Source organism: Salipiger sp. D13, assembly GCF_003703915.1.
In the GTDB taxonomy this organism is placed as follows: domain Bacteria; phylum Pseudomonadota; class Alphaproteobacteria; order Rhodobacterales; family Rhodobacteraceae; genus Salipiger; species Salipiger profundus.
Genome location: NZ_ML112591.1, coordinates 1 through 223,219, shown reverse-complemented (window position 1 = coordinate 223,219; position 223,219 = coordinate 1). Strand labels below are relative to the sequence as shown.

General features: G+C 67.1%; 219 protein-coding genes, 2 tRNA genes and 3 pseudogenes (1 of these 224 cut by a window edge). 117 read left to right on the top strand and 107 right to left on the bottom strand.

From position 1 onward, the window contains the following. A protein-coding gene (locus D6860_RS05380) for an FKBP-type peptidyl-prolyl cis-trans isomerase (RefSeq protein ID WP_017468439.1) crosses the window boundary here: on the bottom strand, positions 1-231 show its 5' portion. It extends 198 nt beyond the left edge of the window; only the first 231 of its 429 coding nucleotides appear in the window; its start codon is at positions 229-231; its stop codon lies off the left edge, out of view. A 181-nt stretch (positions 232-412) separates the two neighbouring features. Here D6860_RS05380 and D6860_RS05375 point away from each other — a divergent pair, with 181 nt between their 5' ends. Next, complete coding sequence (locus D6860_RS05375) at positions 413-1,090, top strand: haloacid dehalogenase type II (protein ID WP_017468438.1); 678 nt, start codon at positions 413-415, stop codon at positions 1,088-1,090. Then, the gene (locus D6860_RS05370) at positions 1,090-1,911 is read left to right on the top strand and encodes an alpha/beta fold hydrolase (protein WP_076622482.1); all 822 of its coding nucleotides are present in this window, start codon (positions 1,090-1,092) and stop codon (positions 1,909-1,911) included. Before D6860_RS05375 ends, D6860_RS05370 begins: the two co-directional genes overlap by 1 nt. Before the next feature lie 67 nt (positions 1,912-1,978). On the opposite strand, the gene truB is transcribed toward D6860_RS05370, so the two are convergent. Both truB and metG read right to left on the bottom strand, forming a co-directional pair. Further along, positions 1,979-2,893: a tRNA pseudouridine(55) synthase TruB gene (truB, locus tag D6860_RS05365; protein ID WP_076622481.1), complete on the bottom strand. Its 915-nt coding sequence runs from the start codon at positions 2,891-2,893 to the stop codon at positions 1,979-1,981. Between the two features lie 232 nt (positions 2,894-3,125). Further along, positions 3,126-4,838: a methionine--tRNA ligase gene (gene metG, locus D6860_RS05360; RefSeq protein ID WP_076622480.1), complete on the bottom strand. Its 1,713-nt coding sequence runs from the start codon at positions 4,836-4,838 to the stop codon at positions 3,126-3,128. Between the two features lie 194 nt (positions 4,839-5,032). Between metG and D6860_RS05355 the strand changes: the two genes are divergently transcribed. Continuing rightward, positions 5,033-6,073, top strand: coding sequence for an aldo/keto reductase (locus D6860_RS05355; RefSeq protein ID WP_076622479.1), 1,041 nt, complete (start codon positions 5,033-5,035; stop codon positions 6,071-6,073). A gap of 161 nt (positions 6,074-6,234) precedes the next feature. Here the strand turns inward: D6860_RS05355 and D6860_RS05350 are convergent, their stop codons facing one another. Continuing rightward, complete coding sequence (locus D6860_RS05350) at positions 6,235-8,034, bottom strand: ABC transporter transmembrane domain-containing protein (RefSeq protein ID WP_076622478.1); 1,800 nt, start codon at positions 8,032-8,034, stop codon at positions 6,235-6,237. 199 nt (positions 8,035-8,233) lie between these two features. Here D6860_RS05350 and D6860_RS05345 point away from each other — a divergent pair, with 199 nt between their 5' ends. After that, a complete protein-coding gene (locus tag D6860_RS05345) occupies positions 8,234-8,536 on the top strand; it encodes an SH3 domain-containing protein (protein WP_017468945.1) in 303 nt (100 codons plus the stop codon). Positions 8,537-8,983: 447 nt separating this feature from the next. Here the strand turns inward: D6860_RS05345 and D6860_RS05340 are convergent. From D6860_RS05340 to D6860_RS05305, 8 genes are all read right to left on the bottom strand, one after another. Further along, a tRNA-Met gene (locus tag D6860_RS05340) sits at positions 8,984-9,060 on the bottom strand. A gap of 115 nt (positions 9,061-9,175) precedes the next feature. Further along, the gene (locus D6860_RS05335) at positions 9,176-10,483 is read right to left on the bottom strand and encodes a P-loop NTPase family protein (protein ID WP_076622477.1); all 1,308 of its coding nucleotides are present in this window, start codon (positions 10,481-10,483) and stop codon (positions 9,176-9,178) included. A gap of 135 nt (positions 10,484-10,618) precedes the next feature. Further along, positions 10,619-12,544: a 1-deoxy-D-xylulose-5-phosphate synthase gene (gene dxs, locus D6860_RS05330; RefSeq protein WP_076622476.1), complete on the bottom strand. Its 1,926-nt coding sequence runs from the start codon at positions 12,542-12,544 to the stop codon at positions 10,619-10,621. Between the two features lie 15 nt (positions 12,545-12,559). Further along, positions 12,560-13,429 (bottom strand): polyprenyl synthetase family protein, encoded by an 870-nt coding sequence (locus tag D6860_RS05325; protein WP_076622475.1) that lies wholly within the window; start codon positions 13,427-13,429, stop codon positions 12,560-12,562. A gap of 6 nt (positions 13,430-13,435) precedes the next feature. Further along, complete coding sequence (locus tag D6860_RS05320) at positions 13,436-13,678, bottom strand: exodeoxyribonuclease VII small subunit (RefSeq protein ID WP_017469979.1); 243 nt, start codon at positions 13,676-13,678, stop codon at positions 13,436-13,438. Further along, positions 13,675-14,601 (bottom strand): histone deacetylase family protein, encoded by a 927-nt coding sequence (locus tag D6860_RS05315; RefSeq protein ID WP_076622474.1) that lies wholly within the window; start codon positions 14,599-14,601, stop codon positions 13,675-13,677. The genes D6860_RS05320 and D6860_RS05315 overlap by 4 nt, the downstream gene beginning before the upstream one ends. Positions 14,602-14,754: 153 nt before the next feature. Continuing rightward, positions 14,755-15,456 (bottom strand): response regulator, encoded by a 702-nt coding sequence (locus D6860_RS05310; protein ID WP_076622473.1) that lies wholly within the window; start codon positions 15,454-15,456, stop codon positions 14,755-14,757. After that, on the bottom strand, positions 15,453-15,965 hold the full coding sequence (locus tag D6860_RS05305) for a MarR family winged helix-turn-helix transcriptional regulator (protein ID WP_076622472.1): 513 nt from the start codon (positions 15,963-15,965) through the stop codon (positions 15,453-15,455). The genes D6860_RS05310 and D6860_RS05305 overlap by 4 nt, the downstream gene beginning before the upstream one ends. A 157-nt stretch (positions 15,966-16,122) precedes the next feature. Between D6860_RS05305 and D6860_RS05300 the strand changes: the two genes are divergently transcribed. The 3 genes from D6860_RS05300 to D6860_RS05290 all read left to right on the top strand — a co-directional run bounded on the left by D6860_RS05300 (position 16,123) and on the right by D6860_RS05290 (position 19,077). Beyond that, positions 16,123-16,992 (top strand): branched-chain amino acid aminotransferase, encoded by an 870-nt coding sequence (locus D6860_RS05300; RefSeq protein ID WP_017468994.1) that lies wholly within the window; start codon positions 16,123-16,125, stop codon positions 16,990-16,992. 170 nt (positions 16,993-17,162) lie between these two features. Beyond that, positions 17,163-18,647, top strand: coding sequence for an AMP nucleosidase (locus tag D6860_RS05295; RefSeq protein WP_076622471.1), 1,485 nt, complete (start codon positions 17,163-17,165; stop codon positions 18,645-18,647). A 142-nt stretch (positions 18,648-18,789) separates the two neighbouring features. Beyond that, the gene (locus D6860_RS05290) at positions 18,790-19,077 is read left to right on the top strand and encodes an HU family DNA-binding protein (RefSeq protein ID WP_076622470.1); all 288 of its coding nucleotides are present in this window, start codon (positions 18,790-18,792) and stop codon (positions 19,075-19,077) included. A 113-nt stretch (positions 19,078-19,190) separates the two neighbouring features. Here the strand turns inward: D6860_RS05290 and D6860_RS05285 are convergent, their stop codons facing one another. After that, entirely contained in the window at positions 19,191-19,889 is a 699-nt protein-coding gene (locus D6860_RS05285; RefSeq protein WP_017469643.1) for a GNAT family N-acetyltransferase, read from the bottom strand. Further along, on the bottom strand, positions 19,886-21,274 hold the full coding sequence (locus D6860_RS05280) for an aminotransferase family protein (protein WP_076622469.1): 1,389 nt from the start codon (positions 21,272-21,274) through the stop codon (positions 19,886-19,888). Before D6860_RS05280 ends, D6860_RS05285 begins: the two co-directional genes overlap by 4 nt. Positions 21,275-21,568: 294 nt before the next feature. Here D6860_RS05280 and D6860_RS05275 point away from each other — a divergent pair, with 294 nt between their 5' ends. The 3 genes from D6860_RS05275 to D6860_RS05265 all read left to right on the top strand — a co-directional run bounded on the left by D6860_RS05275 (position 21,569) and on the right by D6860_RS05265 (position 24,763). After that, the gene (locus D6860_RS05275) at positions 21,569-22,561 is read left to right on the top strand and encodes a taurine ABC transporter substrate-binding protein (RefSeq protein WP_076622468.1); all 993 of its coding nucleotides are present in this window, start codon (positions 21,569-21,571) and stop codon (positions 22,559-22,561) included. 121 nt (positions 22,562-22,682) lie between these two features. Further along, positions 22,683-23,501, top strand: coding sequence for an ATP-binding cassette domain-containing protein (locus D6860_RS05270; RefSeq protein ID WP_076622467.1), 819 nt, complete (start codon positions 22,683-22,685; stop codon positions 23,499-23,501). After that, complete coding sequence (locus D6860_RS05265) at positions 23,498-24,763, top strand: ABC transporter permease (protein ID WP_076622466.1); 1,266 nt, start codon at positions 23,498-23,500, stop codon at positions 24,761-24,763. Before D6860_RS05270 ends, D6860_RS05265 begins: the two co-directional genes overlap by 4 nt. A gap of 30 nt (positions 24,764-24,793) precedes the next feature. Here D6860_RS05265 and D6860_RS05260 read toward each other — a convergent pair whose 3' ends face one another. Further along, positions 24,794-25,723: a zinc-ribbon domain-containing protein gene (locus D6860_RS05260; RefSeq protein ID WP_076622465.1), complete on the bottom strand. Its 930-nt coding sequence runs from the start codon at positions 25,721-25,723 to the stop codon at positions 24,794-24,796. Between the two features lie 160 nt (positions 25,724-25,883). Between D6860_RS05260 and D6860_RS05255 the strand changes: the two genes are divergently transcribed. The 5 genes from D6860_RS05255 to D6860_RS05235 all read left to right on the top strand — a co-directional run bounded on the left by D6860_RS05255 (position 25,884) and on the right by D6860_RS05235 (position 29,717). Then, the gene (locus tag D6860_RS05255; RefSeq protein WP_076622464.1) at positions 25,884-26,561 is read left to right on the top strand and encodes a cell division ATP-binding protein FtsE; all 678 of its coding nucleotides are present in this window, start codon (positions 25,884-25,886) and stop codon (positions 26,559-26,561) included. Positions 26,562-26,584: 23 nt separating this feature from the next. Continuing rightward, positions 26,585-27,463, top strand: coding sequence for a cell division protein FtsX (locus D6860_RS05250; protein ID WP_076625249.1), 879 nt, complete (start codon positions 26,585-26,587; stop codon positions 27,461-27,463). Further along, positions 27,463-28,197, top strand: coding sequence for a lysophospholipid acyltransferase family protein (locus tag D6860_RS05245; RefSeq protein WP_076622463.1), 735 nt, complete (start codon positions 27,463-27,465; stop codon positions 28,195-28,197). The genes D6860_RS05250 and D6860_RS05245 overlap by 1 nt, the downstream gene beginning before the upstream one ends. Continuing rightward, positions 28,184-28,786: a pyridoxamine 5'-phosphate oxidase family protein gene (locus tag D6860_RS05240; protein WP_076622462.1), complete on the top strand. Its 603-nt coding sequence runs from the start codon at positions 28,184-28,186 to the stop codon at positions 28,784-28,786. Before D6860_RS05245 ends, D6860_RS05240 begins: the two co-directional genes overlap by 14 nt. 85 nt (positions 28,787-28,871) lie before the next feature. Beyond that, positions 28,872-29,717 carry an intradiol ring-cleavage dioxygenase gene (locus D6860_RS05235; RefSeq protein ID WP_083697745.1) on the top strand — a complete coding sequence of 282 codons (846 nt, stop codon included), beginning with the start codon at positions 28,872-28,874 and terminating at the stop codon, positions 29,715-29,717. Between the two features lie 188 nt (positions 29,718-29,905). Here the strand turns inward: D6860_RS05235 and lpdA are convergent, their stop codons facing one another. The 10 genes from lpdA to sucC form a co-directional block, all read right to left on the bottom strand. Next, entirely contained in the window at positions 29,906-31,300 is a 1,395-nt protein-coding gene (gene lpdA, locus D6860_RS05230) for a dihydrolipoyl dehydrogenase (RefSeq protein WP_017468689.1), read from the bottom strand. 95 nt (positions 31,301-31,395) lie between these two features. Next, positions 31,396-31,785 carry an MAPEG family protein gene (locus D6860_RS05225; protein WP_076622461.1) on the bottom strand — a complete coding sequence of 130 codons (390 nt, stop codon included), beginning with the start codon at positions 31,783-31,785 and terminating at the stop codon, positions 31,396-31,398. A 4-nt stretch (positions 31,786-31,789) separates the two neighbouring features. After that, positions 31,790-32,182, bottom strand: coding sequence for an MAPEG family protein (locus tag D6860_RS05220; protein ID WP_076622460.1), 393 nt, complete (start codon positions 32,180-32,182; stop codon positions 31,790-31,792). Then, complete coding sequence (locus D6860_RS05215; RefSeq protein WP_017467808.1) at positions 32,179-32,412, bottom strand: hypothetical protein; 234 nt, start codon at positions 32,410-32,412, stop codon at positions 32,179-32,181. The genes D6860_RS05220 and D6860_RS05215 overlap by 4 nt, the downstream gene beginning before the upstream one ends. After that, positions 32,409-32,957 carry a hypothetical protein gene (locus D6860_RS05210; protein WP_017467807.1) on the bottom strand — a complete coding sequence of 183 codons (549 nt, stop codon included), beginning with the start codon at positions 32,955-32,957 and terminating at the stop codon, positions 32,409-32,411. The genes D6860_RS05215 and D6860_RS05210 overlap by 4 nt, the downstream gene beginning before the upstream one ends. Positions 32,958-33,097: 140 nt before the next feature. Beyond that, positions 33,098-34,627 carry a 2-oxoglutarate dehydrogenase complex dihydrolipoyllysine-residue succinyltransferase gene (odhB, locus tag D6860_RS05205; protein ID WP_076622459.1) on the bottom strand — a complete coding sequence of 510 codons (1,530 nt, stop codon included), beginning with the start codon at positions 34,625-34,627 and terminating at the stop codon, positions 33,098-33,100. Between the two features lie 4 nt (positions 34,628-34,631). Then, a complete protein-coding gene (locus tag D6860_RS05200) occupies positions 34,632-37,604 on the bottom strand; it encodes a 2-oxoglutarate dehydrogenase E1 component (RefSeq protein WP_076622458.1) in 2,973 nt (990 codons plus the stop codon). A 169-nt stretch (positions 37,605-37,773) separates the two neighbouring features. After that, complete coding sequence (gene sucD / locus D6860_RS05195) at positions 37,774-38,658, bottom strand: succinate--CoA ligase subunit alpha (RefSeq protein WP_076622457.1); 885 nt, start codon at positions 38,656-38,658, stop codon at positions 37,774-37,776. A 1-nt stretch (position 38,659) separates the two neighbouring features. After that, positions 38,660-39,892, bottom strand: coding sequence for a glycosyltransferase family 87 protein (locus D6860_RS05190; protein ID WP_076622456.1), 1,233 nt, complete (start codon positions 39,890-39,892; stop codon positions 38,660-38,662). Between the two features lie 45 nt (positions 39,893-39,937). After that, positions 39,938-41,131: an ADP-forming succinate--CoA ligase subunit beta gene (gene sucC, locus D6860_RS05185; protein WP_076622455.1), complete on the bottom strand. Its 1,194-nt coding sequence runs from the start codon at positions 41,129-41,131 to the stop codon at positions 39,938-39,940. 285 nt (positions 41,132-41,416) lie between these two features. Between sucC and D6860_RS05180 the strand changes: the two genes are divergently transcribed. Next, complete coding sequence (locus D6860_RS05180; RefSeq protein ID WP_157895867.1) at positions 41,417-42,457, top strand: glycosyltransferase family 2 protein; 1,041 nt, start codon at positions 41,417-41,419, stop codon at positions 42,455-42,457. A gap of 25 nt (positions 42,458-42,482) precedes the next feature. On the opposite strand, the gene mdh is transcribed toward D6860_RS05180, so the two are convergent. Together mdh and D6860_RS05170 are read right to left on the bottom strand one after the other, a co-directional pair. Beyond that, positions 42,483-43,445, bottom strand: a complete 963-nt coding sequence (gene mdh / locus D6860_RS05175) for a malate dehydrogenase (RefSeq protein ID WP_076622453.1) — start codon at positions 43,443-43,445, stop codon at positions 42,483-42,485. A 271-nt stretch (positions 43,446-43,716) separates the two neighbouring features. After that, the gene (locus D6860_RS05170; protein WP_017467636.1) at positions 43,717-44,034 is read right to left on the bottom strand and encodes a hypothetical protein; all 318 of its coding nucleotides are present in this window, start codon (positions 44,032-44,034) and stop codon (positions 43,717-43,719) included. Positions 44,035-44,322: 288 nt separating this feature from the next. Between D6860_RS05170 and D6860_RS05165 the strand changes: the two genes are divergently transcribed. The 22 genes from D6860_RS05165 to D6860_RS05065 all read left to right on the top strand — a co-directional run bounded on the left by D6860_RS05165 (position 44,323) and on the right by D6860_RS05065 (position 62,812). Then, on the top strand, positions 44,323-45,174 hold the full coding sequence (locus D6860_RS05165; protein WP_017467637.1) for an HpcH/HpaI aldolase/citrate lyase family protein: 852 nt from the start codon (positions 44,323-44,325) through the stop codon (positions 45,172-45,174). 39 nt (positions 45,175-45,213) lie between these two features. Further along, the gene (locus D6860_RS05160) at positions 45,214-45,759 is read left to right on the top strand and encodes an NnrU family protein (RefSeq protein WP_076622452.1); all 546 of its coding nucleotides are present in this window, start codon (positions 45,214-45,216) and stop codon (positions 45,757-45,759) included. 15 nt (positions 45,760-45,774) lie between these two features. Beyond that, positions 45,775-45,978, top strand: a complete 204-nt coding sequence (locus D6860_RS05155) for a DUF1737 domain-containing protein (RefSeq protein ID WP_017468168.1) — start codon at positions 45,775-45,777, stop codon at positions 45,976-45,978. Then, on the top strand, positions 45,978-47,009 hold the full coding sequence (locus tag D6860_RS05150) for a MaoC family dehydratase (protein ID WP_017468169.1): 1,032 nt from the start codon (positions 45,978-45,980) through the stop codon (positions 47,007-47,009). The genes D6860_RS05155 and D6860_RS05150 overlap by 1 nt, the downstream gene beginning before the upstream one ends. Positions 47,010-47,118: 109 nt before the next feature. Further along, positions 47,119-47,325, top strand: coding sequence for a hypothetical protein (locus D6860_RS05145; RefSeq protein ID WP_017468170.1), 207 nt, complete (start codon positions 47,119-47,121; stop codon positions 47,323-47,325). 246 nt (positions 47,326-47,571) lie between these two features. After that, positions 47,572-47,967, top strand: coding sequence for a succinate dehydrogenase, cytochrome b556 subunit (sdhC, locus tag D6860_RS05140; protein WP_076622451.1), 396 nt, complete (start codon positions 47,572-47,574; stop codon positions 47,965-47,967). Positions 47,968-47,982: 15 nt separating this feature from the next. Then, positions 47,983-48,354: a succinate dehydrogenase, hydrophobic membrane anchor protein gene (gene sdhD / locus D6860_RS05135; RefSeq protein ID WP_076622450.1), complete on the top strand. Its 372-nt coding sequence runs from the start codon at positions 47,983-47,985 to the stop codon at positions 48,352-48,354. An 18-nt stretch (positions 48,355-48,372) separates the two neighbouring features. After that, entirely contained in the window at positions 48,373-50,178 is a 1,806-nt protein-coding gene (gene sdhA / locus D6860_RS05130; RefSeq protein ID WP_076622449.1) for a succinate dehydrogenase flavoprotein subunit, read from the top strand. Beyond that, on the top strand, positions 50,178-50,501 hold the full coding sequence (locus D6860_RS05125; protein WP_017468494.1) for a hypothetical protein: 324 nt from the start codon (positions 50,178-50,180) through the stop codon (positions 50,499-50,501). The genes sdhA and D6860_RS05125 overlap by 1 nt, the downstream gene beginning before the upstream one ends. Before the next feature lie 11 nt (positions 50,502-50,512). Further along, positions 50,513-50,821: a hypothetical protein gene (locus D6860_RS05120; protein ID WP_017468495.1), complete on the top strand. Its 309-nt coding sequence runs from the start codon at positions 50,513-50,515 to the stop codon at positions 50,819-50,821. 8 nt (positions 50,822-50,829) lie between these two features. Then, on the top strand, positions 50,830-51,555 hold the full coding sequence (locus tag D6860_RS05115; protein WP_017468496.1) for an FkbM family methyltransferase: 726 nt from the start codon (positions 50,830-50,832) through the stop codon (positions 51,553-51,555). A 42-nt stretch (positions 51,556-51,597) separates the two neighbouring features. Continuing rightward, positions 51,598-52,377: a succinate dehydrogenase iron-sulfur subunit gene (locus D6860_RS05110; RefSeq protein WP_076622447.1), complete on the top strand. Its 780-nt coding sequence runs from the start codon at positions 51,598-51,600 to the stop codon at positions 52,375-52,377. 210 nt (positions 52,378-52,587) lie between these two features. Continuing rightward, on the top strand, positions 52,588-52,746 hold the full coding sequence (locus D6860_RS25185) for a hypothetical protein (RefSeq protein WP_164845630.1): 159 nt from the start codon (positions 52,588-52,590) through the stop codon (positions 52,744-52,746). 71 nt (positions 52,747-52,817) lie between these two features. Further along, positions 52,818-53,024, top strand: coding sequence for a hypothetical protein (locus D6860_RS05105; RefSeq protein ID WP_017468847.1), 207 nt, complete (start codon positions 52,818-52,820; stop codon positions 53,022-53,024). 217 nt (positions 53,025-53,241) lie between these two features. Beyond that, positions 53,242-54,450: a type III PLP-dependent enzyme gene (locus D6860_RS05100; protein WP_076622446.1), complete on the top strand. Its 1,209-nt coding sequence runs from the start codon at positions 53,242-53,244 to the stop codon at positions 54,448-54,450. A 205-nt stretch (positions 54,451-54,655) separates the two neighbouring features. Continuing rightward, a complete protein-coding gene (locus D6860_RS05095) occupies positions 54,656-55,792 on the top strand; it encodes an ABC transporter substrate-binding protein (RefSeq protein ID WP_179949483.1) in 1,137 nt (378 codons plus the stop codon). A 49-nt stretch (positions 55,793-55,841) separates the two neighbouring features. After that, complete coding sequence (locus D6860_RS05090; protein ID WP_076622445.1) at positions 55,842-56,762, top strand: branched-chain amino acid ABC transporter permease; 921 nt, start codon at positions 55,842-55,844, stop codon at positions 56,760-56,762. Next, complete coding sequence (locus D6860_RS05085; RefSeq protein WP_076622444.1) at positions 56,759-57,739, top strand: branched-chain amino acid ABC transporter permease; 981 nt, start codon at positions 56,759-56,761, stop codon at positions 57,737-57,739. The genes D6860_RS05090 and D6860_RS05085 overlap by 4 nt, the downstream gene beginning before the upstream one ends. After that, complete coding sequence (locus D6860_RS05080; protein WP_076622443.1) at positions 57,732-58,481, top strand: ABC transporter ATP-binding protein; 750 nt, start codon at positions 57,732-57,734, stop codon at positions 58,479-58,481. The genes D6860_RS05085 and D6860_RS05080 overlap by 8 nt, the downstream gene beginning before the upstream one ends. Beyond that, a complete protein-coding gene (locus D6860_RS05075; protein ID WP_017469070.1) occupies positions 58,478-59,164 on the top strand; it encodes an ABC transporter ATP-binding protein in 687 nt (228 codons plus the stop codon). Before D6860_RS05080 ends, D6860_RS05075 begins: the two co-directional genes overlap by 4 nt. 307 nt (positions 59,165-59,471) lie before the next feature. Then, positions 59,472-61,904, top strand: a complete 2,433-nt coding sequence (locus D6860_RS05070) for a PIG-L family deacetylase (protein WP_128549221.1) — start codon at positions 59,472-59,474, stop codon at positions 61,902-61,904. Between the two features lie 62 nt (positions 61,905-61,966). Continuing rightward, entirely contained in the window at positions 61,967-62,812 is an 846-nt protein-coding gene (locus D6860_RS05065) for an urea carboxylase-associated family protein (RefSeq protein WP_076622441.1), read from the top strand. Here the strand turns inward: D6860_RS05065 and D6860_RS05060 are convergent. The 4 genes and pseudogenes from D6860_RS05060 to D6860_RS05045 form a co-directional block, all read right to left on the bottom strand. Then, positions 62,809-63,673, bottom strand: a pseudogene (locus tag D6860_RS05060) (hypothetical protein); the annotation flags it as partial. The gene D6860_RS05065 and the pseudogene D6860_RS05060 sit on opposite strands and share 4 nt — an antisense overlap. A 55-nt stretch (positions 63,674-63,728) precedes the next feature. Then, positions 63,729-64,433 carry a purine-nucleoside phosphorylase gene (deoD, locus tag D6860_RS05055; RefSeq protein ID WP_076622439.1) on the bottom strand — a complete coding sequence of 235 codons (705 nt, stop codon included), beginning with the start codon at positions 64,431-64,433 and terminating at the stop codon, positions 63,729-63,731. Beyond that, a complete protein-coding gene (locus D6860_RS05050; protein WP_076622438.1) occupies positions 64,433-64,744 on the bottom strand; it encodes an H-NS histone family protein in 312 nt (103 codons plus the stop codon). The genes deoD and D6860_RS05050 overlap by 1 nt, the downstream gene beginning before the upstream one ends. A 172-nt stretch (positions 64,745-64,916) precedes the next feature. Further along, positions 64,917-66,881: a protein meaA gene (locus D6860_RS05045; RefSeq protein ID WP_017467206.1), complete on the bottom strand. Its 1,965-nt coding sequence runs from the start codon at positions 66,879-66,881 to the stop codon at positions 64,917-64,919. A 427-nt stretch (positions 66,882-67,308) separates the two neighbouring features. Here D6860_RS05045 and ccrA point away from each other — a divergent pair, with 427 nt between their 5' ends. The 6 genes and pseudogenes from ccrA (at position 67,309) to D6860_RS05015 (ending at position 72,503) form a co-directional block, all read left to right on the top strand. Continuing rightward, positions 67,309-68,595 carry a crotonyl-CoA carboxylase/reductase gene (gene ccrA, locus D6860_RS05040; RefSeq protein WP_076622437.1) on the top strand — a complete coding sequence of 429 codons (1,287 nt, stop codon included), beginning with the start codon at positions 67,309-67,311 and terminating at the stop codon, positions 68,593-68,595. A 212-nt stretch (positions 68,596-68,807) separates the two neighbouring features. Continuing rightward, positions 68,808-69,005: a hypothetical protein gene (locus D6860_RS05035; RefSeq protein WP_017469188.1), complete on the top strand. Its 198-nt coding sequence runs from the start codon at positions 68,808-68,810 to the stop codon at positions 69,003-69,005. After that, on the top strand, positions 68,947-69,681 hold the full coding sequence (locus D6860_RS05030) for a helix-turn-helix transcriptional regulator (RefSeq protein WP_076622436.1): 735 nt from the start codon (positions 68,947-68,949) through the stop codon (positions 69,679-69,681). The genes D6860_RS05035 and D6860_RS05030 overlap by 59 nt, the downstream gene beginning before the upstream one ends. Before the next feature lie 93 nt (positions 69,682-69,774). After that, positions 69,775-70,411 (top strand): annotated as a pseudogene (locus D6860_RS05025) (acyl-homoserine-lactone synthase); the annotation flags it as partial. Between the two features lie 161 nt (positions 70,412-70,572). Beyond that, entirely contained in the window at positions 70,573-72,111 is a 1,539-nt protein-coding gene (locus D6860_RS05020; RefSeq protein ID WP_076622434.1) for an ATP-dependent DNA helicase, read from the top strand. Next, positions 72,108-72,503, top strand: a complete 396-nt coding sequence (locus D6860_RS05015) for a PaaI family thioesterase (protein ID WP_076622433.1) — start codon at positions 72,108-72,110, stop codon at positions 72,501-72,503. Before D6860_RS05020 ends, D6860_RS05015 begins: the two co-directional genes overlap by 4 nt. 13 nt (positions 72,504-72,516) lie before the next feature. Here the strand turns inward: D6860_RS05015 and D6860_RS05010 are convergent, their stop codons facing one another. The 7 genes from D6860_RS05010 to D6860_RS04980 form a co-directional block, all read right to left on the bottom strand. Then, positions 72,517-73,449 carry a 2-hydroxyacid dehydrogenase gene (locus D6860_RS05010; RefSeq protein WP_076622432.1) on the bottom strand — a complete coding sequence of 311 codons (933 nt, stop codon included), beginning with the start codon at positions 73,447-73,449 and terminating at the stop codon, positions 72,517-72,519. After that, positions 73,449-74,588, bottom strand: coding sequence for a rod shape-determining protein RodA (gene rodA, locus D6860_RS05005; protein WP_076622431.1), 1,140 nt, complete (start codon positions 74,586-74,588; stop codon positions 73,449-73,451). Before rodA ends, D6860_RS05010 begins: the two co-directional genes overlap by 1 nt. After that, positions 74,585-76,504 carry a penicillin-binding protein 2 gene (mrdA, locus tag D6860_RS05000; RefSeq protein ID WP_076622430.1) on the bottom strand — a complete coding sequence of 640 codons (1,920 nt, stop codon included), beginning with the start codon at positions 76,502-76,504 and terminating at the stop codon, positions 74,585-74,587. Before mrdA ends, rodA begins: the two co-directional genes overlap by 4 nt. Continuing rightward, the gene (locus tag D6860_RS04995; protein ID WP_017467502.1) at positions 76,501-77,040 is read right to left on the bottom strand and encodes a hypothetical protein; all 540 of its coding nucleotides are present in this window, start codon (positions 77,038-77,040) and stop codon (positions 76,501-76,503) included. Before D6860_RS04995 ends, mrdA begins: the two co-directional genes overlap by 4 nt. Then, positions 77,033-77,962, bottom strand: a complete 930-nt coding sequence (mreC, locus tag D6860_RS04990; protein ID WP_076622429.1) for a rod shape-determining protein MreC — start codon at positions 77,960-77,962, stop codon at positions 77,033-77,035. The genes D6860_RS04995 and mreC overlap by 8 nt, the downstream gene beginning before the upstream one ends. 41 nt (positions 77,963-78,003) lie before the next feature. Continuing rightward, a complete protein-coding gene (locus D6860_RS04985; RefSeq protein WP_076622428.1) occupies positions 78,004-79,050 on the bottom strand; it encodes a rod shape-determining protein in 1,047 nt (348 codons plus the stop codon). A gap of 131 nt (positions 79,051-79,181) precedes the next feature. After that, positions 79,182-79,820 carry an alpha/beta hydrolase family protein gene (locus D6860_RS04980; RefSeq protein WP_076622427.1) on the bottom strand — a complete coding sequence of 213 codons (639 nt, stop codon included), beginning with the start codon at positions 79,818-79,820 and terminating at the stop codon, positions 79,182-79,184. Between the two features lie 181 nt (positions 79,821-80,001). On the opposite strand from D6860_RS04980, the gene D6860_RS04975 reads away from it, so the two are divergent. Further along, positions 80,002-80,451: a YtoQ family protein gene (locus D6860_RS04975; RefSeq protein ID WP_017467560.1), complete on the top strand. Its 450-nt coding sequence runs from the start codon at positions 80,002-80,004 to the stop codon at positions 80,449-80,451. A gap of 303 nt (positions 80,452-80,754) precedes the next feature. Here the strand turns inward: D6860_RS04975 and D6860_RS04970 are convergent, their stop codons facing one another. Further along, complete coding sequence (locus tag D6860_RS04970) at positions 80,755-81,441, bottom strand: response regulator transcription factor (protein ID WP_076622426.1); 687 nt, start codon at positions 81,439-81,441, stop codon at positions 80,755-80,757. Between the two features lie 154 nt (positions 81,442-81,595). Here D6860_RS04970 and ribA point away from each other — a divergent pair, with 154 nt between their 5' ends. Together ribA and D6860_RS04960 are read left to right on the top strand one after the other, a co-directional pair. Then, positions 81,596-82,687 (top strand): GTP cyclohydrolase II, encoded by a 1,092-nt coding sequence (gene ribA, locus D6860_RS04965; protein ID WP_076622425.1) that lies wholly within the window; start codon positions 81,596-81,598, stop codon positions 82,685-82,687. 30 nt (positions 82,688-82,717) lie between these two features. Then, positions 82,718-83,218: a L,D-transpeptidase family protein gene (locus tag D6860_RS04960; protein WP_076622424.1), complete on the top strand. Its 501-nt coding sequence runs from the start codon at positions 82,718-82,720 to the stop codon at positions 83,216-83,218. Positions 83,219-83,225: 7 nt separating this feature from the next. Here the strand turns inward: D6860_RS04960 and D6860_RS04955 are convergent, their stop codons facing one another. Genes D6860_RS04955 through D6860_RS04945 form a run of 3 tightly spaced genes read right to left on the bottom strand, consistent with a single transcriptional unit; the run spans position 83,226 to position 86,219 of the window. Next, positions 83,226-83,867 (bottom strand): GntR family transcriptional regulator, encoded by a 642-nt coding sequence (locus D6860_RS04955; protein ID WP_076622423.1) that lies wholly within the window; start codon positions 83,865-83,867, stop codon positions 83,226-83,228. Next, complete coding sequence (gene argE / locus D6860_RS04950; protein WP_076622422.1) at positions 83,864-85,018, bottom strand: acetylornithine deacetylase; 1,155 nt, start codon at positions 85,016-85,018, stop codon at positions 83,864-83,866. The genes D6860_RS04955 and argE overlap by 4 nt, the downstream gene beginning before the upstream one ends. 4 nt (positions 85,019-85,022) lie before the next feature. After that, the gene (locus D6860_RS04945) at positions 85,023-86,219 is read right to left on the bottom strand and encodes a M24 family metallopeptidase (RefSeq protein WP_017467530.1); all 1,197 of its coding nucleotides are present in this window, start codon (positions 86,217-86,219) and stop codon (positions 85,023-85,025) included. A gap of 434 nt (positions 86,220-86,653) precedes the next feature. Between D6860_RS04945 and D6860_RS04940 the strand changes: the two genes are divergently transcribed. The 5 genes from D6860_RS04940 to D6860_RS04920 all read left to right on the top strand — a co-directional run bounded on the left by D6860_RS04940 (position 86,654) and on the right by D6860_RS04920 (position 93,361). Beyond that, the gene (locus D6860_RS04940; RefSeq protein ID WP_076622421.1) at positions 86,654-87,754 is read left to right on the top strand and encodes an ABC transporter ATP-binding protein; all 1,101 of its coding nucleotides are present in this window, start codon (positions 86,654-86,656) and stop codon (positions 87,752-87,754) included. 120 nt (positions 87,755-87,874) lie between these two features. Beyond that, positions 87,875-88,981, top strand: coding sequence for an extracellular solute-binding protein (locus D6860_RS04935; RefSeq protein WP_076622420.1), 1,107 nt, complete (start codon positions 87,875-87,877; stop codon positions 88,979-88,981). Between the two features lie 121 nt (positions 88,982-89,102). Continuing rightward, on the top strand, positions 89,103-90,791 hold the full coding sequence (locus tag D6860_RS04930; RefSeq protein ID WP_083697743.1) for an ABC transporter permease: 1,689 nt from the start codon (positions 89,103-89,105) through the stop codon (positions 90,789-90,791). A 4-nt stretch (positions 90,792-90,795) separates the two neighbouring features. Next, the gene (locus tag D6860_RS04925) at positions 90,796-91,986 is read left to right on the top strand and encodes an ABC transporter permease (protein WP_076622419.1); all 1,191 of its coding nucleotides are present in this window, start codon (positions 90,796-90,798) and stop codon (positions 91,984-91,986) included. Positions 91,987-92,110: 124 nt separating this feature from the next. Then, positions 92,111-93,361: a PAS domain-containing protein gene (locus tag D6860_RS04920; protein ID WP_076622418.1), complete on the top strand. Its 1,251-nt coding sequence runs from the start codon at positions 92,111-92,113 to the stop codon at positions 93,359-93,361. A 9-nt stretch (positions 93,362-93,370) separates the two neighbouring features. Here the strand turns inward: D6860_RS04920 and D6860_RS04915 are convergent, their stop codons facing one another. Continuing rightward, positions 93,371-93,853: a transglycosylase SLT domain-containing protein gene (locus D6860_RS04915; RefSeq protein WP_017467580.1), complete on the bottom strand. Its 483-nt coding sequence runs from the start codon at positions 93,851-93,853 to the stop codon at positions 93,371-93,373. 138 nt (positions 93,854-93,991) lie between these two features. On the opposite strand from D6860_RS04915, the gene D6860_RS04910 reads away from it, so the two are divergent. Then, a complete protein-coding gene (locus tag D6860_RS04910) occupies positions 93,992-94,849 on the top strand; it encodes an SDR family oxidoreductase (RefSeq protein WP_076622417.1) in 858 nt (285 codons plus the stop codon). Positions 94,850-94,874: 25 nt separating this feature from the next. Here D6860_RS04910 and D6860_RS04905 read toward each other — a convergent pair whose 3' ends face one another. From D6860_RS04905 to D6860_RS04840, 14 genes are all read right to left on the bottom strand, one after another. Beyond that, complete coding sequence (locus D6860_RS04905; protein WP_076622416.1) at positions 94,875-95,372, bottom strand: prepilin peptidase; 498 nt, start codon at positions 95,370-95,372, stop codon at positions 94,875-94,877. A 4-nt stretch (positions 95,373-95,376) separates the two neighbouring features. Further along, positions 95,377-96,237, bottom strand: coding sequence for a tetratricopeptide repeat protein (locus tag D6860_RS04900; RefSeq protein WP_076622415.1), 861 nt, complete (start codon positions 96,235-96,237; stop codon positions 95,377-95,379). Positions 96,238-96,270: 33 nt separating this feature from the next. Next, positions 96,271-96,828, bottom strand: a complete 558-nt coding sequence (locus D6860_RS04895; RefSeq protein ID WP_076622414.1) for a tetratricopeptide repeat protein — start codon at positions 96,826-96,828, stop codon at positions 96,271-96,273. 4 nt (positions 96,829-96,832) lie between these two features. Then, positions 96,833-97,807 carry a type II secretion system F family protein gene (locus D6860_RS04890; RefSeq protein WP_076622413.1) on the bottom strand — a complete coding sequence of 325 codons (975 nt, stop codon included), beginning with the start codon at positions 97,805-97,807 and terminating at the stop codon, positions 96,833-96,835. A 13-nt stretch (positions 97,808-97,820) separates the two neighbouring features. Beyond that, positions 97,821-98,786: a type II secretion system F family protein gene (locus D6860_RS04885; RefSeq protein WP_017467096.1), complete on the bottom strand. Its 966-nt coding sequence runs from the start codon at positions 98,784-98,786 to the stop codon at positions 97,821-97,823. 6 nt (positions 98,787-98,792) lie between these two features. Beyond that, positions 98,793-100,229, bottom strand: a complete 1,437-nt coding sequence (locus D6860_RS04880; protein WP_017467097.1) for a CpaF family protein — start codon at positions 100,227-100,229, stop codon at positions 98,793-98,795. A 15-nt stretch (positions 100,230-100,244) separates the two neighbouring features. Further along, positions 100,245-101,486: a CpaE/TadZ family protein gene (locus tag D6860_RS04875; protein WP_076622412.1), complete on the bottom strand. Its 1,242-nt coding sequence runs from the start codon at positions 101,484-101,486 to the stop codon at positions 100,245-100,247. A gap of 229 nt (positions 101,487-101,715) precedes the next feature. Further along, positions 101,716-102,372 carry an OmpA family protein gene (locus D6860_RS04870; RefSeq protein ID WP_076622411.1) on the bottom strand — a complete coding sequence of 219 codons (657 nt, stop codon included), beginning with the start codon at positions 102,370-102,372 and terminating at the stop codon, positions 101,716-101,718. A gap of 22 nt (positions 102,373-102,394) precedes the next feature. Continuing rightward, a complete protein-coding gene (locus D6860_RS04865; RefSeq protein WP_076625246.1) occupies positions 102,395-103,813 on the bottom strand; it encodes a type II and III secretion system protein family protein in 1,419 nt (472 codons plus the stop codon). Positions 103,814-104,002: 189 nt separating this feature from the next. Next, complete coding sequence (cpaB, locus tag D6860_RS04860; RefSeq protein ID WP_076622410.1) at positions 104,003-104,860, bottom strand: Flp pilus assembly protein CpaB; 858 nt, start codon at positions 104,858-104,860, stop codon at positions 104,003-104,005. A 231-nt stretch (positions 104,861-105,091) separates the two neighbouring features. Continuing rightward, the gene (locus D6860_RS04855; RefSeq protein ID WP_076622409.1) at positions 105,092-105,289 is read right to left on the bottom strand and encodes a hypothetical protein; all 198 of its coding nucleotides are present in this window, start codon (positions 105,287-105,289) and stop codon (positions 105,092-105,094) included. Positions 105,290-105,373: 84 nt separating this feature from the next. Beyond that, positions 105,374-105,592, bottom strand: coding sequence for a Flp family type IVb pilin (locus D6860_RS04850; RefSeq protein WP_076622408.1), 219 nt, complete (start codon positions 105,590-105,592; stop codon positions 105,374-105,376). A gap of 40 nt (positions 105,593-105,632) precedes the next feature. Then, positions 105,633-105,851: a Flp family type IVb pilin gene (locus tag D6860_RS04845; RefSeq protein WP_076622408.1), complete on the bottom strand. Its 219-nt coding sequence runs from the start codon at positions 105,849-105,851 to the stop codon at positions 105,633-105,635. Between the two features lie 40 nt (positions 105,852-105,891). Then, positions 105,892-106,110: a Flp family type IVb pilin gene (locus D6860_RS04840; protein ID WP_076622408.1), complete on the bottom strand. Its 219-nt coding sequence runs from the start codon at positions 106,108-106,110 to the stop codon at positions 105,892-105,894. A gap of 367 nt (positions 106,111-106,477) precedes the next feature. Here D6860_RS04840 and D6860_RS04835 point away from each other — a divergent pair, with 367 nt between their 5' ends. Continuing rightward, entirely contained in the window at positions 106,478-107,308 is an 831-nt protein-coding gene (locus D6860_RS04835) for a lytic transglycosylase domain-containing protein (protein WP_076622407.1), read from the top strand. Here the strand turns inward: D6860_RS04835 and D6860_RS04830 are convergent. The 9 genes from D6860_RS04830 to D6860_RS04790 all read right to left on the bottom strand — a co-directional run bounded on the left by D6860_RS04830 (position 107,305) and on the right by D6860_RS04790 (position 116,326). Beyond that, on the bottom strand, positions 107,305-108,732 hold the full coding sequence (locus tag D6860_RS04830) for an FAD-binding oxidoreductase (RefSeq protein ID WP_076622406.1): 1,428 nt from the start codon (positions 108,730-108,732) through the stop codon (positions 107,305-107,307). The two genes, D6860_RS04835 and D6860_RS04830, sit on opposite strands and share 4 nt — an antisense overlap. Positions 108,733-108,793: 61 nt before the next feature. Next, entirely contained in the window at positions 108,794-109,651 is an 858-nt protein-coding gene (locus tag D6860_RS04825; protein ID WP_017469595.1) for an MBL fold metallo-hydrolase, read from the bottom strand. A 134-nt stretch (positions 109,652-109,785) separates the two neighbouring features. Next, positions 109,786-110,370 (bottom strand): GNAT family N-acetyltransferase, encoded by a 585-nt coding sequence (locus tag D6860_RS04820; RefSeq protein ID WP_076622405.1) that lies wholly within the window; start codon positions 110,368-110,370, stop codon positions 109,786-109,788. Then, positions 110,370-111,632 carry a M16 family metallopeptidase gene (locus D6860_RS04815; RefSeq protein ID WP_076622404.1) on the bottom strand — a complete coding sequence of 421 codons (1,263 nt, stop codon included), beginning with the start codon at positions 111,630-111,632 and terminating at the stop codon, positions 110,370-110,372. The genes D6860_RS04820 and D6860_RS04815 overlap by 1 nt, the downstream gene beginning before the upstream one ends. Continuing rightward, positions 111,629-113,017, bottom strand: a complete 1,389-nt coding sequence (thrC, locus tag D6860_RS04810; RefSeq protein ID WP_076622403.1) for a threonine synthase — start codon at positions 113,015-113,017, stop codon at positions 111,629-111,631. The genes D6860_RS04815 and thrC overlap by 4 nt, the downstream gene beginning before the upstream one ends. Next, positions 113,017-113,694: an SURF1 family protein gene (locus tag D6860_RS04805; protein ID WP_076622402.1), complete on the bottom strand. Its 678-nt coding sequence runs from the start codon at positions 113,692-113,694 to the stop codon at positions 113,017-113,019. The genes thrC and D6860_RS04805 overlap by 1 nt, the downstream gene beginning before the upstream one ends. A 274-nt stretch (positions 113,695-113,968) precedes the next feature. Then, entirely contained in the window at positions 113,969-115,090 is a 1,122-nt protein-coding gene (locus tag D6860_RS04800) for a CaiB/BaiF CoA transferase family protein (protein WP_076622401.1), read from the bottom strand. Beyond that, positions 115,087-115,779, bottom strand: a complete 693-nt coding sequence (locus tag D6860_RS04795) for a DsbA family protein (protein ID WP_076622400.1) — start codon at positions 115,777-115,779, stop codon at positions 115,087-115,089. The genes D6860_RS04800 and D6860_RS04795 overlap by 4 nt, the downstream gene beginning before the upstream one ends. Positions 115,780-115,819: 40 nt before the next feature. After that, a complete protein-coding gene (locus D6860_RS04790) occupies positions 115,820-116,326 on the bottom strand; it encodes a DUF721 domain-containing protein (protein WP_076622399.1) in 507 nt (168 codons plus the stop codon). An 84-nt stretch (positions 116,327-116,410) separates the two neighbouring features. Here D6860_RS04790 and mutY point away from each other — a divergent pair, with 84 nt between their 5' ends. The 8 genes from mutY (at position 116,411) to D6860_RS04750 (ending at position 125,078) form a co-directional block, all read left to right on the top strand. Further along, a complete protein-coding gene (mutY, locus tag D6860_RS04785) occupies positions 116,411-117,457 on the top strand; it encodes an A/G-specific adenine glycosylase (RefSeq protein ID WP_083697741.1) in 1,047 nt (348 codons plus the stop codon). Between the two features lie 138 nt (positions 117,458-117,595). Next, positions 117,596-118,738 carry an alkane 1-monooxygenase gene (locus tag D6860_RS04780; protein ID WP_076622397.1) on the top strand — a complete coding sequence of 381 codons (1,143 nt, stop codon included), beginning with the start codon at positions 117,596-117,598 and terminating at the stop codon, positions 118,736-118,738. Between the two features lie 269 nt (positions 118,739-119,007). Then, a complete protein-coding gene (locus D6860_RS04775) occupies positions 119,008-119,400 on the top strand; it encodes a cytidine deaminase (protein WP_076625244.1) in 393 nt (130 codons plus the stop codon). Then, complete coding sequence (locus tag D6860_RS04770) at positions 119,400-120,689, top strand: thymidine phosphorylase (RefSeq protein WP_179949481.1); 1,290 nt, start codon at positions 119,400-119,402, stop codon at positions 120,687-120,689. Before D6860_RS04775 ends, D6860_RS04770 begins: the two co-directional genes overlap by 1 nt. Beyond that, complete coding sequence (locus D6860_RS04765; RefSeq protein WP_076622396.1) at positions 120,686-121,891, top strand: phosphopentomutase; 1,206 nt, start codon at positions 120,686-120,688, stop codon at positions 121,889-121,891. The genes D6860_RS04770 and D6860_RS04765 overlap by 4 nt, the downstream gene beginning before the upstream one ends. Then, positions 121,891-122,889 carry an adenosine deaminase gene (locus tag D6860_RS04760; RefSeq protein ID WP_076622395.1) on the top strand — a complete coding sequence of 333 codons (999 nt, stop codon included), beginning with the start codon at positions 121,891-121,893 and terminating at the stop codon, positions 122,887-122,889. The genes D6860_RS04765 and D6860_RS04760 overlap by 1 nt, the downstream gene beginning before the upstream one ends. 119 nt (positions 122,890-123,008) lie before the next feature. Further along, complete coding sequence (upp, locus tag D6860_RS04755; protein ID WP_076622394.1) at positions 123,009-123,641, top strand: uracil phosphoribosyltransferase; 633 nt, start codon at positions 123,009-123,011, stop codon at positions 123,639-123,641. Between the two features lie 66 nt (positions 123,642-123,707). Further along, the gene (locus tag D6860_RS04750) at positions 123,708-125,078 is read left to right on the top strand and encodes an SPOR domain-containing protein (protein WP_076622393.1); all 1,371 of its coding nucleotides are present in this window, start codon (positions 123,708-123,710) and stop codon (positions 125,076-125,078) included. Positions 125,079-125,162: 84 nt separating this feature from the next. Here D6860_RS04750 and D6860_RS04745 read toward each other — a convergent pair whose 3' ends face one another. Continuing rightward, complete coding sequence (locus D6860_RS04745; RefSeq protein WP_076622392.1) at positions 125,163-126,188, bottom strand: hypothetical protein; 1,026 nt, start codon at positions 126,186-126,188, stop codon at positions 125,163-125,165. Positions 126,189-126,460: 272 nt separating this feature from the next. Between D6860_RS04745 and D6860_RS04740 the strand changes: the two genes are divergently transcribed. After that, complete coding sequence (locus D6860_RS04740) at positions 126,461-127,861, top strand: sensor histidine kinase (protein ID WP_162277743.1); 1,401 nt, start codon at positions 126,461-126,463, stop codon at positions 127,859-127,861. 177 nt (positions 127,862-128,038) lie between these two features. Here D6860_RS04740 and D6860_RS04735 read toward each other — a convergent pair whose 3' ends face one another. Next, positions 128,039-129,664 (bottom strand): AMP-binding protein, encoded by a 1,626-nt coding sequence (locus D6860_RS04735; protein ID WP_076622390.1) that lies wholly within the window; start codon positions 129,662-129,664, stop codon positions 128,039-128,041. A gap of 113 nt (positions 129,665-129,777) precedes the next feature. Here D6860_RS04735 and D6860_RS04730 point away from each other — a divergent pair, with 113 nt between their 5' ends. Then, complete coding sequence (locus D6860_RS04730; protein WP_076622389.1) at positions 129,778-130,422, top strand: sulfotransferase family 2 domain-containing protein; 645 nt, start codon at positions 129,778-129,780, stop codon at positions 130,420-130,422. Positions 130,423-130,736: 314 nt separating this feature from the next. Here D6860_RS04730 and D6860_RS04725 read toward each other — a convergent pair whose 3' ends face one another. Beyond that, positions 130,737-131,360 carry a ribonuclease T2 family protein gene (locus tag D6860_RS04725; RefSeq protein ID WP_017467722.1) on the bottom strand — a complete coding sequence of 208 codons (624 nt, stop codon included), beginning with the start codon at positions 131,358-131,360 and terminating at the stop codon, positions 130,737-130,739. A 143-nt stretch (positions 131,361-131,503) separates the two neighbouring features. Between D6860_RS04725 and D6860_RS04720 the strand changes: the two genes are divergently transcribed. Then, positions 131,504-132,280: a DUF1013 domain-containing protein gene (locus D6860_RS04720; protein ID WP_017467721.1), complete on the top strand. Its 777-nt coding sequence runs from the start codon at positions 131,504-131,506 to the stop codon at positions 132,278-132,280. A gap of 71 nt (positions 132,281-132,351) precedes the next feature. Here the strand turns inward: D6860_RS04720 and D6860_RS04715 are convergent, their stop codons facing one another. The 6 genes from D6860_RS04715 to D6860_RS04690 all read right to left on the bottom strand — a co-directional run bounded on the left by D6860_RS04715 (position 132,352) and on the right by D6860_RS04690 (position 139,554). Next, positions 132,352-133,803, bottom strand: a complete 1,452-nt coding sequence (locus D6860_RS04715; protein ID WP_083697739.1) for a DUF2252 domain-containing protein — start codon at positions 133,801-133,803, stop codon at positions 132,352-132,354. Between the two features lie 69 nt (positions 133,804-133,872). After that, positions 133,873-134,466: a recombination mediator RecR gene (gene recR / locus D6860_RS04710; RefSeq protein WP_076622388.1), complete on the bottom strand. Its 594-nt coding sequence runs from the start codon at positions 134,464-134,466 to the stop codon at positions 133,873-133,875. 75 nt (positions 134,467-134,541) lie between these two features. Continuing rightward, the gene (locus D6860_RS04705) at positions 134,542-134,886 is read right to left on the bottom strand and encodes a YbaB/EbfC family nucleoid-associated protein (RefSeq protein ID WP_076622387.1); all 345 of its coding nucleotides are present in this window, start codon (positions 134,884-134,886) and stop codon (positions 134,542-134,544) included. Between the two features lie 91 nt (positions 134,887-134,977). Next, on the bottom strand, positions 134,978-136,999 hold the full coding sequence (locus D6860_RS04700) for a capsular polysaccharide biosynthesis protein (RefSeq protein WP_164845632.1): 2,022 nt from the start codon (positions 136,997-136,999) through the stop codon (positions 134,978-134,980). Between the two features lie 14 nt (positions 137,000-137,013). Next, positions 137,014-138,165: a polysaccharide biosynthesis/export family protein gene (locus D6860_RS04695; protein ID WP_076622386.1), complete on the bottom strand. Its 1,152-nt coding sequence runs from the start codon at positions 138,163-138,165 to the stop codon at positions 137,014-137,016. Between the two features lie 96 nt (positions 138,166-138,261). Then, positions 138,262-139,554 (bottom strand): capsule biosynthesis protein, encoded by a 1,293-nt coding sequence (locus D6860_RS04690; protein WP_076622385.1) that lies wholly within the window; start codon positions 139,552-139,554, stop codon positions 138,262-138,264. Between the two features lie 100 nt (positions 139,555-139,654). Between D6860_RS04690 and D6860_RS04685 the strand changes: the two genes are divergently transcribed. Then, positions 139,655-140,242 carry a riboflavin synthase gene (locus D6860_RS04685; RefSeq protein WP_017469323.1) on the top strand — a complete coding sequence of 196 codons (588 nt, stop codon included), beginning with the start codon at positions 139,655-139,657 and terminating at the stop codon, positions 140,240-140,242. Positions 140,243-140,355: 113 nt separating this feature from the next. On the opposite strand, the gene D6860_RS04680 is transcribed toward D6860_RS04685, so the two are convergent. From D6860_RS04680 to D6860_RS04670, 3 genes are all read right to left on the bottom strand, one after another. Then, entirely contained in the window at positions 140,356-141,414 is a 1,059-nt protein-coding gene (locus D6860_RS04680; protein WP_076622384.1) for a YeeE/YedE family protein, read from the bottom strand. Between the two features lie 127 nt (positions 141,415-141,541). Continuing rightward, entirely contained in the window at positions 141,542-141,886 is a 345-nt protein-coding gene (locus D6860_RS04675) for an ArsR/SmtB family transcription factor (RefSeq protein ID WP_017468651.1), read from the bottom strand. Further along, positions 141,886-142,296: a thioredoxin domain-containing protein gene (locus tag D6860_RS04670; RefSeq protein WP_017468650.1), complete on the bottom strand. Its 411-nt coding sequence runs from the start codon at positions 142,294-142,296 to the stop codon at positions 141,886-141,888. Before D6860_RS04670 ends, D6860_RS04675 begins: the two co-directional genes overlap by 1 nt. Before the next feature lie 77 nt (positions 142,297-142,373). Here D6860_RS04670 and D6860_RS04665 point away from each other — a divergent pair, with 77 nt between their 5' ends. The 16 genes from D6860_RS04665 to D6860_RS04590 all read left to right on the top strand — a co-directional run bounded on the left by D6860_RS04665 (position 142,374) and on the right by D6860_RS04590 (position 156,371). Continuing rightward, positions 142,374-143,111 carry a cytochrome c biogenesis CcdA family protein gene (locus D6860_RS04665; protein ID WP_076622383.1) on the top strand — a complete coding sequence of 246 codons (738 nt, stop codon included), beginning with the start codon at positions 142,374-142,376 and terminating at the stop codon, positions 143,109-143,111. A 17-nt stretch (positions 143,112-143,128) separates the two neighbouring features. Further along, positions 143,129-143,713: a thioredoxin family protein gene (locus D6860_RS04660; protein ID WP_017468932.1), complete on the top strand. Its 585-nt coding sequence runs from the start codon at positions 143,129-143,131 to the stop codon at positions 143,711-143,713. A gap of 154 nt (positions 143,714-143,867) precedes the next feature. Then, positions 143,868-144,344 carry a sulfur oxidation c-type cytochrome SoxX gene (gene soxX, locus D6860_RS04655; RefSeq protein ID WP_076622382.1) on the top strand — a complete coding sequence of 159 codons (477 nt, stop codon included), beginning with the start codon at positions 143,868-143,870 and terminating at the stop codon, positions 144,342-144,344. Between the two features lie 25 nt (positions 144,345-144,369). Further along, positions 144,370-144,789 (top strand): thiosulfate oxidation carrier protein SoxY, encoded by a 420-nt coding sequence (gene soxY, locus D6860_RS04650; RefSeq protein ID WP_076622381.1) that lies wholly within the window; start codon positions 144,370-144,372, stop codon positions 144,787-144,789. 32 nt (positions 144,790-144,821) lie between these two features. Next, complete coding sequence (gene soxZ, locus D6860_RS04645; protein WP_076622380.1) at positions 144,822-145,151, top strand: thiosulfate oxidation carrier complex protein SoxZ; 330 nt, start codon at positions 144,822-144,824, stop codon at positions 145,149-145,151. Positions 145,152-145,214: 63 nt separating this feature from the next. Continuing rightward, positions 145,215-146,069, top strand: a complete 855-nt coding sequence (gene soxA, locus D6860_RS04640) for a sulfur oxidation c-type cytochrome SoxA (protein WP_076622379.1) — start codon at positions 145,215-145,217, stop codon at positions 146,067-146,069. Between the two features lie 101 nt (positions 146,070-146,170). Continuing rightward, the gene (soxB, locus tag D6860_RS04635; RefSeq protein WP_076622378.1) at positions 146,171-147,868 is read left to right on the top strand and encodes a thiosulfohydrolase SoxB; all 1,698 of its coding nucleotides are present in this window, start codon (positions 146,171-146,173) and stop codon (positions 147,866-147,868) included. A gap of 29 nt (positions 147,869-147,897) precedes the next feature. Continuing rightward, positions 147,898-149,175 carry a sulfite dehydrogenase gene (gene soxC, locus D6860_RS04630; protein WP_076622377.1) on the top strand — a complete coding sequence of 426 codons (1,278 nt, stop codon included), beginning with the start codon at positions 147,898-147,900 and terminating at the stop codon, positions 149,173-149,175. Continuing rightward, entirely contained in the window at positions 149,159-150,403 is a 1,245-nt protein-coding gene (locus D6860_RS04625; RefSeq protein ID WP_076622376.1) for a c-type cytochrome, read from the top strand. Before soxC ends, D6860_RS04625 begins: the two co-directional genes overlap by 17 nt. 896 nt (positions 150,404-151,299) lie before the next feature. Continuing rightward, complete coding sequence (locus D6860_RS04620) at positions 151,300-151,836, top strand: hypothetical protein (RefSeq protein ID WP_128549220.1); 537 nt, start codon at positions 151,300-151,302, stop codon at positions 151,834-151,836. 122 nt (positions 151,837-151,958) lie between these two features. Beyond that, a complete protein-coding gene (locus D6860_RS04615) occupies positions 151,959-152,873 on the top strand; it encodes a cation diffusion facilitator family transporter (RefSeq protein ID WP_076622374.1) in 915 nt (304 codons plus the stop codon). 98 nt (positions 152,874-152,971) lie between these two features. Beyond that, positions 152,972-153,604, top strand: coding sequence for an ATP-dependent Clp protease proteolytic subunit (locus D6860_RS04610; protein ID WP_017467499.1), 633 nt, complete (start codon positions 152,972-152,974; stop codon positions 153,602-153,604). 150 nt (positions 153,605-153,754) lie between these two features. Continuing rightward, complete coding sequence (clpX, locus tag D6860_RS04605; protein WP_076622373.1) at positions 153,755-155,020, top strand: ATP-dependent Clp protease ATP-binding subunit ClpX; 1,266 nt, start codon at positions 153,755-153,757, stop codon at positions 155,018-155,020. Between the two features lie 154 nt (positions 155,021-155,174). Then, positions 155,175-155,558 (top strand): NADH:ubiquinone oxidoreductase subunit NDUFA12, encoded by a 384-nt coding sequence (locus D6860_RS04600; RefSeq protein ID WP_076622372.1) that lies wholly within the window; start codon positions 155,175-155,177, stop codon positions 155,556-155,558. Positions 155,559-155,562: 4 nt separating this feature from the next. Next, a complete protein-coding gene (gene mlaD / locus D6860_RS04595; protein ID WP_076622371.1) occupies positions 155,563-156,012 on the top strand; it encodes an outer membrane lipid asymmetry maintenance protein MlaD in 450 nt (149 codons plus the stop codon). Beyond that, complete coding sequence (locus D6860_RS04590) at positions 156,009-156,371, top strand: DUF2155 domain-containing protein (protein ID WP_076622370.1); 363 nt, start codon at positions 156,009-156,011, stop codon at positions 156,369-156,371. The genes mlaD and D6860_RS04590 overlap by 4 nt, the downstream gene beginning before the upstream one ends. On the opposite strand, the gene aat is transcribed toward D6860_RS04590, so the two are convergent. The 5 genes from aat to acs form a co-directional block, all read right to left on the bottom strand. Further along, on the bottom strand, positions 156,335-156,973 hold the full coding sequence (gene aat / locus D6860_RS04585) for a leucyl/phenylalanyl-tRNA--protein transferase (protein WP_017469317.1): 639 nt from the start codon (positions 156,971-156,973) through the stop codon (positions 156,335-156,337). The two genes, D6860_RS04590 and aat, sit on opposite strands and share 37 nt — an antisense overlap. A 49-nt stretch (positions 156,974-157,022) precedes the next feature. Beyond that, positions 157,023-158,378: an acetyl-CoA carboxylase biotin carboxylase subunit gene (gene accC, locus D6860_RS04580; protein ID WP_076622369.1), complete on the bottom strand. Its 1,356-nt coding sequence runs from the start codon at positions 158,376-158,378 to the stop codon at positions 157,023-157,025. Positions 158,379-158,387: 9 nt separating this feature from the next. Next, positions 158,388-158,876: an acetyl-CoA carboxylase biotin carboxyl carrier protein gene (gene accB / locus D6860_RS04575; protein WP_076622368.1), complete on the bottom strand. Its 489-nt coding sequence runs from the start codon at positions 158,874-158,876 to the stop codon at positions 158,388-158,390. A 193-nt stretch (positions 158,877-159,069) separates the two neighbouring features. Then, positions 159,070-159,504, bottom strand: coding sequence for a hypothetical protein (locus tag D6860_RS04570; protein ID WP_128549219.1), 435 nt, complete (start codon positions 159,502-159,504; stop codon positions 159,070-159,072). A gap of 183 nt (positions 159,505-159,687) precedes the next feature. Beyond that, a complete protein-coding gene (acs, locus tag D6860_RS04565) occupies positions 159,688-161,652 on the bottom strand; it encodes an acetate--CoA ligase (RefSeq protein WP_128549218.1) in 1,965 nt (654 codons plus the stop codon). A 446-nt stretch (positions 161,653-162,098) separates the two neighbouring features. Between acs and D6860_RS04560 the strand changes: the two genes are divergently transcribed. The 5 genes from D6860_RS04560 to D6860_RS04540 all read left to right on the top strand — a co-directional run bounded on the left by D6860_RS04560 (position 162,099) and on the right by D6860_RS04540 (position 165,945). Further along, positions 162,099-163,115, top strand: coding sequence for a C4-dicarboxylate TRAP transporter substrate-binding protein (locus D6860_RS04560; protein WP_076624952.1), 1,017 nt, complete (start codon positions 162,099-162,101; stop codon positions 163,113-163,115). Positions 163,116-163,218: 103 nt separating this feature from the next. Further along, positions 163,219-163,851, top strand: coding sequence for a TRAP transporter small permease subunit (locus D6860_RS04555; RefSeq protein WP_076624951.1), 633 nt, complete (start codon positions 163,219-163,221; stop codon positions 163,849-163,851). Beyond that, positions 163,848-165,245 carry a TRAP transporter large permease gene (locus tag D6860_RS04550; RefSeq protein ID WP_076624950.1) on the top strand — a complete coding sequence of 466 codons (1,398 nt, stop codon included), beginning with the start codon at positions 163,848-163,850 and terminating at the stop codon, positions 165,243-165,245. Before D6860_RS04555 ends, D6860_RS04550 begins: the two co-directional genes overlap by 4 nt. A gap of 303 nt (positions 165,246-165,548) precedes the next feature. Next, positions 165,549-165,731, top strand: a complete 183-nt coding sequence (locus D6860_RS04545) for a PLDc N-terminal domain-containing protein (protein WP_017467104.1) — start codon at positions 165,549-165,551, stop codon at positions 165,729-165,731. Positions 165,732-165,780: 49 nt separating this feature from the next. Beyond that, positions 165,781-165,945: a DUF1328 domain-containing protein gene (locus D6860_RS04540; protein ID WP_017467103.1), complete on the top strand. Its 165-nt coding sequence runs from the start codon at positions 165,781-165,783 to the stop codon at positions 165,943-165,945. Between the two features lie 82 nt (positions 165,946-166,027). On the opposite strand, the gene D6860_RS04535 is transcribed toward D6860_RS04540, so the two are convergent. Continuing rightward, positions 166,028-166,828, bottom strand: a complete 801-nt coding sequence (locus tag D6860_RS04535) for a response regulator (protein ID WP_017467102.1) — start codon at positions 166,826-166,828, stop codon at positions 166,028-166,030. A 113-nt stretch (positions 166,829-166,941) separates the two neighbouring features. Between D6860_RS04535 and D6860_RS25180 the strand changes: the two genes are divergently transcribed. Genes D6860_RS25180 through D6860_RS04515 form a run of 5 tightly spaced genes read left to right on the top strand, consistent with a single transcriptional unit; the run spans position 166,942 to position 171,233 of the window. Continuing rightward, on the top strand, positions 166,942-167,112 hold the full coding sequence (locus D6860_RS25180) for a NepR family anti-sigma factor (RefSeq protein WP_017467101.1): 171 nt from the start codon (positions 166,942-166,944) through the stop codon (positions 167,110-167,112). After that, positions 167,109-167,663, top strand: a complete 555-nt coding sequence (locus D6860_RS04530; protein ID WP_017467100.1) for an RNA polymerase sigma factor — start codon at positions 167,109-167,111, stop codon at positions 167,661-167,663. Before D6860_RS25180 ends, D6860_RS04530 begins: the two co-directional genes overlap by 4 nt. Before the next feature lie 57 nt (positions 167,664-167,720). Continuing rightward, the gene (locus D6860_RS04525; RefSeq protein WP_076624949.1) at positions 167,721-169,520 is read left to right on the top strand and encodes a sensor histidine kinase; all 1,800 of its coding nucleotides are present in this window, start codon (positions 167,721-167,723) and stop codon (positions 169,518-169,520) included. After that, a complete protein-coding gene (locus tag D6860_RS04520; protein WP_076624948.1) occupies positions 169,504-170,481 on the top strand; it encodes an amidoligase family protein in 978 nt (325 codons plus the stop codon). Before D6860_RS04525 ends, D6860_RS04520 begins: the two co-directional genes overlap by 17 nt. Further along, positions 170,469-171,233: a gamma-glutamyl-gamma-aminobutyrate hydrolase family protein gene (locus D6860_RS04515; protein ID WP_076624947.1), complete on the top strand. Its 765-nt coding sequence runs from the start codon at positions 170,469-170,471 to the stop codon at positions 171,231-171,233. Before D6860_RS04520 ends, D6860_RS04515 begins: the two co-directional genes overlap by 13 nt. A 5-nt stretch (positions 171,234-171,238) precedes the next feature. On the opposite strand, the gene D6860_RS04510 is transcribed toward D6860_RS04515, so the two are convergent. Next, complete coding sequence (locus D6860_RS04510) at positions 171,239-171,934, bottom strand: PRC-barrel domain-containing protein (RefSeq protein ID WP_017468201.1); 696 nt, start codon at positions 171,932-171,934, stop codon at positions 171,239-171,241. Positions 171,935-172,402: 468 nt separating this feature from the next. On the opposite strand from D6860_RS04510, the gene D6860_RS25175 reads away from it, so the two are divergent. From D6860_RS25175 to D6860_RS04475, 8 genes are all read left to right on the top strand, one after another. After that, entirely contained in the window at positions 172,403-172,552 is a 150-nt protein-coding gene (locus D6860_RS25175) for a hypothetical protein (RefSeq protein ID WP_017468203.1), read from the top strand. After that, positions 172,549-172,710, top strand: a complete 162-nt coding sequence (hemP, locus tag D6860_RS04505; RefSeq protein WP_017468204.1) for a hemin uptake protein HemP — start codon at positions 172,549-172,551, stop codon at positions 172,708-172,710. Before D6860_RS25175 ends, hemP begins: the two co-directional genes overlap by 4 nt. A 63-nt stretch (positions 172,711-172,773) precedes the next feature. Beyond that, positions 172,774-174,030 carry an imelysin family protein gene (locus D6860_RS04500; protein ID WP_076624946.1) on the top strand — a complete coding sequence of 419 codons (1,257 nt, stop codon included), beginning with the start codon at positions 172,774-172,776 and terminating at the stop codon, positions 174,028-174,030. Between the two features lie 15 nt (positions 174,031-174,045). Continuing rightward, positions 174,046-174,306 carry a (2Fe-2S)-binding protein gene (locus D6860_RS04495; protein ID WP_017468742.1) on the top strand — a complete coding sequence of 87 codons (261 nt, stop codon included), beginning with the start codon at positions 174,046-174,048 and terminating at the stop codon, positions 174,304-174,306. Next, complete coding sequence (bfr, locus tag D6860_RS04490) at positions 174,290-174,775, top strand: bacterioferritin (protein WP_076624945.1); 486 nt, start codon at positions 174,290-174,292, stop codon at positions 174,773-174,775. Before D6860_RS04495 ends, bfr begins: the two co-directional genes overlap by 17 nt. After that, positions 174,735-176,291: a di-heme oxidoreductase family protein gene (locus D6860_RS04485; protein WP_083697894.1), complete on the top strand. Its 1,557-nt coding sequence runs from the start codon at positions 174,735-174,737 to the stop codon at positions 176,289-176,291. Before bfr ends, D6860_RS04485 begins: the two co-directional genes overlap by 41 nt. Continuing rightward, positions 176,291-177,274 carry an imelysin family protein gene (locus D6860_RS04480; protein ID WP_076624944.1) on the top strand — a complete coding sequence of 328 codons (984 nt, stop codon included), beginning with the start codon at positions 176,291-176,293 and terminating at the stop codon, positions 177,272-177,274. Before D6860_RS04485 ends, D6860_RS04480 begins: the two co-directional genes overlap by 1 nt. Before the next feature lie 4 nt (positions 177,275-177,278). Then, a complete protein-coding gene (locus D6860_RS04475) occupies positions 177,279-178,352 on the top strand; it encodes a DUF1513 domain-containing protein (protein ID WP_076624943.1) in 1,074 nt (357 codons plus the stop codon). A gap of 117 nt (positions 178,353-178,469) precedes the next feature. Here the strand turns inward: D6860_RS04475 and xylB are convergent, their stop codons facing one another. The 9 genes and pseudogenes from xylB to D6860_RS04435 form a co-directional block, all read right to left on the bottom strand. After that, positions 178,470-179,918: a xylulokinase gene (gene xylB / locus D6860_RS04470; RefSeq protein ID WP_076624942.1), complete on the bottom strand. Its 1,449-nt coding sequence runs from the start codon at positions 179,916-179,918 to the stop codon at positions 178,470-178,472. Positions 179,919-179,925: 7 nt separating this feature from the next. Then, a complete protein-coding gene (locus tag D6860_RS04465) occupies positions 179,926-181,392 on the bottom strand; it encodes a mannitol dehydrogenase family protein (RefSeq protein WP_076624941.1) in 1,467 nt (488 codons plus the stop codon). A 147-nt stretch (positions 181,393-181,539) separates the two neighbouring features. Further along, positions 181,540-182,182 (bottom strand): annotated as a pseudogene (locus tag D6860_RS25600) (ABC transporter ATP-binding protein); the annotation flags it as partial. A 1-nt stretch (position 182,183) separates the two neighbouring features. Beyond that, on the bottom strand, positions 182,184-182,594 hold a 411-nt coding region (locus D6860_RS25595; protein WP_254681403.1), incomplete at its 3' end, for an ABC transporter ATP-binding protein. A 15-nt stretch (positions 182,595-182,609) separates the two neighbouring features. After that, positions 182,610-183,440 carry a carbohydrate ABC transporter permease gene (locus D6860_RS04455; protein ID WP_017469602.1) on the bottom strand — a complete coding sequence of 277 codons (831 nt, stop codon included), beginning with the start codon at positions 183,438-183,440 and terminating at the stop codon, positions 182,610-182,612. A 15-nt stretch (positions 183,441-183,455) separates the two neighbouring features. After that, positions 183,456-184,328 carry a carbohydrate ABC transporter permease gene (locus D6860_RS04450; protein ID WP_076624939.1) on the bottom strand — a complete coding sequence of 291 codons (873 nt, stop codon included), beginning with the start codon at positions 184,326-184,328 and terminating at the stop codon, positions 183,456-183,458. 148 nt (positions 184,329-184,476) lie between these two features. Continuing rightward, positions 184,477-185,796 carry an ABC transporter substrate-binding protein gene (locus D6860_RS04445; protein WP_076624938.1) on the bottom strand — a complete coding sequence of 440 codons (1,320 nt, stop codon included), beginning with the start codon at positions 185,794-185,796 and terminating at the stop codon, positions 184,477-184,479. Positions 185,797-185,903: 107 nt separating this feature from the next. After that, a complete protein-coding gene (locus D6860_RS04440) occupies positions 185,904-186,851 on the bottom strand; it encodes a sugar-binding transcriptional regulator (protein WP_017468320.1) in 948 nt (315 codons plus the stop codon). Beyond that, positions 186,844-187,542, bottom strand: a complete 699-nt coding sequence (locus D6860_RS04435) for an HAD family hydrolase (RefSeq protein ID WP_076624937.1) — start codon at positions 187,540-187,542, stop codon at positions 186,844-186,846. The genes D6860_RS04440 and D6860_RS04435 overlap by 8 nt, the downstream gene beginning before the upstream one ends. Before the next feature lie 363 nt (positions 187,543-187,905). On the opposite strand from D6860_RS04435, the gene D6860_RS04430 reads away from it, so the two are divergent. Continuing rightward, positions 187,906-187,980: transfer RNA gene (locus tag D6860_RS04430), tRNA-Val, on the top strand. A 61-nt stretch (positions 187,981-188,041) separates the two neighbouring features. On the opposite strand, the gene D6860_RS04425 is transcribed toward D6860_RS04430, so the two are convergent. Continuing rightward, the gene (locus D6860_RS04425; RefSeq protein ID WP_076624936.1) at positions 188,042-188,476 is read right to left on the bottom strand and encodes a tyrosine-type recombinase/integrase; all 435 of its coding nucleotides are present in this window, start codon (positions 188,474-188,476) and stop codon (positions 188,042-188,044) included. 195 nt (positions 188,477-188,671) lie between these two features. On the opposite strand from D6860_RS04425, the gene D6860_RS04420 reads away from it, so the two are divergent. Further along, positions 188,672-189,172, top strand: coding sequence for a ferritin-like domain-containing protein (locus tag D6860_RS04420; RefSeq protein ID WP_017468096.1), 501 nt, complete (start codon positions 188,672-188,674; stop codon positions 189,170-189,172). Positions 189,173-189,612: 440 nt separating this feature from the next. Then, a complete protein-coding gene (locus D6860_RS04415) occupies positions 189,613-190,935 on the top strand; it encodes a mechanosensitive ion channel family protein (protein ID WP_076624935.1) in 1,323 nt (440 codons plus the stop codon). Between the two features lie 512 nt (positions 190,936-191,447). Here the strand turns inward: D6860_RS04415 and D6860_RS04410 are convergent. The 3 genes from D6860_RS04410 to D6860_RS04400 form a co-directional block, all read right to left on the bottom strand. Further along, the gene (locus D6860_RS04410; RefSeq protein WP_076625461.1) at positions 191,448-192,692 is read right to left on the bottom strand and encodes a capsular biosynthesis protein; all 1,245 of its coding nucleotides are present in this window, start codon (positions 192,690-192,692) and stop codon (positions 191,448-191,450) included. A gap of 26 nt (positions 192,693-192,718) precedes the next feature. Next, positions 192,719-194,155, bottom strand: a complete 1,437-nt coding sequence (locus tag D6860_RS04405; protein WP_076624934.1) for a GumC family protein — start codon at positions 194,153-194,155, stop codon at positions 192,719-192,721. A gap of 113 nt (positions 194,156-194,268) precedes the next feature. Beyond that, positions 194,269-194,883 carry a LuxR C-terminal-related transcriptional regulator gene (locus D6860_RS04400; RefSeq protein WP_076625460.1) on the bottom strand — a complete coding sequence of 205 codons (615 nt, stop codon included), beginning with the start codon at positions 194,881-194,883 and terminating at the stop codon, positions 194,269-194,271. 291 nt (positions 194,884-195,174) lie between these two features. Between D6860_RS04400 and D6860_RS04395 the strand changes: the two genes are divergently transcribed. Then, positions 195,175-196,563, top strand: a complete 1,389-nt coding sequence (locus D6860_RS04395) for a WecB/TagA/CpsF family glycosyltransferase (RefSeq protein WP_076624933.1) — start codon at positions 195,175-195,177, stop codon at positions 196,561-196,563. Between the two features lie 191 nt (positions 196,564-196,754). On the opposite strand, the gene D6860_RS04390 is transcribed toward D6860_RS04395, so the two are convergent. Further along, on the bottom strand, positions 196,755-197,981 hold the full coding sequence (locus D6860_RS04390) for a polysaccharide biosynthesis/export family protein (RefSeq protein WP_076624932.1): 1,227 nt from the start codon (positions 197,979-197,981) through the stop codon (positions 196,755-196,757). 197 nt (positions 197,982-198,178) lie between these two features. Between D6860_RS04390 and D6860_RS04385 the strand changes: the two genes are divergently transcribed. The 4 genes from D6860_RS04385 to D6860_RS04370 are packed head-to-tail and all read left to right on the top strand — an operon-like array spanning position 198,179 to position 202,366. Continuing rightward, complete coding sequence (locus D6860_RS04385) at positions 198,179-199,405, top strand: oligosaccharide flippase family protein (RefSeq protein WP_076624931.1); 1,227 nt, start codon at positions 198,179-198,181, stop codon at positions 199,403-199,405. Positions 199,406-199,408: 3 nt separating this feature from the next. Then, complete coding sequence (locus D6860_RS04380; protein ID WP_076624930.1) at positions 199,409-200,332, top strand: glycosyltransferase family 2 protein; 924 nt, start codon at positions 199,409-199,411, stop codon at positions 200,330-200,332. Between the two features lie 11 nt (positions 200,333-200,343). After that, positions 200,344-201,330: a glycosyltransferase family 2 protein gene (locus D6860_RS04375; RefSeq protein ID WP_076624929.1), complete on the top strand. Its 987-nt coding sequence runs from the start codon at positions 200,344-200,346 to the stop codon at positions 201,328-201,330. 16 nt (positions 201,331-201,346) lie between these two features. Continuing rightward, a complete protein-coding gene (locus D6860_RS04370; RefSeq protein WP_076624928.1) occupies positions 201,347-202,366 on the top strand; it encodes a glycosyltransferase in 1,020 nt (339 codons plus the stop codon). Between the two features lie 415 nt (positions 202,367-202,781). Here the strand turns inward: D6860_RS04370 and D6860_RS04365 are convergent, their stop codons facing one another. Then, positions 202,782-205,169 (bottom strand): membrane-bound PQQ-dependent dehydrogenase, glucose/quinate/shikimate family, encoded by a 2,388-nt coding sequence (locus D6860_RS04365; RefSeq protein ID WP_076624927.1) that lies wholly within the window; start codon positions 205,167-205,169, stop codon positions 202,782-202,784. A 322-nt stretch (positions 205,170-205,491) separates the two neighbouring features. Here D6860_RS04365 and D6860_RS04360 point away from each other — a divergent pair, with 322 nt between their 5' ends. Beyond that, positions 205,492-206,871, top strand: coding sequence for an MFS transporter (locus tag D6860_RS04360; protein ID WP_076624926.1), 1,380 nt, complete (start codon positions 205,492-205,494; stop codon positions 206,869-206,871). 353 nt (positions 206,872-207,224) lie between these two features. On the opposite strand, the gene D6860_RS04355 is transcribed toward D6860_RS04360, so the two are convergent. Beyond that, on the bottom strand, positions 207,225-207,638 hold the full coding sequence (locus D6860_RS04355) for a hypothetical protein (protein WP_076624925.1): 414 nt from the start codon (positions 207,636-207,638) through the stop codon (positions 207,225-207,227). A gap of 440 nt (positions 207,639-208,078) precedes the next feature. Here D6860_RS04355 and D6860_RS04350 point away from each other — a divergent pair, with 440 nt between their 5' ends. Beyond that, positions 208,079-209,191 carry a zinc-binding dehydrogenase gene (locus D6860_RS04350; RefSeq protein ID WP_017468171.1) on the top strand — a complete coding sequence of 371 codons (1,113 nt, stop codon included), beginning with the start codon at positions 208,079-208,081 and terminating at the stop codon, positions 209,189-209,191. Positions 209,192-209,563: 372 nt separating this feature from the next. On the opposite strand, the gene D6860_RS04345 is transcribed toward D6860_RS04350, so the two are convergent. From D6860_RS04345 to moaA, 6 genes are all read right to left on the bottom strand, one after another. Further along, positions 209,564-210,433, bottom strand: a complete 870-nt coding sequence (locus tag D6860_RS04345) for a glucosamine kinase nucleotide-binding domain-containing protein (protein WP_076624924.1) — start codon at positions 210,431-210,433, stop codon at positions 209,564-209,566. Further along, positions 210,430-211,614: a vWA domain-containing protein gene (locus D6860_RS04340; protein ID WP_076624923.1), complete on the bottom strand. Its 1,185-nt coding sequence runs from the start codon at positions 211,612-211,614 to the stop codon at positions 210,430-210,432. The genes D6860_RS04345 and D6860_RS04340 overlap by 4 nt, the downstream gene beginning before the upstream one ends. 136 nt (positions 211,615-211,750) lie before the next feature. After that, positions 211,751-211,918: a Z-ring associated ZapG family protein gene (locus D6860_RS04335; protein WP_076624922.1), complete on the bottom strand. Its 168-nt coding sequence runs from the start codon at positions 211,916-211,918 to the stop codon at positions 211,751-211,753. An 8-nt stretch (positions 211,919-211,926) separates the two neighbouring features. After that, entirely contained in the window at positions 211,927-213,294 is a 1,368-nt protein-coding gene (locus D6860_RS04330) for a DUF2927 domain-containing protein (RefSeq protein WP_076624921.1), read from the bottom strand. Then, positions 213,294-213,746 carry a GNAT family N-acetyltransferase gene (locus D6860_RS04325; protein ID WP_017468307.1) on the bottom strand — a complete coding sequence of 151 codons (453 nt, stop codon included), beginning with the start codon at positions 213,744-213,746 and terminating at the stop codon, positions 213,294-213,296. Before D6860_RS04325 ends, D6860_RS04330 begins: the two co-directional genes overlap by 1 nt. A gap of 285 nt (positions 213,747-214,031) precedes the next feature. Then, positions 214,032-215,036: a GTP 3',8-cyclase MoaA gene (moaA, locus tag D6860_RS04320; RefSeq protein ID WP_076624920.1), complete on the bottom strand. Its 1,005-nt coding sequence runs from the start codon at positions 215,034-215,036 to the stop codon at positions 214,032-214,034. 83 nt (positions 215,037-215,119) lie between these two features. Between moaA and D6860_RS04315 the strand changes: the two genes are divergently transcribed. The 7 genes from D6860_RS04315 to D6860_RS04285 all read left to right on the top strand — a co-directional run bounded on the left by D6860_RS04315 (position 215,120) and on the right by D6860_RS04285 (position 222,880). Next, a complete protein-coding gene (locus tag D6860_RS04315) occupies positions 215,120-215,632 on the top strand; it encodes a hypothetical protein (RefSeq protein ID WP_076624919.1) in 513 nt (170 codons plus the stop codon). A gap of 174 nt (positions 215,633-215,806) precedes the next feature. Next, positions 215,807-216,340 (top strand): CoxG family protein, encoded by a 534-nt coding sequence (locus D6860_RS04310; RefSeq protein WP_076624918.1) that lies wholly within the window; start codon positions 215,807-215,809, stop codon positions 216,338-216,340. 66 nt (positions 216,341-216,406) lie between these two features. Next, complete coding sequence (locus D6860_RS04305; RefSeq protein ID WP_076624917.1) at positions 216,407-216,892, top strand: (2Fe-2S)-binding protein; 486 nt, start codon at positions 216,407-216,409, stop codon at positions 216,890-216,892. A gap of 159 nt (positions 216,893-217,051) precedes the next feature. Further along, positions 217,052-219,412, top strand: a complete 2,361-nt coding sequence (locus tag D6860_RS04300) for a xanthine dehydrogenase family protein molybdopterin-binding subunit (RefSeq protein WP_076624916.1) — start codon at positions 217,052-217,054, stop codon at positions 219,410-219,412. Between the two features lie 112 nt (positions 219,413-219,524). Beyond that, the gene (locus tag D6860_RS04295; protein ID WP_076624915.1) at positions 219,525-220,310 is read left to right on the top strand and encodes an FAD binding domain-containing protein; all 786 of its coding nucleotides are present in this window, start codon (positions 219,525-219,527) and stop codon (positions 220,308-220,310) included. A 96-nt stretch (positions 220,311-220,406) separates the two neighbouring features. Continuing rightward, entirely contained in the window at positions 220,407-221,444 is a 1,038-nt protein-coding gene (locus D6860_RS04290; protein ID WP_076624914.1) for an LLM class flavin-dependent oxidoreductase, read from the top strand. 59 nt (positions 221,445-221,503) lie between these two features. Then, positions 221,504-222,880 carry a methyl-accepting chemotaxis protein gene (locus D6860_RS04285; RefSeq protein ID WP_076624913.1) on the top strand — a complete coding sequence of 459 codons (1,377 nt, stop codon included), beginning with the start codon at positions 221,504-221,506 and terminating at the stop codon, positions 222,878-222,880. Positions 222,881-223,219: the final 339 nt, after the last annotated feature.

The following is a 223,219-nucleotide window of genomic DNA, read 5'->3' as shown; positions in this document are numbered from 1 at the left end:
GCGCGCTTCGTCGTGGACCGGGCCATAGGCCTCTTCCGAGGGCACCTCGACCGTCTTCTTCTCGCCCGGCTCCATGCCGGTCATCGCCTTGTCGAGGCCCGGGATGATCTGGCCGGAGCCCACGGTGAACTCCAGCGGGTCGCGGCCCTGGCTGGAGTCGAAGGTGGTGCCGTCGGCAAGGGTGCCGGTGTAATGAATGCGGACGGTGTCGCCGGATTTGACCTGCGTCATGAGTTGCTCCGTTCGTTTGGGGATTGCTTTGCGTGAATTGACGAGGCCGCAAATGGGCGGGTTCTCGTGTCGCTCTCCCAAAAGGTAGCGATCCATGTCGCCGATTGCAAACATCCGAGGAAAATTTGGGGTTCCAAGGCATCGGCCGGCGTGCCAGTCTCGCGCGCGGGAGGTTCCGCGCATGGTAATTTCAACCTGTATCTTCGATGCTTACGGCACGCTGTTCGATGTTTCGGCAGCGGCACGGTCCCTCGCGGCGCAACCCGGACAGGAGGCGCTTGCGGCGGTGCAGGGGCCGCTGGCCGAGGATTGGCGGCGCAAGCAGCTCGAATACTCCTGGCTCAGGGCGATCACCGGCGAGCACCTGCCGTTCTGGCAGGTCACGCAGGACGGGCTCGACTGGGCGATGGCCCGCCACGGTTTGACGGACCCTGTTCTGCGCGAGGACCTGCTGGCGCTCTACTGGCAGCTCGCGGCCTACCCGGAGGTGCCGGAGTTGCTGGCACGGCTGAAGGCGCAGGGGCTCGCCTGCGCGATCCTGTCGAACGGCTCGCCCGACATGCTCGGCGGGGCTGTCGAAAGCGCGGGCGTCGGCCTCTACCTCGACGCGGTGCTCTCGGTCGAGGAGGTGGGCGTCTTCAAGCCGGCGCGCGCGGTCTACGACATGGTCGGCGCACGCTTCGGCACCGATCCCTCCGAGGTGCTGTTCGTCTCGTCGAACGGCTGGGATGCCGCCGGTGCCGCCGCCTACGGCTTTCACACCGCCTGGGTGAACCGAGCCGGCCTTCCCATGGATCGTCTGCCCGGCACACCGGAGCACGTGCTCACCGACCTTTCCAGCATCCCGGAGCTTCTCTGATGCCGCGATTCACCACCTCCGACGGGCTGTCGTTGCACTACGACGACGCGGGCGCAGGCACGCCGGTGCTGTGCCTCGCGGGCCTCACGCGCGACGGGCGCGACTTCGACTACGTCGCGCCGCATCTCGACGGGGTGCGTCTGATCCGCATGGACTACCGCGGTCGCGGCCGGTCGGACTGGGGTGACCCCTCTTGCTACACCATCCCGGTAGAGGGCCGCGACGCGCTGGAACTGCTCGATCACCTCGGGCTTGACCGCGCCGCGGTGCTCGGCACCTCGCGCGGCGGGCTGATCGCCATGGTGCTGGCGGCGACCGCGAAGGACAGGCTGTCGGGCGTTGCGCTGAACGACATCGGCCCCGAGATCGCGGATGCGGGGCTCGACGTCATCAAGGGCTACCTCGGCCGCAACCCGGTCTGGAAATCCCATGACGAGGCCGTGGCGAAGCGCGCGGTCGCCATGACCGCCTTCGAAGGCGTTCCTGAAAGCCGCTGGCGCGCCGAGGTCGAGAAATTCTACCGTGAGACCGAGGCCGGGCTCGAGATCACCTACGATCCGAAGCTGCGCGACGCGGTGCTGGGCGACGGCGCGCAGCCCGCCGCCGACCTCTGGCCACTCTTCGACGCGCTGGAGGGGGTGCCGCTCTGCGCGATACGCGGGGCCAACTCGGACCTTCTGTCGGAGGGCACCTTCGCCGAGATGAAGGCGCGGCGGCCGGACATGATCGCGACCGAGGTGCCGGGGCGCGGGCATGTGCCTTTCCTCGACGAGCCCGAGGCGCTCGACGCCCTCGGGCGCTGGATCGCAGCGCTCGGCTAGTCCGGGGCGGCTTGGGTAGAAGATTTTTCTGCGAAAGATCTTAAGCGTCGCGCCCGGCCGGCAGAGGTCAGCCGGAGACCGGCTGTACGAAGACCCGCGTCGGGTGAAGCTCGCCGGCCTTGAAGACGCCCACCGCCACGGCGCGGCCGTCGAGCGAGGCCCAGGCCTCGTCGCCGTAATCCACGTCGCCGGGGATGACCATTCCGGGATTGCCGTTGCGCAGCTTTGCCGCGCCCTCGGGCGTGCATTTCAGTTCCGGCAGGTCGGCGAGCCCGACCTCGAGCGGCAGCAGCTTTTCGTCGAGCTCGGGGGTCTTGGCCAGCGCGTCGATCTGCTCGATGCCGATGCCGTCCTCGGCCTCGAACGGGCCCGACCAGATGCGGCGCAGCTCGCGCACGTGGCCGTGGCAGCCGAGCGCCTCGCCGAGATCGCGCGCGATGGAGCGCACGTAGCCGCCCTTGCCGCAGGTCATCTCGAGTTCGACGTGATCGGAATCGGGACGACCGGTCATCACCAGTTCCTCGACCCAGAGCGGGCGGGCCGCGATCTCCATCGTCTCGCCATCGCGGGCGCGCTTGTAGGCCCGCTCGCCGTCGATCTTCACCGCCGAGAACTGCGGCGGGATCTGCTCGATCTCGCCGACGAAGCGGTGCAGGGCTTCCTTGATCTCGTCATCCGAGGGACGCGCGTCGGAGGAAGCGATCACCTCGCCCTCGGCGTCGTCGGTGTTGGTCCGCTGCCCGAGGCGCACGGTGAACCGATACGCCTTGAGCGCATCGGTGACGAAGGGCACCGTCTTGGTGGCCTCGCCCAGCGCCACGGCCAGCACGCCCGTCGCGTCCGGGTCGAGCGTGCCCGCGTGTCCCGCCTTCTTTGCGGCGAGTGCCCAGCGCACCTTGTTGACCACCGACGTCGAGGTCATGCCCGCCGGTTTGTCGACGATCAGCCAGCCGGAAATGTCGCGGCCCTTCTTGCGTGCCATGCTCTGCCCTCTGCGTGATGAGGCGCGCCGGTTAGCAAGCGCGCGCCGTGCTTGTCAATCTCGTGCAATGTCGGGGGCGCGGCCCCCGTCGCCGCCTGTGCGGCGACTCCCCCGGGATATTTCGGGCCAGAAGAAGGCCGGGCGCGGCGCCCGGGGTTTCTTCTGGCATCAAATATCCCCGCCGGAGGCATCCGGCGCTGGCCAACTGCGCCGCGGCCGGGCCAGCTGCGGGTCAGTCACGCTTGCCGGCGAACCGCGCCTGCCATTCCTCGCGTTCGGTGTCGGTGATCTTGCGGAAGGTCACGTCGGGCACGGTGAAGGCGTGACCTGCGGGCAGGATCTGCAGCGCCGCCGGCACGTCGTCGGGCCAGCTGTCGTCTTGGGTGGCGAGCGCGGTCAGCAGCTGCGCCGAGGCGTCCGGGATGAACGGCGCGGAGATCACCGCGTAGAGCCGGATCAGGTTCAGCGCGAGACGGATCTGCATCGCCGCCGTTTCGGGGTCGGTCTTGAAGGTCGACCAGGGGGCCGCCTCCTGCAGGTATTCGTTGCCGAGCACCCAGGCCGCGCGCAGGGCGCTCGCGGCCTTGCGGACCTCGGCGTGGGCCATGTGTTCCTCGTACTCGCGGATCTTCGCGGTGAGGTTCTCGATCAGGGCGGTTTCGAGATCGCCGTAGGCACCGCCCTCGGGGACGACCTCGCCGAATTTCGAGCGGCAGAACTTGGTGACGCGGCTGGCGAAGTTGCCCAGCACGTCGGCGAGATCCTTGTTCACGGAGGACTGGAAGTTCTCCCAGGTGAATTCCGCGTCCGAGCTTTCCGGTGCGTGGCTCAGCAGCCACCAGCGCCAGTAGTCGGCGGGGAGGATCTCCAGCGCCTGGTCCATGAAGACGCCGCGTCCGCGCGAGGTCGAGAACTGGCCGCCGTCGTAGTTGAGGTAGTTGAACGACTTGATGTAGTCGACCAGCTTCCATGGCTCGCCGGAGCCGAGGATCGTCGCCGGGAAGGTGAGCGTGTGGAAGGGCACGTTGTCCTTGCCCATGAACTGCGTGTAGGTCACGTCGTCCGCGCCCTTGTCGGTGCGCCACCAGCGGGACCAGTCGTCGCCCTTGCCGGCATCGACCCATTCCTGCGCGCAGGCGATGTATTCGATCGGTGCGTCGAACCAGACGTAGAAGACCTTGCCTTCCATGCCGGGCCAGTCCTCTTCGCCCTTCTTCACCGGGATGCCCCAGTCGAGATCGCGGGTGATGCCGCGATCCTGCAGGCCGTCGCCGTCGTCCAGCCATTTCTTGGCGATCGAGGTGGTCAGCACCGGCCAGTCGGTCTTGCTGTCGATCCAGGCCTCGATCTCGTCCTTGATCAGGCTCTGGCACAGGTAGAGGTGCTTGGTCTCGCGCATCTCGAGGTCGGTGGCGCCCGAGATCACCGAGTGCGGGTTGATGAGATCGACCGGGTCGAGCTGCTTGGTGCAGTTGTCGCACTGGTCGCCGCGCGCATCCTCGAAGCCGCAGTTCGGGCAGGTGCCCTCGATGTAGCGGTCCGGCAGGTAGCGCCCGTCGGTGGGCGAGTACATCTGCGTCTCGGAGACCTCGCGGATCAGGCCGCGCTCGGCCAGCACGCCGGCGAAATGCTGGGTGAGCCTGTGGTTCTGAGGGCTCGAGGAGCGGCCGAAGTGATCGAAGCTGAGGCGGAAGCCCTCGGCGATCCTCGCCTGAACCTCGTGCATCTCGGCGCAGTACTCGGCGACCGGCTTGCCGGCCTTGGCGGCGGCGAGCTCGGCCGGGGTGCCGTGCTCGTCGGTCGCGCAGAGGAACAGCACCTCGTTGCCGCGCGCGCGCTGGTAGCGGGCGAAGAGGTCGGCGGGCAGCTGGCTGCCCACGAGGTTGCCGAGGTGCTTGATCCCGTTGATGTAGGGAATCGCCGAGGTGATGAGGTGCCGTGCCATGTCTCGCCCGTCTGTGGTCCGGTTTGCAGCCCCCTTAGCCGAACTCGCCGGGCGTGGCCAGTGGCACGGTGGTGCCGTTGCGGGCGGCGGCGCGAGGCTTGCTCGCGCCGTGTGGCTCGCCGGGGGCGATTCCGGCCTTGGCATCGGCGGGCGGCTCGCTAGGTTTGCGCCGAACGCATATCACGGAGACCGCGATGAAGATGAATCCGCTTGGCCGGACCGGCATGACCGTGTCCGAGCTCTGCCTCGGCACGATGACCTACGGCAACCAGACGCCTCCCGAGGATGCCCACGCGCAGATCGAGCGCGCCTTCGATGCCGGCATCAACTTCATGGACACCGCCGAGATGTATCCGGTGAACCCGGTGACTGCCGAGACCATCGGCCGGACCGAGGAGATCATCGGCGACTGGTTCGCGAAGACCGGGCGGCGGGGCGACTGGATTCTCGCCACCAAGCACACCGGCGATTCCAGGATGGTGCGCGACGGCGCGCCGATCAGCTCCGACACCATCCCCGGCGCCATCGAGGGGTCGCTGAAGCGGCTGAAGACCGATGTCATCGACCTCTACCAGTTCCACTGGCCGAACCGCGGCAGCTACCATTTCCGGCAGAACTGGACGTTCGACCCCTCGGGGCAGGACCGTGCGGCGACGGTGCAGCACATGCATGACGCGCTGGGGGCGCTTTCGCGCGAGGTCGAGCGCGGCACCATCCGCGCCTTCGGCGTGTCGAACGACAGCGCCTGGGGGACTGCGATGCTGCTGCGGATCGCCGAGGAGACCGGCGGCCCGCGCGTGGCCTCGATCCAGAACGAGTATTCGCTGCTGTGCCGGCTGGCCGACACCGACCTCGCCGAGCTGATGGTGAACGAGGACGTGGGGCTGTTGCCCTATTCGCCGCTGGCGGCGGGGCTGCTCACCGGCAAGTACCAGGGCGGGGCAGTGCCCGAGGGTTCGCGCATGGCGCTCAACGGCAATCTCGGCGGGCGCAAGTCGGAGCGTGCCTTCGAGGCAGTCGACGCCTACCTGGCCGTTGCGCAGGAGTTCGGGCTCGACCCGGTGCACATGGCGCTCGCCTGGTCGGCAAGGCGGCCCTTCGTGGCCTCGTCGATCTTCGGGGCGACGCGGCTGGATCAGCTCGAGCACGCGCTCGGGGCGGTGGAGGTCACGCTGTCGGACGAACTTTTGGCGCGGCTCGACGAGACCCATCGGGCGCATCCGATGCCCTATTGAGGGCGTGGGGGGGTGAAACCCCACCCTGCGGGCCTGGCGCGGCTGTTCGGGCGTGCGGTCGCGGTGTCCGAGGCCGGGGGGCCAGCCCCCCGGACCCCCCGAGGTATTTGGAAAGAGAAGAAGACAGGGGCGCGGCCGGACGGGCGCGCCCCTTTTCCGTGCTATTCCGCGGCGATGCCGTCGGTGAACTGCAGGCGGGCGAGCCGGGCGTAGAGGCCGCCTTCGGAGACCAGCGCATCATGCGAGCCCTGCGCCACCACCCGGCCGTGCTCCATGACGACGATGCGGTCGGCCTTCTTCACCGTGGCGAGGCGGTGCGCGACGATGATCGTCGTGCGGCCTTCGGCGAGCCGGTCGACGGCGGCCTGCACCGCGCGTTCGCTTTCGGCATCGAGCGCCGAGGTGGCTTCGTCGAGCAGCAGGACCGGTGCGTCGCGCAGGATCGCGCGGGCGATGGCCACGCGCTGCTTCTGGCCGCCCGACAGCATCACGCCGCGCTCGCCGAGCCAAGTGTCGTAGCCGTCAGGCAGGGCTTCGATGAAGTCATGCGCGGCGGCGGCCCTTGCCGCGGCCTCGATCTCGGCGTCGCTGGCGTCGGGGCGGCCGAAGCGAATGTTCTCGCGCGCGGAGGCGGCGAAGATCACCGGGTCCTGCGGCACCAGGGCGATGTGCTTGCGGAAGGCGTCGCGGGCCATCTCGGAGAGCGGCACGCCGTCGAGCGTGATAGTGCCGGCGTCGGGGTCGTAGAAGCGCTGGATGAGCTGCACGATGGTGGTCTTGCCGGCGCCGGAGGGGCCGACCAGCGCCACCGTCTCGCCGGGGCGGATGTCGAGGCTGACGTCGTCGAGCGCCGAGACGCCGGGCCGCGAGGGGTAGGCGAAGCTCACGTGGTCGAGCGCGATCTCGCCGCGCACCGGGGCGGGCAGGGCGCGCGGCTCGGCCGGGTCCTGCACCGCGTCGGTGACCTCGAGGAGCTCGACCAGGCGCTCGGTGGCGCCGGCGGCGCGCTGCAGTTCGCCGAAGATCTCGGACAGCGCGGCCACGGCACCCGCGACCATCACCGAGTAGATCACGAACTGCACCAGCGCGCCCGCGCTCATGTCGCCGGCGCGCACGTCCCAGGCGCCCATCCAGAGCACGCCGACGATGCCGGTGAACACCAGGAAGATGACGATCGCGGTCATCAGCGCCCGGGTCCAGACGCGGCGGCGGGCGGCGTCGAAGCTCTTCTCGGTGACCTCGCCGAAGGCGTTGCGCGAGATGTCCTCGTGGGTGAAGGCCTGCACGGTCTGCACCGCCGTCAGTGCCTCGGCGGCATTGCCGGAGGAGGCGGCGATCCAGTCCTGGTTCTCGCGCGAGAGCTTGCGCAGGCGTCGACCGAGCGTGAGGATCGGCACGATCACCACGGGTACGAGCAGCAGCACCAGCCCGGTGAGCTTGGCCGAGGTGAGCAACATGAGCCCGAGCCCGCCCACGAAGATCAGCACGTTGCGCAGCGCGATCGAGATCGACGAGCCGATGACCGACAGGATCAGCGTGGTGTCGGTGGTGATGCGGCTCAGCACCTCGCCGGTCATGATGCGTTCGTAGAACACCGGCGACAGCCCGATGACGCGTCCGAACACCGCCTTGCGGATGTCGGCCACGACCCGCTCGCCCAGCCGGGTGACCAGCGCGTAGCGCATCGCCGTGCCGATGGCGAGCAGCCCGGCGATTCCCAGCGCGGCGAGGAAGTACTTGTCGAGCAGCGCGCCGTCCTCGGTGCCGAAGTTGTCGACCACGCGGCGCACCGCCATGGGCAGGGCCAGCGAGACCGCCGAGGTCGCGATGAGCGCGAGGATCGCGGCGACCATGAGCCCCTTGTAGGGCGTCAGGAACGGTCTCAGGGCGCCGAGCGAACCGAGCTTGCGCGATTTCTCGCGGTCGTCGGCCACCGCGGATGCGGGGTTTCCGTGTGCCATTGCTCCTCCTGTTCAGCGCCGGGGTGTTTTGCCACGACAGGCGCAGGAATCAAGCCGTCGCGTCGTCACAGGTCGTTTTCCCCGCATGTGATGCAGCGGCGGCCCGGTGGCCGGGAGCGGCGCAACGGACCGTTTCTTTCGCCGGACCGACGGCGTAGTCTCGGGGCGAGGCAGATCAATCGAAAGACAGGAGAAAACGATGCGGGCAAACGTCTTGAAGGCGCTGGCACTGGGCGTTCTGGTGGCAGGCTGCGGGAGCGCACCCGACGCCGTCGGCGGGGGCGACCGCTACGAGGTCCACGGCGTCGACGAGGGCGACATGCTGAAGCTGCGCGGCGGGCCGGGAACCGGTTTCGACGTCTACGTCGGGCTTCCGAACGGCACGGTGGTGCGCGTGAACGAGTGCACGCAGACCGGCGGCACCCGCTGGTGCGAAGTGTCGCTCGATCGGGCGCGGGGGCTGACGGGCTGGGCGTCGTGGGCCTACCTGCGCGAACTCTGAGCCGGCGCTGAGGCAGTGGCGCAAAGCGTTTCGCACGCTGCGCGACGCCGGGATCGAAGAGGTCGTGCGGGGAGTGCCCCCGGCCTCTCGCCGGCCGATCTCAAGCCATCTTCGCGACACTTGCCGGGGAGGTGGCATGGCGCCCCAAATCCGGAGGGGTCGTGCGGGCCGGGTAGCGTGCGCGACGCCCCGCGAGAGCGCGTCTTGCAGCTTTGAGAGAGGCTTGGGAAGGCATCGTCCTTGACCCCGCCGTGTCGGCTGCGCTGCGAGACATGGTGAGGTTTTTCATGTCGTCGATTGAGCTGTGAGGCGCCACAACGCGAGATGCGGTGGGGATGAATGACGAAGTTCGTCATCTCCACCGTCAAAGACGTGGGGATTCCGGTCCACACCAGAGAAGGCTGGATCGCGCTTGCCTCGAAACCGGATTTTGAAGTGGGGGAAGTTTGGTAGCGGAGGAGGGACTTGAACCCCCGACACGCGGATTATGATTCCGCTGCTCTAACCAACTGAGCTACTCCGCCAAACCGTGCGGGGTCATTAAGGCCCCAGCCGCACAGCGTCAAGACGAAATTTCCCCTTTTTCGCCGGTCTTCATCAGGGCCGCTGCACGGGGGCGCGAAACGCCCGCCAAGGGGCTCATTTCACGATGGTTTCGTCCCGCACGAACATGTTCGCCCAGGCCCGGTCGATCAGGTCGGGCGTCATCCGGTAGGGCCAGCCTTCGAAGTCACAGACGGCGATCATCTGGTCGATCAGGAACACCGGCTGGTAGTTGGCGTAGACGTTGCCGATGGTGGGATACTTGGTCTTGAGAAGATGCACGAGCGAGGCCTCGTCGAGCTCCATCTTCTTCTTGCGTGCGACCAGCGCGAAGATCTTCAGGAAATCCTGCTGGTTCGGGCCGTCGATCTTGATCTTGAAGAAGATCCGGCGCAGTGCCGCCTGGTCGAAGATCTCGTTCGGATGGAAGTTGGTCGAGAAGATCACCAACGTGTCGAAGGGCACCTCGAACTTCTCGCCCGATTGCAGCGCCAGGATGTCCTTCGATTCCTCCAGCGGCACGATCCAGCGGTTCACCAGCTTCTGCGGCGGTTCGGACTGGCGGCCGAGGTCGTCGACGATGAAGATGCCTCCGGTCGACTTGAGCTGCAGCGGCGCCTGGTAGGTGCGCGCGGTCGGGTTGTAGACGAGATCGAGCATGTCGAGCGTCAGCTCGCCGCCTGTCACGACGGTGGGGCGCTCGCACAGCACGTAGCGCGTGTCGAACCGGTTGCTGCGGCGCAGGCGCGAGGGGTCGTCCTCGGCGGTTTCGGCGGCGGAATGCACGATCGGGTCGTAGACCGAGATCACCTGGCCGGAATACTCGATCGCGCGGGGCACGTAGATCTTGTCGCCCATCGCGTCGCGGATGCCGTTCGAGATCGACGACTTGCCGTTGCCCGGCGGCCCGTACATCAGGATCGACCGGCCCGAGCTGACGGCGGGCCCGAGGTGCGAGATCAGGTTCTCGGGCAGCACGAGGTGGCCCATCGCGCCGAGCAGCTGGTCGCGGCCGATCTGGATGTTGCGGATCGACTGCCGCTCGACCTGCTCGCGGTAGACGTGCAGCGGCACCGGCATCGCGCCGAAGTATTCCGACTGCGCCAGCGCGTCGAGCGCGCGGGCCTTTCCGGAATCGGTCAGCTGGTAGGACATCTCGGTGCCCGCGCTGGCGCTGAGCGTGCCCATCGCTTCCAGCAGGCTCTGCGAGCGGGCAAGGTCGATCAGCTCCTGCGTGGTGCCGATGGGCAGGCAGATGGCGCGGGCAAGCGCGGTCACCGTGTTCGCGTTCTTGCGGAAGATCGTCTTGAGCGCGATGTCGCGCATGAAGATGCGCGGCAGGTTCATGTCGTCCAGCCGCTTCGGCGGCGGCGGCGCCATGACGGCGCTGGATGCCATGTTCATCTCGGGGAGCCCCACGTCCTGTCTGTTTCACGAAAGGAAACAACAGCTTTGTGGCGAGACATTGGCCGCGCTTGGGAAAAGGCGCGACGCTGCCCGTCGCGGGCGCCCCGGCAAGGCGCCGGGGCAGGGGAGGGCTCAGGCCTTGCGGCTCAGGAGGTCGACGCCGAGCGTGGTCAGCACCTTTTCCTCGATCTTCGCGGCATCCAGGCCGGCCGAGGCATACATGTCGGCGGGGCTGGCGTGGTCGATGAAGGTGTCGGGCAGCACCATCGAGCGGAACTTCAGCCCGTGGTCGAAGACGCCCTCGTCGGCGAGAAGCTGCGCCACGTGGCTGCCGAAGCCGCCGACGGCGCCTTCCTCGATGGTGATGAGCGCCTCGTGCTCTGCGGCGAGCTTCAGGATCAGGTCACGGTCGAGCGGCTTGGCGAAGCGGGCGTCGGCCACCGTCGGGTGGATGCCGCGCGCCGAGAGCCGTTCGCAGGCGTCCATGACCTCGGAGAGGCGCGTGCCGAAGCTCAGGATCGCGGCGCCCGAGCCCTCGCGGATCATCCGGCCCTTGCCGATCTCGAGCACCTCGCCCTTTTCCGGCATCTCGACCCCGGTGCCCTCGCCGCGCGGGTAGCGGAAGGCGATGGGTCCCTCGTCATGCGCGGCGGCGGTGGCCACCATGTGCTTCAGCTCGGCCTCGTCGGCGGCGGCCATGACCACCATGCCCGGCAGGTTGGCCATGAAGGAAATATCGTAGCTGCCCGCATGGGTGGCGCCGTCGGCACCCACCAGCCCGGCGCGGTCGATGGCGAAGCGCACCGGCAGCCGCTGGATCGCGACGTCATGCACGATCTGGTCGTAACCGCGCTGCAGGAACGTCGAATACATCGCGCAGAAGGGCTTCATCCCGCCGGCGGCGAGGCCCGCGGAGAAGGTCACGCCATGCTGCTCGGCGATGCCCACGTCGAAGACGCGGTCGGGGTAGCGCTCGGCCATGAGGTCGAGCCCGGTGCCGTCGGGCATCGCCGCGGTGACGGCGCAGACCCGCGAATCCTCGGAGGCGATGCGGGTCAGCTCGCGGGCGAAGACCTTGGTGTAGGCCGGCGCGTTCGACGGCGCCTTCTTCTGCTCACCGGTGGCGACGTCGAACTTGGCGCGGGCGTGGCCCTTGTCGGGTGAGCCCTCGGCGGGCGCGTAGCCCTTGCCCTTGGTCGTGACCGCGTGGATCAGGATCGGCCCGGTGGCGCGGGCCTTCACCGTGCGCAGGATCGGCAGCAGGTGATGCAGGTCATGCCCGTCGATGGGGCCGATGTAGTCGAAGCCCAGCTCTTCGAAGAGCGTGCCGCCGATTGTCATCGTCTTGAGCACTTCCTTGGCGCGCTTGGCACCTTCGCGGAAGGGCGGGGGCAGCAGCGAGACCGCGCCCTTGGCGGCAGCCTTGAGATCCTGGAAGGGCGCCTCGGCGTAGAGGCGCGACAGGTAGGACGACATCGCGCCGGTGGGCGGCGCGATGGACATCTCGTTGTCGTTCAGGATCACGATCAGCCGCTTGCCGAGGTGGCCGGCGTTGTTCATCGCCTCGTAGGCCATGCCGGCGGACATCGCCCCGTCGCCGATCACCGCGATGGCATCGCCCGCGCCGGTGTCGCAGACGCCGCCCAGCTCGCGTGCCATGGCAAAGCCGAGCGCTGCCGAGATCGAGGTCGAGCTGTGGCCCGCGCCGAACGGATCGTAGGGCGACTCCGAGCGCTTGGTGAAGCCCGAGAGCCCGTCCTTCTGGCGGATCGTGGTCATCCGGGCGCGGCGCCCGGTCAGGATCTTGTGCGGGTAGGCCTGGTGGCTCACGTCCCAGACGATCTTGTCGCGCGGCGCATCGAAGACCGCGTGCAGCGCCACGGTCAGCTCCACCACGCCGAGACCCGCGCCGAGATGGCCGCCGGTCTGCGAAACCGAGGCGATGGTCTCGGCGCGCAGCTCGTGCGCCAGCTCCTCGAGCTCTGCATCGGAAAATCGCTTGATGTCGGCGGGCGTGGTGACCCGGTCGAGCAGCGGCGTGTGGGGCTTGTGAGCCATGACGTCCCTCGGCACTCAGTTCCGGCGGGAGATAACGAAGCGGGCGGCCTCCCGCAAGGTATCGGCCCGCGCACCATATGGAGATAGAGCGTCGCAGGCCTCTGTCACAAGGATTTCGGCCCGGCTTTTCGCGGTGTCGAGGCCGAGAAGCGAGACAAATGTCGCCTTGCCGCGGCCTGCGTCCTTGCCGACGGCCTTGCCCACCGTCTCGGCGTCGCCCTCGATGTCGAGGATGTCGTCGGCGATCTGGAACGCCAGCCCCAGCCGGTCGGCATAGGCGGTCAGCGGCCCGAGGTCGGCCTCGGCCAGACGCGCGCCGGCCTGCGCCGACCAGGTGATCAGCGCGCCGGTCTTGCCGGCCTGAAGCTCGGTGATCTCGTTAAGCGTGAGCGGCCTGTCGGTGGTCTCGGCGGCCATGTCGAGCGCCTGCCCGTAGACCATGCCGCGCCCGCCCGCGGCCTGCGCGAGACTGAGCGCGAGGTCGGCGCGCACCCCGGCGCTGTCGTGACAGCGCGGGTCGGCGACCATCTCGAAGCCCAGCGCCTGCAGCGCGTCGCCCGCCAGCACCGCGGTGGCCTCGTCCCACTTGCGGTGCACCGTGGGCTGGCCCCGGCGCAGGTCGTCGTCGTCCATGCAGGGCAGGTCGTCATGCACGAGGCTGTAGGCGTGGATCGCCTCGATCGCGCAGGCGGGCCAGAGGGCGCGGTCGCGCGCCACGTCGTGCAGCCGCGCGCTTTCCAGCACCAGCCAGCCCCGCAGGCCCTTGCCGCCGCCCACCGCGTAGCGCATCGCGTGGCTCACGGGCAGGTCGGCGAAGCGGCCCAGCACCATGTCGAAATGGTCGGCGACGGCGCGGCCGCCGGCCTCGAGACTGTCACGGAACATGAAGGGTCAGAGCCCCTCGACGGGCTTGATGCCGGTGGGCTCGCCCTCGGCGTCCACCTGGATCGCGGCGACCTTTTCCTCGGCGCTCTTCAGCTTGGCCTCGCAGTGGCTCTTCAGCTCGGCGCCCCGCTTGTAGAGGTCGATGGATTGCTCGAGCGGCACGTCGCCACGTTCGAGCTGGCCCACAACCTGCTCGAGCTCGGCCATCGCCTGCTCGAAACTCATTTCCGCGACCGGCGTTTCGCTCATTTTCCTGCCTCGATCAGTTCGTACACATGGGCCCGGGCCGCAGCCGCGAGCGCAGCCAGATCATAGCCGCCTTCCAGCAGGGAGACCACCCGCCCGCCGCATTGATCGGCGGCGATCCGGCACAGTTCGCGGGTGAGCCAGCGGAAATCCTCGGTCTCCCACGCGAGCTGCGCGAGCGGATCCTCGCGGTGGGCGTCGAAGCCGGCCGACAGGATCAGCAGGTCGGGGCGGAAGTCGTGCAAACGGGGGAAGGCCTGCTCGATGTAGGCCGCGCGCATCGAGGCGCTGTCGCTGCCGGGGGCCAGCGGCAGGTTCAGCACGTTGTCATGCGCGCCGCGTTCCGAGGCGGCGCCGGTGCCGGGCCAGAGCGGCGACTGCTGGGACGAGATGAACAGCGTGCGCGGCTCGTCCCAGAGCAGATCCTGCGTGCCGTTGCCGTGATGGACGTCGAAATCCACCACCGCGACGCGCTCGAGCCCGTGGTGGTCGAGCGCGTGTTTCGCCGCGATGGCCGCGTTGCCGAACAGGCAGAACCCCATGGGCGTCTCGCGTTCGGCATGGTGGCCGGGCGGGCGGGTCGCGCAGAAGGCGTTCGACGCCTCTCCGGAAAGCACCGCGTCGACGGCGCGAATCGCGGCGCCCACGCCACGGCGGGCGGCGTTCATCGAGCCGGGGGACATCCAGGTGTCGGAATCGAGCGCCGTTTCGCCCTCGGCCGGCGCGGCGGCTGCGATCCGGTCGATGTAGCTCTGCGGGTGCGCGCGGGTCAGGTCGCGGTCCTCGGCCACCGGCGCGCCGATGCGGAGCAGGTCGAACGGTTCGAGCGCGTGCAGCACGTGGTCCAGCCGCGCCACCTGTTCGGGGTGTCCCTCTGGGGTGACGTGGCCGAGGCAGTCGGCATGGGTGAGCAGGGCTGTGGTCATGGCGGAGCCTCTCTTGCGTCGCTTCGGGACAGGAAAACCGGACGGGCCGGGTGGGGCAAGGCGGGCAGAGGTCGGTCTCCCGCGCGTCATGCCGGGCCGTGGCGTTCCCCGAACAGGGGAGCGCGCAGGCCCATCGCGTCAAGCCGGACGCGGTCAGTCCGGCGCGAGCATGTACCCCGCGCCGCGCACCGTCTGCAGGTAGCGTGGCTGCTTCGGATCGGATTCGATCTTGCGGCGCAGGCGGGTGATCTGCACGTCGACCGCGCGTTCCTGTGCCTGCCCCTTGTCGCGACCGAGATCCTCGACCAGCTGGCTGCGGCTCAGCGCTTCGCCCGGGCGGGCCGAGAAGATCCGCATGAGCTGGCTCTCGGTCGCCGTGAGTCGCACGAGGTCCTCGCCCTTCCACATCTCGCCCCGCTCGATGTCATAGCGGATCTCGCCGAGGTTCAGAAGCTTCGGCGCGCTGTCGGCGGCGCTGGTGTCGGGCATCCGGCGCAGGATCGCGTTGATCCGCAGCAGCAGCTCCTTGGGCTCGAACGGCTTGCCGAGGTAGTCGTCGGCGCCCGCCTCGAGCCCCTTGATCCGGTCTTCGGTCTCGCCACGCGCTGTCAGCAGCATGATCGGCGTGCTGCGCCCCTCGCGGATGGCGCGGGTCAGGCTGATGCCGTCTTCGCCGGGCATCATCACGTCGAGCACGATCATGTCGAAGTCGAGCCCCTCGAGCAGTCGCCGGGCGTGCGCCGCATCGCGGGCGGCACTCACGAGGAAGCCATTGCGCATCAGGAACTTCTGAAGCAGTCCCCGGATGCGCTCGTCATCGTCGACGATCAGGATGTGGGCGTCGGGATCGGTCATGCCCGAAGCTCGCGGAGCCCGGAGTAGTGGCGGTGCATCTCGGGGTCCATCATCGCCTCGAGCACCTTGCGGAAGCCCGCGACGGCCTCGGGGCCCGCCTGCCGGTAGGCGGCGCGCATCCGGGCGCGCTGGGCCTCGGAAAGCTGGTATTCGAGCGACGCACCGTCCTGCGTCAGGTAGAGGTGCCGCTCGCGCTTGTCGGCGCGGCCGACGCGGCTTTCGACCATCCCGTCCTCGATCAGCGTACGCAGGACACGGTTGAGCGACTGCTTGGTCACCCCGAGGATCGACAGCAGGTTGTTGACCGTGGTGCCCGGCGTGCAGTTGATGAAATGGATCGCTCGGTGATGCGCCCGCCCGTAGTCGAGCCCCTGCAGGATGCGATCGGGGTCGGCGGTAAAGGCCCTGTAGGCGAAATACATCGCCTCGATGCCCTGGCGCAGTTGTTCGTCCGTCAGGTAGAGCAGCGACTCTCCGCCATGTCCCTGCGCGCCCGGCCCGTCTGCCATTGCCTCATCCTCATTCCGGCGTCTTTCTGGGCACTTTAAGTCAGCGTTGTTGACATTCCAAGTCCGAACTGGTAGCGAGTCGCAGTTTTTCCGCAAGAATATGTCCGGACCGGACGTAAGTTGCGCAACAAATGCAAAAGCGCCAAAGGAGACTGTTATGGAAGGTGCATATGACGACCGCGACGGAAAGATCTGGCTGGATGGCAAGCTGGTGGAGTGGCGGGACGCGCAGGTGCACGTACTGACCCATGCGCTCCACTATGCCAGCTCGGTCTTCGAGGGCGAGCGGGCCTACAACGGCAAGATCTTCCTCGGCCACGAGCACTCCGAGCGGCTGCGCTTCTCGGCGGGCGAGCTCGACTTCGAGATCCCCTACACCGCCGACGAGATCGACGCGGCCAAGCAGGAAGTGCTGACCGCCAACGGCTTCACCAACGCCTATGTCCGCGCGGTGGCGTGGCGCGGGGCCGGCCCCGACATGGGCGTCGCCTCGTCGCGCAACCCGGTGCGGCTCGCGGTGGCGGCCTGGGAATGGGGCAACTACTACGGTGACGCCAAGACCAAGGGCGCCAAGCTCGACATCGCGCGCTGGAAGCGTCCTTCGCCCGAGACCATCCCGGTCCATGCCAAGGCCGCCGGTCTCTACATGATCTGCACCATGTCCAAGCACGAGGCCGAGGCCAAGGGCTGCTCGGACGCGCTGTTCATGGACTACCGCGGCTACGTGGCCGAGGCGACCGGCGCCAACATCTTCTTCGTGAAGGACGGCGAGGTGCACACGCCGCTGCCCGACTGTTTCCTCAACGGCCTGACCCGGCAGACGGTGATCCGGCTGCTGAAGGAGAAGGGCGTGACCGTGCACGAGCGCCACATCATGCCGGAAGAGCTCGAGGGCTTCGAACAGTGCTGGCTCACCGGCACGGCGGCCGAGGTGACCCCGGTCGGCCAGATCGGCGACTACACCTTCGAGGTCGGCGCGCTGGCGCAGGACATCGCCAAGACCTACGAGGCCTACGTCCGCAGCTGATCGCCCGGACGGCAGCCTGTTACGTTTTCCCGGGCCGTATCGCGGCCCGGGACTTTGCGGAGCTACACGGCCCCGACTGACTGCAGACGCGGCGTTAACGGTCACAAGTCGCCTTGAACGCCCGCGCCCTTGATGCCACCTTGCGGCGAAACAACCGCTGAGAGGCCAGCATGCAGGACAATCACGCTCCGCTCGAGATCGTTTCCCCAGAGGCGCATGCGCCCGAGAAGTTCTCCGACGCGGAGGCCGCCGTGGATCGTCTCTGCGCGCTCTACGACCAGGCCGTGACCTTCCTGCACGACCGGTTCCTCGACGCGATGGCGACCGGTCATCCGGGCGTGCGCATCCGCGCCTTCTACCCCGAGATCCGCATCACCACGACGACCCACGCCAAGGTCGACAGCCGCCTGAGCTTCGGTCACGTGCCGGCGCCAGGCACCTTTGCCGCGAGCATCACCCGGCCGGATCTCTTCCGGCACTACCTGAAGCAGCAGATCGGCCTGTTGCTCACCACGCACCAGGTGCCGGTGCAGGTGGGGCTCTCGACCACGCCGATGCCGGTGCATTTCGCGGTGGCCAACTACCCGGATCTCGCGGTGCCGCAGGAAGGCGCGGGGCAGTTCATCCTGCGTGACGTCTTCGACGTGCCCGATCTCACGGTGACCAACGACGACATCGTCAACGGCGTCTCGAAACCCGCCGCCGACGGGGCGGGGCCGCTCGCGCCCTTCACCGCGCAGCGCATCGACTACTCGCTGGCCCGGCTCGCCCATTACACCGCGACCGACCCGACGCATTTCCAGAACCATGTCCTGTTCACCAACTACCAGTTCTACGTCAGCGAGTTCGAGGCCTATGCCCGCGCGCAGCTCGCCGACCCCGACAGCGGCTACACGTCCTTTGTCTCGACCGGCAACGTCGAGATCACCGAGCCCGACGCCGAGATTCCGCACTCGGCCAAGATGCCGCAGATGCCGACCTACCACCTGAAGCGCCCCAACGGCGCCGGCATCACGCTGGTCAACATCGGGGTGGGTCCGTCGAACGCCAAGACCGCGACCGACCACATCGCCGTGCTGCGCCCGCACGCCTGGCTGATGGTCGGCCATTGCGCCGGGCTGCGCAGCTCGCAGAGTCTGGGCGATTTCGTGCTCGCCCACGCTTACCTGCGCGAGGACAAGGTGCTCGACGACGACCTGCCGGTCTGGGTGCCGATCCCGGCGCTGGCCGAGATCCAGGTCGCGCTCGAGCAGGCAGTGGCCGAGGAAACGCAGCTTGACGGCTACGACCTCAAGCGGGTGATGCGCACCGGCACGGTCGCCAGCGTCGACAACCGCAACTGGGAGTTGCGCGACCAGTCCGGCCCTGTGCAGCGGCTGTCGCAGTCGCGGGCAGTGGCGCTCGACATGGAAAGCGCGACGATCGCCGCCAACGGTTTCCGCTTCCGGGTGCCCTACGGCACGCTGCTGTGTGTCAGCGACAAACCGCTGCACGGCGAGTTGAAGCTTCCCGGCATGGCGAGCGACTTTTACAAGACGCAGGTCGCCCGTCATCTGATGATCGGAATCCGGGCGATGGAGCGCCTGCGCGGCATGCCGCTGGAACGGCTGCACAGCCGGAAACTGCGCAGCTTCGAAGAGACAGCTTTCCTCTGACGCGCGGTCAGAGCCGCCCCGGGGCAGCAAAATAGGCGTTTTTCCCTTGCAAACGGCCCCTAATCGTTGTGTTTGAACGCGACATGATGTTAATTTCCCGTAACGAGGCCCAATCGTTCGGGCAGCTAAGGAGACCATAGAAATGGCGAAACCGATGACCAAGACCCAGCTGGTGGCCGCACTGGCCGAGGAGATGGGCGCAGACAAGAAAACCGCCACCACCGCGCTGGACGCGATCACCGGCATCATCACCAAGGAAGTGGCCGCCGGCGGCGCCGTGACCCTGCCGGGCGTGGGCAAGATCTACTGCCGCGAGCGCCCCGAGCGCATGGTCCGCAACCCCGCGACCGGCGAGCAGTTCAAGAAAGAGGCCGACAAGCAGGTCAAGATGACCATTGCGAAGGCCCTCAAGGACAGCGTCAACGAGTGAAGCTTCGGCCTCTCCAGCCTTGACCTGAACGTGCAAAGGACCGCCAGTGGCGGTCCTTTTTGTTTTTGGGATCATGTTGCTCGGGGCAGGGCTTTCGGCGTTGGACCGAACCGTCAGCAGGCTTCGAGCCGCTGGAGCTGGCGCCCCTCCGCGTCGAAGTTCGACGGGTCCAGCCAGCGTGTGAAGCGCTCTTTCAGCGCGGGCCACTCGCCGTCGATCACCGAGAACCACGCGGTGTCGCGGTTGCGGCCCTTGACCACCACCGCCTGTCGGAAGGTGCCCTCGTACTTGAAGCCAAGCCGCTGCGCCGCGCGCCGCGACGGTGTGTTGAGCGCGTCGCATTTCCACTCGTAGCGCCGGTAGCCCAGCTCGTCGAAGGCGCGCGCCATCATCAGGGCCATCGCCTCGGTCGCGGCCGGCGTCTTCTGCAGGCGCGGGGCGAGGTGGATGTTGCCGACCTCGATCACCCCGTTCGCCGGGTCGATCCGCAGGTAGGAGCAGACCCCGAGCGGCGTGCCCTCGGGCGACAGGATCGTGTAGAACAGCGGGTCTTCGCTTGCCTCAGAGGCCTCGGCCCAGCCGGTCGCATCCGCTAGATCGGCGAAGGGGCCGCGCGGCAGGTAGGTCCAGCCGTGGCCCTCGGTGTCCTCGGCGAAGACCTCGAAGAGGCCGGCGGCATGGGCCACGGTCAGCGGCTCCAGCCGGACATACCGGCCTGCCAGCCCGCTGCGCGGCGGACGGGGGCGTGGGAAGCTCCCGTCGACCGGCAGGCCGACGGGCTGGCCGAAATCGTTGATCCGGGTGCCGGTCACGCAAAGACCTTGGTCAGGCTCCCGTCGACGGCGTCGATGATCTGGTCGATGTCGTCCTTCGTGGCGATCAGGGCGGGCGCGAAGCACAGCACGTTGTTCAGCCCCGGCACCGAGCGGTTGGTGGCGCCGATGATGACACCGGCCGCGTTGCAGGCCGCGACGACGGCGCCGATCTGCTTCTCGCTCACAGGCTCCTTGCTGGCCCGGTCGCTGACCAGCTCGGCACCGAGGAACAGGCCCTTGCCGCGCACGTCGCCGACCACCGGGTGCTTGTCCTTCAGCTCTTCCAGCTTCCCGAGCATGTAGTCGCCCATCTGCGTGGTGTTCTCGAGCAGGTTCTCGTCCTCGATGATGCGCATGTTCTCGAGCGCCGCGGCCGGGCCCGCGGTGCAGCCGCCGAAGGTCGAGATATCGCGGAAGTAGTTCATCGGATCGCTGTCATCGTCCTTGAACAGATCGAAGACGCGCTCGGAGGTGACGCAGCATGCAATGGCGGCGTAGCCCGAGGCGACACCCTTGGCCATGGTCACAAAGTCGGGCTCGATGCCGTAATGCTGGTAGCCGAACCAGTGGGTGCCGGTCCGTCCGACGCCGCAGACGACCTCGTCGATGTGCAGCAGGATGTCGTATTTCCGGCAGATTTCCTGCACGCGCTGCCAGTAGCCCTCGGGCGGCACGATCACGCCGCCGCCGGCGGTCACCGGCTCGAGGCAGAGCGCGCCCACGGTGTCGGGGCCCTCGCGCAGGATGACCTCTTCGATGGCGTCGGCGGCACGCTGGCCGTATGCCTCGCCGGAAAGATCCCACTGGGCGCGGTATTCGAGGCAGTGCGGCACCGACACGAAGCCCGGGGCGAAGGGGCCATACTGCATGTTGCGCTCGACCTGGCCGCCCGCCGACATCGCGCCGATGGTCGAGCCGTGGTAGTCGCGCTCGCGGTACAGGATCTTGTGCTTCTTGCCGCCGTAGCGCTTGTGCGCGATCTGGCGGATCATCTTGAAGGCCTTCTCGTTCGCCTCCGAGCCCGAGTTCGTGTAGTAGACCCGGCTCATGCCCGGCATCTTCGAGATCAGCTTCTCGGCGAAGAGCGCGCCGGGCACCGAGCCCGCGGCACCGGCGAAGTAGTTGAGCTTCATCAGCTGTTCCGAGATCGCGTCGACGATGCTCTTGCGACCGTAGCCGACGTTGACGGTCCAGACCGCACCGGACACCGCGTCGATATGTTCGCGGCCGTGCTGGTCCCAGACCCGCATGCCCTTGCCCTCGACGATGATCCTCGGGTCCGAGGTCTCGAACGCCTTGTGCTGCACCAGGTGGTGCCAGATGTGCGCCTTGTCGGCGTCGACAACGTGGCTGAGATCGTTCTGGGTGAGGGTACCGTCCATTTTGCGTCTCCTGGGGAATTGAAGCGCCGGCCGTGGGGCCGTCCTGCGAAGATGTTGCGCATATTTGATCATATCCCGCAACACTCACCCACAAGAATTCGCCGTGCCCGAACGCCCGTGCCGAGCAAAGAGGCCGTTTGTGAGCGAACGTTGGAAAACTGTCAGGGGCACAATGATTAACGTTGATCCACGGCCTGTTTTCCGTTCGGATCGGGCGGGCAGGGCCGGACGAGGTCCGCCCCGCGCCAAAGTCCTGCCGAAACGAGCGGGACAGTACGACAGGGGAGTATCATCATGCGTAAGTTTACCAGGCTGATGGCCGGCGCTGCCGCCGCCGCGATGCTGACGGGCGCCGCGAGCGCCGAAGAGATCACGGTCGGCTATTTCCTCGAGTGGCCGATGCCGTTCGAATACGCCAAGGCCGAAGGCATGTACGAAGAGGCCATGGGCGTCGACATCAACTGGGTCAGCTTCGACACCGGCACCGCGATGAGCGCGGCAATGGCCTCGGGCGACGTGCAGCTCTCGGTGAGCCAGGGCGTGCCGCCCTTCGTCGTCGCGGTCTCGGCCGGGCAGGACCTGCAGGCGCTCGACGTGGCGGTGAGCTACGCCGACAACGACAACTGCGTGGTCGCCGAGGCGCTCGAGATCGACAAGGACTCGGCCGGCGAGCTCGAGGGCAAGAAGGTCGCCGTGCCGCTGGGCACTGCCGCGCATTACGGTTTCCTCAAGCAGATGGACCATTTCGGCGTCGACATCTCGACCATGGAGATCGTCGACATGGCGCCGCCCGACGGCGCCGCCGCCATCGCGCAGGGCTCGGTCGACATGGCCTGCGGCTGGGGCGGCTCGCTGCGCCGCATGAAGGAACACGGCAACGTGCTGCTGACCGGCGCCGAGAAGGAAGACGTCGGCATTCTCGTCTTCGACGTGACCTCGGGCCCGGCTTCCTGGGTGGCGGAAAACTCCGACCTCGTGGCCGAGTTCCTTGCCGTGACCGCCGAGGCGAACGCCATGTGGGCGGACGAAGCCAACCACGACAAGATGCTGCCGGTCATCGCGCAGGACGCGGGGATGGACGAGGAGGCGACCGCCGAGACGCTCTCGACCTTCGTGTTCCCGGGCGTCGATGAACAGCTTTCCGAGAAATGGCTCGGCGGCGGCGCGCAGGAGTTCATGAAGGGCGTCGCGGATGTCTTCGTCGAGGCCGGCTCGATCGACGCGGCGCTCGACAGCTACGCCGATCACGTGAACACCGGGCCGCTCGACACCGCTTCGGGCATGTGAGGCAGCTGGCGCGGAGCGGCTTCGGTCTGCTCCGCCCCCGATACATTCGACCTACATCGCGCGGGGGTCTTCGGCGAAGATCCCCGCGATCCATGAAACCTCCCGTTTCGAAGGAGGGCCGATGAGCGGACTATTCATCGACCGCGTCTCCATGCGTTTCGACCTGCCCAACGGCAGCTCGGTGCAGGCGCTGAAGGACGTCACCCTCGACCTTGCCGAGGGCGAGCTGCTTTCCGTGCTGGGGCCCTCGGGCTGTGGCAAGACCACGCTTCTCAACATCGTCGCGGGCTTCCTCGCCCCCACTGAGGGCACGATCCGGCTGGGCGACCACGCGGTCACCGGCCCCGCCGCCGAACGTGGCATGGTGTTCCAGCAGGGCGCGCTGTTCGAATGGATGAACGTGCGCGACAACGTCAGCTTCGGGCCGCGCATGGCGGGCCGCAAGGAGCGTGACTGGGCGGGCACCGTCGATCACCTGCTCGACGTGGTGGGCCTTGGCGACTTCAAGGAAAAGGCGGTCTACGAGCTGTCGGGCGGGATGCAGCAGCGCGTCGCACTGGCCCGCTGCCTCGCCAACGAGCCCGACGTGATCCTGATGGACGAGCCGCTGGGTGCGCTCGACGCGCTCACCCGCGAGAAGATGCAGAGCCTCGTGCTGAAGCTCTGGAAGGAGACCGGCAAGACGATCATCCTCATCACCCACTCGGTCGAGGAAGCGCTGCTGCTGGGCGAACGCCTGCTGGTCATGGCGCCGCGCCCGGGCCGCATCCACAAGGAATACCGGCTGCCCTTCGCCGATCTCGGCGTGAACGAGGACCTGCGCGCGGTGAAGAAGCATCCCGACTTCGCGAAAACGCGCGAGGAAATCCTCGGGATGATCTGGGACATGGAAGAGGAAATCATGGGCCGGGCAGAACTGGCCGGGGGAGCGGCGCAATGATCGTCTTCCTGATCTACATCGCGATCTTCGTCGCCGCCTATTTCCTGGTGAAACTGTCGGTGCACCGCGCTACCGGCGATTTCACCGCCCGCAAGACCGTGACCTTCGGCGACGAGAGCGCGGTGCGTCCGAACCGCATCGCCAGCGTCGTGTCGGTGCTGACGATCTTCCTGCTCTGGGCCGCCTTCACCGGCTCAAGCTGGGTGCCGGGCTTCCTGCATGCGCCCGGTCCCTACACCGGCGACGCCACCTTCACCTACACCGCCGAGGCCGACGGCGTCGCGCCGGACGATGCGACGGTGACCATCCGGGTCTTCCCGATCAGCCAGGACGTCGACGCGCCCGAGGTTGATCCGGGCGAGGGCTGGGCGAAGAACGACAGCGATGCCATCGGCGCATGGCGCTCGGGTCTGGTGCGGGTCGATCGCAACGACGACTACGGCCGCGACGAGGGCCACACCGTCGTGGCGGTCAACGGCGAGCCCATCGCGCCGGGCGGCGAGGTCCTCACCGACTGGGGGCGCGTCGGCATGTCGCCCAAGGGCACGCTAAACGTCGAGCCCGCGACCGGCTGGCAGATGGAGCCGATCTGGCTGCCCCCGCCCGAGGCGGTCGTGTCCCGGATGGTCGAGATCGCCCGCGACGGCTACCGCGACAGCACCCTCTGGGAGCACCTTGGCTGGTCGCTTTTCCGGGTCATCGCAGGCTTCTTCTTCGGCGCGCTGGTCGGCATCCCGCTGGGCTACGCCATGGGGCTTTCGGACTGGTTCCGCGGCTGGTTCGACCCGATCGTCGAGTTCATGCGCCCGGTGCCTCCGCTGGCGCTGATCCCGCTGGTCATCATCTGGGCCGGCATCGGCGAGACCGGCAAGATCATCCTGCTGTTCCTCGCGGCGCTCTGGATCATGGCCATCGCGGCGCGCTCCGGCGTGTCGGGGGTCAGCATCTCGAAGGTGCACGCGGCCTATTCGCTGGGCGCGAGCAAGGCGCAGATCATGCGGCATGTCATCATCCCCAACTCGCTGCCCGACATCTTCACCGGCGCGCGGGTGGCGATGGGCGTCTGCTGGGGCACCGTCGTGGCGGCCGAACTCGTGGCCGCCGAGAAGGGCGCGGGCATGATGATCATGGTGGCGTCGAAGTTCCAGCTGACCGACATCGTGATCATGGGGATCATCCTGATCGGTGTCATCGGCTTCGGCATCGACATGCTGATGCGCTGGGCGGAACGGACCCTCGTGCCGTGGAAGGGGCGGGGCTGAGCCCGCCGCACCCCAGGACGGGGCCGCCGGTCACTCGGCCGGCGGCGCCTCCGAGCTCATGCCGTCGAGCATCTGCAGCAGCGCGGTGACCTGCCCGTCGAGCCAGAGACGCGCGGCGTCGATCTGGGCCACGTAGGCCGCCATCAGCGGCTCGAGCCCGGGGAAGACATCGGCAATCGTCGGAGCGAGCAGGTAGAACGCGACGGCAAAGATCGCCAGCGCCAGCACCAGCCGGAAGCCGTTCGAGAAGCTGCTGCGCTCGGCTTCGGCCTCTTCCTCGACCACGGCGCGGCCCTGCGGGGTCTCCATGCTGCGGCGCTCGGAGGAGGCCCTCAACGTCTGGTTGATTTCCTCGATGTCGGGCAGAAGCTCGCGCCGCGAGGCCGCCGTGGCCGCGGGCGTCGCCTCCTCGGCCGGCCGGTCCGGCGTTGGCGTTACGGGCTCTTCGCCGCGCATCCGGGCCATGCGTTCGCGTGCCTCGCGTGAGCGGCGGGCGCTCTCGTCCTCTTCGGCATCCGAGAGGCTCGGTTCGGTGGGTCCGGGATCGGACAGGCCGAGTTCGGGCTGGCTTTCGAGCGGCGCGCTCCGGGCGGCACGCTGGCGTGCCTCGCGCTCGGCCTCTTCGCGCAGCACCTCGGCGACCGACGGGTCGAGCTCGCGCCGTCGCCGCAGCCGGGTGCCCTCGGAGGGGACGGGCGGAATTTCGGGCTCGGCTTCGGGGTCGGAGACATCAGCTACCGGCGCGGCTTCGGTCGGCTCGTCGGCGCTGCCGCTCTCGGGCTGGGGGTCTTCGTCGGGCAGCGGGCCGCCTGCGTCCGGGGCCTGCGAGGGATCATCGTCGGGATGCGCCTGGAACCAGGTGTGCCCGCAATTCGAGCACTGCACGTCGCGCCCGCCCTCGGGAATGACGTTCGACGGCACCTCGTATTGCGCCCCGCAACTCGGGCAAATCAGCCGCATCGGCTCCCCTCGGTTTCCAGCGCTCGTCACGGCGCGTTCCTTTAAGGACAATAGGTTACCGTCCGGTGGCCGAAAAGCCAATTTTCGGCGGCCGGCGCGGATTGCATAAGCGGCGCGGCTCATGCACAACAGGCCGAGTTTGACCCGGGGTGGTGCTGGCGTGATCGAGCTGGACAATGTGGCGTACAACTATGGCGGCGGGGAGCTTCTGAGCGAGCTGTCGCTGCAACTGGCGCCGGGTTCGTTCCATTTCCTGACTGGACCCTCGGGCGCGGGCAAGACGACCCTTCTGAAGCTCTGCTACGGGGCGCTGCGGCCGACTGCCGGCCACGCGCGGATCTTCGGCCGGGACGTGCGGCAGATGGACCGCGACGAGATCGCCCTGTCGCGCCGTCGCGTCGGCGTCGTGCATCAGGATTGCCAGTTCCTCGACCATCTGTCGGTTTCCGAGAACGTCGCGCTGCCGCTGGCGGTGGCGGGGCAGGGAACAGCGGAGCAGTCCGACAACCTGCGCGAGCTGCTGGCCTGGGTCGGTCTCACCGAGCGGGCGGGCGCGCGTCCGCCGGAGCTTTCGGGCGGCGAGCGCCAGCGCGCGGCGCTGGCCCGCGCGGTCATCATGTCGCCCGAGGTGGTGCTTGCCGACGAGCCCACGGGCAACGTCGACTGGGAGATGTCGCAGCGGCTGCTGCGCCTGCTGGTCGAGCTCAACCGCATGGGCGTGACGGTGCTGATCGCCACCCACGACCTGCAGCTGATCCGCGCCGCCAAGAGCCAGGTGCAGGCGCGTGTGCTGCGCATTTCCAACCGCAGGTTGCAGGCCGCGGGAGCCGATCTGTGAGGTTGTCGCTCGGAACGCTCCGGATGCTGGGCCGCCGCGACAAGGGCGCCGACCGCGTGGTGCCGCCCACCGGCTTCACCGCGCGGCTGACGGTCTTCGCGGCGGCGGCCATGGCCTTTCTCGCGGTCTTCGCGCTGGCGCTCTCGCTGGCGACCGGGCGGCTTGCCACGACCTGGAGCGAGCAGCTGGCCCGCTCCTCGACGGTGCGGATATCGGCGCCCGAAGGCCAGATGGCAGCGCAGACCGCCGCCGCGCTGCGCCTGTTGCAGCAGACCCCCGGCGTGGCCTCGGCCCGCGCGCTGAGCGAGGCCGAGCAGCAGGCGCTGCTCGAGCCGTGGTTCGGGCCCGACCTGCCGGTGGCGCAGCTGCCGGTGCCGCAGATCATCGAGGTGACCGAGACCGCCGAGGGCTATGATCCGGCGGGCCTGCGCCTGCGCCTGCAGGCCGAGGTGCCGGGCGCGGTGCTCGACGACCACGCCCGCTGGCGGGCGCCGCTGGTCGATGCGGCGGCGCGCCTGCGGCTTCTGGCCTGGCTCGCGGCCGGCCTGATCGCGGCGACCGTGGGGGCGATCGTGACGCTTGCGGCGAACGCAGCGCTTGCGGCCAACGCGCAGGTCATCGCCGTGCTGCGGCTGGTGGGGGCCACCGACACCTACATCGCGCGCGCCTTCGTGCGCCGCTTCACCCTGCGGGCGCTCATCGGCGCCGCCGCGGGCACCGTGGCCGGCATGGTCGCGGTCTACCTGATGCCGTCGGGAAGCGAGACGGCGGGCTTCCTCACCGGGCTCGCCTTCCGGGGCTGGCATTGGGCGGTGCCGCTCCTGGTGCCGCCGCTTGCCGCCGCCGTCGCATTTGTTGCCACCGCCGTCGCCGCGCGGCGCGTTCTGGGAGGTCTGAGCTGATGGCTTACGCCGTGCAATGGCTGCGCTCTTTCGCATTTCTCGTGGCGATGTACGGCGGCATGGCCGTGATCGGCATCGTCTTCTTTCCGTGGGCCATGGTCTCGCGCCGCGGGGCGCGTTCGGCCTGCATCAACTGGTCCCGCTTCACGCGCTGGTGCGCCGGCTGGATGGTGGGCCTGAAGACCGAGGTGCGCGGCACGCCGCCCTCGGGCGAGGTCATCATCGCCTCGAAGCACCAGAGTTTCCTCGATATCATCCTGCTCTTCGCGTCGCTGCCCTCGGCCCGCTTCATCATGAAGCGCGAACTGCTCTGGGCCCCTGTGCTCGGGCAATACGCGATGCGCATCGGCTGCGTGCCGGTGGACAGGGGCAAGCGCGGCGCGGCCATCGCCAAGATGCTTTCGGACGTCGAGCGCGGCGCGATCGAGCCCGGCCAGCTCATCATCTATCCGCAGGGCACCCGCGTCGCGCCCGGCGTGAAGATGCCCTACAAGGTCGGCGCGGCGCTGCTCTACAAGCAGACCGGCCAGCCCTGCGTGCCGGCGGCGACCAACGTGGGCCTTTTCTGGCCACGCAAGGGGATCTACCGCAAGCCCGGGCTCGCCGTGGTCGAGTTCCTGCCGGAGATCCCGCCGGGGCTGACCAAGACGGCATTTCTGCAGCGGCTCGAGTCCGAGGTGGAAACCGCGAGCGACCGACTTCACGAGGAAGGCATGCGCCATGCGAAGGATTGAGACCGTCGAGGTGCTCGAGGCGCTCTACAAGGCCCCGAGCGAGGCCTCCCTGCGCAAGGTCGCTCAACGCCTGACCCCGGCTTATCGCAGCTGGATCGCAGCCTCGCGGTTCTGCGTGATCTCGACCGTCGGGCCGGACGGCACCGACGGCACCCCGCGCGGGGATGACGGCCCGGTGGTGCTCGAGCTTGATCCGGGCACGCTGGCGATGCCGGACTGGAGTGGCAACAACCGGCTCGATACCCTGCGCAACATCGTCCGCGACGGGCGCATCTCGCTGATGTTCATGGTCCCGGGCGACAACGTGGTTGTGCGCGTGAACGGCAGCGCCTGGCTGACCGACGATGCCGAGCTGCGCGCCCGCTTCGAGCGGCGGGGACGCTTGCCCGCGACCGTCGCGGTGATCGAGATCGCCGAGGTCTATGCGCAATGCCCGAAGGCACTGCTGAGATCGGGGCTCTGGGGCCGCGATGACGGCGACGCGACACCGAGCCTTGGCGAGATCCTCGCGGAAATGACCAGCGGCGAGATCGAGGCCGGTGCATGGGACCGGAGCTATCCGGAACGCGCAAGGCAGACCCTCTGGTAGGGCGCACGGAAACGTGAGTCGTTTTTCGGAACAGAAGACTAGGGGTGGTGCGTTCGGTTCCTGAATATTCATTTCAGGATCCAGAATGCCCGACGACAGCCCTTTTACCACCCGCCGCAGTCTGCTTGCCGGGTTCGCCGCTTCGCCCATTGCCGCCACGGGTGTCGGGGTCTTTCCGAATGCAGCGCGTGCGGAGGCGAAGGCTGCGGGGCTCATTACCCCGAACGTCTGCATGGTGCTGCCGGAGGTGACCGAGGGGCCGTTCTACCTCGACGAGAAGCTGTTGCGGAGCGAGATCGCCGAGGACCGTGACGGGGTGCCGCTACGCCTGCGGATGCAGGTGGTCACCGCCGATTGCGAGCCGATCGCGGGTGCGCGCGTCGATGTCTGGCATTGCGACGCGCAGGGCAACTACTCCGGCTTTGCCATTCAGGGCAGCGACAGCACCGAGGATACGTCGGAGGAGACCTTCCTGCGCGGGACGCAGACGACGGGGGAGGACGGCATTGCGTCTTTCTCGACGATCTATCCCGGTTGGTATCGGGGGCGCACGACGCACATTCACTACAAGGTCTTCCTCGACGAGACGACGGTGTTGACCAGCCAGATCTTCTTTCCCGATGCGCTGAGCCAGTATCTCTACCAGGCCGTGCCGCCCTACAGCGAGCGCGATGACGAGCGGGATACGACGAACGGCAACGATGGCATCGCGAAGCAGGCCGGCGAAGGCGCCTTTGCCGCGGTCCGCGAGCAGCCGGAACACTACGACGCGATGCTCGTGGTGGGCGTCGACCGCGACGCTGACGGTACCGAAACGGCGCCGGAGGATGCCGCCAGCGGCCCGGCCCCGGGCGGACAGACGACCGACAGGGCAGGGGATGCTCGGAGCGCACCGCGCGCCGGGGTCTTCATTCCGGGCGTTGCCGGCTGAGCCTGATCGCGGCGACCGGCGCAAGGCATGGGTCGGCCGGGTGATCTTTCCGCTCGGGGCCTGGGCAGCGCGCGACGCATACGAAAGTTTCAGATGAAGAACGCCCCCGCAGTCTCTGCGGGGGCGTTTCTCCTTGGTGGGTCGCCTGCATTGGAGGGCCAGCGTTACCGCGAAAGCCCTCCGCGCGATCAGGCGTGGATGGCGCCGTCGCCGCAGGCGAGCGCTGCCTCGCGCACCGCTTCCGAGAAGGTCGGGTGAGCGTGGCAGGTCAGCGCGAGATCCTCGGCCGAGCCGCCGTATTCCATCGCCACGCAGACTTCGTGGATCAGGTCGCCGGCCGACGGGCCGATGATGTGGCAGCCGAGGATACGGTCGGTTTCCTTGTCGGCGAGGATCTTGACGAAGCCGTCACCGGCGAACACGGCCTTGGCGCGCCCGTTGCCCATGAAGGAGAACTTGCCGACCTTGTAGGCCTTGCCCGCGTCCTTGAGCTCCTGCTCGGTGGCCCCGACCGAGGCGACCTCGGGGTGGGTGTAGATCACGCTGGGGATCACGTTGTAGTTCACGTGGCCCGCCTTGCCCGCGATGACCTCGGCGCAGGCCATGCCCTCGTCCTCGGCCTTGTGGGCGAGCATCGGGCCGTCGATGGCATCACCGATGGCGTAGATGCCCTTGACGTTGGTCGCCCAGTGGCCGTCGGTCTTGATCTGGCCGCCCTTGGTGGTCTCGATGCCGAGCGCGTCGAGCCCCAGCCCGTCGGTGTAGGGCTTGCGGCCGGTCGCAACGAGCACGACGTCGGCGTCGACCGAATGCTCGCTGTCGTCCTTGCGCAGCTTGTAGGTGACCGTGGCCTTGCCGCCCTTGGTCTCGACCTTCGACACGGCCGCGCCGAGCGTGAACTCGAGCCCCTGCTTGCCGAGCAGCTTCTTGAAGCTGCGCTGCACCTCGATGTCCATCGTGGGTGTGATGGTGTCGAGGAACTCGATCACGGTGACCTCGGAGCCGAGCCGCTTGTAGACCGAGCCCATCTCGAGGCCGATCACGCCGGCGCCGATCACGACCATCTTCTTGGGCACCTTCGGCAGCTCGAGCGCGCCGGTGGAGGTGACCACGACCTTCTCGTCGATCTCGACCTCGGCGCCCGGCACGGATGCGGCCGCGGAGCCCGAGGCGACGATGATGTTCTTGGTCTCGTAGGTCTCGTCGCCGACGGTGACCTTGCCGGCCTCGGGGATCGAGGCCCAGCCCTTGATCCAGTCGATCTTGTTCTTCTTGAAGAGGAACTCGATGCCCTTGGTGTTCTGGCCGATGACGTCGTCCTTGTAGGCGAGCATCTGCTTCCAGTCGACCGACGGCGCCTTGCCCTTGAGGCCCATCTTGGCGAAGTTCTCTTCCGCCTCGTGCAGCTGGTGGCTGGCGTGCAGCAGCGCCTTGGAGGGGATGCAGCCGACGTTCAGGCAGGTGCCGCCGAGGGTCTCGCGGCCCTCGACGCAGGCGGTCTTGAGCCCGAGTTGCGCGCAGCGGATGGCGGCGACGTAGCCGCCGGGGCCCGAGCCGATGACGATGACGTCGTATTGTGCCATTTCGTGTGTCCTTTCCTTTTGTTCATGGGGGAGGGGCGCTGCCCCTCTGGGCCTGCGGCCCATTCACCCCGGGATATTTCCGGCCAGAAGAAGCTTCATAGCAGGGCCGCGAAAAGCATGATGGCGGTGGCGAAGAAGCCCACCGCCCAGATGAGCGAGCGCCAGGGGGCCCAGCCCAGCAGGTAGGCGGGCACGTAGAGCAGGCGCGCGCCGAGGTAGAGCCCGGCACAGAGCGCGGTCAGCGCGTTGCCCTTGTCGGCGTAGGTGACGACCATCACCGCGATGCCGAAGAGAATGAGCCCCTCGAAGTGGTTGTTCATGGCGCGCTGTGCCCGGCCGGCGCGGCCGGTGAGGCTGCGGCCCTCGTCGCGGGGCGAGGCGGCGTAGCGCGGGCCCACCTGCTTCTGTGCCAGCACCGAGAACAGTCCCATCTGGAGCATCTGCAGCAGCGCGGCGAGCGTGAGGATCGTGAGTTCGGGGGTCATGGGATCAGAAGAAGCTCGCGACGATCATGGTGAAACAGGCCAGCAGGCCGACGGTGAAGATCAGCGAGCGCCACGGCACCCAGCCGAAGGCGTAGGCGGGCAGGTAGAGGGCGCGGGCGGCGACGAAGACCCAGGCAGCGGTGGCGGTGAGCCAGCCGTTGCTGCCGGTGAACTGCACCAGCACCACGGCGATGACGAAGAGCCCGGTGTTCTCGACATGGTTGCCGAGCGCCCGGCGCAGGCGCTGCGTGCGTTCGGAGATCCGTTGCTCGAGGTTCTCGCGCGTGCCGGTGTTGCCCTCGCGCCCGACATCCGCCTCGAGTGCGCGCTGCGACCACATGACCGCGACGAGGTGAACGAAGGCGGTGGCGGCGAGTGCGGCGAGTTCCGGGGTCATGCGGTCCTCAGGAAATGCGCTTCGGAGGGGCCGTGGCCGAGCGCCTTGTCCTGGCTGAGCCAGCCGTTCGCCTTCTCGGTGTCGTTGACCGACAGCAGGATCCAGACGGCGCTGCCCTCGGCGGCCTCCCAGCGCTGGAGAACGCTGAGGCCGGCATTGGCGCGGTTCTCGGCGTCGCCCTCGAAGTGGTCGGAGTCGAAGCTGTCGTAGCGGAGCAGGAGCTGGTTCATGCGGCCTCCAGTGCGGTGGCGATGCGGCGGGCGCGCTCGTCGAAGCCGAGCCCGCGCGCCGAAGGGTGGATGGTTTCGACATGCGGCACGCCGAGGGCGCGCAGCACGGCGGCGGAATCGCGCCCGGCGGCGACGGGGCGGCGGCCGAGCAATTCGTGCCGGCCCACCGCCTGGAAGGAGCTGAGGCGGTCGCGCATCGGGATCACCGACGAGCGCTGCCCGGTGAGCAGCGCGAAGACCGGGGTGATGTAGATATCGGCCCGCGTGAGGCCGAGCAGCGCGAGCGCCTTGTCGATCACCCTGTTGAAGGGGGTGCCGGGCAGGTAGCCGGTCCGGCGCAGCGTGTCGCGGTGCAGCCGTGCCGAGGGCGCGTCGAGCCAGTCCTTGCTGATCAGCATCGGCCCGTCGAGGCGGCCCGAGGTCAGCTGGATGGGAGAGACGTAGTCACCGTCGAACCCTTCGTCCGCAAGGCTGGGATAGCCCGGCAGCCGGAAGGCGCGGCGGCGGGCGATGGCCTCCTTCCAACGGGTTGCGAGATCGGTCAACGGCGCGGCCCCCTGTCGGCGTCTGGTCCGGGTCTGCGACCGGCTCTGTCCGGTCGGAGGATGCGCGGGGCCCGGTGAGGGCCGCCGCGCGGTCTTGAGAGAGGTAGGGTGGGCGGAGCCCACCGCCACCGGTCGCTGGATTACAGGTCCATCAGCAGGCGCCGGGGATCCTCGAGCGCTTCCTTGACGCGGACGAGGAAGGTCACGGCGCCCTTGCCGTCGACGATGCGGTGATCGTAGCTCAGCGCGAGATACATCATCGGGCGGATCTTGATCTCGCCGTTGATGACCATCGGCCGGTCCTGGATCTTGTGCATGCCGAGGATGCCCGACTGCGGGGGGTTCAGGATCGGCGAGGACATCAGCGAGCCGTAGACGCCACCGTTCGAGATGGTGAAGGTGCCGCCCTGCATCTCGGCCATCGAGAGCTTGCCGTCACGGGCGCGCTTGCCCTTCTCGGCGATGGCACCCTCGATCTCGGCGAACGACTTGGTGTCGACGTCGCGGATCACCGGCACCACGAGACCCTGCGGGGTGCCCGCGGCGATGCCCATGTGAACGAAGTTCTTGTAGACCACTTCGGTGCCGTCGATCTCGGCGTTGACCTCGGGGACCTCCTTCAGGGCATGCACGCAGGCCTTGGTGAAGAAGGACATGAAGCCGAGGCGCACGCCGTGCTTCTTCTCGAAGAGGTCCTTGTACTGGCTGCGCAGCGCCATGACCTCGGTCATGTCCACCTCGTTGTAGGTGGTGAGCATGGCCGCGGTGTTCTGCGCGTCCTTGAGGCGCTTGGCGATGGTCTGGCGGAGGCGGGTCATCTTGACGCGCTCTTCGCGGTCCGCGTCCTCGGCGGGGCTCGGCGCGCGCTTGGGCTGGGCCGGGGCCGACGAGGCGGCGGGCGAGGACTTCGCGGCGGCGATGGCGGCGCTCACGTCTTCCTTCATCACGCGGCCGTCCTTGCCGGAGCCCTTCACGTCCTTCGGGTCGAGACCGGCTTCGGCCATCGCCTTCTTGGCGGAGGGAGCATCCTCGACGTCCTTGCGGCCGTTGGGCGAGGGCTCATCGGCCGAGGCCGAGCTGGGCGCGGGAGCCGCCACGGAACCGGCCCCGCCGCCGGACATGATCGCGAGCTTGCCGCCGGCTTCCACCGTGGCGCCCTCGTCGGCGAGGATCTCGGTCAGCGTGCCCGACGCGGGCGCCGGCACCTCGACCGAGACCTTGTCGGTCTCGAGCTCGCACAGCATCTCGTCCTGCTCGACGCTGTCGCCGACCTTCTTGAACCAGGTCGAGACGGTCGCCTCGGAGACGGACTCGCCCAGCGTCGGCACCATCACGTCGATGGCTTCGCCGCCGGCCTCGGCCTCGGGTTCGGCGTCCTTCTGCGGCTTCGAGGCAGAGGGGCGTTCTTCGACGTTGGCCGAGCCGGCCTCGCCCGCGGGCGAGATGTTGGCGAGCAGCGCATCGACACCGACCGTGTCGCCTTCGCTGGCCACGATGTCCTCGAGCGTGCCCTCCACCGGCGAGGGCACCTCGACGGTCACCTTGTCGGTTTCGAGCTCGCACAGCATCTCGTCCACCGCGACGGCGTCTCCCGGCTTCTTGAACCAGGTGGCCACGGTTGCCTCGGTCACGGATTCCCCGAGCGTGGGGACGCGCACTTCGGTCGTCATCAGTTCAATTCCCTTCGATCGTAAGCGCCTCGTCGACGAGCGCCTGTTGTTGTGCCTTGTGCTGGCTGGCCAGACCCGTCGCGGGCGAGGCCGAGGTGGCACGGCCGATGTAGCGCGGCCGCTGGTGGGTGGCGTCGATGCGGCCGAGCACCCACTCGATGTTGGGCTCGATGAAGGTCCAGGCGCCCTGGTTCTTGGGCTCTTCCTGGCACCAGATCATCTCGGCGCCCTTGAAGCGTTCCAGTTCCTTCACGAGGCTCAGGGCCGGGAAGGGATAGAACTGCTCGATGCGCAGCAGGTAGACGTCGTCGATGCCACGCGCGTCACGCTCTTCGAGCAGGTCGTAGTAGACCTTGCCCGAGCACATGACGACGCGCTTGATCTTGTCGTCCGCCACGAGCTGGGTGTCCGAATGCCCCTTCTCGGCATCGTCCCAGAGCACGCGGTGGAAGCTCGAGCCGGTGGTGAAGGACTCGGCGTCCGACACCGCGAGCTTGTGCCGCAGGAGCGACTTCGGCGTCATCATGATGAGCGGCTTGCGGTAGCTGCGGTGCAGCTGCCGGCGCAGGATGTGGAAGTAGTTCGCCGGCGTCGAGCAGTTGGCGACGATCATGTTGTCCTGACCGCACATCTGCAGGAAGCGCTCGAGACGGGCCGAGCTGTGCTCGGGGCCCTGGCCCTCGTAGCCATGCGGCAGCAGGCAGACGAGGCCCGACATCCGCAGCCACTTGGATTCACCCGAGCTGATGAACTGGTCGAACATGATCTGCGCGCCGTTGGCGAAGTCGCCGAACTGCGCTTCCCAGAGCACCAGCGCGTTGGGCTCGGCCAGCGAGTAGCCGTACTCGAAGCCGCAGACCGCGTATTCCGAGAGCGCCGAGTCGATGACCTCGTAGCGGGCCTGGCCCTCGCGGATGTGGTTCAGCGGGTAGTAGCGGTCTTCGTTGTCCTGGTTCACCAGGCCGGAATGGCGCTGCGAGAAGGTGCCACGCGTGCTGTCCTGCCCCGAAAGGCGCACCGGGTAGCCTTCGGTCAGCAGCGCGCCGAAGGCCAGCGCCTCGCCGGTCGCCCAGTCGAAGCCGTGGCCGCTGTCGAACATCTTCTTGCGGGCGTCGAGGAAGCGGCCGATGGTCTTGTGCAGCGGGAAGCCGTCGGGAACCGTGGTCAGGCCACGGCCGATCTCTTCCATCGTCTCGGGCTTGATGGCGGTTTCGCCGCGCTGGTAGTTGCCCTCTTTCTGCTTGTCGAGATGCGACCAGCGCCCGTCCAGCCAGTCGGCCTTGTTGGGCTTGTAGGTCTTGCCGTTCTCGAACTCCTCGTTGAGGTAGGACTGGAACTTGGCCTTCATGTCCTCGATCTCGCCCTCGGGGATGAGGCCGTCCTTCACGAGGCGGTCGGTATACAGCGTCAGCGTGGTCTTCTGCTGCTTGATCTTCTTGTACATGACCGGGTTGGTGAACATGGGCTCGTCGCCCTCGTTGTGACCGAACCGGCGGTAGCAGAAGATGTCGATGACCACGTCCTTGCCGAACTTCTGGCGGAACTCGGTCGCGACCTTGGCGGCGTGGACCACGGCCTCGGGGTCGTCACCGTTGACGTGGAAGATCGGTGCCTCGACCACCAGCGCGTTGTCGGTGGGGTAGGGCGACGAGCGCGAGAAGTGCGGCGCGGTGGTGAAACCGATCTGGTTGTTCACGACGATGTGGATGGTGCCGCCGGTGCGGTGACCGCGCAGGCCCGACAGCGCGAAGCACTCGGCCACGACGCCCTGGCCGGCAAAGGCCGCGTCGCCGTGCAGCAGCACCGGCAGGACCGCCGTGCGCTCGATGTCGTTGAGCTGGTCCTGCTTGGCACGGACCTTGCCCAGAACCACCGGGTTCACCGCCTCGAGGTGCGAGGGGTTGGCGGTCAGCGAGAGGTGTACGGTGTTGCCGTCGAACTCGCGGTCCGAGGAGGCGCCGAGGTGGTATTTCACGTCACCCGAGCCGTCGACGTCATCGGGCTTGAAGCTGCCGCCCTGGAACTCGTTGAAGATCGCGCGGTAGGGCTTGTTCAGCACGTTCGCGAGCACGGAAAGACGACCGCGGTGCGGCATGCCCACGACGATCTCCTGGAGACCGAGGTTGCCGCCGCGCTTGATGATCTGCTCCATCGCCGGGATCAGGGATTCCCCCCCGTCTAGGCCGAAGCGCTTGGTGCCCATGTATTTCACATGGAGGAACTTCTCGAAGCCCTCGGCCTCGACCAGCTTGTTGAGGATCGCGCGGCGCCCCTCGCGGGTGAACTTGATCTCGCGGCCGTAGCCCTCGATCCGCTCCTTGAGCCAGGCCGACTGCTCGGGGTCCGAGATGTGCATGTACTGCAGCGCGAAGGTGCCGCAGTAGGTGCGCTTGAGCACGCCCATGATCTCGCGCAACGACGCGATCTGGAGGCCCAGCACGTTGTCGATGAAGATCGGCCGGTCCATGTCGGCATCGGTGAAACCGTAGGCCTTGGGGTCGAGCTCGGGGTGCGGGTCGCGGCCATGCAGGCCCAGCGGGTCGAGATCGGCGGCGAGGTGGCCGCGGATGCGGTGCGCCCGGATGATCATCAGCGCGCGGATCGAATCCAGCACGGCCCGCTTGATCTGGTCATCGGTGAGCGACACGCCCTTCTCGGCGGCCTTGCCCGAGATCTTGCCGGCGGCGCCCTTCGCCTCGGCGGGGACCATCGGCATCGGCCATTCGCCGGTGAGCGCGGCGGTCAGGTCGTCCTCGGGCGCGGGCGGCCAGTCGCGGCGTTCCCACGACGGGCCGGCGGCCTCGGCCTTGACGCTGGTTTCCTCGTCACCGAGCGCCTGGAAGAACTCGGCCCAGGCCGCGTCGACCGCAGAGGGGTCGTTGGCATAGCGGGCATACATCTGTTCGAGGTATTCCGCGTTCGCCCCCTGCATGAAGCTGGAGGCATGGAATTGATCGTTGGGGCTTTGATCCGTCATCGCGAGTCTTCCTTTCTGACCGATCGCTGGAGCAGCAGGAGAGGGACCGCATGTCCGGGTCCCTTTCGTGATGCTCCTCTTCCGTGTCATGCCCGGCAAGGCAAGTGCCGGCGGGCTTACGAATTCGTGTGTGCGGCGGACAGGATTGCCCGCCGCACGAGGATATAGCTCAGCCCTTCATCGCTGCCACGACGGCCTCGCCCAGGGTGGCGGGGCTGTCGGCGACCACGATGCCCGCGGACTTCATGGCTTCGATCTTGGACTCGGCGTCGCCCTTGCCACCGGCGACGATGGCGCCGGCGTGGCCCATGCGGCGGCCCGGAGGGGCGGTGCGGCCGGCGATGAAGCCTGCGGTCGGCTTCCAGCGGCCCTTCTTCTTCTGTTCCTTGATGAACTCGGCGGCCTCTTCCTCGGCGGAACCGCCGATTTCGCCGATCATGATGATCGCTTCGGTCTCGTCGTCGTCGAGGAACATGTCGAGCACGTCGATGTGCTCGGTGCCCTTGATCGGGTCACCGCCGATGCCGACGGCCGACGACTGGCCGAGGCCGAGGTCGGTGGTCTGCTTCACGGCCTCGTAGGTGAGCGTGCCCGAGCGGGACACGACGCCGACCTTGCCGCGCTTGTGGATGTGGCCCGGCATGATGCCGATCTTGCAGGCGTCGGGGGTGATGACGCCCGGGCAGTTCGGGCCGATGAGGCGCGACTTGCTGTCGATCAGCGCACGCTTCACCTTCATCATGTCGAGCACCGGGATGCCCTCGGTGATGCAGACGATCAGCTCGATCTCGGCGTCGATCGCCTCGAGGATGGAGTCCGCTGCGAAGGGCGGCGGCACGTAGATCACCGATGCGTTCGCCTCGGTCTTGTGCACGGCCTCGTGGACCGAGTTGAAGACGGGCAGGCCAAGGTGCTCCTGGCCGCCTTTGCCGGGGGTCACGCCGCCGACCATCTTGGTGCCGTAGGCGATGGCCTGTTCGGAGTGGAAGGTGCCCTGGCTTCCGGTGAAGCCCTGACAGATTACGCGGGTGTTTTCGTCAACGAGTACGGCCATGTCAGTCCTGTCGGATTGGTTTGGGGGATGTCGCGGCCATGTCCGGCCCGGACGTCACGAGGACGAGCCAGGCGCAGGCGGCCACGACGAGGTTGGAAAAGGCCCAGGGCACGAGCACGAGGCTGTCGAGCAGTTCGTGCAGGTCGCGCCCGAGGGCGTATCGGTTGATGTAGAGTGTCGGAACGAGGGCCACCGCCAGCAGGATCCAGGCGCCGGTCCGGCTGGACATGTGCGTGAGCACATAGGCCAGCGCGGGCAGGGCCACGACCCACTGGTAGATCATCAGGCGCGGCATCGCGAGGCTGAGCGACAGGGCGATCAGGCTGTAGAGGTAGGCCGGATCCACCGCGTCGCGGCGCACCGTCTGAACGTAGCGGGCAAGTGCCACCACGGCCACGACGGCCACCAGGCCGAGCCAGATGTCGTTGGCGGTGTCGATGTTCCCGCCCACGAGCGCGAAGCCCGTGCGCAGGGCATTCAGCGCCGAGCCGTTCTGCGGACCGTTGATCCGGTCGCCCGCGGTCATCTCCGCCATCGCCGCCGAAAAGGTCGCCTGGAACTCCGGATGGATCAGGGCGCCAAGCGCGATGACGGCGGCAAAGGCCGCGAGGCCCGCCACGATGAGCACGACCCGCCGGGGCTCGAACCGCTTCAGAAGCAGTCCGAACATCGGTGCGGGCCAGAGCTTCGGCAGCGCCGCGACGGTGACCAGCGCCGTTGCCGGCACAAGCTTCTGCCGGCCGATCAGCATCACGGCGAGCATCAGCAGGGCCGTGATCATCAGCGCCAGCTGACCGGTGCGCAGCACCGCCGCCACCGTTCCGTTGAGCCCGATGGCAAGCAGCGCCATGGTGATCGCAGGGCTTGCCCCGAAGGTCTTCAGGGCGGCCCGGAGCACCACAGCGAGCGCGCCGATCTGCAGGGCGAGCCAGCAGAAATAGGCCGTGGGATACGACAGCAGCGCCAGCGGCGCGAAGGCCCAGAGCATGTAGGGCGCATAGAGGAACGGGTGGTCGTTGGGCGTGAGCCCGAGCTCCCGGGCCCGTCCTTCCAGCAGGTCGAACGCGTAGGGGTCGAGGCCCTCGATGAAGAGATCCGCCCCGATGTAGTAGGCCCGCCAGTCATACTGGTAGTAATCCCAGCCCTTCGCGACCTGCAGCGCCTGAAGCGCGAGCAGAAGCAGCGATCCGAGGATCACCGCCAGCCGCAGAAGATTTGGAAGCCTGTCCGACATGCGTCTATGCCACTCGCCTTACGTATCCGACACTCGGGTCCGTGCTCAGCCCTTGACCGCTTTCACGATCTTCTCGGCACCGTCGGAGAGATTGTCTGCGGCGATCACGTCCAGGCCGGACTCGTTGATGATCTTCTTGCCGAGATCCACGTTGGTGCCCTCGAGGCGGACGACCAGCGGAACCTGCAGGCCGACTTCCTTGACCGCGGCGATGACGCCCTCGGCGATCACGTCGCAGCGCATGATGCCGCCGAAGATGTTCACGAGGATGCCCTTCACGTTCTTGTCGGACGTGATGATCTTGAACGCCTCGGTCACCTTCTCCTTGGTCGCGCCGCCACCCACGTCGAGGAAGTTGGCCGGCTCGCCGCCGTAGAGCTTGATGATGTCCATGGTCGCCATGGCAAGGCCCGCGCCGTTCACCATGCAGCCGATCTCGCCGTCGAGCGCGATGTAGTTCAGGTCGTGCTGCGAGGCTGCGAGTTCCTTGGGGTCTTCCTCGGTCTCGTCACGCAGGCCGACGATGTCGGGATGACGGTAGAGCGCGTTGCTGTCGAAGCCGGCCTTGCAGTCGAGGCACTTGAGGTTGCCGTCGGTGGTCAGGATCAGCGGGTTGATCTCGAGCATCTCCATGTCCTTCTCGACGAACATCCGGTAGAGGTTCGCGAGCAGGTTGGAGCACTGGCGCACGGCCTTGCCTTCGAGACCCAGCGCAAAGGCGACGCGGCGGCCGTGGAAGCCCTGGTAGCCGACGGCGGGATCGATCGAGAACGAGAGGATCTTCTCGGGCGTGTTCGCCGCGACTTCCTCGATGTCCATGCCGCCCTCGGTCGAGCTGACGATCGAGATGCGCGAGGTCACGCGGTCCACGAGCAGGGCAAGGTAGAACTCGGAGGTGATGTCCGAGCCGTCCTCGATGTAGATGCGGTTGACCTGCTTGCCGGCCGGGCCGGTCTGGTGCGTGACCAGCGTGTGGCCGAGCATCCGGTTGGTCTCTTCCGCGGCTTCCTCGACCGACTTCGCAAGGCGGACGCCGCCCTTCTCGCCGGCTTCATGCTCCTTGAAGTGGCCCTTGCCGCGGCCGCCCGCGTGGATCTGCGCCTTGACGACCCAGAGAGGTCCGTCCAGTTCGCCCGCCGCGGTCTTGGCATCGTTCGCGGTCAGCACCACACGACCGTCCGAGACCGGGCAGCCATAGTCACGCAGGAGCGCTTTCGCCTGATATTCGTGGATGTTCATGGAAGACTCTTCCCGTCTTGCTGCGATTTCTCTGCCGGTATACGCACGCATATCGGCTTGCGTTAATCGAAATATCCACGGATCCGTCGAATTGCGAGCAATTTCTGGCCTTTGTGATCACAGTCCCGAAACGTGTGATCACAAAATTTCGCGGTCAACATGCCGCTGCGGAAAATGCCGGCAGACAGGACAGAATCACCTTGCGCGGATGTCCGGCGCTAACGATTGCCGCCCGCTTCAGGGACCTGTAACGAGGATCAAGGCAACGGCACGGAGGGAGCCCGCGTGACAAGATTGGAGATCTTCGGCCCCGACAGGCACGATCCGGAGGCGGTCCCGGTGATCGCGCTGGCCCACAACGAGGCCAACATCCTGCCCGACTTCCTCGCGCACTATCGCAAGATCTGCCGGCCGACCTTCCTGATCGTCGACGACCGCTCGACCGACGGTACCGCCGAGCTGCTGGCCGACCAGCCGGATGTCACCGTGTTCCGGCCGCTGCCGCATTCGCACTTCAAGACCGACAAGGCCGCGTGGCGCGGCGAGATCATGGATGCGCTCTGCGTCGACCGCTGGAGTCTCGTCCCGGACCTTGATGAGCATTTCGTGCCGCCGGTGCCGCTCGAGGATCTTCTCCGCGATGTCGATGCCGAGGGGGCCGAGGTGGTGCTGACGCTCATGGTCGACATGTACGGCGAGATGCCGCTCGCCGATCACGTCTACCCGGACGGTTCGGGCCGGCCCCTGGGCGACCTGTTTCCGTTCTTCGATGCGCCGGCCGATTTCCCCGAGGGCTACATCATGCGCCCGGTGACGCCGAAGGTGCTTGCGGCCAACCCCTCGCCGCCGGTGATCTTCAATGGCGGGGCGCGGCACCGGATCTTCTATCCCAAGCCGCAAGGGGCAGGGCCGCTGGCGCGCTGGGTGGTGCGGCATCGGTTCGGGCTCGACCGGCCGGTGAACGCGCGGCCGTCGTGGCTGGATGTCCGGGTGTCGCGAAAGCTGTTCAGCGGATCGCTCAACTGCACCAAGCTTGGCCTGCTCAAGTGGCAGAAGGGTATGCGTTTTGCCGGCGGACCGCACAAGGCCGACACGCCGCTACGCTGTTCCGAGGCGATTGCCGCCTTCCTGCACTACCCGTTGACCCGTGGACGTGCCGGCGTCGAATACATCGCGCAACGCGGACAGCACGCCGATGACAGCGAGCATTACAAGCGGCTTCTCGATGGGGGGGCGCTGGAGCGCACGCCGGTCTATGACGGGTCGAAGCGCTATGCGGGGCCGGAGAGCCTGCGCGGGCTCATCCGCGGGGTGCCGGGGCGCTAGGCGTGCGCCCCGGCGAAAGCGTCGATCAGGCGAGCGACTCGTCGATGCCCTTGCAGGCGTCGACCAGGCCCTTCACGGCGTTGACCGAGGTGTCGAACATCGCCTGCTCGTCCTTGTTGAGCTTGATGTTCACGATACGCTCGATGCCGCCGGCGCCGATCACGGTGGGCACGCCCACGTACATGTCGGAAACGCCGAGGTCGCCGTCGCAGTAGGCGGCGCAGGGCAGCACGCGCTTCTGGTCCTTGAGGTAGGCTTCCGCCATCTCGATGGCGCTGGTCGCGGGTGCGTAGAAGGCCGAGCCGGTCTTCAGCAGGCCGACGATCTCGGCACCGCCGTCACGGGTGCGCTGAACGATGGCGTCGAGCTTCTCCTGCGTGGTCCAGCCCATGGAAACGAGGTCGGGCAGGGGGATGCCGCCGACGGTCGAGTAGCGGACGCAGGGCACCATGGTGTCGCCGTGGCCGCCGAGCACGAAGGCGGTGACGTCCTTCATGGACACGTCGAATTCGACCGACAGGAAGTGGCGGAAGCGCGCCGAGTCGAGTACGCCGGCCATGCCGCAGACCTTGTTCGCGGGCAGGCCCGAGAACTTCTGCAGGGCCCAGACCATCGCGTCGAGCGGGTTGGTGATGCAGATGACAAAGGCATCCGGAGCGTTGTCGCGGATGCCTTCACCGACGGATTTCATGACCTTGAGGTTGATGCCGAGCAGGTCGTCGCGGCTCATGCCGGGCTTGCGCGGCACACCGGCGGTGACGATGCAGACGTCGGCGCCCGCGATGTCGGCGTAGTCCTGCGTGCCCTTCAGCTTGGCGTCGAAGCCTTCCGAGGGGCCGGATTCCGCAATGTCGAGCGCCTTGCCCTCGGGGGTGCCTTCGGCGATGTCGAAGAGAACGACGTCACCCAGTTCCTTCAGCGCCGCGAGGTGGGCAAGCGTACCGCCAATCTGTCCCGCGCCGATCAGGGCAATCTTGGGTCTGGCCATGGATCTAATCTCCGCTCCATTTGTCAATTCCGACGTTTGCGTAAGGGTTTGCCGTGCCGCGCGCAAGGGTGCTGCAGGGCAGCAACGGGTCCGTCGCCGGAAGGTCAGCCGAGACTGGTTGCGCTAAAGACAGGAAAAACGAAGGGTTAGCTCGCCCCATGCGAGAGACCGGCAGAGCGCGTTTTCAAGAGGCGGAGATGGCCCGTAGCGCAGTCCGAAGGCAGACTACGCTGCATCGCCGCGATTCTGCCGACCGGACCTCGGAGGGCGGTCAGGCGTCGCTTTCCCGCGTCGGCAGAGCCTCGGTCAGGGTGTCGAAGGCCTGTCCGCTGGCGATGAGGCAGGTGAGCCCCGCGACCGTTGTGGCGGTGATCGTCCAGGTGCCCGTTTCATCCGATGCGAAGACCTCGACCAGCGTGTCGGCGCCGTTGAGGCCGATGCTTTGCCGCGTCTCGCCGTACCGTTCGGCGAGCTTCGCGACCACTTGCGCACGCGGAGCGCAGGCTGGGTCGCGGGCCTGCGCGCCATCCGCTGCCAGAAGGAGCGTGGTGGCGGCAAACGTCGCAGTCATGGCCAGTTTCAAGGTCATCGTGTGCCCTTTCTGTCCCGGCGTTGAAAGGCAGTCGCCCTTCGGCGCCGGTGGTGTCCTCGGCCCCATGGTCGCTTCGTGTCCTGTCGGTGCGGAGGTCGCAGTTCCGTCAGGGGTGAGATTGCGGGCAAATGAAGAAGAATTGGTTAATCACGGTCGTTCGCGGCGCGGCAGGTCATGCACCCCTCGCGCCATAGGGGCTGCCTGTGTCGGGGCAGAAAGGGGATTGCACCTTTCGGAAAAAAATGGACACAACGGCGCAACAATATTTCTCAACGGAGGAGACTCATGGATCTCTCGATGCGCCCCTACCGCTCCGTGCTCTATATTCCCGGCTCGAAGGACCGTGCGCTGGACAAGGCGCGCGGGCTCGCCGTGGATGCGATCATCTTCGATCTCGAAGACGCGGTCTCGCCCGGGGAAAAGCCCGCCGCGCGCGAGACGCTGGCCGCAGCGCTGAAACAGGGCGGCTACGGCAAGCGCACGAAGATCGTGCGGATCAACGGGCTCGAGACCGAGTGGGGCGAGGCCGACGCGCGTGCCGCGAACGAGATGGACTGCGATGCCGTGCTTCTGCCCAAGGTCGAGAGCGCCGCGCAGCTCGACGCGCTGGCCAAGCTGACCGACAAGCCGCTCTGGGCGATGATGGAAACGCCCAAGGGGATGCTCAACGCGGCCGAGATCGGCGCACATCCGAAGCTCGCGGGCATGGTGATGGGCACGAACGACCTTGCGAAGGAGCTGAACTCGCGCTTCCGCGCCGACCGGCTGCCGATGATGACCTCGCTCGGGCTGTGCCTGCTGGCGGCCAAGGCGACGGGCTGCGTGATCGTCGATGGCGTCTACAACGCCTTCAAGGACGACGAGGGGCTCAAGGCCGAATGCGACCAGGGGCGCGACATGGGCTTCCACGGCAAGACGCTGATCCACCCCGCCCAGGTCGAGGTGACCAACGCGGCCTTCGCACCGACCGAGACCGAGATCGACCTCGCCCGCCGTCAGATCGCGGCGTTCGAAGAGGCCGAGAAGGCAGGGCAGGGGGTCGCCGTGGTCGATGGCAAGATCGTCGAGAACCTGCACGTGGCGACCGCGCAGGCGCTGCTTGCCAAGGCCGATGCCATTGCCGCCATGGGAGAATGATCGCAGGGTGCGCGAGAGCTTACGGACAAGGAACCTCTCATGATCCTCTTGATTCTCGGCGTCGCGCTCTGGTGGGCGGCGCATCTCTTCAAACGCGCCGCGCCCGGGCCGCGCGCTGCCATGGGCAGAAAGGCCAAGGGCGGCGTCGCGGTGGCCCTGGTCGTGTCGATCCTGCTGATGATCTTCGGCTATCGCATGGCCGAGGGCGCGTTCTTCTGGGGGCGCCATCCCGCGACGGTGGGCATCAACAACCTGATGATGCTGGCCGCACTCTACTTCACCTCGCCGGGCCCGAAGAAGGGCGCGCTGTTCTACCGGATGCGGCATCCGATGCTCACGGGCTTCCTGCTCTGGGCGCTGGCGCATCTTCTGGTGAACGGCGACGTGCCGTCCTTCGTGCTGTTCGGCGGTCTGGGTGTCTGGGCCATCGTCGAGATGGTTGTCATCAACCGCGCCGAGCCGGACTGGACGCGGCCCGCCAAGGGCAGCATCGGCAAGGATGCGATGTTCGCGGCGATCAGCGTGCTGCTGCTGCTGGTGATCGGCATGATCCACACGTGGCTCGGCTACCCGACCTTTGGATAATGGACGGATAACGACATGAAACTCTATCGCTTTCTCTCCGAGGACGACACCTCGGCCTTCTGCCACAAGGTCACCGCGGCGCTGAACAAGGGCTGGGAGCTGCACGGCGAGCCCACCTATGCCTTCGATGCCGCGAACGGCGTCATGCGCTGCGGCCAGGCGGTGGTGAAGGAGGTCGAGGGAACCTACGCCCCCGAGATCAAACTGGGAGACTACTGATGGCCAAGACCAATCCGGGTCGCTTCTTCGAAGACTACAGCATCGGTCAGGTGATCGATCACGCGGTGCCGCGCACCGTGTCCGGGGGCGAGCGCGCGCTCTACCACGCGCTCTACCCGTCGCGGCACGCGCTCTACTCGTCGGACGCCTTCGCGCAGGCCTGCGGGCTGCCGGCGGCGCCGATCGACGATCTGGCCGCGTTCCACGTGGTGTTCGGCAAGACCGTCCCGGATGTGTCGCTCAATGCGGTGGCGAACCTCGGTTACGCCGAAGGGCGCTGGCTCAAGCCGGTCTACCCGGGCGACACCCTGCGGTCGTCGTCCGAGGTGATCGGTCTCAAGCAGAACTCGAACGGCAAGACCGGCGTGGTCTACGTGCGCACGCGCGGGATGAACCAGCGCGACGAGACCGTGATGGAATATTGCCGCTGGGTGATGGTCCGCAAGCATGACCTTGACGCGCCTGCGCCGGAGACCGTGCTGCCGGATCTCAAGAGCGTGCTCGCGCCCGAAGACCTCGTGATCCCCGAGGGGCTGAGCTTCGCGGACTACGATTTCACGCTGGCGGGCGAGCCGCACCGCTGGGGCGACTACGAGGTGGGCGAGACCATCGACCACGTCGATGGCGTCACCATCGAGGAAGCCGAGCACATGATGGCGACGCGCCTCTGGCAGAACACCGCCAAGGTGCATTTCGACGCGACCTTCCGCCCGGACGGGCAGCGGCTGATCTACGGCGGGCACGTGATCTCGATGGCCCGGGCGCTGTCCTTCAACGGGCTGGCCAACGCGCAGATGATCGTGGGTCTGAACGGCGGGGCCCATGCCAACCCCTGCTTCTCGGGCGACACCGTGAAGGCCTGGACCGAAGTGCTGGACAAGGCCGAGACGCCTGCGCCGGGCGTGGGTGCGCTGCGGCTGCGGCTGGTCGCGACCAAGGGCGGCGCGCCGTTCGAGCTCAAGGGGGAGGACGGCAAGTACCTGCCGGGCGTCCTGCTCGATCTCGACTACTGGGCATTGATCCCCACCTGAGCTCCCGCGCGCCATCCCCGGCGCGCCCGGGTTTCCTTGGCGTCTCTCTTCGTGGGCGATTATGCTTCGCTCACGGAGGAGATTCGTTCGGAAACCCGAGGGCTGCGTGATGACCGATATCCTGACCTTGCCGCATGGCACGAATGACGTTCTGGACATGCCCGCGAACCGCATCCCCGATGCGATCAGCGCGCTGGTGAAACGGCGCGAGTTCAGCGGGCTCGTATCCAGCATCCACGAGGACATGCGCTCCGGCGATGCGGGGCGCCGCGAACGCGGCGCGCGGGCACTCGAAAGGCTCGGCTTCGCCGAGTGACCGCTTGGCAGGGCAACGACGCGCTCGTTGCCCGGGCCGGCCACGAAAGAATCAACAATTTCGATATTTCCGCGCCGCAGAATGTTAGCGTGGCAAATGTGATCACAGTTTTCAGCGTGTGATCACACCTCACGCCTATTTTTTCGAAAAGCGACCAAAAATCGCGCCCGCCATGCGCGCACTCTGGTGACAGGAGGGCGAAAAACCCGCTAGAACCCGGTCACAAGGGAACCGAAAGGACTAGCCATGGCCGAAGCGAAACGGATCGAGCGCCCGCTCTCCCCCTTCATGTTCGTGCAATACTACCGCCTCCAGCTCACCGCCGTGAGCTCGGTGCTGATCAGGATCACCGGCAACGCGCTGATGGTCGCGGTCTTTCTGCTGATCTGGTGGCTGCTGGCGCTCGCCGCCGGGCCGGAATATTTCGAGACCGCCGAATGGTGGATCACCTCGTACCTTGGCGATCTCGTGATGTTCGGGTCGCTCTGGGCGATCTGGTATCACTTCCTCGGCGGACTGCGTCACCTCTATTTCGACGCGGGCAAGGGGCTCGAGCTCGAGACCGCCGAGAAGCTCGGCTGGGTCTGCGTCTACGGGTCGGTCGTGCTCACGATCCTCTCCGTCATCATCATCTGGCTCTGAGGGAGGCAAGTACCCATGCAATACCTGACAGACCGCAAGCGCGCCGTCGGCAAGGGCTCGGCCCACTCCGGGGCGGAACACCACTGGTTCATGATCGTCAGTTCCGTCGCGCTGGCCATCATGGTGCCGATCTGGATCTTCATCTTCGGCAACGCGCTGGGCTCGGGCTACGAGGCGTCGCTCGCGACCATGTCGCGCCCCTTCCCGGCGATCCTGACCGGGCTCATGCTGGTGGTGGGGATGCTCCACTTCCACAAGGGCGGACGCGTGATGATCGAGGATTACACCGCGGGCACCACCCGCAAGGTGCTGATCATGGCCTACGTCGCCTTTTCCTACGTGATGATCGCCTGCGGGCTTTTCGCGCTCGTCAAGATCGCGCTCTGAGACAGAAAGACCAGGATAATGGCTGCATACGAATACGAGACGCATAACTATGACGTCGTGGTCGTGGGGGCCGGCGGCGCCGGCCTGCGTGCCACGCTCGGCATGGCAGAGCAGGGGCTGCGCACGGCCTGCGTGACCAAGGTCTTCCCGACCCGGTCCCACACCGTCGCAGCGCAGGGCGGTATCGCCGCCTCGCTGTCGAACATGGGCCCGGACAACTGGCAGTGGCACATGTACGACACCGTGAAGGGGTCGGACTGGCTTGGCGACACCGACGCGATGGAATACCTCGCGCGATCGGCGCCCGCCGCGGTCTACGAGCTCGAGCACTACGGCGTGCCGTTCTCGCGCACCGAAGAGGGCAAGATCTACCAGCGCCCCTTCGGCGGTCACACCACCGAGTTCGGTGAAGGCCCGCCGGTGCAGCGCACCTGCGCCGCCGCCGACCGGACAGGCCACGCGATCCTGCACACGCTCTACGGCCAGTCGCTGAAGAACAACGCCGAGTTCTACATCGAGTATTTCGCCATCGACCTCATCATGTCCGAAGACGGCGTGTGCCAGGGCGTGGTCTGCTGGAAGCTCGACGACGGTACCTTCCACGTCTTCAACGCCAAGATGGTCGTGCTGGCCACCGGCGGCTACGGGCGCGCCTATTTCTCGGCGACCTCGGCACACACCTGCACCGGCGACGGCGGCGGCATGGTGGCCCGCGCAGGGCTGGCAATGCAGGACATGGAATTCGTGCAGTTCCACCCCACTGGCATCTACGGCTCGGGCTGCCTCATCACCGAGGGCGCACGGGGCGAGGGCGGCTACCTCACCAACTCCGAGGGCGAGCGCTTCATGGAGCGCTACGCACCGACCTACAAGGACCTCGCGCCGCGTGACTACGTCTCGCGCTCGATGACCATGGAGATCCGCGAAGGCCGTGGCGTGGGCGAGCATGGCGATCACATCCACCTCAACCTGTCGCACCTGCCCGCCGAGGCGCTGGCCGAGCGACTTCCGGGCATCTCAGAGTCGGCGAAGATCTTTGCCGGCGTGGATGTCACGAAAGAGCCGATCCCGGTGCTGCCGACGGTGCACTACAACATGGGCGGCATTCCGACCAACTACTGGGGCGAGGTGCTGAACCCGACCGCCGAAAATCCCAACGCCGTCGTGCCGGGCCTGATGGCCGTGGGCGAGGCGGGCTGTGCGTCGGTTCACGGGGCAAACCGCCTTGGCTCCAACTCGCTGATCGACCTCGTGGTCTTCGGCCGCGCCGCCGCGATCCGCGCCGGCGAGGTGGTCGACCGGGCCGCTGGCAAGGCCACGCCGAACCAGGCGTCGGTCGACAAGGCCTTCGACCGGTTCGACACGGTCCGCAACGCCGAGGGCGGCACGCCGACGGCAGAGCTGCGGCTCGAGATGCAGAAGACCATGCAGGAAGACGCGGCGGTCTTCCGGACCGACAAGACCCTCAAGGAGGGCGTCGAGAAGATGACCGCCATCGCGGGCAAGCTTTCGGACCTGAAGGTCACCGACCGGACGCTGATCTGGAACTCGGACCTGATGGAGTCGCTCGAGCTGACCAACCTGATGCCCAACGCGCTGGCCACCATCGTCGGTGCGGAGGCGCGCAAGGAGAGCCGCGGGGCGCACGCCCACGAGGACTACCCCGAGCGCGACGACGACAACTGGCGGGTGCACACCATCAGCCGGGTCGACGGCAACGACGTCGCCCTCAGCCACCGCCCGGTGGTGCTCGATCCGCTGACCAAGGAAGATGCCGGCGGCATCAGCCTCGCCAAGATCGCGCCGAAGGCCCGGACGTTCTGATGCGGACGGGTGGTCTCGTCGCTCTTGGTCTCCTGTCCGGCTGCGCTGTGCTTCAGCCCGAGCCGGTCGGCACCACCCTTGCGCGCGAGACCGCCCGTTCCGCCGTCGCCCCGGCGGTCTCGAAACTGGCCCCGGGCACGCCGGTTGACCGCGCGGTCGACTGCGTCATGTCCTATGCCAGCCGCGGCCAGGTCGAGGCGCTGGCCCAGAACTCGGCGCTCGGTCAGCCCGAGCTCAACGACGATATCGTGACCGATATCATCTATACCGACGGGACCCGCGCCTGCCTGCGCGGGAACCCTTTGCACTGGCTGCTCTTCTAGGAGACCCCGTTTTGCGCAAGGCCCTCATCCTCTCGCTGCTCCTCGCCGCCTGCTCACCGCAGAGCCAGGACCAGATCGCACGATCGGCTGCCAAGTCGACCGTGTCCCGGGTGGTGGCCGAGCAGTTCCCCGGGGTGCCCGTGCAGCCGTCCATCGACTGCATCATCGACAATGCCAGCGCGACGCAGATCTACGCGCTCGCCGCCGACAGCGTCACCGGCCCGACGGCAAGCACCGTCGAAGTGGTGCGCGACATCGTGCAGCGGCCCGAAACCATCAGGTGCCTGTCCACGCAAGGGCTGGCAGCGCTGATGGGCTAGGGGGCGCGATGGGCATTCAGAACAACCTGACCCGCATCATGGTCCGCGCCCTCGAGCGACAGGGCTACCATGTGTCGCCCAACCGGATGATGGGGGATCGGTTTCGCACGCTCGTGCCTAGCCCGGACATGGTCATCGACGTCGGCGTGGGGCCGGGCACGCCCTGGCTCTACGGCGCCTTTCCGGAGCTGCCGTTCCTGCTTGTCGATCCGATGGTCGAGGCGAAGGCGCAGGTGGCGGAAACCTATCCGGCCCTTGCCTCCGAGTTCTTCGCCACCGCCCTGGGCGAGGCCGAAGGCAGCGTCACGCTGAACATTCCGCACAAGCGGGGCGTGGCGCATGGGCCGATGGCCAGCATTTTCAACCGGTCCGACAGCCTGATGTCCAAGGTCACCGGCTTCGACAAGCGCGAGGTTCCGGTCACCACGCTCGATGCCCTTGTCGGCGAGCGGAGCGGCCGCTTCGGTCTCAAGATCGATGCCGAGGGAGCCGAGACCCAGGTTCTCAGGGGCGCCGCGCGCACCCTCGAACGTTGTGATTTCGTCGTTGTCGAACTGTCGCTCTCGCAACGCTTCGACGAGGTCGAGGCGCCCTCGACCGTCATTTCCCTGCTGGCCGAGGCAGGGCTGGAATTCCGCGATGTGCTGGAGATGAACGGCGAGACCGCCGCGCTCTCGCCCCGGCACATCGACGCACTCTTCACCCGCTGGCCCGCCCGGCAGAACATTCACTAGGCATGTGTTGCCATCTGCACAGATCCAGACAGGAGTCAGAGCATGGTTCAATTCACACTCCCCAAGAACTCCCGCATCCGCACCGGCAAGACGTGGCCGAAGCCGGACGGCGCGACCAACGTCCGGGCGTTCAAGATCTACCGCTGGAACCCGGAAGACGGCGAGAACCCCCGTGTCGACACCTACCATCTCGACATGGACAAGTGCGGCCCGATGGTTCTGGACGCGCTCATCAAGATCAAGAACGAGATCGACCCGACGCTGACCTTCCGCCGCTCCTGCCGTGAGGGCATCTGCGGCTCCTGCGCGATGAACATCGACGGGATCAACACGCTGGCCTGCATCTATGGTCTCGACGAGATCAAGGGCGACGTGAAGATCTACCCGCTGCCGCACATGCCGGTGGTCAAGGACCTCATCCCCGACCTCACGCATTTCTACGCGCAGCACGCGTCGATCATGCCGTGGCTCGAGACCAAGACCAACCGCCCCGAGAAGGAGTGGAAGCAGTCCATCGAGGATCGAAAGAAGCTCGACGGTCTCTATGAATGCGTCATGTGCGCGTCCTGCTCGACCGCCTGCCCGAGCTACTGGTGGAACTCCGACCGTTACCTCGGACCGGCAGCGCTGCTGCACGCCTACCGCTGGATCATCGACAGCCGTGACGAAGCGACCGCCGAGCGTCTCGACCAGCTCGAGGATCCGTTCAAGCTGTATCGCTGCCACACGATCATGAACTGCACCAAGACCTGCCCGAAGGGTCTGAACCCGGCGAAGTCCATCGCCGAGATCAAGAAGATGATGCTCGAGCGTCACGTGTGAAACGTTCGGGCTTCGGCCCGGTATCGCTCTTTTTCCGGAACGCCGCCCCCTCGCAGGGCGGCGTTTCGCGTTCTACCTCACCCTGAACCGGTCGACCGTTGCACACCATGCATCCCCCGTTTGCAGCAACGGGGGGTGTGCTGCGCTGCAGCAAGGGCTATGTGGGATGGCAAGGGGAGGAACGACGGACGACAACCGAAAGGCCACCCGATGCAAGAGCAGACCAAAACCCAGACCGCCGCAGCCGAAGCCCTCGCAGCGCTCGATCAATGCTACGCCTACTACCAGCCCGAGCCGGTCCTGGTGAAGGACGCGGATCGCAGCATCGAGGACGACAGCAACGGTTTTGCTTACTACCGCGCCGCCTGAGCGCTGGTTCGAAAGGCACGTCGGACTAGGTAACCCCTCATGACCAGACCGACATTCCCGAGAGGCCGGCCGTGCTAGGTGCGGTCGGCCTTCTTATCGTCTTCACGGCCCTCGTGATCTTCAACATGAAGAACAAGGGGCGCCGCCAGTGCCGCTGGCGCGAATACCGGCACGCCGAAGGCACCCGCTACACCTGCGTCCAGTGCGGCGCCGTGGTCGAGGGCGAGCGCGGATCGCCACCCCGGATCTGCATGAGGGGCAGCTCGAAAAGCGCCTGAGACCGCCCCCGAAAATTTCTGCTTCGAGCCGAAAATTTTCTCTTGATCGAATCCGCCTTCGGCCTCATATGCGCGATGAAAGACGCCAACGCACGCGCCTCTGTCGAGGTGGGCAATTCCACACCCACGCGGTTACGTAGCGACGGTAACGTCTCCCTTGGAACTGAGCGGTCTGTGCCGGGAAACCGGAATGGCCGGGTCTGATTGGAGATGACCAATGAACGCATACGTGACCGGGCTCGCTGCCCGTCAAACTCCTGTCTTCGTCGCAAACGTCGCCGAGAAGCCTGCCGAGCAGCAGCTTTCCCGCGCCGAGGCGTACATCCGCGCGCATGAGTTCGTCCGTCCGACGCTCGTCATCGACACCCAGGCCGTCGCGCGCCAGTATGCCGCGCTCGCACAGGGGCTCGGCCGTGCCCGCATCCACTACGCGGTGAAGGCCAACCCGGCGCCCGAGATCCTCCGCACGCTGACCCGCCTCGGCTCGAACTTCGATGCCGCGTCGCGCACCGAGGTCGCCATGTGCATGGCTGCCGGCGCGTCGACCGACCGCATCTCCTTCGGCAACACCGTCAAGAAGGTCTCGGACATCGCCTGGGCCCACCGCCAGGGCGTGACCCTCTTCGCCGCCGACGCCGAGCAGGAGCTCGAGAAGATCGCCGAGCACGCCCCGGGCGCGCGCGTCTACATCCGCGTGATCGTCGAGAACTGCGAGGCCGACTGGCCGCTCACCCGCAAGTTCGGCTGCGCCCGCGACAAGGTGCTCGACCTCTTCGCCATGGCGAAAGAGCTCGGCCTCGCGCCCGTCGGTCTGTCGTTCCACGTGGGCTCGCAGACCCGCCGCGCTGCCATGTGGGCGCCGGTGCTCGACCAGGTCGCCGCCATCTGGCGCGCCGCGCAGGACGCCGGTCACGAGATGACGCTGCTCAACATCGGCGGCGGCTTCCCGGCCTTCTACGGCCAGCCCGTCGAGGCACCCGCGAGCTACGCGGCCGACGTCATGACCCTCGTGCACGAGCGCTTCGGCGACGTGGCCGAGGTGATGGCCGAGCCGGGCCGTGGTCTCGTCGCCGAGGCCGGCGCCATCGCCGCCGAGGTGCTGCTTGTCTCGAAGAAGACCGACAACGACCTGCACCGCTGGGTGTATCTCGATATCGGCAAGTTCTCGGGCCTTGCGGAGACCATGGAAGAGGCCATCCGCTACCAGTTCCTCACCGACCGTGACGACGATGAAATGGGCGCCTGCATCCTCGCCGGCCCGTCCTGCGACAGCGCCGACGTGCTCTACGAGAAGCGCCCGGTCGAACTGCCGCTCGGCCTGCGTGCCGGCGATCGCATCGTCATCCGCAACTGCGGCGCCTACACCTCGACCTACGCCTCGGTCGGCTTCAACGGCTTTCCTCCGCTCGACGTGATTGCGATCTGAGGAGGAACGGACCCCATCACTCGCGGACCCCGGCCGGGCACCCTGTGCCCGGCCGTTTTTCATTTTCCGCGACCGGCGCACCCGCACAGTGCACCACAAGATGCTGTCCTGCATGGACATCCCCCGCTTTTCCGTTAACCCTTGCACCCAAGGCCGGACGCAGAGCCGGCAGGGGATGACAGGGAAGACGAGGGAGACCCGCAGGATGTCCATGAAATCGCTGCTCGCCGCCGCGAGCCTGGTGGCGATGGCCGCCACCGCGCAGGCCGAGGTCAAGATCGGCATGATCACCACGCTGTCGGGTGGGGGCGCGAGCCTCGGTGTCGACACACGCGACGGCTTCATGCTGGCGATGGAGGCCGCCGGGCGCGACGACGTCGAGATCATCATCGAGGACGACCAGCGCAAGCCCGACGTGGCGGTGCAGCTTGCGGACAAGATGATCCAGTCCGACAAGGTCGACATCCTCACCGGTATCGTGTGGTCCAACCTCGCCATGGCCGTGGTGCCCGCCGCCACCGCGCAGGGGAAATTCTACCTGTCGACCAACGCCGCGCCGGCGCAGCTGGCGGGCCGGGGCTGCGACCCGAACTACTTCTCGGTGAGCTACCAGAACGACAACCTGCACGAGGCCGCCGGCGCCTTTGCCAAGTCGGAGGGCTACCAGAAGCCTTTCATCATGGCGCCGAACTACCCGGCCGGGAAGGACAGCCTCAACGGCTTCAAGCGCTTCTACGGCGGTGAGCTCGCGGGCGAGGTCTACACCCAGCTCGGCCAGACCGACTATGCCGCCGAGATCGCGCAGATCCGCGCGTCGGGCGCCGACAGCATCTTCTTCTTCCTGCCCGGCGGCATGGGGATCTCGTTCCTCAAGCAATATGCCGACAGTGGCGTCGAACTCCCCGTGATGGGGCCGGCGTTCTCCTTCGACCAAGGGATCCTGCAGGCCGTGGGCGAGGCCGCGCTTGGCGTGAAGAACGGCTCGAACTGGTCCAAGGACATCGACAACGCCGCCAACGCGGCCTTTGTCGAGGGCTTCCAGGAGAAGTACGACCGCCTGCCGTCGCTCTACGCGGCCTATGGCTACGACACGGCGAACCTGCTGCTCTCGGCGCTCGACAAGGCCGAGCCCTCGGAGGCAGAGGCCTTCCGCGCGGCACTGAAGGAAGCCGACTTCGACAGCGTACGCGGCGATTTCGCCTTCGATACAAACCAGCACCCGATCCAGGACATCTACATCCGCGAGGTCATCAAGGAAGGCGACGTCTACACCAACAAGATCGTCGCCACCGCGCTCGAGGACCGCTCGTCGGCCTATGTCGACGAGTGCTCGATGAACTGATGCGACGGGGCTCCGCACAAGCGGGGCCCTGCCACGACGAAGGCCAGAGATGTCCGCGCTCCTGCTCGCAGAACAGGTCCTGAACGGCCTGCAATCCGGCGTCATGCTGTTTCTCATGGCGGCCGGCCTGACGCTGATCTTCGGCGTCATGGGGCTCATCAACCTCGCCCATGGCTCGCTCTACATGGTCGGCGCCTTCGCGGCGGCGACCGTGGCGGGGCTCACCGGCTCGTTCCTGCTGGCGCTGGTGGCCGCGCTTGCCGCGGCGGCGGGCGCGGGCGCTCTGGTCGAGCTCTTCGTGATCCGCCGGCTCTACGCCCGCGACCACCTCGATCAGGTGCTCGCGACCTTCGCGCTGATCCTGATCTTCTCCGAGGGCACCCGCTGGGCGTTCGGTTCGTTCCCGCTCTACCTCGACATTCCCGAGGTGCTCTCGGGCACGGTCACGCTGCCCGGCGGCATTCCCTATCCCGCCTACCGGCTGCTGCTGATCGTGCTGGGCCTTGCCGTGGCAGCGGGCCTGTGGTGGCTGAACGCGCGCACCCGGCTCGGCATCCGCATCCGTGCGGGCGAGAACGACCGCGAGATGATCGCCGCGCTCGGCGTCGATATCTCGAAGCTTTACACGCTGGTCTTCGCGCTGGGGGCGGGGCTGGCCGGGCTCGCCGGGGCGCTGGTCGGAGCCATCCAGTCGGTGCAGGTGGGCATGGGAGAGCCGGTGCTGATCCTGGCCTTCGTGGTGATCGTGATCGGCGGCATCGGCTCGATCAAGGGCGCGCTGATCGGCGCGCTGCTGGTCGGACTGACCGATACGCTGGGCGGAGTTCTGCTGCCGGAGCTGTTCAAGCTCGTTACCGACCCGGCCAGCGCCGCTTCCATCGGCTCGGCCTTTGCCTCGATGGCGATCTACATCCTCATGGCGGGTGTGCTGATCTGGCGGCCCACGGGGCTTTTCGGAGCCCGGGCATGAGCCGTGAACGCATTCTGAACGCCGCGCTTCTCGCGGCGCTGGTGCTGGTGCCCGCCTGGGCGGTCTGGGCCGACGAGCCCTTTACCATCACGCTCGCCACCCGCGCGGTGATCTTCGCGCTGGCGGCGGTCGGGCTCAACATCGCGCTGGGGATCGGCGGGCTGGTGAGCCTTGGGCATGCGGTGTTCTTCGGCATCGGCGGCTACGCCATGGGCATCCTCGCGAGCCACGCACAGAGCTACACGCCGCTGACCGAATGGCCATTTGTCATCGAGGGTACCAAGTCGATGCCGGTGATCTGGCTGGTGGCCGTCGCGGCCTCGTCGCTCGCGGCTCTGCTGATCGGGCTGCTGGCGCTGCGCACCTCGGGCGTCTACTTCATCATGATCACGCTGGCCTTCGGGCAGATGATGTATTTCTTCGCCATCTCCTGGCCCGCCTATGGCGGCGAGGACGGGCTGTCGATCTACGTGCGCAACGGTTTTCCGGGGCTGAACACGCTGGTGCCAATCCAGTTCTACGGCATCTGCCTCGCCTGGCTCTGCGCGGCGCTGCTGTTCAGCGCGCGGCTCATGCGCTCGCCCTTCGGGTTGGCGCTCAATGCCGCCCGCCAGGTGCCCGAACGCGCTAGGGCAGTGGGGCTCGATCCGACGCGTCTGCAACTGGTGGCGCTCGTGATCTCGGGCGCGATCACCGGGCTGGCCGGGGCGCTCTTCGCGGACCTCAACCGCTTCGTCAGCCCGACCATGCTCAGCTGGCAGATGTCGGGCGAGATCATGGTCTTCGTCATCATCGGCGGGGTCGCGCGGCTGTTCGGGCCGGTGGCCGGCGCGGGGTTCTACGTGCTGCTCGAACACCTGCTCGGCGGCGTGAGTGACTACTGGCAGATCTTCCTCGGGCTGTTCCTGCTGGTCGTGGTGCTGTTCGGACGGGGCGGGCTGATCGGCATGCTGGCCGGGAGGCGCCGCGATGGCTGAGACCGTTCTTGCGACCCATGACCTGCGCAAGTCCTTCGGCGCGCTGGCGGCGACCGACGGCGTGTCGATCGACCTGCGCGCGGGCGAGATCCACGCCATCATCGGGCCGAACGGCGCGGGCAAGTCGACTCTCATCGCGCAGATCTGCGGAGCGCTGCGGCCCGACGCCGGGCGCGTGGCGTTTCTGGGGCAGGACGTCACCGGCCTCAGCACGCAGGCGCGGGCACGGATGGGGCTGGCGCGCACCTTCCAGACTTCTGCGCTGGCGATGGAGGACACGGTGCTGCAGAACGTGCTGCTCGGTGCACTCGGCGCGTCCGGCAGGCCATGGCAGTTCTTCGGCCGCGCCAGCCGCGACGGCGCCCTGCGCGACCGTGCCGAGGCCGCGCTCGAGGCGGTCGACCTGGCCGAGCTCTCCGAGCTGCGCACCGCCGAGCTCAGCCATGGCCAGCGCCGCCAGCTCGAGGTGGCGGTCGCGCTCACCCTCGCACCGCGCGCCTTCGTCATGGACGAGCCGATGGCCGGGCTGGGGCAGGAGGGCTCGAAGCGGCTCACGGGGTTTCTCGACGGGCTGCGGGCGCAGGCGCCGATCCTGCTGGTCGAGCATGACATGGACGCGGTCTTTGCGCTTGCCGACCGGATCAGCGTGCTGGTCTACGGGCGCGTCATCGCGACCGGCACCGTCGACGAGATCCGCCGCGATCCGCGCGTGCGCGAAGCCTATCTCGGGGATGCCGCATGAGCCTCTTGTCGCTGCACCGCGTGACTGCCTCTTACGGCGCGAGCCAGGCGCTGTTCGGCGTGGATCTTCAGGTCGCGCCGGGCGAGGCGGTGGCCTTCATGGGGCGCAACGGCATGGGAAAGTCGACCACGGTGCGCTGCATCTGCCGGATGCTTCCGGCACAGGGCACGCTGGTGTTCGACGGTCACGACCTGTCGCGGCTGCCAAGCCACCGCGCCGCGCGGCTCGGCATCGGTCTGGTGCCCGAGGGCCGGCGCTGTTTCCGCGACCTGACCGTCGCCGAGAACCTCGTCGCGTCGGCGCGCAAGGGGCACTGGGACCAGCCGCGGGTCGAGACGCTCTTTCCCCGGCTGGCCGAACGCCGGCGCCAGCGGGCGGCGTCGCTCTCGGGCGGCGAGCAGCAGATGCTCGCCATCGGCCGGGCTCTGATGACCAATCCGCGGCTGCTGATCCTAGACGAGGCGACCGAGGGACTGGCGCCGACGGTGCGACAGGAAATCTGGGCCGCCATCGCGCGGCTCAAGTCCGAGACGGGCATGGCGATGCTGGTGATCGACAAGTCGCTCAAGGAGCTGCGGGGCGCCTGTGACCGGGCGGTGATCCTCGAGCGCGGGCGCAACGTCTGGCAAGGGCCGTTCGAGGCCCTGACGCCCGAGGTCAGCGGGCAGTATCTCGGCGTCTGAGGTGGCGTTTCGAAGCGAATCGCGTTCCCGTAAAAGATGTGGTTTTCCGGCATTTATCGACAATCGCGCGCCGTGAACTAGACTGTGCGTGCTCAGGAAACGATGCGCCAGGTATGAGGCGAGCCACGGCTTCGGCGCTAAGCCTTTGGTTCAAAATGCTCCTGCCGCGTCACCGAACCCTAGCCAGCTGTTTCCATATCCAGAACGGAATGTTTCCGGCATGATTTCGCCATAGTGTCGCTAGTCTGTGCGGATCGCGGGCCGCTTCGGCCCGGCGAGCATCGCCGATGCGGTAAAGGAGAAGCCCATGCCGCCTTTCGATCCCAGTGCAGCCGAGGGCGACCTCGAGGACATCACCGGCGCTTTCGAAATCGAGGTCGTCGCCCGCTTCGACGATCTTCTGTCGGGCTACTGGCAGCGCGTGCTCGATATCGGGAACGGCCCGGCGCAGAACAACATCCTTCTGACGCAGGTCGAGAACACCAGCGACATCTCCTTCGAGCTGTTCCAGGGCGATGACGTCTACCGGGTCACCGCCGGGAACGCGATCGTCGAGGGGGAAGTCGCGACTTGGACCATCGGCGTGGACCCCGGCGGGCTCATGTATATCGAGAAGGACGGCGCGCGGCTGGCAGAGGCGAGCGGCGTGGTGCCGGGCGCGATGCTGCGTGCGAACGAGCTGCTGGGTCGCTCCAACTGGGTCGAGGATTCACCTCTCGACGGGGCTGTTCTGGGCATCGACGTGACGCAGGACGGCGAGGCCTCCGACGGCGGGTTCCTCAACGAGCCCGTGCAGATCAACGGCGCGTTCAAGCTCGACGTGGCGGTGCGCTACGACGATGTCGCGGGCGGCGCATGGCAGGGGGTCTTCGACTTCGCCGATGCGACAGGCGACAGCGCCATCACGCTGACGCAGGTCGAAGCCACCTCCGACATGATGTTCGCCATCGTGCAGGACGGCGAGACCTACAGCATCACCGCGTCCGATGCGATCACCGAGGGTGAACTGGCGCACTGGGCGGTCGGCATCGACGACGACGGCACCATGTGGATGGAGAAGGACGGCGTGCGGCTGGCCGAGGGTGCGGGCGTCGTGCCGGCGGACGTCACGCGCGAGAACCTCGGCGTGGGCGAGGCGACCGAGGCGGGCGGCGATGCCATCGACGGGGTCATCCTCGACCTGACGGTCTCGCAGGCCGGGGGCACCGACCCCGTGCCGCCGGACGAGCCCGTGGACCCGGATCCGCCGGACGAGCCGGTCGATCCGGACCCCGAGACCGACGGCGGCATCCCACAGATCGACGGTGCCTTCCGCATCGACGTGTCCGTGCGGTTCGACGACCTGCAGGGGGCCTACTGGCAGCGCGTCGTCGATTTCGGCGACGGGCCGGCCACCAACAACATCCTGCTCGGGCAGATCGAGAATACCGGCGACATGATGCTCGAGGTCTGGGTCGACGGCGACGCCTACCGCGTGGTGGCCGCGGGCGCGATCGTCGAGGGCGAGACGGCGCTCTGGAGCGCGGGCGTCGATCCCGACGGGCTGATGTGGATCGAGAAGGACGGCGAGCGACTGGCCGAGGCCGATGGCGTGGTGCCGGCGGATGTCGACCGCGAGAACCTGCTGGTCGGCGAATCCAACTGGCCCGAAGACGACCCGCTGATCGGTGAGGTCACGGAGCTGACCGTCACCGAGCTTACCGAGCCATCGGTGCCCGGAGAGGGCCCCGGCGACACGCCGGACGACCCGGTGGTGCCCGACGATCCGACGCCTCCGGATGACCCGACGCCCCCCGACGACCCCATCGACCCGGACGACCCGACGTCGGAAGCGCTCGGCGACATGGTCTTCGTCGCGCATCAGGACGACGACCTGTTGTTCATGAACCCGACGATCAACGACCTGATCGACGCCGACGAGCCGCTCACGACGGTCTACCTGACCTCGGGCGATGCGGGCATGGACGAAAGCTACTGGAGCGAGCGCGAACAGGGAGTCAAGGACGCCTACGCCGAGATGGCCGGTGTCAGCGACTGGGTCGACGAGATCCTGACGGTCTCGGCCAGCGGCAATGAGTTCGAGATCGCCAGCTCCTACCTCGCGAGCGAACCGGACGTGCGGCTCATCTTCATGCGCCTGCCCGATGGCTTCGGCGGCGGCGGCTCCGAGCGCTACGGCAGCGAGGCGCTGCAGGCGCTGTGGGAGGGCACGATCGACACCATGACCGCCGTCGACGGCAGCGCCACATATACGAGCGCCTCCCTTCAGGCGACGCTCACCGCGCTCATGCAGACCTATGCGCCAGACCGGATCCACATCCAGGACCACACCACTGAGCACACCGACATCGAGCATTCCGATCACATCCACGCCTCGGAGTTCACCGCGGCGGCGGCGCAGGACTACAGCAACGACGTCACCGTCACGAGCTACTACGGCTATGCCACCTGGGGCTTCGACGAGAATGTTTCCGGCGCCGAACACGAGGAGATGCGGACCGTCTTCATGGAATACGCCGCGCATGACCCGCAGGTCTGGGCCGGCGAGGGCCAGCTTATCGGCGCCTACGAGGAATGGGTTCAGCGCGAGTACATCGCCGAGGAATACACGCTTTCGGGCGGTGACGTGGTGGCGATGATGACCGTGCCGCATATCGAAGCCGACGCGGCGGCAGAACATCACAAGGATGCGGAGGAGGACCAGGAGCTCGAGCTTGCCGAGGCGCAGCTCGTGGTCTGAGGGGCCGCCTCTTGCCCTGCCGTGCCGGCTGGTATTCAGTCGCTGCGAAAGGAGTGCCCCCCATGACCCGTGTTCCCCCCGACGCCGAGGCCCGCCGCGCCGTGCCGCCGGTGATCTGCTATCCGAACGAGACGTTGCCGCAGCCCGACATGGCGCTCTACCGTGGCGCGCTGGCCGGCGCCTTGCCTATGGCATCGGTCATGGCCGCGCCGCGCGACGCCTGTCATTTCCGGGTGTCCGCCGGGCAGTTCTTCCGCATCCGCAGCGTCGAGGGGCCGCAGGTGGGCGATCTCAACCTGTGGAACGCGGACGATCTGTCGGAACGCTTCTACTCGGGCAAGACCCGGGCGCTGCACGGCACCCATGTCAGCACCGGCGAGCGGCTCTGGTCGAGCTTCCCGCACCTGCGGCCCATGGCGACCATCGTCGAGGACACGCTCGATTGGTACGGAATCGACGCTTTCGGCGGCTCGGTGCATGACGTGATCGGCACCCGTTGCGATCCCTACACCGGCAACCTGTTGTCGGGCTCGCAATATCATCACTGCTGCCATTCCAACCTGACGCGGGCGCTCGCGGATGCCACCGGGCTGCCGCTGAGGCAGGCCGAGGCGCATGTGCACGATGTGCTCAACGTCTTCATGTGCACCGGCTTCACCCGCAACACCGGCCAGTATTTCATGAAGGCGAGCCCGGTGCGGCCCGGTGATGCGCTGACCTTCTTCGCCGAAATCGACCTGCTGGGCGCGCTCAGCGCCTGTCCGGGTGGCGACTGCTCGTCCGAGCACAGCTCGGACACCGCCGCCTGTTTCCCGCTCGAGGTCGAGATCCTCGCGCCGGCGGAGGGCGCGCTTGCGGGCTGGCAGCCGCCCGCGCGCAACGGCTACGACCGCAGCCACGGCCGCTAGGACAGGGCTGCGCCGGTCTCGCGCGGTCGGGCGTGGACGAAATGCACGCGGTCGAAGCTGCGCCGCCACTCCGCGTCCTCGGCCGCAAGGCGCTCGGGGTCGATCGCGCGGAGCGTTTCGGCGATGAGGCCGGCGAGGCGCGGCGCGTGCTCGGGGGTCATGCCCCAGCGGACGAGCTCCGGCGTGCCGATGCGCAGGCCGTTCATGTCGCCGGGCACCGGCGCGCCGGGAAGGCCGATCCCGCAGGCGAGAAAGCCCGCCCACCTCGTCGGCGATGGCGCGGACCTCGGCCACCGGGTGCGGCCGGAGGTTCAGCGACCCGCCCAGCGGGATCCCGCCCAGCGGGATGATCCGGGGCCGGACCTCTTGTGCGAGCGTCGCGAGCGCGTCGAAATCGACGGTATAGTCCTTGGCGTTGACCGGGGCAGGGTGGCTTACCAGCCCGTAGAGCCCGGCACAGCCCGCCGCGTGATGGGGGACGTGGCCGCCGATCTCGGCCGGCGGTGCGATGATCGCGTCACCCGGCTGGGCCAGCGCCATGAAGCCGTGGAGGTTGGCCATGGCGCCCGAGGCCACGCGCAGCTCGGCATGGCGGGCGCCGAAGACCTCGCAGGCGAGCGACGCGGCGAGGACCTCGATTTCCTCGCTAGCCACGAGGCCCGTCTCGTATTTGTCACCCGGCGCGCCCAGCGAGGGACGCATCCCGAGGCCGGAGGCCAGCAGCGCCTCGGCGCGCGGGGTCGTCACGTTGGGCGCCGGGTTGAGATTGAAGCAGTCGTGTTCGTGGAGCTCGCGGTTGCGGAGGGCGAGCGCCTCGAGCCGCGCCGCGACCTGCTCCGACGGGCGCGCGGCGCCCGGAGCGTGACGCGCGAGCGTGTCGCGCGCCGCGCCGGGCCATCACGGGCGGTCGCCCATCTCAGGCAAAGGCCGCCTCGAGCGCGATCTGCACCATGTCGCCGAAGGACGACTGCCGGTCCTCGGCGGGAAGCGCCTCGTGCCGCAGCAGGTGGTCGGAGACCGTCAGCACGGCCAGCGCGCGCACGCCGTGGCGGGCCGCGAGGTTGTAGAGCTCGGCCGCTTCCATCTCGACGCCGAGAATGCCGTGGCGGGTCATGATCTCGTTGAGGTCGGGCCGTTCGTCATAGAAGACATCCGCCGAGTAAATCCCGCCGACATGACAGGGTGTACCGATCCTTTTCGCGGACTCGACGCCGGCGGCCAGCAGGCCGTAATCGGCGCAAGGGGCGAAATTCAGCTCGCGGAATATCCCGGTCGACGGCGTGGAAAGAGACGAGGCGGTCATCGCGAGAATGACATCCCGCAACCCCACGTTTTCCTGCATCGCGCCACAGGAGCCTATGCGGATGAGCGTTTTCGCACCGTATTCACGGATCAGTTCATTTGCATATATCGACAGGCTCGGCATTCCCATGCCCGAGCCGTGGATCGTCACGCGATTGCCCTTCCACGTTCCGGTAAAGCCGGACATCCCGCGCACGCTGTTCACGCACACGGGGTCATCGAGAAAGGTCTTTGCCGCCCATTCGGCACGCAGGGGATCACCCGGCATGAGAACCGTTTCGGCGATCGACCCGGGGGCGGCGCCAATATGTGGGGTCATCAGAGGGCCAGTTCTTCCATGGTCTTTCCGGACTCAAGCGCGGAAATCACCCAGTTGGGCTTTCGGCCGCGGCCGGTCCAAGTCTGGCTGGGATCGTCGGGGTTCGCGTATTTCGGTGCGCCCTTGGAGCCCTTCGCAGCGCTCGCGGTATAGACCTCGTCCAGTGAAAAACCGAATTCCCGGGCGGCCTGTTCTGCGGCACGCTTCGCCTCGGCCTTGCGGCGGGCATCAATGGTTTTCAGCGCCTTTTCAACGTCGCTCTTGAGTTGTAAAAGCTCTGCCTTGTCGAGGGCATTCAGGTCGATGTCCATTTTTGTCCTTACTTCGTCTGACAGGTTTTTTAGATGATGATATCTTGGATATGCACCTTCCCGTTCAAGTAGTGTTTTGTGTCAATTGTCGAATTAGGGCAAAAAAGCGGAGAGCCGCTCACCTTATCGATGAGCGGCACAAATTAATTTCAGGTTCCGGTGGGAATGCGACTTATTCTGCCGCCACCGCCTTGGGATCGACCAGAGTGACGATGTCCTTCATGATCATGTTCAGGACGAAATCCTTGGGCGTATAAACCTTGGCCACGCCCATTGCCTTGAGCCGCCTTGCGTCTTCTTCCGGGATGATGCCGCCCACGATCACCGGGATATGGCCCAGGCCCTCGTTGCGCATTCGCTCCATCGTATCCTCGACCAGCGAGATGTGACTGCCGGACAGGATCGAGAGGCCAACGACATGAGCGCCGTCTTTCGCGGCCTCGACGATCTGCTCCGGCGTGAGCCGGATTCCCTCGTAGTCGATTTCCATGCCGCAATCGCGGGCGCGAAAGGCGATCTGCTCGGCGCCGTTGGAATGCCCGTCGAGTCCGGGCTTTCCGACGAGGAACCGCAAACGGCGACCGAGGCTGTCGCTCACAGCGTCAACCGCCGCGCGGATGTCCTCGAGGCCCTCGGTCTTGTTGCTCACCGCCTTCGACACGCCGGTCGGGCCGCGATACTCGCCGTGCACGACACGCATCTGCTCGGCCCATTCGCCTGTGGTCACGCCGGCCTTGGCGGCGGCGATGGAAGCGGGCATGACGTTGCGCCCCTCCTTCGCTGCGGCACGCAGCTCGGCGAGCGCGGCTTTCACGGCCGCGTCGTCCCGTTCGGCGCGCCATGCGTCGAGCCGGTCGATCTGGTCCTGCTCGACGGCAGGGTCGACCACCATGATGCCGCCGTCCTCGCCCATGAGCGGCGAGGGCTCGCCCTCGGTCCACTTGTTGACGCCGACCACGATGGTCTCGTTCTTCTCGATCCGGTTCAGCCGCTCGGCGTTTGCATCCACCAGACGGCTCTTCATGTAGTCGATGGCACCGATCGCGCCGCCCATGCTGTCGATGTTGGCCAGCTCGGCGCGGGCGCTTTCCTTGAGCGCCTCGACCTTGGCATCGACCACCGGGTTGCCGTCGAAGAGATCGCCGTATTCCAGCAGGTCGGTCTCGTATGCGAGGATCTGCTGCATCCGCATCGACCACTGCTGGTCCCAGGGGCGGGGAAGCCCAAGCGCCTCGTTCCACGCGGGAAGCTGCACCGCACGGGCGCGGGCCTTCTTCGACAGCGTGACGGCCAGCATCTCGATCAGGATGCGGTAGACATTGTTCTCGGGCTGCTGCTCGGTCAGGCCGAGCGAGTTCACCTGCACCCCGTAGCGGAAGCGGCGGAACTTGGGGTTCTCGACGCCGTAGCGGGTCTCGAGGATCTCGTCCCAGAGGTCGACGAAGGCGCGCATCTTGCACATCTCGGTGACGAAGCGGATGCCGGCGTTCACGAAGAACGAGATGCGTCCGCAAAGCGCGGGGAAGTCCTCGGCCGGCACGCGCGGCTTGAGCTCGTCGAGCACCGCGATGCCGGTGGCCAGCGCAAAGGCCAGCTCCTGCTCGGTCGTCGCGCCGGCTTCCTGCAGGTGGTAGGAACACACGTTCATCGGGTTCCACTTCGGCACGTTGGTGTAGCAGAACTCGGCCACGTCGCCGATCATCTTCAGCGAGGGTTTCGGCGGGCAGATATAGGTCCCGCGGCTGAGATACTCCTTGATCAGGTCGTTCTGCACCGTGCCCTGCAGCTTCGAGACGTCGGCGCCCTGTTCCTCGGCCACCGCGATGTAGAGCGCCAGCAGCCAGGGCGCCGTCGCGTTGATCGTCATCGAGGTGTTCATCTGCTCGAGCGGGATCTCGTCGAAGAGCGTCCGCATGTCACCGAGATGGCAGACGGGCACGCCCACCTTGCCGACCTCGCCTCGGGCCAGGACGTGGTCGCTGTCGTAGCCGGTCTGCGTCGGCAGGTCGAAGGCCACGGACAGGCCGGTCTGCCCGCGTGCAAGGTTGTTGCGGTAGAGCGCGTTCGAGGCCTTGGCGGTCGAATGTCCCGCGTAGGTGCGGATCAGCCAGGGGCGGTCTTTCTGAAGGTCCGTCATGTCGGTCTCCGTGGCAGGCCAGAATCAAGTCGGCAAGCTTGTTGCGTCAGCGTCTGAATATTGGAAATAAAATGTCCCGTCAATTCGCCGCACTGCGGCGTCGCCGCGGCCCGTGACGAACTCCGTCTTGGCGCGCCGCTCAGTACGGCCTGGAAGGCTGGCCAGAACACCGAAAAGCCTTTGTCTGCATGGAGCCCCGGGCAGGCAGCGGCACCGCCGACAGCATGATGACCGCGTGGGCGTCCGGATCTTTCTGCGGCCGCTCGGTCATAAAATTTCAAAACTAGCCTTAGTTGATGTTGCATTGTTTCGCGATGAAATATATCTCCCTGAACAAGGCCCCGCGATTCTGCACTGCGGCGCGGGGCGGGGAGACAAGACCGAGACACAACAGATCCGGCAGGATCACTTGAGGAAGGAGGCCCCGATGGCTCTGGACACGCAAACCGGGATCGCGCCCTACGAGGCACCCGAGAAGGATCTTTACGAGATCGGCGAGATGCCGCCCCTCGGCTACGTGCCGAAGAAGATGTACGCGTGGGCGATCCGTCGCGAGCGCCACGGCGAGCCGGACCAGTCCTTCCAGAAGGAGGTCGTCGACACCTGGCAGATCGACAGCCATGAGGTGCTGGTTCTCGTGATGGCGGCGGGCGTCAACTACAACGGCGTCTGGGCCGGCCTCGGCAAGCCGATCTCGCCGTTCGACGTGCACAAGCAGGACTACCACATCGCGGGGTCCGACGCCTCGGGTATCGTCTGGGCCGTGGGCGAGAAGGTCACCCGCTGGAAGGTCGGTGACGAGGTCGTCATCCACTGCAACCAGGACGATGGCGACGACGAGGAATGCAACGGCGGCGACCCGATGTTCTCGCCCAGCCAGCGGATCTGGGGCTACGAGACCGGCGACGGCTCCTTTGCCCAGTTCACCCGCGTGCAGGCGCAACAGCTCATGCCGCGCCCCAAGCACCTGACCTGGGAGGAAAGCGCCTGCTACACGCTGACGCTGGCCACCGCCTACCGGATGCTCTTCGGCCACCACCCGCACGAGCTCAAGCCCGGCCAGAACGTGCTGGTCTGGGGCGCCTCGGGCGGCCTCGGCTCCTACGCGATCCAGCTGGCGAACACCGCCGGCGCCAACGCGATCGGCGTGATCTCGGACGAGAGCAAGCGTGACTTCGTGCTGGCGCAGGGGGCCAAGGGGGTCATCAACCGCAAGGAGTTCGACTGCTGGGGCCAGCTTCCGACGGTCAACACGCCGGAATACAACGCCTGGCTCAAGGAAGCCCGCAAGTTCGGCAAGGCGATCTGGGACATCACCGGCAAGGGCGTGAACGTCGACATGGTCTTCGAACACCCCGGCGAGGCGACCTTCCCGGTCTCGACGCTGATCGTGAAGAAGGGCGGCATCGTGGTGATCTGCGCCGGAACCTCGGGCTTCAACTGCACCTTCGACGTCCGCTACATGTGGATGCACCAGAAGCGCCTGCAGGGCTCGCATTTCGCCAACCTCAAGCAGGCGGCCTCGGCCAACCGGCTGATGGTCGAGCGCCGGCTCGATCCCTGCATGTCCGAGGTCTTCGAGTGGGACGAGATTCCCGGCGCGCACACCAAGATGCTGCGCAACGAGCACAAGCCCGGCAACATGGCCGTGCTGGTGCAGGCGCCCCGGACCGGGCTGCGCACCTTTGAAGAGGCACTCGACGCCCGCAGTTAACCGGCGCTTCATCTGCGACCTGCTAGAACGTCCGCGAATCGAGAAATCGGTTCGCGGGCGTTTCCGTTTCCGCCCGCGAGCCAGCGGCGTCAGGGGCTTGGCGCGTCGCGCCTCGCCATATTCGGGGAGTTGGAATGTGCGAATTTCCCGCTTCCGGGTCACATGCTAGAGTTGAATTAACCAATTGTTAATTCTCTGGGGAAAGGCTGATCATGCGACATGATTGGATTATCGACGTTCTGACCGATCTGAAGACCTTTGCCCAGGCCAACGCCCTCGACGCGCTGGCCGAGCAGCTCGACGAGGCGCAGCTCGTCGCGGAGGTCGAGATGGCGTCGGATGCCGGGGGGAATGGCATTGGGCTTCGTGGAGGGCAGTTCCGCAGCGGGCGGGTTTCTGGAACGGCTTGAACGGGCGGAACGCCTCGAGGACCTGCAGGCGGTCAGCGAGGCGCTGCGCGATCTCTACAAGGTCGATCACCTCATCTACCACTGGGTCAGCGCCAGCGGTGAACAATACGGCTGCGGCACCTACGATCCCGCCTGGGTGCAGCGTTATGTCGACAAGGGCTACCTGCGGATCGACCCGGTGGTGCAGGGCTGCTACCAGCGCTTCCACCCGGTCGACTGGAAACGCCTTGACTGGAGCTCGAGGGCCGCGCGCGCCTTCCAGCAGGATGCGATCGCGCATGGGGTCGGCAACCAGGGCTACTCGATCCCGGTCCGCGGCCCGAACGGCCAGTTCGCGATGTTCACGGTCAGTCACAACAGCGACGACGAAAGCTGGGCCGCCTTCACCGAGGCGAACCGGCGCGAGCTGATCCTCGTGGCGCATTACTTCAACAAGAAGGCGCTCGAGCTGGAGCCGGGCCGCGCGCCCGAACCCGCCCAGCCGCTGAGCCCGCGCGAGGTCGAGGGGCTGACACTGCTCGCGGTGGGCTACAGCCGCGCACAGGCGGCCGAGACGCTCGGCATCTCCGAGCACACGCTGCGCGTCTACATCGAGAGCGCGCGCTTCAAGCTCGGCGCGATGAACACGACCCACGCGGTCGCGCGTGCCCTGTCACGCGGGCTGATCGTTGTCTGACCGCCGTCGCCGGGCGCAACGCGCGCTGTGCGCCGATCTCGTTAACCATGGCTGATCAAACCTTGCTCCACCGGACACCGAGGGAGCACGACCATGATCCGCTACATCTACGGCGACCAGCTCGCCGCCTTTCCGACGCTCGCGCGCAGCATGTTCCGCGACCGCGCCGACCAGTTCTCGACGCGGCTCGGCTGGGAGGTCGACGTCGATGCCGCGGGCGAGGAGCGCGATGCCTACGATGCCCTGAACCCGCTTTACGTGATCTGGGAGCGCGCCGACGGCCGCCACGGCGGGTCGATGCGGCTTCTGCCCACCGTCGGTCGTTGCATGGTCAACGAGCATTTCGGCCATCTCACCGGCGGCGTGCGGATCGAGAGCCCGCTGATCTGGGAGTGCACGCGCTTCTGCCTCGCCCGCGAGACGGAACCGGGCACGGCGGCCGCGCTGATGCTCGCGGGCGGCGAGGTGATGCAGGGCTTCGGCATCGCGCATTTCGTAGGCGTCTTCGACGCGCGCATGGTGCGGATCTACCGGCGCATCGGCGCATCGCCCGACGTGCTCGGCAGCGACGGGGAGGGCCGGGCGCGCATCAGCGTGGGCCTCTGGGCGCACAGCGCCGACGCGCAGGCGCGGGTGTCGGCGGCGGCGGGCATCCCGGCGGCGCGCTCCCGCGCGTGGTTCGAGGCGGCCTTCGGGGCGTCGATGCCGGCGCGGACGATCACTGCCGCCTNGGCCTTCGGGGCGTCGATGCCGGCGCGGACGATCACTGCCGCCTGAGGGGGCGCTGCCCCCGTCGCCTGCGGCGACTCCCCCGGGATATTTCGGGCCAGAAGAAGCCGCGGGCGTCGTGCTCTCTGGTCTCTTGCGCCGCAGCGCTTTAGGGTCCGCGGCATGGACGATCTGCCCGCACTGACCTTCTCCGACGACCAGGCCGAGGCCTGGGACCGCGTGGCAGACATGCTGCGCGAGGCCGGCGTCCACCTCGATGACGGCTTCTGCGAACCGGCGCAGGAAGGACCGGGGCAGGTCATGGCGCTGATGGGCAAGGCGGGCTCGGGCAAGACGCTGCTGCTGTCGGAGCTTTGCAAGGCGCTCGAGGCGGCGGGGGCCGAGATCGTCTCGGGCGACTACGAGAACCGCAAGCGTCGCGAGACCCGCAGCTTCGCGGTGCTGGCGCCGACCAACAAGGCGGCGAGCGTGCTGCGCAACCGTGGCGTTCCGGCGACCACCATCCACCGCATCATCTACACCCCGGTCTATGACCCGGAATACGAGCGCATCGCCGAATGGCTGATGGGCAATGACGAGAAGCCCGAGATCGAGGGGCTGGGGGAAGAGGCCCTCGACCGGGCCTTTGCCAGCTACCAGGCGCACAAGTCGGTGCCGGCGGCGCTGGCGGCGGCGGGGCTGCGCGGCAGCGATTTCATCTCGGGCTGGAAGCGGCGCGAGGAGCCGCTCGACATCGGTTTCGTCGACGAGGCCTCGATGCTCGACGACCGCCAGTACGAGGACCTGCGAGAGATCTTCCCGAACCTCGTGCTCTTCGGCGACCCGGCGCAGCTCGCGCCGGTGAACCAGTCGGGCAAGATGATCTTCGACACGATGGACGAGGGGCAGAAGATTGAGCTGCATCGCGTCCACCGCCAGAAGGCCGACAACCCGATCCTCGATCTCGCGCATGCGCTGGCCGATCCGGCGCTGGAGTTTCATGAGTTCGAGCGCATGGTGGAGGAAAAGGCGGCACAGGACGACCGCGTTGTCTGGGCGCAGAGGGTCGAGGTCGACCTGATGGCCCGCTCGCCGGTGCTGGTCTGGCGCAACGCCACGCGGATCCGGCTGATCAATGCCTTCCGGGCGGTGCACGATGCGCCCGAGACCGAGCTTCTGCCCGGCGAGCCGCTGATCTGCGACGGGCTCGAGCTGCCGCTCAAGCACCGCAAGAAGCGGCTGGATCTCGAGGCCCGCGGCCTCATCAAGGGGGCGCAGGTGATCTATCTCGGGCCCGGGCGCAAGCCGGGGTTCTCGCGGCTGCACGTGATGGGCGCGCCCGATCCGCAGGTCTCGGCGGCCTCGATCGTGAAGATCGAGAAGCCGGACGAGGAAGAGCCGTTCATTCCCTTCGCGGCGCGCATGGGGGCGACCTTCCTGCACGGTGCGGCGGTGACGATCCACAAGGCGCAGGGCTCGCAGTGGGAGCAGGTGCAGGTCTTTGCGCCGGACCTCTACGCGGCAGCGCGCATGGGGCGGGTCGAGGCCGGCCAGCCGCTGTGGAAACGTCTTGCCTACGTGGCGATCACGCGGGCCACCGACCGGCTGCACTGGGTGGTGCGCAACCGGCTCGCGCGGCCGACCGGCCCGCTGCGGACCGATGATCTCAAGGCGCCGGCGGCGGCGCTGACACTTGAACAACAGGACGCCGACGCCACATGAGCGACTTCCACGATCCCCCGAGCGCCTTCGCGCAACATCTCGGTTTCGAACTGACCGACTGGGGCGAGGGATTTTCCCGCTACGAGATGCCGATCACCGAGGCGCTGGGCAACCGGCAGGGCATTCCGCATGGCGGAGTGCATGCAACGCTGCTGGATTCGGCGATGGGGATCTCGGGGTGCTGGACCGGCGACCCCGACACGCGCCTGCATGCGCTGACCCTGTCGCTCAATGTCCAGTTCATCGGGCGCGCGACCGGCACCCGGCTGATCTGCGAGGGGCGCCGCACCGGTGGCGGCCACAAGACGTTTTTCGCCGAGGCCGTCCTGACCGACGATACCGGCGTTCTCGTGGCCAAGGGGACGGGCGTCTTCAAGCGCCGTCCGGCCTGAGCGCCCGAGACGTTCAGTAGCCGGCGTCGCGGTCGACGAGGTGCAGGAGCGGCTCGCCGTCCTCGCCGCGCCGGATGTTCGCGGCGATCACGCGGGCAGCGCTGTCGACACGGGTTTCCGAGGCGATGTGCGGGGTGACCGTGACCTTCGGGTGCGCCCAGAAGGGGTGGTCCGCCGGCAGCGGCTCGGTGCGGAAGGTGTCGAGCGTGGCGTGAGCGATCTGACCGGCGTCGAGCGCGGCGAGCAGCGCGTCGTCGTCGATGAGCGGCCCGCGTCCGGGGTTCACGATCACTGCGCCCCACGGCAGCCGGGCCAGCCGGTCTGCATCCAGAAGGTTCCGCGTGGCGGGGGTGTCGGGCAGCAGCAGCACCACGATCTGCGCATCGGCAAGCGCCCGCGACAGCCCGTCGTCGCCGTGGAAGCAGGTGACGCGCTCGACCTGCTTTTCCGTGCGCGACCAGCCGGTGACCGGAAAGCCGAGGTGCGCCAGCATCCCGGCGCAGGCCTGACCGAGCGCGCCGAGGCCGAGCACCGTCACCGGGCGTTCGCGCGAGAGGGGCGGGACGTTGGGTTCCCACGCGTGCTCCGGGTTCACGATATGCGCATCCATCCCGAGATGGTGCCGCAGCACGTGGCCGGTGACGTATTCGACCATGCCCTGCGTCAGCCCCTCGTCGTCGACCATCCGCGTGAGCGGCGCGGTGAGTGTGGGGTTGCCGGTGATCTTCTCGACCCCGGCCCAGAGGTTCATCACCGCCTTGAGCCGCGTGTAGGGCGCGAAATCCTGCAGCTTCGAGCCGGGGGCGTAGACGATGTAGTCGACGGTCTCGGGTGCGGCGTCGCATCCCAGCGTGTAGTCGAGCCCGGTCGCATCGAGCGCGCGGCGCAGCGGTGTCTCGTAGTCGGCCCAGAGCTCGGGGCCGGCGGCGAAGAGGATGTTGGTCATCAGCGGGGCCTGTGGATATGGGCGCTCTGCACCAGTCCGAAGGCGACCATCAGCACCAGCATCGCCGAGCCGCCGTAGCTTACCAGAGGCAGCGGCACGCCGACGACGGGGGCAAGGCCCATGACCATCGACATGTTGACGGCGAAGAACAGGAAGAAGGTCAGCCCGACCCCGAGGATCAGCAACGAGGAATAACGGTCGCGGTTCTGCATCGCCGCGACGATGCAGAACAGCAGGATCAGCACGTAGAGCGCAAGAAGGGAGACGCCGCCGACGAAGCCGAATTCCTCGGCGAGCGTGTTGAAGATGAAGTCGGTGTGTTTCTCGGGCAGGAAGTTCAGCCGCGATTGCGTGCCCTGCATGAAGCCGCGGCCGGTCCAGCCCCCCGAGCCCATGGCGATCTTGGCCTGGGTGATGTGGTAGCCGGCGCCCAGCGGGTCGGTCGAGGGATCGAGGAAGGTGTCGATCCGCCTGAACTGGTAGTCCTTCAGCAGCTGCCACGGCGTGCCGCGCGACAGGAAGACGGTGTAGACCGCCCCGACGCCCGCCGCGATGACCACGCCGAAATAGGCCCAGTGCACGCCGGCCATGAACATCATGAGCCCGCCGGAGGTGAGCAGCAGGATCGCCGTGCCGAGGTCCGGCTGGGTCAGCACGAGAAAGGTCGGCGTCAGGATCAGCACGATCGGCGCCAGCACCCACACCGGGTGGGAGACGCGCTTCATCGGCAGCCAGTCGTAGTAGGCGGCCAGCACCATCACGAGCGCGATCTTCATCACCTCCGAGGGCTGCAGCCGCATGAAGCCAAGTTCGATCCAGCGCTGCGCGCCCATGCCGACCGAGCCGAAGAGCTCGACCGCCACCAGCAGCGCGAGGGCGCCGAGGTAGATCACCGCCGAGAGGTTGCGCCACAGCCAGATCGGCACCATCGCCACGAGGAACATCGCCGCGAGGCCGAGGCCGAAGCGCTTCATCTGCGGCTCGGCCCAGCGTCCGAGATCGCCGCCGGCCACCGAGTAGAGCATCAGGAAGCCGACACAGGCCACCGCCGACAGCAGGATCACCAGCGGCCAGTTCAGGTAGAGCACCTTGCGCCAGCCGGCGGGGGTCGTCTTGACGGTATACTCGAGGTAGCTCATGCGCGCCGGCCTTCCTCTTCGGCACGGGCCCGGCGCTCGCGCTCAAGGCGTTCCTGCTGTGCCTGGATGCGGCCCCGGTCCGAGGCCGGGTAGGCGTCGAGCGGGGGAGTGCCCTTGTAGAGCGCCTGCAAGGTGATGTCGCGCGCGATCGGCGCCGCGGTCGAGGAGCCGCCGCCGCCATGTTCCACGACGATCGAGACGGCGACGCGAGGGGCCTCGAAGGGCGCGAAGTTCACGAAGAGCGCGTGGTCGCGCTCTTCCCACGGAACGTCGGAGTTGCGGACCACCCGGTTCAGGACCTGGCTTGTGCCGGTCTTGCCGGCCATCCGCATGTCATCGGCGATGATGCGCGAGCGATAGGCGGTGCCGCGCCGGCTGTTCGAGACCGAGAACATCGCCTTGCGGACCCAGCGCAGGTGCTGCGGGTCGATGTCGAGCGGTGCGCCCGCCCCGGAGGGGGATTCGATGCCGCCGATGCTGCGCACGAGGCGGGGCGAAACCGCCCGCCCGGTGGCCACGCGCGAGACCATGATCGCCTGCTGCAGCGGCGAGGTCAGCACGAAGCCCTGTCCGATCGAGGCGTTCACGGTGTCGCCGATCAGCCATTCGGCGCCGCGCTCGCGACGTTTCCACTCCTTGTCGGGCATCAGCCCGGCGGTCACCGCCGACATCGGTACGTCGGGGGCGGCCCCCAGCCCGAGGCGGCGGCCCATGTCGGCGATCTTCTCGATGCCGACTTTCATGGCAAGATCGTAGTAGTAGACGTCGCAGCTGTCGCGCAGGCTGCGCTCTAGGTTGACGTGGCCATGGCCCGCCCGCTTCCAGCAGTGGAAGCGGCGCGAGCCGACCTCGAGGTAGCCGGGGCAATAGACGGTGTCGTCGGGGCCGATGATCCCGGCCTCGAGCCCGGCGAGCACGGTGACGATCTTGAAGGTCGAGCCCGGCGGGTAGGCGTCCTGCACGGTCTTCGATGCCAGCGGGCGGTGGTTGTTCTCGCGCAGCTCGCCATAGTCCTTGACCGAGATGCCGCGCACGAACTTGTTGGGATCGTAGGAGGGCGACGAGGCGATGGCGAGCACGTCGCCGTTCTCGACATCCATGACCACGGCCGAGGCGCTTTCCTCGCCGAGCCGCGCCTTGATGTAGTCTTGCAGCTCGCTGTCGACGGTCAGCTGCATGTCGGCGCCGGCCTCGCCCTCGCGGCGGTCGAGCTCGCGCATCACCCGGCCCACGGCGTTGACCTCGACGCGCTTGGCGCCGGCGGAGCCGCGCAGGCGGTCCTCGAACTTGGCCTCGATGCCGACCTTGCCGATCTGGAAGCGCGGGATGCGCAGCACCGGCTCGGGGTCCTCGTAGCGGGCAAGGTCGCGGTCCGACACCGGGCCGACGTAGCCTACCACATGCGCGAAGGTCTGGTGCTGCGGGTAGAAGCGGCTCAGGCCCACTTCGGGCGTGACGCCGGGCAGGGCGGGGGCGTTCACCGCGACGCGGCTGATCGCGTCCCAGCTGACGCGGTCGGCGATGGTGACCTGCAGGAAGGGCGGCGAGGTGCGCATTTCCTCGAGCGCGCGCGCGACTTCCTTCTCGTCGAGTTCCACCAGTGCGGAAAGGCGCCGGATGACATCCTCGACGTCGCCGGCATCCTCGCGGCGCATGGTGATGCGGTAGGTCGGCTCGTTGTCGGCGATCACCCGGCCTTCGCGGTCGAAGATCCGCCCGCGCGACGGCGGGATGAGGTGGATGTTGACGCGGTTCTCCTCGGCGAGCAGCCGGAACTCGTCGGCCTGGTCGACCTGCATGTGGTGCATCCGCAGCCCGAGCACGCCGGCGAAGGCCAGCTGCGCGCCGCCGAGCATCAGGCCGCGGCGGGTGATCTTGCGGGTGCTGTCCGCGCTCTCGCGTGGTGTGCGTCTCACAGGCTTCTCCCGGCGTGATCGAAGTCGCCCGGCGCCATACGACGGACCCCGAGCGGGTATTGCGACACCATGACCACCAGAGGATAGCAGATCACGGTCATCGCGTACTGCATGAGTGCCAGAAAAGAGGTTCCCGACGGCACGATCAAGAGGGCCAGGGTCAGACGATACACGATCGTGATCACGGCAAGCGTGGTGGCGACGCCGATCCATTCCATCGCGAAGGTGGTCTCGCGGTCGCGCCTGTCGCGCGATTTCAGGATCTCCGTCGCCAGCAGCACCAGCGCGGCCCAGAGCCCCGGCGGCCTCTGGAACATGATGTCGGCCAGCAGCATGACGCCCGCGACCGACAGCGCCGGCACGTAATCGGGCCGGCGCAGCGCCCAGGCGAAGCACATGGCGACCAGCAGGTCGGGCCCGGCGTAGCGCGGCGGCATCATGTCGAGCGGCAGCAGGTGGTAGAACATGATCGCCACGGCCAGCAGGACGAAGGTGCCGCGCATGATCCACGTGCGGGCAGGGCGGGACTCAGCCATCTGGCTGCTCCGGCGCGGTGCCGGCGGTGCCGGTGGTCTCGGCGCTGTCGCTGCCCGGCGGCACCTCGGGCAGGATGAGCGCCGAGGGCGAGCTCACCCGCCGCGCGCCGTGGTCGCGCAGCACGCGCAGGAACTCGAGCCGCTCGTAGTCGGCGGCAAGCCGCACCCGCAGCCGGCCGCCCGGGTCCTCGGCCACCTGACCGATCAGCAGCCCCGGCGGGAAGACATCGCCGTCGCCGCTCGTCACGATGCGGTCGCCCGGGCGCACCTGCTCGGAATCCTCGAGAAAGTCGATGGGCGGGGCGGCGGAGTTGTCGCCGGTGACCATCGCGCGCTGCCCCGAGGGTTGGATGATCGCCGGGATGCGGCTGGTGGCATCGGTCAGCAGGATCACCCGGCTGGTGTTGGGCCCCACGCCCGAGATCCGGCCCACGAGGCCGATGCCGTCCATCGTGGCCCATCCGTCGACGATGCCGTCGCGCGAGCCCACGTTGATCAGCACCGACTGCCGGAACGGCGAGCCGCTGTCGGCGAGCACGACGCCGGTGATGTAGGTCAGCCGCGGGTCGAGCCGCACGTTGTTGAGATCGCGCAGGCGGGCGTTCTCCTGCTCGAGTTGCAGCGCGGCTTCCTTCCAGGCGGTCATCTGGCGCAGCTCGCGGCGCAGCTCCTGGTTCTGGTCGTAGATCCGCTGGTAGCTCTGGAAATCCCGCAGGATGTTGACCGCCCCGGTCACAGGCGCCATCGCCCAGTCGAAGCCGGGCATGACCCGGTCGACGATCTGCGCGCGGAAGCGCTCGACCCGCGGGCTGTCGATCCGCCAGAAGATGAACAGCCCGACGAGACACAGCAGCAGGACCGACAGAAGCAGGCGCTTCAGCGGTCCCGAGTAGTTTTCCGAGGTGGGCCCGTTCTTTGCCATTCAACCCCTTATAGAGGCAGCTGTGGCACGCTCAAAGCGCGTCAGGAATCGTAGTCGATGGCGTGACGGAGCTGCTTCTCGTACTCCAGCGCCTTGCCGGTGCCGAGCGCCACGCAGTTGAGGCTCTCGTCGGCGATGGAGACCGCAAGCCCGGTCTGTTCGCGCAGCGCAAGGTCGAGATCGCCGAGCAGCGCGCCGCCGCCGGTGAGCATCACGCCACGGTCGACGATGTCGGCGGCAAGGTCCGGCGGGGTCGCCTCGAGGGCGGACATCACCGCTTCGCAGATCTGCTGCACGGGCTCCGACAGCGCCTCGGCCACCTGGGCCTGGCTGATCTCGGTTTCCTTGGGCACGCCGTTCAGCAGGTCGCGGCCCCGGATCTGCATCGACGAGCCACGCCCGTCGTCGGGCATCCGCGCGGTGCCGATCGAGGTCTTGATGCGCTCGGCGGTCGACTCGCCCACCAGCAGGTTCTGCTGGCGGCGCAGGTAGTTGACGATGGCCTCGTCCATGCGGTCGCCGCCGACGCGGATCGAACGGGCATAGACGATGTCGCCGAGGCTGAGGACCGCGACCTCGGTGGTGCCGCCGCCGATGTCGACGACCATCGAGCCGGTCGGGTCGGTGATCGGCATGCCGGCGCCGATCGCCGCCGCGATGGGTTCGGCGATGAGACCGGCCTTGCGGGCGCCCGCGCTCAGCACCGACTGGCGGATCGCGCGTTTCTCGACCGGGGTGGCGCCGTGCGGCACGCAGACGATGATCTTGGGCTTCGAGAAGGTCGAGCGCTTGTGCACCTTGCGGATGAAGTGCTTGATCATCTCCTCGGCGGTGTCGAAGTCGGCGATCACGCCTTCGCGCATGGGGCGGATGGCCTCGATGCTGCCCGGCGTCCGGCCAAGCATCAGCTTGGCGTCCTCGCCCACGGCCAGCACCTTCTTGACGCCGTCCTTGATGTGGTAGGCGACGACCGAAGGCTCGGACAGGACGACCCCGCGTCCCTTGACGTAGACCAGCGTGTTCGCGGTCCCGAGGTCTATCGCCATGTCCGCCGAAAAGGCGCCCATGAGTCTGTCCAGTCCAAACATGCTGTGCCCTGTCCCCAAAAATACCTGAATGGGCCTGCGACTCTGCCCGAGCCCAAGCCGGGGCCCTTATAGGACTGGATACTGCAGGGCGAAAGGGCGGGGCCACGCAAATCAGCGTGAAACCGCGCAGCTTACCTCGGCCAGCGCATCGGAACGCGCTCCTGAACGCGGGGGAGCGTGAGAAGCTCCATGTAGTGCTCGATCTTGTGGTCCTCGCCGGGGTGCACCTCGTCGGGGGTGAGCCAGTAGAGGCTGCCGACATTGCGGAAACCCAGGAACGACGGCGGCACGTGGCAGACCGTGTCGTCGACGCGGCAGATGTTGAGCACCCAGCCTTCGCCGTGCATCCGCCCCCGCGACTGGCAGGTCTTCGGCGCGGCAAAGGCGATTGCGGGAATGCCGAGGGAGGCGCCGACGATCTGCGCCGAGGCCGCCCCGAGGCTGTGCCCGACGATGAACTTCGGCCTGAGCCCCTTGGCGAAGGTGTAGACGATCTGCGCATGTTCGAGGAAGCCGCCGTGCCAGAGCGTGCCGCTGTCGCCGGGAACGACCTCGAAACCGTGCCCGTTCATCGGCTGGCCGCCGAACTGCAGGTTGAAATCGAACCAGTCCGAGAACTCGTTGGTCCCGGGGATCACCAGCGTGCCGTCCTTCATGTAGTGCGTCTGCACCCCGCGGATGTCGATGGAGGTATCGACCCGGGCCCCCAGCGCATCCGCATAGGCATCGCGGATCATCTCGGCCGCGGTCATCACCGACAATGTGGACATGTGAAATCTCTCCCGAGTGAAATGTCTCTGTGCAATCAATGGGGGAACGATACCGGGTTTTGCGCCGCAAAGGGAGAGTGTTCGACGCCTTTTCGCGTCATGGCGCTCGGCGTTGTTGGTCCGGACCGCGAGGCGCCATATGTCTGGCGCCAATGGACCCGAAAGCGAGGGAGAATGACGCATGGGACTGACCGTATACCTGTCGGGCGAGATTCACACCGACTGGCGAGACCGCATCATCGAGGGCGCGCAGGGGCTGGACATCACGTTCTCGGCGCCGGTGACCGATCACGCGGCGAGCGACGACTGCGGCGTGGCGATCCTCGGGGCCGAGGAGAGCAAGTTCTGGCACGACCGCAAGGGCGCGCAGATGAACGCCATCCGCACCCGCAAGGGCATCGAGGACGCCGACATCGTGGTGGTGCGCTTCGGCGACAAGTACAAGCAGTGGAACGCGGCCTTCGACGCGGGCGTCGCCTCGGCCCTCGGCAAGTCGCTGATCGTGCTGCAACCGCCCGAGCACGATCACGCGCTCAAGGAGGTCGACGCGGCGGCGCTTGCCGTGGCGCGCGAGCCGGAAGAGGTGGTGCAGATCTTCCGCTACGTGCTGACCGGCACGCTGCCGGGCTGATCGCGACGCGGAGGCGTTGCAGTTCCGCGGAATCTTATCTTGCGGTCATCGCTGGGGGCGGGTGGCGCGCACGTTCTTGAACGGGCGTTGTCGCAGTTCCAGACGGGGAAAGGGGGCTCTGCCCCCTCTTGGCGCATGGCGCGCCAATTCACCCCCGAGGGTATTTTTCAACCGGAGAAGCGGTGGGCGCGGCAAGGCGGGGATGGATGTGCCGTCTTTCGACCGGCGGACAGGGAAAGGGCGCGCCTCAGGAGCGCGCCCGACATCATTCCGGATCAAGCTGGTGTGCCGTGGCCCGACCGGTCAGGCGACAAGGCGGTAGCCGCCGGACTCGGTCACGAGGATGCGCGCGTTCGAGGGATCGGGTTCGATCTTCTGGCGCAGGCGGTAGATGTGGGTCTCGAGCGTGTGGGTGGTCACGCCCGCGTTGTAGCCCCAGACCTCGTGCAGGAGGATGTCGCGCGGCACCACGCCCTCCGTCGAGCGGTAGAGGAACTTGAGGATGTTCGTCTCTTTCTCGGTGAGGCGGATCTTGCGGTCGTCCTCGGTCACGAGAAGCTTCATCGATGGCTTGAATGTATAGGGACCGACGGTGAAGACCGCGTCCTCGGACTGCTCGTGCTGGCGCAGCTGGGCGCGGATGCGGGCGAGCAGCACCGGGAACTTGAAGGGCTTGGTGACGTAATCGTTGGCGCCTGCGTCGAGCCCGAGGATGGTGTCGGCGTCGGTGTCGTGGCCGGTCAGCATGATGATGGGCGCCTTCACGCCCTGCTTGCGCATCAGGCGGCAGAGCTCGCGGCCGTCGGTGTCGGGCAGGCCGACGTCGAGGATGATCAGCTCGTAGTTCTGTTCCTTCACGCGCGACATGGCGGCGGCGCCGTTCTCGGCCTCGAAGACCTCGAAGTCCTCGGTCATCACCAATTGCTCGGCCAGCGCCTCGCGCAGGTCCTCGTCGTCGTCCACCAGAAGGATGTTCTTGATCTGGGCCATGTTTCTGCCTCCGTACCGTTTACCGCTCACATGTAAACACCGTTGCGTGCGGACAAGTTTTGCTGCATCCGTCTCACGCCCTCGTGTTGAAGGAGGGCTTTTGTTACAAGGTTCAAGCTGTTTTCTTGCAGCACCGCCGATCCGGACTTGCCCCATGCCCCTTGCCCCGACCCTGATGGAAACCCTTGCGCGGGCGCGCGCCGATCTTCGCATGGGCGTGCCCGTGGTGCTGCGCGGCGCCGGCGGAGCCGGGGCGCTGGTGCTGGCGGCGGAGACCGGATCGGACGAGCGGATCGGGCTGATGCGCGCGGCCGGCGAGGTGGATCTCGCGATCACCGCCCGCCGCGCGGAGACGCTGAAGGCGCGGGCCTATGACGGCGACGTGGCGCGGGTGCTGCTGCCTGCGGACGCCGATCTCGGCTGGGTGCACGCGGTGTCGGACCCGAAGGATGACCTGACCGTTCCGATGAAGGGGCCGCTCGCGACCCGCCGTGGTGATGACGCGGCGCTGCACCGGCTGGCGATCACGCTGGTGAAATCGGCGCGGCTGCTGCCGGCGGCGCTGGTCCTGCCGCTCGCGGCGCCTGAGGTCTTCGCGGCGCGGGACGATCTCACGCTGGTCGACGCGGTCGCGGCGGCGCCCTGCCTCATGACGCTGGCGGCGCTCGATCACGTGGTCTCGGCGAAGGTGCCGCTGCGCGCGGCGGAGAACGCGCGGCTGCACATCTTCCGCCCCGAGGACGGATCGGACGAGCATTACGCCATCGAGATCGGGCGCCCGGATCGCGCGGCGCCGGTGCTGGCGCGGCTGCATTCGGCCTGTTTCACCGGCGACCTGCTGGGCTCTCTCAAGTGCGACTGCGGCCCGCAGCTGAACGCGGCGCTCGCGCGGATGGGGCAGGAGGGCAGCGGCGTGCTGCTCTACCTCAACCAGGAGGGCCGGGGCATCGGGCTGGCCAACAAGATGCGCGCCTACGCGTTGCAGGACCAGGGCTTCGACACGGTCGAGGCCAATCACCGGCTCGGCTTCGAGGATGACGAGCGGGATTTCCGGCTTGGCGCCGAGATCCTGCGGAAGATGGGCTTCGACGCGGTGCGGCTGCTGACCAACAACCCGGCGAAGATCGAGATGATGGAGCGCTGCGGCATCGCCGTGGCGGAGCGTGTGCCGCTGAAGGTGGGCGAGACGCCCTACAACGAGGCGTATCTTGCGACCAAGGCGGCGAAGTCGGGGCATCTGCTCTAGGGCGGGTGGCCCCGCGAAGGGAGATTGCGCATGGAGATGGTGCTGACACCTGCGGGGCTGCGGTTCGCCGGGCGGCTCTGGCCCTGCTCGATCGGGCGTGGTGGCGTCCGTGCGGACAAGCGCGAGGGTGACGGGGCGACGCCCGTGGGCGTGCACCGCATCGTCGGAACGCTCTACCGGCCCGACAGGCTGCCCGCGCCGGCGCCCTGGGCGCTGCCGATCCGGCCGGGGGATCTCTGGTCGGACGACGTGGGCGACGCGGCCTACAACATGATGGTGCGCGCGCCCTACGGCGGCAGCCACGAGACGCTGCGCCGGGCCGATCCGCTCTACGACATCGTGCTGCTGACCGACTGGAACTGGCCCGACGCCGAGCCGGGGCGTGGCTCGGCGATCTTCCTGCACCAGCAGCGGCGGCCGGGTTATCCGACCGAGGGCTGCATCGCGTTCCGCCGCGACCACCTGCGGCGCATCGCGGCGCTGGCGCTGCCCGGCACCCCGCTGATCGTGCCGGAGGCGCTGGCAGGCTGAGCGTGGCTCAGCGGCTCATGCGTTTCACGCTCATCGAGATATGCGCGCGGCGGATGAGAGCGGCGGCCTGCGGGTCACCGGCCAAAAGCGCGGTTTCGGTGTCGCGCATCTCGCTCAGGAAGATGCCGCATTCGGCAGCGAGGTCCATGTGCGGGATCGACTTCAGCCAGATCCGGGCGGTGCGGTAGTAGAGCCGTTCCGCCGTCTCGCGCAGCGCGGCGTTGCCGGTCAGCGACAGGCCGAAGGCGTGGTAGTCCATGTTGAGCGCGGCGAAGGCGCGCGGCTGCGGGGCGGCGACCAGCGCCTCGCCGCGCGCGATGTAGCCACGGAGCTCGGTGAGAACCTCGGGGGTCACGGGCAGGGGCGAGAGCTGCCCGGCGAGCTGGGCCAGCTCCAGCCGCAGCGCGTAGACCTGCGCCATTTCCGCAAGATCGACGTCGGTCACCAGCGTGCCGACGCCGTGGCGGCTGGTCAGCAGGCCCTCGTCCTCGAGCCGGGCGAGCACCCGGCGCAGCGGCGTGCGCGAGGTGCCGAACTCGGCGGCGAGGGTTTCTTCGGACAGGCGCGTGCCCGGCGGGTAGTCGAGCAGGCAGATCCGCGCGCGCAGTTCCGCGTGAAGACGCTGGAACCGCGCGGCGGCGTTGCTCACGCGGCGACGCTTTTCGCGACGCCGTCGAGCATGGTCAGGCACTGCGACAGCTGCTCGCGCGAGACGAACTCGTCGGGCTTGTGGGCCTGGGCGATCGAGCCCGGACCGCAGACCACCACCGACATGCCCATTTCCTGGAACAGGCCGGCCTCGGTGCCGAAGGGCACCACGTCGCAATCGCTGTTGCCGGTGAGCTGGGCGACCAGATCGCGCGCGGCATTGTCGGGCAGGGGCTCGAGGCCCGCGACCTCGCCGATGACCTGGGTCTCGACGCGGGCGGCGGGGTTCACCTTGCGCATGGCGGGCAGCAGCTCGGTCTCGACGTAGGCGTGCAGCGCGTCCTTGACGAACTCGGTGTCGCCGGCCTGCACCGGGCGCATCTCCCAGTCGACCTCGGCGAAGCCGGGGATGACGTTGTGCGCGACGCCGCCGTAGAGCCGGCCGACGTTGACCGTGGTCCACGGAGGATCGAAGCGCGAGTTGGCGGGCACCCGGCCCTTGAGCGTCTCGGCGAGGCTCATCAGCTTGGTCACGTAGCGCACCGCGTATTCCACCGCGTTCACGCCGCGCTCGGGGGCCGAGCCGTGACCTTCGAGTCCGTGGAAGCGACAGGTGTATTCGCAGCAGCCCTTGTGGCCTTCGATGATGCGCATGTCGGTGGGTTCGCCGACGATGGCCATGCGCGGCGCGTAGCCGCGCTTCTGCAGCTCGGGCACGAGCGCGCGGGCGCCCATGCAGCCGACTTCCTCGTCATGGGTGAAGCACAGGTGCACCGGCCGCTTCAGCGGGGTCTTTGCCAGAGGGTCCGCCATGGCGACGGCAGCGGCGATGAAGCCCTTCATGTCGCAGGCGCCGCGGCCGTGCAGCAGGTCGTCGCGCTCGGTCATGTGGAAGGGGTTCGAATGCCAGACTTGGTCGGTGACCGGCACCACGTCGGAGTGACCCGAGAGCACGACGCCGCCCGGCACATCGGGGCCGATGGTTGCGAACATGTTGGCCTTGGCCCCCGAATCGTCGGCGAAGAGCTCGACCTTCGCGCCGTGATGTTCGAGCCAGTTGGCCATCCATGCCATCATGTCGAGGTTGCTGTCGCTCGACACGGTGGGGAAGGAGATGAGGTCTGCGAGGATCGCTTCGGTCTCTTTCAGCATGGTGTCAGTCCTTTACGAACATCTTGCGGGGGCGGTCGCAAAGGCATTCCGCCGGTCCGTCTTCGGTGATGAGGATGGATTCGGTGATTTCGAGGCCCCAGTCGGACATCCACAGACCGGGCATGAAGTGGAAGGTCATGCCGGGCTGGAGGATGGTTTCGTCCTCCGACCGGAGGCTGATCGTACGTTCGCCCCAGTCCGGCGGGTAGCTCAGGCCGATGGGGTAACCGCAGCGGGCGCCGCGTTCAATCCCTGCGCGTTCGAGCGGGGCGGCGAGCGCGTTGGCGATGTCGCAGGCGCGGTTGCCGGCACGGGCGACTTCAAGCCCCGCTTCCAGCCCCTCGACCAGCGCATCCTCGGCGGCAAGGAACAGGTCCGGCGGCTCACCGAGGAAGATCGTGCGGCAGAGCGGCGCGTGATAGCGGCGGTAGCAGCCGGAAATCTCGAAGAACGTCGCCTCGCCCTTGTTGAAGGGCTTGCCGTCCCAGGTCAGGTGCGGCGCGGCGGCGTCGGAGCCCGAGGGCAGCAGCGGCACGATGGCGGCGTAGTCGCCCCAGGCGCCGTCGGCACCGAGGATGGCGTCGCGCTGGATCTCGGCCACGATCTCGTTCTTCGGGATGCCGGGCTCGACCCGCTCGAGCAGCCCGTCGACGATCTTCTCCGAGATTCGCGCCGCCTTGCGCATGAAGACGATTTCCTCGGCCGACTTGATGTTGCGCTGCCAGTTCACCAGCGCGGTCGCGTCGATCAGCCGGGCCTGCGGCAGGCTTTCGGCAAGGGATTTGAAGGCCTTGGCGGAGAAATAGTAGTTCTCCATCTCGACGCCGAGCCGCGCGGTCTCGTGGCCCATGCCGACGAGCCGCTGCGCGAGGTCCTCCATCGGGTGGCGCTCGGTCGACTGCACGTAGTTGTCGGCGTAGCCGATGACGCGGTCGTCGCCCATCCACACCGTGCGCACGGCGCCGTTGGTGTCCTGGTTGCGGCCCCACCAGACCGGGTCGGCATCCTGGAAGACGAGCACGCCCTGGTGCACGTAGAACGACCAGCCGTCATAGGCCGTGAGCCACGCCATGTTCGAGGGATCGGTGACCAGCAGCACGTCGATTCCCGCCCGGTCCATCGCGGCGCGGGTGAGCCCGAGGCGGCGTTCGTACTCCGCTTCGGAAAAGGGCAGGTCTTTCTGGAATCGATGCTGGCGCATTCGGGCTCTCCGGGAGGGTCGTGTCGGCCCAGCTAGACACTTGTGCACAACTCGGGCCGCCAAAAACCGACACGCGGAGTCGCAAGTGTGCACCGATTGATGAAAAACGCCGCGGCTGCTGACAAGTTGTGCATCTCGCGCATCATCCAGGTCCGCAAACGACGCCCAGATGGCGATTCCCGGCCCTGAAAAGGTGTGGACGCGTGGTCGCAGGGGTCTTCCGTGAGGCGGAGCCAGAAGGCGTTTTTCCCGTATCCGGCCACACGGAAGGCGATTTTCCTGCCCGGCTGCCCAAGTTCCATCCGAAGCGCATGTGGTGGTCGGTCCGGGCTCAGATTTGGTCGTATGCGGTTGCAACAATGGTTCGGACGGGGTTTAGTCTAGGCATACAACAGCGGGAAAAATCCGCGATACATCGTAACGGGGAGCCGGATTTGCTAGATACCGGGACAAGCGACGCTTTCGTCGCGTTTGAACGCGTGCAGAAGAGCTACGATGGCGAAACACTCGTCGTCAAAGATCTCAACCTCACCATGCCGAAGGGCGAGTTCCTGACCATGCTCGGGCCCTCCGGGTCGGGCAAGACGACCTGCCTCATGATGCTGGCCGGCTTCGAGACCGCCACCCACGGGGCGATCAAGCTCGACGGGGTCAGCATCAACAACATCCCGCCGCACAAGCGCGGGATCGGCATGGTCTTCCAGAACTACGCGCTGTTTCCGCACATGACCGTCGCCGAGAACCTCGCGTTCCCGCTCGAGGTCCGCAAGATCGGCAAGTCCGAGCGCGAGAAGAAGGTGAAGCGCGCGCTCGACATGGTCGAGATGGGCGATTTCGGCGGTCGCCGCCCGGCGCAGCTTTCGGGCGGCCAGCAGCAGCGGATCGCGCTGGCGCGGGCGCTGGTGTTCGAGCCCGAGCTGGTGCTGATGGACGAGCCGCTGGGCGCGCTCGACAAGCAGCTTCGCGAGAAGATGCAGTTCGAGATCACCAACCTCGCGCATAGCCTCGGCATCACCACGGTCTACGTGACGCACGACCAGACCGAGGCGCTGACGATGTCAGACCGGGTCGCGGTCTTCGACGACGGTCGCATCCAGCAGCTCGCGCCGCCGGACGAACTCTACGAGGCGCCGAAGAACAGCTTCGTCGCGCAGTTCATCGGCGAGAACAACACGCTCGAGGGTGTCATCAAGAGCATCAGCGGCAACCGCTGCACCGTCGAGCTCGACGGGGGCGCGATGATCGACGCGATGCCGGTCAACGTGAGCCAGGTCGGCGAGCGCACCCGCGTGTCGATCCGCCCCGAGCGGGTCGAGGTGAACCCGGATCTCGGCGAGAGCGCCCATACGCTCAACGCCAAGGTGCTCGAGTTCATCTACATGGGCGACATCTTCCGCACCCGGCTCGAGGTGGCGGGCAACCGCGACTTCGTCATCAAGACCCGCAACCGGCCCGACCAGGAGCGCCTGACACCGGGGCAGGAGGTCCGTATCGGCTGGCTGCCGGAAGACTGCCGCGCGCTCGACGCGGACTAGAGACAAGATCGGCCATGCCCTTTGCCCAAGGCGGGCAGGGGGCACGGCCTGAGCAACGGGGCCGGGGTCCAGACCCGTGGTCCGTCCCCTAACCTAAACGGGTCCAAAAGGGAGTTACCTATGAAATTGACCAAGACGCTTCTGGCATCCACGGCGCTCACCGTCGCCGCTGGCGCGGTGGCGGCACAGGAGATGGCCGACAGCATGACTCTCGTTTCCTGGGGCGGCGCCTACCAGCGCAGCCAGGACGAAGCCTATGCAAAGCCCTACCTCGAGGAGCACCCCGAGGTGAGCATCTCCTGGGATGAGTCCTCGAACGAAGCCGTGGCCAAGCTGCGCGCCATGAACGAGGCGGGCAACATCACCTGGGACCTGGTCGACGTGGTCGCCGCCGACGCGATGCGCCTCTGCGACGAGGGCCTCGCGATGGAATACGATCCCGACGAACTGCTCGCCGAAGCCCCCGACGGCACCTCGGCCGAGGATGACTTCGGCGACATGATCGTCTCCGACTGCTTCATCCCGCAGATCGTCTACTCGACCACCGTGGGCTACCGCACCGACCTCGTGGGCGACACGCCCCCGACCGAGATCTGCGCGCTCTTCGACCTCGAGGCCTACCCGGGCAAGCGCTCGCTCGAGAAGCGCCCGATCAACAACATGGAGTGGGCGCTCTACTGCGACGGCGTCGCCAAGGACGAGATCTACGACGTGCTCGAGACCCCCGAGGGTCAGGACCGCGCGCTCGCCAAGCTCGACACCATCAAGGACCAGGTGGTCTGGTGGTCGGCCGGCGCCGACACGCCGCAGCTGCTTGCCGACGGCGAAGTCATCATGGGCTCGACCTACAACGGTCGTCTCTTCTCGGTGATCGAGGAGCAGGACCAGCCGGTCGACATGCTCTGGGACATGCAGGTGTTCGACCTTGACGGCTGGATCATCCCGACGGGCCTCTCGGACGAGGCGCTCGCCCGCGTGAAGGACTTCGTCTACTTCGCCACGGACACCCAGCGTCTGGCGGATCAGGCCAAGTACATCTCCTACGGTCCGGCACGCCAGTCGTCGGCGCCGCTGGTCGGTGAGCACGCCGATCTCGGCATCGAGATGGCACCGCACATGCCGACCGACCCGGAGAACGCCTCCAACACGCTGCTCTACAACTACGAGTTCTGGGCCGACTACCGCGACGATATCGACGCGAAGTTCCAGGCCTGGCTCGCGCAGTAAGCCAAGATCGGGGGCGGGCATCTGCCCGCCCCTTTCCCTTCCCGGGGCAGGGTGATCCGCTCCGGCAACGACGGCCCGAAGAGGCCGCGGAACAAGAACAACAACATCCAACGGGGACAGCATGACCGACGCCACAGGCCCGGACAAATTCGACGGCCCGACGCCAGACAACGCGCTGCGCCAGGCCGATGCGACCAGCGGCCCGATGCTGGCCGCTGACGGCACGCCACTCAAGAAGAGCCTTTCCAAGGCCCTGCGAATGCAGAAGATGCGAGCGCTGATGCTGATCGCGCCCCTGCTGATCTTCGTGCTCGTCACCTTCATCGCACCGATCGCGGACATGCTCTTCCGTTCGGTCGAGAACCAGATCGTCTCGGAGACGTTGCCGCAGACGACCGAGGTGCTCGCCGACTGGGACGGCGAGGGTCTGCCGTCGGACGCCGCCTTCGAAGCGGCCTATTACGACGTTTTCCTCGCGGCCGAGCGCAAGGAGCACACCCGGCTCGGCACGCGTCTGAACTACGAGCAGACCGGCGCCTCTTCGCTGTTCCGCAAGTCGGGCCGCGGGCTCGACGACATCGGCGAGGTCTACCAGGACCAGTTCGAGGATCTCGACGAGAACTGGGACGAGGCGGTTCCGTGGGCCGAGCTCATGGGCGACCCCGACTGGCTCTCCGAGGAACGCAGCTGGGCGGAAAGCGAAGAGGGGCGACAGCCGTCCTTCGAGCTGCGCGAGGGCATTTCCGACATCCTGCCGACGGCGGCGCGCGAATACGCGATCTTCGCCGAGGTGCAGCAGGACGAGGAAGAGAACAACCTGCTCGACGAAGAGCCCTGGTCGGCGGTGCACACCGCGCTCTACCAGGACCTCGCCGCCGGCGACATGTCCTCCTACGACGGTCCCCGCGCCGACATGCTCAAGGCCGCCGACGCGCTTGTCGACAGCCCCGACTTCGAGACGGTGTCGTTCCGCGACGGTTTCGAGGAGGTCGACGAGGACTGGTTGCAGCCGGACATCTGGCGGACGATCAAGCTCTACAGCCCGAACTATACCTCGGGCTACTTCCTGAACTCGGTCGACATGCAGCTCACGCCCGACGGCGCCGAGGCGCGCCCGGACAACGAGCGGATCTACATGCTGCTGTTCAAGCGGACGCTGTTCATGTCGCTCGTCATCACCTTCAGCTGCATCCTTCTGGGCTACCCGGTGGCCTACATCCTGTCGAACCTGCCGATGCGCACCGCCAACCTGCTGATGATCTTGGTGCTGCTGCCGTTCTGGACGTCGCTTCTGGTGCGAACGAGCGCCTGGAAGGTGATGTTGCAGCAGCAGGGGGTCATCAACGACGTGCTGGTCTGGCTGGGGCTCGTGGCGGACGACGCGCGACTGACGATGATCAACAACCAGTTCGGCACGATCGTGGCGATGACCCACATCCTGCTGCCGTTCATGATCCTGCCGATGTACTCGGTGATGTCGACGATCCCGCCGTCCTATGTCCGCGCGGCGAAATCGCTGGGGGCGACCAACTGGACGACCTTCTGGCGGGTGTATTTCCCGCAGTCGATCCCCGGCATCGGGGCGGGCTCGATCCTCGTGTTCATCCTGTCCATCGGCTACTACATCACCCCCGAGATCGTCGGCGGCACCACCGGCACGTTCATCTCGAACCGGATCGCCTACCACATCTCCTCATCGCTGAACTGGGGCCTCGCGGCCGCGCTCGGCTCGATCCTGCTGGCAGTGGTCCTGCTGCTCTACTGGGCCTACGACAAGATCGTCGGCATCGACAACGTGAAGCTGGGGTAAGGCCATGAACGAAGTGATCCTCACACCAATCGAGCAGAAACCGCTCTCCTTCACCCTGCCGGTGCTTGCGGCGGCAGGGGCCTTCGCCGGGCTCTTCGTCGGCGCCGCCAACGGCTCGAGCCTGCTCGGCATCCTCGGCGGCGCGATCGTGATGGCGGCCATCGGCTTCCTCGTGGTCAACCTGATCGGAGAGGGCGGCGAGAAAGCTGCCCGCTGGGGCATGATCGCGGTCTTCGCGCTCGTGGGCTTCCTGCTGGGGGCGGTGCCGGGCCTCGTGGTCGGCGCGCTGTTCGGCTGGTTTTTCGGCTGGTTCTCCTACTGGATCGGCTTCGGCCGTTACCGTGAGAAGCTGGTGCCCTACCTCACGCCCGGCCAGGTGCTCTGGCACTACAGCTTCCGGGTGATCTGCGGCGCGATCTTCGTGTTCCTGATCACCCCGATCCTCGTGGTGATGCCGCTCAGCTTCAACGCCGAGAACTTCTTCACCTTCACGCCCGAGATGCTGAGCTTCGATCCCGACGGCTACAGCTTGCGGCACTACCGCGACTTCCTGACCAACCCGGAATGGACCCGCGCGGTGAAGAACTCGCTGCTGATCGCCCCGGTCGCGACGCTCATCTCGGTGTCGCTCGGGACGCTGGCGGCCATCGGCCTGAGCCAGAGCCACGTTCCCGGCAAGCGCGCCATCATGGCGATCCTGATCTCGCCGATGATCGTGCCGCTGATCATCTCGGCGACCGGCATGTATTTCTTCTACTCGAAGATCGGCATCGTCGGGACCTACTGGGGCGTCGTGCTGGCCCACGCGGTGCTTGGCATCCCGTTCGTCATCATCACCGTGACCGCGACACTGGTGGGCTTCGACCGTTCCCTGACGCGGGCGGCGGCGAACATGGGGGCGAACCCGGTGACCACCTTCTTCCGGGTGCAGATGCCACTGATTCTGCCGGGCGTGATCTCGGGTGGCCTGTTCGCCTTCATCACGTCGTTCGACGAGGTGGTCGTGGTGCTGTTCATCGGCTCGGCCGAGCTGCAGACGCTGCCCTGGCAGATGTTCACCGGCCTGCGCGAGCAGATCTCGCCGACCATCCTCGCGGCTGCGACGATCCTCGTGGCGATCTCGATCCTGCTGTTGAGCACGGTCGAACTGCTGCGCCGCCGCTCCGAACGGCTGCGGGGCATGAGCCCCGGCTGAGGCTGCGGCCCGACATCGCTGAAATCATCGAACGCGGGCGGAATCTTCGCCCGCGTTCAGCATTTGGTAAGCTGCGCACGTGCATGGTCCCGGAACGTTCCGCTTTTCACTGCGCGAGGTTCCGATGTCGCAGCACGACTCCCAACTCATTTCCCAGACGCGCAACAGCGGAATGGGCGAGGTGCCCTTCGAAGACGCCAGCATGTTCTACTCGCGCACCGACGAGCGGGGCATCATCCTCGAGGGCAACAGCGTCTTCCGGCGCATTTCCGGCTTCCGCTGGGAAGAGCTCAAGGGCGCGCCGCACAAGCTCGTGCGCCATGCCGACATGCCCAAGGGCGTCTTCCACCTGTTCTGGGAGCGGCTGAAGGCCGGCAAGCAGGTCTCGGCCTACGTGAAGAACCGCACCAAGGACGGGCGTTTCTACTGGGTGCTCGCCGTGGCCTGGCCAATCCCCGGAGGCTACATCTCGGTCCGGGTGAAGCCCCATACCGAGCTGTTCCACAAGGTGCGCGACCTCTACGCCGAACTGCGAAAGTCCGAGCTCGACGACGGCACCAGTGCCGCGCGCAGCGCCGAGAAGCTGCTCGAGGCTCTGAACGACATGGGCTTCGAGAGCTACGACGCCTTCATGTCCGCGGCCCTGTCGCTCGAACTCGAGGATCGGGCAAAGCGCATCGGCGTCACGCTGGATTCCCGCCAGCAGCGTTTCCTGACGATGGTCCGCACCATCGCCCAGATCAAGCATGAGACCGACGAGATGACCGAGATCATCAAGGCGATCCGCACGGTCCCGATGAACATGCGCATCCTCGCCTCGCGGCTCGAGAATGCCGGGGGACCGATCAGTGCCATCTCGGTCAACTACGGCTCCATGCTCGACGAGATGGCCAGCTGGGTGAAGGATTTCGTCGAGGGCAAGGACAGCACCTATGTCCGGATGAAGGAAACCATCGAGCGGGGGCAGTTCCTCGTCGGGGCAGCAATCATGCAGGGCGAGATGTCGACCCTCTTCGAAGAGGACCTGAGGGGCGCACCCGACGTGACCCGCCTGAACGAGGACCGCGAGACCCTGCGGACCGAAGCCGCCTCCTTTCGAAAGCTTGCGGGCGAAGCGCTCAAGGTCGTCGAGGCCGAGGCGACCCGGCTCGGGCGCAGCGTGCTCGACATGAAGCGCTATGTCACGGGGCTCAGCTCGACCCGCATGATGTGCAAGATCGAGAGCGCGGCGCTCAACGGCTCGGGGGATTCGCTGTCGGGGATCGTTGATCAGCTGGACGCAGGGCAGGACGAGATCGAGGAACGGCTCGCGCGGATCGTCGAGCTGAACACCATCATCCAGTCGAACACCGCGATGCTGCGCGCCGTGACCTGAGACCGCGTCTCAGCCCGGCCGCAGCCCGGTCTCGACCAGCATCCCGCGGCGCTTGGCTTCGTAGTAGTAGCCCCGCGCATACCACATGATTGCGCGGTCGTGGCTGCCGTCCGACAAGAGCCACGCGCCGCGCAGGTATTTCACCCCGTACTGCAGGTTGGTATCCGCGTTCAGAAGATCCGAGGGCGCGCCCCGAAAGCCCATCGTCCGCGCGGTCTGCGGCAGGATCTGGAGCAGGCCATAGTAGGGGCCATTTCGCGCCGCCGGGTTGTGCGTGCTTTCACGGATCGCCAGCCGGTGCACCAGCCTGCGCGGCACACGGTAGTGATCGGCCCAACGGTTGATCGAGGCGCGCAGCTCCGGTGTCTCGTTGGGATGGAGCGGCGGATCGAAGCGGCCGCGGGGCGTCTCGTCCTCGGACCGGCGGCGAGCGCAGGCGGCGACGCCCCCGAGCAGGAGCATCAAGGCGGCGCGGCGGGTCGGATGGGGCATCAGAACACTCTCGTGAAGGAACCGGGCCAAGTCTAGCGTCCGGGGACCTGCATGCCTAGGCTGGCCCTCCGCGATACGCGCTTTCTTGCGCGTATCTTCCTCCTTGAAATGCGTCCCGGGGCGGATCAGGGTCGGATCATGAGCAAGACACTTCTTTCACTCGGTCACGGCTACTCGGCGCAGGCGCTCGCGCGCAGGCTCCTGCCGCAGGGCTGGACGATCTTCGGCACGACGCGCGATCCCGAGAAGGTCGACAGCCTGCGCGACGCGGGTGTCATACCGATCCTGTGGGAACGTCCGGCGATCGAGGATGCCTTGGGCGCGGCGAGCCACCTGCTTATCTCGGCCGGCCCGGGGCCGCAGGGCGACCCGGCGCTGCGCCTGTGCGACGATGCGATCCGCGAGCACGCGCGACGTCTCGACTGGGCAGGCTATCTCTCGACCACCGGCGTCTACGGCGATCACGATGGCGGCTGGGTCGACGAGACGACGCCGCTTACCCCCACGACGCACCGCGGAGAGCTGCGTCTGATGGCCGAGACGGCCTGGCGCGACATTCCGGACCTGCCGCTGCACATCTTCCGCCTCGCGGGAATCTACGGGCCCGGTCGCGGTCCCTTCGCCAAGGTCCGGCGCGGCACGGCGCGGCCCATCGTGAAGCCGGGGCAGGTGTTCTCGCGCACGCATGTCGAGGACATCGCGCAGGTGCTCGAAGCGTCGATCCGGCAGCCCAATCCCGGTGCCGCCTACAATGTGTGCGACGACCTGCCGGCCCCGCCGCAGGACGTGCTGCATTTCGCCGCCGAGCTCCTTGGGGTGACCCTCCCGCCGGAGCAGGATTTCGACGCCGCCGAGATGAGCGACATGGCGCGCAGCTTCTATGCCGAGAACAAGCGCGTCTCGAACCGGCGGATCAGGGAAGAGCTGGGCGTGAAGCTGCTTTACCCCGACTACCGGACCGGCCTGCGCGCCTTGCTCGACGCCGAAACCCGCTAGTGGGCTGCATTCCCGGAAGGGCGGTTCAGCTGCCGTTAACCGCCCCGGTCACGAGGTAGATCGCAAGCGCGCCGCCGAGGGCCAGGCCCATCGGGAAGCGTTTGCCGCTGTGCCAGCTCTTCCAGTCCGGGGCGAGGCGGCGCAGCGGTGTGTATTTGGCGATGCGATGTGTCAGGAACGCGCCGAGGATCGTCGCGGCGAGCAGGGCCATGACGAAGCGCAGGTCGCCGATATGGACGAAAGGCGCGGCCGCGGCTGCGAACTTCGCATCGCCCGCGCCCATGACGCCGCCGGCGTTGAGCGCGACGCCCGCCACAAGCACCACCAGCAGGTGCACGTAACGCCAGAGATACTGGTCGAAGGGCAGGGCCACGAGCCCGACCAGCACGAAGACGATCAGCAGGAGCAGGTTCGCCTGGTTGGTGATCCGCAACTCGCGCATGTCCGTGAAGCAGACGTAAAGGCAGATCGGCAGGACGAAAGGCGCGAACCAGAGTGCAGCAGTGGCGGATATGGACAGCATCGGGTCAGTTCGTGACGGGCCCTTCAAGGGCCGCCAGTGCCGTCGCGGCCGCTTCGAAATGCTGCGGGTGGGTCTCGATGGCGTTGCGCAGCAGCCCCTTGCCGATCTCGACATCGCCGCGCTTGATCGCCGACAGGCCCAGCGTGTGCAGCAGCTCGGCGCGTTCGACCTGCGTCATGTGCAGCACTGGAAGCGTGTAGTTGCCCTGCGCGCCGCGCGCGAGCACGAGGTTGTTCTTGGCGGTGAACATCGCCGGGTCGTGGCGCAGCGTGTCGTAGAAGAGCTTTTCGGCGCCCTGGTAGTCGCCACGGGTCAGCTTCGAATAGCCCCAGTTGTTGAGCACCGGCGCCGGTTTCGTGGTCAGGCCCACGGCGGTCTCGTAGAAGCTGTCGGCCTTTTGCCACTGCTTGTTGCTGTCGGCGATCATCGCCTCGAGACGGTAGCGCTGGTAGGTCTCGTGCGTGGGCGGGATGCCGTTGAGCACTTCCTCGGCGCGCTTCCACTCGTTGTTGCGGATGAGTGCGTCGGCGAGCGAGACGCTGTCCTCGGGGCCGGCGCCCTCATGCGCGACGACACGGGACCAGGCGGCGACCGCCTCGGTGCTGCGCTTGGCGCGGACCAGCGACTTGGCAAGACCGCGCTTCAGGTCGATACGGTCGGGGTCGAGCGTGTCGGCACGTCGGAAGTAGGCAACGGCGTCATCCGGGTCGCCGGCGGTGAGCATCACGTCGTTCAGCCCGGTGCCATCGATGGCGTTCACGCCGGCGAACTCGCGGTCGACGGCATCGGCGTCGATGGACTTGTCGCAGGCGGAAAGGCCGAAGACCCCCGCGGCGCAGAGGGTCAACAGGATGGGGTGGCGCATTTGTTGCGTCCTTTTACTGCTCTTGCCTCGTCGTCAGAAGGTCCGCCGGATCAGGTAGCTGCCGCTGCCTAGGCGCACCAACGCGTAGTCTTGTTGTTGGTCGGGATCGTAGCCCGGATTTTCGATTTTTGCGAGCGCCAAGCGCAGATTGTCGCGAATTGCGTCACTTTCGCCATTGTCGAGCGCATAGGCCCGCCGGAAGACCTCGGCGGCTTCGGCGGTCTTGCCGCGCTCCATGAGCACCACGCCGAGGTTGTTCCAGGCCTCGGCCCAGTCGGCCTCGGCCTCGACGGCCCGGCGCAGCAGGTCCTCGGCCTGGTTGAGCCGCCCGAGCGCGAGATTGGCGGAGCCGAGCGAGGTCAGGATCTCGCCGGTCAGCCCGTGCCGGCCCGCGGCGCGGGTGAAGGCTTCGAGCGCGAGCTCGTATTCGCCGGCGGCCATGAGGCGATGCCCGACGACAAGCCCGTCGACGGCCTCGCCCCTCGGGTTGATCGCGGGGGCATAGGTCCGATCGGCAGAGCCGGACCGGCCGCCCGGGGAACAGGCGGCCAGCGTGGAAAGGATCAGGCAGGCGATGAGCCCTGTGCGCATGGGGTTACTTGATGGCCATGTTTCCAAGCTGCGTGATGCTCACCACGGACGGACCCACGAGGATGATCAGAAGCGGCGGCACCGTCAGCATCATAGTGGTCAGGGTCATCTTTGTCGGCAGCTTGTTTGCCTTTTCCTCGGCGCGCATGACCCTTTTGTCACGCATCTCCGAGGCATAGATCCGCAGGGCGTCGGCGATCGAGGTGCCGAAGCTCGACGCCTGGTTGAGCACGGTAACGAAAGAGGACACGTCCTGCACGCCGCAGCGGTCGCCCATGTCGTTGAGCACGGTGGCCTTGTCCTTGCCGGCCTTCATCTCGTGGCTGATGATCTCGAACTCGTCGGCCAGCGCGGGGTAGGAGGCCCGAAGCTCCCTTGCGACGCGGACGATCGACTGGTCGAGCGACTGTCCGGCCTCGACGCAGACCAGCATCATGTCGAGCGCATCGGGGAAGCCTTCCTCGATCTGCTTCTTGCGCTCCTCGACGCGCTTGGTGATCCAGTATTTCGGTGCGAGGTAGCCGACCGCGCCGGGGCCCACGATATAGAGCAGCTTCTGCTGCATCGTGGCATCGGCGCCGTTCTTGAACATGAAGAAGTAGAGCGTGCCGAGCGCCAGCAGACCGATGCCGAGGACCATCTGCGACAGGTAGTAGATGCGCACCGCGTCGCGGGTGCGGTAGCCGGCCTGCAGCAGCCTGAGCCGGACCTCGCCCAGTTCCTCGGCGCTCTTGGGCTCGAGATACTGCGCGTATTTGTTCAGCTTCGCGTTGCGGCGGGTGTCGCGCAGGATCGCCTTGGTCTCGGCGTCGATCCGGTCGCGGCCGCTCTTGGCGAGCTTGTCCATCGGATCGGGCTTCTGTCGCAGCAGCATCGGCACGGTGGCGAGGATGAGCAGCAGGGCAAGGCCTGCGACCACCATGAGGGGGCCTGCCGGTCCGAGCATGTTGGTGATCATCGTGTTCAGTGTGTCGAGCATGGTCGGTGTCCTCTCAGACCTTGATGTTCACGAGCATCCGCATGACGAGCAGGTTCAGCGCCAGGAAGATGGCCACGATGAAGCACGCCGGAATGAACCAGGGGTGGTCGATGACCTCGTCGTAGTAATGCGGGTCGGTCACCTGGATGATGAGCAGCACGCCGACCGGGAAGCCCGAGAGGAACTTGCCCGACCACTGCGCTTCGGCGGTGATCGCCTTGACCCGGCGGAACAGGCGGAAGCGGGCCCGGATCACCTTGGCGAGCCCCTCGAGGATCTCGGCCAGGTTGCCGCCCGACTGCTGCTGGATCGACACCGCGACGGCGAGGAAGCGAAGATCCTGCATGTCGAGCCGTTCGGCCATGTGCTTGAGGCTCTCGCCGATGTCGCGGCCATAGGTGGATTCGTCCGAGATGACCCCGAACTCGGTGGCCAGCGGGTCCTTGATCTCGCGCGAGACGACCGAAATCGCCGAGCTGAACGGGTGGCCGACGCGGAGGCTACGCACCATCAGCTCGACCGCATCGGGCAGCTGTTCCTCGATCAGCGCGAGCCGCTTCTTGGCCTTGCCGTTGACCCACATGAAGACGCCGCCGATGCCCATGCCGACGCCGATCACCGCGCGCACCGGCAGGCTGGCCTCGGTCCCGATGGTAAGTGCCATGAAGGCGAAGACGCTGACGCCGACCATCATCAGGATGAGCTGGTTCGGGGTAAAGGCGATGGCGGCCTTCTGCGCTCGGTCGGCAAGGATCGAGTAGAGCGGGATGCCACGGTTCTCGAGATGCTGGTCCATCTCCTTGCGGAGCTTGGCGAGCACCTCTTCGCGGCTGGTGGTCTTCTCGAGCATCTCCAGCCGCCGGTTCACCCGGCTGTTGAGGCTGATCGACTTGCCGAAGGCCACGAGGTAGACGCCCTCGACGAGGACGAGCACGCCCACGAAGATCAGGCCGTATATGATCAGTTCTGCGGACAGCATGGCGGGTTACTCCGGGCGGAAGGGTTCGTAGATCGACGGCGGGATGTCGAAGCCCCACATCTTGAAGCGCTCCGAGAAGTGGCTGCGCACGCCGGTCGCGGTGAAATGCCCGATGATCTTGTTCTCGGGGGTGAGGCCGACGCGCTGGAAGCGGAAGATCTCCTGCATCGAGATGACGTCGCCCTCCATGCCGGTGATCTCGGTGATCGAGGTCATCCGGCGCGAGCCGTCCTGCAGACGGCTGGCCTGCACGATGAGGTTCACCGCCGAGGAAATCTGGCTGCGCATCGCCTTGAGCGGCATCTCGACACCGGACATGGCGATCATGTTCTCCATCCGGCTGATGCCGTCGCGCGGGTTGTTGGCGTGGATCGTGGTCATCGAGCCGTCGTGGCCGGTGTTCATGGCCTGCAACATGTCGATGACCTCTTCGCCGCGGGTCTCGCCGACGATGATCCGGTCGGGGCGCATCCGCAGCGCGTTCTTGAGACAGTCGCGCGGGGTGACGGCACCCTTGCCCTCGACGTTGGGCGGGCGGCTTTCCATCCGGCCGACATGGGTCTGCTGCAGTTGAAGTTCCGCCGTGTCCTCGATGGTCAGGATGCGTTCGCTGTCGTCGATGAAGGACGACAGCGCATTGAGCGTGGTCGTCTTGCCCGAGCCGGTGCCGCCCGAGACGATCACGTTGAGCCGGGTGGCGACGGCGGCCTGCAGGTAGACGGCCATTTCCTCGGTGAAGGCGCCGAACTGGATCAGGTCGTCGATCGACAGCTTGTCCTTCTTGAACTTCCGGATCGAGACGAGCGAGCCGTCGACCGCGATCGGCGGCACCATGGCGTTGAAGCGCGAGCCGTCGGCAAGGCGGGCGTCGACGTATGGATTGGATTCGTCGACCCGACGACCCACGGCCGAGACGATCTTGTCGATGATCCGCATGAGGTGGCGTTCGTCCTTGAACACCACGTCCGACATCTGCAGCTTGCCCGAGCGTTCCACGAAGATCTGGTGCGGGCCGTTGACCAGGATATCCGACACCGTGTCGTCCTGCAGCAGCGTTTCGAGCGGGCCGAGGCCCTTCACCTCGTCGTAGAGCTCCTGGTTGAGGGTGGTGCGCTCCTCTCGGTTCAGCACCACGCCCTTTTCCTGCAGCGTCTCGGCGACGATGGCGCTGATCTCGTCGCGCAGCTCGCGCTCGCTGGCCTGGTCGATGGCGGCAAGGTTGAGGTTGTCGAGAAGCGCCCGGTGAAGCTCGAGCTTGATTTCGCCGAGACGCTCCTTGCGTTTGCGCTCCTTGTCCTGCGGCACAGCCTCGGCGGGGCGCACCGGCTTGGGCTTGCGCATGCTGGCGGGTTTCGGCGCGGCCTCGGGCCGGGGCGCCTCGGTCACGGCTGCGGCGACCGGTGTTGCGTCTTTCGCCGAGGGTTTCTTGTAGCGGGAGAACATCTCTCAGGCTCCTTCTCAGGCGGCTTGGGCTTCGGTCAGACCGATCGCGTGCAACTCGGAGGCCAGCTTGACGAGCTCCTTCCGCAGCGGGTTCTTCGGCGCCTGCTCGGCCATCGGAACGCCGTGGTCGCCCGACAGCGCCACCGGCTTGCCGCCGTCGGACAGCTGCAGCGTCAGGGAAATGCCGAGGCTCTCGGCCATCCGCTTGGCACGGCTCTTGCCCTGCAGGTCGGTGAACTTCGGCGCGCGGTTGAGGGCGAAGCGGATCTTGTCGAAGGGCAGCTCTTCGGCCAGCAGCGCGCGCTTGAGCCGCAGCGCGTTCTGCGCCGACCGCATGTCCAACTCGAGCATCGCGAAGTAGACCTGCGCCTCGAGCAGGACGGTCTCGGTCCATTGCACCAGCGTCCTGGGCATGTCGACGATGACGTAGTCGAAGTGTTCGCGTGCCACGTTCAGCACGGCCTTGATGTCCTGCGGAGTCAGCAGGTCCATCGGGATCACGTCGGCGGGGGAGGTCAGCACGTGCAGCTTCTCGCCGTAGGTCACCAGCGCCTGCCCGAAGCTGTCGCCGTCCATCGCCTCGGTGTCGCCCAGAAGCTCAAGGACCGCCTCGCGGCGGGGCAGGTCGAGATAGGTCGCGACCGAGCCGAACTGCAGGTCGAAATCGAGCAGGCAGACGCGGGGCGCCTTGTCCTTGCCGACATTGGCAAGCTCCCACGCGAGGTTGACCGCGAGGGTCGTCGCCCCGCAGCCGCCCGACAGGCCTTGCACCGCGATCAGCACGCCGTCGCCGCCACCCGAAAGCCGCACGCCCTCTTTTGCCTTCGTGGGCTCTTCGGCCGGAGCGGAGAGCCGGCGCAGCCGGTCGACGGCGGCACGCAACTCTCCTTCGGGCAGCGGGTAGGGGACGAATTCGTCGGCACCGCGCCGAAGAAGCTGGTGCAACGCGGCGGGTGTGACATCCTCTGCGATCAGCACGACCTTGATGTCGCGCGCCTTGGCAGCCGAGATCACTTCGGACAGAAGCCCGATCGCCTGTTCGTCGTCCTCGTCGATGGCAAGCGCGATGAACTCCAGCATCCGGGCATCGGGCTGGTTGAGAAAGGCCAGCGCCTCGCCGAAGCCGAGGTCACCCCAGCCCTCGCCCAGCAGATCCTCCATGTCCTCGATGAGAAGGTCGAAGTTCTGCACGTTCCGGCTGACCGTGCAGGCCACGATGGGACTGGGATCATTGTGCAGCGCTGTCGTGCTCGTCATTGCCTCTCATCCTTCGCTCTTTGGGGAGACACCCCAGGGGCAAAGGGAAAGGCTGATCCATCAGGCTTTTACCCGCTGCCGGGGGCGTGTCCGGTCCGAGTCGGGCTCGGCGCGGATCTCCCGTCAGGGGGCAGAGTCGCCGCGAAACAGGGCAACATTGGGGCCGAAAAATCGTAATTGTACGGAATTGCCGGACGATGCCGGGCGCCGGCGACGGGACGGCTCCGGGTCAGGAGCCGCCCGGAGCGTTCGCCTGGTCAAGTGTCGAGACCGGCTGCGCACTGCGGATGTATTCGCGATAGATGACGGCGGCATACTGGCCGTCGAGCACCTGGCCCCGGCCTTTCACGAAGCCCGAAACCTCGGTCACCGTGCGCCGGTTCTGGCGCTCGCGGTTGTCGGTGGGAATCAGCGGCTGGGTTTCCCCGTAGGAGACGACCGCCTCGAGGCGACTGCGGGAAATCCCCTGCGACGCGAGATAGGCCACCACCGCCTGCGCCCGCGCCATGCCGAGCCGCTTGTTGTAGGCCGCCGAACCGACGAGGTCGGTGTGACCGTAGACGCGGAAGCGCACCTCGGGGAACTGCCGGATCCAGTTGGCCTGCTCGGCCAGGATGGCCCGCGCGTTCGTATCGAGCTGAGCGCTGTTGAAGGCGAAGGTCACCATCGACGGCACCTCGGCCGCGAACCGCTTGCCCAGGTTCAGGACATAGGCGTCATGGTTCTTCATGACCTGCGAGTTGGTCATCGTGGCGTTGCCGAAATCACCGTTGTCGGTGATCGAGCCGGCCTCGTCCCAGAACTGGCCGCGCACCGGGTCGTTGCCGACCCCGGCACAGGCGGTGAGCAGGCAGAGGCCGCAGGCGGCTGCGCCAAGTCGTTTCATTCTTCTGCGCCCCTGCATCGTCTCAGTCCATCACGTAGCCATAAGAGCCGGTGAAATCCTGCTTGGCAACCTCGGCTGCCCCGCCGGATGTCGGCCTGCTGGTGTCCGACGCGGTGCGGCCGTAGAGGAACAGGTCCTTCTCGGACGGCGGGCGCACGCGGTCGGTCGGCAGCGCCAGCGCCTCGCCCCGGGTGGGGGTCACGAGGTGCGGCGTCACGATGATGACCAGCTCGGACTGCTCGCGCTGGTATTCGGCGCTGCGGAACAGCGCGCCGAGCACGGGGATGTCGCCGAGCCACGGCACCTGGCCGTTGAGATCGCGGAAGTCGTCCTGCAGCAGGCCGGCCACGGCGAAGCTCTCGCCGTCACGCATCTCGACGGTGGTCGAGATCTCGCGGCGCCGGAAGGCATCGACGCTGATCGAGTCGAGCACAACGCCGTTCGCGCTGTCGATGGATGACACGGCGCCCGACAGCTCGAGATTGATGAGGTCGCCGTCGATGACTCGCGGGATGAAGTTGAGCTGCACGCCGAAGGGCTTGTATTCGACGCTGATGCCGCCATCGCCCTGCGACACCGGAATCGGGTATTCGCCACCGGCGAGGAATTTCGCCTCCTGCCCGGACAGGGCGGTCAGGTTCGGCTCGGCCAGCGTGCGCGACACGCCCTTGCTCTCGAGCGCCTCGAGCAGGATGCCGACCTCGAGGTTGCCGGCGCCGAAACCGATCAGCGTGGCGCCCTGGTCGTCGCCGGAAACCTCGACGGGGTTGCCCAGGCCGTTGTTGCCGCTGAGCCAGGTCCCGGTCTCGGTGGCAAGGTCGACGTCGTCGCCGAAGATCGTGCCGCCAAGCGCGATGGAGGACCGGAGCGCCTTGGCCACCGAGCGCTGCATCTCGGCGAAGCGGACCTTGAGCATCACCTGCTGCACGCCACCCACGACCATCAGGTTCGAGACCCGCTCGGGGGCGTAGCGCTGCGCCAGATCGAGCGCGCGCTGCAGCTTCTGGGCGCTCGAGACCGTGCCGGACAGCACGATGCCGTCGTTGGCGGTGCGCACCTCGATCCGCTCGTTGGGCAGGATCTGGCGCAGGCGCTCCTTGAACTCGGTGACATCGGCGGCGACGCGCACGTCGACATTGGTGATGAGCCGCCCGTTGGCGTCGAGGATGGTGAGCGTGGTCATGCCGGGCGTCTTGCCCAGCACGTAGATCGTCCGCTCGGAGAGCGAGGAGATGTCGGCGATCGCGGGGTTGGCGATCGACAGCTCCGCGAAGGGGGTATCGCTTTCGACGACGACCGCGCGGTTCATCGGAACGCTCAGCACGCTCTCGGTGCCGGTGCGGACAACTCGCAAATTATCGGCCTGGGCGGTGAGCGCGACAGGGCTCAGAGCCAGGCCCAGCCCGAGCAGGGCTGCCTTGATGCACTTGTCAAATGTCATGCGATCTGCCTTCTGATCACGCCTCGAGATGCAGGTCTTGTGCGCCCGCTCTTCGCGGCAGTCTGCGACGCTTTCCATTTCAAAGCAATAATCAAGGCCTTCGGGCCCGAAGGCGATGTGGATATCCCGCAACATGCCCTGTCGCGGGACGGGGGCGCATGAAGCGCGCCCCGGGCACTCGACGGCCGGTCAGTTGGTGCAGGGGATCGGGATCTCGACCACGTCGGAGCCACGGCGCACCCGGGTCGAGCAGACCTCGGGCGCCGCCTTTTCGACCTGCTGCTCCTGCGCGACAAGCCCCAGGAGCTCGCGCTGGTCCATCTCGATCACGTCGGCGACGGTTTCGTCGTCGGCGGCCATAAGCGAGAGCGACAGCCGCCCGGTGCTCTGCGCCTGCGCGAGCCCGGCGACCTGCTGCGGGCTCACGGCCACGGTGACGGTGCGCGCGATGGTGGGGCTGCTGCTCGAGATGACCGAGGCCTGGTCGATGGCGATCAGCCGGACGCCGGTCTGGATCAGCCGGGTCACGTCGCCGCGTGGCAGGTTCGGGTCGCCGCCGGGCATCCGGCCGGTCCAGTAGATGTCGACGCGGTCGCCGGGCCGCAGGAAGCCCGAGACGCCCGTGGCGACATCGACCTTGATGGCAAAGGCGCGCTGGCCCTTGTCGAGACGCGAGGTCAGGCCCGCGTCGCCGCCGGGCTCGCTCACGCGGCTGGCGAGAACGGCGTCGAACCTGTCCATTGCCTGCATCACGACGCGCGGCTCCGCACCCTCGGCAAACAGGGGGGTCTTGGCGTCAAAGATGCCCTTCGGCAGGATCTCGGTCGGCCAGGGCGCCAGGCGGACATCCTCCCTGGTGAGGACATGGCCATGATTGAGCTTGCGGTTCGCGACGTAGATCTGCTGTGTCGGAACCACCTGCACCGCCTTCTCGCGTTCGTGGCGAAGCGCGTTCTGATAGGCGCCGAACTGCTTCTGTGCGAGGTGAACGGCAAAGCCGGCCAGACCAAGGCCGGCGATCAGCACAAGTCCGAATACCAGTCGCATCGTGTTTCCTCTCGGGCTTTGACCTCAGGGGCGCCGCGTGTGGTTCGGGCGCGTTCAGTCCCCGTGAATAGCCGTGGATTGTGGCCAATTCTGGCCGATTGCGTAGCGCTTTCGCGGCTCCGCCGGCGTCTCGGGGCGCGCGAAGGACAGGCTGCGGATGTTCGGGGGCTTGGATCGAAAAGACCGCCTCGAGACGCGAAGCGGTTTCCGGTTGTTCTCGGCTTGGTGGTGTCAGTCAGGCGCTGGGTAGAGGCGTGCCTGCTCTCGGGCGAGGGCGCCGCCGGTCGCGTCTTCCATCGCGCTGCTGTTGTCGCGGATCACGTAGAAGGAGATGGCGGCCATGAACACCATGGAGGCGGTGAGGATGACCCAGTCGACCGTGACCGCGCCGGTCTCGTCGCGCGCAAAGGTCCTGGCGAAGTGACGCATGGCTCGAGCCTTCGATAAGAACACTTTCGTAGATTTGTCCCGGGCCGGGAAGGCCGGCCCGGGAAAGTCAGCTCAGGAGGCAGATCAGCCGTCGGCGGGCGGCGGGGTGTAGTCTGCGCCGAAGAGGGCGGTGCCCTCACCCTGGATCGCGGTGCCGGCAGCGCCGATCATGGCGTCCGAGTTGTTGGCGATGGTGGTGTAGGCGCCGATGGCCATGGCAACGACGGCCGCGGTCAGCACGACCCAGTCAACCGTCACTGCACCGTCTTCGTCGTTGCGGAAGTTTTTGATGAAGTTCAGCATGTCTCTCTCCGTTTCTCGAATATCAGCTCAGGGTGGCGGATCAGCCGTCGGCGGGCGGCGGGGTGTAGTCTGCGCCGAAGAGAGCGGTGCCCTCACCCTGGATCGCGGTGCCGGCAGCGCCGATCATGGCGTCCGAGTTGTTGGCGATGGTGGTGTAGGCGCCGATGGCCATGGCGACCACGGCCGCGGTCAGCACGACCCAGTCAACCGTCACTGCACCGTCTTCGTCGTTGCGGAAGTTTTTGATGAAGTTCAGCATGTCTCTCTCCGTTTCTCGAATATCAGCTCAGGGTGGCGGATCAGCCGTCGGCGGGCGGCGGGGTGTAGTCTGCGCCGAAGAGAGCGGTGCCCTCGCCCTGGATCGCGGTGCCGGCAGCGCCGATCATGGCGTCCGAGTTGTTGGCGATGGTGGTGTAGGCGCCGATGGCCATGGCGACCACGGCTGCGGTCAGCACGACCCAGTCAACCGTCACTGCACCGTCTTCGTCGTTGCGGAAGTTTTTGATGAAGTTCAGCATGTCTCTCTCCAGTGGGATCTTGTCACGTTCTGCTCACGTCACCGCTTCGATCCGTTCCCGGGCCTCTCTCATTGCCCCGTCCCTCTGCGGTATGGGGATATATAGCCCCCGGATTCGGGCAGCATTTGGACGCGATTTGGTTGATTTTGTAGTTCTCGGGAGGCGGCTGAGGAATCTGGTTAACTTAATGTATTGAAAGATGTTTTTAGATTTCCTGTCGGCAGGACTTGCAGAGGCATGGGCACTTCTGGGCCAAAATGGCACGCAGACCGGGGGATTCGTGCAGCCGTCTTGGTCGGATCGGACCACTGTGAGAGACTTGCTCGACAAAACGGACCAGAGGCAGGTCGGAGCGATGTTGCGTATCATGGGTTTTGCGGCCCTTCTGGCCGTGTTCGGGGCAGGTTCCCTGCCGGCGGAGTCGCCGCCGCCATTCCCGGAATTCTCGGCAAAGCGCGTGACCCCGCCGAAGCCGGGCACGAAGAAGCGCATCACCGTGCAGATCGCACCGGCCCCGGTTCGGCCCGCCGTCGCTGTTCCCACCCCCGACGCCGGGGGCGGTGCAACGGCCAAGGGGCGGGCCACGGGTATGGGCTCCTACGCATGGTTCTGGGACGTGGTGTCGCCGGCGCTTTCCGAAAGCGGACCGGGGCGGCTCGAACCGGCGCTCGTGCGGCTCGCGACGCCGCCGCAGGGGCAGGGGGTGGCCGCGCCGCGACTGGCGGACCTGCAACGCCTCGCCGCCGCGCACGGGGTGGACCTGTTGAAAGCCACGGTCGGCACGCGGGTGTCACCGGCCTTTGCGCTCGCGGTGATGGCGGTCGAATCCGGCGGCCGGGCCGACGCCCAGAGCGGCGCCGGCGCGCAGGGCCTCATGCAGCTCATGCCGGCGACGGCCGCGCGCTTCGGGGTGTCCGATGCCTTCGATCCGGCCGACAACATCCAGGGCGGCGTCGCCTTTCTCGATTTCCTGATGGAGACCTTCGACGGCGACCCGATCATGGTGCTGGCGGGCTACAACGCGGGCGAGAACGCGATTCCGAAGCACGAGGGCGTGCCGCCCTACTCGGAGACCCGAGACTACGTGCCCAAGGTGCTCGCCGCGTTCAAGGTGGCGCGGCTGCTCTGCCTGACGCCGCCGCAGCTCATCTCGGACGGCTGCGTGTTCCGAACTCCCAGCACGATGGCCGCCAACTAGCGCAGGGCCTGCTGCCGCAGCACCGCCCCGGGGTTCATGATGCCGTTCGGATCGAGCGCGGCCTTGATCGCCCGCATCGCGGCAAGCTTCGCCGGGTCGCCATAGCGTTCGAGATCGTCGACCTTGAGCCGCCCGATCCCGTGCTCGGCGCTGACCGAGCCGCCCATCTCGTGCACGAGGTCATGCACGGTCCGCTTGATATCCTCGCGCTGGTCGACGTGATCCTCGCGGCTGCGGCCCGGCACCGGGAAGACGTTGTAATGCAGGTTGCCGTCGCCGAGATGGCCGAAGCAGTTGATGCGGAAATCGCCGAGCGCCGCGATGGCCGGGGTGCCGCGTGCGATGAACTCGGGGATGGCGCCGAGCGGCACCGAGATGTCATGCGAGGAGATCGCGCCGATGGCCCGGTTCGCTTCGGGGATGCGCTCGCGGATCGCCCAGAAATCGGAGCGCTGTTGCTCGGACTGCGCCACCAGCGCGTCCGACACCAGCCCGGCCTCGTGGGCGCTGGCAAACAGCGTCTCGAGCGCGCCGGCCGGATCGAGCCCGCGCGCGAGGCCCAGCTCGATCAGCACGCACCAGTCGGGCGGGCTGTCCCATGGCTGGCGCACGTCGGGCACGGTTTCCGACAGGAAGTCGAGCCCCTGCCGCGAGATCAGCTCGAAGGCGCTGATGCCCTCGCCGAGTTGGTCGCGGGCCAGCGCCAGCAGGTCGAGCGCCGCCGCCGGGTCGGTCACGGTGAAGAGCGCGGTGCCGGTCGCCGCCGGGATCGGCGCGAGCTTCAGCGAGGCGGCGGTGATGAGCCCAAGGGTGCCCTCGGCACCGATCAGCAGGTGGCGCAGGTCGTAGCCGGTGTTGTCCTTGCGCAGCCGTTTCAGCCCGTGCCACAGGCTGCCGTCGGGCAGCACCGCCTCGAGCCCCAGCACCTGGTCGCGGGCGTTGCCGTAGCGCAGCACGTTCACCCCGCCGGCGTTGGTCGACAGCAGCCCGCCGATCCGCGCCGTGCCTTCCGAGGCGAGCGACAACGCGAACAGCCGCTCCGCCTTCTGCGCGGCCGCCTGCACGTCGGCGAGCACGGCGCCGGCCTCGGCCACGAGCACGTTCTCCTGCGGGTAGACGGCGCGGATCGCGGTCATCCGCTCCATCGAGACCAGCAGCGGCGCCGGCGCATCGGGGGCCACCTGGCCACCGACCAGCCCGGTGCCGCCCGCGAGCGGCACGATGCCGACCCGAGCCGCGTTGCAGGCGCGCACGATCTCCGACACGTCCTCGGCGCTGCGGGGCAGGGCGACCCATTGCGAACTGCCCCGCCAGCGGCCGCGCGGCTCCTCGAGATGGCGCGGCTCGGCACGGCGCAGGGTGCCCTCTGGCAGCCGCGCGGCAAGGGTCTCGGCAAAGGCGTCGTCGGCGGGGATCAGGGTCATCGGGGGCTCCTCTCGGGCGCGGACAATGGTCCGAAACCCGACGGAAGCCAAGGGCCGGGTGTCAGTCCGCGAGATAGGCCGGTTGCAGCACCGTGACGGTGGGGCGGGGCGGCAGGTCGCGCAGGCTTACCACCAGCTCGGGCCCGCTGCGGCGGTCGACGGCGAAGCCCTCGGGCAGGCCGCCGAGAAACTGCTCGAGCGAGTAGCCGGAGAACCAGTGCATCGGGATGATGATCGAACTCTTCAGCCGTTCGACCACCCGCAGCATCGCGTCGAGCGACATGGTATAGCCGCCGTCGACCGGTACCATGACCACGTCGAGCCGGCCGAGGGCCGCGTATTGCGCATCGTTCGGCTCGTGGTGCAGGTGGCCGACGTGGCCGATACAGAGCCCCTCGACCTCGAAGACGAAGATCGAATTGCCGCGCTCCTCGGTGCCGCCGTAGGCCGAGCGGATGTCGGTCGAAACGTTGCGGATCAGCATTTCACCAAGGTCGAGGTGATGCTCGATCCCCTCGCCGAAGGCGCCCCAGCCCTCCAGCACATGCGGAATCGCCGGGTCCGGGCTGCCGGTCCAGTGGGTGCCGTGGGCGTGGTTCATGGTGACCACGTCGGGGATGAAGTCGGCGTTGCCGAGAAAGCCGTTGTAGTCGGTCACCGCCTCGATCCCGCCGCGCGTCTGGATCATGAAACTGGCGTGCGCGATGTAATGGATGCGCACCGAGTAGTCGGGCACCGGATCGGTCCATGCGGCCTTGTGCAGGTACTGCAGGCCCGGCGTGGCATCGGCGATGGCGATGCAATGCGATGGGCGGCGGCTCTCCTGCGCGGCGGCGGGCGGGACGGGCAGCAGCAGGGCGAGGATCAGGGCAAGGCTGGTCGGGACAAGGCTGGTCAGGGCAGGGCGGGGGCACGGCATCGGCGGGTCTCCTTTCGGGGATGCCGTGAGCCTAGCAAGCCGCGCCGCCCGGCGACCTGACATTTCCGTTAGGTCAGCCACTCGGGGGCGATCTGCCAAGCTGAACGCCGCGAAGCGATGAAGGTTCGGGCGCCCTAGCCGACCTGCGTCTTGCCGCGCCGGTCGTTGCGCAGGCAGGCATAGAGCACGTGGGTGCGCCAGCGGCCATTGATCTGCAGGTAGCTCTGCGCGACGCCCTCGTACTTGAAGCCCGAGCGTTCGAGCAGCCCGCGCGACGGCACGTTCTCGGGCAGGCAGGCGGCCTCGATGCGGCTGAGGTCGAGCCGCTCGAAGGCGTGGTGCACGATGGCGGCGATGCTCTCGCGCATGAAGCCCTGCCGCGCGAAGGGCTGGCCCGTCCAGTAGCCCAGCACCCCCGACTGCGCCGGACCGCGCCGGATGTTGTCGAGCGTGATCGCGCCCAGCAGCTGCTCGTCCTCGCGCCGGAAGATGAAGAGCGGCACCGCGGTGCCGCCCTGGATCGACCGGTTCGCCCAGTAGACCCGGTTGGTGAACGCCCGGCGGGTCAGGTGGTCGGCGGCCCAGGAGGGCTCCCATGGGGTCAGGTAGCCGCGGCTCTCCATGCGCAGCGAGACCCACGCGTTGAAATCACCGTGCTGCGGCGGCCGCAGGAGCAGCCGCTCGGTGTCGAGCCGTAACCTGCGCCGCCGTCCCAGCATCACGCCGCCCGGCGTGCCTGCAGTGCCTCCAGGCCGGGGGCCTTGCCGACGGGGCCGTAGAGCGCCAGCGCGGCGGGCGCGCTCGCCGCGATGTCCTCGGCGAACACCCGGACGTCGCCGGTGGTGACGTTGTCGATCCGGGCGACGGTCTCCTCGATCGGCGGCACCTTGCCCCAGATCTGCACCATGCGCGCCATGCGCTCGGCCCGGGCCGAGGAGCTTTCGAGCCCCATCAGCAGCCCCGCCTTCATCTGGGCGCGGGCACGGGCGACCTCTTCCGGGGTCATGTCGTCGGCGGCCCGCTTCATCTCGTCGATGGTGATGCCGGTGAGCTCGGCCAGCTCGTCGCCACTGGTGCCGGCGTAGATCGTCGTCAGGCCGGTGTCCTCGTAGGCGCCGGTCTGGGCGAAGATCGTGTAGCACAGGCCGCGCTTCTCGCGGATTTCCTGGAACAGCCGCGAGGACATGCCGCCGCCAAGCGCGATAGTGTAGATCTGCGCGGTGAAGAAATCCGGATCGCGGTAGCCCGGTGCCTCGAACGCCAGCGCGAAATGCGCCTGCTCAAGGTCCTTCTCGCGGCGCATCTCGCCGCCGGTGAAGCGCGCGTTCTCGAAGGCCCCGGACTTGCGCGAGGCCATGTCGCCGAAGAGCGCCTGCGCCTGTTCGACCAGCTGCTCGTGATCGACCGCGCCCGCAGCCGACAGGATGATCTGCTCGGGGCCGTAATGCTCGTCGACGAAGGTCTCGAGGTCGCTGCGCCCGAAGCCGCGGATGTTGGCCGCCTCGCCGAGGATCGTCCGCCCCAGCGCCTGGTCCTGGTAGGCGCGCTCCTGCAGCCAGTCGAAGATCACGTCGTCGGGCGTGTCGAGCGCCTGGCCGATTTCCTGAAGGATGACGCCGCGCTCGGTCTCGATCTCGCGCGCGTCGAAGACCGGGTTGCGCAGGATGTCGGCGATGACGTCGAGCGCGAGCTTCGTGTCGTTCTCGAGCACGCGGGCATAATAGGCGGTCACCTCGCGCGAGGTGTAGGCGTTGATGTAGCCGCCCACGTCCTCGATGGCCTCGGCGATCTGCAGGGCGCTGCGCGTCTTCGTGCCCTTGAAGGCCATGTGCTCGAGGAAATGCGCGATGCCGTTCTGCTCGATCCGCTCGTTGCGCCCGCCGGCGCTGACCCAGACGCCGATCGACGCCGATTGCAGCCCGTCCATGCGTTCGCTCACGACCCGCAGGCCGTTGTCGAGGGTGGTCAGTTCAACAGTCACTTTGAGATACGCTCCCGAATGAGGGTTTCCAGAGCCGCGAGGTCGTTGTCCACGTGGGTCACGCGCTCGGGCCGGTCGAAGAGATCGGCCATATGCGCGGGAAGGGGGGGCCGGATGCCGCTGGCCTGTTCCACCGCGTCGGGGAACTTGGCCGGGTGGGCAGTGGCGAGGGTGATCATCGGCGTGTCGGCGGCGCGGTGCTCGTCGGCCACCTTCAGCCCCACGGCGGAATGCGGGCAGAGCAGCTCGCCCATGGTGCGTTTCGCCTGCGCGATGGTCGCCAGCGTCTCCTCCTCGGAGGCGCGGCCGCTTTCGAAATGCTCGCGCAGCGCCTGCAGCGCGCCCTGGCTGACCTTGAAGCCGCCCGACTTCAGCTCGTCCATGAGCTGCGCCACAGCGTTGCCGTCGCGGCCGTAGGCGTCGAAGAGCACCCGCTCGAAGTTCGAGCTGACCTGGATGTCCATCGACGGCGAGATCGACGGGTGCACCCCGCTCGTCTCGTAGGCGCCGGAGGTCAGGCAGCGGTGCAGGATGTCGTTCTGGTTGGTGGCAACCACCAGCCGGTCGATGGGCAGCCCCATCTTCTTGGCGATGTAGCCGGCGAAGATGTCGCCGAAGTTGCCGGTGGGCACCGTGAAGCTGACGCTCCGGTCGGGCGCGCCCAGGGACACGGCGGCCGAGAAGTAGTAGACCACCTGCGCCAGCACCCGCGCCCAGTTGATCGAGTTCACGCCCGCCAGCCGCACCTCGTCGCGGAAGGCGAAGTCGTTGAACATGTCCTTGAGCTTGGCCTGGCAGTCGTCGAAATGGCCGTCGAGCGCCAGCGCGTGCACGTTGGACTCGGAGGGCGTGGTCATCTGCCGCCGCTGCACCTCGGATACCCGCCCGTGCGGATAGAGGATGAACACGTCCACCGCGTCGAGCCCGCGGAATGCCTCGATCGCGGCGCTGCCGGTGTCGCCCGAGGTGGCGCCGACGATGGTGACGCGCTCGCCGCGCCGGGTCAGCGCCTCCTCGAAGAGCTGGCCGATGAGCTGCATGGCGAAATCCTTGAACGCCAGCGTCGGCCCGTGGAACAGCTCGAGCAGGAAATGCCCCGGCGCGAGCTGCACCAGCGGCGCTCGCGCGCCATGGTCGAAGCCCGCGTAGGCCCGGGCGATCAGGTCGCCGAAGGTCTCGTCGGTGAAGCTGTCGCCGACGAAGGGCCGCATCACGCGAAAGGCGGTCTCCTCGTAGCTCAGCCCGTGCAGCGCGCGGATGTCGGCGGCGCTCATCGCGGGCACCGTCTCGGGCACGTAGAGCCCGCCGTCGCGGGCGAGGCCCGACAGCATCGCCTCTTCGAAGCTCAGCGCGGGCGCCTGTCCGCGGGTCGAGATGTAGCGCATCAGGTCTCTCCGGTCTTGCGTTGCCGCACGATGTAATAGGCGGTCATGATCAGCCACACCACGGCCAGCGAGAACCAGGTGATGGCGTATTGCAGGTGATCGTTCGGAATGCCGCTGGTGTCCACCGGCATCGGCTCGATGGCCGGGTCTCCGGGGGTGACCCGGCGCGCCACCACGAGCAGCGGCTCGGTGCCGAGCGCCTCGGCCATGGCGCCGATGTCGCGGGCGAACCAGATGTTGCCCGCGACGTCGTTCTCGGGCGTCGAGGAGGTGCGGTCGTCGGGCCAGTGCAGGTTGCCCAGCACCTCCGCCGGGCCGCTGCGCCGCGCCGCGTCCTTGTTCTCGTCGCGGGTAAAGCCGCGGTCGAGCAGGACCAGCCGGCCATCTTCGGTGCGGAACGGCGAGACGATGAGATAGCCGGCGCCGATCTGCTTGCGGCTCACCAGCACCCGCAGCGCGCCGGGCAGGATCTCGCCCTCGAGCGCCACCGGCTGGTAGCGCTGGGCCTCGGGGTCGACCATGACCGGAAGCGGCCGGGCATCGCCGCCGATGCGGTCCTCGATCTCGGCGAGAACCCCTTCCTTCCAGGACAGACGTTGCATCTGCCACAGGCCGAGCCCGACAAGAATGCCGGCGCCGATGAGGCCGAACAGCAGGGGGGCAAGGTATCGTGTCACGTGGACTCCGCAGGATGGGTGGTGGCGCCTGCTTTATCGTGTCGGGGCAGGGGGTCGCAAGGCGCTTGTCGTCGGGCCGCCGCGCTGTGGTTCCCCGCCGCAACTGCCGCCGACAATCCCCGGGGGCAACGCCCGGCCGCAGCGACCGGCCTGCCTCCGGCGGGGATATTTCAGGCCAGAAGAAACCGGGACGCGCCGCGCAGGGGCTTCTTCTGGCTCCAAATATTCCCGGGGGAGTCCCGAAGGGGCGGGGGCAGCGCCCCCTTCCGCCCTCTCAGCCCTCGCCGAGCTTCGGAGAGGCGCGCCCGAGGCTCAGCTCGGCGTCCGAGAACCGGAACGGGGAGCGCACGCCGGGCACGCCCTCGGGCGAGATCCTCATGCCGCGGGCCTGCACCTGCGGGTCGGCCATCACCTCGGCGAGATCGTTGATCGGCCCGGCGGGGATGCCCTCGCGCTCGCAGCCCGCGAGCAGGTCGGCCTTGGACCACTTCGAGGTCTCCGCCATCAGGTGGGCCTCGAGCGGGTCGCGGTTGCGGATGCGGTCGGCGTTCGTGAGGTAGTCGGGATGTTCGGCAAGGTCGTCGAGCCCGAGCAGCCGGCAGAGCCGCTGGTACTGCGGGTCGTTGCCGGTGGCGATGATGATGTAGCCGTCGGAGCAGTCGAACACCTGGTAGGGCGTCAGGTTCGGGTGGTAGTTGCCGGTCCGGCCCGGCGCCTCGCCGGTGGCGAGATAGTTCATCGCCTGGTTCGCGGTCGCCGCCACGGCGCAGTCGAGCAGCGCCATGTCGACCTGCTGGCCGCGGCCGGTGCGCTGCCGCTGGTGCAGCGCCGCGAGGATGCCCGAGACCGAGTAGAGCCCGGTGAACAGGTCGGTGATCGCGACGCCGGTGCGCTGGGGCTGGCCGTCGGGGTTGCCGGTGATCGACATGAAGCCAGACATGCCCTGGATGATGTAGTCGTAGCCGGCGCGATGCGCGTAGGGGCCATCCTGGCCGAAGCCGGTGATCGAGCAGTAGACGAGCCCGGGGTTCACCTCTGCCAGCGACGCGTAGTCGAGCCCGTATTTCGCCAGGCCCCCGACCTTGAAGTTCTCGATCAGGATGTCGGCGTCGCGCACCAGCTCGCGGACCTGCTCCTGTCCCTCGGGCGTGGTGAAGTCGATCGCCACCGAGTGCTTGCCGCGGTTGCAGCAATGGAAATAGGCCGCCGAGCGGTCGTCCTCGCGCTCGATGAAGGGCGGGCCCCACCTGCGGGTGTCGTCGCCGCGCGGCGCCTCGACCTTGATGACCTCGGCGCCGAGGTCGGCAAGAACCTGACCGGCCCAGGGGCCGGCCAGGATTCGCGCGAGCTCGATGACCTTCACCCCTTCGAGGGGGCCGATCGGAGCCGAGGTCATTGTGCGGCTTCGTAGCGCTCGTCGAGGATCGCGGAGAAGTCCGAGTAGGACATGTTGGTGTTGAGCTCGCCGTCGATGACGAAGGAGGGCGTCGAGTTGAAGCCGTCCTCTTCGACGTTTGCCTGGTACCAGCTCACCAGCGACTTGAGCTTCTCGCCGTCGGTCATGCAGGCGTCGAGCTGGTCCTTGTTGATGCCGGCCTGCAGGCCGATCTTGCGGATCGCGTCGGCCACGGCGACCTCGGTGCTCTGGCGGGCCCAGTCCTGCTGGCTGCCGTAGAGCATCTCGACGATGCCGAAGTACTTCATTTCGCCGCCGCAGCGCGCCATCAGCGACGCCCACATGTCGTACTTGTTGAAGTAGGCTTCGCGGAAGGTGAACTTCACCTTGCCGGTGTCGATGTAGTTTTCCTTGATCTGCGGGAAGACATTCTCTTCGAAGTCTGCGCAATGCGGGCAGGTGAACGAACCGTATTCGATCACCTCGACCGGCGCGTCCGGGTCTCCGAGGGTCATGTCGGTGACCTCGGCCGTCGGGGCGCTGTCCTGGGTCTCGGCGGTGTCGGCCTGGTCGGTGCTGTCCTGCGCGCTGGCGGCGCCCATCGGAGGCTGCGCCGTCGGGCTCAGGAGCCAGCTTCCGCCGGCAGCGAGAACGGCGGCGAGCGCGGCGGTGGTCAGGATACGCTTCATGGGTCTTCCTTCTTTGACTGCGTGAGCCGGGCCCGGGGCCCTAGCGTTGCGACCTTGTTATGACGTTGGCGCCCAGACGTTCAAGCGCCTGCCGCAGGCCCTCGTCGGCGATGCCCTCGGTGGTGCGATGCGCCTCGGCGACGGTTTCGGGGGTGGGCTGCGGCTTCGACGCGGACTTCGGGCGGTGGTCGAAGGCGACGCGGCCCTCGGAGAACCCGGTGGCGGCGGTCTGGGTGACGCGGATGCGCGAGATGGCGTTGTAGCCGTAGATGGCGTTCACCCGTTCGCGCAGCTCGTCCTTGCGCATCTCGAGCAGGGGGGCATTGGCGCCGGTGGTCAGCAGCGTGAGCGTCGCCCCCATGCCGCCGCGGCCGTAGCTGATCTCGACCGGGCGGGAGATCGCGGCCATCTCGGTGCCGGCGATCTCTTCCCAGTGGGTCAGCACGCGCGACTGCGCGAAGCCGCGGCTTTCGCTCGCGCGCCGGATGTCCTGTTTCAGGAGCCCGCCGGTCAGGGCGAACCCGTAGGTACTGCTGCGCCGTCGCATCTTGAATCCCTCCGTCCGGGGCTATTGTAGTGAGCGCGCAATCGGGCGCCAGCCCGGAATCATCCGATCAAGGGAATGTCAGACGTGTGTGACGCCGCCCGCGCCGAGGACCTGCTCGACTGGTACGACCGCCACGCCCGCGCGCTGCCGTGGCGCGTGGGGCCGCGCGCCCGCGCCGAGGGGGTGCGGCCCGATCCCTACCGGGTCTGGCTGTCCGAGATCATGCTGCAACAGACCACCGTGCCCGCGGTGAAGCCCTATTTCGAGGCCTTCACCGCGCGCTGGCCCACGGTGGCCGATCTTGCCGCCGCCGAGGACGCCGACGTGATGGCGGCCTGGGCCGGCCTCGGCTACTACGCCCGCGCCCGCAACCTGCTGAAATGCGCCCGCGCCGTGGCCCGCGATCATGAGGGGATCTTTCCCGACAGCTACGAGGGGCTGCTGGCTTTGCCGGGGATCGGACCCTACACCGCCGGGGCGGTGGCCGCCATCGCCTTCGACCGGCCGGCGACGGTGGTCGACGGCAACGTCGAACGGGTCATGGCGCGGCTGCACGACGAGCACACGCCGCTGCCGCAGGCAAAGCCCATTCTCACCGAGATGGCGGCAGCGCTGACGCCCGAGGCACGGCCCGGAGACTACGCGCAGGCGGTCATGGACCTCGGTGCCACGATCTGCACGCCGCGCAACCCCGCCTGCGGGCTCTGCCCGTGGCGCGGCGCCTGTGCCGCATGGGAGGCGGGCACCATGGCGGAGCTGCCGAAGAAGGCGCCGAAGAAGCGCAAGCCCACGCGGTTCGGCATCGCCTATCTGGCGCGGCGCGTCGACGGCGCCTGGCTGCTGGAGCGGCGGCCCGACAAAGGGCTGCTCGGCGGGATGCTGGGCTGGCCCGGCAGCGAGTGGGGCGATGCGCCGCAGGAGGCGCCGCCTATCGATGCCGAGTGGAAGACCCTGCCGGGCGAGGCCCGCCACACCTTCACCCACTTCCACCTGCGGCTGACGGTGAAGACCGCGCTGGTGCCCATGGACCGACCGGCAAGTCGCGGTGATTTCATCGAATTGTCCGATTTTCGCCCCGCCGATCTGCCTACGGTGATGCGAAAGGCCTTCGATCTCGCGCGCGGCAGCTGAGCCCTCGATGGCGAGGCGTGCGGGCGTCGGCTGCTCCGGCCTGCCCGGAACATCACCGATCGGCACGTGACGGGGGCTGCGGGCGGGGCTAAGCTGCGCCCGGATCGCGCTTCGGATCAACTCATACGGGGGCCCGACATGCTCTCTTCGGACAAGGTGGCGCGCATCACCGCCGCGATGCCGTTCTGGCTGACCTACATCCTGCCGCCGCTGGTCTGGCTCGGGGCGGTGCAGGGCGGCCTCTGGGTGCTGCTGCCGCCGCTGGCGACGTGGTATCTGTTCTCGGCGCTCGACGCGGCGCTGGGCCTCAACCGCGAGAACGCCGACCCGCTGACCGAGGAGCGCCAGCTGTTCTGGTACCGGTTGGGGGTCGTCTGCTGGGCGCCGGTGCAGTTCCTGACGCTCTATGCGCTGATCTGGTATCTCGGCCGGGCCGATCACCTGTCGGGCTGGGAGACCTTCGGCGTGATGTTCGGCACCGGCGTGATGACCGGCTCGGTGGGCATCGTCTACGCGCATGAGCTCCTGCATCAGTCGAACCGGGTGGAGCGCAGCCTTGGCGACTGGCTGCTGGCGATGGTGCTCTACTCGCATTTCCGCTCGGAACACCTGCTGGTGCACCACCTCTGGGTGGGCACGCCGCGCGATCCGGTGACGGCGCGTTACAACGAGGGGTTCCATCGCTATTACGCGCGGGTGCTGCGCGATTGCCCGGTCTCGGCCTTCCGTGCCGAGGCGGCGCTGCTGAAGCGCCGCGGCCTGCCGTGGTGGCACCGCCGCAACCCGTTCTGGAAATACGCGGCCCTGCAGCTTGCGATGGCGGCGCTGGCCGTGGCGCTGGCAGGCTGGTTCGGGCTGCTGTTCTTCGCGGTGCAGGCGGGCGTCGCGATCTGGCAGCTGGAACTGACCAACTATGTGGAGCACTACGCGCTGACCCGGCGCCACCTGGGCGAGGGGAAATACGAGCACGTCAAGCCGCATCATTCCTGGAACTCGGCGCATACCGCGACCAACTGGCTGCTCATCAACCTGCAGCGCCACTCGGACCATCACTACAAGCCGGACCGGCGGTTCCCGCTTCTGCAGACCTACGAGGAGACCGAGGCGCCGCAGTTGCCCTACGGCTATCCGATCATGACGATGGCGGCGATGGTGCCGCCGCTCTGGCGCCGCATCATGAACCCCAAGGTCCGCGCCTGGCGGCGGACGTGGTACCCCGACATCGAGGATTGGGCCCCTTACAACAAGGCGCAGACGCCGACCCCGCGCGGCGCGGGCTGAGATGGGTCGGGCGCCGTTGTCGTCCGGACGGGGGTGTTTGTTCTCTATGAAGGGGCGGGCGGCGTTCGACCTCGTCCCTGTCGCAATCGATGTTGACGAGGTCAGGTCCTGAGGGGCTCTGCCCCTCTTGGCCTGCGGCCAATTCACCCCGAGGGTATTTGGAAAGAGAAGAAGGGCGGGGTTGCCGCTTGGTCAGCCCATCCGGGCTTGCATTCGGTCCATGGCGCTCGCAATCATGGGAGCCCCGACACGTGCAAGGAGACAGGGACTTGGAGCTGGACAAAGCCGCCCGGACGGCCCGCGAGAACGCCTACGCGCCCTATTCGCATTTCAAGGTGGGCGCGGCGCTGCGCACGCCCTCGGGCGCGGTCTACGCCGGCTGCAACGTCGAGAACGTGTCCTACCCGGAAGGCACCTGCGCCGAGGCCGGCGCCATCGCCGCCATGGTCGCGGCGGGCGAGACCGAGATCGCCGAGGCCTATGTCATCGCCGACAGCGCGCATCCGGTGCCTCCCTGCGGCGGCTGCCGCCAGAAGCTGGCGGAATTCGCGCGCGGCGAGGTGAAGGTGACGCTGGCCACGGTCGACGGCGCGACGCTCGAGACCACCGTCGGCGCGCTGCTGCCGGGGGCCTTCGACCGGGACCACATGGACCGCGCCTGATGGATGCGCGCACGGTGATCGCCGCCCTGCGACGCGGCGAGGCGCCCTCGGCCGAGGGGCTGCGCTGGTTCGCCGCCGGGCTGGCCGACGGCAGCGTCAGCGCGGCGCAGGCCGGGGCCTTTGCCATGGGGGTCTGCCTGCGCGGGCTGTCCGAGGAGAACCGGGTCGCGCTGACGCTGGCGATGCGGGATTCGGGCCATGTCATGCAGTGGGATCTCGACGGGCCGGTGGTCGACAAGCATTCGACCGGCGGGGTGGGCGATTGCGTGAGTCTCGTGCTGGCGCCGGCGCTCGCGGCCTGCGGTCTCTACGTGCCGATGATCTCGGGGCGGGGGCTCGGCCATACCGGCGGCACGCTCGACAAGCTCGACGCGATCCCCGGCTACGCGGTCGACCCAGACGAGACGCGGTTTCGCGAGGTGGTGCGCGCGGCGGGCTGCGCCATCGTGTCGGCCAGCGCCGGCATCGCCCCGGCGGACCGGCGGCTCTACGCGGTGCGCGACGTGACCGCGACGGTGGAGAGCCTCGACCTGATCACCTCGTCGATCCTTGCCAAGAAGCTGGCGGCGGGGCTCGACGCGCTGGTGCTCGACGTCAAGGTCGGCTCGGGCGCCTTCATGAAGACCGACGCCGATGCGCGGGCGCTGGCCGGGGCGCTGGTCTCGACCGCCAACGCGGCGGGTTGCCCGACAACGGCCTTCGTCACCGACATGAACCAGCCGATCGCGCCGGCGCTGGGCAACGCGCTCGAAGTGGACGCCGCGATGCGGGTGCTGGCGGGGCGCGAGCAAGGCCCGCTGCACGCGCTGACGCTGGCGCTGGGCGCGCCGCTGCTGGAGCGGGCCGGGATCGACGCGCCGGAAGACCGGCTGCGCGCGGTGCTGGCCTCGGGCGAGGCGGCCGAGCGCATGGGGCGCATGGTCTACGGGCTGGGCGGACCGATCAACTTCGTCGAGGACTGGGGCCGCTACCTGCCCGAGGCCACGGTGATCCGCGAGATCCCGGCGCCCTCGGCTGGCCACGTGGCGGCGATCGACGGCGAGGCGCTGGGGCTCGCGGTGGTGCGGCTCGGAGGCGGGCGCACGGTCGAAACCGACAGGATCGACCCGGCGGTGGGCCTGTCGGACGTGGTGCGGCTCGGCACGTGGGTCGAGGCGGGACAGCCGCTGGCGCGGGTCCATGCCGCGCGAGAGGACGAGGCCGAGGCCGCGATCCGCGTCGTGCAGGCGGCGATCACTTTGGGCGCGCCGGTCGAGGCGGGCCCGCTGATCCGGGAGCGTATCGGATGAGGGCATTTCTCGTGGTGATGGATTCGGTGGGCATCGGCGGTGCCCCGGATGCCGGCTCCTATTTCAACGACGGCGCGCCGGACACCGGTGCCAACACCGTGCTGCACATCGCCGAGGCCTGTGCCCGCGGCGAGGCCGAGCAGGGCCGCAGCGGCCCGCTGCGCCTGCCGGTGCTCGACCAGCTGGGGCTGGGGCGCGCGGTGGAGCTGGCGAGCGGCGCCGTGCCGCCGGGTCTCGGGGCGGTGCCGGATGGGCGCTGGGGCGCGGCAACCGAGGTGTCGCGCGGCAAGGACACGCCCTCGGGGCACTGGGAGCTTGCCGGGCTGCCGGTGCCGTGGGACTGGCACTATTTCCCCGACACCCAGCCCGCCTTTCCCGAGGCTCTCATGGCCGAGGTCCGCGAGATCGCTGGCACCGAGGGTACCCTCGCGAACTGTCACGGCTCGGGCACGGTGATGCTCGAGCGGTTCGGCGCCGAGCACATGTGCACCGGCTGGCCGATCTGTTACACCTCTGCCGACAGCGTCTTCCAGATCGCCGCACATGAAGAGCGCTACGGGCTCGACCGGCTGCTCGACCTCTGCGAGCGCATCGCGCCGGTGCTGCACGAGATGAAGGTGGGCCGGGTGATCGCGCGGCCCTTCGTCGGGGCGGAGGGCGACTTCCGTCGCACCGGCAACCGGCACGATTATGCCATCCGGCCGCCCGAGCCGATCCTGACCAACTGGGCGCAGGACGCGGGCCGCACGGTCCATGCGGTGGGCAAGATCGGCGACATCTTCTCGATGGAGGGGATCGACCATCTGCACAAGGGCGATGATGCGACGCTGATGGGCCACCTGAACCGGCTGGTGGACGAGGCGGAAGACGGATCGCTCACCTTCGCGAATTTCGTCGAGTTCGACAGTCTCTATGGCCACCGGCGCGACGTGTCGGGCTACGCCCGGGCGCTGGAGTGGTTCGACACCGAGATCGGCCGGCTGCTGCCGCGGCTGCGCGACGACGACCTGTTGCTCATCACCGCCGATCATGGCAACGACCCGAGCTGGCGGGGCACCGACCACACCCGCGAGCGGGTGCCGGTGCTGATCGCCGGAAAGGGCGCCGGCCCGGTGGGGCAGGTGGCCTTCGCCGACGTGGCGGCAAGCGTGGCCGCGCATCTGGGTGTGCCGGCGTCGGGTGTTGGAAGGAGTTTCCTGTGATGGACGAAGAGCGTATCGCGGCGATCCGGGCGCTGCCCAAGGTCGAGCTGCACCTGCACATCGAGGGCGCCGCGCCGCCGGGCTTCATCCGCGGGCTGGCGCAGGAGAAGTCGCTGCGGCTTGATGGCGTCTTCGCGCCGGATGGCAGCTACGCCTACACCGATTTCGTGCACTTCCTGCAGATCTACGAGGCCGCGACCTCGGCCCTGCGCAGCCCCGAGGATTACGCCCGGCTCACCACCGCCGTGCTCGAGGAGAGCGCCGCGAACGGGGTGATCTACTCGGAATGCTTCCTGTCGCCCGATTTCTGCGGGGGCGGTGATCTCGGGGCGTGGCGGGAATACCTGCACGCCATCCGCGAGGCGGCGGACGCGGCAGAGCGCAGCATGGGCGTCACCCTGCGTGGCATCGTCACCTGCATCCGTCACTTCGGCCCCGAGCGGGCGAAGCCGGTGGCGCTCTGCGCCGCCGAGACGGCGGGCGACTGGATCGTCGGCTTCGGCATGGGCGGAGACGAGAACAAGGGGCGCCAGAAGGATTTCGCCTACAGCTTCGACATGGCGCGCGAGGCCGGGCTGCGGCTGACCACCCACGCCGGCGAATGGCGCGGTCCGGGCGAGGTCGCCGACGCGGTCAACGACCTGCGGGTCGAACGCATCGGTCACGGCGTGCGTGCGGCCGAGGACCTGGCGCTGGTCGACCGGCTGGCCGAGGATGGCGTCGTGCTCGAGGTCTGCCCGGGCTCGAACGTGACGCTCGGGGTCTACCCGAAGCTCGGGGCGCACCCCATCGACAAGCTGCGCGAACGGGGCGTGAAGGTGACGGTCTCGACCGACGATCCGCCGTTCTTCCACACCTCGATGGCCGACGAATACGAGGCGCTGGCGAAGACCTTCGGCTGGGACGAGGAGGTCTTCGACGAGATTGCCCGCACCTCGGTCGAGGCGGCGTTCTGCGACGCGGACACAAAGGCGGCACTGCTCAAGCGGCTCGGCTGACGCGGGAGGCGCTTTCCCGGAAAGACGACGTTTCCGCCACGGCGCCCCGCATCGGGGCGTTGCGGGTGGCTTCTGCTGTCGCTAATCAGGGGGCGATACATGACAGGAGCATCGGGGCCATGAAGCAGCATCTTACCGTCGTCGACCATCCGCTGGTGCAGCACAAGCTCACCCTGATGCGCGAAAAGGACACCTCGACCGCGTCCTTCCGGCAGCTGCTGCGCGAGATCAGTCACCTTCTGGCCTACGAGGTCACCCACGAGCTGCCGGTGACCACCAAGCACATCGAGACGCCGATGTGCCCGATGGATGCGCCGGTGATCGAGGGCAAGAAGCTGGTGCTGGTATCGATCCTCCGGGCCGGCAACGGGCTGCTCGACGGCATTCTCGAGCTGGTGCCCGCCGCGCGGGTGGGCTTCGTCGGCCTCTACCGCGACGAGGAAACGCTGAAGCCGGTGCAATACTACTTCAAGGTGCCGAAGAACCTCGAGGATCGCACCGTGATCCTTGTCGATCCGATGCTCGCGACCGGCAATTCCTCGGCCGCGGCGGTCGACCTGATGAAGGAGGCGGGCGCCCGCGACATCCGGTTCCTCTGCCTGCTCGCCGCGCCGGAAGGGGTGGCCCGGATGAAGGAAGCGCATCCCGACGTCCCGATCATCACCGCCGCGCTCGACGATCACCTGAACGAGAAGGGCTATATCGTTCCGGGACTAGGGGATGCGGGCGACAGGATGTACGGCACAAAATAAGCCGCTGCGCCGCTTTACAGGCTGCAAGCCTTCATGCATGATTCCGCTCGTATCCGTGGGGGCATCATGCGTTTGAAAAGACTGGCGGTCCTGGCCATCACCACCGCGTTCGCGGGATTGGGTGCCGTGTCGGCCCAGGCACAGGGCATCACCACCATCGACACGCCGGCGGAAATGCCGCCGGCGAGCTTCACCGGCAAGCAGTTCGCCGACAGCCGGGGGTGCCTGTTCGTGCGCGCCGGCTTCGACGGCGCGGTGATCTGGGTGCCGCGCATGACGCGCGACCGCGAGCAGGTCTGCGGCTACAAGCCGACCTTCGGCAACACCCGGACCGCTGCGGCGCCCGCTCCGCAGCCTGCGCCGAAGCCGGTCGCCAAGCCCGCACCGGCACCGAAGCCCACGGTCGCGGCTGCACCCAAGCCGACGCCGGCCCCGAAGAAGACGGTCGCGACGCGTCAGCCGATGAAGACGGTGGCCTCGAAGCCCGCACCCAAGGCGGTGGTCCGGGCACCGGCCTCGAAGCCGCCCGCTGCGCCGCCGCCGAAAACCGTGGTCAAGACGATGCCCAAGGCGCCCGCCGCCACCGCGCAGCGGGTGATCCGGGTCAAGCCGGGGCAGGGCTGCCCGCCGGGCGCGACCGGGACGATCATGCGCGACGGCATGGCGGTGCGCTGCGGGCCGCAGGCCAGCCCCTATGTCACCGAGATCCGCCGCGGCGATGCGCCCAAGTCCGGCAAGAACGTCTATTACAACTACGGCAAGGGGAAGGGCAGCTGGGATGACAGCCGGCTCGACCTCGGCGATCCGCAGGCGAAGGTGAGCCTTGCCTCCCGCGGGGGCGCCACGCGCATCGTGCCCGACCAGGTCTGGGAAGCGCGCTCCGAGGTGCCGCCGGTGGTGCCGCGCGGCTATCGCCCCGCCTGGGAGGACGACCGCCTCAACCCTTACCGGGCCTGGCAGACGGTGGATGGCTTCTACGACACGCAGCGTCGCTGGACCAACACGGTGCCGCGCGTCAACGATCTGGCCGCGCGCCGGATAGAGGCGCGCGATCCCATCCTGCTCTACAAGGACACCGCCACGGTTGCAGCATCGACGAAGACCCCGGTCTACGCGACCAGCGGCACGAGCACGGCGCAGGCCGGGATGTCGCGCGCTCCCTTGGTCTCGACACGGTCGGCGCCGGTGAAGCAGGCGCCCGCTGCCACATCGTCCAGCCGCTACGTCGAGATCGGTCTCTTCACCACCCGCGCCAAGGCGGATGCCGCCGCGTCGCGGTTGCGCCAGGCCGGTCTGCCGGTGCGCTACGCCCGCGCGGGCGGAGATGCCTCGTCCAGCCGCCGGGTCGTCGTCGGCCCCTATGCCAGTGCCTCGGCGCTGCGGGGCGCGCTCGGTCGCGTTCACGCGGCGGGCTACGTGCAGGCCTACCTGCGCTGAGGCATCGCGACTTTACGGACGTGACGGCCCCTGACCGGCGACGGCAGGGGCTTTTTCGTGGGCCATCCTGCCCGTGTCGCGGCCTCAGCCGCTGCAGATGCCCTGTAGCCTGATCCAGTCGGCGTCGGTCAGCACCAGCCGCCCGCCGCCCTCGGCGTGCGGGTCCGACGCGATCAGGGCGCCGGCGTCGTCTCCGGCGGCCTCGCGGGCCAGCCCGTAGGCCGTACTGCGCATCTGTGCCCGGTCGAAGGCGCGCAGCAGCGCCTCGGTCGGGACCGGGTCTGGCGGTGCGTCGACCACCGCCTCGCTGTAGCTGTCGAGCGCGGATTCGGGCAGGCTGCCGGTGGTCAGGAGCTTCAGCGACGCCCAGAGCCCCGCATGATCGAGGAGCTCTCCGAACGGGTCGCCACGTCGGGCCCTGACCGCCTCGGCCAGCACGTAGCCGGCGGTGACGTCCGGGTCCTCGTAGTCCTCGATCAGCGCGCGGTTCAGCAGGATGATGCCGCCGGGCAGATGGGCGGTCTCCTCGACGCCGCCGGGCAGCACGACGAGATCGTCCTGCCGCGTCTCGCCCAGCGTCCGCAGGGCAAGGCGGCGCAGGGGAAGGCGGGCTTCCTCGGTCATGCAGGGCTGGCCCGCGATGTTCGTGATGCGCGACAGCAGCGCCGCGCCGATCTCTTCGCGCTTCACGGCGGGCACGACCTGCCGGGTGTGCTCGACGAGCGCGCCGGGCAGCCAGAAGGCCCCGCCGAGAACCAGCACGGCGCTGAGGCCGCCGACGAGCAGCAGCCGCAGCTTGCCGCGCCGGGGTCGACGCCGGTCGATGGCCCGCAGCAGCCGCTCGATGGCCTCGATCATCGTGGTCTCGTCCTCGGCCAGCTCGAGGGTCTCGCCGGGATCGCCGTCGGGATGGTAGATCGCCGGCCCGGGGCCACGGTTGGCGCGGCGGACGGCGGCAAGCGACCAATGCGCGAGCGCCCGTCCGGAGAATTCCGAGATCGTCAAAGACGCATCGCCCAGCGACACGATGACCTCGCGCCGCTCTGCATCGGGCTCGGGCCGCCAAAGGCCCGAGGCTTCCAGCCTTTGATACTGTTTGAGTGCCGTCATTCCGGGCTGCTCTGCCTCGTTCCGGCGGACGTTAGCATGGCCCGCAAGGGAGGGGCAATGCGCCGCGACCGATCTGGGGCACCGCATGTCGAAGCGCGGCCAGGGACGATTTGGCGCCAACCGGATATCCGGGCGGCTTTCGGCGGTGCAGGGGCGCAATTCGGCGCTACCACCCGTGCGTGCGAGGCGATATGCTGAGGTGGGCGGAAGAGGTTTCGCTCTTCTTTTACGGGAGCTGCACGGCGGCTCGGACGACGGCCGAAGGAGGCGCCTTGGATAATTTCAGACCCGATCCCGCCATCCGCCCTCCCGGGAGCGGTAGCTACGAGTGGGATCTCCGGATCGGCCGCTGGCAGATGAGCGCGGAACTGCGCAGTGTTTACGGGCTGTCCCAGGCCCCGGGGCATCCGGAGGAACTCTTGCAGATCGTGCATCCCGACGACCGGGATCATGTCCGGAGCGAGATGGCACGGGCGCGCAAGGCGACGAGCAGTTACGAATACGACTTCAGGATCCTGTGCGGTGACGGGAGCGTGCGCAGCATCCTCGACCGCGGGGTCGTCCGGCGCGAGGGCGGGGGCGAGGTCACGCATCTCTGTGGATTGCAGGTCGACGTGACCGACCTCATCGCGCGCACGGTTGTGCGCGATCCGGCGAACCCGGCAGACACGCTGAAGGCCGTGGACGACACCGACAGCCGCATCGGCGTCGGCGACGTGCTGGACGTGCTGTTCGACGATGCGCCCGTCGGTCTCGCGATCTGGGACCGCGACCTGCGCTTCGTGCGGATCAACGCGTTGCTCGCCGAGATGAACGGGCTTTCGCCCGAGGCGCATCTTGGCAAGACCGTGCAGGAGCTGCTGCCCGACGTGCGCGATATCGAGGGGCTCAATGCGGTTTTCCGCGAGATCCTCGAGACCGGCGAGGCGCATCGCGACGTGGAGGTCTCGGGCACGACCCCCGCGGCCCCGGGCGAGGCGCGATACTGGCGCGAGCATTTCTTTCCGATCCGGACGGACGGCGAGATCGTGGGGGTCGCCGCCACCGTCGAGGACGTGACCGAGGCGCGCCACGCGCAGGAGCAGATCGACGTGCTGCTGCATGAGCTCAACCATAGGAGCAAGAACCTCGTCGCGCTGATCCTCGCGATCTCGCGGCAGACGGCCCGCCATCAGCCCGAGGATTTCCTCGAGGTCTTCCAGTCCCGGCTCGAGGCCATGTCGGCGGCGCAGGACCTGCTGATCCGGCGGAACGAGGACGCCGTGAGCATGCAGGAACTCATCCGTTCGCAGCTGCCGCATTTCGCGCAGCTGATCGGCGACCGCATCCTGCTGCAGGGCGACCCCGACATCGTCGTGCCGGGCAACGCGGTGCAAGGCCTGGGCCTTGCCTTCCACGAGCTGACGACAAACGCGGTGAAATACGGCGCGCTGTCCAACCACGGCGGGCGGCTCACGATCCGCTGGTCCGAGCGTTCCGCAGCCGACATGCTTTGCATCGAGTGGCAGGAGCACGGCGGCCCCGTCACGGCACCACCGACCCGGACCGGCTTCGGCAGCAGCCTGACCGGCGCCATGCTCAAGTCGACGCTCGGGGCCGAGATCGTGGCCGATTACGCCCCGGAGGGGCTGAAGTGGCGCCTCGATCTTCCAAGGGGCTGCAATCGCAGCTGACTGGACTGCCCCAGGGCCGAACGCACAGGACACCCTGGAGGTGGGCGTCCTGCGGAAGGTCGGTCACGCCGGCAGATGATCCTTGATGGCGGGGTGGCCGCGCCTACCAGCGGACAGCGGGCGCCCATCAGCGCAAGCGCAACGCCCGCGCCGGAAGCGCTGCCGAACGGGCAGGCCTCACACCTCTTTCGCGCGAGTGCGCAGCTGGAATTTCTGGATCTTCCCGGTCGATGTCTTGGGAAGCTCCTCGAACACAACCCGCTTGGGCGTCTTGAATCCCGCGAGACGGTCCCGCGCAAAGGCGATCAGGTCGGCCTCGCTCGCGTCGTGCCCGGGCTTCAGTTCTACGAAGGCGCAAGGCACTTCGCCCCATTTCTCGTCCGGCTTGGCGACCACCGCGCAGAGCAGCACCGCCTCGTGGCCCATCAGCGTGTTCTCGACCTCGACGGACGAGATGTTCTCGCCGCCCGAGATGATGATATCCTTGGCGCGGTCGGCGATCTGCACGTAGCTGTCGGGATGCAGCACGGCGATGTCGCCGGAGTGGAAGTAGCCGCCCGCAAAGGCCTCGCGCGTTGCCTTGGGCGCCTTGAGATAGCCCTTCATCACGCCGTTGCCCCGGTGCATGATCTCGCCCTTGGTCCCGCCGTCGGCGGCGATCACCGCCATCTGCTCGTCCATCACGGTGACGTCGTCCATGAAGGGCATCGCCACGCCCTGCCGCGCTTTCATGGCGGCGCGCTCGGGGCCTTGCATGTGGTCCCACGAGGCCTGCCACGCGCATTCCACGTCGGGTCCGTAGGTTTCGGTCAGCCCGTAGACCTGCGTGACGTTGAAGCCCATGGTCTCGATCTTGGCGAGCGTGGCCGGGGCCGGGGGCGCGCCGGCGGTGAAAACCTCGACCACGTGGTCGAAGGCACGCTTCTCGGTGTCGGGCGCGTTGACGATCATGTTGAGCACGATGGGCGCGCCGCCGAAATGGGTCACGCCTTCGTCGGCGATGGCGTCGTAGATGTTGTGCGCCGCGATGTCGCGGCAGCAGACCAGCGTGCCGCCCACCGCCGGCATCATCCAGGTGTGACACCAGCCGTTGCAGTGGAAGAGCGGCACGATGGTCAGGTAGACCGGGTGCAGCACGATGCGCCAGCTCAGCACCTGTCCCATGGCGTTCAGATAGGCGCCGCGATGGTGGTAGACGACGCCTTTCGGCCGCCCCGTTGTGCCGGAAGTGTAGTTGAGCGCGATGCTCTCCCATTCGTCCTCGGGCATGATCCACTCGAACTCGGGGTCGCCGGTGGCAAGGAAGTCCTCGTATTCGCGGTAGTCGCCGAAGGGCTTGGCGCCGCCATGCGGATCGGCCACCTCGATCACCACCGGGGCCTCGCGCTCCATCAGCTCGATGGCCTCGGCCAGATGCGGGATCACCTGCGGGTCGCAGAGCACCACCTTGGCCTCGCCGTGGTCGAGGATGTAGGCGATGGTGACGACGTCGAGCCGGGTGTTGATCGTATTGAGTACCGCGCCGCAGGCCGGCACGCCGAAATGCGCCTCGGCCTGGGCGGGGATGTTGGGCAGCAGCGTGGCAACGACATCGCCGGGGCGCACGCCGATGTCGGCGAGCGCCGAGGCGAGCTGGCTCACCCGCGCGTGGTACTCGGCATAGGTCTTGCGGTGAGGCCCGTAGACCACCGCGATCTGGTCGGGATAGACCTGCCGGGCCCGGCGCAGGAACGATAGGGGCGTAAGCGGCACGTAGTTCGCATCGCATTTCCCCAGGCCCGTCTCATCCGCAAGCCAACCCATGGTGTCTCCTCCCCGTGTCTCTCTCCTGACCGGGACTATGCGCAGGGACGTGCGCGGGGAAAAGCCCGGAAATGGGATTCCCGGCACGCCGACGGCCGGCTAGGCTGCGAGGCATGATCATCTCGCCGGGCCGCCGCTATATCTTCGTGCATATTCCCAAGACCGGCGGCACCTCGATGGCGGCGGCACTGGAGGCGCGGGTGCACCGCGACGACATCCTCATCGGGGACACGCCGAAGGCGCGGCTGCGCCGGGGCCGCCTGGGAAAGCTCAACGCCCGGGGACGCCTGTGGAAACACGCGACGCTTGCCGACATCGACGGCGTGCTGAGCCCGGAGGAGATCGCCGGGATGTTCACCTTCACGCTGGTCCGCAACCCATGGGATCGCATGGTGAGCTACTACCACTGGCTGCAGGAACAGCGCTTTGACCACCCGGCAGTGGACCGCGCGCGGGCGCTGGATTTCGCAGATTTCCTCACGCATCCCCAGACCGCAGCGAGCCTGCGCGCAGCGCCCTATGCCAGCTACATGCACGACGTGACCGGGCAGGAGCGGGCGACCGCCTACCTGCGGCTCGAGCACCTGGCCGAGGACATCGCGCCGCTGGTGGACCATCTCGGCTTCCGGCCGGAGATCGGTCACGAGAACGCCTCGGACCGGCGGGCGGACTATCGCGGATATTACGAGGACGAGACGGCGGCGCGCGTCGCCTACTTCTGCGCGGCGGACATCGAGCGGTTCGGATACCGCTTCTGAGCGGGCCGCCCGAACCTCGAAAGGCCCGCCTGCGGAACGGGCACGCCGCCTCCGGCGGGGATATTTGCAGCCAGAAGAAGTCCGGGGCTCGCGAGAGACAGGAAAGCCCGCCCCCTGAGGGACGGGCCGAAGCGCGAGGCTTCTCCTGGCGCGGTCATCGGCGTCCCCGCCTGTACCGCGCCTCCAGCTTGGCGCGTTAAGGTTAACAAAGCGTTTCTTCTGGCCAGAAATATCCCGGGGAGCGCGAGGGGCAGAGCCCCTCGTTTCCGACCTCACCAGCCGTGCGGGACGCGCGAGGTGTGCGCAACCTGCGTTCAGCGCACCGGGTCGAGCAGCGCGTCCCGCATGGTGCAGTCGCGCACCACGTCCTGTCCGCAGGGCACCGGCGCAAGCGACCGCGACAGGCACAGCCGCGCCTCCTGGATACGTCCGGACTTGCAGGTGATCGTCACCATGTCGGGCTCAAGCCCCGGGTTCGCCGCGATGAAGGCCTCTTCGACCAGCTTCGCGGGCAGAGTCACGGGTGCCTCGAGCTTGCGCAGGGCCGGGGGACGGGTGACGCTGTCGAAGGCCCTGCGTGATAGCGCGAAATAGTCGCGCGCCGCCAGCCCGCTGCAGGTGCCGTGTTTCTTCCACTGGTGCCAGGCAAGACCCGGTGTGCCCATGATGTCGGCCATCGCGCCGGTCATCGCGCGGGTTGGGGGCGTGGCGGCGGTCTGGCAGGCGCTCGGATAGCCGCGATGGTACTGCGGCCAGAGCCCGTGCAGGATCCAGCCGTGCGCCGTATCGCATTGCGGCGAGCCCCGCGCGTCGCCGGTCAGGGCGCACCACGTCGGCGACCAGCTCAGGGCCATCACGTAGTAATCGAAGTCGCCCGGCCGTTCGCCCTCGGCCCGGACGAGGGTGGCGGTGAGCAGCAGCGCGAGCAGCCAGCGCATTTTCTCTTCCCCTTTTGCCTCGCGATCACTATATAGCGCGCAAGTTCCCCGACAACGGTAACCCGTCCCGGACCAGATCCCGGGACCTCCCGGCCCGAAAACGGCCTGGGGGAGGGGAAGAAGAATTGCAAGGAGACGTAACGATGGCCAAACTGCTGCACCCCAAGGCGACCGCCGTCTGGCTGGTCGACAACACCACGCTGACCTTCAAGCAGATCGCGGATTTCACCGGCTACCATGAGCTCGAGGTGCAGGGCATCGCCGATGGCGACGTGGCCACCGGCGTCAAGGGCTTCGACCCGGTCGGGAACAACCAGCTCGAGCAGTCCGAGATCGACAAGGCGGAGAAGAACCCGCTTTACAAGATGAAGATGAAGTACAACGCGGCCGCCGTCGACGAGGACAAGCGTCGCGGCCCGCGCTACACGCCGCTGTCCAAGCGCCAGGACCGTCCGAACGCGATCCTCTGGCTGGTGAAGTTCCACCCCGAGCTGACCGACGGGCAGATCTCGAAGCTGGTGGGCACCACCAAGCCGACGATCCAGTCGATTCGCGAGCGCACCCACTGGAACATCGCGAACATGCAGCCGATCGACCCGGTCGCGCTTGGGCTCTGCAAGCAGTCCGAGCTCGACGCCGCGGTCGCCAAGGCCGCGAAGAGCCGCGAAGAGGTGATGACCGACGACGAGCGCCGCAAGCTGGTCTCGACCGAGCAGAGCCTCGGCATGGAGACCGAGCCGCGCCTGCCGAGCTCGATCGAGGGGCTCGAGACCTTCTCGCTCACCGATACGAGCGGGGAAAACGACGAGGAAGAAGACAAGGGGCCGAGCGATTACTCGGACGCCGAAAGCTTCTTCAACCTGCCGTCCTCGGATGAAGACGACGAGGATGACGACGACAGCGACGACCCGCGCCGCTGAGCCGCATCCGTCCTTCCTGACATAAAAGGCCCGCGGAAGTTCCGCGGGCCTTTTGGCGTTCTGGCGTGCTGTCAGCGATAGATCATCTCGACCTGATCGAAGGCTCCGTCCTCGAAATCCTCGCAGAACAGCTTGTGATCGTTCTTGAGCCGGTCCGCCGCCTCTTCGGCGAAGCGGCATATGTCGGCTAGGAACAGCTTGCGCGGGGTCGCGGCCTCCATGATCGAGGGTTCGACATCATAGTCGATCTGACCGAGGTCGTCCGACAGTGCATGGCTCTGTGCGAGCGCAGCACCGCATACGGCCGCATAGTCCTTCCACGTGTCATCGCTGAGTTCGTCGAGGTCTATGTCGTCGCGGAACGGAGCACGCTCGCGGGACATGAAGCTTTCCCCGTCGATCTCGACCGCGCCGTAGAAGATGTCGCCATGGGCGAGCTGCACCCGTTGGCCATGCACGATGCGGTCTGCGTTATCCCCTGCGTCGAACTGGGTCGGAGGCGTCAGGCCGGAAAGAGCCGAGCGGCGGGCACGCTTGAACTCGATGATGATGTCGTCGGTCGCATCCTTGGAGGGGCCTTCGATCAGCACGTAGTAGCGCGGCAGTCCGAGAGACGCGGTGCCTTGGCCATGCCGGATGCAGACATCCTTGACCTTCAGCTCCCCCGACCGCTTCGGCGCCTCGAAGCCCTTGGCCTTGGCGAGATCGTCGATCGCCTTCTGGAAGGTTTCTATGCTCGACGAGATCGGCTGCAGTTCGTCGGTCGGCTTGAAGCCCCGGCCGGTCGGATCGAGGTAGTCCTCACGCAGCCATTCGTGGCGTTCTTCCCAAGCTTCTTCGAACAGGCGGCGGATCACCTTGGGCGAGTTGTGGGTGCGGTAGCTTTCGTTCTTCTCGGTCGCGCGTTCGGCATAACGCTGCATCGCGTCGAGGTAACCCTTCACGAAATGCCTCACGACCTTGACGCGCTTCTTGCGCTTCAGCCCGCCCTCGGTCTTCGCGGCGATCCAGAAGCCGGTGGCGCCACGCTTCAGATCCCACGTGAAGGGGGCGTAAATGGCCTCGTCGAAATCGTTGACGCCGAAGATCGGGGCGCCGTTCCTGTCCGGCATCACACCGAAGTTCTCGGGATGCACGTCGCCGAGGCACATGACGGTCGGCATGTGGCCGTCGGTCCCGACCATGTCGCGGTAGAACAGCAGGGCGGTGCCACGGTAGAACTTGAAGAGGTCGTCGGCCAGGGTCTCGAACTTCACCTCGGTGCCGCTGGCGCGCTCTTCGATGCGCGTGGCGTGATCCTCGCGCAGCGTGGCGCGGACGTGCTCGCGGCGGGCCTGGCCGGTCAGCAGCGTCGGCGGAACCATCGACTCCCCCGAGGCCAATGCCTCGGACAGCCGGGCGAATGCTTCGACCTTTCCAGCCGCCTTGCGGACCGGCTGGATGTCGGCGCCGTCGGTCGTTGTCTTTGCAGTGGAGGGGGTGCCACCTGAGGTCTGCTTGGCTGAAGTGCTCTTGCCGGCCATCTGTCGGGGTTCCTGTCTGCCAGTTGCGATGCTCATCAACGCAACGACAGGCCGGGGCGTTCCCTGCGGTCAGACCCGCTTGCGGGCGTTCAGCGCCGCGGTGATCGTGCCGTCATCGAGGTAATCGAGCTCGCCGCCGATGGGCACACCCTGCGCGAGCGAGGTCAGATCGACGCGGGTTTCGAGCTGGTCGGCGATGTAATGGGCGGTGGTCTGGCCGTCGACGGTGGCGTTCAGTGCGAGGATCACCTCGGTCACGCTCTCGGTGTCGATGCGGGTGACGAGCTGCGGGATGCGCAGCTCCTCGGGGCCGACGGCATCCAGTGCCGACAGCGTGCCGCCCAGCACGTGGTAGCGCCCCTTGAAGACGCCCGAGCGTTCCATCGCCCAGAGGTCTGCGACGTCCTCGACCACGCAGAGCTGGCCGTTGGAGCGGCGCTCGTCGGCGCAGATCGGGCAGATGTCGGAGGTCCCGACGTTGCCGCAGTTGAGGCATTCCCGCGCCGAGCTCGCGACCGCCTGCATGGCGTCGGCAAGCGGTTGAAGGAGCACCCCGCGCTTGCGGATCAGGTGCAGCACCGCGCGGCGCGCGGAGCGAGGCCCGAGGCCCGGAAGCCGGGCCATCAGGTCGATCAGCGTGTCGATTTCGGTGCGGTCGGGCACGGGGCTTTCTCCGGCAACGCGCGCGACAGGCCCGGCGGGGCCGCCGGGTGCGCGTCGCCTATCGTGGACTGTACCTCAGAACGGCATCTTCATGTCGGCGGGCAGGCCGAGTTCCGAGGTGAGCTTCTGCATCTCTTCCTCGGAGCGCTGCTGCGCCTTGGCCTGCGCGTCCTTGATCGCGGCGAGGATCAGGTCCTCGACCACTTCCTTGTCGTCGCCGTTGAAGATCGACGGGTCGATGTCGAGCGCCTTGAGCTCGCCCTTGGCGGTGGCCGTGGCCTTCACGAGACCCGCGCCGGACTCGCCGATCACTTCCATCGTCTTCAGGTCTTCCTGAAGCTGGGACATCTTGCCCTGCATTTCCTGCGCGGTCTTCATCATCTTGGCCATGTCGCCAAGTCCGCCCAAACCTTTCATCATCGTATCGCTCCTGCTGGGCGGGCCACACGTCGCGGCCCTGACACTTGGCAGATGTTATCGCAGCCGCGGGATACAAGGGCAAGCAGCCGCCTCAGCGCCAGAGATGCGCGCGGCTGGCCAGCAGTCCCTGCAGTTTCGACAGGCTCCGGTTGAGCGGACCGGGGCGGGGCAGTGCCCCGCTTTCGAGCCGGTCGGCCACCACCTCGACGGGGCAGGGCAGGCCGGTCACCGGGTCGCGGTAGCGCGGGTAGTCGATGAGCGTGGCGTGGACCAGCGCCTCGAGCGAGGGGCGCCGCCCCGACAGGCGGCGGGCGGGCACCGGCCCGAGATCGCGCGTCAGCCCCCAGCCGGCATAGAACGGCGCGCCCAGCGTCGTGACGGAAACGCCGCGCAGCAGCGCTTCGAAGCCGGTGAGCGAGGTCATCGTCCAGACCTCCTGCACCTCGGTCAGCAGCGTGCCCATGTCGGCCCCGGTAACCGTGGCGTCGGCCCAGCGGTCGGGGCGATCCACGGCGCCCGGGCGCAACCCGGCCTGAACGTCGGGATGCGGCTTCCACAGGATCACCGCGTCGGGGTTCTCGGCCCGGGCGCGGGCGAGCAGCGCGGCATTGCTCTGCATCTGCGGACTGCCGAGCCGGATCGAGGCATCATCCTCGACCTGTCCGGGCACGAGGATGCGGTGGCCCTCGGGCAGCGGCGGCAAGCTCCCGTCAAGGTTGTATTTCGTGAGCCCGCCCGACACCAGCCGCGCGATCAGGCGGCGGGTTCGCTCCTGCTGGTCCGGGCGCAGCTCGGGTGTCTCGGCAATGAGCCGTTCCAGCCGCGACGGCCGGGTCGGATCGTAGTAGATGCCCATGTCGTCGGTGACCAGCGACAGCGGCGGGACCAGATCGGCGCCCAGCCCGCGCGACCGCAGGAAGCCGTCCTCGACCCGCACGGCATCGGTCGTGGCAGGCGCCTTGGCCGCCCAGACCATGCGGCGGCGGCCCGATTGCGCCAACGCTGAGGCCTTGTCCTCCGATGCCGCGAAGACAACAGGCTTTTCGCCTCCGAAGAAGCCCTGCAACGGCCTGCGCTTCCAGAGCCGCATGCCCTCGGCCACCCAGCCGTGCCGGTCCTCGCGCCATGCGCGCACCTGCGCCTCGAGCGCGCCGAGCACGTCCTCGAGCGTGGCGAGCCGGTCGCGGTAGGGATCATACCATCTGGGGTAGAGGATCATCGCCGCCGCGAAGAGCTGCGCCCGCGTGAGGGTCCGCTGCCGGCGGGCGATGGGCACCTCGTCCTCGGTCACCCCCCAGCCGGCATAGAAGGGCTGGCCGAAGACGCGCGGGCGATGCCCGGCAAGGATCGCCTCGAACCCCATCTGCGACGACACCGTGTAGACCGCGATGGCCCCTTCGAGCAGCGCGCGGGGTGAAACCGGATCGGTGCAGAGCGTGATCCGTCCCTGCGCATCGTCGGGGCCGAAATGGCCGGGGCGAAAGCCCGCCCGCGTCTCGGGGTGGGTGCGCAAGAGGATGCGCTGGCCGGGGTGCTCCTCCTGCGCCCAGTAGAGCATCTCGAGGAACCGGTTGCGATCGGCCCCCGAGGCGCGGACCGAGGCGTCGCCGGCGGTCTGGTCCACCACCAGGACGTAGCCCGGCTCCGGGACAGGGGCCTCGGGGTCGGTGGCGGAATACTTAGACAGATGGGCCGCGCCGATCCGCGCCATGGCGCCGCGCGCCCGTTCCAGCAGCGCATGATCGTCAAGCGGATGGGTTTTCAGCAGGGTCTCGAGATCCGAAGGCGCGCGCCCGTCGAAATGCACTCCGGTCCGGTCGATGAGCAGGCCCAGCGGCGGCTCCCCGCTGCGGCCCGGGTGGAGCGAGCGCAGAAAGGCGTCCTCGATCCGGACGAGGCCCGCGCCGCGCCGCGCGGCCACCGCCTCGCCCCGGCGGGCGTAGGGCGACTGCCCCCAGACCCCGACGAGCCCGCCCTTGCCGGGCAGGCCCAGCGTCACGCGGTACCCGGCGAGCTCGAGAATGCGCCGCAGCCGCGGCTGGCGCAGGAATCCCGCGGTGTAGACATGAAGACGCCGGGGGTTGTGTCCCCCGGCGTTGCCCTGTCCCTCGATGTGGTCGTGCAGGGTCAGCCTCCGCTTCCCTGCAGGGCGGTTGACGTCGTGGCCAGCGTGCTGACGGCGCTGAGCGAGCCGGTCAGGGCCGAGATGGTCTTGCTCCACTGGGCATAGGGGGCCTCGGTCACGTAGAGCGTGTCCTGGTCGCGGATGACGAAATCGCGCGCCATGAACATGCCGTTGGGCTGCGTCAGGTCGAGCACGTAGACCATGCGCTGCGCCCCGACGAGATCGGAGCGGCCAAGCACCTGGTTGGCGATCTCGGCGGGCTCGTTGCGGAAGATGAACACGCCGGTCGGATCCGCCGCCGTGGGCACGAGCCCGCCGACCTGCGCGATGGCCTCGACCGCCGAGAGCGTCTGGCTCTCGAAGGGCACGCGGGCCTGCGCCCCGGTCGCGCCGAGCGCGGTGAACGAGCGGGTGTCTTCCTCGACGAGGATCTTGTCGCCGCCGCGCAGCGCGATGTCGAACCCGGGGTTGTCGTAGAGATCCTGGAACCAGATCCGCTCGGTCTGCTGACCGCGGATCACCGAGATCTGCGCGATCTCGGGCTGGATGGTGATGCCGCCGGCGCGGGCGAGCATGGCGGCCAGCGTCCGGGTGGGGCGCTCGATGGCGTAGACGCCCTGTCCGCCCACGGCCCCCACGAGGCTCACGGTCGAGCCGTCGCCGGCCAGCCGGCGCACCTCGACCTGCGGGTCGGGCGTCTGGTCGGCGAGCTTCGAGGTGATGATGCGGCGCACGGCCTCTGGGCTGTTACCGGCGGCGCGGATGCGGCCGGCGTAGGGCACGAAGATGAAGCCCGAGCCGTCGACCTGCACCTCTTCCAGCGCGGTGGCATTGGCGGTCTCGGCGACGAGCAGCCCGTCGTCGACGTTTTCCCAGATGGTCAGCCCCAGCGTGTCGCCCGGGCGGATGGTGTCGGACCCCAGCACCGAGGCGTTGCGGAACTGCTCGGTGAAGCCCAGGGCGGGCACGACGGCGGTGGCGCGGGTGACCCGGTCGTTGACCGAGATGACGAAGGCGTCGCCCTCCCGCATGACCGATCCGGCGAAGATCTCGCGCTTGTTCGGGCCGGAGCGCGGAAGCGCGCAGGATGCCAGGATGGACACCGCAGCCAGAAGCGCGACGGTCTTCACCCATCTTTTGGGGACGTGTTTCACTGCCCGGTCTCCTCGACCTGTTCTCGTTCTGCCTCGGCTTTTTTCGATAAGCTAAGGGAATCCGGTTGCAAAAGCCAGTATAGGGCCCGCAGCCGCCTATCGGACCAGTTGCAACTGTTGCCGAGGGGCCGCGGTGCCGTGCAGGAGCGCGTCGTAGGGATCGTCGGGCGAAAGCATCATGTCGACCACCAGCCGCAGCAACTGGCGGCGCCCGCGCGACGAGTAGAACCCGCCGGGCACCTGGCTGGTTTCAAGCAGGTATCGGCGGTAATCGCGGTAGGCCCGGGTGTCGGGTCGCGCCGGCTGGGCGAAGAAGGCGGGCAGCGGCTGGTCCGACACGAACTCGGGTTTCGAATAGACCGCTTCGCCGAAAACCTTGAGCGGAATGCCCCGCCACAGCACCTGCTGCCCGGCGGTGGAGTTCACCGTCACCGCCGTGCGGGCATCGTCGAGAAGCTGTGCGAGCTTGCCGCCGCGGACGAAATGCACCCGATCCGAGACACCAAGACGCGCCGCGACCGCGCGAATGGTGCGCCGCACCGGGGCCCGGCCGTCCTCGAGCGGATGCGCCTTGAACACGAGATGATGGTGCTGCGCGGCCCCCTCGGCGAAGCCGGCGATTGCCAGCTCGATGAATTCGGTCATCGAGGCAAAGCTCGAATGGGCGCGGAAACTCGCGTCATGCTCGAGCTGCATCAGCACGAGGTGATAGGGAAAGCCGCCGCGTCGGATGCGCCGGGTCTCCAGAAGCCGCTCGGCCCGGTGCAGCGGCATCAGCAACAGCCGCTTGAGGTAGAGTTGGAACTCCTGCCCGACGCTCAGCGCCCGGTGCGGCCGGAAGTTGCGGTAGCCGCCGTTCCGGAACATCACGAACCAGTGGTAGAGCGCGCCGTAGAAGATGTGCTGACGCATGTCGCCCCAGTGACCCGGCGGCAGCGGCGCCTCCATGTCCGAGGCCGCCAGCGCGCCGCGCATCGCCGCGATGTCCATCTGCATCAGCCGCGAGTGCCCGTTCGCGCCGCCGCGCTCGTAGGTGACCCAGTAGGGTCGCATGTAGCCTTCCTCGAAGACATGTACGGTCAGGCCCCGGTCGCGGGCGGCGGCGATGGCCTCTGCGTGGATTTCGCGGGTGTCGCCGTAGAGCACGATGTCGGTGACCCGCTTCTCGCGGCAGAGCGTCGCGAAGGTCTCGGGCCAGGCCTCGCGCGGCGCGTCGAAGGGGATGTAGCTCGCGGGATGGAACCAGAAGGCGCGGTCGCCGGCGTTGAAGCCCACGCGCCAGACCTCGGCCCCGGCGCGGCGCAGCATGTCGCCCAGCCGGTGGAAGAACGGCCCGTGCGGTCCCTGCAGGAACAGGAAGACGCGGGTGGGGGCGGTTGCCTTGGTCATGTCATCCCGATATTGGTTTGCGCGATACGTCCAGACTAGCCGGGCTTTCCGGCAGAAATAAGGCCCGCGAACCGGGCCGCAGCCGTCGGGAGAGTGCCAGATGTTCACCGGAATCGTGACCGACATGGGCGAGGTGCGCAGCCTCGAGCAGGCAGGCGACCTGACCGCGCGGATCGGCACCGCCTACGACACCTCGGGCATCGAGCTCGGGGCCTCGATCGCCTGCGACGGCGTGTGTCTGACGGTGGTCGACCTCGGCCCCGACTGGTTCGACGTCCAGATCAGCGCCGAGACGCTGTCGAAGACCAATCTGGGCACTTGGAACGAGGGGCGCCGGATCAACCTCGAACGCGCGCTCAAGGTCGGCGACGAGCTCGGCGGCCACATCGTCTCGGGCCACGTCGACGGGCTGGCCGAGGTGCTCTCGATCACCGACGAGGGCGACAGCACCCGCGTCCGGCTGCGCGCGCCCGACGATCTCGCGAAGTTCATCGCCCCCAAGGGCTCGGTCGCGCTCAACGGCACATCGCTCACCGTGAACGAGGTCGAGGGCACGGTCTTCGGGATCAACTTCATCCCGCACACCAAGGAGGTGACGACCTGGGGCAAGGTCGCGGTCGGCGACCGGGTCAACCTCGAGATCGACACCATGGCCCGTTACGTCGCCCGCCTCACCGAGATGAGCTGAGGCAGCCACCTCCCCGGTGCCCTCAACGCCGGGCGCCGCCCTCTGTCCTTCTCCGGTTTGAAAAATACCCTCGGGGGTGAGCGCGCCCCGGCGCGCGAGGGGGCAGAGCCCCCTCATTCCGCGGGCTGGAACCCCACGATGAGCTGGCGAAGCCCGAGCGCCGCCCCGGCGAAGATCGCCGCCATGGTGACCGGAGCCGAGAACGCGAGCACGGAAAACGCCGACAGTCCCTGTCCGATGGTGCAGCCCATGGCGATCACCGCGCCGGCGCCCATCAGCGACGCGCCGAGGATCTGGCGGCGCAACTCGCGCGGGTCCTCGCAGGCCTCCCAGCGGAAGTGTCCCTTGATCAGCGACCCGAGGAAGGCCCCCGCCCAGACCCCCGCGACCGAGCCCACGGCAAAGGAGAGCGGCCGAACCGAGCCGGTCATCCACCACAGGATGGTGTCTCCGAGCGGCGCGGCGAAGCTGTGCGACACCACCGGCAGTGCCTCGAAGCCGGTGCGCGCGACCCAGGCCGTGCCGGCCCAGGCGAGTGTCACGCCCACGCCGACCATCACCGCCCAGAAGATGTGGCGCGGTGCCCTCCAGAGCGGCGCCGAGGCCAGCGAGCCCGCCAGCAGCGCGGCCCCGATGAGCGCCCCCACGAGGTTGGGCGACAGCCCGCTGACGGCGCCGAGGTGGTGGGCGATGCCGGGCGGCACGCCGCCGGTGACCTCCTGCTGCGGAAAGAGCATCGCGCGCAGCGGCGCGAGCGGCCCGGCCAGCACGACGAAGGTCGAGACCCCCATCACCAGCACGATGACGAAGCTGCGCAGGTCGCCGCCACCAAGCCGGGCGATGGCGCCGTAGCCGCAGTTGCCGGCCAGCGCCATGCCGTAGCCGAAGGCGAGCCCGCCGACGATGGAGGCCAGCGGCATCCACCGGATCGACAGGTAGTAACTGCTGGTGGCCTCGAACAGCCCCGCGGCCATGAGACCGAAGCTGCCGAGAATGGCGGTGCCGATGGCGATGCCCCACATGCGCATCCGCATGTCCGAGCCGCCGTAGAGCAGGTCCTCGATCGCGCCAAGCGTGCAGAATCGCCCCAGCCGGGCTGCGAGCCCGAGCAGGATGCCGCTGCCGAGCCCGATCAGCGTGACCATGTGATGTTCGCTCAACATCTCGAACATGCCGACTCCTCCCCCGGCCGCGTCGATGCAGTGACTGGAGAGTATGCGCGTGTCGCGGAGAAGACACAAGCGGCAGTCTGAATGTGTTTCCGTGCCGCAGGGGTAGCGCGGGGTCAGCCCGGCGGGATCAGTCCTCGTCCTGGCAGAACAGCTCGTAGACGCATTCCAGCATGCGCTTGGGCTTGTCGTCCGCGAGCCGGTAGTAGATCGCCTTGCCCTCGCGCCGCGGCACGACGAGCCCCTCGAGGCGCAGCCGCGACAGCTGCTGCGACACCGCCGCCTGGCGGGCCGAGAGCAGCTCTTCCAGCTCGGTGACCGACTTCTCGCCGCTGACGAGGTGACACAGGATCATCAGCCGGCCCTCGTGGCTGATCGCCTTGAGAAACGCGGACGCGGTGGTTGCCTTCTCGACGATGCTGTCGAGCTCGCGCTCGCTCATGTCGTCACGGATCACTGGAAGTGTCATGTTCATCACCCACCCTCCGCGTGTTCTGCCGGCGCATCCAGCGCCGCACTCGGATCGTACTGCGTGTGCTCCCGGAGCATCTGGGACAGCAGCGGCCAAAAGAAATCTTCGCCCGGGTATCCTTCGATCCGGGCCAATTCGTCCCCGTCTTCTAACAGAATGAACGTGGGGGTGAACAAGACTTTGCGGTCATACGCAATCCCGTCCGGCGGCCCCTCGCGCAGGTCTGCTCGCAAAAGCGGCGCGAACCGTCCCTCGGTGGTCTTGGGGTAGGCCGGGGCGATCTCGGCGTTCCATTGCGCGCAATAGGCGCAGCCGGCCTGCTCGACCATGAGCAGCCGGGTCTCGGAGGCTGCTGCCCCCGTCGTGACCAGCAGCGCGAGTGCGGCCGCCGCGATGGATCTCGTGAGTACCATGGGACACCGATTGACGAAGCTTCGTTCGACAACGTAATATGAATATGTGAATTGATCAAGTTGTGGGGGGAGGCGCCGTGCTTGATATCTCTTTCGCGGGCGCGGCGTTGGCTGGTCTGCTCAGCTTCTTCACGCCCTGCATCCTTCCGATGGTACCGTTCTACCTGTGCTACATGGCCGGCATCTCGATGACGGAGCTGCGCGACCATGCCGGGCTCGCGCCCGGCGCGCAGAGGCGGCTGCTGCTGTCGTCGGTGTTCTTCGCGGCGGGCGTCACCACGATCTTCGTGCTGCTGGGCATGGGGGCCACCGCCGTCGGGCGGGCCTTCGCGGACTGGGAACAGCCTCTGTCCTATGTCGCGGCGGCGATCCTGCTGGTCTTCGGGCTGCATTTCCTAGGCGTGATCCGGGTGCCTCTGCTGCACCGCGAGGCCCGTGTCGAGTCGAAGGCCGAACCGACCACGGTGCTCGGCGCCTACGTCATGGGGCTTGCCTTCGGGTTCGGCTGGACGCCCTGTGTCGGTCCGGCGCTCGCCTCGATCCTGATGATCGCGAGCGGCATGGGCGACATCTTCCGGGGCGGGCTGCTGCTGCTGGTCTACGGTGTCGGGATGACCGCGCCCTTCGTCGTCGCGGCGCTGTTCTCGGGGCCGTTCCTGCGCTGGACCGCGCGGCATCGCGACAAGCTGAAATACGTCGAGAAGGTGATGGGCGCGATGCTGATCCTCTTCGCGATCCTCATCGCCACGGATACCGTCAATCTCATTGCTCAGTGGATGATCGATACCTTCCCGGGCTGGACATCGCTGAGCTGAAGCCGAGGGAGGAGAAAATGAAAGCATGGATCGGGGCCGCCTTCGCGGTGGCAATGGCGCTGCCCGCCTGGGCGGACGTGGCGCCCATGGGCGACGACGGGCTCTACAAGGAGCCCTGGATGCGCGACACCTTCAAGGACCTGCGCGAGGATCTCGCCGAGGCCAACGCCGAGGGCAGGCGGCTGGTGCTCTTCGTGGAGCAGCGTGGCTGCATCTACTGCCACAAGATGCACGAGGAGGTGTTCTCGCTGCCCGACGTGGCGGAATACATCGAGGAGAACTTCTTCGTGGTGCAGATCAACCTGCACGGTGACACCGAGATCACCGACTTCGACGGAGAATCGCTCTCCGAGAAGGCGGCCACGCGCAAGTGGCGCGTGTTGTTCACGCCGAACATCATCTTCCTGCCGGAAGAGGTTCCGGAGGGTGCCGCCGCCATCGACGCCGCCGTGGCCGTGATGCCCGGCGCCTTCAGCAAGGGTACCACGCTCGACATGTTCACCTGGGTCGAGGAGAAGCGCTACGAGCTTGATAACGGTGAGGATTTCCAACGCTATCACGCGCGCCGCATCCAGGAGAGGGACGACGGGAACTTCGATTGAGCGCCGGATTTGCTGCGCGTGCGAACGAATATAATAATTCACGTCTGTGAATTTGATGTTGCGTCAACGGTGCACGGTCGACTACGGTATTCTGCAGCCACGGAGGAGACGGTCCCGCACAACGGGCGGGGCTGGAGGAGCCAAGGGAGGGAACATGAAACTTACTGGACTGACGATGGCGGGCCTGCTTGTCGCAGGCGCGGCCTTTGCCAACACGGTCGTCCCGGACGAGGTCTCGTTCGGCGAGTATGGCGCCGTCGAGGCGTCGCTGAGCGGCACCGAGGGCAATGCCGACAAGGGCCGCGAGATATTCTCGACCAAGTCGATGGGCAATTGCGTGTCCTGTCACCAGGTTTCGCAGCTGTCCGACGTGCCCTTCCAGGGCGAGGTCGGCCCGCCGCTTGGCGGTGTCGGGGAATATCGCAGCGCGGCCGAGCTGCGCGGGATCGTGGCCAACGCCAAGATGACCTTCGAGGGCACGGTGATGCCGGCCTTCTACAAGACCAGCGGGTTCATCCGCCCGGGCGACGGCTACACCGGCAAGGCGGCGAAAGAGCCGATCGAGCCGATCCTGTCCGCCCAGGACATCGAGGACGTGGTCGCGTTCCTGATGACGCTGAAAGAAAACTGACCCCTTATCCAGGAGAAACGGAAACATGGACTTCACACGTCGTGAAACCCTGGCCGTCGGCGGTGCCGCGGCGCTGGTCGCCATGCTGCCGAAGGGCGCTTTCGCTGCCACCACCGAAGAGTGGATCGCCGAGTTCACCGGCGGGGCGGAGATGGCGGACTCGGGCATCGACCTGACCGCGCCGGAAATCGCAGAGAACGGCAACACGGTGCCGATCGAGGTCAGCGCCGAGGGCGCTTCTGAGATCCTCGTGCTCGCCACCGGCAACCCCACGCCGGGCGTCGCCAAGTTCGCCTTCGGCCCGCTTGCCGCGTCGCAATACGCCTCGACCCGCATCCGGCTTGCCGGAACGCAGGACGTCGTTGCCATCGCCAAGCTGGGCGACGGCTCGTTCGCCAAGGCAACCAAGACCGTCAAGGTGACCATCGGCGGCTGCGGCGGCTGATCGGTTCAACCCAGTTTCAGGAGACAGAAAACATGGCAGAAGGTGTCAAGCCCCGCGTCAAGGTCCCGCGCAAAGCCGGTGCCGGTGAAGCGGTCACCATCAAGACCCTCATCAGTCACCCGATGGAGTCGGGGCAGCGCAAGGACAGCGACGGCAACGTCATCCCGCGCTCGATCATCAACCGCTTCACCTGCGAGTTCAACGGCGAGAGCGTGATCGACGTGACGATGGAGCCGGCGATCTCGACCAACCCCTACTTCGAATTCGAGGCCACCGTGCCCGAGGCCGGGGAGTTCAAGTTCACCTGGTACGACGACGATGGCTCCGTCTACGAGGAGAGCAAGGCCATCGAAATCGGCTGAACGACAAGAACATGCCCTGTCCTGCAGAGGTGCGGGGCAGGGTTTCCAAGGGAGGGAACCTAAATGACATTCAGGACGATGACGGCCGCGGTCGCCATGCTGGCCCTGACCGCCCCGATCGTTTCGGCTGGCGGGGCGGATGACGACACGCTCACGATCAACGGCGATCTCGAGATCACCACCAAGGCCGAGGCAGCGCCGCATCTCGACGGCCACCTCGACGAGGTGATCTCGGGCTGGCACTTCCGGTCCGACGAGACGCAGGCGCTCGAAATGGACGACTTCGACAACCCCGGCATGATCTTCGTCGACCAGGCGATCGACAGCTGGAACACCGCCGAGGGCTCCGAGGACAAGTCCTGCGCGGATTGTCATGGCGATCCCGAGGAAATGGCCGGGGTCAAGGCCGTCTATCCCAAGTGGAACGAAGAGGCCGGCGAGGTCCGCACGCTGCAGATGCAGGTGAACGACTGCCGCGAGAACCGCATGGGCGCGGAGCCGTGGAAATACGACGCCGCCGCCGCGATCAACATGGAGGCGCTGCTGTCCTCGGTCTCGCGCGGGTTGCCGGTCAACGTGGCCATCGACGGCCCCGCCGCCGACACCTGGGAGAAGGGCAAGGAGATCTACTATACCCGTTACGGGCTTCTCGAACTGTCCTGCGCCAACTGCCACGAGCAGAACTACGGAAACTATATCCGGGCCGATCACCTCAGCCAGGGCCAGGTCAACGGCTTTCCCACCTACCGCCTGAAGAACGCCAAGCTCAACGGCATTCACTCGCGGTTCAAGGGCTGCGTGCGCGACACCCGCGCCGAGACCTTCAGCCCCGGCTCGCCCGAGTTCGTGGCGCTCGAGCTCTACGTCGCCTCGCGCGGCAACGGGCTTGATGTCGAAGGCCCCTCTGTCCGCAACTGATCCCATGTCACCCCGTGCGCGATCGCGTGCGGGGTGTCCTCGATACAATCCATTCACACATGCGCATGTGTGTCTAAATCAGTCAGAGAAAGATCCCTCCCATGATCTCCAGACGCGATTTTCTTCAGGTTTCCATGGCCGCTTCGGCGCTCGTGGGGGCCAGCGGCTTCGGTAACTGGGCGCGGCTCGCGGCCCAGCAGAGCCTGACGCAGGACCAGCTCCTGCAGTTCGATACCTTCGGAAACGTGTCGCTGATCCACGTCACCGACATCCATGCGCAGCTCAAGCCGATCTACTTCCGCGAGCCGGAAGTGAACATCGGCGTCGGCCCGAACAAGGGCGAGGTGCCGCATGTCACCGGTGCCGACTTCCGCAGGCTCTACGGCATCGACGACGGCTCGCCCTCGCATTACGCGCTGACCTACAACGACTTTTCGTCGCTGGCGAAGACCTACGGCCGGGTCGGTGGCATGGACCGCGTGGCCACCGTCATCAACGCCATCCGGGCCGACCGCCCCGACGCGCTGCTGCTCGATGGCGGCGACACGTGGCATGGCTCGATGACCTGCTACAAGACCGCCGGTCAGGACATGGTCAACGTGATGAACGCGCTGAAGCCCGACGCGATGACCTTCCACTGGGAGTTCACGCTGGGCTCGGAGCGGGTGCAGGAGATCGTCGAGGGGCTGCCCTTCGCCGCGCTCGGCCAGAACATCTTCGACGCCGAGTGGGACGAGCCGGCCGAGCTCTTCAAGCCCTACAAGTTCTTCGAGCGGGGCGGGGTCAAGATCGCCGTGATCGGCCAAGCCTTCCCCTACATGCCGATCGCCAACCCCGGCTGGATGTTCCCCGAATACAGCTTCGGGATCCGCGACGAGCACATGCAGGAGATGGTCGACGAGGTCCGCGCGCAGGGCGCCGAGCTGGTGGTCTGCCTGTCGCACAACGGCTTCGACGTCGACAAGAAGATGGCCGGCATCGTCAAGGGCATCGACGTGATCCTCACCGGTCACACTCACGACGCGCTGCCCGAGCCCGTGCTGGTGGGCGACACGATCCTGATCGCGTCGGGCTCGAACGGCAAGTTCGTGAGCCGCGTCGACCTCGACGTGCGCGACGGCCGGATGATGGGCTTCCGTCACAAGCTGATCCCGATCTTCTCCGACGTCATCGCGCCGGATGCCGAGATCACCAAGCTCATCGACGAGCAGCGCGCGCCGTTCAAGGCCGAGCTCGAGGAGGTGATCGGCCAGACCGATGATCTGCTATACCGCCGCGGCAACTTCAACGGCTCGTGGGACGACCTGATCTGCGACGCGCTGATGACCGAGCGCGAGGCCGACATCGCGATGTCGCCCGGCGTGCGCTGGGGGCCATCGCTGATCCCGGGCGACCCGATCACCCGCGAGGACATCTGGAACGTCACCTCGATGAGCTACGGCGAGGCCTACCGCACCGAGATGACCGGCGAGTTCATCAAGGTCGTGCTCGAGGACGTGGCTGACAACATCTTCAACCCCGACCCCTACTACCAGCAGGGCGGGGACATGGTCCGGATCGGCGGCATGGGCTACCGGATCGACATCACCAAGCCGCAGGGCGAGCGCATCTCGGACATGACGCTGCTCAAGACCGGCGAGCCGATCGACCCCGCGAAGAATTACGTGGTCGCGGGCTGGGCCTCGGTCAACGAGGGCACCGAGGGCCCGCAGATCTGGGACGTGGTGGAAAACCACATCAGGAAGATGGGCACCGTGACCGTGGCGCCCAACACGAGTGTCGAGGTGGTGGGCGTCTGAGCCCCCGCGCATCGAGAGGAGACAAACCCATGACGACAGACAAGAAAGGCATGTCCGCCTCGCGCCGTCAGTTCCTGACCGGCGCGGCAGCCGTGGGCGCTGGCACCGTCGCGGCGACCGTGAGCCGTGCGGCGGAACCGGATCCGCTCATCACCGAGGTTCAGCCCTGGGCGAGCGGTTTCGGCGATGGTGTCGATGCCACGCCCTACGGCCTGCCGATCCGCTTCGAGGATGACGTGATCCGCCGCAACGTGGAGTGGCTCACCGCCGACACGATCAGCTCGATCAACTTCACCCCGATCCACGCGCTCGACGGCACCATCACGCCCACCGGCTGCGCCTTCGAGCGGCACCACTCGGGCGCCATCGAGCTGAAAAAGGAAGACTACCGGCTGATGATCAACGGGCTCGTCGACAAGCCTCTGGTCTTCACCTACGCCGACCTCGAGCGCTTCCCGCGCGAGAACCACGTCTACTTCTGCGAGTGCGCGGCCAACACCGGCATGGAATGGGCCGGCGCACAGCTCAACGGCGCGCAGTTCACCCATGGCATGATCCACAACATGGAATACTCCGGCATTCCGTTGCGGACCCTGCTGAACGAGGCTGGCTATTCCGGCGAGGTCGAGGGCAAGTGGCTCTACGTCGAGGGCGCTGACGCGTCGTCGAACGGCCGCTCGATCCCGATGGAGAAGGCGCTCGACGACTGCCTGCTCGCGATCAAGGCCAACGGCGAGGCGCTGCGGAAAGAGCACGGCTATCCGGCCCGCCTCGTGGTGCCCGGCTGGGAAGGCAACATGTGGGTCAAGTGGATCCGCCGCATGGAAGTGATGGACGGGCCCGTCGAAAGCCGCGAGGAGACCTCGAAATACACCGACACGCTGGCCGACGGCACCTCGCGCAAGTGGACCTGGGTCATGGATGCCAAGTCCGTCGTGACCTCGCCCAGCCCGCAAATGCCGATCACCCACGGCCACGGCCCGGTGGTCATCACTGGCATGGCCTGGACCGGCCACGGCAAGATCAAGCGCGTCGACGTGTCGAAGGATGGCGGCAAGACCTGGGAGACCGCGCGTCTCGCCACCGATCCGGGCGACAAGTCGCTGACCCGCTTCTACCTCGACACCGAGTGGAACGGCGAGGAGTGGTTCCTGCAATCGCGCGCCATGGACGAAACCGGATACGTTCAGCCGACCAAGGCACAGCTCCGAGAGGTGCGCGGGCTGAACTCGATCTACCACAACAACTGCATCCAGACCTGGTGGGTGAAATCCAACGGGGAGGCCGAAAATGTCGAAGTCTCTTAATCTCTACCTCGGCACTGCCGCGGGCATCGCGGTGGTCCTCACCGCCGCCGTGAACTTCGCCGACCGAAACGTGGCGTCGTTTCCTGACAACCCGCGCAGGATGGCCGCGCTGCCGCAGCCCGAAGCCGAGCCGGCCGCGGTGACCGGTGGCGTGCTCGTCGGCGCGGCGCAGGCCGCGACCGCCGACGCCGATGCGACATTCGGGCTTGGTCGCGAAGCGCTGCCCGAGGAAGTGGCTGCCTGGAACCTCGACGTGAGCCCGGATGGTTCCGGTCTGCCCGAAGGTTCGGGCGACATCTGGACCGGCGAGGCGGTATTCGAGGAGAACTGCGCGGTCTGCCATGGCTCCTTTGCCGAGGGTGTCGACAACTGGCCGAAGCTCGCGGGCGGGCAGGGCAGCCTGGCCGACGAGGATCCGCTCAAGACTGTGGGCTCCTACTGGCCGTATCTCTCGACCGTGTTCGACTACGTGCATCGCTCGATGCCCTTCGGCAACGCGCAATCGCTCACGCCCGACGAGGTCTACGCGATCACCGCCTACATTCTCTACTCGAACGATCTCGTCGACGACGATTTCGAGCTGAGCAACGAGAACCTCGCCGAATTCGAGATGCCCAACGCCGACGGCTTCGTGGTCGATGACCGCGCCGAGACCGAATACACCAAGTGGCGCACCGAACCCTGTATGGAGAACTGCAAGGAAAACGTCGAGATCACCATGCGCGCCACCGTGCTGGACGTGACGCCGGACCAGGAGGGCGGTGATGCGATGGCCGAGGAGGCCGCCGCCGAAGAAGCCACCACGCCCGAGCAGGAGGCCGAGGTGGAAGAGGCCGCCACCGTCGCCGAGGAGGCCGCAGCCGACACGGAGACAGCGACGGCCGAGACCGAGGCAACGCAAGCGTCCGCGCCGATCGACGAAGAACTCGCCGCAGCGGGTGAGCGAGTCTTTCGCAAGTGCAAGGCCTGCCACCAGGTCGGTGAAGGCGCCAAGAACCGCACCGGTCCCGAGCTCAACGGTGTCGTCGGTCGCGACATCGCCGCGGTCGACGGGTTCAAGTATTCCAGAACGCTCGAAGAGATGGAGGGCGCCTGGACCAACGAGGAACTGCACGGCTTCCTTGCCGATCCGCGCGGTTATGCCAAGGGCACCAAGATGGCCTTTGCCGGCCTGAAGAAGACCGAGGATATCGACGCCGTCGTGGAGTATCTGCGCAGCTTCGATTGACCTTTGGGCGTCCGACGCCCTGCGGCGGACCTCGATCCAGACCCTGGCCCGGAGTGCTTCGGCATTCCGGGTCTTTTTCATTCTTGACGCCGGATGCGGCCTCCGACGCGGGTCGGGTATTCCGTAGTTGGCGACTGCCAGGCGAATGGGGCACCATGAATGTGGCGCCGAGGGGCGTCGGCACCGTCCGGTTTTAAGGGGCGGGGCCTCTTGAAACCTTTTCCGCCGTGGATTTCGCGGCAACCAATCGGAGCATTTCGCCATGACGTTTCGATCCCGCATTCTCTGGCTTGCTGGCCTTATCACACTGGCGGCCGCATTCGGCCTACTGCCCCGCGACGCCCCGACGGCAAAGCCACTGCCCAAGGCGGTCGGGTTCCGGCTCTGACAGCGGATTTCTCCCTCTTCTCGATGAGCGCGATCAGCGGGGAATGCATAGAGGGCGGACTCTGAAGAATCCGTAACCGGATGGCGGATAAATGCTGTCCGGACGAAACGCATTCTTCTCATTCCGCTCACTTTGGGCCTTTTCGCTCCGGCTGGATATACGCCTCCAACCGAGGGGCATTCCCCCGTCGCGACCGTCTCTCAGCTGGTTTCGCTGTCGCAGGCGCTCGAGGGTCTCGGATGAGATGTCGATCGCGCGGAAGCCGCGCGGTTGGCCGATATCGCCTTCGATCACCCCCGGGTTCTGGCGCACCTCTACGACAATAACGACAGCCTTTTCGTTCACGATCACAAGGTGAAACGCGGAGAGCAGACGTGACGCGAGCCGAATTAACGTCCTCTTTGCACCTGGCTGATAGGGCTCACGCATGCGCCGCGTTTCAGTCCCCCTCATCCTTGCCCTCCTCTTCGCGCTTCTACAGGCGGGCTGCGCCACGCCTCCGGACAGGTTGCCCCTGACCGGCGAAGCGGACCGCTCAGCACTGACGCGGGCGGTCATGAGGCTTGGAGTAAGCGTTGCTCCGGTCGAGGCAAGGCGCCTGTCCCTGGTGGCCTACGTCTATCCGAGAAAGCTTGCCCGTGGACTGACCGGATCTGATCCGCCGCTGGTGCTTTCGGACAAGGTTCACCTCGGGCTCAAACTGCCAGGGTTCTGTCTGGAGTGGGCGGAGGCGCTCTACATGCGCCTCTCGCGTGAGGCGTTCCGAACGCTCGAGGTCGACATGGCAATGTCGCCCGCCCGCCTCTGGCGGCCGTTCGAGCACAGCGGTGTCATGGTGCGCGCCTCGGGACGACCGTTCCGGAGCGGGCTTGTGCTCGATCCCTGCCGAGATGAAGGGTTGCTGCACTGGGCCCCCGCCGCGGATGACCGGCCATTTCGCTGGCAACCGCTTGAGCCGGTCCTCTGGGAGAAGAAATTCGGCCGAAAACCTTGGTGTGCGCGCGATCCGCTCGAAGCCGTGCTTCAGCGAGGGCAGGTGCCGTGACGGCGCACGCTCCGGTGATCGGGGTTGACCTGAGCGCCTACGGGTTCAGGTTTGGCGTGAGCCTTCGTGCCGGGGATCGGATGCGCAGGCGCGTTCGAAACTCTTCCGAGGTTCAAGGTCTCATGCCCCACGATCACCATCATCATCATGTGGATCCCGGTGCCGGCGACGGGCGGCTGTGGGGCGCGGTGGCCGTAAACCTTGGCCTCACGGTTGCACAGGTGATCGGTGGGATCGTTTCGGGCAGCCTCGCCATGATCGCCGATGCGCTGCACAACTTCTCCGACGCGATCTCGCTCATCATCGCGGTCGTCGCCCGCAAGATCGCGCGCCGTCCGGCAAGCTCCGACATGTCCTTCGGCTACGCGCGGGCCGAGGTGGTGGCCGCCCTGGTCAACTATACGACATTGATCGTGATCGGTTTCTACCTCGTGATGGAAGCGGTGCTGCGGTTCATCTCACCCGAGCCGGTCGAGGGATGGCTGGTCGTCATCATCGCCGGCGTCGCGCTTGCCGTCGATCTCGTGACGGCACTGCTCACCTGGACCATGTCGAAGGATAGCGTGAACATCCGTGCGGCCTTCCTGCACAACCTTGCCGACGCGCTCGGGTCGGTCGCGGTGATCGTCGCGGGCACCGTGATCATCCTCTTCGGCTGGACCTGGATCGACCCTCTCGTGACGCTGGTCATCGCCGGCTACATCCTGTGGATGGCGTTCTCGGAAATCGGTGGGGTGATCCGTATCCTGATGCTCGGCAGCCCGCCGGAAATGGCTCCGGGCGAGGTGTTGGAAGAGGCCGGCACGATCGAGGGAGTCGAGGGTCTGCACCGGGCACACCTGTGGCAGATCGACGAACATCGCGCCGCGCTGCAGGCGCATCTCGTGGTGCAGGAGGGAGCCTGGGGACAGGCTGACCACATCAAGACGGCGGTCAAGGAACGGCTCAAGACCAGGTTCGGCATCTCGCATGTGATGCTGGAACTTGAGTGCACCCGTCACGCGTGCCGGACCCCGGGGGACTGGGGTGACGCATGACAGAGGCCCGCTGGCCCTTGCGGCGGGCCATACCCGATACTAAGAATCTGGTAACGACCGATGACTAGGTATCACAGAACCATACAGGCAGGCGATTTATGAACGACCCCCACGAAATCTACATGAATACCCTCGTTCCCATGGTGGTCGAACAGACCAGCCGCGGCGAACGGGCCTACGACATTTTTTCGCGCCTGCTCAAGGAACGGATCATCTTCGTTTCCGGGCCGGTGCACGACGGCATGTCGAGCCTCATCGTGGCGCAGCTCCTGCACCTCGAGGCCGAGAACCCGTCCAAGGAAATCTCGATGTACATCAACAGCCCCGGCGGCGTGGTGACGAGCGGCCTGTCGATCTACGACACGATGCAGTACATCAAGCCAAAGGTCTCGACGCTGGTGATCGGCCAGGCGGCCTCGATGGGCTCGCTGCTGCTGGCCGCGGGCGCGCCTGACATGCGCTTCTCGCTGCCCAACAGCCGCATCATGGTGCACCAGCCCTCGGGCGGCTACCAGGGCCAGGCGACCGACATCATGATCCACGCCGAGGAAACGCTGAAGCTCAAGCGCCGCCTCAACGAGATCTACGTCAAGCACTGCGGCCGCACGCTCGAGGAAGTCGAACGCGCGCTTGAACGCGACAACTTCATGTCGCCGGAGCAGGCCAAGGACTGGGGTCTTATCGACGAGATCGTCGAAAGCCGCGAGGCAGCCGAAGAGGCGAAATCATAATCTCTTGTCCCGCCGCGACTGGCGGCGGGACATTTTCGGATTGTGGAGGACTGGGCGGTGTCCTATCCTCTGCTGAATCTAAGCAGCAAAATGGGCCTGGGGCTGGCATTCCGGCGCAGCCCTCGTGGGCAAGGCCTCGAAAGGTGTGATATGGCGACCAATAACGGCGGCGACAGCAAGAACACCCTCTACTGCAGCTTCTGCGGCAAGAGCCAGCACGAAGTCCGCAAGCTGATCGCGGGACCGACCGTTTTCATCTGCGACGAGTGCGTGGAACTCTGCATGGACATCATCCGTGAAGAGACGAAGGGTGCCGGTCTCAAGGCCTCCGAAGGTGTGCCGACCCCGCGTGAAATCTGTGAGGTGCTCGACGACTACGTGATTGGCCAGGCGATTGCCAAGCGCGTGCTCTCGGTCGCGGTGCACAACCACTACAAGCGTCTGAACCACTCGCAGAAGTCCTCGGACATCGAGCTGGCGAAGTCCAACATCCTGCTGATCGGCCCCACGGGTTGCGGCAAGACGCTGCTGGCGCAGACGCTGGCGCGTATCCTTGACGTGCCGTTCACCATGGCCGACGCGACCACGCTGACCGAAGCGGGCTATGTCGGCGAGGATGTCGAGAACATCATTCTCAAGCTGCTTCAGGCGAGCGAGTACAACGTCGAGCGCGCGCAGCGCGGCATCGTCTACATCGACGAAGTCGACAAGATCACCCGCAAGTCCGAGAACCCCTCGATCACCCGCGACGTGTCGGGCGAGGGCGTGCAGCAGGCGCTGCTCAAGCTGATGGAAGGCACCGTGGCCAGCGTGCCGCCGCAGGGCGGGCGCAAGCATCCGCAGCAGGAGTTCCTGCAAGTGGACACGACCAACATCCTGTTCATCTGCGGCGGCGCATTCGCGGGCCTCGACAAGATCATCGCGCAGCGCGGCAAGGGCTCGGCGATGGGGTTCGGCGCCGACGTGCGCGACCCGGACGCACGCGGCACTGGCGAGATCTTCCATGATCTCGAGCCCGAGGATCTGCTCAAGTTCGGCCTGATCCCGGAATTCGTCGGGCGCCTGCCGGTGCTCGCAACGCTCGAGGATCTCGACGAGGATGCGCTGGTCACCATCCTGACCCAGCCCAAGAACGCGCTGGTGAAGCAATACCAGCGTCTCTTCGAGATGGAGGATACCGAGCTCACCTTTACCGACGATGCGCTGTCTGCCATCGCCAAGAAGGCGATCGCGCGGAAGACCGGCGCACGTGGTCTGCGGTCCATTCTCGAGGAAATCCTGCTCGACACCATGTTCGAGCTGCCGGGTATGGACGAGGTGACCGAAGTGGTGGTGAACGAAGAGGCCGTGACCTCGGATGCCAAGCCGCTGATGATCTACGCCGACCAGAAAAAGGAAGGCACCTCGGCAAGCTGACGCCGAAGCCAGAATGAACACATGAGGCGGGGGAGACCCCGCCTTTTTTATTGTCTCGCAGACGGTTCCGTTCGGGTGGATTGCACCGGTTGCACGCTGGACCTTCCGCCCCGAAATCGCATATACGGGACAGGAAGATACCGAGGAGTCGTCCATGGGCATTCTGAACTCGCTCCTGAAAGCCGTGACCTGGTGGAACGGTGCCACGCTGAACACGATGATCTGGAGCAATCGCCACGGCACCCGTGTCGGCGAGGATGAGCAGGGCAACACCTTCTACCAGTCGAAGGATGGCAAGCGCCGCTGGGTCATCTACAACGGCGAGATCGAGGCGAGCCGCATCAGCCCCGACTGGCATGGCTGGCTGCACCACACCTTCGACGCACCGCCCACGGATCGGCCGCTGCCGCACAAGTCCTGGGAAAAGCCGCATATCGAGAACCTGACCGGCACCGCGCTGGCCTATGCGCCCAAGGGCTCGATCCGTCGCGAAGAGCCTGCACCGCGTCAGGACTACGAGGCGTGGAGCCCGGAATAACTGCATGACGACGTCTGCCACCGAGGTGCTGGTCGGCGGGGCCGTTCTGGCCGCCGCAATCGCATTCGGCGCCTACACGGTGACGTCGACGGGCTTCAGTTTCGGGGAAAGCGGCTATCCGCTCAGCGCCAGCTTCCGGTCGCTTGAAGGGGTGACCGTGGGCAGCGACGTTCGGCTGGCAGGGGTCAAGATCGGCACTGTCACGGACATCGCGCTGAACGCAGAGACCTATCGCGCGGACATGGCGTTGCGCATGAACGACGGGGTCCAGATCCCCGACGACAGCGCCATCGTCATCTCGTCCGAAGGGTTGCTTGGCGGAAATTTCGTCGAGATCAGCCCGGGAGGCTCGATGTTCTACTACGAGGCGGGGGACGAGATCCTCGACACGCAGGGCTCCGTGAGCCTGATCTCGCTGCTGCTCAAATACGTATCCGGGGGAAGCGGAGAATGATCAGGGCAACTGTCGCAGTCGTCATGGCACTTTGGGCCGGGATGCTCCCGGCTCAGGAAGCGGCCAGCACCGGCACGGGGGCAATCCTGCGCGGCCTCGACAAGCTCACCGGCCGCTCGACCGATATTGCCGTGATGAACGGCGAGACAGCCACATTCGGGCGTGTCGAGATCACGCTGGGGGAATGCCGCTACCCAGAGGGGGACCAGGCGGGCGATGCCTATGCCTTCCTGACCATCCGCGAGGCCGGAGAGCCCGAGCCCGTGTTTCGCGGCTGGATGATCGCATCGTCGCCCGCGCTGAACGCGCTGGACCACCAGCGTTACGACGTCTGGGCGTTGCGTTGCACCACAGCCTGACCGGACGCCGCGAGCGGCGTTCCGGCAAAATCTGCCTCATGTGAAAGCGCCTCGAGCAATCGGGCCCGATAGTCCGCCCGGTTGATCTCGATCCCGCCGAGCGACGCGAGATGCTCGGTCAGGAACTGAGTGTCGAACAGGCTGAAGCCTGCGCGGCGTAGCAAGTCGATCAGCCAGCACAGCGCGATCTTCGAGCCATCCCGGCGGCGCGAGAACATGGACTCCCCGCAGAAGGCGCCGCCCACCTCGAGTCCGTAGACACCGCCGGCCAGCTCTCCGTCCATCCAGACCTCGAGCGAATGAGCGATGCCGCGTTCGTGCAACTCGATGAAAAGCGATCGGATTTCCTGGTTGATCCAGGTCTCCTGGCGGTCTGCGCAGGCGTCGATCACGCCTTCGAAGTCCTGGTCCACGGTGACGCTGTAGTCGTCGCGCCTGAGGCGGCGCGCAAGGCTGCGCGAGATGTGCAAACCGTTCAGCGGGATGATCCCACGCTGGCGCGGATCGACCCAGAACAGCTCGGGATCGTCGCGGTGCTCGGCCATCGGGAAGATGCCCGAGCGATAGGCCCTCAGCAGGAGCTCGGGGGTGATGATGGTCATCCCCGGGCCCCCGCGGGCATGGGCTGCGGATATGCGCCGCGCCCCTCCATCACTCTCCCGAGAAAGGCTCCGTCGCGAGCCATTTCTCCAGCCAGTGGATGTTGTAGTCGCCCGTGTGGATCGCCTGTTCCTGAAGCAGCGCGTGGAACAGCGGGATGGTGGTATCCACGCCGTCGACGATCAGCTCGCCGAGCGCACGGTTGAGACGCGACAGCGCCTCGGTCCGGTCGCGCCCGTGCACGATGAGCTTGCCGATGAGGCTGTCGTAGTAGGGCGGGATCGAATAGCCCTGATAGAGCGCCGAATCCATCCGCACGCCAAGGCCGCCCGGGGCGTGATACTGGGTGATCTTGCCGGGGCAGGGGGAGAAGCTGGGAACGCGCTCGGCGTTGATCCGCACCTCGATGGCATGGCCGTTGATGAACAGGTCTTCCTGGCTGAACGACAGAGGGTAGCCCTCGGCCACGCGGATCTGCTCGCGCACGAGATCGACGCCGAAGATCGCCTCGGTGACCGGGTGCTCGACCTGCAGGCGGGTGTTCATTTCGATGAAGTAGAACTCGCCATCCTCGTAGAGGAACTCGATCGTGCCGGCGCCGGCGTAACCGAGATCGGCGATCGCCTTGGCGCAGGTGGCGCCGATGCGCGCGCGCTCTTCCTCGGTGATGCAGGGGCCGGGGGCTTCCTCGAACACCTTCTGATGGCGGCGCTGCAGCGAGCAGTCGCGCTCGCCCAGGTGCACCGCGTTGCCCTTGCCGTCGCCGAAGACCTGGATCTCGATGTGCCGCGGCTTCTGGAGGTACTTCTCGATGTAGACCTCGTCGTTGCCGAAGGCGGCCTTGCCCTCGGCCCGCGCGGTCTGGAAGGCGCGCTCCATCTCTTCTTCGTTGTGCGCGACCTTCATGCCGCGCCCGCCGCCACCGGCGGTGGCCTTGATGATCACCGGGTAGCCGAAGTCGCGACCGATCTGCTTGGCGGTCTCGACGTCGGGAACGCCGCCCTCGGAGCCGGGCACGCAGGGCACGCCGAGCGCCTTCATGGTGTCCTTCGCGGTGATCTTGTCACCCATGGTGCGGATATGCGCCGCCGAGGGGCCGATGAAGGTCAGGCCGTGATCCTCGACCATCTGCACGAAGCGCGCATTCTCGGAGAGGAAACCGTAGCCCGGGTGGATCGCCTGCGCGCCGGTGACTTCGCAGGCCGAGATGATCGCGGGCGGGCTCAGGTAGCTTTCGGGCGACGCGGCCGGACCGATGCAGATCGTCTCGTCGGCCATGCGCACGTGCATGGCGTCGGCATCGGCGGTCGAATGCACCGCGACGGAGGCGATGCCCATCTCGCGGCAGGCGCGGATGACGCGCAGCGCGATCTCGCCCCGGTTGGCGATGAGGATCTTGTCGAACATGGGGACCCCTTACTCGAGGATGACCAGGGGCGCGCCGTATTCGACGGGGGCGCCGTCCTCGACGAGGATGCGCTTCACGGTGCCCGCACGCGGGGCGGGAATGTGGTTCATTGTCTTCATCGCCTCGACGATGATCAGCGTGTCGCCTTCGCGAACCTGCTGGCCGACCGAGATGAACGAGGGCGCGCCCGGCTCGGGCTGCATGTAGACGGTGCCGACCATGGGCGAGGTCACGGCGCCGGGGTGCGCTGCGGGATCCTCGGGCATGGTTTCGGCCGCGGCGGGGGCGGCCGGAGCCGGAGCAACGGGCGCTGCTGCCGGAGCCGCAACGGCGGCGACCGGCGCGGCCTGCGGCGCCGCGCGGCTGACGCGCACGTTCAGACTGTCGTCTTCGCCGTAGTCACGTTTCACTTCCAGTTCGGTCAGCTCGTTCTCGCGGAGAAGTTCTGCCAATGCCTTGATGAAGGACACGTCGGCTTCGTGGGTGTCTTTGCTCATGCAATCCTCGCCGGTGATTTGCCGGGCCGATTTTTCCGTGGCCCCTAGATTGGGCGCTTATAGACAAAGCTTTTGGCCATGAAAAGCGACGGCAGCGCCGAAATGGCGGGCTTGCAGGTCATTCAGCTTGGCGCTCCGCGATCCGTGAACCGCGAAGAGCGGGGCCCGGGGCCAGGCGGACCCCAGGTGCGAATCAGGCCGGGTCGCGTGCTTCGGGCCGGAGTTGTATCGGCTCGTCGTCTTGCGGCTCACTGCTCGGCGCTGGCGGCTCTTCGTCCTTGGCCCGCGGATCCGGTCGGCGCCGCGACGCGGTGTCTTCTATCGCCGGACGTCGCCCCTCCGAGGCGTCGCTGTCCGGACCGTTCGCCCTGCGATCCTCTTGCAGCGATCTCGCCTGCTGCTCCAGAAGCGCCGAGATCTTGATTTGCATGATCGATGGTGGTGCGGTGTGGGCCTTCGGCTCGGGCTGGCCGCCGGGGGCATCATTCGATCCGGTGCCCGCCTTGGCCTGTTCCGAAATGGGTTGAACCCGGGTTTCGGCGGGCGGACCGTCCGGTGTTGCCGGAAGGCCCTGAGGATGCCCGGTGGCCAAAGGTGCCACCGCATGTGAAACACCTGTGAACTGCATGGATCTTCTCCATCAGAGACTGTGCCCCCACGACACGGATCATAGCATGTCAGGCAGTATCTGGCAGCGGAAACGTTCGAATTTTTCGGGGTTTTCCAAGACTTGGTAAACGGAAGCCTCGGGCTGCAAGAGGCAAGCGGCCCCCCGCTCAGGGAGGGCCGCTGTCGCATGGTCCAACGCGCGTTACTTGTTCGCGCGGTTTTCGATGAGGTCGTCGACGACGGATGGGTCGGCGAGGGTCGAGGTGTCGCCGAGTGCGCCGTAGTCGTTCTCGGCGATCTTGCGCAGGATGCGGCGCATGATCTTGCCCGAGCGGGTCTTGGGCAGGCCCGGGGCCCACTGGATGAGGTCGGGCGAGGCGATGGGGCCGATCTCGGTGCGGACCCAGGCGCGCAGTTCCTTGACCAGCTCGTCCGAGGGTTCGATGTCGTTCATCAGGGTGACGTAGCAGTAGATGCCCTGACCCTTCACCGGGTGCGGGTAGCCCACCACCGCAGCCTCGGCGACCTTGGAGTGCGCGACCAGCGCCGATTCCACCTCGGCGGTGCCCATGCGGTGGCCCGAGACGTTGATCACGTCGTCGACGCGCCCGGTGATCCAGAAGTCGCCGTCGGCATCCACCCGGCAGCCGTCGCCGGAGAAGTAGTAGCCCTTGTACTGCTGGAAATAGGTGCTCTCGAACCGCTCGTGATCGCCCCAGACGGTGCGCATCTGCCCCGGCCAGCTGTCGGCGATGGCCAGCACGCCCTCGGTCGGGAAGTCGTGGATCTCTTCGCCCGAGGTCGGCTCGAGCACCACGGGCTTCACCCCGAAGAACGGCTTCATCGCCGAGCCGGGCTTGGTCGCATGCGCGCCCGGCAGCGGGGTCATCAGGTGCCCGCCGGTTTCGGTCTGCCACCAGGTGTCGACGATCGGGCAGCGGCCCTGACCGACCTTGTCATTGTACCAGTTCCACGCCTCCGGGTTGATCGGTTCGCCCACGGTGCCCAGCACCTTGAGCGAGGATAGGTCGCATTTCGTTACGAATTCGTCACCCTGGCCCATCAGCGCGCGGATCGCGGTCGGCGCGGTGTAGAACTGGTTCACCTTGTGCTTCTCGCAGACCTGCCAGAAGCGGCTGGCGTCGGGGTAGGTGGGCACGCCCTCGAACATCAGCGTGGTGGCGCCGTTGGCGAGGGGGCCGTAGACGATGTAGCTGTGGCCGGTGACCCAGCCCACGTCGGCGGTGCACCAGTAGACGTCGCCCTCGTGGTAATCGAACACCACCTCGTGGGTGAGGGCGGTGTAAACCAAATATCCACCTGTGGAGTGCACAACCCCCTTGGGCTTGCCGGTCGAGCCCGAGGTATAGAGGATGAAAAGGGGATCTTCGGCGTTCATCGGGCGCGGCGGGCAGTCGGGCGCCGCGTGCTCCATGAGATAGTTGAGATCGACGTCGCGGCCGTCGATCCAGCTGGTCTGGTCGCCGGTGTGCTTGACGACGAGGCAGCGCACCTTGTCCGAGCAGTGCAGCAGCGCGGCGTCGGTGTTCGACTTCAGCGCGGTGCGGCGGCCGCCGCGCGGCGCGGTGTCGGCGGTGATGACGATCTTGGCGCCGCAGTCGTTGATGCGGTTGGCCAGCGCGTCGGGCGAGAAACCCGCGAAGACGATGGAGTGGATCGCGCCGATGCGCGCGCAGGCCAGCATGGCATAGGCGGCCTCGGGGATCATCGGCAGGTAGATGACGACGCGGTCGCCGCGCATGACGCCCTGGCTCAGCAGGACGTTGGCCATGCGGTTCACCTTGTCGTAGAGCTCGGCATAGGTGATGTGCTGCGCGGGGTCGCCCGGCTCGTCGGGCTCGAAGATGATCGCGGTCTGGTTGGCGCGGGCCGGCAGGTGCCGGTCGATGCAGTTGTAGGCGACGTTGAGCACGCCGTCCTCGTACCACTTGATGTCGACGTTGCCGAAATCGAAGCGGGTGTTCTTGATCTTCGTCGGCCGCGCCATCCACTCCAGCCGCTGCGCCTGCTCGGCCCAGAACCCCTCGGGGTCGCTGATCGAGCGCGCATACATCTCGTCATACGCCGCACCATCAACATGCGCGTGCGATACGAAATCGGAAGACGGGGGGTAGGTGGCCGCGTCGGTTTGAACGTCGTCTTTCATGAAGATCCTCCCTCGATCTCTGTCTCTCGTCTGCCGCAGCGCGGCATTTCCTGTCCCTGCTTGAATAATACGCGAGATCGAAAATTTTGGAATAACTATCGGTAAAGCATCATTTTATTTGTAAACAATTTTCGTTAGCGCACTTCTGTTTGTAAACAAAATTTGGATCTCAGAAAAATCCTGCGCGGTTTCAAGGGAATTTCGCCCAAACCGTGTAAAGCCCGGGGAGGCTGCGGACCTTCGGGCGAAGAGTGGCACGGTGCCAGCTCCGGGTGTGACAATATGCCGTGGTATACTTTGGTATGCTGGCGCGCCTGAAATGAGGGGCGAGCTGACGGTGTCGACTCGGGATCGGGGTTGCGCAAGCGGCGCGATCCTCTACGCTCGCGTCACGAAAAGGTGAAAATCACCGCGGACCGACAGATCCAAACGGGAGGACCAGCCACATGTCACGCATTTTCACGACGCTCTGCGTCGGCGCACTCACCACCGCCTTCGCCACCGAGGCGATGGCGACGGAATGGAACGTCTCGCTCTGGGGCAAGCGTCGCGCCTTCACCGAGCACATCCACAAGCTCGCGGAGCTCGTCGAGGAAAAGACCGACGGCGACTTTACCATGAACATCTCTTACGGCGGCCTGTCGAAGAACACCGAGAACCTCGACGGCATCTCGATCTTCGCCTTCGAGATGGCCCAGTTCTGCGCCGGCTACCACCCCGACAAGAACCGCGCGATCACCGTGCTCGAGCTGCCGTTCCTCGGGGTCGACACGCTCGAGGAAGAGGTTGCCGTCTCGAACGCGGTCTACGCCCATCCGGCGGTGCAGGAGGAAATGGCGCAGTGGTCGGCCAAGCTGCTGATGCCGACGCCGATGCCGCAGTACAACCTCGTCGGCACCGGCGAGCCGCGCAACGAGCTGGCGGACTTCGACGGCATGCGGGTGCGGGCGACGGGCGGTCTCGGCCGTGCCTTCGAGGCAGTCGGCGCCGTGCCGACCTCGATGACCGCGTCGGAAGTCTACCAGGCGATGGAATCGGGCGTCATCGACACCGCCGCCTTCGCCCAGCACGCGCACCTGAGCTTCGGCACCATCAACGAGGCCGACTGGTGGACCGCCAACCTCAACCCCGGCACGGTGAACTGTCCGGTGGTGGTGAACACCGACGCCTACGAATCGCTGTCGGATGCCGAGCGCGAGGCGCTCGACAGCTCCGTGCCCGAGGCGATCGACTACTACCTCGAGAACTACGGCGAGCTGCTCGCCAAGTGGGACAGCGTGCTCGAGGAGAAGGGTGTCGAGAAGGTGATGATCTCGGACGAGGAACTGGCGAAGTTCAAGGACATCGCCGGCACCCCCACGCATGAGGCGTGGATCGAGGAAATGGGCGCGCAGGGCCTGCCCGCGCAGGAGCTCTACGACCTCGTGACGAGCACCCTCGAGGAAACCCGCGCCTCCAACTGAGCGCGATCATGGGCAATGCGGCGCCCGGGGGAAGCTCCGGGCGCCGAGTGCATTTTCGGCCCCGGGCGGGACACGGGGCTTTCGGGACAGGAAAGGGACAGCCATGGCCGGACAGTCCGCCGTGCTCTCCGACGACACCACCATCAGCCGGCTCGACCGGACGCTCGAGCATCTCGAGCGGGCGATGGCCTTCATCTCGGGACTTGGGGCCTTCGCGCTCATGGTTCTCGCGGTGGTGTCGGTCGGAGGGCGAGAGTTCTTCAACGAGCCGCTGCGGGGCTATGTCGACTGGATCGAGGCGGCGATGCCGCTCATCGCGATCTTCGGCATCTCCTACGTGCAGCGCAACGGTGGGCATATCCGCATGGACATCCTGGTGGGCAAGCTGCACGGTCGGGCGCTGTGGCTCGCCGAACTGATCACCACCTTCGGGATCTTCGTGCTGATGGTCGGGCTGGTGTGGGGCACCTGGGCGCACTTCGACCGCAGCTTCGATTTCGCCGCGCCGATGTGGTCGCGCGATTCCACCATCGACCTCGGGCTGCCGATCTGGCCCGCCAAGCTGATCGTGCCGGTGGCCTTCTCGGTCATGGTGCTGCGGCTGGTGATCCAGCTGTGGGGCTACGGCCGGGCGCTGGTGCTGGGGCTCGAGGCGCCGCCGGCGGTGCCGCTGGTCCAGAGCGTCGCGGATCAGGCCGCGGCAGAGGCAGAGCATATCTCGGGGCATGACCAATGACATCCATCGAAATCGGCCTGTGGGTCACGGGCGGCCTTTTCCTCATGGTGGTGCTGGGCATGCGGGTGGCCTTTGCCGCGGGCCTGGCCGGGCTGCTGGGGCTTGTCTGGATCTTCTGGGAGAAACGCGACTACGATCCCGAGATGATGGGCTGGGCGATCTCGGTCGCGGTCAAGACGGCGGGGCAGGTGCCCCACGGCAAGGTCGCGAGCCAGGCGCTGAGCCTCATCCCGACCTTCATCCTGATCGGCTACCTCGCCTATTACGCGGGGCTCACCAAGGCGCTGTTCGAGGCTGCCAAGCGCTGGCTGGCGTGGGTGCCAGGCGGGCTTGCGGTCTCGACCGTCTTCGCCACGGCGGGTTTCGCGGCGGTCTCGGGCGCCTCGGTGGCAACCTCGGCGGTCTTCGCCCGCATCGCGATCCCCGAGATGCTCAAGATCGGCTACGACAAGCGCTTCGCGGCGGGCGTCGTGGCGGCGGGCGGCACGCTGGCCTCGCTCATCCCGCCCTCGGCGATCCTCGTGATCTATGCCATCATCGTCGAGCAGGACGTGGGCAAGCTGCTGCTGGCGGGCTTCGTGCCGGGCGCCTTCTCGGCGGTGGTCTACGGAGCGCTGATCATCGGCCTCGCGATGACGATCAAGGGCTTCGGCCCGCCGGTGCGCGGCTTCACCTGGGGCCAGCGCTTCGCATCGCTGCCGCCGGCGCTGCCCATCGTGGCGGTGGTCGTGATCATCATCTTCTTCGTCTACAACCCTTTCGGCGATGCTTGGGGCACGCCCACCGAGGGCGGGGCGGTCGGTGCCTTCATCATCTTCGTGATGGCGCTGCTGCACGGGATGCGCGGCGCCGAGCTGAAGGATGCGCTGATCGAGACCGCGAAACTGTCGATCATGATCTTCACGATCATCTGGGGCGTGCTGATCTACGTGCGGTTCCTCGGCTTCGCGGACTTGCCCTCGGCCTTCGCGGACTGGATTTCGTCGCTGCACTACCCGCCGATGGTGATCCTGATCTGCATCCTGCTGGCCTACGCGGTGCTGGGCATGTTCATGGACGCCATCGGGATGCTGCTGCTGACCCTGCCGGTCGTCTACCCGGCGGTCATGGCGCTGAACGGGGGCGAGGACGTGGCCGCCGTCGACAGCACCTTCGGCATGTCCGGCGAGATGTGCGCGGTGTGGTTCGGCATCCTCGTGGTGAAGATGGCCGAGTTCTGCCTGATCACGCCGCCCATCGGGCTCAACTGCTTCGTGGTTGCGGGCGTGCGCCCGGACCTGTCGGTGCAGGACGTGTTCCGGGGCGTGACGCCGTTCTTCATCGCGGACGCGGTGACCATCGCGTTGCTGGTGGCCTTCCCGTCGATCGTGCTCTGGCTGCCGTCTCTGGCATGAGCCGCATCGACGGCGGACTCCTTCGACCCTGACCGGCGCAAGGAGGGCGGCGGCGCAGACCGGGGAACCGGCGCGCCGCCACCGCGCGTTCGAGCGGCTTGGCCGGGTGTCAAGGGCCTTTCCGCCGGGGTGGAACCTTTTTCTCTTCAGCTGCGTTGAGAAGCAGAACCGCCGGCGAGGGCGCGGGCGGGCCACATTATCAGGAAGTCATGACAGGCGGGTGCGCGGACAGCGCTCCCGGCGGGGGCGTCAGGCCACCGCACGCTGACGTCATGTCTTCCGCGCAGTTAAGGAGACTTCGCAATGGAGTTCATTCTCGGTTTCATCGTTCTCGTGCTCGACATCTGGGCCATCGTGTCGATCCTCAGCTCCGGCGCAAGCACCGGGTCCAAGGTGCTCTGGGTGCTGCTCATCCTTATCCTGCCGGTCCTTGGCTTCATCATCTGGCTCATCGCAGGGCCGAAATCCGCGCGGTCACCCGCCTGACGCATTCATGCCGGCCCCTCCCGGGCCGGCCCCATCGGAGGACATAGCAATGCTTTACTGGGCCATTCTCTTCTTCGTTGTCGCCATCGTCGCAGCGGTCTTCGGCTTCGGCGGGATCGCCTCGGCATCGGCCGGGATCGCACAGATCCTGTTCTTCATCTTCCTCGTGCTGTTCGTGGTCGCGATCGTCATGCGGCTCGTGCGCAAGGCGTGACGCTGGAACGACAGAAGCCGCAGCCTGAAAAGGCCGCGGCTTTCAGACCCCGGTAAGGGGGTGCGCAAGAAGGCGAAATTCCTCAGGCTTTGAGGGTCTCGGTGGACGAGAAGAACATTGCCTGGCTCACCGCCGAACTCACCTGCTCTTCGGAGTAGGGCTTCGAGATCAGGAAGGCGGGTTCCGGTCGTTCGCCGGTAAGAAGACGCTCGGGGAAGGCAGTGATGAAGATCACCGGACGGTCGCCGAGTTCTCCGAGGATGTCGTTCACCGCGTCGATGCCCGAGGAGTTGTCGGCAAGCTGGATGTCGGCAAGGATGAGATCCGGCTTTTCCTTCTTGGCGAGGTCGATAGCAGCGTCGCGAGTACGTGCGACACCGGTAACGCGGTGGCCGAGGTCGGCAACGATGCTTTCGAGGTCCATCGCGATGATGGCTTCGTCCTCGATGATGAGCACGCGGCCCGAGACGGCGTCGGCCATTTCCTGGCGGGCAAGGCTCACGAGCTGTTGCGCTTCGCTGTGTTCGATCTGCATGATCTCGGATACTTCGTCGAGGGTGAAGTCCTCGATCGTGTGCAGCAGCAGGGCCTCGCGGCTGTTGGTGGTGAGTTTCGAAAGCCGTGCCTGCGCCTTGGCGAGCGCGCCCGTGCCTTCGTCGACGACCGGCGCGCCGGTGGTGATCCAGATACCGTGGAAGACGCGGAAGAGGCCGACCTTCGCGGAACTCGACTCCGCCGCGGTGCTGCGATCGGCGAGAATGGCCTCCAGCGTTGCGGCGGCATAATTGTCGCCGGTGGTCTGACTGCCCGTCAGAGCGCGTGCATAACGCCGAAGATACGGAAGCGCTGCTCCAATGGCCTGACTCAGGTCACCCGTTGTCATATCAAACGTCCTTTTTTCGATTTTTTCGGGAACCAAACGTTCAGATGCCGCATTGGTTCCTGACAACGGGAAAATAATGTTCGGGCGCGGCAGAAAAAAGAGCAAGGAACAAGATGGGTCACACGCGGAGAAAAGAGAATGGGTCAGAGGCGATCGACGAGAACCTGAAGCGGGTTTACGAAGACATGCTTGACGAAAAGGTTCCAGATCGGTTCCTCGACCTGATCGCCCAGCTACGGGCGCAAGACGATCAGGACGACTCGTCCGGCGGAGAGGCGAAATGAGCGATGATCCCCGCGACGAAATCGTCGAACACCTGCCGGCGCTGCGAGCTTTCGCGCTCTCGCTGACGCGCAACGGCGCGGTGGCCGACGACATGGTTCAGGACACGCTGGTCAAGGCGTGGTCCAAGATCAACACGTTCGAGAAGGGCACGAACATGCGTGCCTGGCTCTTCACCATTCTGCGCAACACCTACTACTCGAACCGCCGCAAGGCGGGGCGCGAGGTGTCGGATGCCGAGGGTATCTTCACCGAGAGCCTGTCCGAGAAGCCGGCGCACGACGGGCGTCTGCAGATGGCCGATTTCCGTCGCGCCTTCGTAAAGCTGACCGACGAACAGCGCGAAGCGTTGATCCTTGTCGGCGCGCAGGGTTTCTCCTACGAAGACGCTGCCGAGACCTGCGGGGTCGCGGTCGGCACGATCAAGAGCCGCGTGAACCGCGCGCGTGCAAGATTGTCCGAACTCCTGCACCTCGAGGGTGAAGAGGGGCTCGAGATGACGGACCAGGCGACAATGGCCGTGGTTTCCGGCGGACGTCCGGCCGCCCGGTAAGCCGAAGGGCGCTGGCTGCGCCCTCGGGAGCAGAATAGGGGAAGCGAACATTCTGGCATGACCCACGCAGACGGATCGCGCCTGCGCCCGATGGGGCTCGCGGCGCGCATGATCCTGTTCCTCACGCTCGCGCTGGTTCCGATCGGTGTCGTTGCGTATTTTCAGACGGCGAAGCTGCAACAGGAGACACGTCTCCGGTCGCAGCTTTCGCTTGTTGCGCTGACCGAAGCCGCGGCCCTTGGCGAGCGGGAAACGATCCTGCGTGCGCTCGGCAGCGCGCAGGCGCTTGGCGCTACCGTGGGGCAGGCGCTGCTCGAAACCGGCGATACCGAGGCCTGCGGGCGACGGCTTGCCACCTATCTCGAGACGTCCCCGGGCTATTCCTTCGTGACCGTGCTGACGGCCGATGGCCGGCTTCCCTGCACCTCGCGGGGCGAAGAGCTCGACATTGCCGATTTCCAACATCTCAGCGGGCTGCTCGAAGAGCCGCGGTCGGTTGCCTACCTCAACCGCGAAGGCCCGCTCAGCAACCGTTCGGTGATCGTCGTCGGCGAGCCCTTCTTCACCGACGGCGAACTGGCGGGCTACATGCTCCTGTCGGTGCCCTCGGCGCTCCTGCCGCGTGACGAGGGCCGGAATGCCCAGTCGCCGCAAGCGCCCGAGGATTTCCGCGACATCGTCTTCTTCAACAACCGCGGCGAGGTGCTGTCTTCGCGCGCGGGCCTCGATGACGTCGCCGATCTTCTTCCGGCGGATCTCGAACTGCGCAGCCTGATCGGCGGCGGCGCGCAAAGCTTTGCCGCGCGCAGCGCCGATGGTGAAACCCGGGTCTATGCCGCCGCCCCGCTCGTGCCGGGCATGGTGCACGCGCTCGGTGTCTGGAACCACGACAACGCCGAGGCGGAGGCCATCACGGTGAGCAATGTCGCCAAGGCGCTGCCACTGCTGATGTGGGCCGCGTCGGTCATCGTCGCATTCCTTGCGGTGAACCGACTGGTGATCCGGCACATCAAGCGGCTGTCGCGGCGGATGCGGACCTTTGCCCGCACCCGGCGCATCCCCGAGCATCGCAGCACGCTGGTGATGCCGGCGGAACTCGCGGACATGGAGGACGATTTCCTCGACATGGCCGACGGGATCCTGCGCGACGAGGCGCAGCAGGAGAACGCGCTGCGCGAGAAGACAATCCTGCTCAAGGAGGTGCACCACCGGGTCAAGAACAACCTGCAGCTCATCTCCTCGATCATGAACATGCAGATCCGGCAGTCGCGCGAGCGCGAGACCCGCTTCGTGCTGCACCGGCTGCAGGATCGCATCCGCAGCCTCGCCACGATCCACCGCAACCTCTACCAGACCGAGGATCTCGGGCACGTGAACGCCGGCGTGCTGCTGACCGACCTCGTGCAGCAGATGACCCAGATGATCGAGATCAGCGGTCGCGCGGTGCAGGTCGAGCGCGACCTTGCCGATATCGAAGTGGTGCCCGACCAGGCGGTCCCGCTGTCGCTGCTGACCGCCGAGGCCCTGACAAACGCGCTGAAATACGGCGCCGCGCCCGATGGCGACGCGCAGGCCCGGGTCATGGTGAGCTTCCGGCATGACGGCCAGGGCAACGCCGTGCTCGAGATCCGCAACTCGGCGGGTCCCGAGGGACGCACCAGCGATGACGAGGATCTGGAAGTCGAACCGGCCGGGCTCGGGGCGCGGCTGATCCAGGCATTCGCGACGCAACTTGGCGGGCGGCTGGAGCAGGGGCGAGAAGACGGCGAGTATGTCGTTCACGTCCATTTCCAGCTCACCGATTTCGAGCCCGACGAAACCGTTCCCACAGAGGTGCCGAATGTCCCTGACTTCTAACCCGCCCGCGCTCAAGCCGCTGCCGACCCCTCGGACCGCCGCGGGCGAGCCCCGGCATGTCGGCATCGAGATCGAGTTCTCCGGCCTCGACGAGGAACACGCCGCGCGCGTCCTCGCGACGTGCCTCGGCGGCTCCGCCGAGCAGGACCGCCCGGGGTTCTGGAACGTGACGGGCACCGAGCTCGGCGATTTCGAGTGCTATCTCGACAGTCGCCCGCTCCAGAAGCTCGACAGCGAGGGGCTGGGCAAGCATCTGCGCGAGCTTGCGCGCAGTGTCGTGCCGCTCGAGATCGTCAGCGATCCGATCGAGGTGGTGCAGATCCCCGCGCTCGACCGGGCATTGCAGGCGCTCGCCGATGCCGGTGCCACGGGCACCCGTCACGGCGTGCTTCTTGGCTTCGGCGTGCACTTCAATCCCGAGGTCGTGTCGCTCAAGTTCTCCGACATCGCGCCGGTGCTCACCGCCTATGCGCTGCTCGAGGATCACCTGCGGCGGATCGCCGGCATCGACCTGTCCCGGCGTCTGCTGCCCTGGGTCGACCCCTATCCGCGCAGCCTTGTCGACCGGCTGGCCTCTGCGAACCCGCCGAGCAACATGACCGAGCTCATGGACACCTACCTAGAGCTCGCGCCGTCCCGGAACCACGGGCTCGACATGCTGTGCATCTTTGCCGAGATCGACCACGACCGCGTCGCGCGCGAGATGGACATGGAGCAGATCCAGTCACGCCCGACCTATCACTGGCGTCTGCCCGATTGCCGCATCGACGAAGCCGACTGGTCGCTCGCGAAGGAATGGAACCGCTGGGTGCTGGTCGAGCAGGTTGCTGCCGACCGAGCGCTGCTCAAGCGGCTCAAGGAAATGTGGCGCGATCACCGCGGGTCGCTGACCTCTATCCGCACGGACTGGAGCGAGCGCGTTTCCGACGTCCTGAAGGGGGCAGGCCTTTGCGACCACTGATCGGCGTGACCGTGTCGCGCAGGTCCGGCTGGCGCGTTTTTCCTCTGATGGCGCTGGCCGTGTGGCTTGCCGGAGGGCGTGCGATCCGCTGGCAGGCCGGGCTGCGCAAGGTCGATCTCGACGCGGTCGACGGCGTGGTGATCGGAGGCGGCGACGACATCGCTCCGACCCTCTACGGCGGAGAGCTGCGTGTCGGCGTGCGTCTGGATACCGCCCGCGACGAGCTCGAGCAGGGGGTGCTGCGCAGCGCCTTCGAACGACGTCTGCCGATCCTCGGGATCTGCCGGGGCTCTCAGATGCTGAACGTGGTCCTCGGCGGGACGCTTCACCAGGACGCCTACGAGGTCTACGACTCCCGACACTACCGCACCGTGCTGCCGCGCAAGAGGGTGCAGATCGGCACCGATACGCTGCTCGCCCGGTCCGCGCGGGCCGAATGCCTTTACGTGAATGCGCTGCATAGCCAGGCGGTGGATCGGCTCGGCGAGGGGCTGCAGGTGGCGGCCCGCGACGAGGGCGGCATGATCCAGGCGGTCGAGCGGATGAGCGATCCGTTCGCGCTGGGGGTGCAATGGCACCCCGAGCACCTCATCTATCGCCGCGCCCACCGGCGGCTGTTTCGCTCGCTCGTGGCGGCGGCCCGTGCCGGTCGCGGCAACGCCGCGCAGCTCTCGGCGGCCGAGGAAGAGGCCCGCGAGCAGGGCAGCCTGTGGCAGCAGCCCCCCTCGGAGCATTCGGGCCCGAACCGCTAGGCGGCTCAGGCCCCGGGGTCGAGCAAGTCCTCGGGCGAGGGCGCGTTCTCGTAGTCGACCTCGGTCAGGTCGAGCACGATGTGCCCGCCCTTTGCGCCGGGAGCACGGTGGGCGAAGCTCGTGAAGGGCAGGGCGTGCCGCTTGCGGCTGAACAACCCGGCGTTCTCCACCACGATATACTCGATGCTGTTGCGCGCCGGGTCGGCGAGCAGGTCGCTCATGCGGCCCAGCTCGGCGTCGCGGGAAAACACCGGCCGACCGAGCCAGCGCGTGAGGCGGGTGTAACGGTCGAGCACTTCCTCGGTACGCGGATCGACGGGCTCGGTCGCGTTCTTGTCGTGATCCTCGCCGAACATGGAGCTTGCGAGCGCCAGCGGCGCGTGCGTCGCGCCGAACGGCCCGATCACCAGCGGCGGCATGGCCGTCAGCAGCGGGTCGAGATCGGCGTGATCGCCCTCCCAGTGCGGCGCCTGCGCGAGGTCATCCGTTGTTGCGTGCAGCTCGAACGCCCGGTCTCCGGGGGCAAGCGCGCCGAGCAGCGAAGCGCGGGCAAGGATCTGCTGGGTGTGCGGCCCGTCCGGCGCGAGCGCGAAATAGGTCATCCGACGCGCCTCGGGATCGAAAAGGATGTCGGTCAGCGCGGCGGTGCCATCCCCGGTGCGCGCGTCCCACGTGAGCATCTTGGCCAGGCTCTGAAGCATCTGATCCCCCAATGTTACAATTGTAGGAAAAAACCCGCCGACGTGCCATTCGGTTCCGGGAACCAGATCGGCCTTGGCTGGTTGGGTGGTGAACATCGACAGGAGACAGCCATGACCAACGATATCTTCGTTGCGGGTTTGGCAGCTCTAACGGTCATCGCGGTTCTCATATTCGCGCTGACCAGCGTGAGGGACCGCGACCAGGGCCCTCGATGAGCCTTTAGACAAGGCCGACCCCAACAACAATAACAGGCGGGACCGTTGCACATGCACGGTTCCGCCAGTTTCCTGCACGATGAACCGTCAAGCATCCGGTCAGGCTCGACTTTCTGCGGGCTCAAAAAAAAGATGACTTCTTTTGTCAGGTTGACTTTCCCGATTCTTTTGGTCAGTTATGCCTTATCGAGATCCAGCCACCCTGCGCATGTGCCGGGCAGCCCGATGAGAGACCGATCAAGGAGGCTGACGATGATCCATGATTCCAGCGATGCCGGGCCTGTCGAACGGAGCGGAGCCCGCGACGACCTGATGCAGATGGTGCTCGGAGGGCTCTGGCCCGTCGAGGCGCATGTCGAGACACTTCTCGACCGGCTCGAAGCGGGGAGGACAGCGCGATGATGGAGCGCAGGCTTGATGCCGTCTCGGCCCTTCCGGCCATCCCGCGGCATGTCGCACGGTCGCTGACCGATGGCGGCAACATCGCCGAGATCGAGCTCGACGGGCAGGTCTACACCCTGCGCATCACCAAGGCCGGAAAGCTGATCCTGACGAAATGAGCGGCACGCGCCGCCAATGAACAAGAACGCATCCAGCCGACATTCTGCCGACGAGGAGACACCATGAAATTCGCCACCGCCACCGCACTGGGGCTGCTGCTTGCCGCTCCTGCCTTTGCCGCGACCGAGAAGTCGCAGGTGCTCGACACCTACGCCGACATCGCGGAAGCCGGCTACACCGACAGCCTGACCACCGCGAAGGCGCTTCGCGAGGCCGTCGATGCGCTGATCGCCGAGCCCTCGGAAGAGACGCTGCAGGCGGCGCGCGAGGCATGGGTCGCGGCGCGGGTGCCCTACCAGCAGACCGAGGCCTACCGCTTCGGCAACCCGATCGTCGATGACTGGGAAGGCAAGGTGAACGCCTGGCCGCTCGACGAAGGGCTCATGGATTATGTCTCCGACGACTACATGGTCAGCGCGGAAAACGACTACGCCGACCTCAACGTCATCGCGAACCCGCAGATCACCATCGGTGGCCAGGAGATCGACGCCTCGGAAATCACCCCCGAGCTGATCGCCGACACGCTCGACATGGCTGACGGGATCGAGACCAACGTCGCGCGTGGCTATCATGCCATCGAGTTCCTGCTCTGGGGGCAGGACCTGAACGGCACCGATGCCGGCGCGGGCGAACGGCCCTACACCGATTACGTGACCGGCGACGACTGCACCGGCGGCAACTGCGACCGGCGCGCGTCCTATCTCGACGCAGCGACCGATCTGCTGATCTCGGATCTCGAGGAAATGGCCGAGGCCTGGGGCGAGGGCGGCGCCGCGCGCGAGGCGGTCATGGCCGACGAGGACGCCGGCATCACCGCGATGCTGACCGGCATGGGCTCGCTGTCCTACGGCGAGCAGGCGGGCGAGCGGATGCGGCTCGGCCTGATGCTGAACGATCCCGAGGAAGAGCATGACTGCTTCTCGGACAACACGCACAACTCGCATTTCTACGACGGAAAGGGCATCCAGAACGTCTACCTCGGGGAATACACCCGGGTCGACGGCAGCGTCGTCGAAGGCCCGTCGCTGTCGGATCTCGTGGCCGAGACCGACGAGAGCCTCGACGCAGAGATGACTTCGAAGCTCGAGACCACGATGGAGCGGCTTGGCGCCATCAAGTCGGCAGCTGAGGACGGTTTCGCCTATGACCAGATGCTCGGCTTCGGTGACGAACGTGGTGAAGAGCTCATCATGGGCGCCGTCGATGCGCTCATCGACCAGACCCGCACCATCGAGCGCGTCGTCGGCGCGCTGGACCTCGAGAACGTCGAGATCGAGGGGTCGGACAGCCTCGACGATCCGAACGCGGTCTTCCAGTAAGACGGAGAAACGAAGATGATCGTCTGCCAGTGCCAGGGCATCAGCGACAAGGATATTCACGCCGCCATCGACTGGATGCGACAGGCGGACCCGCAGACGATCATCACCCCCGGCAAGATCTATCATGCCCTCGGAAAAGCGGCCGATTGCGGTGGCTGCATGCCGCTTTTCTTGCAAACCATGCGCGCGAACGACAATCTGGAAGTACCCATGGAACTCCGCGGGCTGAGGCAGCGCGGATCAACACAGGAGAGGCGCAATGAAGGGCGACGATAAGGTCATCGAATATCTCAACAAGGCACTGCGGTCGGAGCTGACCGCGGTAAGCCAGTACTGGCTGCACTATCGTCTGCAGGAAGACTGGGGCCTTGGTCACATGGCCAAGAAGAGCCGCGAGGAAAGCATCGAGGAAATGCACCACGCGGACAAGCTGATCCAGCGGATCATCTTCCTGGGCGGTCACCCGAACCTGCAGAAGCTCGATCCGCTCCGCATCGGGCAGGAGCCGAAGGAAACGCTGGAAGCCGATCTAGCCGCCGAGCGGGAAGCTCGGGCGCTCTACAAGGAAGCCCGCGAACACTGCGAGAGCGTAGGCGACTACGTCACCAAGAACCTCTTCGAGGAACTCATGGCCGACGAGGAAGGCCATATCGACTTTCTCGAGACCCAGCTGGAACTCTACGAACGGGTCGGCGACGAACGCTATGCAGTCATCAACGCGACGCCCATGTCCGAGGCCGAGTAGGTCTCTGCTCTGCGCCGCCCTTCTGTGGGGCGGCGCAGCTCTAGCGGCCGAGACTCCCCTGGATGCCTTGGCCGACCCCCATCTTTCCGTCATTCCCCGCACCGCCGCCGAGCTTGCCCGCATCGACGCGGTGACCGCGCCGCCCGAGGATTTCTCGGTGCCCGAGCGGTTCGAGGCACGCCCCGCCGGTGCCGCCACCGTGCCCGCGCGCCGCGACGCGCAGGCCTTTGCCCAGCCGGCGGCAACCGTGCCAGAGGCGCGGCGAATGGACTTCACGCTTGGCGATGCGCTCTTCCAGAAGCTATGGACCTCTTCGCCGTCGTCGACCCGCGCCTCCGACGGGCTCGGGCCTCTCTACAACGCGCGCAGCTGCCAGTCCTGCCACATCCGCGACGGGCGCGGTCATGCGCCCGACGGGCCCGACGACAGCGCCGTGTCGATGTTCCTGCGGGTCTCGGTCCCCGCCGCGCCGGGTGCCCACATGCCCGAGATCACCGACTGGATCGCCACCGCGCCAGACCCGGTCTACGGGGGCCAGTTGCAGGATTTCGCCACCGTCGGGCACCCCGCGGAATATCGCCTGCAGATCGACTACGAGGAGATCCCCGTCGCGCTCTCGGGCGGTGAGACCGCGAGCCTGCGCAGGCCGACCTACACCGCTGCCGACCTTGCCTATGGCCCGCTTGCCGAAGGCGCGATGCTGAGCCCGCGCGTGGCGCCGCAGATGATCGGGCTCGGATTGCTCGAGGCGATCCCGTCCGCCGAAATTCTCGCGCTCGTCGATCCCGAGGACGCCGACGGCGACGGCATCTCGGGGCGGGCCGCGCTGGCCTGGTCGCGCGAGCACGACCGCGCGATGCTCGGCCGCTTCGGATGGAAGGCCGGGGAGGCCACGGTGCGCGAGCAGACCGCCGCCGCCTTCTCGGGCGATATCGGCATCGCGACGCCGCTGCACCCGGACCTCTGGGGCGATTGCAGCGCGGCGCAGGCGCACTGTCGCGCCGCGCCGCATGGCGCCGATGCCGATGGCTTCGAGATTTCCGCCGAGGCCTTCGACACGGTGGCCTATTACACCGCCAACCTCGGGGTGCCGGCGCGGCGCGACGTGGGCGACCCGCAGGTGCTGCACGGCAAGCGGGTGTTTCACGAGACCGGCTGCGCCGACTGCCATGTGCCCAAGCATGTCACCGCGCGGCTCGAGGGCGAGCCCGAGCGCAGCTTCCAGCTCATCTGGCCGTTTACCGACCTCCTGCTGCACGACATGGGCGAGGGGCTCGCGGACCACAGGCCCGAAGGCCGCGCCACGGGCCGGGAATGGCGCACGCCGCCGCTCTGGGGCGTCGGCTTGACCGCCGGGGTCTCGGGGCATACCACCTTTCTGCACGATGGCCGCGCGCGGTCGCTTCTCGAAGCGATCCTCTGGCACGGGGGGGAAGCGCAGCCGCACCGCGATGCCGTGATCTCGATGGCGCCCGCCGACCGTGCCGCCCTGATCCGATACCTGGAAAGCCTCTGATGCGACATATCCTCCTGTTCTGCACCGGCCTTGCCGCCAGCCCCGCCCTTGCCGGCGTGGACGCAGCGCTGACCGACCACATCCTGCCGGGCTACGCCGACTTCTCAGAGGCCGCCGAGACGCTTTCGTCCGCCGCCGGCGACGACTGCACCGCCGACGCGCTCAAGGCGCCGTGGAACACCGCCTTCGACGCCTGGACCGAGATCGGCGACGTGCGCATGGGCCCCTCCGAGACCGGCGCGCTGTCGGTGGTCTTCTGGCCCGATGCGCGGGGGTTCACGCCCAAGACCCTGTCGCGGCTGATCGACGGCGAGGAAGAGGTCGGCACCGATCCTGCCGCCTATGCCGACGTCTCGATCGCCGCGCGCGGGCTCTTCGCGCTGGAGCGGATGCTCTACGACCCGGCGTTCTCGGACTACGCCGGGGGCAGTTATGCCTGCACGCTGGTGCGGACGATGGCCGCGGATCTCGCCAACCAGGCGGACAGCCTCGAGCGGGACTGGCGCGAGACGTTCGCCGAGGTGCTGCGCAGCGCCGGAAGCGAGGGCAACGCCACCTATCTCTCCGAGGACGAGGCGCTGCGGGCGCTCTACACGCAGGCGCTTTCGAGCCTCGAGTTCACCGCCGACAGCCGCCTCGGCCGGCCGCTCGGGACCTTCGAGCGGCCGCGCCCGACGCGGGCAGAGGCGGCGCTGTCCGAGCGGTCGCTGCGCAACGTGCTGCTCTATTCCGACGCCGCCGCGGCGCTCGCCCGGACACTCGCCGACCGGGACATGCCCGAGACCGACGCCGCGCTCGAGCGGCTGCACGACGTCGCCGACAACTTCTCGGACCCGGGTTTCCAGGACATCGAGGACCCGTCCGCGCGGCTGCTTGTCGAGATCGTGCAGCAGCACGTGCGGTCGCTGAGCCAGGCCATCGAGCAGGAACTCGGGGTGCCGCTCGGCCTGACCGCCGGGTTCAATTCACAGGACGGAGACTGATCGCATGACGACGCGCCGCGCCTTTCTCGCAAGCCTGCTCGCTGCCAGCGCCACCCCCGCGGTGGGCTGGGCCGCGGTGGGCGACCCCGCCTATCTTGCTGCCGCGAAGGGGCCGGACGGGGGCTATTTCCTCGCCGGTCTGCGGGCGGACGGCTCCGAGGCCTTCCGTGTGCCGCTGCCGGCGCGCGGCCATGCCGGCGCGGCGCATCCCTCGCGCGCCGAGGCGGTCGGCTTCGCCCGCCGCCCGGGCACCTACGCGCTGGTCGTCGACTGCCGAGATGGCGCGTTGCTTCACCAGCTCACTCCGCCCGCCGACCGGGTGTTCAACGGCCACGGCACGTTCTCGCCAGACGGCAAGCTGCTGTACACGGTCGAGCAGCGGGTCGACGACAGCGAGGGCTTCATCGGGCTCTGGGACACGGAGGCGAATTATGCCCGCATCGGCGAGTTCGCCAGCCATGGCGTCGGCCCGCACGACATCCGCGTCATGCCCGACCACGAGACGCTGGTGATCGCCAACGGCGGCATCCAGACCGACGTGCACGACCGCAGCAAGCTCAACATCGACGTGATGCGGCCGAACCTTGTCTACACCGCGCTCGACGGCAGCCTTCTTGAGAGCCACGACCTGCCGGACTTCCACCAGAACTCGATCCGCCACCTCGCGCTGCGCGACGACGGGCTCGTCGGCTTCGCGATGCAGTGGGAGGGCGAGCAGGGCATGGCGCCGCCGCTGCTGGCGCTGCACCGGATGGGCGAAGAGCTGGTGATCTGCCAGGCGCCGCTCGGGGACGAGTTGGCGATGGACGGCTACGCGGGCAGCGTGTCCTTCTCGGGCGACGGACGCGAGATCGCCATCACCTCGCCGCGCGGCGGTCGGGTGCATCGGTTCTCGGAGGGGGGCGCGTTTCTCGGGTCGGTGTCGCGGGCCGACGTCTGCGGGCTGGCACGTCACCCGGAGGGCTACATGGCGAGCGACGGGCTCGGCGGGCTGCTGGTGGTGGGGCCGAAGGGTGCCACGCCGCTGCGCCGGGCGGATGCGTCCTGGGATAACCACATGGTGCCCATCGGCGTGTGAGGCTGGCCGGGTGGTGCTGAGGGGCGCTGCCCCTCTGCGGCTGCGCCGCATTCACCCCGAGGGTATTTGGGAAAGAGAAGAAGGGGCGGGCGTGCCGCGATTGGCGGCAGGTCCCGGCTACTGGATGGCGCGGATGCCGCGGTAGGCGGGTCCGAAGCGCCGGTAGGCGGTGTCGAAAGCCGGGACCAGCGCGCTGACGGGTTCGACGACCTCGCCGGTGGCGGGCGGTGTCATCACCTCGGCCGGGGACTCGCCGGTGGCCGCGATGCGCCCGAGGCGCGCGGCCCCGAGGGCGGCGCCGAACTCGCCGGCCTTTGGCAGGTGCAGCGGCGTGTCGAGCACCGTGGCGAGCAGGCGCAGCCAGTAGCGCGAGCCGCTGCCGCCGCCGATGGCGAGCAGCTGGGCCGGGCGGGCGCCCACCGAGCGCAGCGCCTCGGCGCTGTCGCGCAGGCCGAAGCTCACGCCCTCGAGCACCGCGCGGGTGAGATCCTCGCGGGTGGTCTCGGCGCCGATGCCGGTGAAGGCGCCGCGGATGTCGGCGTCGTTGTGCGGCGTGCGCTCGCCGGAAAGATAGGGCAGGAAGCGGACCCGGCCGGGCGCGGTGAGGCAGTCGCCGAGCGCGGCGGTGAGCTCGGCGGGGCGGGCGCCGGTGATCCGGGCGAGCCAGTTGAGGCTGTCGGTGCAGCTCAGCATGACGCCCATCTGGTACCAGGTGCCGGGGACCGCGTGGCAGAAGCTGTGCAGTGCAGTGTCCGGCGACGGGCGGTAGCCGTCGCGGGCGGCGAGCAGCACGCCGGAGGTACCGAGGGACACGAAGCCCTGTCCCTCGGAGAGCACCCCGGTGCCGCAGGCGGCGGCGGCGTTGTCCCCGGCGCCGCCCGCCACCGCCGCACCCGGCCCGACGCCCCACTGCCGAGCCAGATCTTCGCGCAGGATGCCGGCGGGCGCGCAGCCCTCGACCAGCCGGGGCATCTGGTCGCGGCGCATGTTGCCGGCCTCGAGCAGCCGGTCGGACCAGTCGCGGGCGCCGGTGTCGAGCCAGCTGGTGCCGGCGCTGTCGGACATGTCCGCCACGTGATCGCCGGTCAGGTAGAGGTTGAGGTAGGCCGCGGGCAGCAGCACACGTGCCACCCGGGCGAAGGCCTCGGGTTCATGCGCCTGCATCCACAGCAGTTTAGGAGCGGTGAAGCCCGGGAACACGATGTTGCCCGACAGCGCGCGCACCCCGGGGATCGTGTCGAGACGGGCGGCCTCGGCGTGGCTGCGGGTGTCGTTCCACAGGATGCAGGGGCGGATGACCCTGTCGTCCGCGTCGAGCGTGACGGCACCGTGCATGTGCCCGGCGACGCCGATGCCCCTAAGCCCCGCCCAGGAGGGGTGGGCACGCAGTTCCTCGACCGCGCCCTCGAGCGCCGCGATCCAGTCGGCCGGATCCTGCTCGGACCAGCCGGACCGCGGGTGCGACGCCTCGTAGTGACGCTCGGCCGAGGCGAGGGGCGTGCCCCCTTCGTCGGTGAGCAGGGCGCGCAGGCCGGAGGTGCCGAGGTCGAGGCCGAGGAAGCTCATGGTCGTCTCAGTCCGCGAGGTAGGTTTCGAGGGTTTTGGCGGTGCCATCCGTCCACAGCCGGTCGAGCCAGGTGGCGAAGCGGGCGGCGAAGGCGTCGTTCGACGCGAGCGCGCCGTAGACCGTGCGCTGCTCGAGCCAGGCCTGCGGACGGTCCTTTGCCTCGGCCGAGAGCGCGACGAGGCGGTCCCAGTCGGGATCGTTGGGCGCGATGGCGCTGCCGTCCTCGAGCGTGCCGGCGCAGTAGCGGCACCAGAGCGCCGACTCGAGCGCCAGACCGTCGACGGGCGTGCCGACGCGCAGACCGTCCTGGATCGAGGGGACGATGAACTTGGGCTGACGGTTCGAGCCGTCGAGGCAGAGCCGCCGCGTGGTGTCCTTGACTGCCGGGTTCGAGAAGCGGCTGTCGATCAGCTCGAGGTAGGCCCCGGGCGTGAACTCGGGCACTGGCGTGACATGCGGCAGCACCTCCTGTTCCTCGACCTTGCGGAAGTAGGCGTGCACCAGCGGGTGGGCCATCGCCTGGTCCGCCAGCAGGCAGCCGAGCAGGGCGCCGGAATAGGCGATGATCGCATGGCCGCCGTTCAGGATGCGGATCTTCATGCGCTCGTAGTCGTGCACGTGATCGGTGAAGGTGACGCCGACCTCCTCGAGCCGCGGGCGGCCCTGCGGGAAGTTGTCCTCGAGCACCCACTGGCGGAACGGTTCGCAGGTGACCGGGACCGGATCGTCGAGACCGTATGTCGCGGCGAGCGCGCGTTCGGCATCGCCGGTGGCGGGGGTGATGCGGTCGACCATCGAGTTGGGGAAGGCGACGTTTTCGGTGATCCAGCCGGCGAGCTCGGCGTCCGAGAGCCGCGCGGTGCCGACAACCGCGTCGCGGGTGACATCGCCGTTGCCGGGGATGTTGTCGCAGCTCATCACCGTGAAGGGCGGGGTGCCGGCGGCCCGGCGCGCCTTGAGGGCCGCGACGATGGCGCCGAAGACGGTCCGCGGCGCATCGGGGGTCTTGCCGTCGGCGGCGATGTCGGGATGCGAGGGATCGAAGGTCTCGGTGGTGGGATCGACGTAGTAGCCGCCCTCGGTCACGGTGAGCGAGACGATGCGGGTGGCGGGGTCGGTCATCTTGGCGATGAGCGGTCCGTTGGTCTCGTCGATCTCGACGTAGTCGATCATCGCGCCGGTGATGCGGGGGCTCTCTCCGGAGGGCGACATCTCGATCACCGTGGACAGGCAATCCTGCGCCAGCAGCAGCTCGCGCATCTTCGCGTCGGGTGCGCGGACGCCGGCACCGGTGATCGCCCAGTCATGGTCGAGCCCCTTGCCGAAGAGATCGTCGAGGTACACCGCCTGGTGGGCGCGGTGGAAGTTGCCGAGCCCCACGTGCACGATGCCGTGCGACAGGCTCTTGCGGTCGTAGCCGGGCAGGGCGACGCGCTTGTCGAGATCGCCCAGGGTTTCGTTGACCAGTTTCATCTAGTTTCGCCTCCGTCAGCTCTGTCACTGACCGCCGTCCACGTTGCCGCGATGGGCGACGATGCTTCTGCCCCGTCGGGGCGTCCTGTGATCGGACGGCCCGCGGCAGGGGCCTGTCCGGATGGTGTGTCGCGAGGGGCCGCGTGGTTACTTGCGCAGGCCCTGCTCGTCGAAGCGGTGCATCTTGTCCTGGTCCGGGGTCATGAAGATCCGGTCGCCGTGTTTCACCGGCAGCTCGCCGTCGACACGCACGGTGAGCGGCTCGGAGCCCATGCCGTGCTCGTGGACGTGGATGAAGGTGTCGGAGCCGAGATGCTCGGCCACGCCCACGGTGCCGTGCCAGAGCCCTTCGGAGGTCGACACGGCGATGTGCTCGGGCCGGACGCCGATGGTGCTGGCGTTGTAGGTGCGCGCGACCTCGCCCTTGAGAAGGTTCATCTTGGGGCTGCCGATGAAGCCCGCGACGAACTCGTTGCGGGGCGCGCGGTAGAGCTCGAGCGGCGAGCCCACCTGCTCGATGTTGCCGGCGCGCAGCACCACGATCTTGTCGGCCATGGTCATCGCCTCGACCTGGTCGTGGGTGACGTAGATCATCGTGGTGTCGAGCCGCTTGTGCAGCTCCATGATCTCGAGCCGCATGCCTACCCGCAGCGCCGCGTCGAGGTTCGACAGCGGTTCGTCGAAGAGGAAGGCCGAGGGCTCGCGCACGATGGCGCGGCCGATGGCGACCCGCTGGCGCTGGCCGCCCGAGAGCTGGCCCGGACGCCGTTCGAGGTAGTCGGTGAGGTTCNGCCGCCCGAGAGCTGGCCCGGACGCCGTTCGAGGTAGTCGGTGAGGTTCAGCGCCGCCGCCGCACTGTCGATGCGGCGCTTCTGCTCGTCCTCGGGCACGCCGGCCATCTTCATCGGGAAGGCGATGTTCTTGCGCACCGACATGTGCGGGTAGAGCGCGTAGCTCTGGAAGACCATCGCCAGCCCGCGTTGCGCCGGGGCCATGTTGGTGGCGTCCTCGCCGTCGATGCGGATCTGGCCGGAGCTGACATCCTCGAGCCCCGCGATCAGGCGCAGCAGGGTGGACTTGCCGCAGCCCGAGGGGCCGACGAAGACCACGAACTCGCCGTCGTCGATGGTCAGGTCGAGCGGTGGGATGACGTTGACGTCGCCGAAGCTCTTGGTCACCTGGTCAAGCGTAATGCGTCCCATGTTCCGTGGTCCTTCTTATTTCACCGCGCCGAAGGTCAGGCCGCGGACGAGTTGTTTCTGGCTGAACCAGCCCATGATGAGGATCGGCGCGATGGCCATGGTCGAGGCCGCCGACAGCTTTGCGTAGAACAGTCCCTCGGGGCTGGAGTAGGAGGCGATGAACGCGGTGAGCGGCGCGGCTTTGGCGGCGGTCAGGTTGAGCGTCCAGAACGCCTCGTTCCAGGCGAGGATGATGTTCAGCAGCAGCGTGGAGGCGATGCCCGGCACGGCCATCGGCGTGAGCACGTAGATGATCTCGTTGCGCAGGTTGGCGCCGTCCATCCGCGCGGCCTCGAGGATCTCGCCCGGGATCTCGCGGAAGTAGGTGTAGAGCATCCAGATGATGATCGGCAGGTTGATGAGCGTCAGCACGATCACCAGGCCGATGCGGGTGTCGAGCAGCCCGAGGTTGCGGAAGATCAGGTAGATCGGCACCAGAACGCCCACGGGTGGCAGCATCTTGGTGGAGAGCATCCACATCAGCACGTCCTTGGTGCGCTTGCCCGGCACGAAGGCCATGGCCCAGGCGGCGGGGACGGCGATGATCAGGCCGATCACCGTGGAGCCCACCGACAGGATCACCGAGTTCCAGAAGTGGCGCAGGTAGTTCGACCGCTCCTGCACGGTGGCGTAGCTGTCGAGGGTCCACTGCGAGGTGAGCACCTCGATCGGTGTCTTGATGGCGTTGCCCTCGGACTTGAAGGACAGGATGATGATCCACAGGATCGGGAAGAAGATCGCGAAACCGATGATCCATGCGGCGATGGTCACGATGGTCTTGCGGCGGTTGCTGACGGCGCGGGCCATGGTGTTTTCCCTCCCTTACGCGTCGAGGTTCTTGCCGATCATCCGCATCAGGAAGATCGCGACGATGTTGGCGAGAATGATGGCGACGACGCCGCCGGCGGAGCCACCGCCCACATCGAACTGCAGCAGCGACTGCATGTAGATGAGGTAGGTGAGGTTGGTGGAGGCCGTGCCCGGGCCGCCGTTGGTGGTCACGAGGATCTCGGCGAAGATCGACAGCAGGAAGATCGTCTGGATCAGGATCACCACGGTGATGGCGCGCGACAGGTGCGGCACCATGATGTGGTAGAAGCGCGACAGGGCGCCGGCGCCGTCCATTTCGGCCGCCTCGAGCTGCTCCTGGTCGAGCGACTGCAGCGCGGTGAGCAGGATCAGCGTCGCGAAGGGCAGCCACTGCCAGCTGACGATGAAGATGATCGAGGCAAGCGGCGCCTGGCTGAGGAAGTCGAAGGGCGGGATGCCGAGCGCGTTGAAGAGATGCCCGAAGAGCCCGTTCACCGGGTTCATGAACATGTTCTTCCAGACCAGCGCCGAGACGGTGGGCATCACGAAGAACGGCGCGATCACCATGATCCGCACGATCCCCTGTCCCCAGAAGGGCTGGTCGAGCAGCAGCGCCAGCAGCGTGCCGCCGATCACCGTGATGAGCAGGACGCCCCCGACGAGAAGCAGCGTGTTGGTCAGGGCCGAGAAGAAGGCCGGGTCGGTCAGGAAGAAGCGGTAGTTCGTCCAGCCGGTGAATTCCTCCATTCCCGGCATCAACAGGTTGTAGCGCAGGAAGGAGAAGTAGATCGTCATCGCGAGCGGGATGAGCATCCAGCCGAGCAGGAGAAGCACGGCGGGCGAGATCATCAGCCTTGCTGCGGCGCGGGAATGCTGGGTGGCCATGGCAGGTCTCTCGGCAAGGTGGGGTTCGCGGAGCGTGAGGCCGGACGGCGCGGTCGCGCGGGGCGCGACGCGGGGCGCAGGCACGGCTCCGGTCGGAAAGGGCACGGGCCGGGGAGGTCCCCGCGGCCCGTGCAAGGTCGAGGCGCGGTTACTTGATGTAGCCGGCCTTCATCATCTCACGTTCGGTGAGTTGTTGTGCGTTGGTCAGGGCCTGCTCGGCATCCATCTGCCCGGCAAGCGCCGCCGAGAACTGCTGGCCGACCGCCGTGCCGATGCCCTGGAATTCCGGGATCGAGACGAACTGCGCACCGACGTAGGGCACTTCCTGCACCGAGGGCTTCTCGGGGGTGGCGGCGTCCATGGTCTGCTTGGTCAACGTCGCGAAGGGCGCTTCCTCGAGGTAGGTCTCGTTCTCGTAGAGCGAGCTGCGGGTGCCCGGAGGCGCTGCGCGCCAGCCCTGCTTTTCGGCGACGAGCTGGGTGTACTCCTTCGAGGTGGCCCAGGTCACGAAGGCCTTGGCGGCTTCCGGCGCGTCGGTCGACTCGGGGATGCCGAGGTTCCACGACCAGAGCCAGTTGCCGTGGTTGTCCACGCCTTCCTTGTTCGGGAACACCGCGTAGCCCACGTTGTCGGCGACGGTCGATTCCTCGGGGTCGGTGACGAAGCCCGCGGCGACGGTGGCGTCGATCCACATGCCGCACTTGCCCTGCTGGAACAGCGAGAGGTTCTCGTTGAAACCGTTCGAGGACGCGCCCGGAGGACCGTAGTTGGTCATCAGGTCGAGGTAGTCCTTGAACGCGGCCTGCCACGGCTCGCTGTCGAACTCGGGCTGCCAGTCCATGTCGAACCAGCGCGCGCCGTAGCTGTTTGCCATGGCCGAGATGAAGGCCATGTTCTCGCCCCAGCCGGGCTTGCCGCGAAGGCAGATGCCGTAGATGCCGGCATCCTTGTCGGTCATCTTGGCGGCGGCGTCCTTGATCTGGGCCCAGGTCGGCTCTTCGGGGATCTCGATGCCGGCCTTCTCGGCGAGGTCGGTGCGATACATCACGAAGGCGGATTCACCGTAGAAAGGCAGCGCGTAGAGCGTGCCGTCGACCGAGAGCGCCTCGCGGATCGAGGGGATCAGGTCGTCGACCGCGTAGTCGTCCGACAGGTCTTCGAGCGGCATGAGCCAGCCGCGCTCGCCCCAGATCGGAACCTCGTAGTTGCCGATGGTCATCACGTCGAACTGCCCGCCGCCGGTCGCCACGTCCTGGGTCACGCGCTGGCGCAGCACGTTCTCTTCCAGGGTCACCCACTCGACCTTGATGTCGGGATGCTGGGCGTTGAAGTCCTCCATCATGCCCTGCATGCGGATCATGTCGCCGTTGTTGACGGTGGCCACGGTGATCGTGGTTTCGGCCAGCGCGGCGGTGGCAAGCGCACTGACGGCGCACGCGCCCATCAGGGCGCGGAACGTATAAGACATGGATTGTCCTCCCAAAACTCCCGGATTGAGCATATGCCCGCACCGTGAATAAATGCTCACATGACCCAACGAGTCGAGTCAAGCTCGTTTTGGGAGCAGGGTCTTGATTAGCTGCTGATCAATTCGGCGGCGGTCAGTTCGTCCGTGATGAGCTCGTCGATGAGATTACCCTTAAGAGCGGCCCTCAACGCCTTGATCTTGCTCACGCCTCCGCCGATGCACATGACGGGGTTGTCGTTCACCGGAACGCGGCATCCGACCATGAAATCATTGACGGGATGATCCAGATACTGCCCGTCGGAATCGAAGATATAGCCGCAGAGCTCGCCGGCCGCGCCAGCCTGCTGCACCGACTTGAGCTCGCCCTCGGTGATGAACCCGTCGACGAAGAGCGGCGCGTCATCGGCCATCTGGCCGATGCCGACGATGGTGATGTCGGCCTGCGCGGCGAGCTTGCGCAGCGCCTGCACGTGCGGCAGCGCGCGGTAGATCGCGAATTCCTCGGCGTCGCGGGCGACGACCGGCACCGACATCGGGTAGTGTGGCGCACCGGTCTTGTCGGCGGCGCGCATGATGACCTCGTAGAAGGACGCCGAGCCGTCGGGCGAGACGTTGCCGATGAGCGAGACCATCTTGTGCTGCTTCGCCGAGATGGTCTGCATCTCCTCGATCACCGCGCGCAGCGTCCGCCCGGTGCCGAGGCCGACGAGCTTCGGGGTTTCCTCCCGGAAGATCCGCTCGACCTCGGGCGCGGCAAAGGGCGCGATGGCGCGTAGGGCGTCATGCCCGGGCCCGAGGCGGGGCGCCACGCGCGCCCGGCTCAGCCCGAACTTGCGGCGCAACGCCCGTTCGAGATCGAGACATTCCGCGATCGGATGATCGATGCGCACCCGTACCAGCCCTTCGGCCATCGCGCGCGCCACCATGCGCTGCGCCCGCTGCCGCGAGATGCCCAGCTCCTGCGCGATCTGGTCCTGGCGCAGCCCGCCGACATAGTAGAGCCACGCCGCCCGTGCGGCGATATCCTGCGGCAGGACTTCGCTGTCGTCAGCCATCCGTGCGGCTCTCCCTCATGGCGGGTTTCAGAAGCTGCGGCGCAAAATGCGCGACCTCGGGGAATTCTGCAAACGTCCGATGCGGCGTCGCATCGGGCGAGGCGGGCGGGACCATGCCGGCGAAGTGGCTGCCGCCGGTGAACTGCCAGACCGTCATGCGGGCGGCGAGCCCGGCGCGCAGGCCGGCAAGCGAGTCCTCGATGATCACGCAGGCCCCGGGCGCGACACCGGCCTTCTCGGCGGCGCGCAGGGGCAGATCCGGTGCCGGCTTGCCCCTTGTCACCTCGGACGCGGTGGTGATGCGCCCGTCGAAGAGATCGCCCAGCCCGGCAATCTCGATCGATTGCGCCACCCGCGCCGGGCTCGAGCTGGTGGCGATGCAGTAGGGCACGGCGAGCGACGTCACGAAGTCGCGCAGTCCGGCCATCACACGCAGCTCATGGCGAAACGCTTCGACCAGCCGCGCGCGGTAGTCGGCCTCGAAGCCCTCGGGCAGGGTGATGCCGAAGGCGCTCCGGACCTGCGCGAGAACCACCGGGTAGCTGCGACCGAGGAAGTGTTCGGCGATATAGGGCAGGTCGACATCGACACCGTGCTGCGCCAGCTCGGCGACCAGCATGCGCGCGCTGATGACCTCGCTGTCGACGACCACGCCGTCGAAATCGAAGATGACAAGCTCCGTGTCTGCCATGACTGCCCCTTTCGTGCCGTGGCAGCGGTCTAGATGATGCGCGCGTCGGGGGCCAGCGTCACGCGCACCCACGGGCCGCTTTGTCGCCGCTGGCCCGGCTCGAGGAGACGCGCGAGAAGGCGTGGCGTCGGCGATTCCCCACGCCAACCGCCTGCGGGGCGAGCGCCGCCGCGATGCGCGACAGGATCAGGGCAGGAGGGCATCCTGTCCCTCCTGCGGGGGCCGTTTTCCCCTCGCAACATCGTGTGTCGGGCTCTGAAAAGTGGCTCTGCTGCTGTGTCCGACGGCCGTGAAGAAAATCCTCGAAACCCGGTGTTTGACCTCTTGCGTCTCCTGCCGGCTTTCCTTAATAGACCCGCTACCGGGTGATTAGCTCAGTGGTAGAGCGCTTCGTTCACATCGAAGATGTCAGAGGTTCAAATCCTCTATCACCCACCATCTTTTCTTTGTCTTTCAACGATGCGCCGCGCTGTAACGAACTGCGTCAGGGTCGGTGGACCTATGCCCCGCGTTTCAGGCTCGCGAAATCGAGCACATCCACCGCGTCCTGCATGTGTTGCGGCAGGAATCCTGCGCAGGTCGAGAACGTCACGGCCATCTTGGAGTGATCAAGCATCTCGCTGACCTTCTCGAGCGGCACTTCCTCGGAAAGCATTGCCACCGCCGCGGTGTGGCGGAGATCGTGAATACGGACATGGCCGATCCCGGAACGCGCCACCGCATTGGCAAAGCCGGTGCGGATTCCCTTCACTCGGCGCCCGGCGTATTCGATCACATTGTCTGCAAGAGCGGCTTCGTGGGCTGCCATCAGGGCCGGGCGGGTCGCATTGTTCATCGGTAGGACTGCCCGGCCTTTCCTCGTCACGCTGTCCTCAAGCCGAAGATTGATCGTCCCGCGCTCGAGATCCACCCGGTCCCAAGTCAGATCCAGCACGGCCCCGAGGCGGGCCCTGTCCCGAGCAACAGCACAAGGGCGCGCCGGACGTGCGGATCGTGGCCGCCGTCGATCAGCGCTCTTGCCTCTCCCCTGTTCAGGACGCGCTTGTCCGTCTGCGGCTTTTCAGGGTGCCAGAGGAACCTTCGAAGGTGCTCCTAGGTTGGGAGAGGAACCGAAGTAAAGGACACCGACATGGCCATGAATTCGCTCAAGGATATCTACCTCGACCAACTTCAGGACATCTGGAGCGCCAACACCCAGTCCTTGCCCGTCGTGACGGAACTGGGGCGCGCAGCTCAAGACAAGGATCTGTCCGAAGCTCTGATTGACGGTGGCAATGGTATTTATGATGGTCTCGCCGAGATCGAGAAACTGTGCAACGAACACGGCATCAAGCCGAACGCAGAACACTGCAAGGGTATGGAGGGCCTCGTCAAAGAGGCGCGCGTCCACGGGTTGTCGAATGATATCACCGACCCTGACGTGCGTGATGCCGCAATCATCCCGCAATACCAGCGCATGGTTCACTATGCACTGGCCGGCTACGGCACGCTAGCCGCCTTCGCCAACCGTCTCGGCTTGGACACCGACGCCGCGGTCCTTCAGAAATGCCTGGACGAGACCTATGACGGTGACCGCCGCATGACCGAAATCGCGATGCGGGGCGGGGTCAACAAGGAGGCAGCTTCTTGAGCTAGCCTTTAGCTGACAGTCGGGGCCGCGCGAGGAATCGTGTGGCCCCTTCATTTTGGGAGGCAGTCACGCGCGAGGGGGCTCAGCCGATCTTCGCGCCGGACCCAGCAGATAACTGGAAACAGCCACCCGCGTCGATCACTGCCTGCATGCTGCGGATGGCATGGATTTCGCAGAGACCCGGGAGGGCGGTGAGCTGCCGCAGCGAAAGGTTGGCAAACGCCATAGTCCGGGCTGGAACCGATCGCGCACCAGCCATGTGGCTGCGAAGTGCCGCCAAGCGATGATCACCAGGAATGCGACCTCACATCCAGAGCATGCCATGACGCAGTATGGAAGACTCCGGTGCTTGGCCGATTGACCGTTCGCGACGCCGGACTGATGCCGATCAACTGCATGTCCTGTTGGCGCCCCCATGGAATACGCTATCTGGGAGAGGTATGAACAAGGTCCTCCTTTGCCTCACCCTCATACTTGTCCCGTGCCAGGTCCTGGCCCAGGATGTCGTGACCGAGGCGGATGCCTTGCCCACGCTTGCAGTCGAGAACGTACCTGACGACGCGGCCGTCGCGACTCGCTTGCGAGCCATCCTCGGAGCTCTCGAATTCGAAGGGATCTCGGTCAGCGTCGACGCTGGGGTCATATCGCTTGCGGGGACCGTCGCGGACCCATCCATCAGCGAGAAGGCCGAGAGCATCGCCGAGCGCCTCGAGGGTGTCGTCGCGGTGAACAACGCGCTCACGGCTCCGGATGAGCTCGCCAGTCAGATCAATCCCGCGGTTGATCGCTTCCGGGCGCGGGTTGCGCAGCTGATCTCCCGTCTACCTTTGCTTTTGCTGGCGTTCGTGGCCTTTTTGGTGATCGTCGCGGCGGGCTTCCTCGTGGCGCGAATGCGATTTTGGGACCGCATCTCCCCCAACGCCTTCATCGCCGAGCTTTATCGGCAGGCGTTCCGCGTCGCCTCCGGGATCATCGGCATTGTGGTTGCGCTGGATGTCGTGGGGGCGGCGGCCCTGCTAGGCACGATCCTCGGCGCTGCGGGGATCATCGGTCTTGCCATCGGCTTTGCCGTCCGCGACACGGTGGAGAACTTCGTAGCGTCCGTCATGTTGAGCCTGCGCCAACCTTTTCGCCCGAACGACCTGGTGGAGATCGAAGGCGACGTCGGCCGCGTGATCCGACTGACCTCGCGCGCGACGATCTTGCTGTCGCTCGACGGCAATCACATCCGCATCCCGAACGCGACTGTCTTCAAGGGCAAGATCGTGAACTACACGCAGTATCCGGCGCGGCGGTTCATGTTCGACATCGGCATCGACCCTGACGCGGATCTCGAGGCGACGCGCAGCTTGGCACAGGCGACGCTGAAGGCTTTGCCTTTCGTGCTGGACGACCCGGAAGAGCTGGTCTGGATCGAGAACATCACCGAGTCCGGCGCCATCCTGCGTGTGACTGGCTGGGTCGACCAGACCGAGACAGGCTTTTCCACGGCACGCGGAGACGCCATTCGATTGGTCAAGACTGCCATCGAAGAAGCTGGGGTGGCGATCCCCGACACGACTTATCGCATTCGCCTGGAAGGGGCGGGGCTGTCAGCGGCCCCCTCCGAACCGCCACGGCGCAAGGCATCAATGCCGCATGCACCCGCTTTATCGCTGGAGCCCTCGGTCCATAAATCGGAAGAAGCGGCGCTGATCCCTCTTGTCGACGCTGAGCGCCAAGACAGCGATGATCTTCTCGCGAAGAGCGCACCGCGTGAATAGGTGTCAAGCGCCTTGAGGTAAGTGAAGCCTTCTTGCGTCCGTATGTAGGTGATGTCGGGCAGGCGGGGAGCGATCACGCCACGGTCGAAGTCGATCCGGTCCATTCGAGATCCAGCACCGCGCCAACCCGGGCGCCCGTGGCGAGCAGGAGGATCACTGCGAGCCGGATGTGGGGTGCGCCGCAGTGAGGTTCAGCCGCCTCTTTCAGGTATCGGTCACGGCGCTCGGTTTCCGCTTCCGCTCGCGTGCGTGCTGCAAGCTGATAGCGTTTTCGCTCTCCTGAGGCCTCGTCATCCCGGTAGACGCAGAACCCGCCTCGCGGGCGTCCAATCGGGCATCGTCGGCCTCCGCGGCGCCATCTTTCCGGGGAGCGGTGGTCTCGTCGCGATCTACGGGCGCGTAACGGTGCGAATGGCGTTCAGGGTGTGAGAAGGGCCGCTCGCCCGCGTCGATTGTGGCGCGGGGGCGCAGTGCACGCTCGCGACGTTGAACAGGAAGCGCCAACCTCAGAGCTACTGCATCTCAACTCTGTCCGAAGCACATTCCCGAGCGTGGATGCCCAAGGCCATCAGGGCGGGCCAGAGAAGATAGGCTTCTATTTCGACGTTTTCGCCGAACGACAGCAGAACCAGAACCATGCACAGGCCAAGCGGCAAACGTCCACGGTCGGAAAGGGCCGCATCCTTGAGCGCCAGTGCCGTCTGTGCTGCCAACGGCAAGGCCAGGGCAAAGAAGCCGACCAGCCCCTTCACGAAGAGCAGGCCGAACCAGGTGTGGTGACTTCCTATCGGCATGAATTCGACGATATGCGGACCGGGCTGAACGGTGCCATGGCCGAACCAGACGGCCTCTTCCTGCCAGCGCTCGTGTGCGATGCGCTGCAAGGTGGCACGGACCCGCGTGCTGTCGGCGCGGGCGCCCTTGAACGAGTCCACCCCGGCACCGATGGTCTGGATCAGCCAGGGTCCGATCACCGCGAGCGAGGCTGCGACGGCGGCGAGCATGGCCCACGCCCAGCTGCGCAGGACGAGCGGCATCATGCGGGGACCGATGGTGCAGGCGACGAGCCCCACGAGCCCCATCCGGGACTTCGAGGCGAGGATCATGAGCGTGCCCGCGGCAAGCCCGGCCGCGCGCCAGCGATTCTCCTTCTCTTCCAACGCGAAGAGGACCATGGTCACCCCGAGAAGTGCCGCGAAGGGCGACCATGGCGCGTAGAACTGCCAGCGCGGTGTCCACGAGGCCGGGTCGTAGGTGAAGAAATAGACCGAGAAATACTCCGGCCCCGGGCCTCCCACCGCCTTCAGCGGTGATGTCCAGATCCGCTCGGGCAGGCCGATGTAGGGCGCGATCAGCAGGACCGGCGAAATGCATAAGGTCCAGAAACCAAGCCGGCACATGGCACGGATCAGCACCTCGCGGCGGATCGGAAGCACCGCGCCCGCGAGCGGGAACAGCGCCAGCAGCGCCCAGCCCTTGGCCCAGCCGATCGACGACTTGATCGTCTGCTTGAGACCGAGGTTCCAGTTCATGTGCCCGGCCCAGAGCGCGACCAGCATCACCAGCATGGCAACCATCCATAGCTGCACGACCGGCGGGATCGGCCCGGTCGCGCGCAGGTCCGACCGGATGGCCGGCCCCAGGTAGAGCGACAGCGCCACCAGCCCGGCCAGGAGCCACGCGATGACCGGTCCAACGACGTAGAGCGCGCCGAGCCCGTAGAGCGGCCATGTCCAGACGATGGTCTTCCAGACCATGCGCTCGGCCGGGTTGGCGGGGGCGGTCAAGAGAGCCGCGCCTTCTCGGCGAGCAGTTTCTCGATCAGGGCGCGCCGCAGCCAGCCCAGCGACAGGGAAATGAACAGCAGAAAGCTCGCCGCGCCTCCGGCTGCAATCGCCAGCTTCTTGCGCGGAGACGACGGGTCCTCGGGCAGCGTGGGGTCTTCGAGCACCTGCACGAGGGGGTAGGAAGCATAGATATCGGACTTGCTCGACTGGGTCCGCGCGATTGCCGAAGCGAAGACCGCCTCGGCGACGTTGAAATCACGCTGCAGGTCTTCGAGCCGCGCGGCGAGGGGGGCGAGCCGGTCGAGGCGTTCGGTCTGGATCGTGAGCAGGGTGCGCAGCTCGGCGAGCTCTGCCTCGAGGCCCGCCCGATCGGCTTCCTGGCGGACCAGCTCTCCCAGAAGCGCCGACCGGCCGCCGTTCAGCGCGCCGTCGAGCGTTATCGGAGGCCCCGTCAATTCCCCGGCGCGGGTTGCGGCCTTGGCCTGCGCGGCCTCCATGGCCGACGCGGCCTTGACGACCTCGGGGTGGCGCGCGCCGAAACGGGCGCGGGCCTGTGCAAGCTCGGTGGCCGCCTGTGCCATCGCGTCCGTAAGCGCGACGTAGGCGCTGTCGCCGTTGAGGCGCAGGACGCGCGCGGCGGTCTCCGCATCTGTCTGGAGCCGCGTTTCGAGCCCGCGAACGGCTGCGGCCTTGCGCACGAACTCGGCGGTGGCGGTGTCGATCTTCGCCCGCAGGGCATCGGTCTCGTCGACCTGCCGGTCGTATTGTTCGACCGAGTATAGCCCCGTCGTCTCACGCAGCCCGTCGATCTCTTCGCGGGTTGCCGCGACCGACTCCTGGTATTCGCGAATGGCCTGCAGGCCGCCGCTCTGACGCGTGTCGAGCTCGTCACCACGAAGACGGTCGATCTCGGCGAAGAACGCCTCGCGGATCGCGCCGTTGCGGGCCTGTGCCTCCTCGGGGGTCGGGCCGGTGATCTTCACGTGGATGAACGCGGTCTGGTCGACGAGCTGCACCTGCGGCTTGCCGAAGGCTTCGGCCGAGAGCCCGAGCCTGTCGGCGGCATCGCGCACGACACGGTCGGCGGCGAGCAGCCGCTTGTAGGTTTCGGTCGGGCTGATGCTGTTGCTGGAGAAAGCCGAGTTGGCGTAGCTTGAGGCCTGCCCGATCTCGGCGAGGTTGACCGACGACGACGCGCCCGAGCCGGGCAGGATCAGCGACATGTGACTGGCAAAGACCGGCGCGGCCGTCTTGAGGTAGCCGGTGATCGGAGCCCAGATCGCCGCGAGACCCAGTATGCCGATCCACAGATAGCGCGGCAGCCGGTGACGGTCGGTGACGGCGCCGCCCATGAGCGCACGGCGAAGAAAGGCACGCGAACGCCGCGCGGGTCGGACGGGGCGGTCGGTCGGGGCGAAGTCTTGCATGGTCATGGCGCTCTCCTTTTACGGGCACCATAGTCGTTGGGCTGTCGTCAGGCGCTTGCGCGGCAGGTGCGATGCGAAGGGCAATCGCGCCCCAGGCAATCCCAACGGATAGGGGCAGATCAGAAGAGACCGGCGTCACGCGCCACGACGGCGGCCTGGGTCCGGTTGTTGACCTCGAGCTTGCGATAGATCGTCTTCATGTGGAACTTTATCGTCGGCTCGGTCAGCTCGAGATCGCGCGCGATCATCTTGTTGGACTTCCCTTCGCTCAGCCGTTTCAGCACAGCGCGCTCGCGTTCGCTGAGACGCTGGGCCAGCGGGTGCGCCGCGGCGTTTTCCTGGGCGGTCATGAAATCGATGGGGGCGTATTGCTCGCCCATGGCCATGAAGCGCACCGCGTTCACCAGCGACTTCGCCGGCAGGGTCTTGGGGACGAACCCCGCGGCGCCGGCGCCGAGCGCCTGCTCGGCGATCTCGCGCGTCGCTTGCCCCGATATCAGCGCCACGCGCTGCCCACCTTCGATCCCGATCGCTTCCGTGAGGCTTTCGAGACCTCTCATGCCCGGCATGTTGTAGTCGAGCAGAACGAGATCGTAGGCCTCGTCCTCGAGAATCCGCTCCCGGGCGTCCTCGAAGCTCGCGGCGCTCCCCACCTCGATCCCGTCCTCCGCTCCGAGAAACGCGATCAGCGTATCGCGCAGAAGGTCGTGGTCGTCTGCAATCAGGATTCTCATCGTCACGCGTCTCCATCCTCCCAACGTGCATCGGCATAATATCGCTGGCCGCTGCGTCGTTTAATACTTCGGAAACCAAGTTGGACGGGGGAAAGGGGTGCCGAGGATATCCCATCGGATGGCTCGAAAAACCGCTGGGGAGTTTCGGCAGTCATTCGGGACTGAAACGGCCCGTTGGCTTCGCGGAAGCGTCTTCCGCGTCATCGACCAATCCCTTCTCGGAATTGCAGCAATGCACCAGCAAGGGACACGTATAGGGCGATCAAGTTCACGCCTCGGAGCGCCCTCACCATGCAACATCATTCCTCTCGCGCCTTTCAGGCTGCCGCCCCCGTTTCCGCTCTCGCAAGCGCCGTGCCGACGCGCCCGGTGCTCGGGCTGCCCGTGGTCGATGCCACGACGGAGCAGACTGTCGCCGCCTTGCTGGAGGGCTCGGCGCGCAGCGTCTTTTTCCTGAATGCACATTGCGCCAACCTGCGCGCGCGTGACCGGTCGTATGCCGCAGCCCTGGCCCGTGCCGACATGGTGCTGCCCGACGGGATCGGGGTCGAGCTTGCCGCCCGCATGACCGGGACGAACCTGACCGAGAACCTCAACGGCACGGACTTCACGCCGGCACTGCTCAGGCGCGCTGCACGGCAGGGCCTCTCGGTCTTCCTTTTCGGCGCGAAGCCCGGCACCGCCGAAGCTGCCGCGCGCAAGCTTGCCACGACGATCCCCGGACTGCGGATCGCGGGCACGCTCGACGGCTACGACGGCGCGGCCGACTCCGACCGTGCCGTGGCCGCCATCAACGCCTCGAGCGCCGACATCCTTCTGGTCGCGATGGGGGTGCCGATGCAGGAGATGTGGATCGATCGCCACCTCGACGTCCTGTCGCCACGGCTGGTGCTCGGTGTCGGCGCGCTGTTCGACTTCCTGGCCGGGAACGTGCGCCGGGCGCCCGGCATCGTTCGCAAGTGCCGCATGGAGTGGGGCTGGCGGCTTCTGCAGGAACCGCGACGCCTTGCGAAGCGATACCTGCTCGGCAACGGGGTCTTCCTCGCGCGGGCCAGCCATCATGCCCTGCGCCAGGCCGGTCCCGAGGCGGTGTCCAAACGCCTGTTCGACATCGCTCTGAGCGGCGGCCTGCTTCTCGTGCTCGCGCCGCTGCTGCTGGCGCTCGCGGCGCTGATCCGGCTCGACAGCCGCGGACCGGTGCTGTTCCGCCAGGTGCGGGTCGGTCGGGACGGTCAGCGGTTCACCATCCTCAAGTTCCGGACGATGTTCCCCGATGCCGAGGCGCGGCTCGCGGCGATCCGGGCGGCATCCGACCGTGACGGCATCTGTTTCAAGTCGCGACACGATCCGCGCGTGACCCGCATCGGTCGTCTCCTGCGCCGGTATTCCCTCGACGAGCTGCCGCAAATCGCGAATGTCTTTTTCGGGCAGATGTCGCTCGTGGGGCCGCGGCCGGCTCTGCCCTCGGAAGTCGCGGCCTATCCGGCCCCGGCGCTCGAACGGCTGCGCGTGCGTCCGGGCCTTACCGGGCTGTGGCAGGTCGCGGGTCGGGCAGACATCGGCTTCGCGAAGATGATCGACATGGACGTTGCCTACGTCCGGTCGCGCAGCCTGCTGCTCGATGTGCTGCTGCTGGCCATGACGGCCCGGGCGGTGATCTCGGGGCGGGGCGCCTACTAGGCAGCGACCTGCGGACCCGTTCCGCCGGATAGGTCCGCAACGTCTCGGGCCCGCGCCCTCCGGGCATTCACAAAGAGCGTAAATGAATCTGCACGATGGCAGGGCCGCTTTTCCAAGGCGGCCCTCTGCGTTTCAACCGATCGGAATCACGTCACTCGACCGGTGCCGTGCTTCGTTCCTTTCCGGCGCAATCAGCGCAGAAGCGCGCTCGCCGCGGCGACACCCCCGACGACCCGTGCTGCTTCCGACAGGTTGGTGACATTGCTGTCGTAACAGGCGATTGCATCGCCCGGCAGAAGGTAGGGGTCGTAATCGTCGCGGTCGGCGCGGCGCAGCATGTCCTCGATGTTGCGCTCGATCACGATGGAGACTCCGGTCATCGGGTTGCGCGTGAAAAGGATTGCCGAGCGATGCGCGCTCGTCGCGCGGGCGCCGCCGACGCAATTGGTATCCACCACCGCCTGCATGAAGCGGGTGCCATAGGGGATCTCGCGGACCTCACGCCCGATGGCGGACGGGGCGTTGCCCGTCGCGGGTTGCGTGAGGTTCGACAGGAACAGCGACACACCCGGCGGGCTGAGCGGGCTCGGGCGCATCAGGTCGTCCTGGAAGCACTGCCGCGACGGGACGACGACTTCGTCCCCGGTGAGCAGCATCACGTCCATTGCGTGCCGTCCCTTGAAGACGCCCCGCATGTCGAGCGTGTAGGATCTGCCTCCGCGATGCAGCTCGATCGCCGAAAGGTCGGCATCCGGTCGCACGCCGCCCACGGCGCGCAGCGCGGCGGAAAGGTTGCGGGCCTCGGTGGAGGCTCCCAGCGCGCGCTGCCGGGCGGTGTCGATGTCGCCCGCGCGCTGCCCGATCTCGACCGCGTGGGGCTCGAACACGGCACCGGACACCGCGACGCTGATGGTCGCGAAATCGGCAAGCCGCACCGAGAGCCTCGGTGCCTCGTCATAGAGGCCTTCGCGCACCAGCAGCACGGCAAGGTCGGCTTCGATATCGGATGGGCTGCGCCCCTGTGCCGGAACCGGCGGAAGGAACGGCAGCTTCAGGGTGCCGTCCCCGGACACGACGTAGTCGCCGTTGAAGGTTTCGTCGTCACCGACACGCACGTCGACAAGGTCATTGCGCGACAGTCGCTCTCCTCTCAGCGCAACCGCGGCAAGCCTGTCTCCCTTGGCACTCCCGGCGTCGTCCGAGAGGGCGCCGCCCCGCGTACAGGTACTTGCGTTCCGACGCGGCGAAAGCAGCAGCGGCTCGGCATCGGTCGCAGCCGGTGGATCGCGGTACTGGGCCTGATATCCTCCGCCAGAGCGCACCTGGCCGATGTTCTTCGGGGACGGGGCGGAGCCACACGCCACGAGCAACGTCAGGCCGAGGCAAGTCCCGAGAAGTTTGGTGCGCGTGATCGGCATGCAGGCCCCTTGTCATCTCTTCTACGGTCTTAGCGAGACCCAGACAGTATGGCCACACGCATAAGTGGATCAACGGCCTATCCGTTCGGATATTTGCGAACGCCACAGCGACCTGTTGCCCTCCTGCAGCGTCGGAGACAGCCGAGACTGGCGCGTAATATTGGTTAGCGAAACCTTAAAACAGGACGCTGACCCCGATGACACGCTCTTCCTCCATGCTTGGCCACCTGCTGGCGTATGGCGCCTCCGAGGTCGCGGCGAAGCTGTCGCGGCTCGGCGTGGTGATCGCGGTCGCCCGCACCCTCGACGCGACCGAGATCGGCGTCGCCGCCGCCGCGCTCGCTGCCGGCGACCTGCTGAAGTCGCTGACCGAGAACGGCATCGGGCAACGCATCATCGCCGCGCCCGAAGCGGAGCTCGATGCGACCTGCAACCGGGCGCACGGCTTGTTCTGGCTCTGGTGCACCGGGCTCTTTGCGGCGCAGACGCTGCTCGCCGGGATCGTCTACGCGCTGACCGGCAACCTCATGCTCGCAGGGCTGATCCTCGTGCTGGCCGGCGAATATCTCTTCATGCCGGGCGGGCTCGTGCAGACCGGGCTCGCGCTGCGGGCGGGCAAGCTGCGCCAGACCGCCGCCATCGCGGGAGGCCAGGCCGTCATGGCGAACCTCATGTCGCTGGGGCTCGCGATGGTCTGGCCCTCGGCGCTGGTGCTCGTTCTGCCGCGCCTTCTGACCGCGCCGTTCTGGCTGCTGTCCATGCGTCGCCTGCACCCGTGGCGCGGCGATGCCGCCGCGGGACGGGCCCCCGTCTTCCCCTTTGTCCGCTTCGGCTGGCCGATCCTCGGCACCGAGATCATCAAGGCCGCACGGCTGCATGCCGACAAGCTGATCGTCGGAGCGCTGCTCGGTCCCGAGATCCTCGGCCTCTACTTCATGGCGTTCAACGCCGGGCTCAGCCTCGCCACCTCGTTCTCTACCGCATTTGCCTCGGTGCTCTTCCCGCATCTCTGTGCCAGCTCCGAGCGCGGCGCCGCGCTGCGTCAGGGGCTCGCGGTGTCGGTCGGTCTCGTCGCCCCGGCGGTCATCCTGCAGTCGCTGCTGGCCCCGTGGTACGCGCCGCTGCTTCTCGGCGCGCGCTGGGAGGGGCTCGCCGAGCCGATCTCGATCCTCTGCCTCGCGGCCATTCCGACGATGATCTGGACCGCCGCCGCAGGCTGGATGCGCGCCGAGAACCGCCCGGGGCTCGAACTGCGCGGCACCGCGATGCTCACCGCCGCGATGATGGCCAACACGGTCATCGCCGCGCCCCACGGCCTGACCGCGATCGCCTGGGGCTACCTCGCCACCGCCTGCGTCATGATGCTGGCGCTGTCCCGCCCGGCGCTGGGCGCCGCCTTCCTTCCCAACCGCGCAAGGGCCTGAGCCATGTCGCTGATTTCCGTCGTCATCCCCGTCTACAACGCCGCCGACACGCTTCCGGCCACGATCGCCGCGCTGCGGGCGCAGACCTGGCCCTGGTGGGAGGCCATTCTCGTCGAGGACGGCTCCTCCGACGACAGCTGGCAGGTCGCCGAACGGCTGTGCCGCGATGAGCCGAGGCTGCGGCTGGAGCGCAACCCGGGCAAGGGGCCGAGCGCGGCGCGCAATCATGGGGCGCTCACCTGCGCGCAGGGGCGGATCGTCGCCTTCTGCGATGCCGACGACCTCTGGCATCCGGGCAAGCTGCAGGCCATCGCGGCGCCGCTGCTCAAGGACGAGGCCGAAGCCGTGTTCGGCAGGGTCGGCTTCTTCCGCGACGACCCGCGCGACGTGCGCACCCGCTCAACCGTGCCGGAAGGTCCGGTCACCGTGCCGATGCTGATGGGCGAGAACCCGGTCTGCACGCTCTCGAACCTCTCGCTGCGCCGCGATGTCTTTGCCGCGCTCGGCGGCTTCCGGGCGGACATCGTGCACAACGAGGATCTCGAGTTCCTGATCCGGCTCGCGGGGCAGGGGAGCCGCCTTGTCGGACAGGACGACGAGCAGGTGCTCTACCGGCTCAGCCCGCACGGGCTCTCGGCCGACCTCGAGGCCATGCGCGCGGGCCGTGAAGAGGCGCTGCGCACCGCCGCCGCTCTCGGCTTCGGACCGATCCGCAGCGCCGAGGCCATTCACCTGCGCTACCTTGCCCGCCGCGCACTTCGGCTGGACACCGGCGCGCGCATTGCCCGCCGGCTGGTGGGCGAGGGCTGCCGCCACGATTTCCGCGCGTTCATGACCCCGGCCCGCCGCGGCGTGCCCATCGCGCTCGCCGCGCTGCTTCACCCCTTTCTGCCGCGTCCGCTGCGTCGCGCCCTGTTCTCGAACTGAGGAGACTCGAGATGCCCTACGCTTCCATCGTCGTTCCCGCCTACAACGCCGCGGCCACGCTGTCCGACACGCTGCTGTCGTTGACCTCGCAGACCTACCGCGACATCGAGATCGTCGTCGTCGACGACGGCTCGACCGACTCCACGGCGTCGGTTGCCCGAAGCTTCGCCGCACGGGACAACCGCATCCGTCTCGTGCGCCAGGCCAATCGCGGCCTCGCCGGCGCACGCAACAGCGGTGTCGCCGCCGCCTCGGGCGAGGTGGTCGGGTTCTGCGACGCCGACGACCTTTGGCTGCCCGAGAAGATGGATGCGCATGTGCTGCATCTTCAATGCCTGCCGGAGGTCGGTCTGAGCTACGCCGGCTCGGCGATGATCGACGATGCCGGCCGGCGCATCGGTCACGCGCAACGGCCGCGGCTTCGCGGGGTGAGTGCCGCGCATGTGTTCAAGCGCAACCCCGTGGGCAACGGATCGGCCCCGGTGTTCCGCCGCGCGGCGCTGGACGATCTCGCGTGGCGTCCCGACGGCGAGACGCAGCGCGACTGGATCTTCGACGAGGCTTTCCGCCAGTCCGAGGATGTCGAATGCTGGCTCCGTCTCGCGCTCGGGACCGACTGGACGCTCGAAGGCGTGCCGGGCCTGCTGACCGAGTACCGGATCAGCACCCGCGGTCTGTCCGCCAATGTTCCCGCGCAGCTCGCATCATGGGAACGGATGGTCGCGAAGCTGCGGTCGATGGACCCGGCCTTTTTCGCGCGCCACGAACCCGAGGCCCGCGCCTACCAGCTGCGCTACCTCGCGCGGCGCGCGGTCACCAGCGGGGACGGGCCGCTCGCCTGCCGGCTCGTAACCCGCGCCTTTGCCGAGTCACGCCGTCCGCTGATCGAGGAGCCTGTGCGCAGCCTCACCACCTGGGCCGCGGCCCATGCCACCGCGCGTTTCGGCGACATGCCGATGCGCCTCGCCAAATCCGTGCTCACCGCCGGCCGGTCCTGATAGGGAGATTTCCGCCATGTCGACACGTCCCGTCGTTCTTCACCTTCTCGACGACGCCACGCCCGGTGGCGTGACCCGGGTCCTCGAACAGATCCAGACTTGTCCGCAGCTGGGGCAGCGCGCGCGCCACGAACTGCGCATCGTGCCCCGCAAGGGGGCGCTGCCGACCTGCCGCGCCGACATGATCGTGTCGCATCTGAGCCTGAGCTGGCGCAGCCTGCCGCGGCTCATCTCGCTGCGGGCCCGGCACGCCTCCACCCCGCTCGTGCATGTCGAGCACAGCTATACAGAGGCTTTCGCCGCGCTGAACGTGCCGTCAAGGTTGCGCTTCTTCGCCATGCTGCGGAGCGCCTACGCGCTGTTCGAAACGGTCGTCGCGGTGAGCGAAGCGCAAGGGGCATGGCTTGTCCGCCGTCGCCTCGTTCAGGCTTCCGCGCTGCATGTCATTCCGCCCGCGGTTGACCTCACCGGCTTTCGTGCGCTGACCGCGCCCGTCGGTGCGCCCCGGGTCATCGGCGCCATCGGCAGACTGCACCGTCAGAAGGGCTTCGACGTTCTCATTCGCGCCTTCCGGGATCTTCCCGACCCGGACCTGTCCCTGCATGTCTACGGCACGGGTCCGGAAGAGACGGCGCTGCGTGCCCTTGCCAAGGATGACCGACGTATCCGCTTCTTCGGGCATGTCGGCTCCGCGACAGAGGCAATGTCTGCCGTGGATATCGTCGCCATGCCCTCACGCTGGGAAGCCTACGGACTTGTCGCGCTCGAAGCCCGCGCCTGCGGAAGGCCGATTGTCTGCGCAGACGTCGACGGTCTGCTTGAAAGCGCGGGCCCCGAGGCCACGTTCGTCCGTGGCCACGACGTTGCTCGGTGGACAGCGGCGCTCAACGAGGCGGTGATCCACCCCGCGCGCCCGTCGAAAGCCGCGGACCTGGTGGAGCAGGATTTTGCGGCAGCTTGGAGCGAAATTCTTTCAGGTATCCAGAAGGGAAACAGGCCGGCGCCATTGCTGTCGACTACTACTCAAACGGTGTGACGCCTGTCGCGCTACTTCGTCTGCAGATACCGGAGGCGGCGCAGTTCGCTCGATGCTGTGCGACTTTGTGTCGGATAGCTGATGTCTGTAGCAATCGCACGCTACGGCCGCTCGCAGCCCACTGCTGCCGGTCGGCCCCAAGTGCCGGCTCGACCAGGGGCATTCCTTGCACGAAGCTTATGCAAGGCAGCATCTCGCGAGACACTGACCTGAAGGGCGGGAAGCAATAGTTCGCCGCATCCGAAACGAACGGCCGCAAGGCGCAGGACGTCGAGCTCCCTGAAGTTTGGGAAGCGGGACCGGATGACTGAGCGTGAAGCGCATTCGCGGAGGCCAGGCCTGAGACTGGGCACCCAGTCCATATGCCTCCCGGCCAGCGGATGCCGGCCGGGAGGTCTGATGTGCTTACGTCAGCCTACTCGGGCAGGGCGAAGGCCATGATGTAATCGCCCCGGATCGGGGTGGCGCGGTTGCCGCCCACAGTGATCACGAGAAACTGCCGACCGCTTTCCGGCGAAACGTAGGTCATAGGGGTGGTTTCACCGCCGACGGGCAGGCGGCCCTTCCAGAGCTCTTCACCGGTGCGGACGTCCAGCGCCCGGATGAAGTAGTCCTGCGTGCCGGCCATGAAGACCAGGCCCGATGCCGTGTTGACCGACCCGCCGAGGGTGGGCAGGCCGATCGGGATCTCGATCCCGGTGGCGATGCCGAGCGGACCGGCATCCTTGATGGTGCCGAGGGGCTTGGACCAGAGCACCTCGTTGGTGTTCAGGTTGACCGCCGACAGGGTGCCGAAGGGCGGCTCCTGGCAGGGGATGCCGAGCGGCGACATGAAGCGATCCTGCTGCAGTCCGTAGGGCGTACCCGCCATCGCCGCCGCGCCGCCGTGCGTTTCACCCGATTCCGACATCTCGTCGAAGGTCTCGCGTTCGATCAGGCGCGAGATGATCGGCAGACGGATGTCGTTCACCGTCATGATGCCGAGATCCTCGTTGATCGACACCGAGCCCCAGTTCATCCCGCCGGACCAGCCGGGGTAGATGATGGTGGGATCGGTCGTCAGCGGGGTGAAGTCGCCCTCGTAGCGCGCGCCCTTGAAGCGGATCCGGCAGTAGAGCTGGTCCACCAGGGTGGCGCCCCACATGCGGTTTTCCGACAGCAGTTCCGTCCCGAAGGAGGGGAAGCTGGAATAGGGCTGCGTCGGCGAATAGGTCTCGCTTTCGACGCCTTCGGTGGGCACGGGGCGTTCCTCGACCGGCACGATGGGCTCGCCGGTTTCGCGGTTCAGCGCGAAGATATGGCCGCGCTTGGTGGGCTGGTAGACCGCCGGGATGGTGCCACCGTTGCCGTCGGGCGCATCGTAAAGCACCGGTTGCGAGGCAACGTCGTAATCCCACAGGTCGTGGTGGGTGGTCTGGAAATGCCAGGCTTCGCGGCCGGTCTCGATGTTCAGCGCCACGATGGACGAGGAATACTCGTTCGCGGCCTCGGAGCGGTGACCGCCCCAGAAGTCGGGGGTGGCGTTGCCGACGGGCAGATACACGAGGCCCAGCGTGTCGTCATAGGACATGGTCGACCAGACGTTCGGCGTTCCGCGCGAATAGCTCTCGCCCGGGGGCGGCAGCAGGGTGATCGACGGATCGCCCAGGTCCCAGGCCCAGACCAGTTCCGAGGTGCGTGCGTCGAAGGCGCGGATCACGCCCGAGGGCTCGCCCACTTCGGCGTTGTCATGCACCCAGCCGCCGATGACGATCAGGCCGCGGCCCACGGTCGGCGAGGAGGTCTGGAAGTAGTAGCCGGTCTTGATCTCGCCCATGCCGGTGCGGAGGTCGAAGATGCCGTTGTCGCCGAACTCGGCGCAGGGCTCGCCGGTGCGCGCGTCCACGGCCAGCAGGCGCGCGTCCACGGTCGACGAGATGATACGGCGCGAACAGGTCGCACCGGCGTCCAGCGCGGCGACATCGCCGTTGCGTTCGGACGGGGCCGGGTCGTCGTTGGTGTCGTAGTAGATCACGCCACGGCAGCGGGGGAAGATGTTGCCCTCGGCCTCGGGATCGAAGGTCCAGATCTCTTCGCCGGTCTCGCTGTCCACGGCGAAGAGGCGCGAGCTGTGGGTGCAGCCGTAGAGCATCCCGTCCACCTGCAGCGGCACCGTGATGTGGCCTTCGCCGCCGACGGGGATTTCCCCGGTGCGGTAGGTCCATGCGGGCTCGAGCTGGGCGACGTTCTCGGGCGTCAGCTGGGTCAGCGACGAAAAGCGCGTGCCCTCGGCGTTGCCGCCCCAGACCGCCCAGTCCTCATCGGCGGGCGCCGAGACTCCGGCACCTGCGGCGAGGTCGGGGGTGCCCTGCGGCTTGACGATCCACTGGGTCTGGAAGGCCCCGGCGAAGGTGGCGACGATGCCAAGGGCCAGCACGCCGGCGACGAGGCGCGGCGCCTTGAAGGAGCGGCCCGGCGCGAATTTGTAAGCCGGCAGCAGCAGCAGCACGGCGACCGCCAGAACGGCGGGGGCCATCAGGTCCGAGATCAGCGGCCAGAGCGCGAAGGCGCTGGTGCTCAGCGACCAAAGAATGGTGACGACGAAGGTCGCGAGGTACAGCACCGCGCCTGCGGGTTTGCGCATCGCCGTCAGCACGCCGGAGGCGAGTAGCGCCAGCCCTGCGGGTGCAAAATAGAATGAGCCGCCAAGCATCAGCAGGCGAACCCCGCCGATCAGCAGCGCGAGGCCGGTTGCGGCAAGGATGAGGCCAAGGATCAGAAGGCTTGCCTTCTTCCATGTCCTGTCGGTTGATTGTTCTGTCATGGAGTCCGTCTTTTTCTTGCACGACGATCCCGTCGTCAGCCGGTCTCGAGTGGACGGGCTGCGACCCTTTGTCGTCCTGGCGCAGGATTGCCAAATCGTGAGCGCGGTCTATGCGCGATCCGCGCACCTCGATCATGCAGTGTGCTCATGAGTTGCGGCCAGCAGCGCAGACGCCGCAGCTGTTCCGGACCGACAGGCGCAGGCCGCCGGGTCAGCAGGGGAGGACACGTTGATGAATGAGCCTCATCAGTGTCTGCGCCAATCCAAGACTACAGACCGCCGGACGGGACGTTAGATCGAGGAGGGCACCAAGGAGCCTGCCATGCCCAAAGACATCCCATCAACTGAGACGCAAGACGAGCCATCGCGGGCCCCGCTCGTGATCATCGCCCTGGCAACGCTCGTGTCGCTCGCCACGTTTTCCGCTCCGTTGACCGCGCTCGAGGCGATGACCGCCTCGCTCTCGCTGAGCAGTGCCGAACAGGCTTGGGTCATGAGCGCGATGCCGCTCGGCTGCGCCGTCGGTCTGCTGAGCGCCGGGGCGCTCGGCGACACCCTGGGACGCCGGCGCACCTTCGTCGGGGGCCTTGTGCTGATGGCGCTGGCGTCGGTCGCGGCTGCGCTGTCACCGACGGGTTTCATGCTGATCATTGCCCGCGTGGTGCAAGGGCTCGGCAGTGCGGGGGTTATGGCCTGCGGGCTGGGCCTGCTGGGACAGGTCTATCATGGCGCCGCGCGGCAGCGCGCGGCGGCGATCTGGGCTGCGGGCCTTGGCGGCGGGGCGGCCTCCGGGCCCGTGCTGACCGCGATGCTCCTTCCGGTCGGCGACTGGATGGCGGCGCACTGGCTGCTGGCCGTGGTATCGGGGGTGCTGGCAGTGCAATCCGAGAAACTTCCGGAGAGCGCCCGGATCCCGCACCGCGTCGACATCGCGGGAAGCATCCTTCTCATGATCGGGCTGTCATGCCTGCTGGCGGCCCTGACCGAGCTGCGCATGGGGCTGACCGCAACGGTCGTGGCGCTCGTAGGAATCGCGGTCGTTGCATTGTGTATTTTCGTCCGGATCGAGCGCCGGGTTTCCAACCCGATCCTCCGTCTCGACCTCTTCGGCCACGCGCCGTTCATCGGCGCGACGCTGGCGGCGCTTGCGTCGGGGGCAGGGGTGCTGTCGCTGATGTCGCTTGTGCCAACCTTTCTCGAGCGCGGCATCGGTCTTGATCCGTTCGCGGCCTCGCTGATCACGCTGGCATGGTCCGGCGTCACGGTGATTGCGGCGGTTGGCGCGCGTTACCTGCCGCAGGGGCTGACACCGCGGGCGCAGGTGTATCTGGCAATCCTGGGATGCGCCCTGGGCCAGTTGCTTCTTCTGCTATCCTGGGACGGCATGAGCTGGTGGGTCGTTCTGCCCGGACTGCTGGTCGCCGGAATGGCCAACGGCATCCTCAACGCGGCGCTCGGACACGCGGCCGTCGAGAGTGTCCCGCCCGAGCGGTCAACGATGGGATCTGCAGCCAACAATACCGCTCGTTATATCGGTTCGGCCCTGGGCATAGCACTGGTGTCGGTGCTGATCGCATCAAGCCGCGAGGGTGATTTCTTCACTCACTGGCACCAGGCGGTTCTCGCGACGTCGCTTATGAGCCTGCTTGGCCTCCTCGCCATGGTGCTTCTCAACCGGCAGGATCAGCGGCAAGCCGCCTGAATCATCCCCACGAGAAGGATTGGCGCGACGCATTGCGGGCGGCAGGTCGGGGCGACATTCCCGCCAACCCGCTGTCCACTATCGACTTGAGGAGCAGGCGAAGTGCGCGCGGCGCTATCCGAGTTCTCTGGGTGCGGCAGGTTGGGCCTTGCCGCCGAAGTAAAGAACGTCTCGCTTACTTCTTCGGCGTTTCGCGCGTAGGGGGCCGGGACAGGAAGCGGCCACCTCGTACCCCCGTCGCGTCGGCTCGCGATCTCGGGTCCTCGCACTTGTCGGTGGAGGAGCAGACCCCAGCTGATCAGCGCCTGCCGCCTACAAGAAGACGCCCACGCCACGGTCGTGCCGAAGCGACGTCAGCCTGCGAGGTCCGCGAGGTTGGCGTCGAGCAGAGCCTGCTGCTCGACCGGACCCAGTCCTTCGTCGAGGATGTCGCAGAGAACTTCGAAGACGGCGGCAGCCGGGCCGTCCGAGGCGGTCTGCCAGATCCATTCGGAGCCGGCCATCGCGACATCGAGGAGGTCGCCACGCACTGCCTCGAGATCGGGCTCCGGCAGGTCGAGGGCAATGCGCACATCCCCGGCGCCTTGCCGGGGCAGGTTCACATCATTCTCGTATTGCTCGAAGTTGTTGAAGAATTCCTGCTGGATGCCGGAAGAGACTGCTCGTCTGATGATCTCGAAGATCGGACGCAGCAGGTCCTTGGTCTGCTTGCCGCCTTCCACGGCCTCCAGCGCATCGATGAGCAGGGGCTGTCCGCGCTGGCTCATCGGAACAGTCAATTCGAGTCTCACTCTAAAGAAAACCTCCCCGCAGTGGTTGCCTCGCTCGACTTATCCCGCCGCAGGCCGATGGCAAGGTGGAACCGCGCAGCTTGGATTTGCGATTGAAGGGCAGTGTGTCAAAACCCACTTCGGCCTGCCAGGGGGCTTGGACTTGCCTGCGTCGGGTAAAGAGCGATCGGGTTACGTCCCCGGCCTTTCTCCTGAAGGCGGTCGTGCCAAGGACGTCGCGTGATGAAGCCCGTAAAACGACGGATTGCCTCCGCCCCGGCGGGGCAGCGCCGGCGCCGGATCGCCGGTGGTGCGATGCGTTCGCCCGAGACGGCATGAGCGCTAGGTGCTTCTACGAACACGACCTGATGCGAGGGTCCGCGCCGCTCTGCGGACGGATACCTGGCAACACGACACCAAGACCTGGAGACTTCGACATGGCAACCACCGGCAAGCAACTGTTCACGACACTGGAGGCGGATGGCACGCTGACCGTCGCCATCGAGGAGGTCACCTTTCCCGACCCGACCGGCGACCAGGTGCTCGTCAAGATGGAGGCGGCGCCGATCAACCCGTCGGACCTGGCCATCCTCGTCGGTGCGGCGGACCTGGAAAATGCCAGCTTCTCGCCCGGCAAATACGTTGCCACCATGCCCGAGCCCTTCAACGCGGGCTCGAAGGCGCGCCACGGTCTCAAGCTGCCGGCGGGCAACGAAGGCGCCGGCACGGTCGTCGCGGCCGGGGACGGCGACACAGCGAAGGCGCTGATGGGGCAGCGCGTCTCCTGCGTGCCGGGCAATGCCTACAGCCAGTATTGCATCGCCGACGCCGGCATGTGCCTGCCGCTCGGAGACCATTCGGCCGAGGAGGGCGCGAGCGCCTTCGTCAACCCGATGACCGCACTGGGCTTCGCCGAGAATGCGAAGATGGATGGCCAAAACGCGATCCTGCACACGGTCGGGGCCTCGAACCTTGGTCAGATGCTGACCCGCATCTGCAAGGAGGACGGCCTCGGTCTGGTCAACATCGTTCGAAAGCAGGCCCAGGCCGACCTGCTCGCGGGGATCGGTGCCACCCACGTGGTCAATTCCTCGGACGACGACTTCATGCAACAGCTGACCGTGGCAATCGACGACACCGGCGCCTTCTACGGCTTCGATCCCATCGGCGGCGGCCATGCGGTCGACACCGCCTTCAAGGCGATGGAGCAGGTCGCGGTGAGCAAGATGACGGAGTACTCGCGCTACGGCTCGAACCAGCCGAAGCGCATGTTCATCTACGGGCGCCTTGACACCGGCCCGACGACGCTTACCCCGAGCTACGGCTTCGGCTGGACGCTGTCCGGATGGCTTCTGTTCCCCTTCCTGCAGGCTGCGGGAAGTGAGACGGTCGCCCGTATGCGCAAGCGCGTCCGCGACAATCTCACGACGACCTTTGCCAGCCACTACAAGACGCGGGTGAACCTCGAGGAGATGCTGACCCGCGAGGCCGTCACCGACTATCGCGAGATGAAGACGGGGGAGAAATATCTCGTCACGCCCTGGGACTGAGGGCGCCGTGCGGACATGGCCTGATCCGACTGCCGGGCACTGACTGCTCGGCGCGGCGGCACTTGGCAGATTGCGCCGACCGACGAAATGGTGACGGCTGCTCCGGTCCTGCTTGAGCGTGTGGGGCCGGACCTTGCCGGATCTACCGGACTCGCCAGCCACGGAAAGATCGGAGGCATGGAGCGCGGCATGTGTCGATGTCGATTGAGAGACGCAGAAGCCTTCCGCCCTTTTCTTGCCGCTCGGTGCGCGGGGAAGGGGCTGCCTGCGGCCACCTCCCGCCCTTCTGCGCACCTGGATGGACCCGGCATATAACATGGCGTGAACCTGCCGCGGCACCATACCCCCGAATGCCGGTGCTGCGATGCCCTCTCAGGGCGCGGCGGGCGCGGCTTCTTCGCCTCCGGTCGCAAGGTGCCGGGCCAGCATGAGTGCCCCAGACAATGCTGTGCCTTTGGCGGCGACGAGCGCGTCAGCCATCTCCCCGGGCAACCAGTCCTTGTAGGCCGGTGCAGTGCCCCCGATCAGGCAGAGCGGCTCGCCGGGCTGCCAGCCAAGCGCATTGAGACCCGTGGCGATATAGGCCGCGCCGCGCCGCATCTGCAGTGCCGCCGCCGCATCGCCTTGCGCGGCGGTCACCCGGGGCGCGATGCGGCCGAAGTCCTCCGGGGTCGCCGAGCTAGCGAAGGCGACCACGCCCGCCGGGCCGCCCATCTCGGCAAGCAGGTCACGGGTCAGCGGGCTTGCGGGCTCCAGACCGTCGTGAGCACGCAGCGCGTAGACGAGGATCTCGCGGCCCAGCCAGGCGGCCGACGCCTCGTCTCCCAGAACCAGCCCGTGGCCGCCCAGCGTCGTGAAGCGCGCGTCCTCCTGTCGGGCCAGGAAACTGCCGGTGCCGATCCCCGCGACGCAGCCGCGCCCGGGGCCGAGCGCGCCGACCACGGCTGCGCGCCGGTCTTCCTCGACCACCACCCGATCAAGCGGGAGCGCTGCCGCAACGCGCGCGGCGAGCTCCGGACCGGTCACTCCGGCGAGCGCGAAGTAGGCTGGGCAGGGCCGCAGCGCCGCGGGGGGCAGCCCTTCCTTCCGGGCGATCTGCGCGAGCCCCGCGACAAGCGTGGCCACCGCACCGTCGAAGTCGGTGGTGACATTGGCGGCCCCGAGGCGCACCTCGACCGAGCGTCCCTCGTGTTCGAGCGCGAGGCGGCAGGTCGAGCCGCCGGCATCCGCCGCGAGGATCATCGTGCAAGCTCGCGCATGCCGCGGTCGATGCCCTCGAGGGTCATCGGCACCATGCGATCGTCGAAGATCTGGCGGATCATCGCGATGCTCTGGGTGTACTGCCAGTGCCGTTCGGGCACCGGGTTGATCCAGAGGTGGTCCGGCCATTGCGCCCGCGCGCGCTCGAGCCAGGCCTGGCCGCTCTCGGCGTTCCAGTGCTCGTTGGCGCCGCCGGGATAGGCGATCTCGTAGGGGCTCATCGAGGCGTCGCCCACGAAGATGCACTTGTAGTCCGGCCCGTAGGTATGCAGCACGTCCCAGGTCGCGGTCTGCTGGTCCCGGCGCCGGCGGTTGTCGCGCCAGACGCCCTCGTAGAGACAGTTGTGGAAGTAGTAGTACTCGAGATGCTTGAACTCGGCCCGCGCCGCCGAGAACAGCTCCTCGACCACGCGGATGTGCATGTCCATCGAGCCGCCCACGTCGAGAAACAACAAGAGCTTCACCGCGTTGCGCCGTTCCGGGCGGGTCTTCACGTCGAGGTAGCCGTGATCCGCCGTCGCGCGGATCGTGACGTCGAGGTCGAGCTCCTGGTGCGCCCCGTCGCGCGCCCACTGCCGCAGCCGCTTCAGCGCCACCTTGATGTTGCGGGTGCCGAGCTCGACGCTGTCGTCGAGGTTGCGGAACTCCCGCTTGTCCCAGACCTTCACGGCGCGGCGGTGCCGGCTTTCCGCCTGGCCGATGCGCACGCCCTCCGGGTTGTAGCCGTAGGCCCCGAAGGGCGAGGTGCCGGCGGTGCCGATCCACTTGTTGCCACCCTGGTGGCGGCTGTCCTGCTCCTTCAGGCGCTCCTGCAGCGTCTCCATCAGCTTGTCGAAGCCTCCGAGTGCCTCGATCTCGCGCTTCTCCTCGTCGCTCAGGTGCTTCTCCGCCATCCGGCGAAGCCACTCCTCCGGCAGGTCCACCGCTTCCAGCACCTGCTCTGCGCCGATCTGCTCAAGCCCCTCGAAGCTCGCGGCAAAGGCCCGGTCGAAGCGGTCGATGTGGCGCTCGTCCTTCACCATGGCGGCACGGGCGAGGTAGTAGAACCCCTCGACGTCATAGGTCGCGAGCCCGGCGCGCAAAGCCTCGAGAAAGGTCAGGTACTCGCGCAGGCTGACCGGCAGCTGCGCCTTGCGGAGGTTTTCGAAGAACGGAATGAACATGCGCGGTCCTTTCGGAGGCTCGGCCGCATCCTACGCGAAGCGCCGCGCGCTGCAACCGGCGCGCGCCCGGCGCTTCTTCTGGCTGGAAATATTCCCGGGGAGTCGCGCGCAGCGCGGCGGGGCAGAGCCCCGGATCTCAGGTCGCCAGCTTCTCGATCACGATGGTGACGATGAGGCCCGCGATGCCGAAGGCGATGGCATAGACCAGGACGAACTGCGCGATGTCGGCGGCGTTGCCCTTGCGCCGCCGGGCGGTCAGCCCGCCCAGAATGGCCCCGATCAGCACGGCTGCAATGACGATCATCTGCGCTCCTAGCTCCCCTTGAGCGGATTGAGCGCGGCGATCTCCCGCAGTTTCGCGTGCACGGCCCAGTCCGGGCCGAAGCCGTATCGTGCCCAGCCCAGGGAGTCCAGCCGCACGCGGCGCGCCTCGGAATGGCGACCCTCGAGCCCCAGCGCCTCGGCGCGCATCAGCATGAGCGTCGACAGAAGGGCGGCGTTCTCGTGGCGGGCTGCGGTCTCGAGATGCGGGCCGATCAGCCGCAGCGCGTCCTCGGGGCGGCTGTCGTGCACCGCATAGGCCGCCAGCTGCGCGGCGACATAGGCGCGGTGCAGCCCTGTGCCGGGCGCCTGCGCCAGCGCGCCGTCGGCCCGCAGGAACTCTGCACGGGCGGCCTCGGTGTCGGTGCCCTGCAGCATGCGGCCCATGGCGTAATGCGAAAACCCGAGCCGATGGTCGCGCCAGCCGGCCCGTTGCGCGATGCGCAGCGCCCGCGCGGCGGCGGCCTGTCGCTCTCCCGCCGTGGCACCGGGACCGAGCGCCGCCTGGATCGCCGCGATCCAGTCCCGCGACGTCTCCGGCAGGTGGCGGGCGGGCAGGTTGGCTCCGCCTGGATTGACCCGGGAAAGGACCGCGGGCAGCCGCGCGGCGACCTCCGCCCGCGACAGGCCCGAGCGCAGCGCCGGATCGTAGAAGGCCCGTAGCACCGTCATGTCGTAGCCGGTAAGCACGGTGTGCACGTTGTCGTCGTTGAAGATGCTGTCGGGCAGGCGGTAGAGGTCGTTGAGCGGGCCGAGCGCCTGAGCGATCTCCTCGTGAAGGCAGTCGCGCAGCTCCTGCGGGGCGGCATCCGCCGGCAGGAACACCGCGACGCGCTGCCGTTCGCGCACGCTGCTCCAGCTCACGGCGGGGCTTCGGCGCGCGCGCAGGTACTCGGGCAGCGACGAGGCGTTCGGCACCACGAAACAGGCGGCCTGCGGCAGATTGCGGCGGATCTCGGCGCGCGGCACGCCGACGAGGGTGATGTTGGCCTCGGGCGCCGTCACCCGCGAGATGTCGATGCCGGCTTCCGTCCGGAGCCGGTGCAGCAGCTGCGCGAGATCCGGCCCGAGAGTCGGCGGCGCGTCGCCGGTGACGCGCAGGGTGATCGGCCCCTCGAAGCGCGAAAAGGTCTCGAGGGCGCGGCCGGATTCGAGACTGAAGGCAAGGTCGAGCACGTCACGTGCAAGGTCCGCGTTCGACACGACCGGCGCGGTCGGCTGCGCACTTGCGAAATGCTTCATCCCGGGCAGCGGCGTGACCGGCCCGACCATCACCGCGGCGCGCGAGGCCGTGTCCGGCCCCGGTGCCGGCATGCATCCCGCGAGGGTGAGACAGAGCGCCGCGAGAAGCCGTCGCATCAGGGCCGTTGGTACTTGATGAAGGGGGTGAGCGTGCCGATCCGGTCGTAAAGCTGGCGCGCGGTGTGGTTGAATTCCTGCGTCATCCAGTAGACCGAAGGAGCCCCGGCCGCATCGGCGGCAGCATAGACCCCCTCGATCAGCGCCCGCCCGACGCCCTTGCCGCGAACCTCGGGTGCGGCGTAGAGGTCCTGAAGATAGCACACGTTCTCGATCCGCCAGCAGTGCCGGTGGAACAGGTAATGCGTGAGGCCGACAAGCTTGCCGTCGCTCTCGGCGACGAGCGCGTTGTAGTCCTGCGCGTCGTCACCGATCAGCCGGGCGAAGGTGGTCTCGTAGACCTCGTCCGGAACGCTGGTCTCGTAGAAGGTGAGATAGGCCTTCCAGAGGGCGTGCCAGCCCGGCTTGTCCGCTTCGGTGAGAGGGCGAACGGTGACATCGGAATTGGACATCCTGAAGATCCTGCCTGTTTTGCCGCCCGGGCACTTGGCGGCCCGGTGCGTCGCTCTCGTTTCTGGCGCGATCCTATCGCGGAAACGGGGCGCTTGCCCAGCAGTCTGACCGAAAAGGCACGATTTTACCGCGCGGTGACGCAGGAGCGCCGCACGCGAACTTGCGTGACAAGGCGCTTCCCTCCCGGCAAAGCGATCCGCAAAGATTGTTCGTCCGAACAATCTTCTCCGGTGCGCCCGACCGGGGCGGCGCGCAGAAAAATCTTCGAAGGAAGATTTTCCGGGTCAGCCGCCGGTGTGGCTCATGTGGCGGGACACGCGTCCATCAACGGTCTGGCGCGAGTAGTCGAAGTCGTGACCTTCGGGCTTGCGCGCGATGGCATTGCGGATCGCCTGTTCGAGTGGCGCGTCGCTGTCGGGATGATTGCGCAGCGCGCTGCGGAGATCGGCGTTGTCCTCTTGCCCGAGGCACATGAACAGCTCGCCGGTGCAGGTGAGGCGCACCCGGTTGCAGCTTTCGCAGAAATTATGGGTCAGCGGCGTGATGAAGCCGATCTTCTGCCCGGTTTCCTCGAGCCGCACGTAGCGCGCCGGCCCGCCGGTGCTCTCGGGCAGGTCGGTGAGCGTGTATTGCTCGGCCAGCCGCGCGCGCAGGTCGTCGAGCTTCCAGTACTGGCCCAGCCGGTCCTCGTTGCCGATGTCGCCCATCGGCATGACCTCGATCCAGGTCAGGTCGATGCCGCGCTCGGCGCACCATTCGGTGATCGGGAACAGCTCGTCCTCGTTGAAGCCCTTCAGCGCCACGGCGTTGAGCTTCACCCGCATCCCGGCCTTCTGCGCCGCGTCGATGCCGCGCAGAACCTGCGGCAGCCGGCCCCAGCGGGTGATCTTCGCGAATTTCTCCTCGTCGAGCGTGTCGGCCGAGATGTTCACCCTGCGCACACCCGCGTCATAAAGCGGCTGGGCGAAGCGCTCGAGTTGCGAGCCGTTCGTGGTGAGCGTGAGCTCGCGCAGTGCGCCGCTGTCGAGATGGCGCGTCATGCGCTGGAAGAAGGTCATGATATCGCGCCGGACCAGCGGCTCGCCGCCGGTGATGCGCAGCTTCTCGACACCGAGACGCACGAAACTCGAGCACATGCGGTCGAGTTCCTCGAGCGTGAGCAACTCCTTCTTCGGCAGGAAGCTCATGTTTTCCGACATGCAGTAGACGCAGCGGAAGTCGCAGCGGTCGGTCACGGAGACCCGCAGGTAGGAGATCGGGCGGGCGAAGGGGTCGATGAGCTTGTCCATGCACCGAACCTAGGCCTCAAAGTGCGCTCCGACAAGCGCAGTCGCGATTGCCAACCCCGCGCAATTGGTCCTAGGCTGCGCCCATGAAACCGATTTTTCTCACCCCGCTCCTGCTTTTGGGGGCCTGTTCGCAGGTGTCCTCGATCTTTTCCGGCCCGTCCGACACCAAGCCGGCCGCCGCGACCGCGTCCTCGGAAGACGCGCGACCTCAGGCCCGCCCGGCTCCGGAGGCCGGCTCCGGGTCGACGGCGGCGATGTCCTCCGGCCGCTCGGCTGATTCTCTCGACACCACGTCCGAGGAAGAGCGCGCCGCCGCGTCCTCGGCGCCCGCGGCGGGCGGAGAGACGATGCTGGGCACCTCGGTGGCCTCTCTGGGCGACCCGGCGCGCTCGGGGTTCTGGCTCGAGACACCGCTGGTATCCTCGGAAACCGAGGGCCGGGTGGTCTTTCCCGGGACCGGCAAGTCGGCGCAGGTCCAGCTCATCCCGATCGAGGGGCCGGCCACCGGCGGCAGCCGGATCTCGCTATCCGCGATGCGCCTGATCGGCGCGCCGCTTACAGATCTGCCGACTCTCGAGGTCTACAGCGGTGGCTGAACTGACGGGGCCGCGCGCCGGTTGCCGCGTCGAGGCGCTTGGCAGCCACGGGGCGATCGGTCATGGTCGAAAAGGCAGCGGCGGGGGTGTCCCCCTCCGCTTACACCATTGGTCTAATATGCCGCCGGTCATCAGCGTGTACTGTGACCACGGGGAGAAAGGGAGGACCGCCCAATGCACATGAGTGACACCCGCGAGATCAAGGCGCCGCGCGACCTTGTCTGGACCGCGATCCTCGATCCGGAGGTTCTCAAGCAATGCGTGCCCGGCTGCACCGAGATGAGCGGCAGCCCCGAGGAGGGGTTCGAGGCCACGGTGGTGCAGAAGGTCGGCCCGGTAAAGGCGACCTTCAAGGGCAAGGTGACGCTGTCCAACCTGAACGAGCCGGAGAGCCTGACGCTCTCGGGCGAGGGCAAGGGCGGTGCGGCGGGCTTCGCCAAGGGCGGGGCCGACGTGACGCTGACCGACAAGGGCGACGGCGTGACCGAGCTGCACTACGAGGTCGAGGCCAAGGTCGGCGGCAAGCTCGCGCAGCTTGGCAGCCGGATCATCGACGGGTTCGCGAAGAAAATGGCAGACCAGTTCTTCACCAACTTCCAGGACGCGCTCGAGGGGCCCACGGACCCCGACGAGGCCCCCGAGGCCGAGGGCGAAGCGGCGGAAGAGGGCAAGAAGAAGGGCTGGTTCAAGCGCATGGTCTCGAGCTGAGGCGCACGGGGACCGTGACGGCACAGGACGACAGGACATAGAGCAAGGGCACCCAGGGAGGACTTGATGACCAAGGTAACGATGACGGTGAACGGCAAATCCGTCTCGAAGGAGGTCAGCGGCAACACGCTGATGACCGAGTTTCTGCGCGACGAATTGCACCTGACGGGCACCCACGTCGGCTGCGACACCAGCCAGTGCGGCGCCTGCGTGATCCACGTCGACGGCGTGAGCGTCAAGGCGTGCAGCATGTTCGCGGCCGAGGCCGACGGCGCCGAGGTCGGCACCATCGAGGGACAGGCCAACGCCGACGGCTCGCTGAACGTGATCCAGCAGGCATTCCAGGACCATCACGGGCTGCAGTGCGGCTTCTGCACGCCGGGCATGGTGATGACGGCGGCCTCGCTGCTGAAGGAGAACCCCAGGCCGACCGAGCACGAGATCCGCGATTATCTCGAGGGCAACATCTGCCGCTGCACCGGCTACCACAACATCGTCAAGGCGATCATGGCGGCATCGGGGCAGGACGTGAGCGGCATCGCCGCAGAGTGACGCGCCGCCCCTGCGGCGCACCCGTCCCGCGGGGAGGGGCGCTGCGATGGCAGGTTTGACAGCACGGACGGCGGGTCGCGGCAAAGAGGAGTGCCGCGCCGGTATCCGGGAGAGTTCGCGAGGCGGGCAGAGCCCCGCCGCATTCAGGGAGGAGTTTTCATGCCCAAGGATCATGGCATCGGCGCCGCGCCGAAACGCCGCGAGGACGTGCGTTTCCTGACCGGCAGCGGTCAGTACACGGACGACATCAACACCTATGGCCAGACCTACTGCGTGTTCCTGCGCTCGGACGTGGCGCACGGGACGATCAACAGCATAGACACCAGCGAAGCCGAGGCGATGCCCGGCGTCGTCCGCGTCTTCACCGGCAAGGATTTCGAGGGCATCGGCGGGCTGCCCTGCGGCTGGCAGGTGACCGACAAGCACGGCGAGCCGATGAAGGAGCCCGCGCACCCGGTTCTGGCACAGGGCAAGGTGCGCCACGTGGGCGACCCGATCGCCGCGGTGGTGGCCGACAGCCTCGAGGAGGCCCGCAACGCCGCCGAGGCCATCGTCTACGACATCGAGGAGCTGCCGGCCGTTGTCGACATGAAGGCGGCGCTCGCCGAGGGCGCGGCCAAGGTGCATGACGATCTTGCCGACAATCTCTGTTACGACTGGCAGTTCGGCTCCGACCAGGAGGCCATCGACAAGGCGTTCTCGGAAGCGGCGCATGTCACCACGCTGGAGCTGGTGAACAACCGTCTCGTCGCCAACCCGATGGAGCCGCGCGTGGCGCTGGGCGAATACAACCGCGCCAACGACGAGAGCACGCTCTATACCACCTCGCAGAACCCGCACGTGATCCGGCTGCTGATGGGGGCCTTCGTCCTCGGCATTCCCGAGCACAAGCTGCGGGTCGTGGCGCCCGACGTGGGCGGCGGCTTCGGCACCAAGATCTTCCACTACGCGGAAGAAGCCTTTGTCACCTTCGCCTCGCGGCAGATCAACCGGCCGGTCAAGTGGACCTCGACCCGGTCCGAGGCCTTCATGTCCGACGCGCACGGCCGCGATCATGTCAGCAAGATCGAGCTGGCGATGGATGCGGACAACAACTTCATCGGCCTCCGGACCGACACCTACGCCAACATGGGCGCCTACCTGTCGACCTTCTCGTCGTCGGTGCCGACCTGGCTGCACGGCACGCTGATGGCCGGCAACTACAAGACGCCGGCGGTGCAGGTGAACGTGAAGGCAGTTTTCACCAACACCGTGCCGGTTGACGCCTACCGGGGGGCCGGCCGCCCCGAGGCGACCTTCCAGCTCGAGCGGCTGGTGGACAAGGCCGCACGCGAGGTGGGCGCCGACCCGATCGCGCTGCGCCGGCAGAACTTCATCACCGAGTTTCCCTATGCCACGCCGGTCGCGGTGGAATACGACACCGGCGACTACGTGGCGACGATGGACAAGCTCGAGGAGATGATCGACCGCGCCGGTTTCGAGGCGCGCCGCAAGGAGAGCGAGGCCAACGGCAAGCTGCGTGGGCTGGGCATCAACTGCTACATCGAGGCCTGCGGCATCGCGCCGTCGAACCTCGTCGGCCAGCTCGGCGCGCGCGCCGGTCTTTATGATGCGGCCACCGTGCGGGTGAACGCCACCGGCTCGATCTCGGTCATGGTCGGCGCACACAGCCACGGCCAGGGCCACGAGACGGCCTTTCCGCAGGTGGTCGCCGAGATGCTGGGCATCGACGAGAGCATGATCGACATCGTGCACGGCGACAGCTCGAAGATCCCCTTCGGCATGGGCACCTACGGCTCGCGCAGCCTCGCGGTCTGCGGCTCGGCCATGGTCCGGGCGACCGAGAAGATCATCAACAAGGCGAAGAAGATCGCTTCGCATCTTCTCGAGGCCTCCGAGGCCGACATCGAGCTCAAGGATGGCCAGTTCACCGTGGCGGGCACCGACAAGTCGGTCGCCTGGGGTGACGTGACGCTTGCCGCCTACGTTCCGCACAACTACCCGCTCGACGAGATCGAGCCGGGCCTCGAGGAGACCGCCTTCTACGATCCGGCGAACTTCACCTATCCGTCGGGCGCCTATGCCTGCGAGGTCGAGGTCGACCCGGAAACCGGCCGCGTGACCATCGAGCGTTTCGCCGCTGCCGACGATTTCGGCAACGTGGTGAACCCGATGATCGTCGAGGGGCAGGTGCACGGCGGCCTTGCGCAGGGCATCGGGCAGGCGCTGCTCGAGAACTGCGTCTACGACGAGGACGGTCAGCTGCTCTCGGCTTCCTACATGGACTACGCCATGCCGCGTGCCGAGGACGTGCCGTTCTACCAGGTCGACCACTCCTGCTGCACGCCCTGCACGCACAACCCGCTCGGGGTGAAGGGCTGCGGCGAGGCCGGTGCCATCGGGTCGCCGCCGGCGGTGGTCAACGCGGTGATCGATGCGGTGAACTCGGGCGGCTTCAAGGTCGAGCACATCGACATGCCCGTGTCGCCGCACCGGGTCTGGCATGCGATGCATGGCTGAGGCGCTTTCCGGCGGTCGCGCTTGACGCGGTCGCCGGGCGGCCCGAGTATCTGGAAAAAATGAGAGGGCAGGGGCGGCGCGCGTCCCGGTCCCTCCCGCAGGAGGAACGAAGATGTACAGCTTCGAGATCGAGACCCCGACCACCGTCGCCGATGCGGTGACCGCGCTGGGGCAGGAAGAGGCCCAGGCGCTTGGCGGCGGGCAGACGCTGATCCCCTCGCTCAAGGCGCGGCTGGCGGCGCCGGCGGTGCTGGTGAGCCTCGCCAAGATCGCCGAGATCAAGGGCGTGAGCACCGAGGGCGGCACCGTGACCATCGGCGGCGGCACCAACCACGCCACCGTCGCGGCCGAGGCGGGGGCCTACCCGGCGCTTGTCTGGCTCGCGTCGAACATCGGCGACCCGGCGGTGCGCAACCGCGGCACCATCGGCGGCAGCCTTGCCAACAACGACCCGGCGGCCTGCTACCCGGCGGCGGCGCTGGCCTCGGGGGCGACGATCAAGACCAACACCCGCGAGATCGCCGCCGACGACTACTTCCAGGGCATGTTCGAAACCGCGCTGGAAGAGGGCGAGATCGTCACCTCGGTGAGCTTCCCGATTCCCGAGAAAGCCGCCTACATGAAGTTCGAACAGCCCGCCTCGCGCTTCGCGCTGGTCGGCGTCTTCGTGGCAAAATACCCCGACGGCGTGCGCGTGGCGGTCACCGGGGCGTCGGAAGAGGGCGTGTTCCGCTGGACCGAGGCCGAGGAAGCGCTGTCGGGCAACTTCTCTCCGGAGGCGCTCGAGGGGCTGTCGGTGCCGGCCGACGGCATGATCAATGACCTGCACGGCTCGAACGCCTACCGTGCCCATCTTGTCGCGGTGATGACGAAACGGGCGGTGAAGGCCGCGTCCTGAGCCCCGAGCAAGATTGCACGACTGAAGCTCCCGGTTTTGCGAAACCGGGGGCTTTCGCATCTTTGTCGTAGCGGTGTCGCCTCCTATATCGAAGCCATGTTGCAGAATACTCCCGCCTCCCCGACGTCCATTCCCGTCTCCGTGCTCGACCTGTCGCCCGTGCCCGAGGGGCACACGACCGCCGAGGCGCTGCGGAACACCATCGAGCTTGCCCGCCATACCGAGCGGCTCGGCTATCATCGCTACTGGCTCGCCGAGCATCACAACATGCCCGGCATCGCCTCGGCGGCGACCTCGGTCGTCATCGGTCAGGTGGCGGCGGCCACCAGCCGCATCCGGGTCGGCGCCGGTGGCATCATGCTGCCCAACCACTCGCCGCTGGTGATCGCCGAGCAGTTCGGCACGCTGGCCACGATGTTTCCCGACCGTATCGACCTCGGGCTCGGGCGGGCGCCCGGCTCCGACCAGATCACCGCCATGGCGCTGCGCCGCAACCATGCGTCCGGCGACCGCTTCCCCGAGGACGTGGTCGAGCTGCTCGGCCTCTTCGGTGATGCTGCCGAGGGCCAGCCGGTGCGCGCGGTGCCGGGCGAGGGCACCCATGTGCCGGTCTGGATTCTCGGATCCTCGCTGTTCGGTGCGCAGCTCGCGGCGCATCTCGGGCTGCCTTACGCCTTCGCCTCGCACTTCGCTCCGGATGCGCTCGAGCAGGCGATCCAGATCTACCGCGAGCGCTTCGAGCCCGGCATCACCGACAAGCCGCATTTCATGCTCGCGGCCAACGTCTGGGCCGCCGACACCGAGGAAGAGGCGCTGCGGCTGAAATCCTCGCAGCAGCAGCAGTTCATCCGGCTGCGCACCGGCGCCCCGGGCAAGATGCCGCGCCCGGTCGACGACATCGCCGCGGTCACCGACCCGCGCTATCTCGAGATGGCAAACCGCGCGCTCAGCATCTCCGCGACCGGCGACCGCGCGCAGGTGGCGCGTGGGCTGTCGTCGCTCATCGAGCGCTACGCGCCCGACGAGCTGATCCTGTCGAGCGCGATGCACGATCCAGCCGCGCGTCTGCGCAGCCACGAGATCGCCATGGAGGCGCTTCAGGGCGAAGCGCTCGCTGAACACGCCCGTCGTTGAGGTTTCGGTAACCGCTGCCGGTGTAACTCTCCCCCGTGGATGCCGCGAGGGAGAGTATCATGCCACTGCGCTGGAAAGCGAAACAGACCCGGCGGATGACGCCGGAAGAGGCGATCGTGCAGCTCGTCGAACGCACGCAGGCCGTGATCGATTTTGCGCCCGACGGCACGGTTCTGCGCGCGAATGAGAATTTTCTCGCGGCCTTCGGCTACACCGCGGAAGAGGTGATCGGCCAGCATCATCGCCTGTTCGTTCAGCGCAAGTTCCGCGAGAGCGAGGCCTACCGCGTGTTCTGGGAAGACCTGCGTGCGGGTAAGTCTTTTTCAGACGAGTTTCCGCGGATCACGAAGGACGATCGCGTCCTCTGGCTCAGCGCAACCTATGCTCCGGTGCTGGATGAGACCGGAGCCGTCGTGCAGATCACCAAGATCGCACGCGAGATCACCAGCCAGCGCCAGGACATTGCGGCCGTCAGGACCGGGCTCGAGATACTGGGCGAGGGCCATCTTGGGCATCGCATCACTTTGTCGAGCCAGAGCAGCCTCGGTGACCTTGCCACGGCCTACAATCGCGCCGTCGAGATGTTCGCGGAGCTGATCTCCCGGGTGCGCAGCGCCTCCGACACCATTGATACCACTGCCGCGCAGATCGGAACCAATTCTGACGAGCTGTCCCGGCGCACCGAGACGCAGGCTGCCACGCTCGAACAGACGGCGGCCGCGGTCGAACAACTGAACACCAACGCGAAGTCCGCAGCCGAATACGCGCTCGAGGTCGGGAACGAGGCTCAGGATACCCGGGCTGCCGCCGAGGGCAGCGGTCGGGTGGTCGAGGACGTGACGCTGGCGATGCAGCGGATCGAGACCTCGTCGGACTCGATTGCCCAGATCATCTCGGTCATCGATGACATTGCCTTCCAGACCAATCTGCTTGCGTTGAACGCCGGGGTCGAGGCCGCGCGCGCCGGCGATGCAGGGCGCGGTTTCGCGGTTGTGGCCGGGGAAGTGCGGACCCTCGCGCAACGCTCGGCGGAATCAGCGCAAGAGATCAAGACCCTCATCAGCGAGAGCGGCGGGCATGTGAAGGCGGGCGTTGATCTCGTCGGGCGGGCGAGTACCGAACTCTCCAACATCTTTGCCGGCGTCGAACGGATCTCAGATCGCATCCGTGAGGTCGTGCAGGGCCTGAACGAGCAAACCATGACCCTGGGCGAGATCAACACTGCGATTTCGCAACTCGACACGGTGACCCAGCAGAACGCCGCGATGGTCAACGAGACCTCCGGCGCCATCCGCGATCTCGCCGCCGAGAGCCGAAGTCTCTCCGAAGGAGTCGGTGTCTTCCGCGGCGCCGGAAATGACTCTGCCAGAGGTGTCGCGCATACCGGCTGGGAACTGGATGCCGGGGCAGGGCAGGTGTCGGCTGCTTCAGGGTGAGCCCGGGCGCCTTCGGTCGGTGAGCGTGATTGCGGTGACGTGCGAGACCGAGGGGAGGGGGCCGTTTGGCCTGTTCCCCCGCAGGAAAATCGCGAGCGCCCTGTTCCTCTGCCCTGCCTCGCATCGCGGCTCGGGGCGACTCGTACCGGGCGCCATCGATTCCGGTCGATTCCGCGTGATTCCGGCGGTCTCTTGTGTCTGGTGGCGAGTTTTTCCCAAAATGTTGATGCGGCACGGCTTTCTTGCCGCCGGGTAAGGCGCGACGCTTGGTTTGAGGGCTTGGCGGGTTGTGGTCTCAGGGTGTTCGCAACGCATTGATTTTGAACGGGTTCCGAGGAA

Coding starts and splice junctions, on each gene's coding strand:
- D6860_RS04975 (WP_017467560.1), top strand. CDS start 80,002: ATGGGACTGACCGTATACCTGTCGGGCGAGATTCACACCGACTGGCGA.
- D6860_RS05245 (WP_076622463.1), top strand. CDS start 27,463: ATGGCTTACGCCGTGCAATGGCTGCGCTCTTTCGCATTTCTCGTGGCG.
- D6860_RS05085 (WP_076622444.1), top strand. CDS start 56,759: ATGAGCCGTGAACGCATTCTGAACGCCGCGCTTCTCGCGGCGCTGGTG.
- D6860_RS04455 (WP_017469602.1), bottom strand. CDS start 183,440: ATGGCCCGCGCCGTCAGCAACCGCCGCAAGACCATCGTGACCATCGCC.
- D6860_RS04445 (WP_076624938.1), bottom strand. CDS start 185,796: ATGTCTTATACGTTCCGCGCCCTGATGGGCGCGTGCGCCGTCAGTGCG.
- D6860_RS05190 (WP_076622456.1), bottom strand. CDS start 39,892: ATGTCGGACAGGCTTCCAAATCTTCTGCGGCTGGCGGTGATCCTCGGA.
- hemP (WP_017468204.1), top strand. CDS start 172,549: ATGATGGAGCGCAGGCTTGATGCCGTCTCGGCCCTTCCGGCCATCCCG.
- D6860_RS25180 (WP_017467101.1), top strand. CDS start 166,942: ATGGGTCACACGCGGAGAAAAGAGAATGGGTCAGAGGCGATCGACGAG.
- D6860_RS04550 (WP_076624950.1), top strand. CDS start 163,848: ATGACATCCATCGAAATCGGCCTGTGGGTCACGGGCGGCCTTTTCCTC.
- D6860_RS05010 (WP_076622432.1), bottom strand. CDS start 73,449: ATGACCAACATCCTCTTCGCCGCCGGCCCCGAGCTCTGGGCCGACTAC.
- D6860_RS04395 (WP_076624933.1), top strand. CDS start 195,175: ATGCAACATCATTCCTCTCGCGCCTTTCAGGCTGCCGCCCCCGTTTCC.
- D6860_RS04590 (WP_076622370.1), top strand. CDS start 156,009: ATGATCAGGGCAACTGTCGCAGTCGTCATGGCACTTTGGGCCGGGATG.
- D6860_RS04295 (WP_076624915.1), top strand. CDS start 219,525: ATGTACAGCTTCGAGATCGAGACCCCGACCACCGTCGCCGATGCGGTG.
- D6860_RS04745 (WP_076622392.1), bottom strand. CDS start 126,188: ATGACGGCACTCAAACAGTATCAAAGGCTGGAAGCCTCGGGCCTTTGG.
- D6860_RS04905 (WP_076622416.1), bottom strand. CDS start 95,372: ATGCTGTCCATATCCGCCACTGCTGCACTCTGGTTCGCGCCTTTCGTC.
- D6860_RS04545 (WP_017467104.1), top strand. CDS start 165,549: ATGGAGTTCATTCTCGGTTTCATCGTTCTCGTGCTCGACATCTGGGCC.
- clpX (WP_076622373.1), top strand. CDS start 153,755: ATGGCGACCAATAACGGCGGCGACAGCAAGAACACCCTCTACTGCAGC.
- D6860_RS04365 (WP_076624927.1), bottom strand. CDS start 205,169: ATGACAGAACAATCAACCGACAGGACATGGAAGAAGGCAAGCCTTCTG.
- D6860_RS25185 (WP_164845630.1), top strand. CDS start 52,588: ATGCAAGAGCAGACCAAAACCCAGACCGCCGCAGCCGAAGCCCTCGCA.
- D6860_RS04570 (WP_128549219.1), bottom strand. CDS start 159,504: ATGCAGTTCACAGGTGTTTCACATGCGGTGGCACCTTTGGCCACCGGG.
- D6860_RS04790 (WP_076622399.1), bottom strand. CDS start 116,326: ATGCGACGGCGCAGCAGTACCTACGGGTTCGCCCTGACCGGCGGGCTC.
- D6860_RS04890 (WP_076622413.1), bottom strand. CDS start 97,807: ATGCTCGACACACTGAACACGATGATCACCAACATGCTCGGACCGGCA.
- D6860_RS04410 (WP_076625461.1), bottom strand. CDS start 192,692: ATGGTCTGGAAGACCATCGTCTGGACATGGCCGCTCTACGGGCTCGGC.
- D6860_RS04600 (WP_076622372.1), top strand. CDS start 155,175: ATGGGCATTCTGAACTCGCTCCTGAAAGCCGTGACCTGGTGGAACGGT.
- aat (WP_017469317.1), bottom strand. CDS start 156,973: ATGACCATCATCACCCCCGAGCTCCTGCTGAGGGCCTATCGCTCGGGC.
- bfr (WP_076624945.1), top strand. CDS start 174,290: ATGAAGGGCGACGATAAGGTCATCGAATATCTCAACAAGGCACTGCGG.
- D6860_RS04730 (WP_076622389.1), top strand. CDS start 129,778: ATGATCATCTCGCCGGGCCGCCGCTATATCTTCGTGCATATTCCCAAG.
- D6860_RS04525 (WP_076624949.1), top strand. CDS start 167,721: ATGACCCACGCAGACGGATCGCGCCTGCGCCCGATGGGGCTCGCGGCG.
- D6860_RS05075 (WP_017469070.1), top strand. CDS start 58,478: ATGAGCCTCTTGTCGCTGCACCGCGTGACTGCCTCTTACGGCGCGAGC.
- D6860_RS04920 (WP_076622418.1), top strand. CDS start 92,111: ATGTCGCAGCACGACTCCCAACTCATTTCCCAGACGCGCAACAGCGGA.
- D6860_RS05270 (WP_076622467.1), top strand. CDS start 22,683: ATGAGCGGACTATTCATCGACCGCGTCTCCATGCGTTTCGACCTGCCC.
- moaA (WP_076624920.1), bottom strand. CDS start 215,036: ATGGACAAGCTCATCGACCCCTTCGCCCGCCCGATCTCCTACCTGCGG.
- D6860_RS04720 (WP_017467721.1), top strand. CDS start 131,504: ATGGCCAAACTGCTGCACCCCAAGGCGACCGCCGTCTGGCTGGTCGAC.
- D6860_RS04345 (WP_076624924.1), bottom strand. CDS start 210,433: ATGATCCTCGCGGCGGATGCCGGCGGCTCGACCTGCCGCCTCGCGCTC.
- D6860_RS04610 (WP_017467499.1), top strand. CDS start 152,972: ATGAACGACCCCCACGAAATCTACATGAATACCCTCGTTCCCATGGTG.
- D6860_RS04770 (WP_179949481.1), top strand. CDS start 119,400: ATGGATGCGCGCACGGTGATCGCCGCCCTGCGACGCGGCGAGGCGCCC.
- D6860_RS05145 (WP_017468170.1), top strand. CDS start 47,119: ATGACCGATATCCTGACCTTGCCGCATGGCACGAATGACGTTCTGGAC.
- D6860_RS04835 (WP_076622407.1), top strand. CDS start 106,478: ATGGGTTTTGCGGCCCTTCTGGCCGTGTTCGGGGCAGGTTCCCTGCCG.
- D6860_RS04925 (WP_076622419.1), top strand. CDS start 90,796: ATGAACGAAGTGATCCTCACACCAATCGAGCAGAAACCGCTCTCCTTC.
- accC (WP_076622369.1), bottom strand. CDS start 158,378: ATGTTCGACAAGATCCTCATCGCCAACCGGGGCGAGATCGCGCTGCGC.
- D6860_RS05375 (WP_017468438.1), top strand. CDS start 413: ATGGTAATTTCAACCTGTATCTTCGATGCTTACGGCACGCTGTTCGAT.
- D6860_RS04380 (WP_076624930.1), top strand. CDS start 199,409: ATGTCGCTGATTTCCGTCGTCATCCCCGTCTACAACGCCGCCGACACG.
- D6860_RS05030 (WP_076622436.1), top strand. CDS start 68,947: ATGGCATTGGGCTTCGTGGAGGGCAGTTCCGCAGCGGGCGGGTTTCTG.
- accB (WP_076622368.1), bottom strand. CDS start 158,876: ATGAGCAAAGACACCCACGAAGCCGACGTGTCCTTCATCAAGGCATTG.
- D6860_RS04285 (WP_076624913.1), top strand. CDS start 221,504: ATGCCACTGCGCTGGAAAGCGAAACAGACCCGGCGGATGACGCCGGAA.
- D6860_RS04675 (WP_017468651.1), bottom strand. CDS start 141,886: ATGAACATGACACTTCCAGTGATCCGTGACGACATGAGCGAGCGCGAG.
- D6860_RS04945 (WP_017467530.1), bottom strand. CDS start 86,219: ATGCGCCAGCATCGATTCCAGAAAGACCTGCCCTTTTCCGAAGCGGAG.
- D6860_RS04735 (WP_076622390.1), bottom strand. CDS start 129,664: ATGGGTTGGCTTGCGGATGAGACGGGCCTGGGGAAATGCGATGCGAAC.
- D6860_RS04895 (WP_076622414.1), bottom strand. CDS start 96,828: ATGCGCACAGGGCTCATCGCCTGCCTGATCCTTTCCACGCTGGCCGCC.
- D6860_RS04330 (WP_076624921.1), bottom strand. CDS start 213,294: ATGCGACGGCTTCTCGCGGCGCTCTGTCTCACCCTCGCGGGATGCATG.
- mreC (WP_076622429.1), bottom strand. CDS start 77,962: ATGGCAAAGAACGGGCCCACCTCGGAAAACTACTCGGGACCGCTGAAG.
- D6860_RS04685 (WP_017469323.1), top strand. CDS start 139,655: ATGTTCACCGGAATCGTGACCGACATGGGCGAGGTGCGCAGCCTCGAG.
- D6860_RS05345 (WP_017468945.1), top strand. CDS start 8,234: ATGCGGGCAAACGTCTTGAAGGCGCTGGCACTGGGCGTTCTGGTGGCA.
- D6860_RS04370 (WP_076624928.1), top strand. CDS start 201,347: ATGTCGACACGTCCCGTCGTTCTTCACCTTCTCGACGACGCCACGCCC.
- D6860_RS05165 (WP_017467637.1), top strand. CDS start 44,323: ATGGATCTCTCGATGCGCCCCTACCGCTCCGTGCTCTATATTCCCGGC.
- D6860_RS05110 (WP_076622447.1), top strand. CDS start 51,598: ATGGTTCAATTCACACTCCCCAAGAACTCCCGCATCCGCACCGGCAAG.
- D6860_RS05355 (WP_076622479.1), top strand. CDS start 5,033: ATGAAGATGAATCCGCTTGGCCGGACCGGCATGACCGTGTCCGAGCTC.
- soxZ (WP_076622380.1), top strand. CDS start 144,822: ATGGCAGAAGGTGTCAAGCCCCGCGTCAAGGTCCCGCGCAAAGCCGGT.
- D6860_RS05220 (WP_076622460.1), bottom strand. CDS start 32,182: ATGACCCCGGAACTCGCCGCACTCGCCGCCACCGCCTTCGTTCACCTC.
- D6860_RS04845 (WP_076622408.1), bottom strand. CDS start 105,851: ATGCTGAACTTCATCAAAAACTTCCGCAACGACGAAGACGGTGCAGTG.
- D6860_RS04340 (WP_076624923.1), bottom strand. CDS start 211,614: ATGTTCATTCCGTTCTTCGAAAACCTCCGCAAGGCGCAGCTGCCGGTC.
- sucC (WP_076622455.1), bottom strand. CDS start 41,131: ATGAACATCCACGAATATCAGGCGAAAGCGCTCCTGCGTGACTATGGC.
- D6860_RS04865 (WP_076625246.1), bottom strand. CDS start 103,813: ATGACATTTGACAAGTGCATCAAGGCAGCCCTGCTCGGGCTGGGCCTG.
- D6860_RS05020 (WP_076622434.1), top strand. CDS start 70,573: ATGGACGATCTGCCCGCACTGACCTTCTCCGACGACCAGGCCGAGGCC.
- deoD (WP_076622439.1), bottom strand. CDS start 64,433: ATGACCCCACATATTGGCGCCGCCCCCGGGTCGATCGCCGAAACGGTT.
- D6860_RS05275 (WP_076622468.1), top strand. CDS start 21,569: ATGCGTAAGTTTACCAGGCTGATGGCCGGCGCTGCCGCCGCCGCGATG.
- D6860_RS04725 (WP_017467722.1), bottom strand. CDS start 131,360: ATGCGCTGGCTGCTCGCGCTGCTGCTCACCGCCACCCTCGTCCGGGCC.
- D6860_RS04305 (WP_076624917.1), top strand. CDS start 216,407: ATGACCAAGGTAACGATGACGGTGAACGGCAAATCCGTCTCGAAGGAG.
- D6860_RS05250 (WP_076625249.1), top strand. CDS start 26,585: ATGCTGGGCCGCCGCGACAAGGGCGCCGACCGCGTGGTGCCGCCCACC.
- D6860_RS05015 (WP_076622433.1), top strand. CDS start 72,108: ATGAGCGACTTCCACGATCCCCCGAGCGCCTTCGCGCAACATCTCGGT.
- upp (WP_076622394.1), top strand. CDS start 123,009: ATGAAGCAGCATCTTACCGTCGTCGACCATCCGCTGGTGCAGCACAAG.
- D6860_RS04315 (WP_076624919.1), top strand. CDS start 215,120: ATGAAACCGATTTTTCTCACCCCGCTCCTGCTTTTGGGGGCCTGTTCG.
- D6860_RS05160 (WP_076622452.1), top strand. CDS start 45,214: ATGATCCTCTTGATTCTCGGCGTCGCGCTCTGGTGGGCGGCGCATCTC.
- D6860_RS05050 (WP_076622438.1), bottom strand. CDS start 64,744: ATGGACATCGACCTGAATGCCCTCGACAAGGCAGAGCTTTTACAACTC.
- D6860_RS04980 (WP_076622427.1), bottom strand. CDS start 79,820: ATGTCCACATTGTCGGTGATGACCGCGGCCGAGATGATCCGCGATGCC.
- sdhC (WP_076622451.1), top strand. CDS start 47,572: ATGGCCGAAGCGAAACGGATCGAGCGCCCGCTCTCCCCCTTCATGTTC.
- D6860_RS04795 (WP_076622400.1), bottom strand. CDS start 115,779: ATGAAGCGTATCCTGACCACCGCCGCGCTCGCCGCCGTTCTCGCTGCC.
- odhB (WP_076622459.1), bottom strand. CDS start 34,627: ATGACGACCGAAGTGCGCGTCCCCACGCTCGGGGAATCCGTGACCGAG.
- D6860_RS05310 (WP_076622473.1), bottom strand. CDS start 15,456: ATGACCGATCCCGACGCCCACATCCTGATCGTCGACGATGACGAGCGC.
- D6860_RS05115 (WP_017468496.1), top strand. CDS start 50,830: ATGGGCATTCAGAACAACCTGACCCGCATCATGGTCCGCGCCCTCGAG.
- D6860_RS04825 (WP_017469595.1), bottom strand. CDS start 109,651: ATGCCGTGCCCCCGCCCTGCCCTGACCAGCCTTGTCCCGACCAGCCTT.
- D6860_RS04480 (WP_076624944.1), top strand. CDS start 176,291: ATGCGACATATCCTCCTGTTCTGCACCGGCCTTGCCGCCAGCCCCGCC.
- D6860_RS04335 (WP_076624922.1), bottom strand. CDS start 211,918: ATGATCGTCATTGCAGCCGTGCTGATCGGGGCCATTCTGGGCGGGCTG.
- D6860_RS04510 (WP_017468201.1), bottom strand. CDS start 171,934: ATGCTTCAGAGCCTGGCCAAGATGCTCACGTGGGACGCGCGCACCGGG.
- D6860_RS04780 (WP_076622397.1), top strand. CDS start 117,596: ATGCTCTCTTCGGACAAGGTGGCGCGCATCACCGCCGCGATGCCGTTC.
- soxA (WP_076622379.1), top strand. CDS start 145,215: ATGACATTCAGGACGATGACGGCCGCGGTCGCCATGCTGGCCCTGACC.
- D6860_RS04555 (WP_076624951.1), top strand. CDS start 163,219: ATGGCCGGACAGTCCGCCGTGCTCTCCGACGACACCACCATCAGCCGG.
- D6860_RS04420 (WP_017468096.1), top strand. CDS start 188,672: ATGGCCATGAATTCGCTCAAGGATATCTACCTCGACCAACTTCAGGAC.
- soxX (WP_076622382.1), top strand. CDS start 143,868: ATGAAACTTACTGGACTGACGATGGCGGGCCTGCTTGTCGCAGGCGCG.
- D6860_RS05080 (WP_076622443.1), top strand. CDS start 57,732: ATGGCTGAGACCGTTCTTGCGACCCATGACCTGCGCAAGTCCTTCGGC.
- D6860_RS04985 (WP_076622428.1), bottom strand. CDS start 79,050: ATGTTTGGACTGGACAGACTCATGGGCGCCTTTTCGGCGGACATGGCG.
- D6860_RS04310 (WP_076624918.1), top strand. CDS start 215,807: ATGCACATGAGTGACACCCGCGAGATCAAGGCGCCGCGCGACCTTGTC.
- D6860_RS05215 (WP_017467808.1), bottom strand. CDS start 32,412: ATGAACCAGCTCCTGCTCCGCTACGACAGCTTCGACTCCGACCACTTC.
- argE (WP_076622422.1), bottom strand. CDS start 85,018: ATGCTGAAAGAGACCGAAGCGATCCTCGCAGACCTCATCTCCTTCCCC.
- D6860_RS04560 (WP_076624952.1), top strand. CDS start 162,099: ATGTCACGCATTTTCACGACGCTCTGCGTCGGCGCACTCACCACCGCC.
- D6860_RS04690 (WP_076622385.1), bottom strand. CDS start 139,554: ATGACCAAGGCAACCGCCCCCACCCGCGTCTTCCTGTTCCTGCAGGGA.
- D6860_RS04705 (WP_076622387.1), bottom strand. CDS start 134,886: ATGATGAAAGGTTTGGGCGGACTTGGCGACATGGCCAAGATGATGAAG.
- D6860_RS05315 (WP_076622474.1), bottom strand. CDS start 14,601: ATGACCACAGCCCTGCTCACCCATGCCGACTGCCTCGGCCACGTCACC.
- D6860_RS04540 (WP_017467103.1), top strand. CDS start 165,781: ATGCTTTACTGGGCCATTCTCTTCTTCGTTGTCGCCATCGTCGCAGCG.
- D6860_RS05170 (WP_017467636.1), bottom strand. CDS start 44,034: ATGACCTTGAAACTGGCCATGACTGCGACGTTTGCCGCCACCACGCTC.
- D6860_RS05200 (WP_076622458.1), bottom strand. CDS start 37,604: ATGACGGATCAAAGCCCCAACGATCAATTCCATGCCTCCAGCTTCATG.
- D6860_RS04910 (WP_076622417.1), top strand. CDS start 93,992: ATGAGCAAGACACTTCTTTCACTCGGTCACGGCTACTCGGCGCAGGCG.
- D6860_RS04385 (WP_076624931.1), top strand. CDS start 198,179: ATGACACGCTCTTCCTCCATGCTTGGCCACCTGCTGGCGTATGGCGCC.
- ribA (WP_076622425.1), top strand. CDS start 81,596: ATGCCCCTTGCCCCGACCCTGATGGAAACCCTTGCGCGGGCGCGCGCC.
- D6860_RS04535 (WP_017467102.1), bottom strand. CDS start 166,828: ATGACAACGGGTGACCTGAGTCAGGCCATTGGAGCAGCGCTTCCGTAT.
- D6860_RS05370 (WP_076622482.1), top strand. CDS start 1,090: ATGCCGCGATTCACCACCTCCGACGGGCTGTCGTTGCACTACGACGAC.
- D6860_RS04850 (WP_076622408.1), bottom strand. CDS start 105,592: ATGCTGAACTTCATCAAAAACTTCCGCAACGACGAAGACGGTGCAGTG.
- D6860_RS05155 (WP_017468168.1), top strand. CDS start 45,775: ATGAAACTCTATCGCTTTCTCTCCGAGGACGACACCTCGGCCTTCTGC.
- D6860_RS05320 (WP_017469979.1), bottom strand. CDS start 13,678: ATGAGCGAAACGCCGGTCGCGGAAATGAGTTTCGAGCAGGCGATGGCC.
- D6860_RS05305 (WP_076622472.1), bottom strand. CDS start 15,965: ATGGCAGACGGGCCGGGCGCGCAGGGACATGGCGGAGAGTCGCTGCTC.
- D6860_RS04485 (WP_083697894.1), top strand. CDS start 174,735: ATGCAGTCATCAACGCGACGCCCATGTCCGAGGCCGAGTAGGTCTCTG.
- D6860_RS05300 (WP_017468994.1), top strand. CDS start 16,123: ATGGAAGGTGCATATGACGACCGCGACGGAAAGATCTGGCTGGATGGC.
- D6860_RS05295 (WP_076622471.1), top strand. CDS start 17,163: ATGCAGGACAATCACGCTCCGCTCGAGATCGTTTCCCCAGAGGCGCAT.
- D6860_RS05045 (WP_017467206.1), bottom strand. CDS start 66,881: ATGACGGACCTTCAGAAAGACCGCCCCTGGCTGATCCGCACCTACGCG.
- D6860_RS04870 (WP_076622411.1), bottom strand. CDS start 102,372: ATGAAACGACTTGGCGCAGCCGCCTGCGGCCTCTGCCTGCTCACCGCC.
- D6860_RS04760 (WP_076622395.1), top strand. CDS start 121,891: ATGGACGAAGAGCGTATCGCGGCGATCCGGGCGCTGCCCAAGGTCGAG.
- D6860_RS04995 (WP_017467502.1), bottom strand. CDS start 77,040: ATGGCTGAGTCCCGCCCTGCCCGCACGTGGATCATGCGCGGCACCTTC.
- D6860_RS04405 (WP_076624934.1), bottom strand. CDS start 194,155: ATGACCATGCAAGACTTCGCCCCGACCGACCGCCCCGTCCGACCCGCG.
- D6860_RS04350 (WP_017468171.1), top strand. CDS start 208,079: ATGGCAACCACCGGCAAGCAACTGTTCACGACACTGGAGGCGGATGGC.
- D6860_RS04900 (WP_076622415.1), bottom strand. CDS start 96,237: ATGCGCCACCCCATCCTGTTGACCCTCTGCGCCGCGGGGGTCTTCGGC.
- sucD (WP_076622457.1), bottom strand. CDS start 38,658: ATGGCCGTACTCGTTGACGAAAACACCCGCGTAATCTGTCAGGGCTTC.
- soxC (WP_076622377.1), top strand. CDS start 147,898: ATGACGACAGACAAGAAAGGCATGTCCGCCTCGCGCCGTCAGTTCCTG.
- rodA (WP_076622431.1), bottom strand. CDS start 74,588: ATGAGCTACCTCGAGTATACCGTCAAGACGACCCCCGCCGGCTGGCGC.
- D6860_RS05240 (WP_076622462.1), top strand. CDS start 28,184: ATGCGAAGGATTGAGACCGTCGAGGTGCTCGAGGCGCTCTACAAGGCC.
- D6860_RS04530 (WP_017467100.1), top strand. CDS start 167,109: ATGAGCGATGATCCCCGCGACGAAATCGTCGAACACCTGCCGGCGCTG.
- D6860_RS25175 (WP_017468203.1), top strand. CDS start 172,403: ATGATCCATGATTCCAGCGATGCCGGGCCTGTCGAACGGAGCGGAGCC.
- D6860_RS04670 (WP_017468650.1), bottom strand. CDS start 142,296: ATGGTACTCACGAGATCCATCGCGGCGGCCGCACTCGCGCTGCTGGTC.
- dxs (WP_076622476.1), bottom strand. CDS start 12,544: ATGGCTCACAAGCCCCACACGCCGCTGCTCGACCGGGTCACCACGCCC.
- D6860_RS04885 (WP_017467096.1), bottom strand. CDS start 98,786: ATGCTGTCCGCAGAACTGATCATATACGGCCTGATCTTCGTGGGCGTG.
- D6860_RS05035 (WP_017469188.1), top strand. CDS start 68,808: ATGCGACATGATTGGATTATCGACGTTCTGACCGATCTGAAGACCTTT.
- thrC (WP_076622403.1), bottom strand. CDS start 113,017: ATGCGCTACATCTCGACCCGCGGACAGGCGCCCGCGCTGAGCTTCGAA.
- D6860_RS04875 (WP_076622412.1), bottom strand. CDS start 101,486: ATGACGAGCACGACAGCGCTGCACAATGATCCCAGTCCCATCGTGGCC.
- D6860_RS04930 (WP_083697743.1), top strand. CDS start 89,103: ATGACCGACGCCACAGGCCCGGACAAATTCGACGGCCCGACGCCAGAC.
- D6860_RS05265 (WP_076622466.1), top strand. CDS start 23,498: ATGATCGTCTTCCTGATCTACATCGCGATCTTCGTCGCCGCCTATTTC.
- D6860_RS05100 (WP_076622446.1), top strand. CDS start 53,242: ATGAACGCATACGTGACCGGGCTCGCTGCCCGTCAAACTCCTGTCTTC.
- metG (WP_076622480.1), bottom strand. CDS start 4,838: ATGGCACGGCACCTCATCACCTCGGCGATTCCCTACATCAACGGGATC.
- D6860_RS04475 (WP_076624943.1), top strand. CDS start 177,279: ATGACGACGCGCCGCGCCTTTCTCGCAAGCCTGCTCGCTGCCAGCGCC.
- D6860_RS04325 (WP_017468307.1), bottom strand. CDS start 213,746: ATGTCCAATTCCGATGTCACCGTTCGCCCTCTCACCGAAGCGGACAAG.
- D6860_RS04830 (WP_076622406.1), bottom strand. CDS start 108,732: ATGACCCTGATCCCCGCCGACGACGCCTTTGCCGAGACCCTTGCCGCG.
- D6860_RS04440 (WP_017468320.1), bottom strand. CDS start 186,851: ATGGCTGACGACAGCGAAGTCCTGCCGCAGGATATCGCCGCACGGGCG.
- D6860_RS04800 (WP_076622401.1), bottom strand. CDS start 115,090: ATGACCTCGGCTCCGATCGGCCCCCTCGAAGGGGTGAAGGTCATCGAG.
- sdhD (WP_076622450.1), top strand. CDS start 47,983: ATGCAATACCTGACAGACCGCAAGCGCGCCGTCGGCAAGGGCTCGGCC.
- D6860_RS04300 (WP_076624916.1), top strand. CDS start 217,052: ATGCCCAAGGATCATGGCATCGGCGCCGCGCCGAAACGCCGCGAGGAC.
- sdhA (WP_076622449.1), top strand. CDS start 48,373: ATGGCTGCATACGAATACGAGACGCATAACTATGACGTCGTGGTCGTG.
- D6860_RS04765 (WP_076622396.1), top strand. CDS start 120,686: ATGAGGGCATTTCTCGTGGTGATGGATTCGGTGGGCATCGGCGGTGCC.
- D6860_RS05350 (WP_076622478.1), bottom strand. CDS start 8,034: ATGGCACACGGAAACCCCGCATCCGCGGTGGCCGACGACCGCGAGAAA.
- D6860_RS04915 (WP_017467580.1), bottom strand. CDS start 93,853: ATGCCCCATCCGACCCGCCGCGCCGCCTTGATGCTCCTGCTCGGGGGC.
- D6860_RS05065 (WP_076622441.1), top strand. CDS start 61,967: ATGACCCGTGTTCCCCCCGACGCCGAGGCCCGCCGCGCCGTGCCGCCG.
- D6860_RS05125 (WP_017468494.1), top strand. CDS start 50,178: ATGCGGACGGGTGGTCTCGTCGCTCTTGGTCTCCTGTCCGGCTGCGCT.
- D6860_RS04855 (WP_076622409.1), bottom strand. CDS start 105,289: ATGCGTCACTTCGCCAGGACCTTTGCGCGCGACGAGACCGGCGCGGTC.
- D6860_RS04435 (WP_076624937.1), bottom strand. CDS start 187,542: ATGGCAGACACGGAGCTTGTCATCTTCGATTTCGACGGCGTGGTCGTC.
- D6860_RS04355 (WP_076624925.1), bottom strand. CDS start 207,638: ATGAGCCAGCGCGGACAGCCCCTGCTCATCGATGCGCTGGAGGCCGTG.
- xylB (WP_076624942.1), bottom strand. CDS start 179,918: ATGAGCTTCCTCGGCCTCGACCTCGGCACCTCCGGCCTGCGCGCCCTG.
- D6860_RS05095 (WP_179949483.1), top strand. CDS start 54,656: ATGTCCATGAAATCGCTGCTCGCCGCCGCGAGCCTGGTGGCGATGGCC.
- D6860_RS04615 (WP_076622374.1), top strand. CDS start 151,959: ATGCCCCACGATCACCATCATCATCATGTGGATCCCGGTGCCGGCGAC.
- D6860_RS04935 (WP_076622420.1), top strand. CDS start 87,875: ATGAAATTGACCAAGACGCTTCTGGCATCCACGGCGCTCACCGTCGCC.
- D6860_RS04390 (WP_076624932.1), bottom strand. CDS start 197,981: ATGCCGATCACGCGCACCAAACTTCTCGGGACTTGCCTCGGCCTGACG.
- D6860_RS04290 (WP_076624914.1), top strand. CDS start 220,407: ATGTTGCAGAATACTCCCGCCTCCCCGACGTCCATTCCCGTCTCCGTG.
- D6860_RS04360 (WP_076624926.1), top strand. CDS start 205,492: ATGCCCAAAGACATCCCATCAACTGAGACGCAAGACGAGCCATCGCGG.
- D6860_RS04970 (WP_076622426.1), bottom strand. CDS start 81,441: ATGGCCCAGATCAAGAACATCCTTCTGGTGGACGACGACGAGGACCTG.
- D6860_RS04450 (WP_076624939.1), bottom strand. CDS start 184,328: ATGGCCACCCAGCATTCCCGCGCCGCAGCAAGGCTGATGATCTCGCCC.
- lpdA (WP_017468689.1), bottom strand. CDS start 31,300: ATGGCACAATACGACGTCATCGTCATCGGCTCGGGCCCCGGCGGCTAC.
- D6860_RS04500 (WP_076624946.1), top strand. CDS start 172,774: ATGAAATTCGCCACCGCCACCGCACTGGGGCTGCTGCTTGCCGCTCCT.
- D6860_RS05325 (WP_076622475.1), bottom strand. CDS start 13,429: ATGTTCCGTGACAGTCTCGAGGCCGGCGGCCGCGCCGTCGCCGACCAT.
- D6860_RS05335 (WP_076622477.1), bottom strand. CDS start 10,483: ATGAACATGGCATCCAGCGCCGTCATGGCGCCGCCGCCGCCGAAGCGG.
- D6860_RS04750 (WP_076622393.1), top strand. CDS start 123,708: ATGCGTTTGAAAAGACTGGCGGTCCTGGCCATCACCACCGCGTTCGCG.
- D6860_RS05225 (WP_076622461.1), bottom strand. CDS start 31,785: ATGACCCCCGAACTCACGATCCTCACGCTCGCCGCGCTGCTGCAGATG.
- D6860_RS05235 (WP_083697745.1), top strand. CDS start 28,872: ATGCCCGACGACAGCCCTTTTACCACCCGCCGCAGTCTGCTTGCCGGG.
- D6860_RS04680 (WP_076622384.1), bottom strand. CDS start 141,414: ATGTTCGAGATGTTGAGCGAACATCACATGGTCACGCTGATCGGGCTC.
- D6860_RS04715 (WP_083697739.1), bottom strand. CDS start 133,803: ATGGCCGGCAAGAGCACTTCAGCCAAGCAGACCTCAGGTGGCACCCCC.
- D6860_RS04495 (WP_017468742.1), top strand. CDS start 174,046: ATGATCGTCTGCCAGTGCCAGGGCATCAGCGACAAGGATATTCACGCC.
- soxB (WP_076622378.1), top strand. CDS start 146,171: ATGATCTCCAGACGCGATTTTCTTCAGGTTTCCATGGCCGCTTCGGCG.
- D6860_RS05150 (WP_017468169.1), top strand. CDS start 45,978: ATGGCCAAGACCAATCCGGGTCGCTTCTTCGAAGACTACAGCATCGGT.
- D6860_RS04840 (WP_076622408.1), bottom strand. CDS start 106,110: ATGCTGAACTTCATCAAAAACTTCCGCAACGACGAAGACGGTGCAGTG.
- D6860_RS04820 (WP_076622405.1), bottom strand. CDS start 110,370: ATGCTGGGACGGCGGCGCAGGTTACGGCTCGACACCGAGCGGCTGCTC.
- D6860_RS04960 (WP_076622424.1), top strand. CDS start 82,718: ATGGAGATGGTGCTGACACCTGCGGGGCTGCGGTTCGCCGGGCGGCTC.
- D6860_RS05290 (WP_076622470.1), top strand. CDS start 18,790: ATGGCGAAACCGATGACCAAGACCCAGCTGGTGGCCGCACTGGCCGAG.
- D6860_RS04375 (WP_076624929.1), top strand. CDS start 200,344: ATGCCCTACGCTTCCATCGTCGTTCCCGCCTACAACGCCGCGGCCACG.
- D6860_RS05280 (WP_076622469.1), bottom strand. CDS start 21,274: ATGGACGGTACCCTCACCCAGAACGATCTCAGCCACGTTGTCGACGCC.
- D6860_RS04465 (WP_076624941.1), bottom strand. CDS start 181,392: ATGAAACTGGTCAACGAAACCCTGGGCGATCTCGACAAGCGCGTCGCC.
- truB (WP_076622481.1), bottom strand. CDS start 2,893: ATGGCACGCAAGAAGGGCCGCGACATTTCCGGCTGGCTGATCGTCGAC.
- D6860_RS04415 (WP_076624935.1), top strand. CDS start 189,613: ATGAACAAGGTCCTCCTTTGCCTCACCCTCATACTTGTCCCGTGCCAG.
- D6860_RS04400 (WP_076625460.1), bottom strand. CDS start 194,883: ATGAGAATCCTGATTGCAGACGACCACGACCTTCTGCGCGATACGCTG.
- mlaD (WP_076622371.1), top strand. CDS start 155,563: ATGACGACGTCTGCCACCGAGGTGCTGGTCGGCGGGGCCGTTCTGGCC.
- soxY (WP_076622381.1), top strand. CDS start 144,370: ATGGACTTCACACGTCGTGAAACCCTGGCCGTCGGCGGTGCCGCGGCG.
- D6860_RS04880 (WP_017467097.1), bottom strand. CDS start 100,229: ATGTTCTCCCGCTACAAGAAACCCTCGGCGAAAGACGCAACACCGGTC.
- cpaB (WP_076622410.1), bottom strand. CDS start 104,860: ATGCGACTGGTATTCGGACTTGTGCTGATCGCCGGCCTTGGTCTGGCC.
- ccrA (WP_076622437.1), top strand. CDS start 67,309: ATGGCTCTGGACACGCAAACCGGGATCGCGCCCTACGAGGCACCCGAG.
- D6860_RS04625 (WP_076622376.1), top strand. CDS start 149,159: ATGTCGAAGTCTCTTAATCTCTACCTCGGCACTGCCGCGGGCATCGCG.
- D6860_RS05090 (WP_076622445.1), top strand. CDS start 55,842: ATGTCCGCGCTCCTGCTCGCAGAACAGGTCCTGAACGGCCTGCAATCC.
- D6860_RS04660 (WP_017468932.1), top strand. CDS start 143,129: ATGAAAGCATGGATCGGGGCCGCCTTCGCGGTGGCAATGGCGCTGCCC.
- D6860_RS05260 (WP_076622465.1), bottom strand. CDS start 25,723: ATGCGGCTGATTTGCCCGAGTTGCGGGGCGCAATACGAGGTGCCGTCG.
- D6860_RS05070 (WP_128549221.1), top strand. CDS start 59,472: ATGCCGCCTTTCGATCCCAGTGCAGCCGAGGGCGACCTCGAGGACATC.
- D6860_RS04520 (WP_076624948.1), top strand. CDS start 169,504: ATGTCCCTGACTTCTAACCCGCCCGCGCTCAAGCCGCTGCCGACCCCT.
- mdh (WP_076622453.1), bottom strand. CDS start 43,445: ATGGCCAGACCCAAGATTGCCCTGATCGGCGCGGGACAGATTGGCGGT.
- acs (WP_128549218.1), bottom strand. CDS start 161,652: ATGAAAGACGACGTTCAAACCGACGCGGCCACCTACCCCCCGTCTTCC.